Genomic DNA, 171,965 nt, shown 5'->3' on the forward strand with positions numbered 1-171,965 from the left:
GCCCGACACCGGGCGGGGCGCCACCCCGAGGGGCTCAGCTCCCCCGCGGAGCAGCCTCCACCTCAAGGAACCTGCGCCGCTTGGCCCCCCGGTACAGCAGCGCTTCCCATCCCACCCCCGCCAGCACCCGCGCACACTCCCGCAGCCGCGCCTCCTCCTCGTGCGCCGCCCCGCTCCCCGCCGCCCCTACCCACTCCACCCAAACGACCCCCTCCCGGTCCGCCGCCCGCACCCGGTACCCGCTCGCCACCCGCTCCCCGTCCGCCCCCACGGCGGACGGCGGCACGCCCCCCGCCTCCAGCGCCAGCGCCACCGCCCGGACCGGCTGCCGCCGCTCCCAGTCCGCCGGAGCCCCGCCGTCCCCGGTGAGCCGCCGGATCTGCGCCAGCCCCGCGAACGCCGCCCGCACCTCGGCGGCGCGCTCCGGCATCGCCGGACCGTCCCCCGTGGCAACCTCGAAGACCCCGTCTCCCGTTGTGTTACGCACCCTGCACCTCACCCGGTTCGTCCCTCCTGGCCTATCGTGTCCGGGACCCCCGGCGAAGGAGAAGCCATCGATGCCCGGCCCCGGCACACGCGCCGCGAACACCGCTGTGACCCGCAGCACCCTGCGGCAGCAGCTCGCGGACGCGCTGCGTGACGAGGTGCTGGCCGGGCGGCTGCTGCCCGGGCAGGAGTTCACGGTCAAGCAGATCGCCGAACAGTACGGGGTCTCCGCGACCCCCGTACGGGAGGCCCTGGTCGATCTGACCGCGCAGGGGCTCCTCGACTCCGACCAGCACCGCGGTTTCAGCGTGCACCGGTTCTCGGCGTCCGACTACCGGGCCATGGTCGAGTCGCGCTCCCTCGTCATCGACGGAGTGATCCGCCACGCGGAACGCGAAGGCCGCACCCGGGTGAGCGCCGTGGCGCTGGTGTCCGTACGACGCCGGGCCGAGGAGGCCGCGCGGACGGCCCGCTGTGGGGACCTGGACATCCATATCGGCTATGACCTTCGCTTCTGGTACGAGTTGGGGTCGCTTGTCTCCAATGCCTATATCTGTGGCTTCCTCCATCAGCTGCGGGTGCGAACCTGGGGCTTCGCGGTGCCTCATCTCCGCGCCGACCCGGATCGGCGTCAATGGCTGTGGAGCGGCCACGAAGAACTGATCGACGTGGTGAACCTCGGCGATCTCACGGCTGCGCGGAACGTGATCCGCGCGTACAACGACCAGGCGTTCGCCTGGGCGGATCGGCTGGAACGGTGAAAATGAACCCCGTCTCCGAACGGCACACCCATGAGCGCGTCGAGTACCGAGCTGGGTACGAGAGCTTCGTGGGCCTGACTGTCGTCGTCCCGGCGTACAACGAGGAGAGCAGGCTCCGCCCCACCCTGGACGCGATCTGCGACCATCTGCGGGCGGATCCCGAGCGCTGGGGCGAGTGGGAGCTGATCGTGGTGGACGACGGCTCCACCGACGGCACGGCCGAGGTCGCCAGAGAGGCCGCCGCCGAGGAGCCGCGCATCCAGCTGATCACCTCCGGGAGCGGGGTGAACCGGGGTAAAGGGGACGCGCTACGGCGTGGTGTCCTCGCCTCGTACGGCCGCCGGGTCCTGGTCACCGACGCCGATCTCGCGACTCCCATCGCGGAATTGGACCAGCTGGACCAGCAGTTGAACGAGGGGGAGCTGGCGGCGGCGATCGGCTCGCGCGCCCACCCCGAGTCCCGGATCGAGATCCATCAGTGGCGGGTGCGCGAATGGCTCGGCCGGATGGGCAATGGGCTGATACGCGCGGTCGCGGTGCCGGGCATCCATGACACCCAGTGCGGCTTCAAGCTCTTCGACGGGGAGAAGGCGCGGTCCGCGTTCGCCGATTCCCGGCTGGACGGGTGGGGGATCGACGTCGAGATACTCCGGTTCTTCCGGCACCGGGACTGGCCGGTGACGGAGGTCCCGGTGCGCTGGTCGCACCAGGAGGGCTCCAAGGTCAGGCCGCTGGACTACGGCAAGGTCCTGCTGGAGCTGATGCGGCTGCGGGCCCGGTCGGTCCGGCGGGTGGATCTGCTCGTCGCCCTGCTCTTCCTGCTCGCCTCCGCGATCCTCTACAAAGACCTCTGGGCGGATCTGGACCGGGGCTATCTCGCGGACGCGGGCCAGGACCAGAATCAGTGGGAGTGGTTCTTCCGGGTCACCGCCGAGAATGTGACCCAGCTGCGCAATCCGCTGTTCACCACCCTCCAGGGATATCCCGAGGGCGTGAACCTGATGGCGAACACGGTGATGCTCGGCCTCTCCGTGCCGCTCACCCCGGTGACCCTGCTGCTCGGCCCGACCGTCACCTGGGCGCTCGTCCTGACGGTCGGGCTCGCGGCGACGGCGTTCTGCTGGTACCGGCTGCTCGCCCGTCATCTGGTCGCCAACCGCTGGGCTGCGGCGATCGGAGCGGCCTTCGCCGCCTTCGCCCCGCCGATGATCTCGCACGGCAACGCCCATCCGAACTTCCTGGTGCTGTTCATGATCCCGGTGATCATCGACCGGGCGCTGAAGCTGTGCACGGGGCGCGCTGTCGTACGGGACGGGGTGCTGCTGGGCCTGTTCGCGACGTATCAGATCTTCCTCGGCGAGGAGCCGCTGCTGCTCGCCGCGATGGGCATGATCCTGTTCGCGCTGGCGTACGCGGTGGTGCGCCGCGATGTGGCGAAGGCGGTGTGGCGTCCGCTGGGGCGCGGTGTCCTGATCGGTCTGGCGGTCTGTCTGCCGCTGGTGGCCTTCCCGCTGGGCTGGCAGTTCTTCGGCCCGCAGAGCTATACGCATGTGGTGCACGGGGCCAATACGGGCAACAGCCCGCTGGCGTTCGTCGAATTCGCGGGCCGTTCGCTGCTGGGCACCGATGAGCAGGCCGATCCACTGGCGATGAACCGGACCGAGCAGAACGCGTTCTTCGGCTGGCCGATGCTGGCGCTCGGGACGGTCGTGGTCGTGGCACTGTGGCGGCTGGCGGTGGTGAAGGCGCTGGCGTTCACGGCGGTGGCGGCGGCGCTGCTCTCGCTGGGCGTGAAGATCCGCATCCCCTTCACGGACATCGTGCTGCCCGGTCCCTGGCGGCTTCTGGCGAATCAGCCGCTGTTCGAGTCGGTGATCGAGTCCCGGGTGGCGATGATCTGCGCCCCGGTGCTCGGCATGCTGACGGCGCTGGCGGTGGACCGGCTGGCGCTGGCGGAGGGCCTCGACCGCTCCCTGCGGGCGGCGGGGCTGGTGACGGTGGCGGCGGCGCTGCTGCCGGTGCTGCCGACGCCGTATCCGGTACGGGAGCGGACGCCGGTGCCGGAGTTCATCACGGAGGGGATGTACCGCTCGTATCTCGCCGAGGGCGAGTCGGTGGTGACGGTCCCGCTGCCGAACCCGGGGAACGCGGACGTCCTGTACTGGCAGTCGTCGACCGGTCTCGGCTTCTCGGTCGCGGGCGGGTACTTCAACGGCCCCTGGGGCCCGGACCGGGTCGGGATCTACGGCGCGACCCCGCGCCACACCTCGAATCTGTTCGGCGAGGTCCGCGACTCGGGCAAGGTCCCGGACATCGGCCCGAGCTGGCAGAACCAGGCGAAGGCGGATCTGGCGGCCTGGCACGCCGGAGTGGTGGTGCTGCCGCCGCAGTACAACGAGGAGGCGCTGCACAAGACGGTGTCGGCGCTCCTCGGCCGGTCGGGGGAGCGGGTCGGCGGGGTGTGGGTCTGGGATGTGGGAAAGCCGAACGGATGAGCGGGCGGGGAGATCGGGTGTGCTCCCGACTCCCGTGGTTGGGGAACGGATATGCCCAGGCACTCGTGCGCGGAGGCGGCTGGGTGTGCGACGGTTGGGCAGGCGTGCGGCGATGGGGCTGCTGACCGGGGCCCTTCGCCGACCGTGGCCGTAAGTCCGACTCCGTCCCGAGAGCGAGCCTCCCTTGGCCTGTGACCTGTGGCTGGTCCCCCTTGTCGATGTGCTGTGCCACAGCCCCGGCAACCCCTTCGCCGAAGAACTGGCGGCCTATGACAAGGCGCTGACGGACGCGGGCCTGCCCACGGTCCCCGTCTTCGCCTATATGCCGGGACTCTCCGGGGACGTGGCCCCGGTCGCCGGGTTCGACTACGACGCGCTGCATTTCCTGCGCAGGGCGTATCTGCTGAGGCTGTGCGGGCTCGCCGTGACGCCGGTGGACGAACTGGGCGGGGATTACGAGCAGCTGCTGGAGATGTTCGAGGCAACGGCGCAGGACTCCCATCTGGTCTGGCACTACGACCACGCGGGCGCGTACGTCCCGGTCGACTTCGCCGCCCCCCTCTCCAACGATGAACTGCTGGAGGGCGGCGGCCCGCTCGGCTCCACCCAGGGCCTGCTGCGCGAACTCGACTTCGTCGCCCCCGCGATCGGCATCGACCCGACCAACCCCCCGACCGCCCCGACCCCACCGGACCGCCCGACCTCCCTGGAGGAACGCGCCGACCCGACCCCCTACGACGACAGCCCCTTCGCCCGCGAACGCCACGTCTGGCTGGGGCTGCACGCGGCGGCGACCCGGAGTCTGGGGCAGGGGTCGATGATCGTCTTCAGCTGAGCCGCACACGAGCGGTGGCGTCGAGCGACCTCAGCTCATCCGCGCAGAGCGCCGCGAAGGCGGCTGACGACCTCGCCTCGATGCCATGGGTCTCGGCCATCGTGAAGAGGTGATCGAGAACCGAGTCGATGTCTTCGTGGTCCGCGATCGGACGGAGCAGCCACAGCCGGCCCGGAGGCCGGGGCGGGACGCCCGCCTCGGCCAGGTCGGTGTTCGCGTCGTTCTCCAGTACGTCGAGGTCGTGCTGTGACAGCGGTTGGCAGGTCGCGCCGGTGATCGTGCCAGTGGCGTCGAGCCGGGTCTCCACGGCCCATCGTGTCGAGCGATCGGGTACCCAAGTCCGCCGGTCCTCCGGCCATACGTAGGGCAGGAAGCCCCACATCGGCGCGTCCGGCGCCGGCTCCCAGCCGAACTCGGCGAGTTCGCGCACTTCAGGCAGTCGATCGGGCTCCTGCTCGCTGCGTCCGGTGCGAGCCAGTGCGACCGTGTGGGGTGCTCCGTCGGTGTCCCATCCCATGGGCAGCAGAGTAGCTTCGGGGGCGGACCCCGTCTTCAGCTGAGCCGGTTCTCATCGGGGGCGGCGAGGACGGACCAGGTGCGGGAGCCGTCCGGGGTGATTCCCCAGGTGTCCGAGAGGGCGGCGACGAGGTGGAGGCCGCGCCCGCCCTCGTCGTAGGGGTCGGGCTGGCGGGTGCGGGGTTTCCAGGGGCTGGGGCCGCTGTCGACCTCGATACAGATGTACGTCGCGGTCCGCCAGAGCCGGACCGCGACGGTATCGCCCCGTCCGTGCTGGAACCCGTTGGTCACGAGCTCCGAGATCACGAGGTCGGCCGACTCGATGAGCGCGTCGAGCCGCCAGACCCGGAGCTGAGCCGCGCCGAGCCTGCGCATCAGAGCCGGCCAGGCCCGGTCGTGCTGGGCGATGGGCTCGCCCGGGAGGGCTGTACGGGACAGTCGCATATCGAATCCGTTGGTGATCGGCTGGCGATCGAGAGCGACCGTTCCGGGGTGCCGCCGGGTGCCCTCGTCCGGGCGGGTTGTTGTGGTGGGCATGACGAGGTCCTCCGCGAGGGGGTCAGGGGGGCGCGCGGAAGGGTTCGCAAGCCCCCTGAACTGGGAACTCTGCCCGGATCGCGCTGTCTCTCAACTACCGTGACGCCTAAGGCGAATGCCATGCAAGCTGAACGCTCCTGAATTTTCAGCAAGCCTCTGAATTGGACTATGCGCGAGTCTGCGCAGAGCCCTGAGGCGTCTGCGCAGAGCGCTCAGTCCCCTGCGCAGAGCGGTACTTGACTGGCACAGTGGAAGTGGAAGGGTGCACACGTGGGAGCCAAACGCGGAGCAACCGGACGACGGTTGGAGTTAGGCATCCAGTTGAGGCAGTTGCGTGAGAACTGCCCGCCGATCGAGGAGAACAGGCTGAAGGGGATGACCCGGAAGGAAGCGGTTCGGGGGTTGAAAGACCTCTCCGAGCCGACGCTTGCCCGCATCGAACTGGGCGAGCTCAACTTCCGCCGGAACATCGGCAATCTGCGCACGCTGTTGAAGCGGTACGGCGTGACGGACGACGAGCTGATCAAACAGCTCATCGAGCTCAACCGTGAAGCGCCCAATGAGGAGTGGCTGACTCAGTACCGCAGTTTTCTGCCTACTGGCATGCCGCACTTCCTCGGCCTAGAGACAGAGGCGGTCGCTATCGCCGCCTACCACCCGACGGTCATCTATAGCCTCCTTCAGACTGAGGCATATGCCAAGGCCCTCTATGAAATGGGCCGCCCCGTGGAGGACACGACGGCCGAGTTCGTCAAACGTCATGTCGAACTCCGGATGGAGCGCAAACACAGGGTGCTGACGCGCGAGGGGCCCGTGCGTCTTCGCATCGTCCTGGGCGAGGCAGCCGTACGCATCCCGGTCGGGGACGACGAGGTGATGCGCGAGCAGTACGAGGAGATCATCCGGCTGGCGCGCGAAGACCACGTCTCGATACAGATTCTCCCCTTCCGGCGTGGCTACCGTTCAAACCACGACTTCGCGATTCTGGACCTCGGCGAACTGCCGCCCCGTGTTCAGACCGACAACGCCTGGGGCGCGGCTTCCGCATCGGACAAGCCCCGCGAGGTGAACCGGTTCACGCGCCGGTTCGACGCGATGGTGGGCGTGGCCCTCGGGGTCGAGGAAACCATCGCATTCCTGACCGAACTAGCGAGAAGGTAGTAGAGCCATCAACACGCACACCCCGGCCACCGAGCTGGCCCCCGAGAGCGCCTGGTTCAAATCGTCGTACAGCGGCGACACCGGCAACAACTGCGTCGAGGTCGCCTGGCTCAAGTCGTCGTACAGCGATGGCACCGGCAACAACTGCGTTGAGGTTGCCGACTTCTCCGACCGGGTCGGTATCCGCGACTCCAAGGACAAGCAGGGCCCGGCCCTGATGGTCCCCGTCGCTGCCTGGAGCGCCTTCGCGGCGTTCGCGGCGGCGTCGGCCTGACCGCAACGCGGTGCGGGGTGCTCCTCCCGTAAGGCGGGGGCGGGCACTCCGCATTCGTTTACCGGCAGGTCTCAATCGGGTGGCCGCACGACGGCTGCGGTCGCCATGTTGTTGTTCTCCAGGTCGAAGGGGTTCAGCTCCACACTGCGGATGAGAACACCCGGAACGTATTCGACGAGAGCCAGGATTTCTGCGATGGCCTCAGTGAGGGTCTCGGTGTCGTAATAGCAGACGAAATCAGTGAAACCCGGACCTTGTACCCGGCCGATGAAGCTATCGGCGAAGACGTCATGGGTATCCATGATGTCGTTCTGCTCCGGGGTGAGTGGTTCTTGCGTGTGCAGGGTGAAATACCAACTACGCACAGTTCCGGTGGTGTCGGATGAATGCATCGACCCTATGCGCCGCTCCTCCTGCGCTTCTGGGGGTGCTGTACACGGTCACGCTTTCTTTGCATGGACAGCAGATGACCCAACCCCAACGATGCCGGTTCTTGTCGTGCGTCACCTTAAGGCCGGATGCTTCCGCCCTGCGGAGGGCTGCTTCGACGTCCTTCTTCTGATGTCGATCACCTAGTCCCATGCTCATACGACTACTCGCACCATCACAGAACGAGGGAGCGAACCCCGAGTACGTCACCCCATCGAGTCGGGTCAGCTTCGACAAGGGGACAGGGCTTGGGCCAGAGCCAGACGGGTCACTCGGACCGTCCGGTGAAGCTCCAGTTCTGGGTGAAGGACGCCAAGACCGGGCAGGCCGCCTCAGAATGTGCTGATCTCGGCCCGGATCCATCCCTCGCGCGGGTGGCTCACCTTCAGGGCCGACATCGAAAACCGCAGATATATATCCGGGGTCCCGCCCACGTACGCCGCCATGAGCTGCCAGGACGGGTCACCTTGGCGCGAGTCGTCCCGCAGGAGCGCCGCCGCCTCCGGAGGGGAGAGGGGCGGCAACACCTGTTCCATCATCGCGCGGTCGGCCAGGGGAATCAGTGCGCCCATGAAGGAACGGGCTATATCGAGCGCGAAGGGGTTCAGGCCCCAGGGCGGGCAGACAGCCCAGTCTTCGCGCAGCTGGAGCGTCGCGCAGGTGATGCGGTCGCGCCCGTCGCATTCCAGTTCCAGGGCAACTTTGTCCGTGAAGCCGCCGGTGGAGAGGTGGACAGTGCGATGGGGCCCATCCTGGTCACCGTCCGCGCCAGTGCGTTCGTGTATGCCGAAGAAAGACCAGAACTCCGAATCCCTCAATTTGCTGTAACGAAGCGCTCCAGGCTTCCCGCCCGCCTCCGCCCAGAGACTCGGCCAGATGTGGACGCCGACCAGCACCCGGGCGAGCTCATCCTCGGTGATCGTCCACTGGTGCTCGCCGTGCTCTCGGGCGTCGATCCCCGCGGCGTTCTGGTGCCGGCACAGCAGTGATTCGCCAGGCCAGGGGTCTTCGTAGATGATCCGGTCGCCCTCGCGGCCAAGGAGATTCACGCCATGCCCGGATCGCCCGTCGTGCACGAATGCGACGATGTCGCTCCCACCGATCTCGAAGAAGCGGCGCATCCGGTGACGCAGTTGCGGCCAGGAGAGCCTGACGACCACGGGGATGGACTCGGTCCCCTGGCTGGGGCGTCCTTCGACGAGCACGCAGACCATCGGGATGCCGAACATCGTCATCGTCATGTGCCAGCTCTGGCCTATCGTGTGGCCCCTGTCGCCCGAGCCGTACAGCTCCGGGTTCTCCTGCTCCAACTGTTTTTCGGCCTGTTCCAACACGCGGATCCAGGCAACTCGTTGATCGTGGCTATGGGGATCCAGACGGACGTTCATGGTCCGCTCGAACCGCATCTCCGGCCCGCCTCCGGAGCCGCCCTGCTCCGGTGTATCCGTGCCCCCGTCCCGCCGGGAAGCACCCTTGCGCCGTTGCCACCATGCCCCCATGACCGGGACCATATCGCCGTATCATCATGCCCACCATGGGTGAACAGGGACAGAGACTCCTTCAGCACCTCGTGCCCGAATGTCCGCACTGCGCGCACCGTCACCGCTTCGCCCTGCTCATCGGCCCTGACAACGAGCCACTGCTCTTCGCGGGCACACAGGAGGTGCCGGTACAACTTGTCTGCCCCGAGACCCGCCAGAGCTTCGAGGGCCGCATCACCATCGGCTCCAACGAGCAATTCCTGCGGATAGCGGATCCTTTTGCCGCCGATCACAGCTTCGCCGCCGCTGAAGCGGATCCGGAGCTGGCCGAGTGGATACGTTCCTCGCGCCAGACCTCCACCGAGTACTGCAAGACGATGCTGACCGCGTCTTCCGCCGGTGTCCCGGTGCACTTCGCAGTGCTTCAGTATCTCGACATCTCCGGCCGCACGGGCGGCTGGACGACCCGTGCCGCCGCCCTACCCGCCCTCTTGTACGTCCTCGCCGCAGCGGCCTTTGCTCTCGCGCAGCGTCCGCGTCTTGTCCAGCTTGCTGACACTTCCGCGGCGGCTTTTGCCACCCTGCGCCGCACCACCCTGCGGCGCATCGACCGACTTGCCCGGTGGGGCACCACGCTCTTTCTTCTCGGCAGCGTCGGCGCGTTCCTCGTCTTCGCCATCCTGCTCGGCAGATAGCCGACGACACCGCACCTCGGTCCGCTGAGGCATCTTGATCCGCGACGATCATTGATCGCTAGCCGAGCAGGCTCCCGGAATACGCGATACCTGGGAAAGGCCGGGCTCTCGATGGCGATGCCCCGGGCGGCCTGCTTGCCCGCTCCTGCGCCGGTTTTCGCCCGAGGAAGAGGTCACCCGCCCGTCCGCGCGGGCGCGGGACAGCGGGTAGCGCGCTTTGTCGCGGATCGCTTCCTTGCGGTAGTGCTCCGGGTCGCGGGGCCAGGCGGCGGAGTTCTCACCGCACATGATGGTTCAGAAGGCAGCCTTGCCGTTCTCGTACGGTGAGACCGTCCCGAGGACGGGGCGGGCGGTCGGCGGGTCTGGGAGTCGGCGCGCTTGCCCTTGACGCTCGTTCGGCACCGGGAGACCGCGATCTCGATCTGCTTGCCACCGGGCCGCCGGTAGTCCAGCGGCACTTTGACCTTCGTGCCCTGGAAGGCGGCCGGAGTCTCGGGGTCGCACCGCTTCCACGCCGGCTTCTGCTGGGGGTACCGGTCCAGCACACCCTTGGCGGGAGCTGGGGCGGCGGTGGCGATCCCGGGAGCTGGCGAGGCCATCGGGCCGATCGCCATCAGGGGCACCAGTCGTCGTCGCTGCACGGGGTCGATCCTCTTCCGTCGCGTGATCGGGACAGGAAAGACTCTGTCGTGCCGTCCGGCCAGGCGAACCCCCCGGCCGGGCCGTGCTTCCCGTCCGTCTCAGGAGAGACGGGAGCGGCCTGATCGTCTTCCGGGCGGACCCGGAGCGGCGTTCAGCGCGGCGACTCCGGCGGGCGTTGGCGGGGCATGTTCGGGCGGGTGCCCGGGGGGAGGGGGGTGCGGCCCGGTGGGATGGGGTCCGGGGGGCGGGGGGAGGGGGGTGCGGGCAGCGGCGCCGCGTGGAGGGTCAGTGGGGCCGGGGAGCCCGCGAACTCGCGCATCCAGTCCGCTGTCTCCGCGCGGACCAGCTCCGTCACATCCTCCGAGAAGCTCCGCAGCACCTTCAGGCAGCGTTCGGCCGCCTCGCTCGCCGTGCCCTCCGCCGGGCCCAGCACCTCCCGTACGCTCTCCGACGCCCAGTCGAACTGGAGCGTCTGGAGTCGGCGCTGCACCGCCTGCGCCGTCGCCACATGGCGCATCCAGCCGGAGGTCACCCCGAAGTACCGGTCGCAGGCCAGACACGCGGCACCCAGGAGCAGGGAGAGATATCCCCAGCCCGCCGCCCCGGGGAGCGCGCCCGTCAGATCGACCAGGGGGAGCGCCGCGCCCGCGATGAAGCCCGCCGCCGCGCCGGTGCGCAGCGCCCTGCCCGTACGCCGCTTCCACACCCGGTCCGCCAGATACCACTCCACCGTGCGGAGCGCGCCGGTCTCGACCCAGCGGAACAGCTCGTCGAGGCGTTCGGCGGGCTCGCCCCAGTCGCCCAGCGGAAACGGCCTTCCGGTCAGATCACCGCGCGGCACCTCGCCGCGCTCCTCCCGGGCAGGCCCCCCGGGCTGCATCTCCGGCTGGCTCACCGGGGAACTCCTCTGATGTTGTGTGTCGCGTCGTGTTACGGGGCAATTACTCCTTGCGCCTGCCTCGCGCGTGCATGGTGACGGCAAGCCCTTACTACCGCCGAATGGTGGTCCATGCGGCGGAAATCCCCGTGGTTCCGGGCCTCGCGGGGGTCGTGATCAGGTAGAGGACCCGCAGGATACTCACTCGAAAGAGTTGTCGCCTCGGGGTTCGGCGAGCCGCCGGACGACCACGTAGGCTCGGCATACCGAAGCAACATCGTCGAAGTGCCAGGAGTGACCGTGATCCCCGGTGGCGGCCAGCCCAATATGCAGCAGCTCCTCCAGCAGGCCCAGAAGATGCAGCAGGACCTCGCCCGCGCCCAGGAGGAGCTCGCGCGGACCGAGGTCGAGGGGCAGGCGGGCGGTGGTCTGGTGAAGGCCACGGTGAACGGGTCGGGTGAGCTGCGCGGGCTCGTCATCGATCCCAAGGCCGTCGACCCCGAGGACACCGAGACGCTCGCCGATCTCGTCGTCGCCGCCGTCCAGGCCGCGAGCGAGAACGCGCAGCAGCTCCAGCAGCAGAAGCTCGGCCCCCTCGCCCAGGGTCTGGGCGGCATGCCGGGCCTGCCCTTCTAAGGGCGCGGCGGAGCAACTAACGTACGAGCCGTAGGGGCCGAGGAGAGGCAGTCCGTTGTACGAAGGCGTGGTTCAGGACCTCATCGACGAGCTGGGCAGGCTGCCCGGCGTCGGTCCCAAGAGCGCGCAGCGGATCGCCTTTCACATCCTCCAGGCCGAGCCCACCGACGTCCGTCGGCTCGCCCATGCCCTGCTGGAAGTGAAGGACAAGGTCCGCTTCTGCGCGATCTGCGGCAACGTCGCTCAGCAGGAACGGTGCGGCATCTGCCGCGACCCGCGCCGGGACCTCTCCGTCATCTGTGTGGTGGAGGAGTCCAAGGATGTGGTCGCGATCGAGCGGACCCGGGAGTTCCGGGGGCGGTATCACGTGCTCGGCGGGGCGATCAGCCCCATCGAGGGCGTCGGCCCCGACGATCTGCGCATCCGTGAGCTGCTGGCGCGGCTCGCGGACGGCACGGTCACCGAGCTGATCCTCGCCACGGACCCCAATCTGGAGGGCGAGGCCACGGCCACCTATCTGGCGCGCATGATCAAACCGATGGGCCTCAGGGTCACTCGGCTGGCCAGCGGTCTGCCGGTGGGGGGAGACTTGGAATACGCCGACGAGGTCACGCTCGGGCGTGCCTTCGAGGGGAGACGACTTCTCGATGTCTGATGCCATGCTGCACGCGACGCACCAGGATCCGGCCGATTTCGCGGTCCAGATCGCGGACTCGATCGAGTCCTTCATCGTCGCGACCACCGAGGTCGCCAAGGGTGACGAGCCGGACAGCGCCGTGCCCTTCCTGCTCCTTGAGGTCTCCCAGCTGCTGCTGACCGGCGGCCGGCTGGGCGCGCACGAGGACATCGTCCCGGATGAGCGGTGGGAGCCGGACACCGGCCCGGAGCCGGATGTGGCCGATCTGCGCGAGCGGTTCGCCCGGCTGCTCGACCCGGTCGATGTGTTCTCCGAGGTCTTCGACCCCTATGAGCCGCGCAAGGCCCCGGTGGCCTGCCGGATCTCCGACAGCCTCGCCGACATCGTCACCGATCTCCGCCATGGGCTGGCCCACTACCGGGCGGGCCGTGTCACGGAGGCGCTGTGGTGGTGGCAGTTCTCGTACTTCTCCAACTGGGGCCCCACCGCGTCCGGCACCCTGCGGGCCCTTCAGTCCCTGGTCTCCCACGTCCGTCTCGACCAGCCGCTGGAGGAGCTGGACGGGCTGGACACGGACGAGGATCTGGCGGACGACGCACTGGCGGAGGCCGCCGGACGGGTGATGGCCGAGGAGATCGCGCTTCCGCTCGGGCTGCGCACCAGCTGACCGGGGTGCGTACCAGCTGAGCCGGCCCGGTGGAGAACTTCCTGGTGGAAGGCTTCCCCGGGGGAGGACTTCCCGGTGGGAGAGCCCCCCGTGGGAGACGGCTTGTGAGCCGCCACACACTCCGCGTACAACGGCCCCGGGCGGGCAGTAGTCGACCCGAGCGCGGCCGTGATCACTACCTGAGCAGAGCATCTCACCATGTGACTGCCCGGGGATCGGGACGGGCCGCTCGATAGACTGAGCCGACCGCAGTACAGAGCTGTGGTGGAGAACCGAGCGAGGAGCGCACGTGGGCCTTGTCGTGCAGAAGTACGGAGGCTCCTCCGTTGCGGATGCCGAGGGCATCAAGCGCGTCGCCAAGCGAATCGTCGACACCAAGAAGGACGGCCATCAGGTCGTCGTCGTGGTGTCCGCGATGGGCGACACGACGGACGAGCTGATCGATCTCGCCGAGCAGGTATCCCCGATCCCTGCCGGGCGCGAATTCGACATGCTGCTGACTGCTGGAGAGCGCATCTCCATGGCCCTGCTGGCCATGGCGATCAAAAACCTGGGCCATGAGGCCCAGTCCTTCACGGGCAGCCAGGCAGGCGTCATCACCGACTCGGTCCACAACAAAGCGCGCATCATCGATGTGACGCCGGGCCGTATCCGTACCGCGCTGGACGAGGGCAATATCGCCATCGTCGCCGGATTCCAGGGTGTGTCCCAGGACAAGAAGGACATCACCACCCTGGGCCGCGGCGGTTCCGACACCACCGCCGTCGCTCTCGCGGCAGCGCTGGAGGCCGAGGTCTGCGAGATCTACACGGATGTCGACGGTGTCTTCACCGCCGACCCCCGGGTGGTCTCCAAGGCGCGGAAGATCGACTGGATCTCCTCCGGGGACATGCTGGAGCTGGCCGCTTCCGGCTCCAAGGTGCTGCTGCACCGCTGCGTCGAGTACGCACGCCGATACAACATTCCGATCCACGTCCGCTCCTCCTTCTCCGGACTGCGCGGCACCTGGGTCAGCAACGAGCCGCAGGGAGACCAGCAGATGGAGCACGCCATCATCTCCGGAGTCGCCCACGACGTCTCCGAGGCCAAGGTCACGGTCGTCGGGGTGCCGGACAAGCCGGGCGAGGCCGCGGCCATCTTCCGCACCATCGCCGACGCCGAGATCAACATCGACATGGTCGTCCAGAATGTCTCGGCGGCGGCCACGGCCCTCACCGACATCTCCTTCACCCTCCCCAAGACGGACGGTGTGAAGGCGATCGACGCGCTGGAGAAGGCCAAGGGTCAGATCGGCTTCGATTCGCGGCGCTACGACGACCAGATCGGGAAGATCTCGCTGGTCGGCGCGGGGATGAAGACCAACCCCGGGGTCACCGCCGCCTTCTTCGAGGCGCTCGCGGACGCGGGTGTGAACATCGAGCTCATCTCGACATCCGAGATCCGCATCTCGGTCGTGACGCGTGCCGACGATGTGAACGAGGCGGTGCGCGCCGTGCACACCGCCTTCGGGCTCGACAGCGACGCCGACGAAGCGGTGGTCTACGGAGGCACCGGGCGATGACCCGTAAGCCGGCGCTCGCGGTCGTCGGAGCGACCGGAGCCGTCGGTGCGGTGACGCTCCAGATCCTCTCCCAGCACGCGGACGTCTGGGGAGAGATACGCCTTGTCGCCTCACCGCGCTCGGCCGGCCGCAAGCTGGCCGTGCGCGGTGAGGAGTGCGAGGTGTACGCGCTGGACGAGGACGCCCTCGCGGGCGTCGACGTCGCGCTCTTCCTGGTGCCCGCCGAGGTGGCGGCGCGCTGGGCCCCGATCGCCGTGGCCAAGGGCGCGGTGGCCGTGGACGCCTCCGCCGCCTTCCGGCTCGATCCGGATGTGCCGCTGGTCGTCCCCGAGATCAACCCCCATGCCGCGCGGATCCGTCCGCGCGGCATCGTCGCGAGCCCGCACGACACCACCCTCGCCATGCTTCCGGCGGTGGGCGCGCTGCACGCCGAGTTCGGGCTGCGCGAGCTGGTCGTCTCGACCTATCAGGCCGTCAGCGGCGCGGGCCGGGGCGCGGTGGAAGCACTCAGGTCGCAGCTCTCCCTGGTCGCCGGGACGGAACTGGGCGCGGGCCCCGGGGACGTACGCCGTGCCGTGGGCGAACGGGGACTGGGGCCCTTCGCGGCCCCGCTCGCGCTCAATGTGGTGCCCTGGGCCGGCGCCGTGGAGGACGGCGGCTGGTCCTCGGAGGAGCTCGGGCTGCGGGACGAGACCCGCAAGGTCCTGGGCCTGCCGGGGCTGCGGGTGGCGGCGACCTGTGTACAGGTGCCGGTGCTGACGGTGCACTCCCTCGCGGTGCACGCCCGGTTCGAGAACGAGGTCACGGTGGCGCGGGCCCATGAGATCCTGGCCACCTCGCCGGGGGTGGTGCTCTACGACGACCCCGCCGCGGGCGACTTCCCCACGCCCGTCGATGTGGCCGGTACGGATCCCACCTGGGTGGGACGGGTCCGCCGGTCGCCGGACGACCCCTGCGCGCTCGACCTCTTCGTCTGCGGCGACAATCTCCGCAAGGGCGCCGCGCTGAATTCCGCGCAGATCGCGGAGTCGGTCGCCGCGGAGTTCCTTCTCTGAAACCTCCGCCGGGCGATCACGGCGTGATGGGCCCCGGCCTCTGGTCCTGGTCGTAGCTTTGAACCCGGGCCGGGTTTCGGGCCGGGGGGTCGGGCCGGGGGTTCGATCCGGAGTCTCGGGCCGGGGGTTCGGCCTGCGGTCAAGTCGCCCTCTGAGCAGGCCGTTTCATGATCACGTCTGGTACATGGGAGCGGTCTCGGTTTGTAGGATCTGTGGACATCCTGTGGTCAGGCTGTGCGTGACTCGAAGGTCTGTACCCTTTGGGTCCAGATCTGGGGATGGCTGAAAATTCGCTCCTCTGTTCTGCAACCGGCGACCGGGTGAGAGGCGTCTTGGCGGTCACCTCTACACCGCGCCGCGAAAAATGGGGCATTGGGGAAGAGCGAGTGCGCATGAGGGCAAAAAGAGCGCCGTCAAATCCGTTGGCGTACGCGTACAACCCTGTTGACGGTCGGCATGTCCAACAGGCGTGGCAGAGGTACTCGATATCCCAGGGGTGGTTCCCGTACGCAGCTCGCCGATGCGCCTGCTCCGCGGCGGTCCAGTGGTCCCGGCACGCCGTGGTGCGGTGCGCGGCGGCCCGGCCGGTCCCGGGGAACCCGCGGGCGCGGAGAGCGGGGGCGCCGCGACCGCGGTGCGCGGCGCTCCGGTGCGCCCGCGGCGAGGGAACCGCCAGCCCGGCGGCATGCCGGTGATCGCCCCCATGCCCTCTCCCCGCGCCACCAGCATCCCCGCGCAGCGCGACGGCGGCGACGCGACCACGGCCGCGGGCACCACCGTCGACCACCTCACCGAGACCTACCGGGCCCACTACCGGTCCCTGCTCGGCCTCGCGGCGCTCCTCCTCGACGACACGGCCTCCTGCGAGGACGTGGTGCAGGAGGCGTTCATCCGCGTCCACTCCGCGCGCAAACGGGTACGCGACCCGGAGAAGACCCTCGCCTATCTGCGGCAGACCGTGGTCAACCTCTCCCGGTCCGCGCTGCGCCGCCGCATCCTCGGGCTCAAGCTGCTGTCCAAGCCGATGCCGGACATGGCGAGCGCGGAGGAGGGCGCGTACGACCAGTTGGAGCGGGACGCGCTGATCAAAGCCATGCGCGGGCTCCAGCGCCGTCAGCGCGAGGTGCTGGTGCTGAGGTACTTCGCCGATATGACGGAAGCGCAGGTCGCCGAAACGCTGGGGATATCCCTCGGCTCGGTGAAGGCGTACGGCTCCCGTGGCATCAAGGCGCTGCGTGTCTCCATGGAGGCCACGGCATGAGCGGCGACAAGAACAGGTTTGAGCGGTATGGGCCGGACGGGCCGTTGGACGACCGGACTGGGAACGGAATTGTGAACAACGGGCCGGAGCACGGACGGTCGGAGCAGGACCGGCCGGAGAGCGAACGACCGGAGAACGATCAGCCGGAGAACGATCGGGCGGGGAGAGGCCGGCCGGAGAGCGACCGGCCGGAGAGCGACCGGCCGGAGAGCGACCGGCCGGGGGGAGATCGGCCGGAGCCGGAGCAATCGGAGCCGGATCAGGCGGAGCGGGAACGGTCGGTGGGCGGGGATTCGTCCGGCGACGGTTCGGGCTCCCGCCCTGACGGCGGCGACGGTTCGGGCTCCCGCCCCGACGACGGTCCCGGTGCCGATGACGGTTCCGGGACCGGCCGCTGTCCCGGCTCTGCCGGGCGGGGTACGGAGCCGGGCGGGATCGTCGGTTTCGGCGGGCTGCTCAAGAGCGTGGACGCTCCGACCGGAGCCGACGGCGGCGAGGACCTCGGCGAGGAGGATCCGGGCGCGGACGAGCTGGCCCTGCGGCGCATGTTCCAGGGCGCCGTGCAGGACCTCGCCCCCTCGGACGGCGCCCTCGACCATCTGCGCAAGGCGGTGCCCGCGCGGCGTGCCCGCAAGAGGCAGCTGCTGGTGGGCGTGGCCGCCGCCGCGCTGCTGCTGGGCACCGCGATCCCCGCCTTCGTCCATGTGGCGAGCTCCAACGGCGGCGGCATGGCCAATCCGCTGAACCTCGGCAAGGAGAAGTCCACCGAGGGCAGCACCGGGTCCCCCGCGGACAAGGTGAAGGAGAAGAAGGAGTCGGCCAAGCCCTCCGACCGGGGGTCGGCCCCGCCGAAGGACAAGGGCAAGGGCAAGACGAGCCGCGCTCCGGGCGACCGCCCGGGAAAAGACACCGGAGACGGGTCCGGGGGCGCTCCCACGGGGGGCCCGGATGACGTCCAGTCCGCCTCGACGGTCTGCGGACCGGCGCAGCTGGGCGTCAGCGGCACGGATGTGAGCGCTCCGGACGCCGGGGGCGTGGTCTACGGAGTGTTCCGCGTCGCCAACGTCTCCGGCGGCTCCTGCACGGTCGAGGGCGGCGGGTCCGTCAGCGCCGCGGCGCAGGGCGCGGCCGACCCGGCCAGGATCTCGGTGGCCCAGCATGTGTCGGGCGGGCCTGCGGGCAGTCTGCCCGACCCCTCGATGGAGGCGTCCTCGCTGCTGCTGGCGCCGGGCCAGTCGTATGAGGTGCGCTTCGCCTGGGTGCCGAGCGAGACCTGTCCGGTCGACGGCGGGGAGTCCCCTGATCCCACGCCCACGGACGGCGGCGAAGGCGGCTCCGTGTCCGAGGGCTCGGGCGGGGAGCCCGGGGGGCTGTCGGCCCAGCTGATCGGCGAGGACGGCGGCCCTCAGGACGGCAGCGTCGCCCTGACCCACACGGCGCAGGGAGGCGCCCCGAGCGCCGGTGCGACGATCCCGAACGCGTGCGCCGGCACGGTGTACCGGACAGGTCTGCTGAGCGCGGGCTAGGACACGGCCGGGCCGGGGGGAGTGACCGGGCCGGGGTTGGGTGACCGGGCTCGGGTCGGGTCGGGTCTGAGCTCGGCCTGGCGACGGGTCGGCGCGGCCCGGTGCGGATCTGAGCTCAGGTCGGCCCGGCCCGGTGCGGTGTTCAGCGCGGGCCGGACCTGGCGCGGGTCGGGGGCCCGGGCAGGTCGGTCGCGGGCCGGGCTCCGGCGAGGGAGGCGGGTCCGCGGATCGGTCCAGGGCGGGCGGCTCGGCACCCGGCCCAGGGCGGGGCACCCGGCGCGGACCCGGGTCCGGCCCCCGGGCCGGGCGTGCGGGCGTCGGCCGGCCCCCGACCGGACCGGCGCGGACCCGGGTCTGGCGCCCGACCGGACCGGCGCGGGTGCGCGCTCGGAACCGGCGCGGGTTCATCGCCGGTCATGGCGGCAGCGCCGCCTTCCGCCCGGCGGGCGGAAGGCGCCGGGATCAGACCGGGTCGGGCTCCAGGCCCAGCTCGCGGTCGCGGATCGCCTCCACCTCACGGCGCATCAGCCGGAACCACATGAACAGCACGAACGCCGCGAACACGAACCACTCCCCGGTGTACCCCAGGTTCTGGAACGCCTTCAGATCCAGCCCGCTGCCCTCCACGCTCGCGGCCGGCACCGCCGCCAGTCCGTGGTCCGCCTCGACCAGCGTGATCCACGCGTTGTACACATCGTCCGGCACCAGGTTCACCAGCGAGGCCGCGCTGATCATCCCGACCTGTCCGCTCGGCAGCCCGCCCGCCGTATGCACCCCGTCGGTGCCCGCGTTCTCCGACGCCTGGAGCGCTCCGGTCACCGAGACCTCGCCCGCCGGGGCGGCCGGGACCCGCCCGCCCTCGGCGACCCAGCCGCGCACCACCGGAAGCGTGCGCCCGCCGTCCGTCTTCAGCAGCGTCAGCACATAGTCCCCGCGCTTCCCGTCCAGCTCGCGGCCGGGCACGATGAACTGCTCGCCGTAGACCCCGGTCGCCGTGGCATGCCGGCCGGAGGTCTTCGTGTCGACCGGCAGCAGCTCGTCCAGCGGCACGGCCTTCCGCTCATCGGGGGAGGGCTCCCGCTCGGCCTCCTGGTGACTGTCGACGCGGGCCTCGAACCTGCCGAGCTGCCACGACCCCATGAAGACGCAGAACGGGATCGCCAGGACGACGAAGAGATTGATGCCCCACCACCGGGGCGTCAGCAGGAAGCGGTACACCCCTCCACGGTACGGAACGCGCTCGGGCTACTCCGGTCCGCCCCCCTCCCCGGAGGTCCGCCCGGCGGCGGCCGGTGCTCCTCCCAGATGCGCGGAGGCGAAGGCGATCTCCATCGCGAGCTGCTTGATCCGCTCCTCGACCACCAGCGAGCCGTGCCCCGCGTCGTACCGGTAGACCTCATGGACCGCGCCCCGGGCCGCCAGCCGGTCCACATAGTTCTCCACCTGGCGGATCGGGCAGCGCGGGTCGTTGACGCCCGCTGAGATGTAGACCGGCGCCCGCACCGCGTCGACATAGGTCAGCGGCGACGAGATCTCGAACCGCTCGGGCACCTCCTCCGGGGTGCCGCCCAGCAGGGTGCGGTCCATCGCCTTCAGCGCCTCCATCTCATCGTGGTAGGCCGTGACATAGTCGGCGACCGGCACGGCGGCCAGCCCCAGCGACCACGCCCCGGGCTGGGTGCCGAGGCCGAGCAGGGTCAGATAGCCGCCCCAGGAGCCGCCCGCCAGGATCAGCCGCTCCGGGTCGGCGAGCCCGGAGCCCACCGCCCAGTCGCGGACCGCCGCGATGTCCTCCAGCTCGATCAGCCCGACCCGGTGCTTGAGGGCGTCCGTCCACGCCCTGCCGTACCCCGTCGAACCCCGGTAGTTCACCCGGACCACCGCATAGCCGTGGTCGACCCAGGCCGCCGGGCCCGCGGCGAAGGCGTCGCTGTCATGCCAGGTCGGGCCGCCGTGGATGTCGAAGATCACGGGCAGCGGGCCCTCGGCCCCCGCCGGGCGCTGTACCAGGGCGTGCACCCGGCCCCCCGGCCCGTCCACCCAGACATCCTCCACCGGGACCGACTCCGGGGCCCGCGCGCCCGGCGGGTCGAGCACGGTCCCGCCCGCGGTCGAGCGGACCTGCGGCGGCAGCGCCGCCGACGACCAGAGATACTCCACATCCCCGGACGGCCGGGCGCTCGCGCCCGAGACCGAACCGGCCGGGGTCTCTATGCGCACCAGCTCCCGGGTCGCCAGGTCGTACCGCCACAGCTCGCCGCGGGCCTCGAAGCTGTGCGCTATCAGCAGCCCCGAGCCGTCCGGATACCACTCCGCGTTCACATCGCCCGGGAGCTCGACGGCGAGATCGGTCTCCTCGCCCGAGACGACGTCCCAGATCATCGGCTCCCAGCGCCCACGGCGCTGATGCCCCACGAGCAGCCGGGTGTCCCCGTCCACCGGAGCGAAGCCGAGGACTTCGAGCCCCAGCTCCACGGAGCCGCCCTTGGTGTCGTCCAGCTCGGCCACCGGGGTGCCGTCGAGCCGGACCACCCGCAGCGCCGCGTGCATCGCGTCCCCGTGCTCGGTGTGCTCGACGGCGATCAGCGTCCCGTCATGGGAGAGATCGCCGACCCCGGCCGACTCCCGGTGCCGGTAGATCTCGACCGGCCCGGCCCCCTCCCGTACGACATGGATCGTGGTGCCCTCCTCGTCGGTGGAGCGCCCGATCACCGACGCGCCGTGCCGTCCGATCGCCAGCCCCGCCGAATACGCCGGGTCGAGACCGGGGGCCGCGGGCACGTCCGCACCGCCGGCGAAGGGCTGGCGCAGCCATATCCCGAACTCGTCCCCCTCCGCCGCGGAGTCGGAGTCGGGGCCGGGGCCGGAAGACGCTCCGTGCCCGTCGCAGAACCACCAGATCCACTCGCCGTCCGGGGTGAGCACGCCGTCCGTCGTGCCGCTCGGCCGGTCGGTGACCTGACGCCGGCCGCCCGTCGACCGGTCCCACGCGTACAGCTCGTACTTTCCCGTCTCGTTCGAGACGAAGAGCGCGCGGTCCGGCGCGTCCTCCGCCCAGTCGGGCAGGGAGACGCGCGGTGCGCGGAAGCGCTGCTCCCACTCGGGCATCGGGGCGGAGGCGTCGGTACTCTCGGTGATCTCGGTCATGGCCCCATTCTGCGCTGAGCCGCCGACAAACCGTTCGCACCGTCCGCAGCCTGTGGATAACCTCGGACGCATGCCCACTCCAGCCCCTGCCGACTTCCCCGCGGACTGGCGCGAGGTCAACCGCTCCAACTGGGATGAACGCGTCCCGATCCATGTCGCCGGCGATTTCTACGAGCTCGACGCCTTCCGCGCGGGCAAGGAGGCGCTGCGTGACTTCGAGATCGCCGAGGTCGGCGATGTGAGCGGACGCACCCTGCTCCACCTTCAGTGCCATTTCGGACAGGACACCCTGTCCTGGGCCCGGCGCGGGGCCGCCCAGGTCGTCGGCCTCGACTTCTCCGAACCGGCCGTGGAGGCCGCCCGCGCGCTCGCCGCCGAGATCGGATTCGGCCCGGAGCGCGCCGCGTTCGTCGCCGCCGATGTGTACGACGCCGTGGAAGCCGTGCCGGACGCCCGCTACGACATCGTCTACACCGGCACCGGCGCGCTCAACTGGCTCCCCGACATCGAGCGCTGGGCCCGGACGGCCGCCTCGCTCGTCGCGCCCGGCGGGTTCCTGTATCTCGCGGAGTTCCATCCGCTCACCGACGCCCTCGACGACGAGACCGGCTCCAAGGTCGTGCACGACTACTTCTCGCGCGACGCGTGGCTCGATGACATGCCGGGGACCTACGCCGATCTCGACGCCGAGACCGTCCACAACCGGACCGTCGAGTGGCAGCACCCGATCGGCGAGGTCGTCTCCGCGCTCTGCGCCACCGGGCTGCGCCTGGAATTCCTGCATGAGCACGACATGTCGCTCTTCCCGCGCTTCGACCATTTCACCCAGGGCGAGGACGGCTACTACCGCTTCCCGGCGGGCCGCCCCCGTATCCCGCTGATGTACTCGCTCAAGGCGACCCGGCCGGTCTGAGCCGGTGAGCCCCGGCCGGTCCGAGCCCGCAGAATCAGGGGGCCTCAGGGGGTCTCAGGGGCCCTGGGCAGGCGCACCACCGCCCGGCCGCCGTCCAGATCGACGGTGGAGCGGTGCGGCGGTGCGCCGTCCTCGTCGTCGTCCTTGAGCAGCAGCGCGCTCTGCCGCTCCTTCAGCTCGCTCTGCTTGCCCGGCGAGAACGTCGCGTGCAACTGCTCGAACCCGGTCGCGGACACCTGCCCCGTCCGCTTGCCGAGGCCGGTCGCCCGCATGATCTGATCCGCGAAGGCGATGACCACGAGCAGGATCACCAGCCCGGGAAGGGTCATGAATACGATGAACTCCATAACCTCAGTCTCCGGCAAGGGAGTTGAGGTCGGCCAGAGCGGGGAGGAACCCCCGCGGCGGTGAGTTCAGCCGGCGGTGCGCACGGCCACCGCCGCCGCATAGCCGGGATCGGTCTCCAGGTCTGTGAGCCGCCAGGCCGGATCCACGCCCGGCCGGGGGCCGGTCCCGACATAGGGATGCCGCAGGCCGTCGTTGAGCCCGACGCCGATCGCCTTCAGCACCGACTCCTTACGGGTCCAGCAGCGGGCGAAGGCCGGGGCCCGGTCACCGGCGGGCAGCGCCGCCAGCTCGTCGCGCTCGCGGGGGTGCAGCTGGCCCGCGATATCGGCGATCGTCTTGGGGCTGGGCACCGCCTCGACGTCCACCCCGACCGGAGCCGAGGCCAGGGCTATCAGCACGATCCCCTCGGTATGCGACAGGGAGAAGTGCACCGCGCCGCCCGGCACCACGGGACGGCCGTGCGGGCCGTCGCAGTGGGTGCACGGCTCCCGGTCCAGGGTGACCGACTCCGGGGACCGGCCGAGGCGCTCCCCGAGCAGACGGCGCAGCGCCACATGCGCGACGGCGTACGCATCCCGGTCCGACGGCCGCAGAAAGGCGTCGAGCCGGGCGGACTCCCCGGCGTCGAGCAGACGGCGGTGGGCGAGGGCGTCGGCGGCCAGTTCGGGGACGCGTCCGGACCAGAGGCGCTCCACACCGGGGGGCCGCTCCGTCGTCGGTGCCCGGCCGGCGGGGGGCTCGGTCGCCATGCTCTGCTCTGCCCTCTCTGCTGGACGTGCCCGTCTTCTGTACGTATCCGCCGCTCCCGAGCCGAGGCGGGGAAGGCGGAGACGCCGGTGTGCGGCGCGCAAGGGCCCGCGCGTCGCACACCGGGCGTCATGAGGCGGCGGCGCCGACTCAGATGTTGACGCCGAAGTCCTGCGCGATACCGCGCAGGCCGGAGGCGTAGCCCTGGCCCACGGCGCGGAACTTCCACTCGTCATTGTTGCGGTAGAGCTCGCCGAAGACCATGGCGGTCTCGGTCGAGGCGTCCTCGCTCAGGTCGTAGCGGGCCAGCTCGGCCCCGCCGGCCTGGTTGACCACGCGGATGAACGCGTTGCGCACCTGGCCGAAGGACTGGCCGCGGCTTTCGCCCTCGTGGATCGAGACCGGGAAGACGATCTTCTGGGCCTCGGCGGGCACGCCCGCCAGATTGACCTTGATCTGCTCGTCGTCGCCCTCGCCCGCGCCCGTGAGGTTGTCGCCGGTGTGCTCGACGGAGCCCTCGGGGCTCTTGAGGTTGTTGAAGAAGATGAAGTGCTGGTCGGTCAGCACCTTGCCGTTGCCGTCCACCAGCAGGGCGCTGGCGTCCAGGTCGAAGTCGGTGCCCGTGGTGCTTCGGACGTCCCAGCCGAGGCCCACGATCACCGCAGACAGGCCCGGGGCCTCCTTGCTGAGCGAGACATTGCCGCCCTTGGACAGGCTGACACCCATGGAATCCCTGCGCAATCCGGCGCGGGCCGCGCCTTTATTGACGTTGCTGTGCCCAATCGTGCCAACGACTGACCCCCGGTTCCGGTTCCCGGCGGCCCGGGAAGTCATCTAAGCGTCGCCTTATATAAGTGACGGCAGTCGAGCGGTGAACTGTGAGCCCGGATCTCACCCCAGGGGTACTCCAGGGTGAGCCGGAAGTAGGCACCGCGGTGTGACGAGTGCCGCCCCGACGCCGCCCTACGGTCCTGTCTTCGCCGCAGAGACAGGAGACGGGGAATGGCACGGTCGGCATCCGAATCAGCGACGGGCGACGCGAGTGATGCGGGTGACGCGGACGACGCGGGCGATGCGGGCGATGCGAGTGATGCGGGTGACGTGGGCGATGCGGGTGACGCGGGTGACGCGGGTGATGCGGGTGACGCGGGCGATGCGAGTGATGCGGGCGATCGGCCCGCATGGACCGCAGGGCCGTCCACCTCCGGACCGGCCCGCGCACAGACCGGCCCGCCCGCCTACAGACCCGCAGGTCGGTGCGCCGCCGCCTCCGCCGGTTCGCCTGCCGGTCCGTCCGCCGTCGCCGCCCTCCGCCAGCGCCTCCCCGACACACGCCGGACGGTCGCCGCGCTCCTCGCCCACCCCTCCGGCCCAGCCCTCGGGCTCCTGCTCTGCGCGGTGCTCGCCGGAGCCTTCGCGCTGGTGACCACGGTGTCGACGCACCGGCTCTGGGGCGTCCTCGCAGCAGCCGGATACGCCGTCGCCGCGCTCGCGGCGTCACGGCACAGCGCCGCCCGGGCGACCGCTCTCGCGGCGGTGACGACGGCGCTGCTCCCCCTCGCCGTGCTCTGCGCGGCCGACAGCGCCCAGCTCGAAGTGCGGGTGGTCGAGGAAGCGGCCCGTGACCTGCTGCGCTCCGGGACCCCGTACGACGCCGCCCCCGCCGAGCCGGCCGACTACAACCCCTATCTCCCCGCGATGGCGCTCTTCGGCATACCCGGGGCCCTCCTCGGTCTCGATCCGCGCTGGTTTTTCGCGCTCTGCTTCCTCGCCGCACTGGCGTACGCGGGCACGCTCCCGCCCGCCCCGACCTCGCCGAAGGTCACGCTCACCCCCGCCGCGCCGAAGGCCCCGCGCGCCACGGCGGGCGCGCTGACCCTCCTCATCGCCTGCCCGCCCGTGGCGATGACGCTCGCGGTGAGCGGAATCGATCTGCCCGTGATCGGGCTGATGGCGCTGGGGCTCGCGCTCGCCGCCCAGGGGCGGCCGGGCGCCGCCGGACTGGTCCTCGGGCTCGCCTCTGCGATGAAGTGGACGGCGTGGCCCGCGGCGGCGGTGGCCTGCGCGCTGCTCTTCCTCCGGTACGGGCGCGGGAGCGCGGGCCGTCTCGCGGCGTCGGCCGCCGCCGTGCTCGCCGTGTGCGCCGCGCCGGTGGCCGTACGCGATCCGGGGGCCTTCGCCGAGCACGCCGTCGCCTTTCCGCTCGGGCTGGCCGACGTGCCCTCGCCCGCCGCGAGCCCGCTGCCCGGACAGCTGCTGGCCACCGCGCTGCCGGGCGGAGACGTGGTCGCGGTGACGCTGCTCGCGGCAGCCGCCGTGACGATGGCGCTCTCCCTCGTACTGCGGCCCCCGGCGACGGTGACCGCGGCGGCGGACCGGGTGGCCCTCGGCCTGCTGGCGGCGCTGCTGCTCGCGCCCGCCACCCGGTACGGCTATCTCCTCTACCCGCTGGTGCTCTCCGGATGGTTCCGGCTGGTGGGCGCGGACCTCGGGTGGTTCCGGGCGGCGGGCTCGGACGTCAGGGCGGCGGGCTCGGACATCAGCGCGGCGGGCTCGGACATCAGGGCGGCGGGATGGCACGGGCCCAGCAGCAGCGCCGGGCCGTCGCCTTCGGGCGCGGGATGGACGGCCTGGCGCCAGCCGCGGCGAAGGTAGAAGCCGAACGCGTCCGCCCGTACGGAGGTCAGCAGCCAGCACCGCCCATCGGCCGCGGTGGACGCGACCGCCGCCAGCAGCGCCGCGCCCAGCCCCTGGCCGCGCGCCCCGGCCGCCACCGCGAGTTCATCGATCTCCACCGCCCCGCAGAGCCAGCGCCGGGTGCGGTCCTCCCCCAGTACGGCGGCCACCGGCCCGTATGAGCGCCCCTCGGGAAAGGGATCGGGCGTGGTCCAGCCCGTCGCGAAGCCGTGCACCACCCGGTCGTCCGACCCCGACAGGGCCAGGGCCGCGGCGAACCCCGGGCGGGCGAGCTCCGCCGGGAGCCGCCGCACATAGCCGTCCGCCTCGGCCGGGTCCTCGCACCAGGGCGGCTCCGCGAAGGCCCCCGCGTACACCGAGCGGACGCCCTCGGCGCGCTCCAGCAGTTCCGCGCCGGAGACCAGACGTACCACCGTGCCCATCAGACGGCCGTCCGTACGGCGGCGACGGGGTGGAGGGCCGCGTACTCCAGCGGCGCGGACGGGTCGATCGAGAGCTCCAGCGGGGCCGGTTCGGCTCCGGCGCGCACCAGCAGATCGCCCACGGCGGCGATCATCGCCCCGTTGTCCGTGCAGAGTCCCAGCGGCGGCACGCGCAGGGTGATGCCCGCCGCCGCGCAGCGCTGCTCCGCCAGGGCGCGCACCCGTGAGTTGGCGGCCACCCCGCCGACCACGACCAGGGTGCCGACCCCGTACGCGGCACAGGCCGCCACCGCCTTGCGGGTCAGCACATCGGCGATGGCCTCCTGGAGCGACGCGGCCCCGTCGGCGACCGGCAGACCACCGGCCGGACGGCTCTCGGCCCACCGGGCCGCCGCCGTCTTGAGTCCGGAGAAGGAGAACGCGTACGGGTCGTCACGCGGCCCGGTCAGCGGGCGCGGGAAGGGGACCGCCCCCGGATTCCCGGCGCGGGCCGCCCGGTCGATGGCGGGCCCGCCCGGGTAGGGCAGCCCGAAGACCCGGGCGACCTTGTCGAAGCACTCCCCGGCCGCGTCGTCCAGGGTATCCCCGAGATGGACGATCGGATCGCGGGCCAGATCCCGGACGAGCAGCAGGGACGTGTGCCCGCCGGAGACGATCAGCACCACGCAGGGGTCGGGCAGCGGGCCGTGCGCCAGGGTGTCGGCGGCCACATGGCCCGCCAGATGGTGGACGCCGTACAGCGGTACGCCCAGTGCGTACGCCAGCCCCTTGGCCCCGGAGACGCCCACCTGGAGGGCGCCGGAGAGGCCGGGGCCGGTGGTGACCGCGACCGCGCCGATGTCGGACATCCGCAGGCCCGCCCCGGCCAGGGCCTCCTCGACCACCGGGGTGAGCGCGTGGATATGCGCGCGGGCGGCGATCTCCGGGACGACGCCGCCGAAACGGGCGTGCTCGGCCATGCTCGACGCGACGGCATGGCCCAGCAGCCGGCCCTCGCGCACCAGCCCCGCGCCCGTCTCGTCGCAGGACGACTCGATGCCCAGCACCACCGGAGAACTCACGGCCGCTCCTCTGCGTCTCATTCGCTGTTGCAAGTCATGTGCGATAAGCCCCTCAAGGGTACGAGGTCACACCGCGACCGAGGACGGGCCGGGGCCGAGGACGGGCTGCGACCGAGGACGGGCCGGGACGGGGCAGCCGGGAGGCGGGAGACGGGCCGGGACGGGGCAGCCGGGCGACGGGGAGCGCGGTGACAGTAGAGTGCGCCTGCGTCCCACCCCCCGAACACCGAGGTACCAGGCAGTGATCGCCGTAACCCCCGCCGCCGCACCGGATGTCACCGTCGTCGGCATCGGGGCCGATGGATGGGCCGGGCTCCCCGGCCCCTCGCGCGAGGCGCTCGCCGCCGCCGAGGTGCTGATCGGCGGCGTACGCCAGCTGGCGCTGCTCCCGGTGCAGCCGTGCACGGGCGAACGGGTGGCCTGGCCGTCCCCGCTGCGGCCCGCCGTGCCCGCCCTGCTCGCCGCGCACTCCGGCCGCCGGATCGCGGTGCTGGCCAGCGGCGACCCCATGCACTACGGCATCGGCCGGGCGCTCACCGAGGTGCTCGGCGCCGGGGGCCTGCGGGTGCTGCCGCATCCGTCGTCGCTCTCGCTGGCCGCCGCCCGGCTCGGCTGGCCGCTGGAGGACACCGAGGTGGTCACGCTCGTCGGCCGCCCCGCCGCCCGGCTGGCCGCCGCGCTCCACCACGGACGGCGGCTGCTGGTGCTCAGCGCGGGCGCGAAGACCCCGGGCGAGGTCGCCGCTCTGCTGCGCGAGCACGGCTTCGGGCCCAGCCGGATGCGGGTGCTCGAACAGCTGGGCGGCGAGCAGGAACGTATCGGCGTCGAAGCCCGCGCCGACGACTGGCCGCATCCGCCCGGCGACCCGCTGAACGTCGTCGCCGTCGAGTGCCGCCGCGCCCCCGGCGCCGCCCGGCTCGGCGCGGTGCCCGGACTGCCCGACACGGCGTACGAACACGACGGCCAGCTCACCAAGCGCCATGTCCGCGCCGCCACGCTCGGCGCGCTCGCGCCCGCGCCCGGGGAGCTGCTGTGGGACATCGGCGGCGGGTCGGGGTCGATCGCGGTGGAGTGGATGCGTACGCACCCGTCCTGCCGGGCCGTCACCGTCGAGCGCGATCCGGTACGGGCCGGACGCATCGCCCGTAACGCGGACCGGCTCGGGGTGCCCGGACTGCGCGTCGTCACCGGCGCCGCGCCCGCCGCGCTGGCCGGACTGCCGCTGCCCGACGCGGTGTTCATCGGCGGCGGGCTCACCGCCCCCGGACTGCTCGACGCCTGCTGGGCGGCGCTCGCGGCGGGCGGGCGGCTGGTCGCCAACACCGTGACCCTGGAGTCCGAGGCCCTGCTCGCCGAGGGCTACCGGCGGCACGGCGGCGAACTGGTGCGGCTCGCCGTGGCGCACGCCGTGCCCGTGGGGGGCTTCACCGGATGGCGGCAGGCGATGCCGGTGACCCAGTGGGCCGTCACCAAGGGGATGCCCTCCGGGTTCCGGGATCCCGTCACCATCTCACCAGGAGACGACAGATGACCGTGTACTTCATCGGGGCCGGCCCCGGCGCCGCAGATCTGATCACCGTGCGGGGGGCGCGGACGCTCGCCTCCTGCCGGGTCTGTCTCTACGCGGGCAGCCTGGTGCCGCGTGAACTCCTCGCCGAATGCCCGCCGGACGCCCGGCTGGTGGACACCGCGCGGCTCACCCTGGACGAGATCACGGACGAGCTGGTCCGCGCGCACCGGGACGGTCGGGACGTGGCCCGGCTGCACTCGGGCGACCCGTCCGTCTTCAGCGCGATGGCCGAGCAGATGCGCAGACTCGACGCGGCCGGAGTGCCGTACGAGGTGGTGCCGGGGGTGCCCGCCTTCGCCGCCGCCGCTGCCGCGCTGAAGCGGGAGCTGACCGTGCCGACCGTCGGCCAGACGGTGATCCTCACCCGTATCGCCCAGCGCGCCACGGCGATGCCCGAAGGGGAGGACCTGGCCACGCTCGGGCGCAGCGGCGCGCTGATCGTGCTCCATCTGGCGGCGGGGTACGCGGAACGGGTGGCGGCGGAGCTGCTGCCGCATTACGGGGCGGACTGCCCGGCCGCGGTGGTTGCTTACGCCAGCCGTCCGGAGGAGATCGTGCTGCGGGGCACCGTGGACTCGATCGCGGCGCAGGTGAAGGCGGCGGGGATCGTGCGGACCGCGGTGATCATCGTCGGCCGCACGCTGGGGGCGGAGGGGTTCCGGGACAGCCATCTGTACTCGGCGGAGCGGGACCGGCACGTCTGCTGACGGGGGCGGGGGTGTTCGCCGTCGGCTCGGGGGTGCGGTCTGTGGCGGGGGCCTGCCTGTCCGGTGGTGCTGTCCGTCCGGTGGTTCCGCCTGTCCGGTGGACCCGTCGTTCAGGTGTCGCCCGTCCGGCGGTCCGGTGTGCTCGGGGCCCGTCTGTTCAGGTGCCGGCTGATCGGCGGTCCCGGCAGCTCGGGTGGCGCCGTCTCTTCGGGGGCTCCGGTTCGCTCGGGCGCTGCCCTGCCCGGTGGTCCCGCCCGGCGGGGCCGAACGTGGGGGAGCCCTCCGGTCAGCTCCCGCCCGCCCCTGGCCGGGCACGGGGCCCGTTCCTCCGCAGACCCCTCAGGGCCTCTCCGTTCGGAGTCCGGGTACTGCCGGGCTACGGGGGAGGGCCCCTGGGCAGACCCGCTCGCCGACCGGCCCGACCCGGAAGACGGCCACGGCCCCTCGGCTTCGAGACCTTGACCACCAGGCTCCGGGTACCCGGTCCTCCGGGACCCCTACCACCGGGCACCCGCCCACCAGGCCCCCGGAAACCCCCGGCGCAAGCCGCACCCCCCTCAACCTCCCGGCGTGCTGCGCCCCACCACCGTCCCCGCGCGGTCGATGCAGATCACGTCCACCGCGACGGGCGTGCCCCGCAGCACCGACAGGGCTTCGTCGCGCGCCGCCACCGCCACCAGATCGCCGAGCGGAACCCCCGCCGCCGCGCACAGCTGTAGCGCCGCGAGCCCCGTGTTGGCGTCCGCGATCTCCCGTGCCAGGGCCGGTCCGGCCCCGCCCCGCAGGGCCAGCCCGGCGAGGAACCCCTTGTCCACCTGGGAGCGGGCCGAGTGCAGATCCAGATGCCCGGCCGCCAGCTTGGACAGCTTGGCGAAGCCCCCGCAGACGGTGAGCCGCTCCACGGGGTGGCGGCGCAGATACTTGAGCACCGCGCCCGCGAAGTCCCCCATGTCCAGCAGCGCGTCCTCCGGCAGGCCGTACTCCGCGATCACCGTCTTCTCCGACGTCGAGCCGGTGCAGGCCGCCACATGCCGCCGCCCGGCCGCCCGCGCCACATCGACACCGCGCCGGATCGAGTCGATCCACGCGGAGCAGGAGTAGGGCACGACGACACCGGTCGTGCCGAGGATGGAGAGGCCGCCCAGGATGCCCAGCCGGGGGTTCCAGGTGGAGCGGGCGATCTCCTCGCCGTGGTCCACCGAGACGGTGATCTCCACATCGCCGTCGCCGCTGCTGCCGCCGCCACGCCGGCCGTGCGTCCGCGTCACCTCCGCGATGTGGTCGCGCATCATCTGCCGGGGCACGGGGTTGATGGCGGGCTCCCCGACCTCCAGCGGCAGGCCGGGCCGGGTCACCGTGCCCACCCCGGGCCCGGCCCGGAAGACCACCCCGGAGCCGGGCGGCAGCGCCCGTACGGTGGCCCGGACCAGCGCCCCATGGGTCACGTCCGGATCGTCTCCCGCGTCCTTGACCACCCCGGCCATGGCCCGGCCGTCCGCCGTCAGCTCCTCCACGGCCAGCGCGAAGGCCGGGGTCTGGCCCTTGGGCAGGGTGACGGTGACCGGGTCCGGGAAGGCCCCGGTCAGCAGCGCGGTGTACGCGGCCGTGGCCGACGCGGTCGCACAGGCCCCGGTCGTCCAGCCGGGCCGCAGCCCGGTGTGCTTGAGTTGGGCGCCGCGCCCGCCTTTCGCCTCACTCATGAAGGGGTCCGTACTCCGTGCACGTACTGATACTGGGGGGAACGACCGAGGCCCGCAGCCTGGCCGGGCTGCTCCACGGCACCCCCGGCCTGCGGCTGACCAGTTCCCTGGCCGGGCGGGTCGCCGCTCCCCGGCTGCCCGAAGGGGAGGTCCGCGTCGGGGGGTTCGGCGGGGTCGAGGGGCTGGCGGAATGGCTGCGCGAGCAGAAGGTGCGGGGACTCATCGACGCCACTCACCCCTTCGCCCGGACGATCAGTTTCCATGCGGCCGAGGCCGCTGCCATCGCCCATGTTCCCCTGCTCGCGCTCCGCAGGCCCGGGTGGGTCCGTACCGAGGGCGATCGGTGGCGGCTGGCGGACTCGCTGGAGGAGGCCGCGCGACTGCTGCCCGAGCTGCTGCCCCCCGTGCTCCCCGAGCCGTCTCCCGGGCCGGCCGCCCCCGCGCCGTCTCGTGCCCCGGCCGCTCCCGCACCCGAGCGCCGGGTGTTCCTCAGCACCGGGCGTATGGGCCTGGCCGCGTTCGCCGCGTGCGACGGGGTACGGGACGACCTCTGGTTCCTCGTACGGTCCGTGGACGAGCCGGAAGGGCTGCGTCCGGCGCGGACGCGGGTGCTGCTGGACCGGGGCCCGTTCACCCTCGAAGGGGAGCGCGAGCTGCTGGCCCGGCACCGTATCGAGGTCCTGGTCACCAAGGACAGCGGCGGCGCGGCCACCGCGCCCAAGCTCACGGCGGCCCGCGAGGCCGGAATCCCGGTGGTCGTCGTCCGCAGACCGCCGGTCCCGGAGGGCGTGGCGGTGGCGCCGGACCCCGAAGGGGCGGCCCGCTGGGTCGCGGAACGGCTGACGGACCGGGCCGTACGGAGCTGACCCGGCCGGACCGGCTCCGTACGGCCCGGTTCCGTACGGCCCGGTTCCGTACGGGCGGCTCCCGTGAGGCCGCTCAGGCCCCCAGCCCCCAGACCCCAGCCGCTCAGCTCCCCGACCGCTCAGCTCCCGGCCCGCTCCGTTTCCGGATAGCGCCGGGGAGTCCACACCACCTGCTCGCCGTTCCCGCGCCGCACCGTCCGCGTCTGCGACGACCCGACGAGCAGGATGGTCCGCATGTCCACCTCCGCCGGATCGAGCTCGCCCAGCGGCACGATCCGTACGCTCTGCTCCGCGCCGCCGACATCGCGGCCGACCACCACCGGGGTGTCCGGCCCCCGGTACTCCAGCAGCAGCTCCCGGGCCTTGCCCACCTGCCAGGTCCGGCTGCGCGAGCCCGGGTTGTACAGCGCCAGCACCAGATCGGCCGCCGCCGCCGAGCGCAGCCGCTCCGCGATGACCTCCCACGGCTTGAGCCGGTCGGAGAGCGAGATCGTGGCGTAGTCGTGTCCGAGCGGTGCGCCCGCCGCCGCCGCGGCGGCGTTCGCGGCCGTCACCCCGGGCAGCACCCGCACCGGGACATCCGCGTACTCCGGCTGCGCCGCGGCCTCCAGCACCGCCGTGGCCATCGCGAACACCCCCGGGTCGCCGCCCGACACCACGGCCACCCGCCGCCCGCGCCGGGCCAGTTCGAGCGCGAACTCGGCGCGCTCCGACTCCACCCGGTTGTCGGAGCCGTGCCGGCACTGGCCGCCCCGCTCGGGCACCCGGTCCAGATAGGTCGTATAGCCGACCAGATCGTCGGCGGCGGCCAGCGCGCCCCGGGTCTCGGGAGTCAGCCACAGCGGCCCGGCGGGCCCGGTGCCGACCACGACGACCTCGCCCCGCTCGCGTATCTCCGGCTTCGCGCCGACCCGGCTCGGCAGCACCGCCACCGCGAAGTACGGCACCGACTCCGGATCGACCCCGGCCAGCGCGGCGGTGCGCTCCCCGGCCATGGTGGCGCGTTCGACATAGCGGGCCTCGCCGAGCCGGCCGGAGCGTTCGAGCGCGCCGCGCACCTTCGGGAACGTCCGTCCCAGCTTCATGATCACGGCCGCGTCCGTCGCCGCCAGCCGCGCCGTCAGCTCCTCCTCCGGCAGGGTGCCGGGCAGGATCGTCAGCACCTCCTCGCCCTCGGCGAGCGGAGTGCCGAGCCGGGCCGCCGCCGCGCTCACCGAGGTGACGCCCGGGATGACCTCGGTCTCGTACCGGTCCGCGAGCCGCTTGTGCATATGCATGTAGGAGCCGTAGAAGAGCGGATCGCCCTCGGCGAGCACCGCGACCGTCCGCCCCGCGTCGAGATGCGCGGCGAGCCGGGCCGCGGCAGCCGCGTAGAACTCCTCCATCGCCCCCCGGTAGCCGCCGGGGTGGTCGGTGGTCTCGGTGGTGAGGGGATAGACCAGCGCCTCTTCGACATGGTCGGCGCGGATGTGCTTCGCCGCGATGGCACGCGCGATGGAACGCCCGTGCCGGGCGCTGTGATACGCGATCACATCCGCCTCGGCGATGATCTCCACGGCGCGTACGGTCATCAGCGACGGGTCGCCGGGGCCGAGGCCCACTCCGTACAGCCGGCCGGTGGTGGCGTCGATGCCGCTCATTCTTCCTCGCTCGCGATCGCGTTCAGGGCGGCGGCGGCCATGGCGCTGCCGCCGCGCCGCCCTCGGACGACCAGGTGGTCGAGGGCCAGGGGGTGACCGGCGAGCGCGTCCTTGGACTCGGCGGCGCCGATGAAGCCTACGGGGACGCCGATCACGGCGGCCGGGCGAGGGGCGCCGTCCGCGATCATCTCCAGCAGCCGGAAGAGCGCGGTCGGGGCGTTGCCGACGGCGACGACCGCGCCGTCCAGGCGGTCACGCCACAGTTCGAGGGCGGCGGCGCTGCGGGTGGTGCCGAGTTCGGCCGCGAGCGCGGGCACGGACGGGTCGGAGAGGGTGCAGACCACGTCGTTGCCGGCGGGCAGCCGCTTACGCGTCACCCCGCTGGCGACCATGGCCACATCGCAGAGGATCGGCGCTCCCGCACGCAGGGCCGCGCGGGCCCGGGAGACGACCTGGGGGCTGAAGGAGAGGTCGCGTACGAGATCGACCATCCCGCAGGCGTGGATCATCCGGACCGCGACCTGGCTGACGTCGGCGGGCAGACCCGCGAGATCCGCTTCCGCGCGGATGGTGGCAAAGGACTGGCGGTAGATGGCCGCGCCGTCCTTCTCGTAGTCGAACACTGTGCTCTCGCTGCTCTCGCTCATTGGGGCATCGGGGCACCGCGTGGGGGACGCGGCGGGTCCGCCGGGGGCGGCGCCGCCATGGTGGCGGTGCGGCTCCGGCGGTCGTTCGAGGGGTTACGGCGGGGGCGTACGGGGACGGGTCCGGGCCGCCGTCACGGCGGCGGCGAGGTCTTCGCGGCCGGTGGCCGCGCCGGTGAGGGGCGCTCCCGTGCGGACCGCTCCCGCGCGGGCCATGGCGACCTGGTAGCCGGCGGAGGGCCCGCCGGGGGCGGCGACGACATCGACATGGTCGCCCTGGGGGTGGCCGCAGCGCCGCTCGCAGCCGGACCAGTGGACGGGCAGCCCGCCCGCCGGGCCGAGGGCGGTGGCCGCGTCGGCGCGCACATCGGCGCGGGACTTGGCGCAGCCGGGCCGCCCGATGCACGCGCTGACGCCGCGCCAGGGCGAGTCGGGGGCGGTGACCAGCCCGGCCGCGGCGAGGTCCGCGAGACTCCGGGCGGCGCGGGAGGCGGCGACGCCGGGGACGAGGACGCCGCGCCAGGGGGTGAGCCGCAGTTCGCCGGTGCCGTGCTCGCGGGCGAGCGTGGCCAGGGAGCGCCACTGGGCGGCGGAGAGCCGTCCGAGGGGCGCGAGCACGGAGACGGTGATGGGGCGGTGTTCAGGGTTGCGGATGATCCCCGGGGGTACTTCGGCGGGACCGGCTTCCGGCTCCCGCCCCCGGACGGGGGCGGGTTCGCGCCGGGAGGGGATGCCCGTGTGCGCCAGCCGGCGGGCCGTCTCGGCGAGCAGGCCGTTCCCCCGGCCGGGGAGCTCGCTCACCCGCCAGATCGCGGTACGTCCGGTGTGCCCGCTTTGGTCGTCGGGTGCACTCGCCTCCCGTACCGCGTCCAGAAAGGTTTCGGCGGCGATCAGAGCGGCCCGGCCCGCTGCGGCACCGGCGACGCGGAGCACCTCGGGAACATGGGCGGAATCACGGGCGGAATCACGGGCGGAATCACGGGCGGAACCACGGGCGGAATCACGGGCGGAACCACCGTCGGGACCACGGGAGGAGACACCCCCGGGAACACCAGGCGCGAACCCCAGCAGCGCGTCCCCGCCCGCCGCCGCCCTCAGCACCACATCAGCGCCGAGCGCGGCCACATCCCCCCGCCCGTCGTCCAGCGCGAACAGAAAGCGCCCTGAGAGCGCGCGCGCCGCGTCGCTCGCGCACAGCAGCCCGTCCAACTCCCGCAGCCAGGGCCGTACATCCCGCTCCCCCCGGCCGTCGAGCCCGGTCAGCGGGGAGACGACGATATTGCGCACCCGCTCGTGGTGACGCGATGGCAGCAGCCCGGCCGAGCCGAGTGCCTCCGCCAGCTCCCCGCCGCAGCCCGCCCCCAGCCCGCGCAGCTGGACATTGCCCCGGGACGTGAGATGCAGCACCCCGTCGCCGAGCCGCTCGGCCGCCGCCGCCAGCGCGTCGGCCTGATCAGCCGCCAGTACGCCGCCGGGGACGCGGACCCGCGCCAGCGCGCCGTCGTCCGCCGTATGGAGCCGCAACGCGCCGGGACAGGCGTCCCCGCCGTCCCGCCCGGGAAGCTCGTGCCGGGACGTGGACCGGGGCGTGGACCGGGGCGTGAACCGGGATGAGCCCTGGTCCGAAGGGCCGGCGGGGGCGGTGGGCATGGCGGCGAGCATACCGATAGTCACTCAAATCGTATGTCCCGCACGGAATGCGTGACCCTTACGATACTGATCAGCGGATCATCCGGTCCGTCATCGCCGGCGACGGCGACAGGGGAGGAAGCCCGGTGAGATTCCGGCGCGGTCCCGCCACTGTGAGCCCGGCCCTGAAAAGCCGGGCGAGTCAGGAACTCCCGCCGTCCGACACCGCCCGGGGCGCGGAAACCCCGAGGAAGGCCAGACGCCGCATGCTTCAGACGACCGGGGACCGCCCCCCGTACCCCCACGAGATCCTGCTTCTGTCGACGTCCGACACCGACCTGCTCAGCGCCCGTGCCGCGGAAGGCCCGGTCTCGTACCGCTTCGCCAACCCGTCCCGGCTGCCGCTGGACGACCTGCCCGCCCTGCTCGACGGCGCGGGACTCGTCGTCGTCCGTCTGCTGGGCGGCGTCCGCGCCTGGCAGGACGGCCTGGACCGGCTGCTGGAGAGCGGTCTCCCGGTGGTCGTCCTCACCGGCGAACAGGCCCCCGACGCCCAGCTGATGGAAGCCTCCACGGTCCCGGTCGGCATCGCGGCCGAGGCGCACGCCTATCTCGCCCACGGCGGTCCGGGCAATCTCGCCCAGCTCGCCCGCTTCCTCTCCGACACGGTGCTGCTCACCGGCCATGGCTTCGAGCCACCCGCCCCGGCCCCCACCTGGGGCCCCCTGGAGCGCACCCCGCGTACCGCCCCCGACGTGACGGCGACGATCGCGGTCCTCTACTACCGCGCCCACCACATGAGCGGCAACACCGCCTTCGTGGACGCCCTCTGCTCGGCGATCGAGGACGCGGGCGCGCGGGCCATGCCGCTGTATGTCGCCTCGCTGCGCGCCCCCGAGCCCGAGCTGATCGAGACCCTGCGCGCCGCCGACGCGATCGTCACCACCGTGCTCGCCGCGGGCGGCACCCGCCCGGCCGAGGCGTCGGCGGGCGGCGACGACGAGTCATGGGACGCGGGCGCGCTCACCGGTCTCGACATCCCCATCCTCCAGGCGCTCTGCCTCACCGGCTCGCGCAGCGCCTGGGAGGAGAACGACGAGGGCGTCTCCCCGCTGGACGCGGCGAGCCAGATCGCGGTGCCGGAGTTCGACGGCCGGCTGATCACCGTCCCGTTCTCCTTCAAGGAGATCGACGAGGACGGTCTGCCCGCCTATGTCGCCGACCCCGAGCGGGCGGCCAGGGTCGCCGGGATCGCGGTACGCCATGCCCGCCTCCGCCATATACCGGCCGCGGAGAAGAAGCTGGCGCTGGTGCTCTCGGCGTATCCGACCAAGCACTCGCGGATCGGCAACGCCGTCGGTCTCGACACCCCCGCGAGCGCCGTGGCGCTGCTGCGCAGGCTCCGCGCGGAGGGCTATGACTTCGGCCCCGAGGCCGAGATCCCGGGGCTGGTCTCCGGGGACGGCGACGAACTGATCCGCGCGCTGATCGAGGCGGGCGGCCATGACCAGGAGTGGCTGACCGAGGAGCAGCTGGCCCGTAATCCGGTCCGTATCCCGGCGGCCGACTACAAGCGCTGGTACGCCACTCTGCCCGCCGCGCTGCGGGAGCAGGTGGAGCGGCACTGGGGGCCGCCGCCGGGCGAGATGTTCGTCGACCGCAGCGCCAATCCGGAGGGCGACATCGTCCTCGCGGCCCTGCGCCGGGGGAATCTGCTGATCCTCATCCAGCCGCCGCGCGGCTTCGGCGAGAACCCGATCGCGATCTACCACGACCCGGATCTGCCGCCGTCGCACCACTATCTCGCCGCGTACCGCTGGATCGCGGCGGCTTCGGCCGATGGCGGCTTCGGCGCGGACGCGATGATCCATCTGGGCAAGCACGGCAATCTGGAGTGGCTGCCCGGCAAGAACGCGGGTCTGTCGGCGGCCTGCGGCCCGGACGCCGCCCTCGGCGATCTGCCCCTGGTCTACCCCTTCCTGGTGAACGACCCGGGTGAGGGCACCCAGGCCAAGCGGCGGGTGCACGCGACGCTGGTGGACCATCTCGTGCCGCCGATGGGCGGGCGGACTCCTACGGGGACATCGCCCGGCTGGAACAGCTGCTGGACGAGTACGCCCAGATCTCCTCGATGGACCCGGCGAAGCTGCCGGCGATCCGGGCGCAGATCTGGACGCTGATCCAGGCGGCGAAGCTCGACCACGATCTGGGGCTTGAGGACCGGCCCGAGGACGACGGCTTCGACGACTTCCTGCTCCATGTGGACGGCTGGCTCTGCGAGATCAAGGACGCCCAGATCCGCGACGGTCTGCATGTGCTGGGCAGCCCCCCGCGCGGCGGGGACCTGGTGAATCTGGTCCTGGCCATTCTCCGCGCCCGTCAGATCTGGGGCGGTACGACGGCACTGCCGGGGCTGCGCGAGGCGCTGGGCCTCGATGAGTCGGCGGCCACCCGCACGGCGGCCGACGAGGCGGAGGCCCGGGCCCGTGCCCTGGTGCAGGGGCTGGCGGACGCGGACTGGGACCTGGCCGCGGTGCCGGCGGACCACGGTGAGCAGGTCCGGGCCGTCCTGGAGTTCGCGGTACGCGAGGTGGTGCCGCGGCTGGCCGCGACGACCGCCGAACTCGACCATGCCGTCCACGCTCTGAACGGCGGATTCGTCCCGGCGGGCCCGTCCGGCTCACCGCTGCGCGGACTGGTCAATGTGCTGCCGACCGGCCGTAACTTCTACTCCGTCGACCCCAAGGCGGTCCCCTCCCGGCTGGCCTGGGAGACGGGCCAGGCGCTGGCCGAATCGCTGCTGGAGCGCTACCGCGCGGACAACGGCGAGTGGCCGACCTCGGTGGGGCTCTCCCTCTGGGGCACGAGCGCGATGCGCACGGCGGGCGACGATGTGGCAGAGGCGCTGGCCCTGCTGGGCGTCCGCCCGGTCTGGGACGACGCCTCCCGCCGGGTCACCGGCCTGGAGCCGGTCCCGCTGCCCGAGCTGGGCCGCCCCAGGATCGACGTCACCCTCCGCATCTCGGGCTTCTTCCGGGACGCCTTCCCGCACACCATCGGCCTGCTGGACGACGCGGTACGGCTGGCGGCCTCGCTGGACGAGAGCGCGGAGGACAACTACGTACGGGCGCACACCCAGGCCGATCTGGCCGAACACGGCGACGAGCGGCGCGCGACGACCCGTATCTTCGGCTCCCGGCCGGGGACGTACGGTGCGGGACTGCTCCAGCTGATCGACTCCCGCGACTGGCGGACCGACGCCGATCTGGCGGAGGTCTACACGGTGTGGGGCGGCTACGCGTACGGCCGTGAGCTGGACGGCAGGCCGGCGCGTACGGAGATGGAGACCGCGTACAAGCGGATCGCGGTGGCGGCGAAGAACACCGACACCCGCGAGCACGACATCGCGGACTCGGACGACTACTTCCAGTACCACGGCGGCATGGTGGCCACGGTCCGCGCACTGCGCGGCACGGCCCCGGAGGCGTACATCGGCGACTCCACCCGCCCGGAGACGGTCCGCACCCGCACCCTGGTGGAGGAGACCTCGCGGGTCTTCCGCGCCCGGGTGGTGAACCCGAAGTGGATCGAGGCGATGCGCCGCCACGGCTACAAGGGGGCGTTCGAACTCGCGGCGACCGTCGACTATCTCTTCGGCTACGACGCCACGACGGGCGTGGTGGCCGACTGGATGTACGACAAGCTGACGGAGACCTATGTCCTCGACCCGCAGAACCGCGCCTTCCTCCAGGAGGCCAACCCCTGGGCTCTGCACGGCATAGCCGAACGCCTCCTGGAGGCCGAGTCCCGCGGCATGTGGGCCAAGCCGGACCCGGCGGTCCTGGAGGCGCTGCGCCGCGTCTACCTGGAGACCGAGGGCGACCTGGAGTCAAACACCGACACCTGACCTGCCCCGCTAGCCCCCTCTGCGCCCGGCGCACCGGTCTCGCCTCATGACCGGCCGCCGGGCCGGAGGGCCCGGTCCGTGACGGCCGCGATGTGCTGAAGTTCTTTCCGCAGCCGGTCGGCCTCGGAGGCTCGCTCCGGTACGCCGGAGAGCGCGGCGAGCACGGTCTCCTCGGGACCGACGGTGCCTAGGACGCGGGCGGCGCGGTCCACCAGCGTGGCATCGAGATGGACGGAGTACATCCGGGGAGCGGGCTCGGGTGCGACGCTCCGGCGCCAGGGGCGTCTCGGACTCACCTGGACCGGCGATACGCGGACCTCCCGGCCTATGCCCGCGAGGGACTGGGCTCGCGGCGCACCCGGGTGGGCGCCGGACTCCAGTCGGCCAGGGGCGGCAGAACGGAGGGGAGACGGTCCCGGGGCGGCGGCGTGCTGCCCAGCCTCACCAAGGCGGCTGCCACCCGGTTCGTCTGGTCGCCGCCGAGGAAGCCGACTTCGTCGCGCAGATAGCGGCGCAGGGTCGTGACGGGGATGCCCGTGTGCCGGGCGAGCAGCGGAACGAACTGCGCACCGTAGTAACGGTTCAGCGCCTGCAGGTCGACCTTGAGAAGGTGCCGGTCGACGTGCACGGCACGCTGCCTCGGCCAGGCAGGTCTCGGCAGCTCCGGCCAGTCGCCCGCACCGCTGTCGCCCCTTTCCTTCCGGCCGGAAGGCGCGGCGCCTGCCGTGTCCGGGGTTCCTCCGGACATCAGAGTGCGCAACCGCATCTGTTCGCGGGCCGCGTCCAGGCGACGGCGAGGGCTTGTACAGGTGCGCTCCAGCAGATCCAGCCACTCGATCCTCTCCGCGAAGCCCGTCACCCGGCATCCGTCGAGGAAGGCCAGCAGCCCACGTACCGTCACGGGCTCGAAGCCACTGGCCATCGCGGCGAGTGTGGAGTGGGCGTAGCCGCACTGCCGGGCCATGGCCCGGAAGGACACCGACCGGTAAGCGCGCAGCCCCGAGAGCCAGAAGGACAGGACCCGGGGTCCCGTCGCCTGCGAAGGAGGAGTCAGCCTGCCGGTCCTGTCCCAGCGCAGCCATGTGCCCCGCCAGGCGGGACGGACACGGTCCTCGTACGCCGTGCGCTTGGGGCGCGGACTCGCCGACACCGGGCGCTCCCCGCGCAGGGCGGCTTCTCGGCGGGCCAGCCATGGAGCCGGTTCCGGATCGCCACAGGCGTCGATGAACGCCTTGAGGGTTTTCTCGCTGGGCACGGTCACTCCGCCCTGTGCCATGGACAGGGTGCCGGTCGACAGTCCCGAAAGACGCGAGAGACGGCTGAGGGTGAGACCGGCGCGCTCCCGCAGCGCACGCAGCTCGGCGGCCAGCGCCACGCAGGGAAGACTCCGCTCATCGGGCAGTTCGTTGTTGGGACGCGTCAAGGCCGGCCATCCTCCTTTCGTTGAAGCCGGGGCACCGAGCGGACCCGGTGCCCCGTGCCCGGTCAGGACAGGCGCAGGCGGAGTTCGACCGCGACGATTCCGCTGGCGGCCACCGCCGCGACAGCGATCTGCGGCGTGCAGCCGGCCATGACCAGCAGGCTCACTCCCGCGAGCACCAGAGCCAGAATGACGGCAGCGGAGGCCGGCGGCTGATGCGTACACGGGGCTGCGGCACCCTCGCCGCAGTGGGCAAGGCACCAGGTGAAGGGCCCCTGGTGGGAGAGAGCTCGGGAGAGTGGGACGGGCATACGGCCTCGATTCTTCCTATGGTGCCGGGGCATCGCCGACGCTCCGGCACCACGACCCGGACAAGGTGGCGCCGGCAGGGGCCGGTTGACGCCGGATGCCCTGCCGTGAACATCTTCACCGGCGGGAACAGCAGGGGATAGTCCTTCAGACGAAACATGAAGAACGCGCACCCGGATTCTTCAGGAATCGGAGCGGGAAGCTTCTTTTGAAGAATTCGATCTCTCTGTGACTTCGCTGGTAAGCGGTGTTTCCCGCCTTCCGCTGTCCGGGCGGCTGTTGCGTAGTTACTTCCCCGCAGGTCATCATTTCCCTAACGTCGGTGGAGTGTGAACAACGCGCGGCGCGATAGGGCTTCTTGTGTCTCGACCCGGACCAAGTCCCCAGCGGGATGCTGTTGACGCGGCATCCCGCAGCCGGTTGGCGGAGACCTCTCCGTCACCCGGCAGCCGGAGCTGCTCGACGCCCTGGCCGGCGAGGCCGAAGAACAGACGATCAACGGGTACTGCCCTGCTCCGGGAGCGATCGAGCGGTCAGTCCGCCTGAAGCTCCGCGATGACCTGCCGCGCCATATGCCGTGCGGGCTCGATTCGAGGGTCCTCCGGATAGGCGTCCGGCCCCAGGATCTTCGAGCACGCGAACAGCGTCATCAGCTTGCCGTCCCGGCTCTCGAAGTCGCCCCGCCGTTCACGCCGTACGCGGTCGGCCAGAGCGGGGACGGCGAGCGAGGCGGCCCAGAGCGTGGCGGCGTCCAGCCCCTGGGGAGCGTTCCCCCAGTCCTCCCAGTCGAAGAGACTGAACACCGGGGCGCTCATATTGGCCCAGTTCAGGTCGGCGTGGGCCGGCACCCATCGTTCGACGGACGTGTCGATCTCGTCGGAGAACGTGCCACGGATCGACTCGGTGACGAGGTGCTGCGTGATCATGACAGTGTCCGGGGTGGCCACGCGCCTCGTCGTATTCCGCGAGAGCGCGTCCAGGGAGGAGTTGAACGCCCGCCACCACTCCTCGGGCAGCACCGGGTCCGCACTCAGCACAGCGGTGCCGACCGGAGCGCCGGGCAGGACCTCCGTCTCATCCGCCCGCCACATCACCGGTCCGTCCGTGTCCCGCCAGACCACACACCCCAGCCATGCGGGCTGCGCCAGCCCCTCCAGGAGGGCGGCGCTTTCCGTGCCGTTCCACCCTTGATCGCCGATCTTGTTCAGTGAGCGTCGTTCCACCCGTACCCAGGTGTCGCGGTCTGTCCAGGCGCCCACGGAACGGCGCTTGCGTACGACTGAGGTCGAGTCCAAGCGCACCTGCAGGGATCGTTCGACGCGATCAAGGACTTGGTTGACCGGCTCAACTCGGAGGTCGACAGGGCGAACTGTGGGGACCGAGTGCGTCATGCGGGGACCGTAGCAGCGGGCTGAGGTGCTATGGGGGCATCTGAGTCAATACGGCCACCCGAAGCTGTTGGGCGGTTCGGGCGTGCCGGTGCCGCGGACGGGTATGCCTGGTGCCTGGCTACCGGCCCTGACCTCGTGGTGGTGTGTGTTTGGGCGGCGCGGGCGCTGGGCGGCGGCCGGTGGGCGAGACGGCGGACCCGCCAGGTGACCGCGACCGTCGCCGTACGCTGCCTGAACCGCACCGTTTCAGTCGCCAACCGGGAGTGCCCGCGTGAGTGATCAGCCAGGCCAACAGACCAAGAAGCCCTTCCTCTACGTCGTCGTGTGCGCGTCCGGCATCGCTGGTGACGTCGGCAAGCTGATCACCGCAGCCCAGGAGGCGAACTGGGATGTGGGCATCGTCGCCACCCCACAGGGCGGGAAGGGACTCCTTCACCCTGGGGCGGCACACAGGCCGCGCCGTGGGCATCGTGGTGGACGTGATTGGAAGACGTGGCGCGGGCTTCGGCACGCTGGGTGATGAGGCGTGCGACCTGGGCCGCGCTGTCGCCGCGCCACCGGCATACCGCATCGGTGGCCGTCCGCAGGGCGCGCGGGCGCGGATCGCGCAGTGCGGAGAGCACCTCGGCGACGTCGTGAGCGTTGCTGCACCGCCTTGCGAGGCCATAGCCGGCCAGGTCCAGCGTGCGTTCGCCTGGCGAGCCGATTTCGAGGACCGGGACGCCGAGCAGAGCGGCCTCGATCCCGCACGTCGAGTACGCACTCGCCAGGGCGTCGGCACCGGCGAGGCAGCCCCGGGCGCCGACCCGAGGATCGGCGACGGCCACGAGGAGCCCTCCGTCACTTCGGAGCAGTGGGGAGAAGACGTCGGTGCTCTGTGCCGGGTGCGGGGCGATGACGAGCCCCCAGTCGCTGTCCGCCGCACGCAGTCCGTCCAGGAGAAGGTCTGCCTGGGCCTTGAGCCGATCGGGTCCGAACGGCTGGCAGGCCCATACCGCGATCCGGGCAGGAGCACGGCGATTGCCGGAAGCCAGCAACTTCTCCAGGTACCGCCGCTGCGCCTCACGGCCGAGACCCGCGAGCGCATCGAAGCGGGGCTGTCCCAGCACGTGCAGTTCGGCGGCGGGGTGGCGCACCCACGCTGTCGCCAGCAGACGGTCCCGTTCCCCCATCACGACGACGTCGCGGCTGTGCAGTGTCGGCCTGCCGACCGACTCCGCCGTCCACGCCCCGTGCTGGACGTGGACTGTGTTCGCGCCGTGGCGTTCCGCCGTGTGCACGGCCAGCGCGCCCAGCGGGCTGGTGTCGTTGCTGAGGAGGACGGTATGTGGCCGGGTCGCGGTGAGGACGCCGTCGAGCCAGGTTTCCGCCTGGACGAGGGTCCGCCACGAGGGCTGGGTACACCCGCCGCTCGTCTCCAGGAGTACGGACAAGAGTTTTACAACTCTGGCGAGTTGGACGGTGTGACCCTTGATGCGGACGGTGTGGCCGTCCTCAGGCAGATGGAGGTCCTCGGCGGTGCCGGAAAGAGTGAAGAGATCACTCGGCGGCGAGCGCAGGACGATGTCCGTGGCCGACGGTGCCGGGCACCGCTCCGCCCGGTCGGTGGCGAGGTCGAGCATGAGGCTCGTGCGCCCGTCGCGCTCCAGCTCGACGAGCACCGGCATCAGGGTGGCCGCGTGACGGGAGGACCAGGACAGCGCTACGACGTCTCTCTCCCTCAGACGTGAGGGGAGCGGGCTCGGCTCCCCGTTCGCCGTGTTGGCCCGGGAGAGATTGCGTAACCGAGCGGAGCGGGAAGGGTTGTACTGGGCCGCTGCTCCGAGCAGGTAGGCGATGCCGGACCAGGTGACGGTGTAGGCCAGGTACTCCCTTGAGCTGCTCGAACGCAGACCGACGAGCCCTTCGTGCGGGGCGAGGGTCACGGGCCCCGGAGCCGCCGCGAACGGCTCCCAGGCGCTCAGAGCCAGCAGCTTGCGCAGCATCTCGGCCACGAAACGCCGAACGGGAACGTGCTGCACATGGAACCAGCCGACACCACCAGGCGTGGAGGCGAGCGCACCGCTGTAGCTCTCCAGGGCGGACATGACGGTCTCGACGAGGTCGCGCAGTTCTTCTCGGTCGAGGGGTATGGCCTCCAGCTCAGCCGTCTTGATGCAGTCGGTCTGTACGTGGCCAAGGGCGCCGCTGCCGACAAGAGCCCATCGGGGCTGTCCGCCGCAATCGGAACGGACGAGGCCCAAACCGCCGGTCGGACGGATACTCACACCATGCTCCCCTCAACGAACGGCTCGGACGGCCCGACGGAGTGGAGGAGCTGCAGCAACTCCTGCGGCGACTCGACAATCTCCGGAATGGGTGAGGTGGGCTGCCCGTATCCCCACCCCGCGTGGACGTACGCGACACCGGCGCGAGCCGCCGATTCCTGGTCGACTGCCATGTCCCCCACATACGTGGCTGCGGAGGGGTCAACCCCCAGATCGTGGTGTGCCTGCCGAGCCAGCAGCGATCTTGCTCGGCCCACCCGTCCTGAAGGACCTGCCCCCGCTGCTCGGTGAAGCCGTGCTGCCACGGCCTCTCGGCCGACTCGGCCCCGCGCTCGGGCTAGACGCGGACCAGGACGCACAGCTGGCCACCAGGGCGCAGCCAACGGTGCGTGTCGACCACGAACCGCTGGTGATCGATAGACGGAAGGACGTTGCGGCAGACGACGAGGTCGAGCGAGCCGGCCTGCCCGGCAAGCTGGGATTGCCCCCGCGTCGCCCGGTCGCTGTGTTCCTTTCGCGTAGCTGCGCTCCTCGGCCTCAGCCTGCAGGGTGTTCGTTTCATGGTCGCCCTTCTCTCCAGTTGCGCAGTCCTCGCAGGACTCACGCGGCGATGGCAATGAAGCGTTCGAAGTGGCGGGCTGGACTGGCGGCGCTGACGTGAATCAGGGCCGCCGCAAGGGGTGTTCGGGTACCGTGTGCTCAGCTCGCACCAACGATGAAATCGCTCCGGGCCCGTGGTCGGGAGGCCCTGGACGGAGCCCCGCACGTTGGCTCCTCAGGCCCCATCGAGCGCCAACGGGTGACGTTGGCGTCAATCCGCAGGGTGAACGACGGTGCACGGGGGAGGCGAAAGCGTGGGTCAGCAGCCGAACGAGCTGACTCCGGACGCCGGCCCATGGCATCGCTGGGGTTACGAGCTACGCCAGTTCCGCGAGGCCCGTCGACTGTCGCAGCAGGTCCTCGCTCGCAAGGCGTTGATTGATCGCTCACATCTTGGACGTTTCGAGCGCGCTGAACGTCCTGTTCCGAGCACGCGGCCATCGCCCTCGATGAGGCTCTTGACGCCGCTGGTGCATTAGTTCGTTGCTGGGACGAGGCGGAGCGCGATGCTCCCCAGGATGGCTCTGCCCTTGTGTCCAGAGCCGGGACGGCGACTCACGGGGCCAACACACGGGTCCATGGGGTCAGCGACCTGGTGACCCTGACCGGAAGCACGCCCGGGCAGGCAGTCTCTCTTGGAGACGACACGGAAACGGTCGTCGTCCCTGCCCGAATCCACGGAAGGATTCTCTTCGTGCCCGTGCCTCGCCGTGTTGTTCTCGCCTCCGGGCTCGCCGGTCTGGCTGCGACGTCCATCCCGGCTGCGGCGGCTGCCACGGAACTCGCTGACATGGCCTCGCCCTTCGAGCACTTCGCGCAGCTCCGCCGAGTGATGATCCAGACTGACAACCTCATCGGCCCCCGGCACGTGCTGCCTGCGCTGCAACAGCACCTCGTCTCTCTTGCCACAAGACGCCGAGCTGCCCGTGGCAATGACGCCGTTGAGCTTCTCGCCTTGGAGACGCGCTACGAAGAGCTGGCGGGGTGGTTCGCCCAGGACATCGGCGACGAACGCACCGCCCACGGTCATACCGCGAAGGCACTCGACGCTTCGCACATCACTGGCGACACTGATCTCACCGCGTACATCCTCGGCCGAAAGGCCCAGCTCGCGGTCGACACCGGACACCCTGTCGACGCCCTCGGCCTTGCCGCCGCTGCTCGGCGCACCGCCCGGCCCGGGAGCCGTCTCGAAGTCATCGCTGTCCTGCACGAGGCCCACGCGCATGCCGTACTCGGTGAAGGCGCTGAAGCTCATCGGGCTTACGAAACCGCGCTCACCCTCCTCGATCGCGCGGGCACCGACGGCGTCTGGGGATCCTGGCTCGATACGGCGTACATCAGCACCGCCCGAGCCCGCTCTCTGGCTGCACTTGGTGACTATGAGCAGGCCGCAGCGGACTTCGACACCGCCATCGCAGTGCTTCCTCCCGCATATCGTCGGGACCGTGGTGTCTATCTCGCTCGCGCTGCCCGTGCCCATGCAGGCACGGGCAACATGACCTTGGCTGCCCGAATCGGTGGGCAGGCCGTAGGCATCGCCGCCGAGACCGGTTCCGCGCGGATCTTCGGTCAGCTCGGCCGGCTCGACCAAGCGCTGGCCCCCGCAGCCGCCGAGGACGGCGTCGCCGAGTTCCGGGCGTCGCTCGACCGCATCGTTCTGCATCCCGCCTGACCCACCCGCGTATACCTTCTGGAGATAGCGTGCCTCGCCCGTACGTTCTGCTGTCCGCAGCCGTCTCGATCGACGGCCACCTCGATACCCGCCTGGGTGAGGACCGGCTCCTGCTGTCCAACAAGGAGGACTTCGAGCGCGTTGACTCCGTACGAGCCGGCGTCGACGCCATCCTTGTCGGCGCCGGAACGCTCCGGGCCGACAATCCCCGCCTCCTCGTGAACTCGGCAGAGCGCAGGGCGTCCCGGGTGGCCGCCGGTCAGCCGGAGTACCCCCTGAAGATCACCGTTACCGGCACGGGTGACCTCGATCCCGGCTGGAAGTTCTGGCACCACGGCGGGGACAAGCTCGTCCTGGCCGTCGGCGACGCGGCCACCACCAAGGCGCGCGCCAACCTCGGTGACCTGGCCACCGTCCAGAGCGTCCCTGTCGAGGCCGTCTGGCCGACCGCTCTCGACATCCTTGGCGATGTGTACGGCGTCAAGCGGCTGATGGTCGAAGGCGGCGGCACCATCCACACACAACTGCTCGAAGCAGCGCTTGCCGACGAACTCCAGCTCGTCATCGCCCCGCTCCTGGTCGGTCAGCCGGACGCGGTACGGATGCTCGGCCCAGCTGGCTATCCCGGCGGCCCGGCCGCCCGCCTCCGACTTCTGGGAACCCGCCAGATCGGCGACGTGGTACTCCTGAGGTACGCCCCCAAGGACACCTCGACGGAGCCCCGATGAGTACTGCCCCCTCAGCCAGTGCGCCGGGCACCGGCCGCAAGCCCAACACCGCAGACCGGGACTGGATCTCCCTCGCCTGCGAGCTGGCCGCCCTCTGCCCGCCCTCGACGACCGCTTTCAGCGTGGGGGCGGTCATCGTCGCGGCCGACGGGACCGAACTCGCCCGCGGCTACTCCCGCGAGAACAATCCCCACGACCACGCAGAGGAAGGTGCCCTAGCCAAGCTCCCCGCCGAGGATGCCCGGCTCGCCACCGCCACGATCTACAGCTCCCTGGAACCCTGCGCCAAGCGGGCATCCCGCCCTCGCCCCTGCGCTCAGCTCATCAGGGACAGCGGCCTCCGTCGTGTCGTCACCGCTTGGAGCGAGCCCGACACCTTCGTCGCAGGGGCCGATGGCACCGAGCTCCTCGAAGACGCGGGTGTGACGGTCGTGGCCCTGTCTGAATACGCGGACGTTGCCCAGGCTCCCAACCTGCACCTGCTCTAACGGCCAAGGTGAGGGAGCCTCGCCGTCCTCGGGGCCCTCATCGTGCTGGAGTCGGGGAGCCGAATTTCGAATCCGGCTCCCAAATGGCTCCCAAGGTGGCCCCAGGAACAAGTCAAGGGCCTGATCCATTTAGTGGATCAGGCCCCTGACCTGGTGTTTCAGCTGTCGGGGTGGCGGGATTTGAACCCACGACCTCTTCGTCCCGAACGAAGCGCGCTGCCAAGCTGCGCTACACCCCGATGTCACCACTGTCGCGGCGACATCGATTACTTTAGCCCACCCGCGCTCCCAGGCGAAATCCGGTTTTCACCGGCCCCGTCGCGGCCCGGCCGGGCCCTGCCGCAGCCTCGCCCAGGTCCATGGCCAGGTCCACGCCCAGGTCCACGCCCAGGTCCACGACGGGTCCACAGCCGAGCTCCGGCCGGTCCTCGGCCAAGCCCCGAGCAGCTCCGCAGCCCCCGCTCAGTCGCGCTCAGTCGCGCTCCACCAAGGTCAGCAGCGTCGCCTCCGGGGGGCAGGCGAAGCGGACCGGGGTGTAGCGGTTGGTGCCGCAGCCCGCTGAGACGTGGAGGTAGGAGACATTGCCCGCCGACTCATGGGTGGACAGGCCCTTCACCCGGTCCGTGTCCAGGTCGCAGTTGGTCACCAGCGCGCCGTAGAACGGGATGCACAGCTGGCCGCCGTGGGTGTGGCCCGCCAGGATCAAGGGGTAGCCGTCCGCCGTGAAAGCGTCCAGGGTGCGCAGATACGGGGCGTGGACTATCGCCAGGGAGAGGTCGGCGTCCTTCTCCGGGCCGCCCGCGACCTCCTCGTAGCGGTCGCGCTTGATGTGGGGGTCGTCGAGGCCGGTGAAGGCCAGCTCGTAGCCGTCCAGCTTCAGTCGGCCGCGGGTGTTGCTCAGCCCCACCCAGCCCGCCGTGTCGAAGGCGTCGCGCAGCTCCTCCCACGGGTTGTGGATCACTCCCGTGGCGGGAGCGTTGCCGTTGAGGCCATGGCGGCCCTGGGCCTTCTCGAACAGATAGCGGGCGGGGTTGCGCAGCTTGGGCCCGTAGTAGTCGTTCGAGCCGAAGACATAGACGCCCGGGAACTCCATCAGCGGGCCCAGCGCGTCCAGCACCTCCGGGACGCCCTCCGGATCGGACAGATTGTCGCCCGTGTTGACCACGAAGTCCGGGCGCAGCCCGGCGAGCGACTGGAGCCACGCCCGCTTCTTGCGCTGGCCGCTGACCATATGGATGTCCGAGACCTGAAGCACCCGGAGCGGGCGCATGCCCTTCGGCAGTACGGGGACGGTCAGTCTCCGGAGGCGGAAGGAGCGGGCCTCGAAGGCGGCGGCGTACGTGATGCCGGCGGCGCCGACCGCCGTGATGGCCAGGGGGACTCCGTAGCGTGCGCGCATACGCCCATCGTTGCAGACGCCGTCCGGCGTCCAGCGGGGCGGGCGGCGTATTCGATCTTCGTCTGTACGGTGCGCCCGCGCGGCTCGCCGTACGGGGTCGCCCGCCGCACTCGCTGTACGCGGCCGTCGCCCACGCCACACGCTGTACGCGGCCGTCGCCCACGCCACACGCTGTACGGGGTCGCCGCCCACGCCACACGCCGTACGGGCCCTTCCGCGCCGCGCCTCGTACGGGGTGGGCGGGCCGTCCGCCCCACGGCTCATCCGGGCCGCCCGCGAAATGGTGCCGCGCCGCCGTACCCTCACCTGCCACACTGCTTGGTATGACCACGCTCAAGTCCAAGCTCCACGAAGACCTGACCGCAGCGATCAGGGCGCGCGACGAGCTGCGCTCCGCCACGCTCCGGCTGACCCTCGCCGCCATCACCAAGGAAGAGGTGTCGGGCAAGACCGCCCGTGAGCTCTCCGACGACGAGGTGCAGAAGGTGATCGCGAAGGAGGCGAAGAAGCGCCGTGAGGCCGCCGACGCCTTCGCCCAGGGCGGCCGGGCCGAGCAGGCGGAGCGGGAGAAGGCCGAGGGCGTACTCCTCGACGCGTACCTTCCGCAGCAGCTGACGGACGACGAGCTGAAGCAGATCGTGGCCGAGGCCGTCGCGGAGGCCAGGGCCGCCGGCGCCGAGGGGCCGCGGGCCATGGGCGCCGTGATGAAGATCGTGAACCCGAAGGTGGCCGGGCGGGCCGACGGCGGCCGTGTCGCCGCCGCGGTGAAGCCGCTCCTCGCGGGCTGACCGCACCGAGCCGCCGAGCCGCCGAGCTGCCGAGCTGCCGAGCTGCCGAGCTGCCGAGCCGCCGATGCGGCGCGGCGCGGTACGGCGCATGCGGTACGCACCGTACGTACGGCGTGACGGAGCGCCTCCAGCGGTACCAGGGCCTCGCCTGATCCCCCGCGCAGAGACCACCCAGCCGTACACAGACAGAGAGGGAGGGCCCCGGGTCCGTCAAGACCCGGGGCCCTCCCTCAGCGCTGCCGCCGCCGGTCAGTCCCAGCCGCCGCTGCCCTGTCCTTCGACCACACCGTCGCCGCTGTCCTGTCCCTCGGTCGCGGCGTCGCCGCCGCCCGTTCCCTGACTGGCGGCTCCGCCGAGCAGATCGGCCGGTACGGAGATGCCGGGAATCGGCTCATTGCCGGAGTCCCCGTCACCGGGCTCCCCGTCGCCGGGCTTGCCGTCCCCCAGCCGGCCGCCGGGGCTGAAGCCCCCGTCGCTGTCGCTGTCCCCATCGCTGTCGCCGTCGCCGTCCCCGTCACCGCCGGAGCTCTCGTCCTTCGGCGCTTCCGGGAGCGTCACGCTGTTGAACGCCAGCGCTTCCCTGTTCTCCAGGGCCCCCGTCATGGCGTCCCGCCAGATCGGACCGGGAACCTCGCCGCCGTAGACCTTCGGGTGGTACTGGCCGCCGATGGTGATGTCCATCATGTTGACCTGCTGGCTCGGGCTGCCGACCCACACCGCTCCGGAGAGATTCGGGGTGTAGCCGACGAACCACGCGTTCTTCCGCTCGTCGGTCGTACCGGTCTTACCCGCGTTGGCGCGGCTCTCCAGACCCGCCTTGCGGCCCGTACCGGAGTCGGTCACACCGCTGAGCAGGGTGTTGATCGTGTCCGCCGTCCGCTCCGACATCGCCCGCTCGCAGCTGCTCTTCGGCACCGCGAGGCTCTTGCCGTCCGCCGTGCGGATCGACTCGATGGCGGTCGGCGTGCAGTACATGCCCCGGTTGGCGAAGGTCGCGTACGAGTTCGCCATCACCAGCGGCGAGATGCCCGTCGAGCCCAGCGTCAGCGGCGCGGGCGCGACCGGGAGCTTGGTGCCGTTGCCCTGCACCACGCCCAGCTTGTCGACCATGTCCACGACCGGGCAGAGACCGATTTCCTCGATCATCTGCACGAAGTACGTGTTGACGGAGAGCTCCATCGCCTCTTTGAGGCCGTACGGGCCGATTTCGGAAGCGTCTTCGTTCTCCAGGTTGGACTTGGCGTCGTTGAGCCAGGTCTTTCCGTCGCACGCGGAGATCGACGCCGGGTACGGCATCTGGTACGGCGAGGAGTACACCTGGGCCGGCGAGAGACCCTGCTCTATGGCCGCGGACGCGACGAACGGCTTGAACGTCGAACCGACCGGGAAGCCGTAGTTCGAGCCGCCGTACTTCTTGTCGACGGAGTAGTTGATCGTGGTCTCGTTCTTGCCGAAACCGTATGGCCGGGACTGGCCCATCGCCTGGATCTTGCCGGTGCCCGGCTCGACCATGGTCACAGCGGTGGCGACCTGGTCCGACTGGTAGATGTGGCTCTTGATCGATTCCTGCGCGGATTTCTGCGCCTGCGGATCCAGCGTCGTCTTGATCGTCAGACCGCCGCGGTTCCAGATCTTGGCCCGGTCCTCCCTGGTCTTGCCGAAGACCGGGTCGGCCAGGAACACCTGCTGCACGTAGTCGCAGAAGAAGCCCGCGCCGTCGACCGCGGTGATACAGCCGTTCTTCGGCCGGCTCACCTTGAGCTTGACGTCGCTCGCCTTGGCCTTGTCGGCGTCCGCCTGGGTGATGTTCCCGACGTCGGCCATGCGCTGAAGCACCACATTGCGGCGCTTGCGGGCCTCCTCCGAGTCATTGACCGGGTCGTAGCGGCTCGGGGCCTGGACGAGGCCCGCGAGCATGGCGGCCTCCTCCAGATCCAGGTCCTTGGCCGGCTTGGAGAAGTAGCGCTGGGAGGCGGCCTCGACGCCGTAGGCCTGCTGGCCGAAGAAGGTGATGTTGAGGTAGTTCTCCAGGATCTTCTTCTTGCCGAGCTCCTCCTCGACCTGGATCGCGTACTTCAGCTCCTGGATCTTGCGGCCGAGCGTCTGCTGGGTGGCCTGGGCGACCTTGTCCGGGTCGTCGCCGGCCTCCTCCACGAAGACGTTCTTCACATACTGCTGAGTCAGGGTCGACGCGCCCTGGGCCACGCCGCCGCTGGTCGCGTTCTTGTTGAGCGCGCGCAGCACGCCCTTGAGGTCGATCGCGCCGTGCTCGTAGAAGCGCGAGTCCTCGATCGCGACGATCGCCTTCTGCATGTACGGCGAGATGTCCTTGAGCGGCACCACCGTGCGGTCGCGGGAGTAGACCGTGGCGATCTCGCCGCCCTTGGAGTCCAGGATGGTGGTGCGCTGGCTGAGCGGGGGCCGCTTGAGGTTGGCGGGGATCTCGTCGAATCCCTTGACCGTCCCCTTGGCCGCGAGCCCCAGCACCCCGGCGGCGGGGAGGGCGATACCCGCGAGCACCGCTCCGGCGAGCACGCTGACACCGAGGAACTTGGCGGCTTGTTGGGTCCCGGTCAGACCGCCGCCCGAGCGCTTCTTTGGCATGAAGTCAGCCTACGTTCTCATTCGCCGGACACACGTATAGGCCTTGGCCTAAGCTGCTCTCAACTGTCACAAGAGTGTGGTTTTGCATCAAGGCATTCCCGGAATCCACAGCAGGTCGCAGCATGTTTGTAGCAATTTCGTAGCAACCTGGCTGTGTCGTCTCCGCGACGGTCCTAGTCACTATGGCCGTGGCGGGACTGGAAGCGGAATCCGGTAGTTCATGTCCGGATTCCAGCCGAATCCGCCTTATGTGCCGTCAGGCTCCCGCCCCGCCTGGGTCGATATGCCCAGCTTTATGGGGTTGGTCCGTTATGCCTTCAGGTCACTCCCCTGGGTGATCTGCCGCGTACGCATAGTCCGTTCGGGCCATTCAAGATTGGGCCCGAAGGGGGTGTTGCGGTGTGTCCGCCTTCCGTAACGTCCTCAACTGGCAGCGGTGAATATGCCGCTGCCGCCGTGGGGGAGCCTCGATTCGGGAGAGGACGGCGCCGGGATGGGCTGGGTAACCGACTGGAGTGCGCAGGCAGCCTGCCGCACTACCGATCCGGATGAACTGTTCGTACAAGGGGCAGCGCAGAACAGGGCCAAGGCGGTGTGTACCGGATGTCCGGTGCGGACCGAATGCCTGGCGGATGCCCTCGACAACCGAGTGGAGTTCGGTGTGTGGGGCGGAATGACCGAGAGGGAGCGGCGCGCTCTGTTGCGCAGGCGGCCCACGGTCACCTCATGGCGCAGACTCCTGGAGACCGCGCGTACGGAGTACGAGCGCAGCGCGGGCATTCTGCCCGTGGGTCTCGATGATGATGAGACATATGAGACATACGCGGCGGTGGGATAGGCGCCGGCAGACGCGTGGGCGGCGTCCAGGCATATGTACGGACGCCGGGAACGCATAGGCGTCCAGGGCGCGTCGATCGGACGGCTCAGCGGTCTGCCTCGGATATGCGCCGAAGCGCATATGCCTATACGGCCTCGGCTGCCTATACGGCGTCGGCCGATGTCGCGTGGCCACCGGTCGCGAGCTGGTCACCGATGGCTCGGAGCCCCGCCACATCGTGTACGTCGCCGGGCAGGGCGGACACCATTGCCACCGCCACCTCGGGGTGGAGCGCGGTGAAACGGTCACGGGTGCGCTGTTCGCGAGCGAGTACCTGCATCCTTTCGGCATGCAGGCGCAGCAGACCCGCCGTCAGCTGCTCCACGGTCTGCTGCTCGGCGGCGTACTGCTCCGGGACGTACTGCTCCGGGTGGTGGGGCTCCATGTCGTGCGGCTCAGGGGCGTACTGCTCGGTGTCGTGCGGCTCGGTGTCGTGGGGCTCCATGTCCTGCGGCCGGGCGTTCTGCGGCTCGGCGCCGTCCTGCCGGCCGGTGCGCGGGTCTACGGCGCGATGGTCCGCGGCGGCGGGGAGTGCCGCGGAATCGGGTGCTGTGGAGCGGCCTGCTGGGGGGGATACGGCCGCTTCGGTGGTGGGCTCGGGGCTCTCGCACTGCTCGGGGTGGTGCGGTGGGGTGTGATCCACGGCCGGGGCTTCGGGAGAGGCGTCCGTGGTCTCACGAACACCAGTCTTCCCGACCCCCTGATCCACAATGCCGTTCTCGTCAAGATTTTCTGACGTACTTCCCGAGGCGAGGTTCTCCGCCGCGGCGAGCGCTCGTTCCGCCGAGAGCCGGTCCGCACGGCTGCCGTGAACCCGGTTGAGGATCAGCCCGGCGAGCGGCATGCGCTCCTCCGCCAGCCGCTCCACGAAGTACGCCGCCTCCCGCAGCGCGTCCCGCTCCGGCGCCGCCACCACCAGAAAAGCGGTGCCGGGCGCCTGGAGCAGCCGGTAGGTGGCGTCCGCCCGGGTGCGGAAGCCGCCGAACATCGTGTCCATCGCCGTCACAAACGTCTGTACGTCCCGCAGCAGCTGGCTGCCGAGCAGCTTGCCCAGCGTTCCGGTCATCATCGACATGCCGATATTGAGGACCTTCATCCTCGCCCGGCCGCCCACCCGTGCCGTAGCCACCAGCAGCTTGATCAGCTTGCCGTCCAGAAACGACCCCAGCCGCTTGGGCGCGTCCAGAAAGTCCAGCGCGCTGCGCGAGGGCGGAGTGTCGACGACGATCAGATCCCATTCGTCCCGGGCGCGGAGCTGGCCCAGCTTCTCCATCGCCATGTACTCCTGGGTGCCCGCGAAACCGGCCGACAGGGACTGGTAGAAGGGGTTCTCCAGAATGGCGCGGGCCCGCTCGGGGTCCGCGTGCGCCTCGACGATCTCGTCGAAGGTCCGCTTCATGTCGAGCATCATGGCGTGCAGCTCGCCCCCGGCGGCTGCGGCGTCGGGAGCTATGCCCGCCACCCGGCGCGGAGTGTTGTCCAGCGAATCGATCCCCAGGGACTGGGCCAGCCGGCGGGCCGGGTCGATGGTCAGCACGACCACACGACGGCCGCGCTCGGCCGCCCGTACGCCGAGAGCCGCCGCGGTCGTCGTCTTGCCGACCCCGCCCGAGCCGCAGCACACGATGATGCGGGTGGCCGGATCGTCGATGAGCTGGTCGACTTCGAGAGGCGTCGCCGACGCTTCCAGGGTCATGAACCGGTCCCTTGCTTCCGCAGTTCCTTCGCCAGTTGGTAGAGCCCGGCCAGGTCGACCCCCTCGCTCAGCAGCGGGAGCTCATACGACGGCACCTCCAGCCGGTTCAGCGTGTCCCGCTGCTCACGCTCCAGCTCAACACGTTGAGCGTGCTCGACGGCCTGCTCCAGCAGAGGTGTCACCAGCTTGGCCGCGCCGCTCACCCCGGCCGCCGTGAGGGCCTTGGCGATCTCCTTGCGGCGGTCGCCCGAGGCGCTGCGCACCGCGTCCCCGTCCAGGATGTGCGGACGCACCATGTTCACGATCACCTTGCCCACCGGCAGGTCGGCGGCGTGCAGCTCGGCGACGCCGTCCGCCGTCTCCTGAACCGGCATCTCCTCCAGCAGGGTCACCAGATGGACGGCGGTCTGCGGGGATTTGAGCACGCGCATCACCGCCTGGGCCTGATGATGTATCGGCCCGAACTTCGCGAGCCCGGCCACTTCGTCGTTCACATTGAGAAACCGGGTGATACGGCCGGTGGGCGGCGCGTCCATGACGACGTAGTCATAGGCGTACGCACCCTGCTTGGTCCGGCGGCGTACGGCCTCGCACGCCTTGCCCGTCAGCAGGACGTCGCGCACCCCGGGCGCGATGGTCGTCGCGAAGTCGATCGCGCCGAGTTTTTTGAGGGCCCGGCCCGCGCTGCCGAGTTTGTAGAACATCTGGAGGTAGTCCAGCAGCGCCCGTTCGGCGTCGATGGCCAGCGCGAAGACCTCGCCGCCGCCGGAGGAGACGGCGATCTTCCGTTCCTCGTACGGAAGCGCTTCCGTCTCGAAGAGCTGCGCGATGCCTTGTCTCCCCTCGACCTCGACGAGGAGAGTCCGCTTTCCCTCGGTCGCGAGGGCGAGCGCGAGGGCGGCGGCGACCGTGGTCTTACCGGTGCCGCCCTTGCCGCTGACGACCTGGAGCCTGCTCACGTATTCGAGCCTAACCAGTCGCGCCGCGCGCTACGCACGGGACGGGTGCGGGCTGCGTCACGCCGGGGGCGGGGAGGGGGAGCGGCGAGGGCGGAACCGGGGCGGCCGGGAGCCGGCCGGGACGCGGGCGGGAGCCGGCCAGGACCCGGCCAGGACCCGGGCGGGACCCGGCCAGGACCCGGGCGGGACCCGGGTACGAGCCCGGGAGGGCGGCGGGAACCGGGACGGCCGGGGCTCGCCCGGCCCCCGGCCGTTCCCGTCGTCGCCCCGCTTTCCGCCGCCGTCACGGCCCCCGGCCGCCCCCGCCGAGACCTGCTGTCGGGCACCCGCTGGCTGCGCGCCGAGCCGCTCATCCGTGCGGCTACAGTCGCCCCATGACCACTAAATGGGAATACGCCACTGTCCCCCTTCTCGTACACGCGACCAAGCAGATCCTGGACACCTGGGGCGAGGACGGCTGGGAGCTCGTCCAGGTCGTCCCCGGGCCGAACAACCCCGAGCAGCTGGTGGCGTATCTGAAGCGGGAGAAGTCCGCATGAGCGCCGCCGGCGCCGTCGAGGCCAGGCTCGCCGGGCTGGGGCTGACGCTGCCGGAGGTCGTGCCGCCGCTGGCCGCCTATCAGCCCGCCGTCGTGTCGGGGGCGTACGTCTACACGGCGGGTCAGCTGCCGATGGTGGAGGGCAAGCTTCCGGTCACCGGGAAGGTGGGGGCCGAGGTCACCGCCGAGGAGGCCAAGGGCCTGGCCCGGGTCTGCGCCCTGAACGCCCTGGCGGCCGTGAAATCGGTCATCGGCGATCTTGACCGGATCGCGCGCGTGGTGAAGGTCACCGGCTTCGTCGCGTCCGCCTCGGACTTCACCGGGCAGCCCGGCGTCCTCAACGGTGCGAGCGAACTGCTGGGCGAGGTGCTCGGCGACAAGGGTGTGCACGCGCGCAGCGCCGTGGGCGTCGCGGTGCTGCCGCTGGACGCTCCCGTCGAGGTCGAGATCCTGGTGGAGCTCGTCCAGGGCTGAATCGCCCGCTACCGACCCCATGGCCCCGCGCCTGCCGATTTCCGGCGGGCCGGGGCCTTGTCGATGTGCGGTGACCGGATGTGCGGTAAACGCTTGCATCGCTCTTGACGCGGACACGTCGACGGGTGTGACCTGTTCATGGATGGGAACGTTTCCTATCCATCTGAATCCGTACGCCGACTCCCTGTGCTCTCGCCGGGCATCGAAACCCCGTTGACCGGCGGCGACGCCGATCCGGCCGTGCTGGATTCCGGCGGGAGCCGTCCCCCCGAGCTGTCGCCCTCAGCCGCTCGACGCCATCCGCACCATCTGAATTCGCCCTGAATTCATCTGAAAGTTGAATATCGCCTGAATTGACCCCCAGGAATATGGAGGGATCAGTGGCATCAACCCCCCGCCTCCGCCCCCGCCGTTCGCGCAGAGCGACCGGCGTCCTCGTGGCCGTGGCCACAGCAGCGCTGACCATGGCCCTGCCGCCGCTCGGCCATGCGCAGCCGGGACCGGTGGCCGACCGGGCCGCAGCCGCTCCTGTGCGGTACGAGGCCGAGTCCGCGACCATCTCCCAGGGCGCGACCGAGTCCAACCACACCGGCTTCTCCGGAACCGGCTTCGTCAACTACACCAATGTCGTCGGCAGCTATGTGGAGTTCACCGTCAACGCCCCGGCCGCCGGCCCCGCCGCCCTGGCGCTCGGATTCGCCAACGGCACCTCCGGCAACCGCCCCCTGAACATATCGGTGAACGGAGTGTCCGCCGCCGATCTGGACTTCCAGCCCACCGGAGCCTGGACCACCTGGTCCGCCATGACACCACGGTGACGCTCAAGGCGGGCAGCAACACCATCCGGGCCTCCGCCGGCGCCGCCGAGGGCGGCCCCAACCTCGACTACATCGATGTCACCGCCTCCGACGGCCAGGCGGGCACGGAGTACGAGGCCGAGTCCGGGACCGTCTCCCAGGGCGCCATCGAGTCCAACCACGCCGGTCACTCCGGCACCGGCTTCGTCAACTTCCAGGCCGTGACCGGCGCGTACGTCGAATTCACCGTCTCCTCCGCGCAGACGACCGCCGCGAAGCTCGACTTCCGCTACGGCCTCGGGGCCGCTGCCGCCCGTGCCATGGACATCACCGTCAACGGCGCCCCGGTCGCCGATGACCTCTCCTTCCCCGGCACCGGTGCGTGGACCACCTGGAAGACCGTCAGCGCCACCGCCACGCTCCAGGCCGGAACCAACCGGATCCGCGCCACCACATCGTCCGGCGACGGGCCCAACCTGGACAGACTCAACGTCACCCCGACCGGCCCGGCCGACACCGAGAAGCCGGCCGCGCCCGGCAATCTCCGCAAGGACCAGGAGCCCACGGTCTCCTCCGTCTCCCTGGCCTGGGACGCGGCCACCGACAACGTCGGCGTCACCGGCTATGACGTCTACCAGCACGGCCAGCTGATGAAGCAGGTCGACGGGAACACCCTCGCCGCCACCGTGACGGGCCTGGCGCCCGAGACGGCGTACGACTGGACCGTCTTCGCCCGGGACGCGGCGGCCAACGTCTCCGTCGCGAGCAACGCGGTCACCATCGCCACCCTGCCCGCCCCGCCGGACGACCAGGCGCCCACCGTGCCGGGTGGTCTGCGCTCCACCGGCAAGACCGCGGCCAGCGTCGATCTCGCCTGGAACGCCGCCACCGACAACGTGGGGGTCACCGGGTACGAGATCTACCGCGACGGCACCCTCGCCGGAACCGCGGACGGCACGACCAGCACCGTCGCGGGCCTGACCGCGAACACCGCGTACGCCTTCAAGGTCAGGGCGTACGACCTCAAGGGCAACAAGTCGGGCTTCTCCTCGGAGATCACCGTCACCACCAGCGGCGCCCAGCCCGGCGGGGTTCCCGATCCGGGCACCGTCTCCACCCTCGCCAGCGGGGTCGACGTGGCCTGGGGCCTGGCCTTCCTGCCGGACGGCGCGGGCGTCTACACCGAGCGGAACACCTTCAACGTCTACCGGCTCACCAAGTCGGGCACGAAGACCCTGCTCGGCAAGGTGCCCAACTCGCAGACCACGGGCGGCGAAGGCGGCCTGATGGGCGTCGAGGTCAGCCCGAACTTCACCAGCGACCGCTATCTGTACTTCCTGCACACCTCGTCCGACGGCAACCGCCTGGCGCGGATGAAGCTGGAGAACAACGCGCTCAGCGGCTACACCGTACTGCTCGACGGCATGGAGAAGAGCCGCTTCCACAACGGCGGCCGACTCCGCTTCGGGCCGGACGGCAAGCTGTATGTGTCGATGGGCGACGCCCAGAGCGCCAGCCGCGCCCAGGACCGCAACTCGCTCAACGGCAAGATCCTCCGTATCAACCAGGACGGCAGCATCCCCTCGGACAACCCGTTCGGCAACGCCGTGTGGTCCATGGGGCACCGCAATCCGCAGGGCATCGACTTCGACTCCAAGGGCCGGTTGTGGCAGGCCGAATTCGGCAACAGCAACATGGACGAGGTCAATCTGATCCAGAAGGGCGGCAACTACGGCTGGCCGAACTGCGAGGGCACCAGCGGCAGCTGCTCCGGCTATATCGCCCCGAAGAAGACCTGGCCGACCTCATCGGCCTCGCCCAGCGGTCTGACGGTCGTCAACGACCATGTCTTCGTCGCCACGACCCGCGGTGAGCGCGTCTACCGGATGAGGATCGACGCGAGCTCCAACCTGGTCGATCAGAAGACGTACTTCCAGGGAACCTACGACCGGCTCCGTACGGTCGAGGTGGACCACGACGGCGACATCTGGCTCACCACCTCCACCGACAAGGACGGCACCAGCGGCAACGACCGCATCCTGCTGATCGACATCAACTACTCCGGCGGCCAGACCGGTGAGTTCAAGCTGACCAGCGGCGCCTTCGGCGACAACGCCGCCATCCCGGCCAAGTACACCTGTGCCGGGGACGGCGCGGCGGGCCAGGACCCCTCGCCGCCCCTGTCCTGGGGAGCGGGCGGCACCGGTGCGCTCAGCTATGCGATCGTCTTCGCCGACACCAACAACAACGGCAATAAGCTCCACTGGGCGATCTGGGACATCCCCGCGGCCAAGCTCTCCCTGCCCGAGGGGCTGGGAGCGGGCTTCGCCGTGCCGGGTCAGGACGGAGCCAAGCAGAAGGCCATGGGCAGCGGAGCGAACGCCCAGAAGTACTTCGGCCCCTGTCCGGGCGGCTCCACCCACCCGTACTCCTTCACGCTGTACGCGATGAACACGGCGACGGTCCCGGGGATCGGCTCCAGCTCCTCGATGCCCCAGATCGAAACGGCCATCAAGAGCGCGAGCACGGCGAACGTGAAACTCCGCGGCAACTCCAACGCGACCGCCTGACCCCGGCTGTCCAGGAGAGCGCCAGGGGCGGCCGGGAACCTTCCCGGCCGCCCCGTACCGCTCCGTACCCGCCGTTGTGCTGCCCCGTACGGCCTGTACCGCCCCGCACCGCCCCACGCCGCCTGTATCGCCCCGTACCGCCTCCAGGGCTTCACCGGGCGTGTTTCACGTGAAACATCCCCCGGATGGCGGCTCACCGGGCTCACCGGGGCCGCCGGGGCCGATGGCCTCTCGAACATCCACGCGTGAGCGTTTAGCATCCGCCCATGTCCAATGGTCAGTGGTACCCCCCGGAGTGGCCCGACCGGATTCGCGCGCTCGCCAGCGGTGAACTCACGCCCACGACGCCCAAGCGGGCCGCGACCGTGATGCTGCTGCGCGACACGGCGGACGGCGTCGCCGTGCATATGCTGCGCCGACGCACCTCCATGGCCTTCGCCGGAGGGGCCTACGCCTATCCGGGCGGTGGCGTCGACCTCCGCGACTCCCGGCCGGTCCGCTGGGGCGGCCCCTCGCTCGCGGTCTGGGCCGCGCGGCTCGGGGTGGACGAGGCCGCCGCCCAGGCCATCGTGTGCGCCGCCGTCAGGGAGACCTTCGAGGAGGCGGGCGTACTGCTCGCGGGTCTCACCCCGGACACGGTGATCGGCGATACGACCGGACCGGAGTGGGAGGCCGACCGGCAGGCGCTGGTCGACCGGGAACTGGCCTTCGCTGATCTCCTGGACCGGCGCGGACTGGTGCTGCGCTCGGATCTGCTGGGCGCGTGGGCCCGCTGGATCACCCCAGAGTTCGAGCCGCGCCGCTATGACACCTGGTTCTTCGTCGCCGCCCTTCCCGTCGGTCAGCGGACCCGCAACGCCTCGACGGAAGCCGACCGCACGGTGTGGATCCGCCCCTGCGACGCGACCGCCGGCTATGACCGCGGCGAGCTGCTGATGATGCCGCCGACGGTCGCCACGCTGCGGACCGTCGCCCCGTACGCCACCGCCGCCGACGCGCTCGCCGCGGCCGACGGGCGGGATCTGACACCGGTGCTGGCCAGAGCCGAGATGGCGGACGGTGAACTGGTGCTCAGCTGGCCCGGCCATGAGGAATTCACCAAGCACATCCCGAGAGGAGGTCCGCGATGACGAACGCGGCCTCGCTGCCGGGACAGCCCCGCGGCGGGGTGCTCTCCGGGCCCGCCACCGCTCGTGCGGTCAATGTCCTCGCGCCCAACCCGTCCGCGATGACGCTCGACGGCACCAACACCTGGATCGTCTCCGAGCCGGACTCCGCTCTCGCCGTCGTCATCGACCCCGGCCCCCTCGACGACGTCCATCTGCGCCGGGTCGTCGCCACCGCCGAGCGGGCGGGCAAGCGGATCGCGCTCACTCTTCTCACCCATGGCCACCCCGACCACGCCGAGGGCGCGGGGCGCTTCGCCGAGCTCACCCGAGCCCCTGTCCGCGCCCTCGATCCGGCGCTGAGACTCGGTGACGAGGGGCTCGCGGCGGGCGATGTGATCCGGACCGGCGGCCTGGAACTACGGGTCGTCCCCGCCCCGGGCCACACCGCGGACTCGCTCTGCTTCCATCTGCCCGCCGACCGGGCCGTACTGACCGGAGACACCGTCCTCGGCCGGGGCACGACGGTCGTCGCGCATCCGGACGGACGGCGCGGCGACGATCTCGACTCACTGCGCCGGCTGCGCTCGCTGACGGTCGACGACGGGGTGAGCACGGTGCTGCCGGGCCATGGGTCCGTATTGGAGGACGCACAGGGCGCGGTGGAGTTCTATCTGGCCCATCGGGCCCATCGGCTCGCCCAGGTGGAGACGGCGGTCGAGGACGGCTGCCGTACGGCGGCGGCGGTGGTCGCGCAGGTGTACGCGGACGTCGACCGATCGCTGTGGCCCGCGGCGGAGCTCTCCGTACGGGCTCAGCTGGAGTATCTGCGGGAGCACGGTCTGATCTGACACCCCTGCCCTGCCGCCCTGCCGCCCTTCCGGTCCCGGGGAACGGCGCCGGTGCCCGGGTGAGAACCGGTGTGCGGCCCCCGTGCGTCAGGGCTGTCAGCGGTGCTTTACGCTCCGCCTACAACCGGCAATTGCCCCTGGGGGGATCCCACGTGTTCGTTCTCTTCGTCCTGCTCGCCATCGCGGCCCTGGTGCTGTACCTCGTCGGCCGCGGCCTTGAGCGCCAGGGGCTGAAACTCGGCGCCCTGGCCGCGCTGATAGCCGGCCTGCTCTCCGGTGTCGCCAGCTGCGTCCATGTCGTCAGCGCCTACGAGGTCGGCGTGCCGGTCACCTTCGGCAAGGTCGGTGCGCCGATGACCTCGGGCATGAACATCACCTCGCCGTTCACGAACGTCACCACGTTCTCCACCCGGCCCGTCGACCTCAACCTCTCCGACAAGGACGTGGTCGAGGTGCGCTCCCGGCAGGGCGGTGTGATGTACGTCGAGGTCACCGTGAAGTGGGCGGTGACCCCGGCCAAGGTGGTCGAGCTCTACAAGCTGGCCGGCAGCGAGAGCGCCATCCAGCAGCGGCTGGTCTTCCCGGACAGCCGGGAGATCATCCGTAACGTCTTCGCCCGCCACACCAGCGAGGAGGGCTACTCCTCCGCCCGCGAGAAGATCAACACCGAGATCGGCGATCTGATCAAGGAGCGGCTCGCGCCGCGCGGAATCGATGTCACCACGGTCAATCTGCGCAACGTGAAGCCCTCGGACCAGCTCCAGGAGCAGATCGACCGCAAGATCCAGCAGCAGCAGGCCACCGAGCGGGCGACCGAGGCCGCGCGTACCGCCGAGGCGGAGGCGGAGCGCCGCAGGATCGAGGCCGAGGGCATCGCCAAGGCGAACCGCATCCTGGACGGTTCGCTGAGCGACGACGTCCTGATGAACGAGTGCATCGACGCCTTCAAGGAGGCGGCGGCCAAGAACCCGGTGTACGCGGTGCCGTGCGGCGACGGCAGCGGCAATCCGCTGATCGTGGACGGCAGCAAGAACTGAGTTCGGGGGCGGGCGGGCTGCGGCGAAGGGGCGTACTCGCCCCCCGGGGACGGAGCGCGGCGAAGGGCCGCCCCCGCCCTCGTAGAAGGGTCATGGCGAAGGGCCGCCCGGAATCGTCCGGGCGGCCCTTCGCCGTGTATGACAGGCCGCCGTGCCTGGCACGGCGTCCGGGTCAGCGCGAACGCTTGGCGAGGCGCTCCACGTCCAGCAGGATCACCGCGCGGGCCTCCAGCCGGAGCCAGCCGCGCTGCGCGAAGTCGGCCAGCGCCTTGTTCACGGTCTCGCGGGAGGCGCCGACGAGCTGGGCCAGCTCTTCCTGGGTCAGGTCGTGGACGACATGGATGCCCTCCTCCGACTGCACGCCGAAGCGGCGCGACAGGTCCAGGAGCGCGCGGGCCACCCGGCCCGGGACGTCGGAGAAGACCAGGTCGGACATCTGGTCATTGGTCTTGCGCAGCCGGCGGGCCACGGCGCGCAGCAGCGCGGTGGCGACCTCTGGCCGGGCGTTCAGCCAGGGCTGGAGGTCGCCGTGGCCGAGGCCGAGCAGCTTGACCTCGGTCAGCGCGGTGGCGGTGGCGGTGCGCGGCCCGGGGTCGAAGAGGGAGAGCTCACCGATCAGCTCGCCCGGACCGAGGACGGCGAGCATGTTCTCGCGGCCGTCGGGGGATGTGCGGTGGAGCTTGACCTTGCCCTCGGTGACCACATAGAGGCGGTCACCGGGGTCGCCCTCGTGGAAGAGCGCGTCGCCGCGGGCGAGCGTCACCTCACTCATCGAGCCGCGGAGCTCCGCGGCCTGCTCATCATCGAGCGCCGCGAAGAGCGGGGCGCGCCGCAGAACGTCGTCCACGAGTTCTCTCCTTGTCGACCTGCTCAGGGACCCTGGCCCCCCATGATGCCGGACCGCACAGCGCCGGTCCGGGGGACACCGCGTAGGACAGCCTGCCCGCCGCGGACCCTTGGCAAGTAAATATTCGTGCGATCAATCACAACAAGTCTGACGCACTGGTGGCTCTGCTCGTGCGGCAGGGGCCCGATTGGGTCCGGATTACTGGTGACCGGGGCGGATGTCAGTGGTGGACCGTACTCTGGCCGGGTGTCCAATTCGCCGGTGAGAGCGCAGGCCAGAGGGGCTGGAAGAGTGTCCGCCAAGCAGGATTCCGCTGTGGGCGAACATCTGTCGAGCGATGCCCAAAAAGCCGCAAAACATTCTAAAACGGACTCGCGTTCGGCGCGTGCGGAGCCCGGGGCCGCCGGAACCCCGGCATCGTCCCCGAGGGCCCCCGTATCGCCCCCGGGCGGATCGCGTGGAGCGGGGCGGAAGCCGTCGCGGGAGACCGAGCGGCAGCCGTCGGGCGGGGCCGGAGGAAAGCCGTCGGACGGGGCCGGACGAAAGCCGTCGGGCGGATCCGGGCGGAAGTCATCGAATGGGGCAGAACGGAAGTCGTCGGGCGGATCCGGGTGGAAGCCGGAGTCCCGGTTGGCGATGGTCCGCCGGGCCCGCCGGATCAATCGCGAGCTGGCCGAGGTCTATCCGTACGCCCACCCCGAGCTGGACTTCCGTAACCCCTTCGAGCTGCTCGTCGCCACCGTCCTCTCCGCCCAGACGACGGACCTGAGGGTGAACCAGACGACGCCCGCGCTCTTCGCCAGATACCCCACGCCCGAGGACCTGGCCGCGGCCGAGCCCGAGGAGCTGGAGGCGATCATCCGCCCCACCGGCTTCTTCCGCGCCAAAGCCAGATCCCTGCTGGGCCTCTCCGCCGCGCTGCGGGACGACTTCGGGGGCGAGGTGCCCGCCCGGATAGAGGATCTGGTCAAGCTGCCCGGCGTCGGCCGCAAGACGGCCTTCGTGGTCCTCGGCAATGCCTACGGCGTCCCCGGGATCACCGTCGACACCCATTTCGGGCGGTTGGCACGCCGCTGGAAGTGGACCGAGCAGGAGGACCCGGAGAAGGTCGAGGCGGAGATCGCCGCGATCTTCCCGAAATCCGAGTGGACGATGCTCTCCCATCGGGTGATCTTCCATGGCCGCCGTATCTGCCACTCCCGCAAGCCCGCCTGCGGGGCCTGTCCGATCGCGCATCTCTGCCCGTCGTACGGGGAGGGCGAGACGGACCCGGAGAAGGCCAGGAAGCTGCTGAAGTACGAGATGGGCGGCCAGCCGGGCCAGCGGCTGAACCCGCCCCCGGACTATCCGGGCCGGCCGGCGCCGCCGCTCGCGCCACCGGCGGAGGGGGCCGGATGACGGAACGATCCGCGCGGCCCGGCGCGTTGTGAGTGAGGGGGTGCCCATGCGTACAGGGGAAGAGACGTCCGGCAGGGTCTGTGAGGCCGATGTGCACGATGGCGACACATCCGCGCGCCGCGCGGGGCGGGAGGCTTCCGCCGCCGCCCCAGGCGGCGATGTCCGGGGCGACGGCGAGGTCATCGTCAGCGCCGAGGGCCTGCCCGAATGGCTCGACCCCGTCGTCCGGGCCGCGGCCACCGTCGAGCCCCGGCAGCTCAGCGCCTTTCTGCCGCCCAAGAGCGGATCAGGACGCCAGTCCGCCGTTCTGATCCTGTTCGGCGAGGGCGGCGCGGGCCCCGAGCTGCTGCTGATGGAGCGCTCGGGCACGCTCCGCGCGCATGCCGGACAGCCCGCCTTCCCCGGCGGTGCGCTCGACCCCGAGGACGGCGATCCGGCGGGCGCCGGCCCTCTGAGGGCCGCGCTGCGGGAGGCCCGCGAGGAGACCGGACTCGATCCGGCCGGGGTCCAGATCTTCGGAGTGCTGCCCCGGCTCTACATCCCGGTGAGCGGATTCGTCGTCACCCCGGTCCTGGGCTGGTGGCGTGCCCCGAGCCCGGTCGGCGCGGTCGACCCCGCCGAGACGGCGCGTGTCTTCACCGTTCCGGTGGCGGATCTCACGGACCCGGCCAACCGGGCGACCGCCATGCACCCCAGCGGCCACCTCGGTCCGGCCTTCACCGTCGAAGGGGCCCTGGTCTGGGGCTTCACCGCCGGAGTGATCGACCGGATACTGCATTTCGCGGGCTGGGAGCGTCCCTGGGACCGAGCCAAGCGGGTCAGCCTGGACTGGCACGCATGACAGGCTGACCCTCCGAAAACCACGGCCGGACCGACCCCGGCGACGCGACGGATCCGGCATCCGGCGCGGACCGGACCGACCATCCGGTGACGAAGGCGATGAAGCTGCGAGGCAAACGACGGTGAACGTGCTGGACATCCTGTTGCTGATCGCCGCCGTATGGTTCGCGATCGTCGGCTACCGACAGGGCTTCGTCGTCGGCATCCTGTCGGTGACCGGGTTCCTCGGGGGCGGACTGATCGCGGTCTATCTGCTGCCCCTCATCTGGGACCGGCTGACGAACGAGTCGGAGGTGTCCACCACCGCCGCGGTCGTCGCCGTCATCGTCGTGATCGTCTGCGCCTCCGTCGGCCAGGCATTCACCACCCATCTGGGCAACAAGCTGCGCCGGTACATCACCTGGTCACCCGCCCGCGCCCTGGACGCCACCGGCGGCGCGCTGGTCAATGTGGTCGCGATGCTGCTGGTCGCCTGGCTGATCGGCTCCGCGCTCGCCGGGACCGCGCTGCCCACGCTCGGCAAGGAGGTCCGCAGCTCCAAGGTGCTGCTGGGCGTCTCCCAGGTCATGCCCGATCAGGCCTCCACCTGGTTCACGGACTTCTCCTCCGTCCTCGCGCAGAACGGGCTGCCGCAGGTCTTCAGCCCGTTCGCCAATGAGCCCATCACCGATGTCAAGGCGCCCGACCCGGCCCTGGTGGGCAGCCCGGTCGCGGCCCGCGCCCAGCGGTCCATCGTCAAGGTCGTCGGCACCGCGCAGAGCTGCAACAAGGTCCTCGAAGGCACTGGGTTCGTCTTCGGCGAGCGGCGGGTCATGACCAACGCCCATGTCGTGGGCGGCGTCGATGAGCCGACCGTGCAGATAGGCGGTGAGGGACGGCTCTACGACGCGACCGTCGTGCTCTACGACTGGCAGCGCGACATCGCCGTACTGGACGTGCCCGAGCTGGACGCCGAGCCGCTGAAGTTCGCCGACCCCGACGCCCGCTCCGGGGACAGCGCCATCGTCGCCGGCTTCCCGGAGAACGGCGCCTACGATGTGCGCTCGGCGCGGGTCCGCGGCCGGATCGACGCCAATGGACCCGACATCTACCACCGGGGCACCGTGCGCCGCGACGTCTACTCGCTGTTCACCACGGTCCGCCAGGGCAACTCCGGCGGCCCGCTGCTCACCCCGGAGGGCGAGGTGTACGGGGTCATCTTCGCGCGCTCGCTCGACGACCCCGACACCGGCTATGCCCTGACGGTCGATGAGATCGCCGGAGACATCAAGGCAGGTCTCTCCGCGAACCAGCAGGTGGACAGTGAGGGATGTGCGATGTAGGGGCCTGCGCCGGGGCCGTTTGTGGGGCCCGGGAGCGCCGGCCTCGGGTCACCGTCCGGCGGGTCCCGCCGTATGGGCGGGGCAGCCGGACGGCGGGGGACCGCCAGGGGCGGTGGTCTCAGTGGCGGGTATGCCGCAGCCGCGCGGATACCCAGCGCGCGCGACGCCTCAGAATGCGGGGGATTCCGATCCCCTGCGCCGAATGATCGTGGCCCCGGCCTTGCGGGCCATCACTGTTGCGGGAGCCCGGCCCATCAGCCGAGCGACGGTTGCGTGCCGCGTCACCGTAGTCGTACGTCCAGCCCATACCGGGACGTGTGCCCGTGCCCCAAGGTCGGTAACCGTGTCAGGGGTGCCCAATTGGCCTATGCGCCGGGCAATTGGCTGTTCGTCGTACAAGCGTTCTCCGGGACTGGGCACCGAGGCCCGGACCGCCGCACCCCGTGCTACCGGCGGTCCGGCTCCGGATCCTTCAGCCAGTTGATCAGTTCGGAGGAGAAGGCCACCGGGTCCTCCTCGTGCGGGAAATGGCCGAGACCGTCGAACAGCCGCCAGCGGTAGGGCGCTTCCACGTACTCTCCCGAACCCGCTGCGCTGCGCGTCCGCATCGCCGGATCCAGCGATCCGTGCAGATGCAGGGTCGGCACCCGCACCGGGCGCTTCATCCGGCGGTTGAACTGGATCCCGTCCGGCCGGGCCATCGACCGCACCATCCATCGGTAGGGCTCGATCGAGCAGTGCGCCGTCGACGGAATGCACATCGCCCGCCGGTAGACGTCCAGGGCCGGCTCCTCCGGCGGCTTGGGCCCGGACCACTCCCGGATCAGCTCGCCGACCAGGGCTCCTCCGTCCGCGACCAGCTGACGCTCCGGCAGCCATGGCCGCTGGAAGCCCCAGACGTACGAACCGGCACGGCTCTGTGAGAAGTCCGAGATCATCGCCGAGCGCCAGCGGCGCGGATGCGGCATCGAGGAGACGGCGAGCCTGCGCACCAGCTTCGGCCGCATCACCGCCGCCGTCCACGCCAGATAGCCGCCCAGATCATGGCCGACGAGCGCCGCGTCCGGCTCGCCGAGCGAGCGCACCACCCCGGTGATGTCGAGCGCGAGGTTGGCGGGGTCGTAGCCCCTCGGCGTACGGTCGCTGCCGCCCACGCCCCGCAGATCCATCGCCACCGCCCGGTATCCCGCTTCGGCGAGCGCGGGCAGCTGATGCCGCCAGGTCCACCAGAACTGCGGGAAGCCGTGGAGAAGGAGTACCAGCGGCCCGTCGCCCATCTCGGCGATATGGAAGCGCGCGCCATTGGCCGCCACGTCGCGATGGGTCCAGGGACCTTCGATGCGTACGGGGCTGCCGCTACCGGTATCAGGGGCCGTCATGATGACGAGCGTGCCACACCCGGACGGGTCGTGTGCGCCCCGTCCGTCCGGGCGGTGAGCGCCCGGGCAGGGCGGAGCGCCGGTCCGGGGCGGCGGAGTGCCGGGGAGGCCCGGCGACGGGGCGGCGGAGCGCTGGGGAGCGGGCGGGGAGGCCCGGCGACGGGATGGCGGAGTGCCGGGGAGGCCCGGCGGAGGGGCGGGCGCGGGCCCCGGCGGAGGGACGCGCCCGCCGCCGGATCCCGGGGCTCAGGCCGGGAGCCGCTCCTGCCCCTCGGCCTCCGGCTCATGGCCCGGCCGGGGGTGCGGCTTGACGTTCTGGAGCACGGCCGCCGTCTGCTTGGCCGAGGCGATGGACCGCTCCGGCGGCTTGACCTTCTTGAACTTGGAGATCGCCAGCAGCGTGAGCAGCGCCGCCAGCACCACGAACGCCCCGCCCACGATCAGAAACGACCAGGCCAGGCCGAGTCCGAGATTGTGGATCCCGTACGCCGCCGCGAAACTGAACACCGGCAGCGAGAACAGCGCGAAGACGCCCGCGATGCCGATGGCCACCGAGCCGATCGCCCCGCGCTTGACGTCCTGCCGGATCTCCGCCTTGGCCAGCGCGATCTCATCGTGCACAAGCGCGGACATCTCGGCGGTCGCCGAGGCGACCAGCTGGCCGAGACTGCGCTCGGCACTGGTGCCGGGGTCGCTCATCGCTGCTCCCTCTCTCCTGGGGTCCGAGACTCTTCTGTTCCTCGTCAGGCCCCGGAAAACTTCCGGGTCCGACATCAGATCATGCCGGACGCCCGTCGTCGCCGCGCGACGCCCCCGCGACTTCGGCCAGGCGGCGGTGCTCGGCGGCCTTCTTCTCGTGGATCGCGGCCATCCGCAGGTGGTACTCCGGGTTCTCCAGCTCGTAGACGTCCGGGATGCCGTCCTGGTCCTCGTCGCGCTCCTCGTCGTCGACGAGCGCCCGGTACTTCCGTACGCGCAGTTTGAGCAGGACCCCGGCCAGCAGGGCGGCTATCAGGGAGCCCATCAGGACCGCGGCCTTGATCTCGTCGGTGAGCCCGGGGTCGCCTGCGAAGGCCAGCTCGCCGATCAGCAGCGAGACCGTGAAGCCGATGCCGGCGAGGGTCGCCACGGCGAAGACATCAGGCCAGGCCAGATCCTCGTTCAGCTCCGCCCGGGTGAACCGGGCCGCGAGCCAGGTGCCGCCGAAGATGCCGACGGCCTTGCCGACCACCAGCCCGAGCACCACGCCGAGGGTCTCGGGCTGGGTGAAGACATCGCCGATCGCGCGGCCGGAGACGCTGACGCCCGCCGAGAAGAGCGCGAACAGCGGCACGGCCAGCCCCGCCGAGATCGGGCGCACCAGATGCTCGATGTGCTCGCCGGGGGAGTGCTCCTCGCCCTCGCGGCGGCTGCAGCGCAGCATCAGGCCCATGGCGACGCCGGCGATGGTGGCGTGTACGCCGCTGTTGTACATCAGCCCCCAGACGATCAGGGCGAGTGGTACGTACACGTACCAGCCGCGTACGCCCTTGTGCAGCAGCAGCCAGAAGACGGCGAGGCCGATGACGGCGCCCCCGAGCGCGGTGAAGTTCAGCTCGCTGGTGAAGAAGACCGCGATGATCAGTATCGCGAAGAGGTCGTCCACGACGGCGAGGGTGAGCAGAAACGCCCGGAGCGCGGACGGCAGCGAGGTGCCGATGACGGCGAGTACGGCGAGCGCGAAGGCGATGTCGGTCGCGGTGGGGACCGCCCAGCCTCTGGTGGAGCCGTTCCCGATGACGTTGACCAGGGTGTAGACCAGCGCGGGCACGGCCATACCGCTGATCGCGGCGATGACGGGGAGGGCGGCGGCCTTGGGGTCGCGCAGTTCGCCGGCGACCAGTTCGCGCTTCAGCTCGATACCGGCGACGAAGAAGAAGATCGCGAGCAGTCCATCGGCGGCCCAGTGCTGGATGGAGAGATCCAGCCCGAGCGCCGCCGGGCCCAGATGGAAGTCGCGCAGGGCGTCATAGCTGTCGGACAGGGGGGTGTTGGCCCAGATCAGCGCGGCTATGGCGGCTATGAGAAGAAGGACGCCGCCCACGGTTTCGGTGCGCAGGGCATCGGTGACGAAGGTGCGCTCGGGCAGGGAGAGACGGCCGAGGAATTTACGCTGGTTGGATGCGGCGGCCATGGAGGAACCTCCGGTCGGTCGGGCAGGACTGAGCACATGCCGACCAGACTTCCCGGCGCACCTTGGCTTTCTTGTCGCGTCTTTGACGCTTTCCTTACTTTACCTAAGGGCACAAGACCTCGGATCGGGGTCTTCCGACCTCGCACCTCGGCGGGTCCGGGGTATATCCGGTGATTTCCACTTCATTCTTACCTTATGGGGCCGGAGGCGATCGGCGCCCGGTGAAGGCCCACGGGCTGGTACGGGCCCGGGGCCAGGGAGCGCGAGCCGGTACGGGCCCGGGGCGGGCCCATGAGCCGGCGCGTGGGGCGGCCCCGGGAAACGGCGCGGGTTCGTGGCACGGCCCCGGGACTGGCGCGGGCCCCGGATGCGCGGGCCTGGAAAACGGTAACGGGCACCCGGCGTACTGCTGCCGGGTGCCCGTTACGCGGTGTCTGGGGGGATCAGTCCTCCGACGACGCTCCCGGCAGTCGCGTCTGGATCAGATCCATCACCGAGGAGTCGGTGAGCGTGGTGACATCGCCCAGCTCCCGGTTCTCCGCCACATCGCGCAACAGCCGGCGCATGATCTTGCCGGAGCGGGTCTTCGGCAGCTCCGCCACCGGCAGGATCCGCTTGGGCTTGGCGATCGGGCCGAGCGTCGTCCCGACATGGTTGCGCAACTCCGCCACCAGGCCCTCGTCCTCGTGCGCGGTGCCGCGCAGAATCACGAACGCGACGATCGCCTGCCCGGTCGTCTCATCGGCCGCGCCGACGACGGCCGCCTCGGCGACCTTGGGGTGGGAGACGAGCGCGGACTCGACCTCGGTGGTCGAGATGTTGTGTCCGGAGACCAGCATCACGTCGTCGACCCGGCCCAGCAGCCAGATGTCTCCGTCGTCGTCCTTCTTGGCGCCGTCGCCCGCGAAGTACTTGCCCTCGAAACGCGACCAGTAGGTGTCGATGAACCGCTGGTCGTCGCCCCAGATGGTGCGCAGCATGGACGGCCACGGCTCGGTCAGGACCAGATATCCGCCGCCGCCGTTCGGGACCTCGTTGGCCTCGTCGTCCACGACGGTCGCCGAGATCCCGGGCAGCGCGCGCTGCGCGGAGCCGGGCTTGGTCTCGGTCACACCGGGCAGCGGCGAGATCATCATCGCGCCGGTCTCCGTCTGCCACCAGGTGTCCACGATCGGGGTCTTGCCCGCGCCGATGTGCTCCCGGTACCAGATCCACGCCTCGGGGTTGATCGGCTCGCCGACCGAGCCGAGCACGCGCAGGCTGGACAGGTCGAACTTGGCGGGGATGTCGTCGCCCCACTTCATGAACGTACGGATCGCGGTGGGCGCGGTGTAGAGGATCGTGACCCCGTACTTCTGCACGATCTCCCAGAACCTGCCCTGGTGCGGGGTGTCGGGCGTGCCCTCGTACATGACCTGGGTCGCGCCGTTGGCCAGCGGCCCGTACACGATGTACGAGTGACCGGTCACCCAGCCGATGTCGGCGGTGCACCAGTAGACGTCCGACTCCGGCTTGAGGTCGAAGACGGCCTGGTGGGTGTATGCGGCCTGGGTCAGATAGCCGCCGGAGGTGTGCAGAATGCCCTTGGGCTTACCGGTGGTGCCGGAGGTGTAGAGGATGAAGAGCGGGTGCTCCGCGTCGAACGCCTCGGGGGTGTGCTCGGTGGGCTGGCGGTCGACGATGTCGTGCCACCACACATCGCGGCCCTCGGTGACGGCGGTGTCCTCGCCGGTGCGCCGGACCACGAGGACATGCTCGACCTGCGGGCACTTGGCGACGGCCTCGTCGATCGCGGGCTTGAGCGCGCTGGGCTTGCCCCGGCGGTAGCCGCCGTCGGCGGTGATGACCAGCTTGGCGTCGGCGTCCTGGATACGGGAGGCGACGGCGTCGGCGGAGAAACCGCCGAAGACCACCGAGTGCGCGGCGCCGATACGGGCGCAGGCCAGCATGGCCACGGCCGCCTCGGGGATCATCGGCAGATAGACGGCGACCCGGTCGCCCTTGCGCACACCCAGTTCGGTCAGGGCGTTCGCGGCGCGGGAGACCTCGTCCTTGAGCTGGGCGTAGGTGATGGCCCGGCTGTCACCGGGCTCACCCTCGAAGTGGATCGCGACCCGGTCGCCGTGTCCGGCTTCGACATGCCGGTCCACACAGTTGTAGGCGACATTGAGCTTGCCGTCCGCGAACCACTTGGCGAAGGGCGGATTGCTCCAGTCGAGGGTCTCGGTCGGCTCGGTGGCCCACGTGAGCCGCCGTGCCTGCTCGGCCCAGAAGCCGAGCCTGTCCGCCTTGGCCTGCTCATACGCCTCCGCTGTCACATTGGCGTTCGCGGCCAGTTCGGCCGGCGGGGCAAACCGGCGCTCTTCTTTGAGAAGATTGGCCAGGCTCTCGTTGCTCACGACATCTCCCTTTCCCAGGGCGTCTTCTGTGCGTATGTGTCCGGGCCATAGCTCACCAGCCGGAGGGCCGGGTGACAAGAGCCTTCCGATAATTGGTTTAGACCTATCGGGTGGTGGGGTGGGGCCCGGGGCCATGGGGAGCGCTGTGACGGCCCGCCGGCGTTCCGGCCGCCGGAGGTGTGCCGGGGGCGTCCGCCGGAGGTGTGGCGAGGGGGCGTCCGCCGGGCCCGTGGGTGACCCCTCCTTCCCGGGCGGCGGGAAGGAGGGGTCACTCTTGAGCACGGCCTACCCGGCGGATCGGTTCAGTTCTCCTTCCGGTTCCTTCCGGTTCCATCCGGTCGCTCCGCCGCCCCCGGGCTTTCGGATCTTCGGGACCGCCGGGCTCCGGGGCGTCAGGCTCGGGCCTTCACCAGCGACGAGGAGGCGGGGGCGACCCGGGCGAAGACCGCGTCGTCGGTGTGCTCGTCGCTGTTCGCCAGCAGATAGGCCTGGGCCTCGCCGACGTGGAAGTACATCCCTTGCAGCCGCAGCGTCCCCTCGGCGATTCTGCGGGCCACCGACTCATGCGCCCGCAGATGGTCCAGTTGCTGCACCACATTGGTCAGACAGAGCTGTTCCACCGCGTCGGCGGGCAGCCGTCCGGAGATCCGCGCCCAGGAGCGCTGGCGGTTCCGCATCCGCTCCAGACTCGGCAGCCCGTGCCGCAGCCAGCGCCGCAGGGGGGTGTGCGCACCGACGGGGGGCGCGGACAGCAGCGCCTGCATCGCGCTGCACCCGGAGTGTCCGCAGACGGTGATCGAGTCCACGCGGAGCACATCGACGGCGTATTCCAGCGCCGCCGCGACCGAGTCGTCGCCGCCCTCAGCGCCGGGCAGCGGAACCAGATTGCCCATATTGCGCACGGTGAACAGGTCTCCCGGGCCGCTGGCCGTGATCATGCTGGTGACGACACGGGAGTCGGCGCAGGTGAGAAAGACCTGTGAGGGCCGCTGCCCCTCGCGCTCCAGCCGGGCCAGCTCATCGCGTACCAGCGGAGCCGTATCGCGCTGGAACGAGCTGACTCCGTCCGCCAGAGGATGTGCGGTGTCCCGGTCGGGGCGGTCGTCGCAGTGATGGTTGCGCCATGGCGTCCAGGGGCGGCAGCAGCCAGGGGTCTCCGACGCGGGTTCGCTGATCCGGACCCCGGACCGACCGGTGAACTCCACCGTGCCGCCCTGGGCCAGATGGGAGGTCTGCCAGTCGTGCAGCGCCTCGTAGGCGGCATGGTCCATGAACGACCCGTCCAGCTCGACCACGCAGTCGGCACCCGGCGGCACCTGGCCGAGCGCTCGGCTCAGCCTGGGCACCGCGAGAAACGTCAACTGGCCGCGCACCCGGACCCGGTGGATTCCGTCCTGCTGTTCTTCGGTGATCCGGGTGCGGGTGAGACGGTGCAGCGCGACGGCGACCGCGACCCCGATCCCGATCACCACGCCCTCCAGTACGCCGGTGGCGACGACGGAGACCAGGGTTACCGCGTACACCAGCATCTCGCGGTTCCGCTTCACGCTGCGCAGATGGGTGATGTTGACCATCTGGACGCCCACGACCATCACCAGCGCGGCGAGCGCGGCCAGCGGGATCAGGTCGAGGACGGGGACCAGCAGCAGTGCGGCGAGCACGATCCACAGGCCGTGGAGCATGGTGGAGTGGCGGCTCACGGCCCCGGCCGAGACATTAGCCGAGCTGCGTACGGCCACGCCGGTGATGGGCAGTCCGCCCAGGGCCCCGGAGACCACGTTGGCCACGCCCTGCCCGGCCAGCTCACGGTCGAGATCGGCGCGTGGAATGCGTACGTCCGGCACTTTGCGGGCGGCCGTCAGCTTGTCCACGGCCACCGCCGAGAGCAGTGACTCCACACTGCCGACCAGGGTGATGGTCAGCACGGCGGCGATCAGGCCCAGCACGGGGCCCTCGGGCATCGCGGGCAGGGCATGGCTGCTCCACGAGGGCAGGTCGACGCGCGGCAGATGGAGACCGGCCAGCGCGGCGAGGGTGGTCGCCCCCGCCACCGCGGCCAGCGCGGCCGGGATCTTCCGTACGATCCGGCCCGTGCGCCCGGGGATCCGGGGCCAGGCGAGGAGCACGGTGACCGTCAGGGCGCTGACCGAGATCGCGGCCGGATGGAGCTGGGCCAGCTGGGCGGGGAGTGCCCGGACATTCTCGACGGCCGAGCTCTGGGGGGTTCCGCCGAGCACGATGTGCAGCTGTGCCAGGGCGATGGTGACGCCGATGCCGGCGAGCATGCCGTGGACGATCGCCGGGCTGACGGCGAGGGCGGAACGGGCGACCCGCAGGGCGGCCAGCGCGAGCTGGGCGAACCCGGCGAGGACGGCGATGGCGCAGGTGACCCGCCAGCCGTAGTGCTGGATGAGGTCGGCGGTGACGACGGTCAGACCGGCCGCGGGGCCGCTGACCTGTAGAGGAGCTCCGCCGAACCGGCCGGCGACGATGCCGCCGACGGCGGCGGCCACCAGTCCGGCCTGGAGGGGCGCGCCGGTCGCGAGCGCGATGCCCAGGGAGAGCGGCAGCGCGATCAGGAAGACGGAGATGGAAGCGGACAGATCGGTGCCCTCGATGCGGAAGCGATGGGGGCTCTCGCCGGGGGGCGGCGAATCGTGGGGGGCCGCCCGATCCGGCTTCCGGGGCTCGGGCGAGGCGTTGTCAGTGCGGGTGGGAACGCAGGCGGACATGGTTTCCCGTCTCCTCCGGGCAGCGCGGTCGCGGAATGTGGGGACGCGGCCGTGGGTCACGGCGTGCAGCGGCGGGATCCTCAACTCTCGGTAAATTGATCGTAATGCAGGGTAAAGACTGAGGCAGGATTTTCTTGGCAAATAGGGCAATGTTTCACCCGATTCAGTGATTAGTGCGCTTAATGCGGCTCGTCGCTCATCCCCCTTTCTCTTGCGGTGCGACTTTGGCTCCGGCGTCGCCGGTCCGAAAAGCACACAGTCATACGAAAGAGGGTGGGCCGATGATGGCCGCCACACAGAGGGTCGCCGTGGGCGCGGTGGCCACGGCGCTGGTCGCGGGTCTCGCGGGCTGCACCGGATCCGGCTCCGACGCGGAGAAAGAGGGCGCACCGGGCGCCAAGAAGGCGGCCCCCGCCAAGGTCGCGCCGCGTCTGATCGGCGACGGCTCCACCGCCTTCACCGGAGCCCAGCCCGGACAGCTCAAGCCGGAGCGGCTGAAGCCCGGTCAGCGACCGCCGCAGTTCGTGGTGTTCTCCTGGGACGGCGCGGGCGAGGACAGCCAGCGGCTCTTCTCCCACTTCCGCGCGGTGGGCCGGAAGTACGACGTCACGATGACCTATTTCCTCAGCGGTGTGTATCTCCTCCCCGAGGAGAAGGCGGATCTGTACCTTCCGCCGCAGCACTCGGCCGGGCGCTCCGACATCGGATTCAATGACGCCGGGGGCATCAGGGACACAGTGCGCGAGCTGCGCGCCGCCTGGCAGGAGGGCAATGAGGTGGGCACCCACTTCAACGGCCACTTCTGCGGCGCCGACGGCGGGGTGGGGACCTGGTCCGTCGACGAGTGGAAGAGCGAGATCAGCCAGGCCAAGTCCTTTGTGAAGAACTGGAAGTCGAACTCGGGCCTGAAGGGCGAGCAGCCCCTGCCCTTCGACTACGACAAGGAACTGGTCGGCGCCCGCACCCCCTGTCTGGAAGGCCGTGAGAACTTTGTGCGCGCCGCGAGCGAGCTGGGCTTCCGCTATGACACCAGCGGCGTCAACGACCAGATCTGGCCCGAGAAGGATCACGGCCTGTGGGATCTCTCCCTCCAGTTGGTGCCGTTCCCGGGCAAGTCCTTCGAAACCCTTTCCATGGACTACAACTTCATGATCAATCAGTCCGGGACGGTCAAGGGCGATCCCGAGTTCCATGAGTACTGGGGCGACCAGATGCGGGACGGTCTGGTCCAGGCCTTCGACCGCTCGTACGACGGGAACCGGGCTCCGCTGATCATCGGCAACCACTTCGAATCCTGGAACGGCGGCACGTATATGCGGGCCATCGAGGAGGCGATCGCCGCGGTGTGCGTGAAGAAGGATGTGAAGTGCGTGTCCTTCAAGCAGCTCGCCGACTGGCTCGACGCCCAGGATCCGGAGGTTCTGGCGAAGCTGCGCACGCTTGGGGTCGGCGAGCGGCCGAAGGGCGGATGGGCTGACTTCCTGGCCGCTCGGCCGGTGGTCCCGGCAGATCGGCCCGCGTCGTCGGCCAAGCCCGTCAAGGCCGTCGGCCGGGACGGCTGACGGTCCCATGGCGAGGCGGCGAGGGCTCGGGTGTCCTCTGGTGAGGCGGCGGGGCCGGGGATCTTGCGGCGAGGCGGCGGGGGTTCGGGGCCCTGTGATGAGGCGGCGGGGGCTCGGGGCCCTCGGGCTAGGCGGCTTGGCCCGGCGTTCTGTCGGTGAGGCGGCTGGACGGGCCGCCTCACCGGGGGGTCAGGCCGGCTGCGGCGTGCCGACTCCGGCCGTCTGCTCCCCGAGGACGAAATCGGGATCGACCTGTGCCGCCAGGTCGGCCCCGGTCTTCGCGTTCCCCCAGCTCTCCGCGTTCTTGAGATGGAAGTGCACCATCTGGCGGGTGTACCGCTCCCAGTCGCGCAGTGCGTACGAATCCTCCGCCGCGTCCTGAAGGGCCTGGAGCGCCATCCGGTTGTCCGCCTCCAGCAGCTCGAAACGCTGTGGACGGCCCTTCTCCATCGTCCGCACCCAGTCGGAGTGTCCGACCGAGACCAGCAGGTCGTCGCCCACCTCCGTACGGAGGAAGTCCACATCGTCCTGGCCCTGCACCTTGTTTCCGACGACCTTCAGGGAAACGCCGAAGTCCCGGGCGTACTCCTTGTACTGGCGGTAGACGGAGACCCCCTTGAGGGTGGGCTCTGCCACCAGGAACGTCATATCGAATCGGGTGAACATCCCGGAGGCGAAGGAGTCCGACCCGGCGGTCATGTCGACCACCACATATTCGTCGGGACCGTCGATCAGATGGTTCAGACAGAGCTCCACCGCGCCCACCTTGGAGTGGTAGCAGGCCACCCCGAGGTCCGACTCGGTGAACGGGCCGGTCGCCATCAGCCGGATGTCCCCGTCGTCCAGCCGGACGGTATGCGCGCAGGCGTCGTACACCGGATTGTTCTCGCTGACGCGCAGCAGCCGCGAGCCCGCGCCGGGCGGAGTGGTCTTGATCATCGTCTCGGCGGAGGCGATACGGGGGTTGGAGCCGCGCAGATACTCCTTGATCAGCGGCAGCTGCGCGCCCATCGCGGGCAGTGCGTCCGTCTGCTCGTCGTCGAGACCGAGCGCGGCCCCCAGGTGCTGGTTGATATCGGCGTCGACCGCGACAACGGGTGCTTCATTGGCGGCCAGATGGCGGATGAAGAGCGAGGACAGCGTCGTCTTCCCGCTGCCGCCCTTCCCTACGAAAGCGATCTTCATGTTCACCTAGGGTAGTGGTTCAATTGCCAGGCGTTGTCAAGTGAAGTGAAGAAGACCACTCCAACGTGGGACACGGGCGGACGGCGCGTAGCCTCGCTGCCTATGAGTACGCATGCCTCGTCCGGCCCCTCGGCCGACCCTCTGGCCGCGCTCGGCTCACTGCCGGGTGTCGCCGACTCCGTGGACTCCGTCCGGAAGGCCGTCGACCGGGTCTATGGCCACCGGGTGATGCGGCGGCGGAGCAATGAGGTCACCGCGGAGGCGGCGCTGCGTGGAGCTCGCGGCTCCGCGGCGCTCTCGGGCGCGGACTGGGCGCTGGAGGAGGTTCGCCGTCGGACCGACTTCAGCGGCGAGCCCGAGGCCCGTACCGTCGGCGCTGCGCTGCGATTGACCGCCGAGGCCGGTCAACTCCTCTCCATCTGGCGGCAGTCGCCGCTGCGGGTGCTGGCCAGGCTGCATCTGGTCGCGGCGGGCGGAACCGGCGACGACGCGACGGTGGGCCGCCCCCGGCTGGCGGGCGAGTCGGTCGACGAGCCCCTGATCGAGAGCGCGCTCCCGGACGCGGATGAAGTGAGCGTCCGGCTGGAGCAGCTCGCGGGGCTGATCGTCACGGGTGGTTCCGCGCCGGCGCTGGTGACCGCGGCAGTGGTCCACGGTGAACTGCTGGCGCTGCGCCCCTTCGGGTCGCACAACGGCCTGGTCGCGCGGGCCGCCGCGCGGATCGTCCTGATCGGCAGCGGACTCGACCCCAAATCGATCTGCCCGGCCGAGGTGGGCCATGCCGAACTGGGGCGGGCGGCGTATACGGCTGCCTTCGGCGGGTATCTGGCTGGGACGCCGGAGGGCATGGCCGAGTGGATCGCGCACTGCGGTCGCTCGGTGGAGCTCGGGGTCAGGGAGTCGACGGCGGTCTGTGAGGCGCTTCAGCGCGGGGCCGCCTGACGCGCTCTGCCGCGGGGGCGCGGTCTGCGCTCCGCCCGACGGAAGCGGTGGGCGCGACCCTGCCGGGTGATGCCGCGCGCTCCGGCGGAGGGCGCGTCGTTCGATGCGCCTGAACGGGGTTGCGGCGGTACCAGGATCGGTACCGCCGCTGGCATGTCCACCGAGGTACCAAGCGTCCTCGATCTGCTGTGCCCATCAGGCCGGGAACTTCTGCCCGTCACCTGGTGCGGCTGGCCCGTATTCGACGGGTCGACGTCGCGTGGGTGCTCGGTTTCCATGCAAGGTCCGTGGGGCCTTTTCTGCGTTTGATAGGTGATCCTCTCGGATGTCCTTGGTCTCGCGGGCCGTTGACTCCTTTGTACTCCAGCACGCCAGGAAGTGGAACCTTTTGTCCCAGTTCTTTACTTTTGGATTCAAACACGGGTGACGTTCTTCATGAGGCCCTCCATGGACTCCACTGCTGCCCGGGCCGCCCGCTCCGTCGCGCCGCGGCGGCGGCTGGTGTACCAGACGAGACCTGCGGTGGCCGCCGCCGCGCCCACGGCCGCCGCCGCCACCAGAGCCGGGCGCGGGGGCATGGAGAGCGCGGGCAGTCGCTGTTTGAGCCGGACCGGACGGTTGAAGACGAGAATCGGCCACTCGCGCGCGGCTGCTTCGCGGCGCAGTGCGCGGTCGGGATTCACGGCATAGGGGTGTCCGACGGATTCCAGCATCGGAACATCGGTGGCGGAGTCGCTGTAGGCATAGCAGCGCGACAGGTCGTATCCCTCGGACTCCGCCAGTTCCCGGATGGCTTCCGCTTTTGTCGGCCCATATGCGTAGTACTCCACTTCGCCGGTGAAGCAGCCGTCGTCGCCGACGACCATGCGGGTGGCCACGACCCGGTCGGCGCCCAGCAGCTCGCCGATCGGCTCGACGACCTCGGCGCCGGAGGTGGAGACGATGACGACGTCACGGCCTGCGGTGTGATGCTCTTCGATGAGGGAGGCGGCCTCGTCGTAGATGATCGGGTCGATCAGATCGTGCAGGGTCTCGGCGACGATCTCTTTCACCTGCTGGACGTTCCAGCCCTTACAGAGGGCCGAGAGGTACTCCCGCATCCCCTCCATCTGATCGTGATCGGCGCCGCCGGCGAGAAAAACGAACTGGGCATAGGCGGTGCGCAGTACGGCCCGCCGGTTGATCAGGCCGCCGTGGTAGAAGGACTTGCTGAAGGTCAGCGTCGAAGACTTCGCAATGACCGTCTTGTCCAGGTCGAAGAACGCGGCTGTGCGAGGCAAGGAGTGGTTTTCCACGAGCAGAGCATAGGTGCCCGCCATTCGGCGTACGCCCGGGCGTGTGGGTTTGCCTGAGAAGGCTCTCGGGTACACCATGGAAGTCACGGATCGTTCGCGACCGTGCTAACCCGGTCCGGCTCCTCCCCCCCCGAGCCGGCCGGAGAGACGACCCCCGCTCTCCCCCCCGGCGGGGGTCGTCGCATGTCCGGGCATGTTTTCTTCTTCTGCCTGAGATCCACTTCGGTCATCCCCCTCTTCGGCGGCTCCTGTCGACGTCGTTCTCACACCACTGTGCATCGTCACTGTGCGTAGTGGAAGAGGTGCGCCCGGGAGTCACCGGTATGGGCTACCGAGTTATTCACAACCGGCCGGTTTTCCACAGTTTTTTAGCAAGATCCACATCATTTCCGGGTGCGCTGCACCGTGATTCCAGCCGCGGAGTTCGCGGCCATCCGGAATCACGGATCTCGAATCGAAGCGAGATCCGGGTAAGCAGGGGGTGGAGATGGTGGCTGGATCCATCACATCGAAGGGGGCGGCGGTCGCCGAGGGGCGGCGGGAGCGGCCCCTGATCGTCACCGAGGATCTGGATCTGCTCGACGATCTGCTGCGGCTGTGCGCCGCCGCGGGAGCCGAGCCGGAGGTCCACCACTCGGTGCCGGAGCAGCGGGGGAGATGGGAGAGTGCGCCCCTGATCCTGGTCGGCGACGACGCGGCGGAGCGCTGCCGGGGAGCCGCCCGCAGGCGTGGGGTGCTGCTCGTCGGGCGGGCGCAGGACGATCCCTCGATCTGGCAGCTGGCCGTGGAGGTCGGCGCTGATGGAGTGGTGCGGCTGCCGGACGCCGAGGGCTGGCTGGTCGACCGGATCGCCGATGTGGCCGAGGGCGTCGGAGAGCAGGCGCTGACGGTCGGGGTGATCGGCGGCCGGGGCGGGGCCGGGGCGTCGACTCTGGCCTGCGCCCTGGCGGTGACCGCCGCCCGATCGGGCCGGCGCACCATGCTGATCGACGGTGACCCCCTCGGCGGGGGCATCGACGTACTGCTGGGCGGGGAGCAGACAGCGGGAAGGCGATGGCCGGATTTCGCCTCTTCCAAGGGGCGGGTGGCGGGCAGCGCGCTGGAGGAATCGCTGCCGGAGCTGCACCGGCTCCGGGTGCTCAGCTGGGACCGGGGCGATTCGGTGGTGATTCCCCCGGAGGCGATGCGATCGGTGCTGGCGGCGGCCCGCAGGCGCGGCGGAGTGGTCGTGGTCGATCTGCCGCGCCGGGTGGACGAGGGGGTGGCGGAGGCGCTGGCGCAGCTCGATCTCGGGCTGCTGGTGGTGCCGGGAGAGCTGAGGGCGCTCGCCGCGGCGAACCGGGTCGCCTCGGCTGTGCAGATGGTGCTGGGGGACCTGAGGGTCGTGGCCCGAGGTCCGTACGGCCCTGGGCTGGACGACGCCTGGGTGGCCGCCTCGCTGGGCCTTCCGCTCGTCGGTGAGCTGCCCTGGGAGGACGGGCTGCCCGCGGCCCGGGGCGAGACCGTGCCGCCGGGTGAGGGCGGCGGCCCGCTGGCCTCGTTCTGCGACGCTTTCTGGGACCGGGCGCTGACCGGGGGCGCGGCCTCATGAGCTCCGGAATGCTGGACGCCGTGCGGCAGCGGCTCGCGGAGAGCGGCGGCGAGCCCACCCCGGCACGGGTCGCGGCGGCCCTGCGGGCACAGGGCCGGCTGCTGGGGGACGCCGAGGTGCTCGGCGGCACCGAGAGGCTCCGCGGCGAGCTGGTCGGCACGGGGCCGCTGGAGCCGCTGCTCGCGGATCCGTCCGTGACGGATGTGCTGGTGTCCGCGCCCGACCGGGTGTGGGTGGACCGTGGCAGCGGTCTTGAGCTGACCGAGGTGACGTTCGCGGACGCGGCGTCGGTGCGCAGGCTGGCACAGCGTCTGGCCGCCGTGGCGGAGCGCCGCCTGGACGACGCCCGGCCGTGGGTGGACGCCCGGCTGCCGGACGGGACCAGGATGCACGCCGTGATCCCGCCGGTGGCCGTCGGCTCGACCTGCCTCTCGCTGCGGGTGGTGCGGCCCCGGGCCTTCTCGATGGCGGAGCTCGTGGCGGCGGGCACGGTGCCGCCCGGCGGCGACCGGGTGCTGCGTGCGCTGGTCGACGCCAGGCTGTCGTATCTCATCAGCGGCGGCACCGGCAGCGGCAAGACGACCCTTCTCTCCGGCCTGCTCGGGCTGGTGGGTGAGCGGGAGCGGATCGTGCTCGCCGAGGACTCGGCCGAGCTGCGGCCCGAGCACCCCCATGTGGTGCGGCTCGAGTCGCGGACGGCGAACCAGGAGGGCGCGGGCCGGGTCGATCTCCGGGACCTGGTGCGGCAGGCCCTGCGGATGCGTCCGGACCGGCTGGTCGTCGGAGAGGTCCGGGGCGCCGAGGTGACCGAGCTGCTGGCGGCGCTCAACACCGGGCACGAAGGCGGCTGCGGTGTATTGACTGAACTAGATGAGGCATTTGTGCAGGTCAGAGCGCTCTTCTGCTAGCTTCCGTTCGTGACACAACTGGGCAGTCCCGAGCGGGACTTGAAGAGATTTGTGCTGCCTGAGATCGGAGCACTCCACGAGACGGGTGATCCGTGGGAGCCGTACCGCTTGATCGATCCTGAAGGCAGCCGGGTCGAGCCCGTGGCGCTCTACTTCAAGGACGTCCAGGCCGGCGGGAGTCCTGCTACCACCATCCGCTCGTACGGCATGGACCTGCTGCGCTGGTGGCGGTTTCTGTGGGCCTTGGGTCTGGAGTGGGACAAGGTCCAGCGCGAAGACGCTCGGGACTTCTGCCTCTGGATGCAGTACGCCGACAAGCCGAAGAGGGATCACTGGCGTCATCGCGGAACAGTCCCGGCCCCGGTTCCGTCGACCCCGAGGGCACCAGGGCCCAAAAAGCTGCCCCCGGGCACGCCAAATCCGGTGACTGGAAAGCCGAGCATCGGCACCAAGTACTCACCCAACACGCGGGCGCACAGCGAGACGGTTCTCAGGGGGTTCTATGATTTCCATCTCGAAAGCAACTCAGGTTCCCTGATCGTCAACCCGTTTCCGCTGGCCCGCTCGCGTCGGGCGTCCCGAGCGCACGCCCATCACAACCCAATGGATGGATTCCTGCCCGAAGGTTCAGGTCGGTATCGCCCCAAGATTCCGGCACGGGTCCCGCGGCGTATCCCTGATGAGAAGTATGCCGAGATCTTCGCTGGACTTGAATGGGACAGAGACCGCGCCCTGTTGGCATCCTGGGCGGCTACCGGATCTCGTGCGGAAGAGCTGCTCACCAGTCGACAGCGCGATGTCCTGGCCGGCGAACAGGTCATCGGTGTCATCCGCAAGGGAACGGAAGATTACCAGCAGCTCCCAGCCTCTCCGGACGCGTTCATCTGGCTGCGTCTCTACCAAGAGGAGTTCTGGCGCAAGGGGTCGCCTCGCGGCCGCAACGAGCCCCTGTGGTGCACATTGCGACGACCCTGGCGGCCCTTGAGCTATCACGCGGCCCGAGCAATGTTCATGCGTGCACAACAGCTCCTCGGCTCAAATTGGACGCTCCATGACCTGCGGCACACTGCTGCCTACCGCATGGCCAACGACCCTGAGATGTCCATCCTCTACGTTCAACAGATCCTTGCTCACAGGTACTTGTCGACCACCCAGCGGTATCTAATACCCAGCCTCGATGAAGTCATTGAACAGGGGCGGGCGCATCTGGCACGGCAAGAGCGAAAGCGCCTTCATCCGCAGCCTCCGCAGCCGGCGCCTGGATACAACCCCGACTCGCTGAACAATCTCTTCGGAGGACCACTATGACGCAGCAGGTCCAACAGCTCGACGTTGACCTTCCCGAGGTGGATGGCGATTCCCTGTCGCTTGCAGGTGCTGAGGTAATCTCTCTGCTTCAGAAGTTTCCCCCGCGCCCTCTTCTGGACACGTGGCCTGCGACAAGTGCCAGCCGTGAAGCGGTGATTGAGCGTCTGCGTCAGCCTCCTTTGCGGCTGGAGCGCACTGCTTCGCAGAGCTCCCGTCTGGTCGGTGCTCGCTGGCTCCTGGAGTGGCTGGAGACGTTCCCGGGTGGCACCTGGCAACAGCGCTGGTTGGCAAGCCCAGCTCCGGAGGCACCTGCCGATTGGCGTGACACGGCCCTGGACTGGATCTTGCAGTCGGGCGGCCGGGCACAGATCGGAGTGGTCTCCTCGGGTCTGCTGGCTTTGGTCTGCGCCGATGTCGTTCGTCCCCATCCGTCATGGCTGAGCACGAACGGCTCGCGATATTTGCGTCCAGCGATTGCCGCTGCCCGAGACCCTGAAGGATTCAATCTGCTCGAAGCATCGCTCACTGCCGAAGAGTTGGGCACCGCAGATTCTTCTCGGTCCATGAAGACGCTGGCACAAGTTGTGGCCGCACACGGTGGAGGCATCCGTGACATTCAAGTTGGTGATCTGCTTTCGTTGCGGCTCGACCAGAGCAGAACCACGTCCCGGTCGACTCAGATCGCCTATCAATGGCTTCGCCGGCTCGGTCAGTTCCCGCACGATGCACCAGCTACTCTGCGGCATCTGACCGTCCGCACCGGACAGGTTTCCACCGCAGAGCTGGTTGATCGATATCGGATCCAGTGCCGCCCCATTCGCGACCTGATCGTTGACTACTTGGACGAGCGACGTCCCTCGGTTGACTACAACACGCTGAAACAGATGTCGACGGTCTTGGCGAACAACTTCTGGCGCAATGTCGAGCTACACACTCCTGGTGTCTCCTCCCTGAACCTTCCGCCCGAAGCAGTGACGGAGTGGAAGGCGCGGATCGCCACGAAGATAGTGCGCGAACGGCAGTCTGACGGGTCTGTCCAGGAGGTGGTGAAGCCCCGGATCGGCGCTCCCGCAATCTTGATGTTGGTGAGGGCGTTCTATCTCGATATTGCCCACTGGGCGGCTGATGAGCCGGGCCGTTGGGGGCCGTGGGTCACACGATGCCCGATCAGTTCGGACGAGACGTCCATCAAGAAACTTGAGAAGCAGCAGAAGTCCAGGTCCGACCAGCGGACCCGTGAACGCCTTCCCGTCTTGCCGACTCTGATCAGAGTGGCAGAGCGCCGTTTGAAAGAGGCCAGCATCAGGCTTGAAGCTCTATATGCGGCACCCTTCGGATCATCCTTTGAAGTACTGGGAGAGACGTTTCGCAAGAGCAAGGGCGCGACAAGGTCTGGCGGCCAACCGACTCACACTTACGACTCGCACGGCAAGCGGCGGGACCTGGGCGCTGAAGAGAAACGAGCCTTCTGGGCGTGGGCCACAATTGAGATCCTGAGACACACCGGAATTCGCTCCGAGGAACTGTTTGAGCTCAGCCATCACAGCATCATTCAGTACAAGCTCCCTACAACCGGGGAAATCGTGCCACTACTGCACATTGCCCCATCGAAAACCGAGGAAGAACGGCTCCTGCTGATCAGCCCCGAGCTCGCCGACGTCCTCAGTGCTGCCGTCTACCGGGTGCGAGGAAGGGATGGATCAATCCCCGTAATCCCGAGCTATGACAAACATGAGAGAACATGGAACTCTCCAATGCCGCTTCTATATCAATGGAATGCCACGGGGGAAGATCGTCCATTGTCAGTTAACACGATCCGGCAGGCTATCGACGAGACGCTGGAAGCGTCCGGACTGGAGGACAAGGCCGGCAAACCGCTTAAATTTCAGCCCCATGACTTTCGAAGAATCTTCATCACCGATGCCATTCTCAATGGAATGCCCCCACACATTGCACAGATCATCGCCGGGCATGGAAATATCAACACGACGATGGGCTACAACGCGGTCTATCCCGCAGCTGCGATCGAAGCACATCGCGCCTTCATTGCCCGACGGCGCACCCTAAGGCCAGCCGAGGAATACAGGGCAGTCACTTCCGAAGAATGGGAAGAGTTCCTGGGGCACTTCGAGCGAAGGAAGCTCTCCATGGGAACGTGCGGCCGCGCCTATGGAACAGATTGCATCCATGAACACGCTTGCATCAGATGCCCGGTCCTAATCGTTGACCCAGACGAGCGCCACCGACTTGAAGAGGTCCACGAAAACCTCACGGCCAGGCTCGCAGAGGCCATCCGTGAAGGCTGGCTCGCCGACGTCGAGGGCCTGGAGGTCAGCCAGGCCGCTGCCAAGGAGAAGCTCGCACGGCTCGATGCCTCCCAGGCCCGACGCACCACGATGGTCGACCTCGGTATCCCGACCTTCAGGCAACTCTCGACGCCTCCCGACGCCCCTGCGAAGTGCGCCCCAGGCACCGGGTCATGAGCCATGAACAGGTGGAATCCCGTGATGAAGTGCGGAACGGACACCATCGTCACTAGCTTTATAGGAAATCCCGCTGATAACTACAACTGGGACGCCACGACCACGCTGCCCGAGAATCAACCCAGCAGCTGCCGCAACCATGTCAGTCAGAGTCTCCTCCTGGTGCTTCAACCGTCCATCGGCCTCGATGCTTTCGGTCACCCGGAGCGGCGAGATTCCAGCGGCACCTACCGAGATGACCGTTGAACCACGTCGGTCTTCCCGGCCATCAGAGTCCGCAATAACAACGGCCACATCAGCGTTAGTTGCGGCATGGATGGCAGTACGCAGAGCACGGGCCGAGGCGTCGGGATCCGAGGGCAATAGCCATGCCCCCTCGGCCCCCGCGCGGTCAACTCCAGCCGATGTGAGCAGATAGCCGAGCCGGTGGCGGGCAATGATCGGGCCTCGCTCTCCGGCCACGAAGTGCTCGACCGATTCATCGAGGATCAGCTGAACCAGTTCCGCCGGCTTGCCCGTCAGACCTGACAGTCGCAGGGCCTCATCGCTCGGAGTGATCGACGCGAGATCGACGTATCGATCCTCCGAGATCGAAACGATTTTGGACGCAACAACGAGGACATCCCCCTGTCGCAGCTCGATTCCCTGCTCGCTGAGGACTGCGGCGATAGTCCCTCCCAAGTCGTCCTGCGGCTTGATCTCCGGGAATGGCTCGACAGCCACTGCCGAGAAGGCGGAAGTGATCACAGGGACCTCCATCGGTCATGCACAGCAGGCGAGTTCAGGCAGTCCATCAACGCTCTCGAGACCTTCCGAGGCACTCTCCCAAGATCCAATTCTTAGTTCAGAGAAGGCACGGTCCACGCCAATGCCGCCGCCGATGTCCCGGCCCGGCTTGAGGCGCTCGGCACCGCCGCCGGTCTCGACCGGGCCGCGCTGCACAGCCAGCTGGCGGCGGCGCTCTCGGTGGTGATCCATCTTGCACGGGACCGGTGCGGTGTGCGGCGGATCGCCGAGGTGCACGTGCTGGAGCGGGACACGGAAGGGTTGGTGCGCACCGTTCCCGCGCTGCGGTGGGGAGCGGAGGCGTTCGCCCGGGAGCGGGGCTGGGAGCGGCTGCGGAGGCTGATGGGAGGTGCGTTGTGATCACGGCCGATCCCCTGCACGCGGCGGCGGCGCTGGCGGGCGCGGCGGCGTGGCTCCTGGCCGGGCGGCGTCCGGGCCCGGCCAGGGCACGGCTGCTTCTCGCGGGAGTCGGTGTGGTGGAGCGCGCCCCGCGACGGTCCCCGGGCTGGCTGCTTCCAGGGCTGCGGTCACGGCGGGAGTGGCTCTGTCTGCCGGTGGCGACGGTTCTGGCGGTGCTGGGAGAGTCGGTGCTGCCGCTGATCGCCGGGGCGGCGGCGGTGCCGCTGGTGGGGCGGCGGCTGAGGGCCGGGGAGCGAAGGCGGGAGCGTGACCGGCGGGCCGAGGCGGTGATCGCGCTGTGCGGCGCGGTCGCCGGGGAGCTGCGGGCGGGGTTCCAGCCGGGGCAGGCGCTGGTGATGGCCGCCGGGGCCACCGGCGCTCTGGGCCCGGCGGAGCCGGCGGTGGTCGCGGCGGCCCGCTTCGGGGGCGATGTGCCACGGGCGCTGCTGGACGCCGCGCGGGAGCCGGGCACGGACGGGCTGGCGGGGGTCGCCGCCTGCTGGCGGGTGGCCCTGGACAGCGGGGCGGGCCTGGGGGCGGGGCTGGACCGGCTGGAGGCGGCGCTGCGGGAGGAGCGGGACCAGCGCGAGGAGCTGCGGGCCCAGCTGGCGGGGGCGCGGTCGACCACCGGGCTGCTGGCCCTGCTTCCTGTGGTGGGCCTGGCCATGGGCTGGGCGCTGGGGGCCGAGCCGTTACGGGTCCTGCTGCACACCCCGGCAGGTCTGATGTGTCTGCTGATCGGAGGGGCACTGGAGGCCGCCGGGCTGTGCTGGGCCGCCCGGATCGTCCGGGGAGGGAAGCGGTGACGGCCTGGGACGCCGCGCACCGGCTGGGGGTGGTGACGTCCCTGCTCGCCGGGGCCCTCTGGCTGGGGCTCGCCGTCGCCGGGCGGCACCGGGAGCGCGGGGTGCGCGGGCGTGGCGAGGCGCTGCTCGCGGTGGAGCACGAGCACCGGCGGCGGGGATGGCGGTGCCCCATGTCGCAGCTGCTGCGGCTGGCGCGGCTGGGGGCTCCGGCGGCGGCTCCCCTGGGAGCTGCGATCGCGGGGTGGGTTCTCGTCGAAGGTGCGCTCGGCGTGGTCGTGGGGCTCATCGCGGCCTCCGGCGTACGGCGTTGGCAGCGCGGCCGTCCTCGTGCCCCCGGCCCGGCGGCCATCGCCCCGGGGGAGGCTCACCGGCTGCCGCTGGCAGCGGATCTGCTGGCGGCCTGCGTCTTGGCCGGTGCGGGGCCGCGTGAGGCGGCGGAGGCCGTCGGGGAGTCCCTGGGCGGCCCCCTCGGCGACCGGCTGACGCAGACGGCGGCCGAGCTGCGGCTCGGCGGCGAACCGGCACGGGCCTGGGGCTCCTTGGCCCGGGTGCCGGGGGCGGCGGAGCTGGCCCGCTGCCTTGAGCGGGCCGATTCCACGGGAGCCCCGGCCGCGGAAGCGGTGTCCCGGACGGCCCGGCGGCTGCACGCGGACCGGGCGCGCGCGGTCGTCGCCCGGGGCCGCAGGGCCCAGGTTCTGATCACCGCGCCGGTCGGGCTGTGCTTTCTCCCCGCGTTTCTCGCGGTCGGGGTGGCCCCGGTGGTGATCGGGCTTGCGGACGGATTGCTGAGCGGCAACTGAACCAGAGGTCGATGAGAGGTCTAGGAGGCAGGGATGACCGGGAATCCGGTACGGAAACGGTGGCCGAGGGGCCCGCGTGGGCTGCTGCGGGCGGCCTGTGCGATGCGCGGGAGGCGCGGGGACTCGGGAATGACCACATCCGAGTACGCGATGGGGACCATCGCCGCGTGCGCCTTCGCCGCGGTCCTGTACAAGATCGTCACCAGCGGTGCGGTCTCGGGCGCGCTCGAATCGCTGATCGGCAAGGCGCTCGATGCGCAGTTCTGACCACGACCACGATCGCGGGCGTGGTGCCGGTCCGGGTGCTGGGGGCGGGCCCTTGGCGTGCCGCGGACCGGGTGACCGGGGATCGGTGACGGCGGAGGCGGCCGTCGCGGTTCCGGCTCTGGTCGTCTTCACCATGACGCTGGTGTGGGCGCTGACGGCGGCCTCGGCGCAGATTCAGTGCGTCGACGCGGCCAGGGCGGGGGCCAGGGCGGCGGCCCGGTCCGAGCCGCGCTCCGTGGTCGTGGCGGCTGCCCGTTCGGCGGCCCCGGCGGGGGCCGGGGTGGCGCTGTGGCGGACGGGTGGTCTGTGGCGGGTGCGGGTCTCGGCGGATATTCCGGGACCGGGTGCGCTGAGCCTGAGCGCCGATGCCGTGGCCCTGGCCGAGGACTCGGTGAGCCGGCCCGCTCCGGACGCGCGGACGCAGCCGCCCGGCGCGGGTGGGGACGGGGCTCCGTGGTGAACGGGGTCTTCGGCGCTCTCAGGGCTCCGGGGGCCGCCCTGAGCGCGCTTCCGGTCACGGGCAGGGACCGGGGGTCGGCAACGGTGTGGGCGGCGCTGGCGGCGACGGTGCTGTGCCTGGTGTTCGCGGCGGTGCTGGCGATGGGCCAGGTCGTGGCGGTTCGCCACAGGGCGGCCGGGGCGGCGGATCTGGCGGCCCTGGCAGCCGCCGGCCATGCCTTGCCGAGCCCCACCGCCGCCTGCGGGAAGGCTGCCGAGGTCGCCCGTGCCCAGGGTGCGGAGGTGGTGAGGTGCGCGGTGCGGGGCGAGATCGCCGAGGTGACCGCTCGGGTCCGGTTCGGCCCCTACGCTCCTGAGATCCGATCCCGTGCGGGCCCTGCGGAGGCGGTGGGCGTTCCGCAGGATGCCATGGGCCCGGAGGCGCCGGCCATGCGCCGGGGCCCGGCGGCTGCGGACCGGCTGAGCGCCGGTGATCGGCCGGGGGCGGGACGGCGGCCCGAGGCCGGCGGCCGGGGTGGGGAGCGGGCTCCTCCACGGCGGGGGCGGGGGAGGGAGCCGACCCGCGGCGGTAGGCGGCCGGGCCTGGGGCGAGGTGCCTACCGCCGCCGGTACGTCGGTCGACCAGGCGGGCCGATCCCAGCCCCCGGGTTCGGTCGACCAGGCGGGCTGCGGCCCCGGGGTGCCGGGGAGGGCGGCCGGTCCCCCGGCGGGGCCAGGCAGGCCGACCGCCCCCCCGACCCCCGGCTCTCGGGGCACAGGCGGGTCGACCGGCCCCCGGGGGGCAAGCCAGATCGAACCAGCCCCCAGCTTCCGGGGCCAGGCGGGCCGACCAGTCCATAGCCCCCCGGGGAGGCAAGCCAGGTCGAACCAGCCCCGAACGCACCAGGCGGGCCGCCCGGCTGCGCCCGAGGGCGCCGCAGGGCCGACCGGTATCTCATCCGGCCGCCGGGGGCCCCGGGGCACCCAGAGGGCCCATCGGTCCCCCGGCGGGGAGCGCGGGAGTGCGAGGAGCCAGGGGCCCGGTTCAGTCGGCGGGCGGTGGGCCGGGCGCCTCCTCGGGCGCGCCCTTCAGCAGCTCGGTCAGCAGGCGCACCGCACCCCGTTTGTGCAGCGGCTCATTGCCGTTGCCGCACTTCGGGGACTGGATGCAGGAAGGGCAGCCCGCCTCGCACTCGCAGACCGCGATGGCCTCGCGGGTCGCGGTGAGCCACTCGCGGGCCGTGTGGAAGGCCCGCTCGGCGAAGCCCGCGCCGCCCGGGTGGCCGTCGTAGACGAAGACCGTCGGCAGCATCGTGTCCGGGTGGAGCGGCACCGAGACCCCGCCGATGTCCCAGCGGTCGCAGGTGGCGAAGAGCGGAAGCATGCCGATGGAGGCGTGCTCGGCGGCGTGCAGAGCGCCGCCCAGCTGCTCCGGGTTCACCCGGGCGGCGTCCAGCTGGCCCTCGGTGACTGTCCACCACACGGCCCGGGTGCGCAGCGTGCGCGGCGGGAGATCGAGCCTGGTCTCGCCGAGCACTTCGCCGGTGATGAGTTTGCGGCGCAGAAAGGAGACGACCTGGTTGGTGACCTCGACGGAGCCGTAGCAGAGACGGCCGTCGCCCCAGGGGACCTCGATGTCGGTTTCGAGCACGGAGACGGAGGTGGTGTCACGAGCGGTGGTGGAGTACGGCGGCGCCGCCTCCTCCACGAGGGCCACCGAGTCCTCCAAGTCCAGCCGTCGGACCAGATAGGTGCGGCCCTGGTGGAGATGGACGGCCCCGTCGTGGACCGCGGTGTGGGCGGCCGACTCGTCGACCGTTCCCAGCAGCCTTCCGGTGCCGGCCTCGACGATCTGGACCGGCCGCCCGCCGCCGCCCCGGATGTCGGTCAGATCGGCGGCCCGCTCCCGCCGGGTCCAGTGCCAGCCCGTCGCCCGGCGGCGCAGCAGCCCGGCGGACTCCAGCTGGGGCATCAGCTCGGCGGTCGCGGGGCCGAAGAGCTCCAGATCGGTCTCGGTCAGCGGCAGCTCGGCCGCCGCGGCGCACAGATGGGGGGCGAGGACATACGGGTTGTCCGGGTCGAGGACGGTGGACTCCACCGGCTGCCGGAAGATCGCGTCGGGATGGTGGACCAGATAGGTGTCCAGCGGATCGTCGCGGGCGACGAGGACGGCCAGGGCGCCCTGGCCGGCGCGCCCGGCGCGGCCCGCCTGCTGCCACAGCGAGGCCCGGGTTCCCGGATATCCGGCGATCACCACCGCGTCCAGGCCGGAGACGTCCAGGCCGAGCTCCAGGGCGGTGGTGGCGGCCAGCCCGAGGAGTTCGCCGGAGTGCAGGGCGCGCTCCAGGGCCCGGCGCTCCTCGGGCAGATAGCCGCCCCGGTAGGCGGCGACCCGCCGGGGCAGCGATCGGTCCACCTCCGCCAGACGCTCCTTGGCGATCACCGAGACCAGCTCGGCGCCCCGGCGGGAGCGTACGAACGCCACCGTGCGGACCCCCTGCACGGTCAGATCGGTGAGGAGGTCCGCGGTCTCCGCCGTGGCGGTACGGCGGACGGGAGCCCCCTTCTCGCCGTGGAGCTCGGTGAGCGGGGGCTCCCAGAGGGCGAAGACCAGTTCACCGCGGGGTGAGGCGTCGTCGGAGACCTCCACCGTGGGCAGCCCGGTGAGCCGTCCGGCGGCCAGGGCGGGCTGCGCCGCCGTGGCCGAGGCGAGAAGGAAGACGGGGTGCGTTCCGTAGCGGGCGCATATCCGCCGCAATCGGCGCAGCACCTGGGCGACATGCGAGCCGAAGACGCCCCGGTAGGTGTGGCACTCGTCGATGACGACATAGCGCAGGGCGCGCAGAAAGGAGGACCAGCGGGGGTGTGAGGGCAGGATGCCCCGGTGGAGCATGTCCGGATTGGTCAGGACATAGGAGGCGTACTGCCGTACCCACTCGCGCTCCTCGACCGGGGTGTCACCGTCGTAGACCGCGGGCCGGATCCGGTTGCCCAGCGGGGCCGCCAGCTCCTTGACCGCGCGGCACTGATCGGCGGCGAGCGCTTTGGTCGGGGCGAGGTACAGAGCGGTCGCGCCGCGGCCGTTCGGGGCCTCGGAGCCGTCGAGGAGGGTGGTGAGCACGGGGGCGAGATAGGCCAGGGACTTGCCCGAAGCGGTTCCGGTGGCGATGACGACCGACTCGCCGTCCAGGGCGTGCTCGGCGGCGGCTGCCTGGTGGGCCCAGGGGTGCTCGACGCCGGCCCGCTGAATGGCGTTGATCACTTCTGGGCGGATGCGGTCGGGCCAGACGGCATGCCTGCCCGGTCGCGGGGGCAAGTGCTCCGTATGAGTGATGCGCGCGGCCCGGCCCGCCCCCGCGGCGAGCCGGTCGAGGACCGTACCGGGGGAGGGGCGGGATTCCCCGCTCTCGGGAGGTCGTCTGGGACGGAGATTCTTGGCCATCGGCACCGAGTGTGTCACTGGTGTGACGGACAATGGTCCCAAGGCGTCGTGCATGGCTGCTGGTAAGTGATTGAATGCCATCGCGGCTGGCGACCGTCCCCCGGCTCCGCCGGGGAGACCTCAGGGGGCGGCCGCTCGATAGCAAGGTGCTGGAGGATCCGTGGACCTGTCCCTGTCGACTCGCAATGTGTCCGGGCCTGCCGGCGACCGTACGGTCGTCGAGGTCGGTGGCGAGATTGATGTTTATACCGCGCCCAAGCTGCGCGAGCAGTTGGTCGAGTTGGTGAACGACGGCAGCTACCACCTGGTCGTCGACATGGAGGGCGTGGACTTCCTCGACTCCACCGGGCTCGGTGTGCTGGTGGGCGGCCTGAAGCGCGTGCGCGCGCATGAGGGCTCGCTGCGCCTGGTCTGCAACCAGGAGCGCATTCTCAAGATTTTCCGGATCACGGGCCTGACCAAGGTGTTCCCGATCCACACCACGGTCGAGGAGGCCGTCGCGGCCACGGACTGAGGCCGGTCGGAGACCATCGGAGGAAGAGAGGGGCACCGGGCAGCCAGCCCGGGCCTCCGACAAGCACGCCCGTACGTCTGAGGGGGATCGCATGGCCACCGTCGAACTTCGCTTCAGTGCCCAGCCCGAGCATGTCAGGACCGCCCGTTTGGTGGCCGCTGCCGTGGCGCGCCGGGCCGGGGTGGACGAGGCGGTGCTCGACGAGGTCAGGCTCGCGGTCGGCGAGGCGTGCAGCCGTGCTGTCGGGCTGCACCGCAGTCATGGGATCACCGCGCCGGTTCGGGTCGTGCTGACCGACGAGGACAAGACGTTCTCGATCGAGGTGGGGGACGAGGTCCCCGCCCCGGGATCCGACGGCTCCCGGGCGGCCTCCGGCTCGGGAGGCGCCGCCGACGAGGATGCCGACGGCGAGGACGAGATGGGTCTCGCGGTCATCAGCGGCCTCGTCGACGACATGGAGGTGAGCTCCACCGACGAGGGCGGAGTGATCCGGATGAGCTGGCCCACGGCCCCCGTATCGGTGCTTCCCTGACCCGCTCCGGGCCGCTCCGGCCGTGCTGACGCTGGTTCTGAGCTGGTTCTGAGCTGCTCGGACGGCACCGCGCCGCCCTGACCCTCCCCCGACCCCTCCCCGCCCCGGGCGCACCGGCCGGGCGTTCGCCGCATGCCGTCCGACGGGGTGGCGCCTTCTCCTCCCCGTAGAGGTCCTGCTCAGCAGGGCCTCTTTTTCATGCCCCGGATCAGTCCATAGATCTGTTCTGCAGATCAGCTCTATAGATCATTGATCAAGCGTCAATGCCTTTGCCCCGTTACTGCTTTTGAGTACATTTTCGGAACTCGATCATTTGCTGAGTAGCAGCTGAAGGTCAATTCCATTTGTCGCGCCCTGTTTTGATCTGGTTCCGCTCCCTACAATCCGTCCACATCTTGGGCTCTGAACGACGTCAAGGAGGACGAATGGCGGGGCTCTTCATCCCAGACCCGACTGATCACCCGGCTGCCCTCGCGGCAGCTGTACTCACGGATGACAATCGGCTGATCGTCATTGTCATCGCGGCGGTGGCGCTCGCCGCGCTCGTCGTGGCTCAAGTGCTGGTGCGCCAGGTGCTGGCCGCCGGCGAGGGCACCGATTCCATGAAAGAGATCGCCGCCGCTGTACAGGAAGGCGCGAATGCCTATCTGTCGCGGCAGTTGCGCACCCTCGGCCTCTTCGCCGTCGTGGTGTTCTTCCTGCTGTTGCTCCTTCCGGCGGACGACTGGGCTCAACGCGCCGGGCGTTCCGTGTTCTTCCTGGTGGGCGCGCTTTTCTCGGCGGCCACCGGATACATCGGTATGCGTCTGGCCGTACGGGCCAATGTGCGCGTGGCCGCGGCCGCGCGAGAGGCGACCCCGGCGGACGGCGAACCGGCGAAGGATCTGACGGCCGTCGCGCACAAAGCCATGAAGATCGCTTTCCGTACCGGCGGCGTGGTCGGCATGTTCACCGTGGGCCTCGGCCTGCTGGGCGCTTCCTGCGTCGTTCTCGTCTACGCGGCCGACGCCCCCAAGGTCCTGGAGGGCTTCGGTCTCGGCGCCGCGCTGATCGCCATGTTCATGCGAGTCGGCGGCGGCATCTTCACCAAGGCGGCCGACGTCGGCGCCGATCTCGTGGGCAAGGTCGAGCAGGGCATCCCCGAGGACGATCCGCGCAACGCGGCGACCATCGCCGACAACGTGGGCGACAACGTCGGCGACTGCGCCGGAATGGCCGCCGACCTCTTCGAGTCGTACGCCGTCACACTCGTCGCGGCGCTCATCCTCGGCAAGGCGGCCTTCGGCGACGCCGGACTCGCCTTTCCGCTGATCGTTCCGGCGATCGGCGTGGTCACCGCGATGATCGGCATCTTCGCGGTCGCCCCGCGGCGCGCCGATCGCAGCGGGATGACCGCCATCAACCGGGGCTTCTTCATCTCCGCGGTGATCTCGCTCGCCCTGGTGGCCGCGGCGGTCTACGCCTACCTCCCGTCCTCGTACGCGGATCTCAAGGGCGTCACCGAGAGCGCCATCAGCGCCCATGAGGGGGACCCGCGGGTCCTCGCCCTGGTCGCCGTTGCCATCGGCATCGTGCTGGCGGCCCTGATCCAGCAGCTGACCGGCTACTTCACCGAGACCAACCGCCGTCCGGTCCGGGACATCGGCAAGTCCTCGCTGACCGGGCCCGCCACCGTCGTACTCGCCGGTATCTCCATCGGTCTGGAATCCGCCGTCTACACCGCGCTGCTGATCGGGCTCGGCGTCTACGGGGCGTTCCTGCTCGGCGGCACCTCGATCATGCTCGCCCTCTTCGCGGTGGCGCTGGCCGGCACCGGTCTGCTCACCACCGTCGGCGTCATCGTCGCCATGGACACCTTCGGGCCCGTGTCCGACAACGCGCAGGGCATCGCCGAGATGTCCGGCGACGTCCAGGGCGCGGGCGCGCAGGTCCTCACCGACCTGGACGCCGTCGGCAACACCACCAAGGCGATCACCAAGGGAATCGCCATCGCGACCGCCGTCCTGGCGGCTGCCGCGCTCTTCGGCTCGTACCGTGACGCCATCGCCACCGCGGCCAGGGACGTCGGCGAGAAGGTCAGGGACGGTGCGCCCATGAACCTGGTGATGGACATCTCGCAGCCCAACAATCTCGTGGGTCTGATCCTCGGCGCCGCGGTCGTCTTCCTCTTCTCGGGGCTGGCGATCAGCGCGGTCTCCCGTTCGGCGGGAGCGGTGGTCTACGAAGTGCGGCGGCAGTTCCGCGAGCACCCCGGGATCATGGACTACACCGAGAAGCCGGAGTACGGGCGGGTCGTCGACATCTGCACCAAGGACGCGCTCCGGGAGCTCGCCACGCCCGGTCTGCTCGCCGTGCTGACCCCCATCGCGGTCGGCTTCTCCCTCGGCGTCGGCGCGCTCGGCGCGTTCCTCGCGGGCGCGATCGGCACCGGCACCCTCATGGCGGTCTTCCTCGCCAACTCGGGCGGCGCGTGGGACAACGCCAAGAAGCTCGTCGAGGACGGCCACCACGGCGGCAAGGGCAGCGAGGCCCATGCCGCGACCGTGATCGGCGACACCGTCGGCGACCCGTTCAAGGACACCGCGGGTCCGGCCATCAACCCGCTGCTCAAGGTGATGAACCTGGTGGCGCTGCTGATCGCGCCGGCGGTGATCCAGTTCAGCTACGGCGACGACGCCAGCCCCGGGGTCAGGGCGCTGGTGGCGGTCCTCGCCATCGCGGTCATCGTCGGGGCCGTGTACGTGTCCAAGCGGCGCGGCATCGCGGTGGGCGACGAGTCCGGCTCGGCCGAGCAGAGCGCGAAGTCACCCGATCCCGCGGTGGTCTCTTAACACCCGTTCAACACCCGTCCCCTCGGCCGGGACGGCTCAAAAGACGGGCGGGCGGCGCGTATTGACGCGCCGTCCGCCCCTTTGTCGGGCCGGGTGAGCCTTCTCTCCCTTGATGCAAATGGCTGCAATATCAGATGAACCGGGCATATGGCACGCTGCTGCCGCCCGTTCGGCGTGTATGTTCCGGGGCCGAGGAGCCTTGGAAGGGACCCATTCGGTGAACAAGAAGCTTGCGGTCGCACTCTCCGGCGGTGCGGTACTGGTGCTGGCGCTGTCGGGCTGCAGCAGCGACGAGGACAAATTCACGGTCGACGACTGGGCCAAGAAGTACTGCGATGCCGCGAAGCCGCAGCTCAAGAAGGAGGCCGCTGCCGAGGAGCTGATCCGCTCGACCGCGTCGGACGGCAAGCCGGGCGACATCCAGACGGCCGATTCCAAGGCATTCAAGGACCTGTCGAACGTGTACAAGGGGTACGCCGACGCCTTCAGGACCGCCGGAACGCCGCCGATCGACGGCGGCGAGAAGCTGGTGAAGGACGCCGCCGCCGAACTCGACGCCAACTCCACCTCGTACCTGGATCTGAAGAAGCAGGTCGACGGGCTCGACGCCGGGGACCAGCAGAAGTTCGCGGACGGGCTGCGTCCGGTCGCGGACGGGCTCGCGAAGATCGAGCAGAATCAGAACGCCCGGGACAAGCTGCGGGCGAGCGAGGCGGGCCAGGCGATGACCAAGCAGCCCGGGTGCAAGCCGGTGGCGGCGCCCGGCCCAGCGGGATCCGCCGCGTCCTCCCGCTGAACCGTGAGGGGGCGAGGGCGGGCGCGGGAGCTGGGCTCTGTGGCCTGAGCCCTGGGTTCCGTGGCCAGAGCCCGGATGCGGGACCCGGGCTCCGTGGCCTGAGCCCCGATGCGGGACCCGGGCTCCGTGGCCTGAGCCCGGGCGTGGACGGCGGTTGTCAGTGGCTGCGGCCACAATGGGCACTGTGAGTACGACCAGCGTCACCCCAGCCCTTCCCTCGCCCGCTCTCGCCCCCCGGCTGCGCGAGGCGCTCATCGCCGGCGCCTTCACCGCCGACGGGCTGCTCGAACTGCTCGGCGCGTCCGCCTATGCGGCCCTCGCCCGCAGCGAGACCGTCCCCGCCATGCGCGCCACCCGCGGAGACGGCGTCCTGGACGCCCTCGTACGGCTCTTTCTGCTCCAGCGGCCCGTGGCGTACGAGCGGGCCGCCGCCGCCCTGCCGCTGGACGAGTGCCTCGCCGGAGGCTGGGCGGTCCGCGACGGCGGCGAAGTGCGCGCCACCGTGGACGTACGGCCCTACGGCGGGCCCGAGGGACAGGACTGGTTCATCGTCTCCGACCTCGGCTGCGCGGTCGGCGGCGCGGGCGGCGCCGGCGGCCAGGACGAACAGGTGGTGCTCGGCGTCGGCGGCGCGTCCACCACCCTCGCGGGAGTCACCGTCCGTACGCCGGTGGGCTCGGCGCTCGCTCTCGGCACCGGCTCCGGCATCCAGGCGCTGCACGCCTCGCAGCACGCCACCCGGGTCACGGCCACCGACCTCAACCCGCGCGCCCTGCACTTCACCCGCCTCACGCTCGCGCTCTCCGCCGTCCCGGACGCCGAGCTGAAGCAGGGCTCGCTGTTCGAGCCGGTCGCCCGGGAGACCTTCGATCTGATCGTGTCCAACCCGCCGTTCGTGATCTCCCCCGGCGCCCGGCTGACCTACCGGGACGGCGGGATGGGCGGGGACGACCTGTGCCGCTCGCTCGTTCAGCAGGCGGGGGCCAGGCTGAACGACGGGGGATACGCCCAGTTCCTCGCCAACTGGCAGCACATCGAGGGGGAGGAGTGGCAGGAGCGGGTGCGTTCCTGGGTGCCGGAGGGCTGCGACGCCTGGATCGTCCAGCGCGAGGTCCAGGACGTCACGCAGTACGCCGAGCTGTGGCTGAGGGACAGCGGCGATCACCGGGGCGACCCGGCGAGGTATGCGCGGCGGTACGAGGAGTGGCTCGACGAGTTCGAGTCCCGCAAGACCAGGGCCATCGGATTCGGGTGGATCACCCTGCGGAAATCCGGATCCGAGCGTCCCTCGGTCATCGCCGAGGAATGGCCGCATCCGGTGGAGCAGCCGCTCGGCGAGAGCGTGCGGGCGCATTTCGCGCGGCAGGACTATCTCCGGACGCGTGACGACGCGTCCCTGCTCGCGGATCACTTCACGCTGGCCGCCGAAGTGGTGCAGGAGCAGGTCGGGCTGCCGGGCGATGAGCACCCCGAGCATCTGGTGCTCCGGCAGAACCGGGGGATGCGGCGGGCCACCAAGGTCGACACGGTGGGCGCGGGGTTCGCCGGGGCGTGTGACGGGACGCTGAGCGCCGGGCGGATTCTGGACGCCATCGCCCAGCTGATCGACGAGGACCCGGTGCTGCTGCGGGACCGTACCCCGCAGGCGATCCGGCTGCTGGTGGAGGAGGGATTCCTGGAGCCCGCGGGGATGACCCGCTAGCCGCTCCGGCCGAGCCGACGGGTGGGGACGAGCTGCCGGCCGGCCGTCCCGCCGCCCGCCCGGCGGCTCGCCCCCCATCCGTCGGCGGCTCGTGGATGGTGGTAATTCGCGCCGAGTGCCGGGGCGAATCGGCCAATGTTCGGTTTACGGGCCGGTACGAGCCGCCGCGCCCCGGGAGCGGTGTCCGGGGCCCGGGAGCTCGTCACCGTGCCCGGGCCCGCCCGCAGGCGCACGGGAGCCCGCCGCGGGGCTCCGGCCCGGGGACGAGGAGAAGGCGTCCCGGAGACAGGCGGAGACGACACGGAGACTCGGCGGAGACGACACGGAGAGCGGACGGAGAGGAGCCAGAGACGGCACGGAGAGACGGCGGAGAGAGAACCGGGACAGTACGGCGGAGAGGAGGACGGAGAGAGGGACCCGGGAAGCGCGCCCCGCCCCCGCCTGGGTGAACCCATGCGCCGTTCACCCCGATTTCGCACCCGGGCCGCCCGGAAGTGCCAGCCTCGGCACCGGGGACAGCCCCCGCACCACCTGGGCATGGGGAGAAGGACGGGGTACGGGCATGGAGAGCGGGCCAGCGATCTTCGCCGGAGCGGCGTTCGCACTGTTCGGGGCCGGGCTGCTGCTGTGGACCGGGGTACGGGTCAGACATCGCGCACCCGTCGCCCACGGAGTGAGCCCCAGCACCGCCATCGCCCTCACCACCAGCGCCGGAGTGGTGTGCCTGGCCCTCGGCGCATGGTGCTTCGGCCGGCTCTGAGACGCCCCCGGGCAGCCTCCGGGGGAAGGCGCCGGACACCGTCGTACCGGTCCGGGCGGCAGGAATAGCCGGACTCGGGTTACCGTTCGAGTGGCCGTTGCGGGCTTTTGCCGTTTGACACAGGGGCGGGTTGTACCGTCACACTCCGCAGCGGCAGCAGCACCACGCTGCTCCACAGAGCAGCACCGCAGCGCCCACAGCAGTGCGCCACCAGCGCCGCACCGCCGTGTACGCCCACCGAGCGCCGACCGGAGAGAAGAGCGAAGTTGTCCCCGACCAGCGAGACCGCACAGGGCGGCCGACGCCTCGTGATCGTCGAGTCGCCCGCCAAGGCGAAGACGATCAAGGGTTACCTCGGCCCCGGCTATGTCGTCGAGGCGAGCGTCGGGCACATCCGCGACCTCCCGAACGGCGCGGCCGAGGTGCCCGAGAAGTACACCGGCGAGGTCCGCCGTCTCGGTGTCGACGTCGAGCATGACTTCCAGCCGGTCTATGTCGTCAATGCCGATAAGAAGGCCCAGGTCAGGAAGCTCAAAGAGCAGCTCGCCGAGTCCGATGAGCTCTACCTCGCCACCGATGAGGACCGCGAGGGCGAGGCCATCGCCTGGCATCTGCTCGAAGTCCTCAAGCCCAAGGTCCCGGTCCACCGGATGGTCTTCCACGAGATCACCAAGGACGCCATCCGCGACGCCGTCGCCAATCCGCGCGAGCTGAACAAGCGGATGGTCGACGCCCAGGAGACCCGCCGGATCCTCGACCGTCTCTACGGCTACGAGGTCTCCCCGGTCCTGTGGAAGAAGGTCATGCCCCGGCTCTCGGCCGGCCGTGTCCAGTCCGTCGCCACCCGGCTGGTCGTCGAGCGGGAGCGGGAGCGCAGGGCGTTCACCTCCGCCGAGTACTGGGATCTGACCGGCACCTTCTCCACCGGCCGCGCCGGGGACGCCTCCGACCCCGCCGCCTTCACCGCCCGGCTGAACACGGTCGACGGGCAGCGGGTCGCCCAGGGGCGCGACTTCGGCTCCGACGGGGTGCTCAAGCCCGGCCAGACCAAGGTGCTCCATCTCGACGAGGCGAACGCGCGCGCCCTCGCCGCCGCGCTGGAGAACACCTCGTACGCCGTGCGCTCGGTCGAGTCCAAGCCGTACCGCCGCTCTCCGTACGCCCCGTTCCGTACGACGACGATGCAGCAGGAGGCCTCCCGCAAGCTGGGCTTCGGGGCCAAGGCCACCATGCAGGTCGCGCAGAAGCTGTACGAGAACGGCTTCATCACCTATATGCGTACGGACTCCACCACGCTTTCGGACACCGCCGTCGCGGCAGCCCGGGCGCAGGTCACCCAGTTGTACGGCGCGAACTATCTCCCCGAGAAGCCGCGCGTGTACGCCGGGAAGGTCAAGAACGCCCAGGAGGCGCACGAGGCGATTCGTCCTTCGGGTGATCGTTTCCGCACTCCGGCGGAGACGGGGCTCTCCGGGGACCAGTTCCGGCTCTATGAGCTGATCTGGAAGCGGACCGTCGCCTCTCAGATGAAGGACGCCACCGGGAACTCGGTCACCGTCAAGATCGGCGGCACGGCCGCAGACGGCCGGGACGTCGAGTTCACCGCTTCCGGCAAGACCATCACCTTCCACGGCTTCATGAAGGCGTATGTCGAGGGCGCCGACGACCCCAACGCCGAGCTCGACGACCGTGAGCGCCGGCTGCCGCAGGTCGCCGAGGGCGAGGCGCTCCTCGCCGACGCGCTCTCGGCCGACGGCCACGCCACCAAGCCGCCCGCCCGCTACACCGAGGCATCCCTGGTCAAGGAGCTGGAGGAGCGCGAGATCGGCCGCCCCTCCACCTACGCCTCGATCATCGGCACCATCCTCGACCGCGGCTATGTCTTCAAGAAGGGCACCGCCCTGGTGCCGTCCTTCCTGAGCTTCGCCGTGGTGAATCTGCTGGAGAAGCACTTCGGCCGGCTGGTCGACTACGACTTCACCGCCAAGATGGAGGACGACCTCGACTGCATCGCGCGGGGCGAGGCCCAGGCGGTGCCGTGGCTGAAGCGTTTCTACTTCGGTGCGGGCGACGACCGCGGCGCGGCCTCGGGCGCGGGCAACGGCGACGGGGACCACCTCGGCGGCCTCAAGGCCCTGGTGACCGACCTCGGCGCGATCGACGCCCGGGAGATCTCCAGCTTCCCCGTCGGCAATGGAATCGTGCTGCGGGTCGGCCGCTACGGCCCGTACGTCGAGCGCGGCGAGAAGGACACCGAGGGCCACCAGCGCGCCGATGTGCCCGACGATCTCGCGCCCGACGAGCTGACCGTGGAGCACGCGGAGGAGCTGCTGGCCAAGCCCAGCGGTGACTTCGCGCTGGGCACCGACCCCGTCTCGGGCCATGAGATCGTCGCCAAGGACGGCCGGTACGGCCCCTATGTCACCGAGATCCTTCCCGAGGGCACCCCGAAGACCGGCAAGAACGCGGTCAAGCCGCGCACGGCCTCGCTCTTCAAGTCGATGTCCCTGGACACGGTCACCCTGGAGGACGCGCTCCGGCTGATGTCCCTGCCCAGGGTCGTCGGCGCCGACGCCGACGGCGTGGAGATCACCGCGCAGAACGGCCGGTACGGCCCGTATCTGAAGAAGGGCACGGACTCGCGTTCGCTGGAGAGCGAGGACCAGCTCTTCAGCGTCACCCTGGAGCAGGCGCTCGCGATCTACGCCCAGCCCAAGCAGCGCGGGCGGGCCGCCGCCAAGCCGCCGCTGAAGGAGCTGGGCACCGACCCGGTGAGCGAGCGCCCGGTGGTCGTGAAGGACGGCCGGTTCGGCCCGTATGTCACCGACGGCGAGACCAACGCCACCCTGCGCACCGACGACAGCGTGGAGGACATCACGCCGGAGCGCGGCTATGAGCTGCTCGCCGAGAAGCGGGCGAAGGGGCCCGTCAAGAAGAAGACGGCGAAGAAGGCCCCGGCGAAGAAGACGACGACGGCCAAGACCGCCGCCAAGAAGACCACCACGGCGAAGAAGACGGCGACGGCGGCCAAGAAGACCGCGGCGAAGAAGACGGTGGCGAAGAAGGCCGTGGCCAAGAAGACGGTCGCCAAGAAGACCGTGGCCGCGGCGAAGCCCGCCGACGACGAGTAGAAGCCCGCCCGCCGACGGGTAAGCGCCGGCGGACGACCCCGGCGGCCCGGCCGGAGAAGCCGGCGGGGCGGCCCGCCTCCCTCAAGGGGCGGTCGTCCGGCCGGGTGGTTCTCCGGCGGGCGGCTCTTCGGCCGGGCGGTCTCCCAGTCGGCGGTCTCCCGGGTCTCCGCCGCCGGGCGGACAGGGCCGCCGGGTGGACAGGGCCGTGCGGCGCGGTGTTCGCCCCCGGCGTACGCGCCCTCGCGGGACGCGTACGCCGGGGGCGTGCCCCCCGTACGGCGCGTTCCTCACCGGCGGGCCCCGGGCCGGCTCCCGGGGCAGAGGACGGCCGTGTCCCCCGCGACGTAAGCGTTCGTACGTTCGATCGATCCGGCAAGGACCTCCGTGGTCCGGATAGGCTGGGCGGATGACGCGATCCGAGCAGCCAGCCGAGCCGCAGGCGGTCGTGAGCCCCGTCTCAGAGACTCTCCCCGGCTCCGACGACTCCGCCGACGCACTCGCCGCAGACTCCCGGGAACGGGCGCTGCGCGCGCTGTTGCGGGCGCCCTCGCTCAGAAGGCTCTGGAACGCCCGGGTCGTCGGAGGCGTCGGCGACGCCCTCGCCGTCCTCGTACTCCTGCTGCTGACGCTCCAGGCCGCGGTCTCGGAAGGCTCCTTCGGCGACGGATACCGCGGCGCCGCCCTCTCCGTGGCCGCCGTGCTCGGCGCGCGGGCGCTCGCGACCGTGCTCTTCGGAGTCGTACTCCTCGGACCGCTCACCACCCTCACCTCGCCCAAGGGCCCGCTCGACCGCCGCTGGACCATGATCGGCGCGGACGTGCTGCGGCTGGCGCTGCTCGTCGTGGCCCCGCTCTGGCTCGACTGGACCCCCGCCGACGCGGCCGTGATCCTGCTGGCCACGGTGTTCGCGCTCGGGGCCGCCGAGCGCGTCTGGGCGATCGCGGCGGAGGGAGCCGCCCCCGCGCTGGTGCCCGCCCCGCCGCTGGAGGGCGCGGCCGTACGCCCGCTGCCCGACCACCTCGACGCGCTGCGCCGGCTGTGGCTGCGTACCGGATTCGCGGTCGTACCCGTCGCCGCCGCCGTACTGCTCGTCGCCACGCTCGTCGGCAGACTGCTGAGCACCGGAAGCGAGTGGTTCTCGCTCCACCAGGCGGCTCTCGGCTCGTATGTCGCGGCCGGACTCTTCGCCGCGTCCGTGTCGGTGCTCTACTTCATCGTGCTGCCCGGCTCGACGACCCCCCGGCCGCGTTCGCCGTTCGAAGGGCTGCGCCGCCCGGCGGCCGGACCCGAGAGCGGGAAGGACGGCCCCGACAAGGGCCGCACCGGCGGTGTGCCGTTCTTCGTCCTGGCCTGCGCGGCGGTCGCGGGCGCGATCTCCGCCGCGGCTGCCGTCTCCGTACTGCACGCGGTGGACCTCGGCGGCGGCCCCGCCGCCTTCGCGCTGCTCGTCCTCGCGCTGACCGGCGGCACCGGACTCGGCATCCGGCACGCCGAATCCGTACTGCCCAGCCTGTCGCGCAGGCGGCTGCTCGCCCTCGCGCTGGCCGTCACCGGGATCGCGCTGCTCGCGATGGGACTGGTGCCGGACACGGCCACCGTCCTGTTCATCGCGCTGCTGGCCGGGTTCTCGGCGGGGGTCGCGGCGAACACCGGGCACGCGCTCATCGACCAGGAGTCCGAGGCCCCCCGGCGTGCCCGGCTGACCGAGCACCTTCAGGCGGTCGTCAGGGTCGCCATCGCGCTCGGCGCGCTCGCCGCCCCGCTGCTGGCCGCCGCGATCGGACCGCACCGGCTCGCGGGCGGCGACTTCGTCTTCGCCCACGGCGGCGCGGCCTTCACCCTGATGCTGGCCGGCGCGCTGCTGCTGCCGGTCGCCGCGGTCGTCCGCGCCAGGACGGACGACCGTTCCGGGGTGCCGCTCCGCCGCGATCTGGGCGAGGCGCTGCGCCGGGGCGCGGACCCGGCGCAGGCCGTGGCGCCCACCGGATTCTTCATCGCGCTGGAAGGCGGCGACGGAGCGGGCAAGTCCACCCAGGCCGAGGCGCTCGCCGAATGGATCCGCAACAAGGGCCATGAGGTCGTCGTCACCCGTGAGCCGGGCGCGACACCGGTCGGCAAGCGGCTGCGGTCGATCCTGCTGGACGTGTCGTCCGCGGGTCTGTCGAACCGCGCCGAGGCGCTGCTGTACGCGGCCGACCGCGCCGAGCACGTCGGCTCGGTGGTGCGGCCCGCGCTGGAGCGGGGCGCGGTCGTCATCTCGGATCGCTATATCGACTCCTCGGTGGCCTATCAGGGCGCTGGGCGCGATCTGGCGCCCACGGAGATCGCCCGGATCTCGCGCTGGGCGACGGACGGTCTCGTACCGCACCTGACGGTGCTGCTGGACGTCTCACCGGAGACGGCGAGGGAGCGCTTCCCGGAGGCGCCGGACCGGCTGGAGTCGGAGCCGGCGGAGTTCCACCAGCGGGTACGGGCGGGTTTTCTGACGCTGGCCGCGAGCGACCCGGGGCGGTATCTGGTGGTGGACGCCGGGCAGGAGCCGGAGGCCGTCACCACGGTCGTACGGCATCGGCTGGACCAGATGCTTCCGCTCTCCGCCGCCGAGGTGCGGGCGCGGGAAGAGGCACGCCGCAAGGCCGAGGAGGAGATCCGGCGCAAGGCGGAGGAAGAGGCCGCGCGCAAGGCCGAGGAGGAGCGTCTGGAGCGGGAGCGCCAGGAGCAGCTCGCCAAGCTCCGTGCCGAGGAGGAGGCCCGCCGCAAGGCCGAGGAGGAGGCCGCGCGGCAGCGCGAGGCCGAACGGCTCGCGGAGGAGGCCCGGCAGCGGGCTGAGGAGGAGCGCCGCAAGGCGGAAGAGGAGCGCCGCCGGCGCGAGGCGGAGGAGAAGGCCCGCCAGGAGGAACAGGATCGGCTGCGCCGGCTGGCGGAGGAGCAGGCCAGGCTGCGGGCGGAGGCCGAGGAGCGCCGCCTGGAGAAGCAGCGCAAGGCCGAGGAGGCGCTGCTGCGGGCCGAGGAGGCCCGCCGGGCCGCGGCGGAGGCAGCCGCCGCGCGGGCGGCGGCGGAGGCCGAGGTCTCGGCGAACGAGGTGACCGTGCCGACGCCGGTGGTGCGGCCCGAGGATCTGCGGGGCGGTGCGCCGGAGGGGGCCGCTCCGGACGACGAGGTGACGGTCTCCACGCCGGTGGTCCGTCCGGACGACGAGACGCAGCAGGTGCCGAGGGTGCGGCCGGAGCAGGAGTCCGGCCCGGCTCCCTCCGCTTCTGGAGCGGGAGCGGGGAACAGGGCTCCGTCCTGGGCTGACTCCGGGGCCGCTGATGAGACGGCGGTGCTGCCTCCGGTACGGGACGGCAGGGACGGCGGAGATACCGGGGACGGCAGGGACGGCAGGGACGGCAGGACCGCTGGTTCCGCTTCGGCGGAGGAGACCGCCGTGCTGCCCCCGGTGCGGGAGGAGCGTCCTGTCGACCGGGTGCCGCCGGGGTTCTTCCGTGACGGGGGCGATGAGCGCGATGGACGTGACGCGTCCGGCGGGCGTGACGGCGAGTCCCGTCAGCTGGGACCGGACGACCGTACGCGTGAGCTTCCGCAGGTCGACCCCGACACCGGACGTCCACGGCGTCGCTCGGACTGGGCGGAGGAGACTCCGCTGGACGATCTGCCGACGCTGGCGGATGAACTCCTCGGCCCGCACGACAAGGACGGCAAGGGGCGGCGGGGCGGGCGCTGAGGCACGGCGTGGCCGCTGAGGCGTACGGCGGCGGGTTCTGGCGGGGCGGCGGTACGAGCCGTTCGCCGAGCCCGCCCGCTGCGTGTCCTGTGTGGCCTGTGTGGTCATGGTGGTCCGTGTGGCCTGTGTGGACCCGAGGCGCACCGGATCGTCTGCTGGAATCCCTGCTGGAATCCCCGCCGGAGCCTGTGCCGGGACTTCGTTGTCAGACCCCTGCCCCACAATGGGAGACCTGGGGAACCCGTGGACGGAATTCCGTAGGCGGACAGCACACAAGGGGCAGGTGACGGCAGATGGCCGTATGGGACGACCTCGTCGGTCAGGATCGGGTGCAGGCACAGCTCGCCGCCGCCGCACGGGACGCCGACGCCCTCGTCACCGCCGAAGCGAGCGGTGAGCGACCGCCCGAGGCGTCCAAGATGACGCACGCGTGGCTGTTCACCGGGCCCCCCGGCTCAGGGCGGGCCACCGCCGCCCGGGCGTTCGCCGCCGCGTTGCAGTGCGTCAGCCCCGACCGGGCGCTCGGCGCCGCCCCGGGCTGCGGGTTCTGCGACGGCTGCCACACCGCGCTCATCGGTACGCACGCCGATGTGCAGGTCGTGCGTACGGACCTGCTCTCCATCGGCGTCAAGGAGACCCGCGAGCTCGTCCGCCGCGCCCAGCTCTCCCCCGCCGTGGGCCGCTGGCAGGTGATCATCCTGGAGGACGCCGACCGGCTCACGGAGGGCGCGGGCAATGTTCTGCTGAAGGCCGTCGAGGAGCCCGCGTCCCGTACGGTGTGGCTGCTGTGCGCGCCGTCCCTGGAGGACGTGCTGCCCACGATCCGTTCCCGCTGCCGCCATCTGACGCTGCGTACGCCCCCGGTCGCGGCCGTCGCCGATGTGCTGATCCGCCGGGACGGCATCGAGCCCGGGACCGCCGCCGCCGCCGCGCGGGCCACCCAGGGCCATATCGGCCGGGCCCGTCGGCTCGCCACCGACGAGCGCGCCCGGGCACGGCGGGCCACCGTGCTCAAGCTGCCGCTCCGGGTCGATGACGTCGGCGGCTGTCTCAAGGCCGCCCAGGAGCTGATCGACGCCGCCGCTGAGGACGCCAAGCAGGTCGCCGAGGAGATCGACGCCAAGGAGACCGAGGATCTGAAGACGGCGCTCGGCGCGGCGCAGGGCGGCCGGATGCCGCGCGGCACCGCCGGGGCGATGAAGGAGCTGGAAGAGCGGCAGAAGCGCCGCAAGACGCGTAGCCAGCGGGACAGCCTGGATCTGGCGCTCAGCGATCTGACCGGGTTCTACCGCGATGTGCTCGCACTGCAGCTGGGGTCGTCCGTGGCCATCGCCAATGACGATGTACGGGATGCGCTGGACCGGATCGCCCGCGCCTCCACTCCCGAGCGCACTCTGCGCCGGATAGAGGCGGTCATCGCCTGCCGGGGCGCGCTGGAGTCGAATGTGGCTCCGCTGCTGGCGGTGGAGGCGATGACGATGGCGCTGCGCGCGGGCTGAGCGTACGAGCCCCAGGGCCCCCGGGTCTCAGGGCCCCAGGGTCTACGGCCGCAGCGGTCCCAGGGCTCCGCGGTCGGGGCTCCGCGGCCAGGGCCTGGCCGCCGGGGCGCCGGTCCCTGCCCGCCCCGGCCCGTACGCGGTGTCACTCGCCCCGGCCCGTACACGGTGTCAACGGCGCGGTTCACCCATCCGGGCGCGGGCGGGCGTGTCCCGGGCCTGCGGTCCCCTACGCTCCGGGGGATGGACCCAAGGCGCATGTTCCGCAGTTCCGTTCCCGCGGTGGCCGCAGCGGCTCTGCTGGTCTCCGGCTGTACGGGGGGAGGCGCGGCGTCCAGCGCCTCCGCGTCCACATCGGGCGGCTCCGATTCGGGCAGGGCCGCCGAGCCGGCCGGGCCCGCCGCGGCGCTGCGGCCGTTCTACGGACAGAAGCTCGCCTGGCGGGGGTGCGAGAGCGCCGGCTTCCAGTGCGCCTCGCTGACGGTCCCGCTCGACTACGGCGAGCCCGGCGGCCGGACCATCAGGCTGGCGGTCGCCCGTAAGGAGGCCACCACCCCCGCGAAGCGGCTCGGTTCGCTGCTGGTCAACCCGGGCGGTCCGGGGGGCTCGGCGGTGGGCTATCTCCAGATGTACGCGGGGGTGGGCTACCCCGCCCCCGTCCGCGCCCGTTACGACATGGTCGCCGTCGACCCGCGCGGGGTCGCGGGCAGCGAGCCGGTGGAGTGTCTCTCGGGGAAGGAGATGGACGAGTACACCCAGATCGACCAGACCCCCGACGGGGCGGCGGAGACGACCCGCCTCGCCGGCTCCTTCAAGGGCTTCGCGCAGGGATGCGAGAAGCGTTCCGGGAAGGTCCTGCCGTATGTCTCCACGGTGGACGCGGCCCGGGACATGGATGTGCTGCGCGCCGTGCTCGGCGACGAGAAGCTGACGTATGTGGGCGCTTCGTACGGGACCTTCCTCGGCGCGACCTACGCGGAGCTGTTCCCCCGGCGCACCGGCCGTCTGGTCCTCGACGGGGCGTTGGACCCCTCGCTCCCCGCCCGGCAGGTCAACCTCGATCAGACGGCGGGCTTCGAGACCGCTTTCCGGTCGTTCGCCGCCGACTGCGTCAAGGAGCGGGACTGCCCGCTGGGCACCGGGTCCACGGCGGCGGCCGCGGACCGGCTCAAGGAGTTCTTTGCCGGACTGGACTCCCGGCCGGTCGACGCCGGCGAGGGCCGGGAGCTGGGCGAGGCGCTGGCGACCACCGGCGTGCTGACCGCGATGTACGACGAAGGGGCGTGGCCCCAGCTGCGGGAGGCCCTGACCGCCGCCATGAACGGTGAGGGCACGCCGCTGCTCGCGCTGGCGGACACCTACTACGAACGCGAGGGCGACGGCTCGTACTCGAATCTGATGTACGCGAACGCGGCCGTGAACTGCCTCGATCTGCCCGCCGCCTTCAGCGGGCCGAAGGAGGTGGAGGCGGCGGTCCCGGAGTTCGAGAGGGCCTCCCCGGTGTTCGGCCGGGGGTTCGCGTGGGCGGCGATGAACTGCGCGTACTGGCCGGCCGCCGCGACCGGGAAGCCGCATCGCATCGTGGCGCGGGGCGCGGCTCCGATCCTGGTCGTGGGCACCACCCGGGATCCCGCGACCCCGTACAAGTGGGCGCGGGCGCTGGCCGGCCAGCTCTCGTCGGGGACGCTGCTGACCTATGACGGCGACGGCCACACCGCGTATGGGCGCGGCAGCGACTGCATCGACGCCGCGATCAACGCCTATCTGCTGGAAGGCGAGATTCCACCGAAGGGCGAGCGCTGCCGCTGAACCGGCCCCGCCGGTGTCAGTGCCCGGCGATCGCCTTGAAACCGCGCGGTACGAGCCACACCACCAGAAGAGTGACGACGGCGACGATCCCGACCGAGACGTACGCGGTGGTCGTCAGCGCGCTGTCGAAGGCGGCCCGGCCGGCCGCCAGGGCCGCGCGGCCCGCGTCGCCGCCCTCGGCCTGCGCCAGTTCGTACGCGCCTCCGATCGACTCGCGCGCCATCCAGGGCTGTCCGGCCATATGGTCCGCGTACACCGCGGCGTGGATCGAGCCGAGCAGGGCGACTCCGAGACCGACGCCGAGTTCGTAGCTGGTCTCGGAGACGGCGCCGGCCTGCCCGGCGCGTTCGGCGGGCACGGAGGAGACCAGGACGGACGAGGCGGTGGTGATCGCCAGTCCGTCGCCGATGCCGAGCGTGATGAAGACGACGGCGATATAGCCGTACGTGGTGGGCTCGGGCGACGGCGCGAGCACCAGGAACCCGGCGACCACCCCGCCGAGCCCGACCGCCATCACGGTTCTGACCCCGACCCGCTCCATCGCCCAGGGAGCGAGCAGTGAGCCGACGAGCATGGCGAGCGCGGCGGGCAGGGTGCGCAGTCCGGCCTGTGAGGGCGAGTACCCGTGGACGTACTGGAGCCAGAGCGAGATCAGGAACAGCGCCGCGCCGATGGCGAGCATCGCCATGAGGATGGCGAGCGCGGCGGCGGTGAAGGCGCGGTTCCGGAACAGCCGCACATCGAGGAGCGGGTCGGACAGGGTGAGCTGGCGGCGTGCGAACAGCGCGAGAACGAGGATCCCGGCCGCGAGCACCAGAAAGTCCGCGGGTGCCGGGCTGCCTTTGGCGACATGCTTGATGCCCCAGGCCAGCGCCACGATCCCGACGACGGAGAGCACGGCGCCGAGGTAGTCGAGCGGCCCGTGCCCGGGGTCTTTGACCTCGGGCAGCAGCAGGACTGCGGCGATGAAGGTGACGACGACGACGGGCACGTTGACCCAGAAGGCCGCGGACCATCCGTACGCCTCGACGAGCACCCCGCCGACCAGCGGTCCGATGGCGGCTCCGGCCCCGGCGACGGCGGCCCAGATCCCGATGGCGAGGGCGCGCTCCCGGGCGTCGGCGAAGATGTTCCGGATGAGCGAGAGCGTGGACGGCATGATCATGGCGCCCCCGATCCCGAGCAGCACCCGCCCGCCGATCAGCTGCCAGGTGGTCCCGGCGGTCGCGGCGACGACCGACGCCAACCCGAAGATCACGATCCCGCTGACGAAGAGCAGCTTGCGCCCGTAGCGGTCGCCGACCGCGCCGGTGGTGACGAGAAGGCCGCCGAGGACGAGACCGTAGATGTCGATGATCCACAGTTGATCGAGGGCGCTCGGCTGGAGATCGTCGATGAGGGAGGGGAGCGCGACATTGAGAATGGTGGCGTCCAGGGCCACCAGCAGCAGGCTGGCGCAGAGCACGGCCAGCATGCCCCAGCGCCCGCGCCCGGGCCACTCTTCCACGGCCGGACCCAGGGGGTCGGGGGCTGGAGCCACGGTCCGGTCCCTTCGGGAAGGTGGCTTGAGGTCGTTTTCTCCGCTTGCGGGTAAGTATTGAGTGATCCGCCCGGCACGGCGAGTCGAGGGCGACACGGAAGCCCGAGGGTGGTGCTGAGCACCTAAAACAACCCTGTAGACTTGGCGCCGCTGCTGATGCGAACGTGTTCTCGCCAGAACCGGAGTCTCCGCAGCTTGCCGCCTTAGCTCAGTTGGCCAGAGCAACGCACTCGTAATGCGTAGGTCTCGGGTTCGAATCCCGAAGGCGGCTCTGAAGAACCTCAGGACTCACTCGCCGTGACCTGGGGTTTTTCGTTTTTTGGGTGCGGGGGGTCGCACTGTCGGGGTGCCGCGAGATGGTCTGCGTGAGCGGTGGGGGCTTCGGTCCTACTTCTCGGGCTTCTTCCGTCGGGCCTTCTTCTTGCCCTCGGCCTGGGCCTTCTTGGCGTGCCTGGCATTCCCAGGTCGTCTACTTCCCTTCCGGGGACGTACGCGGCTACAAGATCGCACTCAAGGGCGACATCAACGCCCAAGGGGACCCCATCTGGTTCTCCGACTCCGAACTCGCCCCGGACCTGTCCTTTCCCAAGATCCGGGAACGTTTGGACACCATCGACTCGGACACCGACAAGCAGCTGAGCCGACGCAGGTCCGACCCGTGACACCAGACCACCGCCGCGATCGAACGCATCCCCTACCACCTCGACCAAGCCGACGACGAAGCCTCCCAGGCCCAGCTCCACGCCTTTGGCGAAGTCCTTGATGCCCTCCCCCTCCTTGCGCTCCGGCCGCTGTCACACCACTGGCCGCTCTCGCCCAAGGCCGGCCACCCCAACGGGTCGTGGACCGGTACACCCGTCGCGTACGTCGTGCCGTTCCCCGCCAAGCGGAGCAGGTCATCGCAGACCCCGTCTTCGACGCTCTCGTCACCGTCCTTTCCGAAGCCGAGACCGCTGGCCATGACCCGGATCGGCTGCTGCGGCAGGCCACCGTTCAGCGTGCCCTGGATGACGCCCGCCACCCTGCCCAAGTGCTGATGTGGCGCATCCAGCGCCTCAGTGCAGGTCAGACATTCAGTAGCCGAGATCGTGTAGCGCAGATTCGTAGTAACGCCCTACCAATTACCAGCGTTGGGACTCATACAGCAGAGTTCACGCCTCCCCAGTCCTCGGCGCTCGGCCGCCGACGCTGATCACCGCAGTACGAGGCTGTCCCGGATCACCTTGTCGCTGGCGCGCAGAGCCGCCGACAGCTCAGCGTGCAGATGATCCGGGATGGCCCCGGTGCCCAGCGCGCAGGCCCGGACCAAGGCACGGCAGTCCTGAGCTTCTCGGTCCGTGGCCAGGGTGAGGAAGAGTGGGTGGGCCAGGACCTCGCGGGCTGCGTAGCCGTCCTCGGCCTCCGTCGTCCTGCGGTGGAGGTCTTCCACGATGCGCTGAGCGCCGACCGCTTCGACGGCATCGACCGCGTCGAGAACAGTGAGGCCGAGCCGGATGTCGAAGACGGTCATCCCAGGTTCTGCCGGCCGTTGAAGGTAGACCGCGATCAGCTCTGCCAGATGGGCGTCGAACGGCTGCTGGGCATCGCGGCGGCACAGGACGGTCAGGCACGCTGTGACGGCTTGTTCCCACGGGTCGCCGGGCGTCGTGTCGTGGAGGAGAGCTGCTGCCGATGCCGTGTCGCCGGAAACGAGAGCCGCCAGTACGGCGACCTGGCGGCCGTCGAACATTCGCTTGCCGACGCCTCGGTGGGACTTGATGTGCGTCAGGGCCTCGGCCCAGCGGCCGGCGGTGGTCAGGGTGCGGGTGCCGTCGGCGAGGAGTACCCGCCAGAGCCAAGCACGGACCTCTTGGCGGTCGGCTTCGGTCGCCGTGAGGTCCGCCGGTATCTCGACGCCGTCGAAGCGGGCATGTGCGCCTGCTTCGACGGTTCCGTACAGGTCGAGCAGTCGTTGCCGTCCCTCGTCGGCGCGGCCGGTGCGGATCTGGAGGCGGGCGAGGTTGACGACGGGTTCGAGTCCGCGGATCGCGCTCATCCCGGGCAGCGGACAGGCGTGGAGGTACGCGGCGGCGTGCTGGTGGCACAGCTCGCGCGCCAGGTCGGGAAGGCCCAGGTCGGAGGCGATGAGCGCGGCCTGGTTGTACACGGCCGACGCCAGGCCCTGGTCGGCCTTCCGTACCGCGGTGTCGGCCAGATCGACGAGCGCGCGGATGCGTTGGGGCAGGGGTAAGCAGGTGGGGCGGAATCGGGCGACGAGCGGGAAGCGCTGGGCGGTGGGTCCGTGCGGGTCCATGAGTCCCCCGGGGCGTGGGCGGGGACGGTGCCCGCCCACAGAGGCCGACGGGCACCGTCCTCTATCTGCGGGGCATCACTGCCAGTCGACGACGATCCGGTTCAGCGGCGTGTCGAGGGCGAAGAGACCGGGGCGCTGTTCGACGGGCGGAGCGTCGAGGGGCTGGATCTCAAAGGTGGCCTCCCGACTGCGGTACTCCCGGTCCCAGGTGCGGACGGCGTCGGCGACGTTCGCGGCCAGTTCGTCGCTGCCGGGGCCGTGGCCGATGACACCGAACTCCCAGAGCTTGCCGCCCTCCGGGGTCCTCTTCTCCAGCAGCCGCCGGGCCAGGTAGGTGACGGCGCCCTTCTCCACGGCGGCGGTGGACGAGGGGTAGGGGTCCTCGGCGAGCAGGCCGCCCTTGGCGCTCTGCGGGAAGAGCATCCGGATCAGCCCGGAGGGCAGGAAGCAGGTGAGGAACAGCTCCATCCATTCCGGTGACTCCATGGCGCGGACCGTCATCCCGGTCCACTCCTCGGTGCGCGGCTGCTCCAGAACACGGGCGACGGCGTCGGCGTCGATGTTCTGGCCGGCGGGGGCCTGGAGCCGGACGGTGCCGTCGGCGCTGAGCGGGATGACACGGCGGTCGTCGTCGGCGATACCCCGCCGGAGCGGCATGAAGGTGTTCATCTCACTGCCGAGGGACACCCACCGGCCGTCGCGCTGTTCGTACGCGATGGAGCGGGCGACGCTGCCCTTGAGGCGCTGGGGGACGAGGAGCCGTCCGCCGGGGGCGAGCTGGTCCAGCCAGGCGTGCGGCACACCGTGCGCGCCGACGGCGGCGATGATCCGGTCGTAGGGTGCGCCTTCCGCGTATCCGAGGGCTCCGTCCCTGGTCACGGCCTCGACATTGTTGATCCCGGCGGCGGCCAGGTGGGCGCGGGCGCCCTCCACGAGGTCGTCGTCGATGTCGAGAGTGGTGACGTGACCAGTCTCGCCAACCAGGTGCGCGAGAAGTGCGGCGTTGTAGCCGCTTCCGGCGCCGAGTTCGAGGACGCGGTCGCCGGGCCGGACGTCGAGCTGGTCCAGCATGAGGGCGACGACCCCCGGCTGGGAGGCGCAGGAGATGGAGGTGCCGTCGGTGTCGTACTTGATGTGCACCGGCGCGTTGGCGTAGGCGTCTTCGAGCGACGCGTCGGGCACGAACACATGGCGGGGGACGGCCCGCAGGGCGGTCTCGACGGCGGAGGTGCGGGCGTGTCCGTTCGCCCGAATCTGGTCGACCAGGGCGTTCCGAAGGCACTCGGCATCCGCCGAGTCGGTGGTGATCGTGTCGGTGTTCACCGCGCCGACGCTATCGACGTCCGCCGCTGCCCCGCTGGGCGACGCGGTGTTGTCACTGGTTCCCATGACTACCTCTCGTGCGATGTTGAACAGAGCGCTCTGGTCGTCCCGAAGGAGACCGGCGCGGTTGGCGTAGAAGATCACGTGGTGGGCGAGCACGGCCCGCAGCCCACGGGTGAGACCACCGTGGTCCGCGAGATCAGCGAGCGTCGCCCCCGTCCGCTCGAAGGCGGTGACCCATTCGTCGTGCCTGTGGAACGGGCCGCCCTGGTGGCAGAGACTGCGGGCGTCGGCCGTCATCAACTTCCGTACGGCGGGAGCAAGCTCGGCGGCGCGCTCGGCCGGCAGCCGATCGGTGGCCGGTCGAAGGGCGGCGACCTTCGACCAGACGTCCCCCTGCTCGAACCAGTCGAGTCCGGCACCGCGCATCATGACGCTCACCAGCAGTACTGCGGTCTCCCGGCGCCCTAGGTGCTCTGGGCCCGGCTGGTACGTCAGCAGGTGGCGGCAGTCGCTGTGGAACAGTTCGTGGGCAGCGTCCATGGCCGCCTGGCCGCCGAATGCGTCAGTCTCGGGCTCGTATATGCCGGGCAGCCACGACACGACCGAGCCCTCACCGACGAGGTCGTCCAGCAGCGACTCCACGCGTGGGGCCGGTTCGTCGGCGCGGTACCGCAGGGGCCAGGGCTGTTTGTTCATGAACCACCAGCCGGAGAGCTGCTCGGCGGCTTCGGCGGCGATCAGGGCGGGAGTGAGGCGTTCGACGATGACGGGCCGGGCGCGTGAACGGTCGACGAAGGTGATGTTGTGCTGCTGCCAGCGGTCGGAGGGCATCGAGGGTCCTTCGGGCGGTGGATCAGGCGATGAGCAGGCAGGAGTCCCAAGCGGATCGGGGCGAGGTGGTGGTGCTGGGCGCGATGAGCGCCAGGGCGACACCGGCAGCACCGTCGAGCAGGCCAGGATCTCCGCTCCCGAGCGCTGCGTCCGGTGGGAGGATCTCGTTCAGGAGCGCCGGGATCGCGGCGCGTATCCGGTCCACGGTCGTGGCATGGGCGTCCTCCGCGACGCGGGCCGCCAGGTGGGCAAGCCCTGCGACGCCGTGGCAGAGGCCGTTGTCCGTGATGGCCTTGAGTTGGTCGGCGTCAGTGAGAGCAGCCACGAGGGCGTTCTCCGCCCGGACGCGGCGGCGGGTGTCGCCGAGGGCGAGCCCGGCGAGCTGCTGAGCACGGGCGAGACCGGCGGTCCCGTAGCACCAGGATGGCCGCCGGGGCGTGGACGGGGTGAGGCGGCCGGTACGCAGTTCGTCCCGGGTGATCCAGTACGGCCATGCCGGGCCGGGCCCGGTCTCCCAGCGGTCCAGCCACGCCAGGATGGTGCGCATCGCCGCGTGGTGCCCGCTGACGACGGTGCCATGCCGGGCGGCCAAGGCCAGGAGGGCGAGTACGCCGCCGATGCCGTGCGCCATGCCGTGGTTGGCGTGGCCGCCGGGGAAGCGGTCGTCCGGATTGCCCGAGGGGCCGGTCTCCGTCCACCAGCCTGGCAGGGGCTCGTCCTGCTCGGTCGGCGGTTCAGTGAGGCGTACGCAGTAGGCGAGCACGGCACGAGTCGTGTCGCCGTCGGGGCTGCGGCGCAGAAGATAGGCCGCGTATCCGGTGAGTCCTCGGATGACGTCGAACTCGGCGAGCTGCGGTAGCCGTCCGGCGTCGATGCGGCGATGAGCGGCCTCCAGACGGCGCCGGACGTCGATCACGATCTGTCGGTCCAACGAGTCCAGGGCACTCTGGTAGGCCCCGGGGAAGCGGTCCGCCGCACAGGCCAGGGCATGGGCGAGGGCGGGAGCGCCGTAGAAGGGGTGGCTGTCAGGACCGCTGGTGAGAGGTTGGCGGGAGGCGGCGGTGAGCCAGTCGTGAGCGCGTTGCCGCGGCCCGAGGCCGTGCGCGGCCCGTTCGATGTGCAGGAGTGCGATGCCGGGAGGGCCATAGGCCAGGTGCTGCCCGTACGCGGGCACGGCCCAGGACCGGGGCACATCGGGATCGGCGAGCTGGGACGAGATGGCGTCGGCCAGGTCAAGGGCCGGGTGGGTGGTCATGATGGCCTCCCCTTTGTACGGGCGATCCAGGCGAGAGCGGCAGCGCGCGCCAGGTAGAGGCACACCTCTTCCTCGGGGAAGTTCACCGCGACATGCCGTACGAAGTGGACGTGCAAGAGGGACGTCAGAACGTCGTCGACGGCGATTCCCTGAGTGTCCGGGCCCGGCAGATGGGGCCGGTAGGCGGCAAGGGCCGCGTCCCGTTCCGCCCACCCGGACACGATGACGTCCCCGCCCGGTACTCCGCGCAGCGCCGCCCAGTCGCCACGGGGGTCGGCCAGCCGTACGGCCTCCGCGAATTGCGGGCGCGGGACGGGCACGGGAGCCGTCGGCGGAATGTGGTCGACCAGCCACCGCATCCCAGCTTCCGTGCTGCCGAGGAAGGCGGAGGCGATGGCGACAGTGTGCGCCGCCACCAGGGCACGTTGGCCGGGACGCTGCCGCTGCGCGAGCTGCGTCATCACGGCGCGCGAGTCGGCCCGGAAGACCTCTTCGGCAGCCTCCCACGCCGCTCCGGAACCCCAGCGGCCCATCTCGCGGTACGAGGTCGGATAGCGCAGATCGGCAAGCAGGCCGGCCCGGCGCAGTTCGTCGGCCCACTCGCTCACCGCACGGGCGGTCTCGCCGAAGGCGTCCGGATGGGGGAGGGCGATACGGAGGCGGAGATGCTGGGCCGGGTGGCGGAAGCGGATGAGCCACCACGGCGGGTTGCCGAGCCGCTCCAGCAGGCCGGGCAGGTGCTGGGCGAGCACGGTGTCCTGGCGGCGGGCATCTCCGTACAGGGTGGCCAGGAGTACGGGGGAGGTGGCTGGCGGCTGCATCTGTGCTGGTGAGAGTGCACGAGCCGGGGTGGGGGCGGGCAGGGGCGGCCACACCGCCGGCCGTACCGCCTTGAGCGGCAAGACGACCTCGTGGGCACGCCCACCGCACCAGCCGTACCCCTCCGGGGCTTCGACGAGCATGGCGGTGTGCGCACGGTCGAGGTGCTGGCGGAGCAGCGTTCGGTGACCGGCCTCTTCGAGGTCGAGGAAGAGGTGCCGGTCGCCCTCTCCGAGATAGACGTGACGCGGCAGCCGTCGACGGGCACGCCAGTCGGCCAGGGCTGCGTCCCACTCGGCGCCGCTGGGCAACTCCGACGACTCCAGCCGCCAGCGCGCCGGGGCCAGCACCGTTCGTCCGTAGCGGAGGCGCGGAAGGAACGGCATCGCTGCGGCGGCGCCCCAGTCGAAGACGGTGACCTGTGCACACTGGGCACGGGACAGCTCGGTGAGATACCGCGCCAGCGGCGGGGTGTGCGTGCGCAGGTTCAGCGCGTTCATCCCCACCGCTTCGACACGATGGCCCCGCCCGGGAGCGGCCAGGTACATCCGGCGTCCGTCGCACGCGACCGCGAGGTCGTCGAGGGTGAGAACGCCCGGTTCCGGGGCGCGATGCTCCTGGAGGCTGATCACGGTGGGCAGGACCTGAGGTGTACGAGTGACGTGAGCGCTCTCGGGGAGGAGCGGCGGGAAGGAGAGCTGCGCGGGCACGGTGTCGCCGTCCGCGGTCGGGGGATCAGCCAGCTCCGTGCTCAGCGCCTCGCGGTCGCCAGGCTCCAGCACGCTGAGGAAGCGACCTGTGGAGACGCCAGCACCGCGTGACACGCTCACGATCTCCAGTCGGAACCGCCCGCGCCGCAAATCGTCCAAGCTGGCTGAGTGCACCCGTACGCCCACCTCCAGGTGCGGCGGTACTCGTGGTTCGTCGGGCCCCACATCGAGAGCGGCGATCAGCTCGTCGGTGAGGACGACCTCCTTCTGGCCTTCGAGCGCGGCTGTCTGCGCTAGGCGTACGAGTACGTCGTCCCGAGCGGAGACCCGAGGCCGACGCGCACCGGCCGGCGTGCCCGGGTAGCCCTCGGGATAGCCGACGCCGCTGTCTGCCACGACCTCCTTGAGCGGCACCATCGTGCCGATGCCGTACCGCTCGTAGAACCGCTGGTGATACTCACCCCACGCAACGGTTCCATACGGGCGCGCGCTCAACCGGGTCAGGACGAGCGCGGCACGCTCGACTTCCCGGGCCACCGCCTCCGGCAGTACGAGCTGGGCGTTCAGCCGTAGGTCGAACGCGATGGGGTGGCGCTTCCCGTCCGGCACGAGCTCCCGCATCCGCGCGGCGGCTCTGTCCCGACCGTCATGCGTGGAGCACTCCCTCAAGGCTGACCGGATCGCGCGCAGCTCGGCCACCGTCTTCGAGATCCGTGCAATGCTCTCGGCTTCGACGGCGTCGAGCTGGTCGAGGAGGTACCCGAGAGCGTCGGTCTCCGTGCTCGGGGCGTGCAGGCTGGTGATCAACACCCGCCGTCGGATCAGCTCCGCCAACAGCCGACGGGTCTTCTCCGGCCCGGCCTCGGGGAACTCCGCCCGGAGCTTGCTCAGGAGCAGCCCAACCCCGATCGGCTCCTCGGCTGCGGTGAGGGCCGCACGCACGGGTGAGGTGAGGGTCAGTGACGCCTCGACAGCACTGGTCCCGTCGCCTCGGTCATCGGACTGAAACGGCACGATGAGCCGGTCCCCACGGACCGACGCGGTGCTGTTGGCAACGACGGGCAGCCGTTCGAGCAGCTCCGGGCACGACTCCAGCCGCTGTACGACGCTGGACAGCCACTCCGCCCCGGCCCGGCCGACGAGCACATGCTCCTCGCCCCAGTCCGCACTCACCTGCGATCCGAACTTCGCGGTGGCCACACCGGCGAACAGCCCAAAAGGAGTCGCCCGGTGCTGGGCCCGCAACAGGTATCGGACCACGGAAAGCACCGCACGCCGGAGGGCCCGTGGATCGGACCGTTGACCCGTGCACAGGCCCTGTACTTGCGCGGCCAGGGCAGGGCTGGAGTGCTTCAAGGTCTCGGCGAAGTCCTCGTCCGCCATGACCGCGCACAGCCACGCCGCTTGATTTGCTGCGGCATCGGGCAGCCCGTCGTCCAGGTCGGGCCAGGGAGGGACCGCCAGCGGCGACTGGGCGACGGTGCGCACGAGGGCAGTTGTTCCGGCGCGGAATGCCGCGGTCGTCGTAACCACCGACTACCTCCGTAGGGTGCGGAAACGGGCGGCTGGTGCCGCCGCACGAAGGCGGCGGCACCAGCCGAACTGGCCACAGACAGGTCAGGCGACGTTGGTGGTGCAGGCCCCGCAGGTGGTACCGCAGTTGTCGTCGGTCAGGTTGACCAGCCCGGCCGGGTCGGCGATCTCGGCGAGGGAGACGTCCAGGTCGAAGCCGTCCGATGCGTCCGGTGCCTGGGGGCGGACCGGAGTGAAACTGGGTACCACGGTGTTGCGCGTCATGGTGACTACCTCCTTGTTTCATGGGTTCACTGATTGATGTGGCCGACGGGTCGTTCATCCGTCGCTGGTGAGCTGAAGCTCGGCCCAGACCTCCTTGCCCCATGGGCACCTGTCCGAGCCGTACAGGTCATAGCCCCAGCAGTCCGACACCGCGTCGATGAGGAGCAGGCCGCGGCCTGACTCATCACCGTGATCCGCGTGGCCGGCGGCGGGCAGACGCTCCGGTTCCCAGTCCACGACGCCGACACGGACTCGCGACGCGCTCGGTCGTCCCACGGTCAGACGGATGTCGTGGCACGAGGTGTGCTTCGACGCGTTCGCGATCAGCTCCGTGACGATCAGCACGGCACCGTCGGCGAGTTCATCCAGGCACCACGCACCAAGTACACGCTGGACGAGCTTGCGGCAGGTCTCAGCGGTGGACGGCTGGCACGGGATGGTCTGGCTGTAGGCGGGACGCCCGACGCGGGCGGCATGGACAGGTGTGTTGAGACTCGTCATGGGAATGGAGCCTTCGGGTTGTCTCGGCGCCCGGTCCGCCCCTTGCGAGATGTGAGCGTGTGGACCGGGCCGTCAACAGCCGCCCGGGATGGTGGGCGGCCGACACCCAGATAACCCCGGCTTCCGTTCGGTTGGTTAGGACCATCAGGCATGCGCTCAACGGGTCGACCTAGGGCGATTTGCCCCAGCATTTACCTGACGATTGGGCGACGCGAGCGCTACCGTGCCGGGATGAATGCCACGCGCAACACCGTTCTTGAGGCGTGGATGGCAGAGCACGGCTACAGCTCCAACAGCCTTGCCGACGCTGTGAACAGGTCTTTAGAGCAGTTGACCGGAAGGCCCGGAGGGCTCGACGGCTCATCGGTCCGGGGCTGGAAGGCCGGCCGTGTGAAGTGGCCGAAGTCGGCCACCCGCAAGGCGCTTGAGGACATCGCCGGTCTGCCCGCCACCGCTTTAGGGTTCGTTCCACGGGGCAGGACTCCGTCGGCCCTGGTTCCACCGCAGCAGGAGGACCCTGACATGAAGCGCCGTACGCTCGTCGGCGGGATCGCGACGGCCGCCGTCGACGCGGCGTCACCCGGCACCGCGTCGCCACGCCGGATCGGCATGAGCGACGTCGACCGTCTGCAGAAGCGCTTCACCGAGATCATCGCCAGCGACCACCGGCACGGCGGCCAGCTCGGTATCGAACAGCGAGCCGCCGCCCTCGCTGACGAGGCACTGAACCTCCAGAACGCGGGCAGTGCGACCCAGCGCGTACGCAGCAGCCTCTACGCCTCCGCAGCAGCGTTCCGTTCCTCCGCGATGTGGGCCGCGATCGACGGCCGGCGCTATGACGTCGCGAAGACCCACATGCGAGAGGCCCAAGCCCTCGCCGAGATGTCCGGGGACCAGGCGATCAAGTTCCGCATCTGGAGCCACACCGGAACCATGTACCGGCACCTCGGCCGCCCCGCCGACGCGCTCGCCGCGAACGACGTGGCCCGCAACCTCTTCCTCACCCGGCGCGACCCCCTGTTCGCGTCCCTCGGCCTGGCCCGGCAGGGAGCCATCCAGGGCACAGCCCAGGACCGCAGCGGCATGCGTCGAACATTCGACCAGGCGCAGGAGGCCATGCTGCGCTCCGACCCCACCGAATACCGCCCCGTGTGGATGCTCGCCTTCTACGACCAGGCCGAGCTGGACTCGCTGGCCCTGTCCGCGAACCTGGCCCTGGGCGACTACCCGACCGCCGAGTACCACGCCCACCGCTGCTTGTCCGCGCTCCGCCCCCACATGATCAGATCCCGCGCCATCGCGACGACCCGCCTCGCCCACGCCCAGCTCGCGCAGGGGGCCGCGGACGCCGCCACGGCCACCGCGATGAAGGTCCCCACCGACGTCGCCACCCACCACGCCCGGGTAGCACGCATGCTCCAGGAGTTCGGCGCCGCCCTGCGCGCCACCGCCCCCGGCAGCACCACCGCGCAGACCTGGACCGAGCACGCCGCCACCTGGAGGACTACCGCATGACCACGGCCCCCACCATCGAACTGCGCACCTTCACCACCCTCGACCCCGTCCGCGGCGACCTCCTCGACGTCTACGCCGACGTACGCGCCCCGCTCCTCCACCTCCCGAATTACGCGGTCACCACCTTCGGCGAACGGCTGGACCGCCACGGCACCGAACCGGGCTTCGTCGCGGTCCTCGCGTACGCCGACGATGAGCCGGTCGGCTACGCCTACGGCAACACTATCGAGCGCGGCGACCGCTACTGGCAACGCACCACCCCAGAGCCGGCCGAGAAGTACACCGAGCGCCCGGTCCTAGCCCTGAAGGAGATCGGCGTCCGACCGGCCTGGCGCAAGACCGGCACCGCCCGGCGCATCCACGACACCCTCCTCGCCGCCCGCGAGGAGCCGTACGTCACGCTCATGGTCAACCCGGCCGCTGGCGACGGGAAGGTCCGCGCGCTCTACAGGTCGTGGGGGTACGAAGACATCGGCCAGAGCCAACCATCAACGGCTTCACCAGTCCTCACGGTGATGATTCACGCCATTCCCGCTGGCTCGGTGACGGGTTCGGCACCTCACTGACGCACCACTCTTCGTTGCCTGTCGGCCGGCATGCCGGTGGAGCGGCGCGTACGACACAGCCTCGAAGTCGCCAGGGCGCTGAGCTTCTGGAACCGCACCGACGAAGCCCTGGCTGTCTTGCTGGACGCCGAACAGGCCGCGCCCGAGCAGGTGCGCCACCACTACCTGAGCCGGGAACTGGTCATCGGCTGGATACGTGGCACCAAGGGCCGGCCTTCCCATCCTGTGGCAGATCTGGCCCGCAGACTGGGCGTCGTCGTGGGCAGCTAAAGTCCGAACTGTGAGCGAGAACGAGCACGAAGCGAAGATGGCCCGCCCCCGCATGGCTGCCGGCGCTCTCTTCTTCGACGAATCTGATCGAGTCCTCCTCGTCGAACCGTCCTACAAGGACTACCGCGACATCCCAGGGGGTTACGTCGAAGAAGGGGAGTCACCCAGGCAAGCCTGCGTGCGTGAGGTCCAGGAGGAACTCGGCATCGCACTGCGCATCGGTCGCCTGCTCGTCGTGGACTGGGCGCCGAATCCCGGAGAGGGAGACAAGATCCTCTATCTCTGCGACGGTGGTCGCCTGAGCGCCGACGACCGCCGACAGATCGCCCTGCAAGCAGACGAGCTCCGCGGCTACGACTTCCACGATGCCGACCAGGTGCCGGGCCTCACCATCCCCCGCCTCGCGCGCCGCATCTCCGCCGGCATCAACGCCCGGGCGAACGGCCTGACTGCTTACTTGGAGCACGGGGATTCGTTGGAAATTGGAGCTTGATCCCATCTGTGTTCGGCAGCCATGCACAGCGCTTCGAAGCCGTCTGGGTCTCCGAATGACCCTAGGCATGCCTGCGAGCAACCGGCTCATCGTGGAGGACAGCGGGTGCCATCCTCCTCCAACGGGCATAGACACCGGTCGGCAGGCCTTGCTGGGGGAGCCCAGGAGCTGCGTCTTGATCGAATCCATCCGGGCCGCGCCAGGGAGCGCGACTACCGGTCACCGGATCGCTCGAGTACATGGAGACCGTGACAGCCCGGATGCGGACAGTAGCGGATGGTGTGGCCGACTCCGCCCCGCCATTACGCTTGGCAGGTCTTTGCCGCCTTCGTATGGAGTGGAGTCCCGCTGTGGCTCAGCCGCAAGCGCCCGAGCAGCTGCGACTGCTACAAGATACAACTGGCGCGCTTACCCTCAGTGAGCTGGAGTCGCATCTGCTCGGCGCTGCCCATCTCCTGCGGGGGCTGGTCGACCAGGCAGATTTCAAGAGCTACATCTTCCCGCTGCTCTTCTATAAGCGCCTGTGCGACGTCTACGGTGAGGAGTTTGACGACGCTCTGGCGCATTCCGAAGGCGACCGAGATTTTGCGGCGAAGGCTGATCAACATCGCTTCCTCATCCCAGAGGGGCATCTCTGGGCGAACGTCGTGGCAGAGTCCGACGACAAGCTCGGCCGGGTGCTCACTGATGCACTCCGGGCGATCGAACAGGCAAACCCGGACACTCTCGAGGGGATCTTCGGTGACACTCCGTGGACCAATCGTGACCGGGTGCCGCCCCACGTGCTCCGGGCGCTCCTCGATCACTTCTCCTCGCGTTTCTTGGGTGATGCGCATGCCGACGCGGATCTGCTTGGGCAGGCCTACGAATACCTGATCAAGAAATTTGCCGATCTGTCCAACAAGAAGGCTGGCGAGTTCTACACACCGCGCGCCGTGGTCAACCTATTGGTGGACATCCTTGCCCCGCAGGCGGGAGAGACGGTGTACGACCCGGCCTGCGGCACGGGCGGGATGCTGATCGAGGTAGCCCACCACTTCGACAGGCGTGGGGTGGCTCGCCAGCGGCTGTGGGGCAACGTCTTCGGCCAAGAGAAGAACCTCACAACCTCGGGCATCGCCCGTATGAACCTCATCTTGCACGGAATCGAGGACTTCCGGGTGGCGCGGGGTGACACCCTGCGTGCCCCTCAGTTCTCTTCGCCGGATGGAGGGCTGCGTACCTTTGACTGCGTGATCGCGAACCCGCCGTTCTCGCTGGCCGCGTGGGGCGAGAAGGAGTGGGCCAAGGACCCGTACGGACGTGGTAAGACCGGTGTGCCACCGCGCGGCACGGCCGACTGGGCCTGGGTGCAGCACATGATCGCATCGATGAGGTGCGGCACCGGTCGGGCGGTTGTTGTACTACCGCAGGGCATTCTCTTCCGGGGCGGGACCGAGGCCCGCATCCGGAAGAAGGTCATCGAGTCAGACGCGATCGAGACGATCATCGGTCTGGGCGAGAACCTTTTCTACGGTGCGGGGCTCGCCGCCTGTGTTCTCGTATTGCGTTCGGAGAAACCAAAACACCGACAGGGGACGATCTTCTTCGTCGACGCTTCCGACCAGCTGCGCAAGGGGCGCAACCAGAACGTGCTCGAGGCTGAGCACACGTCCCGCATCCACGGCTGGTACCGCGCCGGCGCGGACATCGAAGGGCGTAGTCGCCTGGTGGACCGCTCGGAGATCGAGGGGAACGACGGCAACCTCAACATCGCGCTCTACGTCGGGAAGGACCGCGCCGCAGAACTACCTCCGCTGAGAGAGGCCATCGCCGCCCTGGAGAGTGCCCTGACGGACGCGGCAGCGGCCGAGGACGAACTGCGTGGCCAGCTCAAGGAATGGAGGCTCCTCGGATGAGCAGCACGAAGACCGCTGTGGCCGAGTCGCTGCCCGGTACGGATGTGGAGCCGGAGCAGTTGGACCAGCGGGAGCTGGAGAACTACCTGTGGGGGGCGGCTGTCCGACTGCGGGGGCTGATCGACGCGGGCGACTACAAGCAGTTCATTTTTCCGTTGCTCTTCTTTAAGCGGATCTGTGACGTGCATGACGAGGAGCGTGAGCAGGCCCTTGCTATGTACGACGGGGATGCGGAGCTGGCGGCCAAGGAGGAGAACTATCAGTTCCAAATCCCCGAAGGTCACCACTGGACGGAGGTTCGGGAGGCCCGTTCGGGGCTCGGCGGGGCGCTTGCTAAGGCCATGAAGGCGATCGAGAAGGCAAATCTCGAACAGCTTGGCGGAGTGTTCGGGGACGCGCAGTGGACGAACACGGAACGGCTCTCGGATGCCACACTCCGGGACTTGCTGGAACACTTCTCCACCCAGGTGCTCTCTCTCGCACGGGTCCCGGAAGACGAACTCGGCAGGGGCTATGAGTACCTGGTTAAGAAGTTCGCGGACGACTCCGGACACACTGCCCAGGAGTTCTACACCAACCGGACGTTGGTCAGGCTCATGACCAGGATGCTCGAACCAGAGCCGGGCGAGACGGTCTATGACCCCACGTGTGGAACGGGTGGCATGCTTGTCACCGCGGCGGCCGAGTTGAAGCGGCAGGGGAAGGACCACCGGCGACTCGCTTTGTACGGGCAAGAGTTCAACGTGATGACCTCCTCGATCGCCCGCATGAATCTCTACCTGCATGGCATCGAGAATTTCCGGGTCGAGCGTGGTGACACGCTGGCTGAGCCGTTGTTCTTCGAGGGCGACCGGCTGCGGCGCTTCGACGTGGTGCTCGCCAACCCGCCCTACTCGATCAAGGGGTGGAAGCGTGCTTTGTTCGCTAAGGACCCCTACCAGCGCAACATGTGGGGAGTCCCGCCGCAAGGGCGGGCGGACTACGCGTTCTTTCAGCACATCGCCGCGTCGCTGGACCCCGAGACTGGGCGCTGCGCCATCCTCTTCCCACATGGTGTGCTCTTTCGGGAAGACGAGCGGGCCATGCGGGAAAGACTGATCGAGTCTGATCTCCTGGAGTGCGTGTTGGGACTCGGGCCTGGTCTCTTCTACAACTCGCCAATGGAAGCTTGCGTGGTGGTGATGCGCACCCGGAAGCGTCCGGGGCGGGAGGGGAAGGCGCTCTTCATCGACGCGGCGCATTTGATCGAGCGAGTGCGGGGGCAGTCGTTCCTCAGCGAGGAGCACATCGCAGAGATTCTGCGGGCGTACCGAGGATGCCAGGACGTCGACGGCTTTTCGCGCGACATGGAAAGGGACGCGCTGCTGAACGGCGGGGCAGACCTGGCGATCAACCGCATCGTCGGTACTCGGCCATCAAACGGCGTGGTTGACGGGGAGGTTCCGCTTCGGCAGGCGCTCGCGCAGTGGGACGTACACACCACCGCTATGACCCGCCAGGTGGCAGGGCTGGTCGCGCGACTGCGAGGAGGTGAATGAGCGTGCAACAGGAAGCTTGGCGCACTGTGCTGTTTGGGTCATTGGTCCGTCAGGTGAAGGACTCGACAGATCCTGCGGCAGACGGGCTGGAGCGATTTGTGGCCGGGGAGCACATGGACTCCCAGCAGCTTCACCTCGCCCGTTGTGGAGATGTGAAGGGAAGCACCCTTGGTCCCGCGTTCCACCGCAAATTCCATCCTGGACAGGTCCTCTACGGGTCCCGGCGGACGTATTTGCGCAAGGTCGCTTACGCGGAGTTCGAGGGGGTCTGTGCGAACACGACGTTCGTGGTGGAAAGCGCTGAGCCGGGCCAGCTCCTCCCGGACTTTCTGCCCTTCCTAATGACAGCCGACGCCTTCCACCGGCATTCGGTGTCCTGGTCGAGGGGGTCAGTCAACCCCTATGTGAACTGGCCGGACATCGCAAAGTACGAGTTCCTCCTCCCGCCCCTCTCCGAACAGCGCCGCATTGCGGATCTTCTATGGTCCTTCGAAGGGGCCGTGCGGGCGAAGGCCACCGCGCTGGAGGCCGCACGGCAGGCGGAGCTGGCGGCGCTGGCAGAGCTCTACGACGAGCCGGCGTGGCCGGTGCGGCGAGTCGACCAGGCAGGCGAGGTGCAGCTGGGCATGAAGCGGGAGCCCAAGGTGCACGAGGGCACGGACCTGCGCCCGTATCTGCGTGTGGCGAACGTTGGAGACGACGAGCTGTTCCTGGACGACGTGTTGGAGATGAACTTCGAGCCTGGCGCCTACGCCAAGTACGCCCTGCGTCCGAAGGACGTGCTCCTCAACGAAGGGCAGAGCCTTGAGTACGTTGGCCGGTCGGCTATGTACCGCGGAGAGATCGACGGCTGCTGTTTCCAGATGACACTGCTGCGCTTCCGCGCGGGCGAGGAGGTGCTGCCGGAGTTTGCCCTCGGCTGGTTCCGCCGATGTCAGCATCTGGGGGCATTCGCACGGGTGGCCAAGCGAACCACCTCGATTGCGCACCTCCCCGCTGGCCTCCTCTCCGCCCAGCCAATCCCCGTCCCTCCTCTCTCTGTTCAGCGACGGGTCGTCGAGCGTCTCGAAGCCGCACGTGAATTGCGTACCACCCTCACCGAGGACCTCACGCAGGCGCGTAACCTGATGCAACGCACCTTGGACATGCTGTTGCAGGGACCGGAACCGTCAGCTGACGTGACGACGCAGGCAGGAGCCGGCAGCGAGGAGTGACGACGAGGGGCGCGAGGCAACCAAGGGTGAGCTAGGGGTGGCGGATGTTCAACGAGCGCGACACGGTCCAGGCTTTCGTGACCGACCAGCTCATCGCCCTGCCGGGCCTTGCGTGGGTTCGGCCCAGCGCTCAACTGGACCGGTCCGAACAGGATGTCATCGTCGAGTCCGAGCTGCGTGATGCACTGGTTCGCCTCAATCCCACCATCGCGTCTGATCCCGACCTTGCCGACGAGGTGCTCTACCGACTCACCGCGCTGATCCGCTCGGCGCGTGGCGAAGGCTTGATCAAGGCGAACGAGGAATTCCGCTCCTGGCTGCTCGGCGAGGATCATTCGATGCCCTTCGGGCCGAACCATGAGCATGTCGCGGTCCGGCTTGTCGACTTCGATGACCCCACCCGCAATCGGTACCACCTCAGCACGGAGGTCACCTTCCGTCGTGGTGAGACCCGGCGCCGCTTCGATCACGTGCTATGGGTAAACGGTATTCCCCTGGTCGTGGGCGAGACGAAGTCCGCTACGCGTGCTGGCATAAGCTGGGCTGACGGGGCGCTCCAGCTGGACGGCTACCAGCAGGACGTGCCGGAGTTCTTCGTCCCCAACGCTCTGTGCTTTGCCACGGATGGACGAGACTTGCGCTACGGCAGTCTCCGACTGCCTCTCCCGCTATGGAGCCCGTGGTGGTCTCCGGGGGGACGGGGGATGCTTCCCGAGTCCGGCCCCGAGTACCTCCGTCAAGCAGTCGATGGTCTGCTGAACCCGCCTACCGTCCTGGACATTGTCCGGAACTTCACGGCGTACAGCACCAATGAACGCCATCGGAAGATCAAGAATGTCTGCCGCTACCAGCAGTACGAGGCGGGCAGACGGATGGCCGACAGGGCAGCCGACGCGGCGCATGACCCGGACGCGCCCAGGCAGGGACTTGTGTGGCACTTCCAAGGCTCCGGCAAGTCCCTGCTGATGGTGTTCACCGCTCAGGCGCTGCGCACTGACCCCCGGACGGGTGCCCCTACGGTGCTGATCGTCGTGGACCGGCTGGACCTCGACACACAGATCACCTCCACCTTCGGGGCCTCGGACATACCGAACGTGGTCACTGCAGACTCCGGTGACGACCTCGGGGAGATGCTCGCGACGGGCCAGCGGAAGATCATCGTCACCACCGTGCACAAGTTCCAGAACCTGGACCGGGTTCTGTCCGCACGCCGCGACATCGTTTGCCTGGTGGACGAGGCGCATCGCACTCAAGACCGAGATCTGGGCCAGCGGATGCGTGAATCCCTGCCTAATGCCGTCTTTTTCGGTCTGACCGGCACTCCCATTAACCGCACCGACGTCAACACCTTCAAGACGTTCGGCTGCGAGGCGGACGAGGGCCGCTACCTTTCCCGCTACACCCAGGCCGACTCCCTGCGCGACGGGACTACGCTACCGCTGCACTTCGAGCCGCGCGACGCGCGCTTCCGGATCGATGGCGAGGTGATCGACGCCGAGTTCGAGAAGCTCGCCGAACGGCTCTCCCCGCGCGAGAAAGCTGCCATGGCCAACCGTGCTGCCCGCATGGGGGCATTGATCAAGGCTCCTGAGCGTATCCGCCTCGTGTGCGAGGACATTGCGCGGCATTTCCGGGAGAAGGTGAATCCTGAGGGGTTCAAGGCGCAGGTCGTCGTCTTCGACCAGGAGGCGTGCATCCTTTACAAGGAGCGCCTGGACGCGCTGCTGGGGCCGCAGACCAGCGAGGTCGTAATGTCCACCCAAGGGCAATCCGAGGAGGTTAAGAAGCGCTTTGGACGAGGCAAGGACGAGGAGGCGGCGCTCTTGGACCGCTTCCGTGACCCGGATGACCCGCTGAAGGTCCTCATCGTGACGGCGAAACTTCTTACCGGCTTCGACGCCCCGATCGCCCAAACCATGTACCTGGATAAGGTCATGCGAGACCACACGCTGCTCCAAGCTGTCTGCCGCGTGAACCGCCCGTACCAGCGTCCCAGCAGCGAACAGGCGAAGTCTCACGGGCTGATCGTTGACTACCTCGGCGTCTTCGCCCGGCTCGGGCAGGCGATGCGCTTCGACGAGCGGGCTGTCGAGCGCGCGGTGACGAGTATCGAGGAGCTGTGGGACCGGTTCCCCGGCGTCCTGCGCTCGTGTCTGGACTTCTTTCCCGGTGTGGACCGTGCCGAGGACGGCTACGAAGCTCTGTTCGCGGCACAGGACAGGCTGCCCGACGATGGGACACGCGAGGCGTTCGCGGAGGAGTTCGCCAAGCTGTCCCGGCTCTGGGAGGCGCTCTCACCCGATCCGCGGCTGAGTGAATACGTTGCTGACTATCGTTGGCTTGTCAAAGTGCACCGCTCCGTGCAGCCCAGCAACGCCACCAGCCCCCTGTTGTGGCGGGTGCTTGGTCCAAAGACCCGTGAGCTGGTCAACGAGCACATCCACGCGGACGTGCCGCCCGAACGGCTCGACACACTCGTCATTGACGCCAAGATGGCTGAGTACCTCCAGCGCGTGCCCGAACACGGTATCCGGCAGCTTCAGCCCCGGCTTGCGGACCGGCTCGGTCGCCGCAGCGGCGAGCCGCGTTTCGACTCGCTGGCGCAGAAGCTGGAGCGGCTGCGCGAGCAGTACGAGGCTGGTCAGATGCTCAGCCGGGAGTATCTCTTCCAGCTGCTAGCCCTCGCGGAGGAGGCCGCGCGGGCAGAGGCCGAGGAGGAGCGGCAGGAACCGGAGGAGCAGGGGAAGTACGCGCTCACGCGGCTCTTCGAGTCGTCCCGATCTGAGGGAACCCCTGTGGCGGTTGCGAAACTGGTCGAGGAAATCGACAGCATCGTCCAGGCGGTGCGGTTTCCGGGCTGGCAGCACACCGCCGGCGGTGAGCGCGAGGTGAAGAAGGCGCTGCGTCGCACGCTGGTGCGCTACCGGCTACAGCGGGACGAAGAGCTGTTCCAGAAGGCGTACGACTACATCCGGCAGTACTACTGAGGCGGCTCTCGAACCATGGTCCACCGGATGTCAGTGTTTGGCCGTACGGTGCTTTCAGGCAGCGGCTTTCGTTGCGCTTCCCAGGCCAGCGGCTACCCCCCACGGGAGAGGAGGCGAGTGTCATGACGCCGTCCCACGACCTGCGCGCGTCGGCGACACGGCCCACCGTCGTGACCGTGAGTGAGGCACTTGCACAGCTTCGCGACGGAAGGCTGCGCCAGGCGTCCGAGCCGTCCGGCGGTGCAGAATGGTCGGACCATCACAAGCACGTGTTGCTCGACTCCGTACTGCGTGGCTGGCCGATCGGCACGTTGCTCGTCGTTCGCGAGGCGGATGGATCAAGAGTGCTGCTTGACGGTCAGCGACGTCTGGCGGCGCTTGGCGAGTTCGTCCGCGGCGACCTGCGGGTCGACGGCAGGCTCACGCCTCCTGCCCGTGAATTGCGTGAATCCGACGAAAGTACATACGCGGACCTCCCGCAGGGGCTGCGAGCCGCAGTCGACGAGTATCCCCTCGTCCTCCTAGAGCTTGACGCGCTACCGCCCGCCGAGTTGCGCACCGCCGTGCTGAGGCTCAATTCCGAAACCGGACTACCCGAGGCGGGCCGCAGACTGGTCGAGTCGGGTTCCTTCGGCGAGCAGGTCCGAGCTCTCGTGGCCACGGCGGTTGACTGGGGCCTAGGGGAGGAGCGATTTGGCTTTGGAAACGTGGGCTTGGCTTACGAGGACGTGATCAGCAGGGTGCTGGTCGCCGTAGAAGCCGGCAGCGTTCGCGCCGCGGCGGTGGGCAGCGAGCAACTGAACGCTCGGCTGCGCTCTGGTGATGCGGTGGCCGAAAAGACACGTGATGAAGTAGCAGAAGCATTCAAGGGGTTGTTGTCGCTACCCGCTCTCGACATGCCTGCTGTCCGGTTCACTAAACCGACGCTGTTGAGCTGGTTGCTAGTGATGGTGCGGGCTCGACGAGCGTTCGGGCCTGGTGCCCAGCACCATTTCGGGTATCTGCTCGACTGGTTGGAACCTGAGCGCCGCAGGCGAGCGGCAAGTCTTGAGCCAGGAACAGCCCCGCCGCTGAGGTCTGCATTCCGTGAACTGCCCCACGCTGCACTGCTGGAGCGGTTTAACGAGGTGGCCGCAGTGGGCGCGCACACACCCGAATCGACGGTGCTACGGGATGCTGTTGGCTGGCTGTTCCTGGTGGCAACGGGCGGTGCTCCGTCACGCCGGATTTCTCCCGTGCCGGACGTGTTGCGCATGTACGCAGCGCTGACCAGAGCCGCCGCTGGGCCGTTCACGGAAGACCGGATTGACCAGGTCCTGTGGGATGACGGGGCGCTGAAGTCCTGGGGGGAGTGGAATTGAGCCGGGACGCGGAGGAGGTGGAGGCCCTCAGCCGGGCCCAGATCGGGAATCACTACCGCAAACTGGCCAGTGGTCGGGTGCGTTCACCGCTGCGCAGGGTGGAGATCGACGGACATGCACACCTCGGCTCACTTGCAGCTGAGATGGCGCCGGGTGTCACGCTCCTGTGTGGGGTGAGCGGCGCGGGCAAGACGCAGTTCCTGCGTACGCTCGCGCGGCACCTGCAACGAGAAGCCCCGCTAGACGGTGCGCCGGGGCCCAGCGCTGTACGGCTGACGGGACAGTCGCGGCACCGGAAGCAGGACCGCGCAGGGGCGTCGACGGGCGAGGTGGACCTTGTTGAGGCCAGAACCCCGTGTGTGTACGTCGACACTGCACGTGAGTGTTGCGACGTGCTGGCCCAGGTGAGCCGGGTGCCGATGCACGAGCTGGAAAGCGAGCGAGCCACGGCTGAGAAGGCTCCCCGCAGTGCGTGGTTTGACAACGCACTTGGCACGATCATGGGGCGTCCGTACGATCTGGCCACACACCAGGAGTTGGACCGCCGCTCTCCGGCCGCTGGCGAGTCTCCCACCTGGTTCTACTACGAACTCAGCTGCCACGGTGACACCTATGGACCGGGGCAGATGAGCTTGGGAGAGCTCGCCGCTTGCGTTATCCTGCGCGCCTTGCGCTCGGCACCGCGCGGCAGCATTGTGCTGCTCGATGAACCCGAGAACTTTCTCTCGCCCCGCGCACGCGGGCGGCTGCTTGACATCATCGTCGCCCGTGCAATCGAGTTGGAGCTATCCGTCGTTCTAGCTTCGCACTCACCGGAGTTCGCCTACCGACTGCCGAGTACTTCCCTGCGCACTCTAGAGCGTGGTGTGGGTGGTGTGGCCCAGGCGAGCATCTTGGCCGGCGCTATTCCGGCTCAAGTTAGCCGGAAGCTGGGTATGGCTCCGCGGACCGAAGCGGTGCTGCTGGTCGAGGACCGCTTCGCCCGACAGATGTTGGAGGAGCTGCTGCGCCACCACCTGTCTGAGCTTGCCCCCGCTCTGCGCGTGCAGGATGTGCGGGGTGCGGACAACGTCGTAGCTGTTGCGCGCGCCTTGGGGCCGACGAGGCCAACAATGGCCTTTCTTGGTGTGCTGGACGGCGATGTGCGCTTCGAAGCAGGGCGCCAAGGAGAGTGGTTGGATTACTTGCCAGGCCACGTTGATCCCGAGGCGGTTGTTACTCAGGTACTTGAGGCGCGCGCCAGCGCGGCAGTGCGAGAGTTTGGGGTTGCAGAGGATGTGCTGAAGCGAGCTCTGGAGGAGGCACGCGTCTGCAACGCTCACGATCAACCTTTCATGGTGAGCGAACACACGGGTGTGGACGAAGCGCGGTTGATCTCCTTTGCGGCGCGCAAGATCCGATCTCTGCCTGGGCTTCGCGGAGAGACTGACCAGCTCATGCAACGCATCCGGGGGCTAGTGGTTCCTTCGCCGTGAGGGATCGGCACGGACTGTAGGAACAAAACCTCCGCCGTCGCGTCCGCCGTGACCATGCCAGCACGTGCGTGAGCGCTGCGTGAGCGGACTGGGTGGCACTAGGGTGGACTCAGCATGATGGTGATCAAGGTTAGACGTCTCTGACCTGGGGAAACGGGATTCTGCGGCATCGTTCGGCACCAGTCAGGATGATCTTGCGGGCCCTCGTAATGCGTAGGTCTCGGGTTCGAATCCCGAAGGCGGCTCTGAAGAACCTCAGGACTCACTCGCCGTGACCTGGGGTTTTTCGCTTTTCCGGGGCCAGGGGGGCGGGGCTGTCGGACCTTCGAACCGGGGCCGCGCGAGCCGGAGCCGGCTCTGGTGATGCTGGGTGCTTCACCCGTTCGGGCAGATTAAATCCAACTGTCCATTACGTAGTTGATATCCCTGATACCGACTGTGGCGTCTTGCCGTTGCACTCCTTGGAGACGCCATGAAGTCCTTCCGCTGGAGGCGCACATGCAGGCACCCGTGCTGTCGCCGGCGTTTGGCGCGGAGGAGGGGGAATGCCGGCTGGAAGAGTTGTTGTGGCGGGTTCGGTGTCCTTCTTACGGGCGGTTTGGGATGCGGATTGTATGAAGATGTCGGAGCCGGGCTCATAGCGTGGGGAGCACTGCTGCCTGTGGATCTTTGGTTCTGCGGGCGGAGCTGTGTGTTCCCTCGTCACAAGGAGCGTTGATGGCGGTCTTCCAGCTCGGCGACGTAACCCGCGGCTTCACGTTCAACGAGAGCGGCGGGCTGATCCACTACCAGGACGCCCTTCTGCTGGCCATTCCCCAGCCCAACCAGACCGGGGTGTGGGGCGACGCCTACATCAGCTTCGGGTCCAGCTGGGCGGATGTGCGTCTGAAGGTGCAGTTCCACAACGGGACGACCTGGCTCCCGGCCAAGGACATCGATGTCAACCAGGGCGCCGGCCGTCTCGCCGAGAAACTCCCGAAGGGGATCCAGAAGATCCACGTCGGACGTGTGAAGAAGAGCGGCGGCGATGTCGTCGACGACAACCCCGTCGGCTGGCTCCTCGAAATCCTCTAGCGGCGGCCCTGACGCGACACCGCGCTGCCCCGAACCCGGGCACCGTGTCGGTGCCCGCCGCGCCGGAGGCCCCGGAAGGCGATCAGCCGCCACCAGGTCCCGTTGAAGATCCTGCCGCCGGTACCTCGGCGGTCGAACCGTCCTCGCCGTCCGCGGCAACAGCGGCTGCAGCAACGCCCATTGCCCGTCCGTCAGACCGCCGCGAGTCATCCCGAGACCGTTCCGCGATTTTGACGACGTCTTCAGCGCGCGGCGGCCCGGGGCCGCCGCGCGCTACCGCTCAGACCTCAGTCCGCTCCACAGGGATCCACAACTCCGCGTCCGCCTGTGCCGCGTCCTGCGACAGCCGGGTCCGCAGGATCTCGGGCCCCGGTCGGCTCCGGTACGGATTGGACGGGAACCACTGCGTGAACACGTCCCGCCACAGGTACTGGAGCGCCTGCGGAAACGGCCCGGAGTTCTCGAAGACGGCCCACGTCCCGGCCGGGACGGTGAGCGCCTCCATATCCTCAGGCACGGCGGCGCGGGTCACCGCGCCGTGGTAGTAATCGAGTTCGGTACCCTCGGCGCGACTGGCGTCCAGATTGTCGCTCACCGAGATGATCCCCTCCGGCTCCTGATCGGACAGGCTCTGGATCCGCTCCAGCGTCTCCTGGCCGAGGCCCCGGATGAAGGCGGCGATGGCCGGGTTCACCCCCTCGTGCACGAGGGGGACGCGCGCCTTCCTGCCCACCACACGGAATTCCTCCTTCTCCACGACCCTGTACCGCATGCTGCTACTCCCTTCGACGATGAGGCGGAAGGACATCCGCGGCTGGGACTGCAGACTCGCACCGACCCGCCTGGCCTCACCGGGACCGACGCCGTGCATCGCGCGGAACGCCCGCGCGAACGCCTCCCCCGAGGTGTAGCCGTAACGCACCGCGACCTCCAGCAGCGTCCGCTCCCCGGCCAGTACCTCGGCGCCCGCGACTGTCAGCCGCCTGCGCCGGATGTACTCCGAGAGCGGAATCCCCGCCAGCGCGGAGAACAGCCGCCGGAAGTGGTACTCCGACGTCACCGCGATCCGCGCCAGGTCGGGCACCTCGATCCGCTGATCAAGGTGGCACTCGATGTGCTCCATGGCCTGGTTCAGCCGCTCCAGCACCCCGGGCCTCCTTCCCTTTCGGTCACCCACGTTAGGAAGGCCCCACCCTGTCGGACCCGACATCCTGTGCCCGGTCCGGTCGGGAAGCCCCCGACGGCCCGCGCACACCACACCGATCAGCCGGTGAACTGAGCCCGGGTGGGAGCGGCGGTGGGCAGCGGGTGGGCGTTCTGGGGGCGCAGGCTGTCGAAGATCAGGGCCAGGTAGCGCTGCCAGAGGCCGGGGGCGTCCTCGCTGATGCTGAGGACGGCCTGGGAGGCGGCGCTGAGCAGGAGCACGATGTCCAGGCCCGTGATGTCGTCGCGGATCGCCCCGGCCCGCTGCGCCTTGGCGACGAGGGTCTCGGCCACGTCCGCGGGGCGTTCGCGGGAGGCGTGGACGGCGGACTCGCTGCGGGAGAGCGCGGCGGCGGCCTGGCAGAAGGAGCGGTCGCGGGCCTGGATCTCCGTGCCGATGGTCATGAACTCGAAGAGCGCGGCACCCGGGTCGTCGGACTCGGCGAGCCGGAGCCCGGCCGTGACCAGTTCTTCCAGGCGGTCGCTGAAGATCTCGGCGAGCAGTTGCTCCTTGGTGTCGAAGTGCCGGAAGACCGTTCCCTTGCCGATCCCGGCCCGGGTGGCGATGCGGGTGATCGACACGTCCATGCCGTTCTCGGCGAACTCCGCCGCGGCGGCGTCCATCAGCAGGCGTCGGTTGCGCACGGCGTCAGCTCTCATCATGGTCCCCATCCTACCTAATCGGACCACGCGGTCATGTTGTGCTACGGTTCAAACATGACCGAGCGGTCCGGTTGATGGAATCGGGGCGTACGGGGTCACCTGGGCCACCCATGGGCCCGGCACATCGGATGTGCCGGGGCGAGGGGAATCCCGGTGGGCCCGCGCCCCGCGGACCGGTCGCGCGGCACGAGGCGCCTCAGAGAGCCGAGTGCCACAGGTCTCGGCGCGGCCCCAGGACGGGGCCGCGCCCGGAACAGATCTCCCCGCCCTGCCGGTGTCACGGCAGGGCCCGCCGTGAGCGGGATCGCCCGATCCGGGGAGCGGCAGCACACAGTGAGAGAGGAAACAGTCATGGACGTCCGCGGTTACAAGACCGGTCCGATCGAGGCGGAGGCCGCCTTCACCTCCGACTTCCCCCTGGACGACCGCTACTCCACCCAGGACCTCGTCGACATGCTGGAGCGCGAGCGCCCCAACATGGACATCCGTCCCGGCATGCGGCACAAGTACACCCCGCTCCGCTTCGACCCGGCCACCGGCGTCAAGTACATCGGCGGGCGCTACCTCTTCGACACCTGGGAGAACGTCCTCGACTACAACCACTTCACCAACGAGGAGCTCTTCCCGGAGCCCGGCGTGAAGTTCTGGTCGCGCTTCCCGGGTGTGGACAGGCACTACTGGAAGGTCACCGGCGCGCACGACTTCAAGCCGATGGCCACCTCGCACCACATCAACCGGTTCGAGCGCTACTCCTACACTGACGACAGCGTCGAGCAGCTGCTGAAGCAGGTGTGGCCGGCCATCCGTGACGAGGCCGAGAAGCAGGGCCTGTCGAGCGTCTGGCTGATGTTCCAGCCGGAGGAGAAGCAGATCGGCATCATCACCGTCGCCGAGAAGGCCGGCGACGCCGACCAGTCCGTCGCCATCTCCAAGGGTCTGGAGTACCTGGAGCGTCTGGACGCCTTCGGCCGCTTCCTGCCCGCGCAGCTCGGCGCCGAGCAGCTGATGGACCGGACCAGCCTGATCATCTCGTCCTGGCTGCCGGAGTCCCGGGCGCTGGGCGGGGCGCCCGTTCGACGTGTCCCCGCCGCACCCGAAGCCGCAGATCTGATCGTTGCCCCGGATTCGACCGGGGCAACGGCAGGGCGGGCACCCGGCCGGAACACCCTCACGGTTCCGGCCGGGCGCCCGCGTCCATCACTGACCGGACTGATCCGGACTGATCCGGATCAGTCCGGTCAGTCGTTCGCGGCGGGCCGGGCCATGAGGTCCAGACTGCCGGGTACGGCGGCGAACGCGCGGTCGGTCAGGGCGATCAGCTCCGGCCGGCCCGCGTCCGCCGGCCCGGTGGACCAGGCGTGCAGCGCGCACCGGAAGGCGGCCACGGTGATCTCCAGCGCGATCCGCAGCCGCAGTTCGTCCGCCCCCGGCCCGGCCGGGCCGCCGTCGTCCGCGATCAGCGGTCCCAGCGGTCCCAGGCGTACGGAGAGCAGCGCCAGGACGGCGTCGGAGGTCTCGGCGCAGTGCTGGAGGCTGTGCGCCGAGAGCGCCGGGGTCCGTTCCACGAGCCGCCGGCTCTCCGCGAACCGGCGTTCCCATTCCTCGCCCATCCGTTCCAGGGAGGTGATCAGCGCCCGGTGGAGTACCCCGAGGACCGGACCGGTCAGCTCGGCCTCCCGGAGTACGTCGAGGAAGGCCGCCCAGAACTCCTTCTCCGGTGCGAGCGCCACATCCTCCTTGGAGGCGAAGTAGCGGAAGAAGGTCCGTTTCGAGATCTCGACGTCGTCGGTGATGTCGTCGAGCGTCGTCCGCTCGAAGCCGTCCCTGGCGTACCGGGCGAGCGCGGTCTCGACCAGGGCCCGCCGGGTGCGCAGCCGCTTGCGCTCGCGCAGCGGCAGCTCCTTCCCCTCCGGTCCCGGTGTCGTCGCCGCTGTCGTCATACCGGCGAGTCTAGGCGGAACCGCCTCTGGAATACCCGGACCACCGAGCAGCGTTTGCCCGTCATAGACATATGCCACTGAGTGACATTTTCTCTTCGTGGCCCGGCCCGTCCCCAGAGATCAACCGGAGCAATCCCATGCGTGCCCTGATCGTCGACCGCTCCGTCCCGGGGCAGCTGAGGCTCGCCGAAGCGCCCGACCCGGTCCCCGCGCCCCACCAGGCGCTCGTCCGGGTCACGGCGATCTCGCCCAACCCGGCCGAGTTCCGTTACGTCCTTCCCGGGGCGCCCGACGGCGCGGTGATCGGCTGGGACGCCGCCGGTGTGGTCGAGCGGGCCGCCGCCGACGGCTCCGGCCCGGCGGTCGGCACCCCCGTGACCACGCTCGGCCTCAGCGAGGGCTGGGCGGAGCTGCGGGCCGTCGACACAGCGCTGATCGGTACGGTCCCGGAGGGCGCCGACCTCGGCGAGATGAGCACCCTGCCCGTCTCCGGCGGAACCGCGCTGCGCGCCCTGCGCAGGCTGGGCCCGATCCTGGGCCGCCGGGTGCTGATCAACGGGGCCTCGGGCGCGGTCGGCCGGTTCGCCGTCCAGCTCGCCGCCCGGGGCGGCGCGCGCGTGATCGCCGTCGCCCGGAGGCCCGAGTCGGCCGATGAGCTGCGCGCCCTGGGCGCCCACGAGGTCGTCACCGGACCCGACGGGATCACCGCGCCCGTCGACGGCGTACTCGACCAGGTCGGCGGCCCCGACCTCGCCGCGTACTTCGACGCGCTCGGCGAGGGCGGCACCCTCGTACTGACCGGCGCGGCCTCCGGCGGCGCCACGGTCTTCGCGCCGGGCGCCCTGCTCGCCGACCCGATGCGGCAGAACCGCTCGATCGTCACCTTCTTCGAGACGGCCGGCGACGGCATCGGCACGGACCTGACCTGGCTCGCCGCCGAGGTGGCCGCCGGGAGGCTGCGTACGCACACCGTGTGGCGCGGCGACTGGACCGGCGCCGGCGACACGCTCGACGCCGTACGCGAGAGCCGGCTCGCCGGAAAGGCCGTCCTGGACCTGTCCTGACGGCCCCGCCGTCGAGCCGTCGACCCCGCCGCCGTGACGGCGACGGTCCGGTTCCCGTACCGGAAGTACCGGAAGTACCGGAAGTACCGGAAGTACCGGAAGTACCGGAAGTGCCGAAAGTACCGGAAGTGCCGAAAGTGCCAGGCGTACCGAATGTATCGGGCGTACCGGACGTACCGGAACCGGGCCCCCGACCACCCCCTTCACCCGGGGCCGCCTCCGGCGCCCCGCCCCACCGAAAGAACGGACATGAACAACTCCACCGACTACTCAGGCATCCCGCTCTCCGTCCTCGACCTCTCCCCGATCCGCACGGGCCGGCCCGCCGCCGAGGCGCTGGGGAACACCGTCGCGCTGGCCCGCGCCGCCGAGGCGTACGGCTACCGCCGCTTCTGGATCTCCGAGCACCACAACACCCCCGCGATGGCCAGCTCCGCGACCTCGATCATCATCGGCCAGGTGGCCGCCGCCACCGAGCGGATCAGGGTCGGCGCGGGCGGCGTCATGCTCCCCAACCACGCCCCGTACGTGGTCGCCGAGCAGTACGGCACCCTCGCCACCTACCACCCCGGCCGGATCGACCTCGGCCTCGGCCGCGCGCCCGGCACCGACCCCTGGACCACCCGCGCCCTGCGGCGCGAGCACCAGAGCGGCGCCGACTTCCCCGAGCAGGCCGCCGAACTGCGCGGCTACCTCGCCCCCGGCAGCGCCGAGCGCAAGGTCCGCGCGATCCCCGGCGAGGGCGTCGACCTGCCCGTCTACATCCTGGGCTCCAGCACCTTCGGCGCGGCCCTCGCCGCCCGCGAGGGACTGCCGTTCGTCTTCGCCTCCCACTTCTCGCCCGACCAGCTCCGTACCGCGCTGACGCTGTACCGGACCGCCTTCCGCCCCTCGGCGACCCTGGCGAAGCCGTACGCGATCGTCGCGGCCAACGCGGTCGTCGCCGACACCGACGCCGAAGCCGTACGGATCTTCAGCTCGATGCAGCAGAAGTTCCTCACCCACTTCCGGGGCGGCATGGAGTTCCTGCCGCCGGTCGACGACATCGACGCCGTCTGGGCCCCGCAGGAGGCACAGATGGTGAACGCGATGCTCGCCGAGTCCTTCACCGGCACACCGGACACCGTCCGCCGCGGTCTGGAGGATCTCGTCGACCGCACGGACGCCGACGAGCTGATGATCGTCAGCGAGGCGTGGGACTTCGACGCCCGGCTGCGCTCCTACGAACTGCTCGCCAAGACCTGGAACCTCTGAACCCCGGCACCACGGCACTCCGGCACCCCGGCACCCCGGCACACCCGCGAAAGGATTCCGCATGCGCGCGCCCGCCGCCCTCTTCGAGCCCACCCGGCTCGGTGATCTCACCCTGCCCAACCGCATGGTCATGGCGCCGATGAGCCGCGCCCGCGCGGACGCCGACGGCACCCCCGGCACGCTGATGGCCGACTACTACGCCCAGCGCGCCTCGGCGGGGCTGATCGTGGCCGAGGGCACCCACCCGGTCGCCGTCGGAGCCATCGGCCCCGACGCGCCGGGCCTGTTCACCGACGCGCACCAGGACGGCTGGGCGCGGGTCGCGGACGGGGTGCACGCGGCGGGCGGGCGCGTCTTCCTCCAGCTCATGCACGCGGGCCGGCTGGCCCACCCGGACTTCCTGCCCGAGGGGTCGCTTCCGGTGGCCCCCTCGGCGATGGCCGCCGACGCCCCCGTCTACACCCCGGGCGGCCGGGTGCCCGCGGTCACTCCGAGGGCACTCACCGACGCTGGGATACGGGAGCTGATCGACGACTTCGTACGCTCCGCGTGCCGGGCGGTGGCCGCCGGGCTCGACGGGGTGGAGATCCACGCCGCCAACGGCTATCTGCTCCACCAGTTCCTCGCGGAGAACGCCAACCTCCGCACCGACCGCTGGGGCGGGGACACCGAGGGCCGGATCCGGCTCCCCGTCGCGATCGCGCGGGCCGTCGCCGACACCGTCGGCCCGCACCGGGTCGGCGTGCGGATCTCGCCGTCGAACCCGTTCGGCGATCTGACGGAGGCCGACCCGTACGGTACGTACACGGCGCTCGTCCGCGCCCTCGCGCCGCTGGAGATCGCCTATCTGCACCACGGCGAGACGGGCACGGAACTGGACCCAGCGGTACGGGAGCTGTGGCCCACGGCGCTGATGGTCACCCCGCTCCCGGCCGACCGGGACAAGCCGGAGGCCGCCGCGCACTCCCTCGCCCGGGGCGCGGATCTGGTCTCCTTCGGCCGTGACTTCCTCGCCAACCCCGACCTGGTCACCCGCTGCCGCATCGGCACGCCCCTCAACGAGGCGCGGCGGACGGGCTTCTACGGCGGGGGAGCGCAGGGCTACACCGACTACCCCGCGCTGTAGCCGAAGGGACGGCCGGACGCTTCCAACGGCCGGGCCCGGAGGGCGAACCCGCAGCCGCCGCGGGCTCGCCCGCGGCGTCTCTCGGCGCTTCGCCCGCGGAGAGCCGCCTGTCGGTTCCGGCGGTCAGACGCGGGGCGCCGCCCTGACGAGTTGTCCGAGGTGGACGGCCGCGTCCCGGAGGGGGGTGTCGTCCGCGGTCACACGGCTCAGCAGTTCGGCGCCCTCCAGCATGCTGATGACCGTTCCGGCGAGGGAGCGGGCCGCGGCCGGGGCGATGCCGCTCTCCGTCAGCTTGGCCGTGACGAGGCTCTGCCACTGGGTGAGGGCCTGGGTCGCGGCCTCCTGGAGGCCGGGGACGCGGCCGATGGTCTCCAGGGCGGTGACCGCGACCGGGCAGCCGTCGCTCCACTCCGACTGTTTCAGGTCGTCGGCCAGCAGCAGGGCGCAGGCGGCCGTCGCCTCGGCCGGGTCGGCGGCGGAGGCGAGTCCTTCCGCGAGCATCTCGCCGAACTCCCGCGCGCCGTGGTGCATCGCCTCGATGGCGAGCTCCTGCTTCCCCCCGGGGAAGAAGTGGTAGACGGAGCTGGGTGACGCCTGCGCGGCGCCGGCGATGCGCTTGACCGAGGTGCTCTCGTACCCCTGCTGCTGAAGCAGGGCGGCCGTGGCCCGGATGATCCGGCGGCGGGTGTCGGCGTCGGACGAGCGGTGGAGCGGTGGGGTGGCTGCCATGACCGCGAGTCTACTGGTCCACTGGTTGGAACGTTCGATCCAGAGTGTCGTATGGTTTGGATCGAACGTTCCAACCAGAGTTCCAACCAGAATTCCGACCTGGATTCCAGCCAGAGTGATGGACGGGTATCGATGAGCAGCACAGCAGCACCGGCGTCTTCGTGGGCGGGCCACCCCGGGTACGAGCGCATGTTCGCGCCGGGGGAACTGACCGTGGGACTGTTTCTGCCTCTGTGGCCGTACGCGGGGGACATGGCCGGAATGCGCGGTCAGACGGAGGTCGTTCAGCAGGCCGAACGCGGGGGTTTCGCCGCTGTCTGGGTCCGGGACGTACCGTTGGCCGACCCCGCTTTCGGCGATGTGGGGCAGGTGTACGACCCGTGGACCGCGCTGACCTGGCTCGCGGCGCACACCTCCCGTATCGCCCTCGCGACCGGCAGCGTGATCTTCCCGCTGCGGCACCCGATCGACCTGGCCAAGCAGGCGGCCTCGGTGGACCATCTCGCCGGGGGACGGCTGGTGCTGGGGGCGGCTTCCGGCGACCGACCGGTCGAGTTCCCCGCGTACGGTCTGGACCACGGGACGCGCGGCGCCCGGTACCGGGAGGCGGTCGACGCCTTCCGCGGGCTGCTGGAGGCGGAGCGGCCCGGCGGGCCCGGCGGCGCCCGCCTGCTGCCGAAGCCGGTGCACGGCCGGATCCCCCTCCTGGTCACCGGCTCCTCCCAGCAGTCCCAGGACTGGATCGCCGAGCACGCCGACGGCTGGCTGGTCTATCCGATGGCCACCGCCACCCCCGACGGCCCCCGGGCCCTCGGACGCAAGATCGAGGCTTGGCGGAGCCTGGTCCCCGGAGGGGATTTCCGTCCGGTCGCCACCAATGAATGGATAGACCTGGACGAGGATCCCGGGTACCCGCCGACCCCGTTGCGCGGCGGTTTCGTCCTGCGTACGGGCACGGAGGGGCTGCTCGAACTGCTCGGCCGCTGGAAGGACGCCGGGGTCAACCACGGCGCTCTCGGCGTCCAGCACGGCAGACGGCCTGCGGCGGAGGTGGTGGCGCAGCTCGCCGAAGAGGTCGTACCGCACTTCCCCGCCCTGGCGGCCACCGCACCGTCGGCTCCCGCGTGGTGACCCGGCCCCGTACCGCGGACCGCGGTGCTCCTGGGGACGGGGCGGACTCCGGTGCGCTCGGCGACCTCGTCGGTCAGCGGCGCGGGCCTGATCCTGGACGCGACGGGACCGACCCCGGTGCGTTCCGCGACGCGATGCGCCACTGGGCGACGGGCGTCGCGGTCATCACCACCGAGAGCCCGCAGGGGCCGCACGGCATGACCGTCAACTCCCTGCTGTCGGTCTCGCTCGACCCGCCCACCCTGCTGATCTCCCTGAAGAGGGGCAGCCGTACCGGGGGCGTCATCGAACGGACCGGCCGCTTCACCGTCAATGTCCTCACCGCCGGGCAACGCGCTCTCGCCGACCGCTTCACCCGGCGCCGTGTGCCCGGGGAAGGGGAGTTCGAGGGGGTGCGCCACCGGCCGTCCCCCGATGGCGGAGGGCCGGAGCTGGACGGGAGCGCCGTCGTTCTGACGTGCCGTATGACGCAGCGGATGGAGGTCGCCGACCACACCCTGATCGTCGCCCGGGCGACCGGTGTCCGCGTGCCGCCCGCCGACGGTCCCCGTGGACCGCTCCTCTACGCGGGCCGGCGCTACCGGAGTCTCGCCGAGCCGGGAGCGGGTCCGGGGCCTGGAGCGGGTCTGGGGCCGGGTCTGGGTCCGGGGTCGGGTCTGGGTCTGGGGCCGGGTCTGGGTCCGGGGTCGGGTCCCGGGGAGACTCCTGAGCCCTCCGGTCCGCCGCCGCGCGAGGGCTGACCGACCCTGGCGCCGCACGCCCACCCCGAGGATCCCGCCTCGAACCGGGTCCCGTACCCCTCAGCCGGTCGTCAGCAGGCTGTCGAGCAGCTCGTCCACGGCGTTCTTGATCTGCTCAGGGGTACGGGTGCGGTCGCGGGTCAGATGGGTGATCAGGCTGGGGGCGAACGGTGCGAGGAGGAGATGGGCCAGCAGCGAGGCGTCGGCCGAAGGGCGGAGTTGGCGGATCAGCATCGCCGTATGGGTGTGCAGACCCAGATACGCGCCATGGTGATAGCGGGCCATGGGGGAGGCCGCCTCGCCGGCCAGCAGCAGATCGCGCTGTTCGATGACGCGGTCCGCCAGCGCGTGGAGGAAGGCGCGCAGCCGCTCGCCGGGCGGGGCGCCGGGGCCCAGCGGGGGCGGGCCGGCCATGAACGCCTGCTGGAATCGCTGTTCCCGGTCGTCCAGAAGGGCCGAGAACAGCGCGGAGACATCGCCGAAGCGGCGGGAGACGGTGCCCACTCCCGTTCCCGAAGCGCGGGCGACCGCGTTCATGGTCAGGGCCTCCGGGCCCTGCTCGGACACGATCGTCGCGGCGGCGTCCAGGATCTTGCGCCGGTTGTGCGCCGCGTCGGCGCGCGGGGCGGCGGTCGGCTGCGCCGAAGCGGGGCCGGTGAGGGGGAGGCTCATGGGGTGGCCACCGCTGGAGCCGTCGCTGGAGCTGGGGCCACCGCCGGAGTCACCGCTGGTGTTGGAGCCATCGCTGGGGCTGGGGCTGGAGCTGGGGCTGGAGCTGGAGTTGGTGTGCACTGCGGGGCCTCCGTTCTGCCGGCTCGGCCCTTCTCCCCCCAGGTTAGTGGATAGCTATCCGGTTAGGGCTTGCAGGGCGATAGTTGAATGCTTTACCTTTGTCGAAGCGGATAGCTATCCGCTTCTTCTGCCCCGGATGCCGTTGGAGAGAGGTCCACGATGACCACTGCCGTACCCCCCAAGATCGCTGTCGTCTACTACTCGGCGACGGGGAGCGTGCACCACCTGGCCCAGGCGGTGGCGGAGGGCGCGGAGAAGGCGGGCGCCGAGGTCCGGCTCCGCCGGGTGGCCGAGCTCGCTCCGGACGCCGCCATCGACTCCAACCCCGCCTGGCGCGCACATGTCGACGCCACCCAGGGCGTGGAGCTCGCGAGCCACGACGACCTCGAATGGGCCGACGCCTACGCCTTCGGCACCCCGACCCGCTTCGGCAATGTCGCCTCGCAGCTCAAGCAGTTCATCGACGGCACGGGCGGGCTCTGGCAGCGTGGGGTCTTCGCCGACAAGCCCACCACCGCTTTCGTCAGCGCCGCCAATGTCCACGGCGGCAACGAGTCGACGCTGCTGGCCCTCTACAACACGCTCTACCACTGGGGTTCGCTGATCGTCCCGCCCGGCTACACCGACCAGACCGTGTACGCGGCCAACGGCAACCCGTACGGCACCGCGCACGCCTCGGGCGCCGGTGAGCTGCCCGGCGACAACATCCTCGACGCCGCCCGTTACCAGGGGCAGCGCCTCACCGGCATCACCGCCCGGCTGCTGAACGGCACCCGCGACTGAGACCGGTAGGTCTCCTGGTCGCGGCCCGGGGCGAGCGCTTGCCCTGCCCTCAGCGGCTCCGGCCCCGGCTCCGGCTTCGGGGCGCGGCCACCGCTCAGACCCGCCGGGTACCGGACGGCGCAGCCACCGCCCGGCCTCGCCCGGTCCCGGACGGCGCGGCCACCGCTCGGCCTCGCCGGGTACCGGACGGCGCGGCCACCGCTCAGCCTCGCCCGGTCCCGGACGGCGCGGGTCCCGTCAGATCCGCCGGGTCGGTGTTGGCGCCGCAGAGGACGACCGCGACCTTCTCGCCGGGAGCGGGCGCGTATCCCCGGCCGTCGGTGCCCGCCATGGGCAGCGCGGCCAACGCGGTGGCGCCGCTCAGCTCGGTGACGATACGCCGCTGGTCCCAGAGCGCCCGCCGGGCCGCCTCGATCGCCCGGTCGGGGACCAGCACCGAGAGCGCGCTGGGGTGCCCGGCCGCCGCCAGCGCCATCTCCGAAGCCCGCCGCGCGCCGAGCGCGTCGGCCGCGACGCTGTCCACGGCGACGTCGACCGGCCGCCCGGCGGCGAGCGCGGCGTTCAGCGCACGGCTGTTCTCCGGCTCCACGGCGACGGTGCGGATCCCATGGTGCCGCGCCGCCGCGGCCACCCCCGAGAAGAGCCCTCCGCCGCCGACCGCGACCACCACCGTGTCCAGGCCGGGGATCTGCGCACGGATCTCGTCCAGCAGGGTTCCCGCTCCCGCGGCCACGAACGGATCGTCGTAGGCGTGCCCGCGCAGTGCCCCCGTACGCTCCGCGAACCGGGCGGACGCCTCCGCCGCGTCCGCGTACTCCCCGTCGACCATACGCACCGACGCGCCGTACCCCTCCAGCCCGGCGATCTTGACCGCCGGGGCGCTCGCGGGCAGGAACACCGTGGCGGCCACGCCCAGGGTCCTGGCCGCCCAGGCGCAGGCGAGGCCCGCGTTGCCGCCGGACGCGATGGTCACCCCGGCGTCCGGAAGCGATCCGGCCTCGCGGTGGGCGCGCAGGAAATTGACCGCGCCGCGCGCCTTGAAGCTGCCGGTGTGCTGCATGTACTCCAGCGCGAGCCAGACCTCGCAGGGGTCCCCCGTCTCCGTGCCGTCCGGGGCTCCGCCGGGAGCGGTGCGTACGCTGCCGGGATCCAGCCGGGTCACCGCGACGGGCCGCACACGCCCCTGGACACGGCCTGCCGCCGCCAGGACATCGCCGTAGTCGATCTGCCGCATGAGCTGCTCCGAGAGATGAGAGGCCGATGACATCCGTGGGCCGCGCCCGCCGGATGCCGGTTGTCAGGGAATACGGGTTTCCAGCCTGCCGCATGGCCGGAGAACAGTACGGCCGGGGCAGGTGCACGTGACATCTGTCTCAGTGCGGGGATAGCGCGCGGGTATATCCAGCCGCACCCGTAGCCGCTGAATACACCTCGGCTACGATCAAGGGCAGAGGCTTCGGCTACTCCGTCGCGACCTCGGCAACAGCCGTGCGGTAAAAGGAAATTCGCGCTCCATACGCCCGATTGGCCAACGGTCATGAACGCACCCTTTCCGAAAGTGATGGCTTTCGCCGCGGCGGCTTCGATCGCGCCCTGGGCGGTCGGCGGTCTGCTGTCGTACTTTCTGCCGTACCCCTCCGGGCCGTCGATCGGCGACCGCTGGCAACTCTTCGTCGACGACGCGTTCTCCGACGGGGCGTGGACGTTTGTGCCGCTCACGATCCTGGCGACGATCGCGGTCACCCTGGTGCGTCCCAGCCGGACCTGGTGGGCGGCGGCGACCAGGAGCACCGTCGCCTACAGCGTGGTGCTCCTGGCCGTGAGCATCGCCAGTGCCGTGGTGTCCGGGACGGAGGGGGCCGTCGACTACGGCTTCGTGAGGCTGATCTTCGCGCTGCTCACCCTGCCGATCCCGCTGTGCTTCCTGCTCTCGGCGCTGCTCGCCAGGCGCCTTCTGGGTTTGGCGTCCGAGCCGGACGGCCGCCGTCATCCGGTGGGCCCGGTGCTGGGACAGCGGGACGAGCGTGCCTGACAGGCCGCCGCCGGTGAGGCCGCTCCCCGGCAGCACTGATATCCGCCGGATACAGCCGCAACCGATAAGCCATGCGAACCACCTCGGTCTGCCGCACCGAATTCTCTGTGCGCATATCCGTATGCGCGACGGTCCAATCGTTTCAGAGGGAATGAGCCCGGAGCGGAGCGTTCTCGTTCAGGGGGTGGAAAGGAGCGCTGAAGGCAGGCGACGAGATCTATGTGCTGGGACAGGGACGCGTCATCGTGGCCACATTGACACGCGCGGTGAACGGCCAGCGGTAGAAGTCCCCGCACGGGCGTGCTGCATCCAGGTGTGGAAGGAGACATACCGGCGGCGGCGATCGTCAGCGAACTCCACGCGCTGGGCAGGGTCATCAGCGCCAGCAGCGGCAGCAGCGGCAGCAGCGCGGGGTGCAGCACGGTCAGCACGCCCGCGGCGGCGACCAGCGAGATGGCCGCCGTGATCACCGAGGTGCAGAACCCGATCATCCGGCGCAAGGCCGACGCCGCCCCTCATCCACGCGTAACGGTCAATGCCTCGATGGAGGGGAGAGGCCGGGGGAGCGGTGCACTCCGTCTGCTTCGGCCCGGTAACGCGCCCCCCGGCGCCGCCGGCGCCAGACCGGGATCCCATGACCCCGTCGAATTCCCGCCCCGCCTGTTCCGCCGCGTCATTTCGCGTCCGCGTAGCACTCGACCACCGCCGTCGTAAAGGGAAACCTGACCGGGGTCCGGCCGAACACGATCGCCCCGGCTGTCTCCCCCGCTTCTCCGATCGCTTTCACCACAGCGTCCGCCTCGTCCGCCGGGCAGTGCACCATCACCTCGTCGTGCTGGAAGAAGACCAGCTCGGCCCGCATCCCCGCCAACGCCTGGCGGAGCGCGGCGAGCATCAGCAACGCCCAGTCCGCGGCGCTGCCCTGCACCACGAAATTCCTGGTGAACCGGCCCCGCGCCCGCGCGTTGGACGATGCGTAGCCGGGGGTGAACCCGCTCGCCCCGGAACCTCCGTCCGCGTCCGTGCCCACCCCCATGTCCTGCGGGGCGGCCTCCTGGGGGATGCCCGCCTCGTCGTCATCGCCCGCCCCTTCCGCTCGCGGACTGGTCCGCCCCAGCCAGGTGCGCACCAGCCGGCCCTCCTCGCCCGCCCGCGCCGCCTCGTCCACATACGCCACCGCCGCCGGGAATCTCCGGCGCAGCGCCGCCAGGTTCTTCAGCCCGTCACCCGAGGTCTGGCCGTAGATCGCGCCGAGCAGCGCCAGCTTGGCGTGATCACGGTCGCCCGAGAACGCGCGATCGGAGAGCACCGAGTACAGATCGCCGCCGTGGCCCGCCACATCCATCAGGCCCGGATCGCGGGAGATCGCGGCCAGCACCCGGGGCTCCATCTGGTCGGCGTCGGCGACCACCAGCCGCCATCCCTCGTCCGCGACCACCGCGCGCCGGATCACCTTGGGTATCTGAAGCGCCCCGCCGCCATTGGTCGTCCAGCGCCCCGAGACGGTGCCCCCGGGCAGATACTCGGGCCGGAACCGCCCGTCCCGTACCCAGTCCTGGAGCCAGCTCCAGCCGTGCGCCACCCAGATGCGGTAGAGCTTCTTGTACTCCAGCAGCGGTGGCACCGCCGGGTGGTCGATCTCCTCCAGCTCCCAGCGGCGGGTGGACCGCACCTTCACCCCGGCCTGGGCGAACGCCTTGATCACATCGGCCGGCAGCTCGGGCCGAACCCGCCGGCCGAAGGCCGCCGACACCTCGTCCGCCAGCTCCGCCAGCCGGCGCGGCTCGCCCCCGCCCGCGTACCGCTCGCCCAGCAGCTCCTCCAGCATCCGGCGGTGGACGTCCGCGCGCCACGGCAGCCCCGAGCGGTGCATCTCGGCGGCCACCAGCATCCCCGCCGACTCGGCGGCCGTCAGCAGCCGCAGCCGCCCCGGGTGCTCGGCGGCGTCATGACGGCGCAGCTGCTCCCCGTACACCTCCAGGAGCGACTCCAGCGGGAGCGGCGCCCGCTCCGGCTCGAAGAGCGGGGACTGCGCGCCGGGCTCGGCCGCCCGCTGCGGAGGATCGGACGGCACAGGACTGCGGTGCAGACGAGCCAGCGCCGCAGCGGCCGAACGGGGCTCCCCGAGCCGCCCCTCGTGCCCGAGGAGGAGCTGCTCCGCGACCTCGATGTCGTAACACCGCTCGACGCGGACCCCGGCCGCGAGCAGTCGGGGATGGATCTCGGCGGTGGAGCGCCACACCCACCGCCCCACGCCCGGCCGGGAGCGGACCGCTTCGATCAGGTCCGGCTCCGTCACGAGAGGGCCGGTGGGCAGCCCGTCGGGACCGAGGGGGGCGAGCCGTGCCCCGCCCCCCTCCGCCGCCGCCAGAGCCCATCGACTCCGTCGTTCGTCCATGGATTCGAGTGTTGCAGCCGGGTCTGACAATGCCCCCGGACGCGCCGTTCGTACGCCCGAATCCGCTGGTCGCGGGCTTCGGGCGGGGCTCAGCCGAGCGCGCGGACCACCCGTGCCGGGTTCCCGACCGCCAGCACCCCGGCGGGCAGATCCCTGGGCACCACCGAACCCGCCCCCACGACGGTGTTCTCGCCGATGGTCACTCCGGGACAGACGATCACCCCGCCGCCGAGCCAGACGTTGTCGCCGATGGTGATGGGCTCGCCCCGCTCCCACCCCGCGCGCCTGCGCTCGGGGTCCAGCTCGTGGTTCGGGGTGAGCAGCTTTACATTCGGCCCGATCTGGACATCCGAGCCGATGGTGATGGGGGCCGAGTCCTCGAAGACCGCGTTGAAGTTCACGAACGTGCGGTCGCCGATGGATATATAGGTTCCGTAGTCGCACTGGAACGGCGGGCGGATCCGTACGTCTTCGCCCACCGACCCCAGCAGCTCGGCCAGAATCGCCGCGCGGTCCTCGATCGCCGCGCCTCCGTTCGCGTTGTACGCCGCGCAGAGCGCGAAACGCCGCTGGGAGTCCGCCGCCAGCTCCGGGTCATTGGGCAGATACCAGTCCCCGGCCAGCATGCGGTCCTTGTTCTCGGACATCGAGGGCCTCCCCATCCCTTGTGTCACATGGGCGATTCGGCGATTCGGCGCTGCCGGCTCCCTCTGGCACGCCGGGCCGGCGGAACCGGTGCCGACACATCCCACGTGGGGTCCGCCGAGGAGTTCGATGCATGAGTGAGCGTCATGGTGCCCCCGTCTGAATCTTCTGGTTGGGTGACACCTATTCAGAACGGTCAGCCGTCGCCATCGGTTCCGTTTCCGCTGCCGTTACCGCCCGGTAGCCGCCCGTCGGGCACCTTTGGATCTGTGACCAGGGGTCCGGGATCGGGACTCCGGACGACCGAGGGCTCCGGGGCCGGAGCGCCGCGGCCGGGGCGAGCCTTGAGGGCGGGGGGAGAGGGCCATCGGTCGGATTATCATCCACAGGTTGTGGACAGCCGGACCGTCGTCGTGAGCGTGCCCGCTACGGTGAATGTGTCCGGCGGTGTCCGTGTGCATCGCCCCGGGGTCGGCCGACGGCGGGTCCCGGCCCCGCCTGCGATGATCGAGCCAGGAGGTGAATGATCCGATGGCCACGGTGGATGACGCGCTGGCAGCCGCGCTGTATATGGACGGCGACGCCTCCCTCGACGCGGGCGCGTCCCTGCTCGCCGCCGACCCGGCAGCGGATGCGGAGCTGTCCCGGCGTGGTGAGGAGTATCTGCGCCGTGCCTGGGAGCGCGGCTGGCAACCCGTCGATCTCATACGTCTGGTCCGCCGGGACCTGGATGACCACCATGTGCGGCTGCTGTCCGCTCTGATCACCGCCGAGTCCGCGCGGTACGAGAATCTCGCCCCGCGCTGGCGTGCCCAGCTCGCGGATCTGCATCCGACGGGCTGGAGCGTGGACCGCTTCTCGTATGCGACAGCGGTGCTGGAGCTGTACCGGCTACTGATCCGCCTCCCGTCGATCGAGCCAGTGGGCCCGGTTCCAGGCGCTCCCTTCGTCCCGCAGTCGGGGTACGAGCCCAGGATGCTCTCGCGCATACGGGCGCTCCTGGCCAAGGCCGAGGCGACCGGCTTCCCCGAGGAGGCCGAGGCTCTCACCGCCAAGGCCCAGGAGCTGATGGCCCGTCATAGCGTCGACGAGGCGGCCCTGCCCGGACATGCCCGGGACACCCCGTCCGCCTGTCGCATAGGCGTGGACGCGCCGTACGAGACGGCCAAGGCGATTCTGCTGGACGCGGTGGCCTCGGCGAACCGCTGCCGCGCGGTGTGGAACGGCGCGTTCGGCTTCTCGACGGTGGTGGGGTTCGAGAGCGATCTCGAATCGGTCGAGCTGCTCTATACGTCTCTGCTGGTGCAGGGCACGACAGCGATGGCGAGGGCGGAGGCATCCCAGCGGGCGGGCGGCCGGAGACGTACGAAGACCTTCCGTCAGTCCTTTCTGATGTCGTACGCGGGGCGTCTCGGCGAGCGCCTCGCGGTGGCCGCGGAGAGCGTGCCGGTCGCATCCGACCTGCTGCCGGTGCTGGCGACGAGAGAGGTGGCGGTGTCGGCGCACACGGATGAGATGTTCCCGCGCACGACCTCCACCCGGGTCCGGGGAGTAAGCGACGAGGCGGGCTGGCTCGACGGCCGTGCGGCGGCCGACGCGGCGAGGGTCTCGGAGGATCGTCGTCGGCTGACGGGGTAGCCCACCGGGGTGCGGGGCCGTCCAGTCCGCCGGGCCCGCCGCTCCCCGCTCCGGCTGTCCGCCGGAGCCGCCGCCCGGCCGGAGTCGACGCCCAGCGGGGGTGCCGCGCCCGTCAGGGTCTCCAGCCGCAGACCGGGCGGGGCGGTCACGACGGCGGATCGGTGGATCGGCCGACCTGGCACCGACCTGACCGACTTGGCCGCGATCTGGCACCGTCCAGCCGGACCGCACCCGGGCCGCACCCGGGCCGCGCCCCGTGGCGCCGCCTGCTCCCGCCGTCCTCTGAGAGGAGGGGCTGATGTGAACTGATCACCCAGTTATGACCTAAATATCCCCCACGGGGCTACTCTCACCTCATGACCTGGCTCCGGGCGCTGAAGGACACCGCCCGCTCCGGACTCACCCTTGAACGGAGGCGGCTCGAACCTCTTGTCGCCCTGCGCGGGGCCGCCGGGCTTGCGATCGTCGTCGGGGGAACACTCGCGCTCTTCGGGCCGGTGGTGGCGGTCAGTTCCGCGTTCGGCGCGTTCCAGGCTGCCATCGCCACCTATCAGCGCAGCTGGCGGCCCAGGCCGCTGCTCGCCCTCGCCTCCGGGTGCAGCCTGGCCTTCTCCACCTTCATCGGATATCTCGCCGCCGGGAATCTGCCCCTCTTCCTCGCTCTGCTCGCCGTCTGGACCTTCGCCGCCGGGCTCGCCTGGGCGCTCGGGCCCGCCGTCGGGGTCATCGCCGCGTCGAATGTGGCGATCATGCTGGTGACCATCACCCTGCCCACCTCGGTCGCGGCGGCCGGCGGCCACGCGGCCGTGATCGCGGCGGGCGGGGCCGTACAGGCACTGCTCATCGTGCTGTTCCCGGTACGCCGCTGGGGCGCGCAGCGCGATGCCCTCGCCGACGCGCTCGCGGCCGAGGCGGACTATGCGCGGCGGCTGCGCCAGGACCCGACCACGTCCTTCGACCCGGGCCCGCTGATGCTCGCCCGCAGCGCCGCCGCCGTCTCGCCCCGCCAGGCCCGGCGCCGACCGGCCGAGCTGCACGGGACCCGGGGAGTCGCCGAGCGGATCAGGCCCGTACTGGCCTCCCTCGCCGACCCGGCCGTGGGCGTGCCGCTCGAAGGGCCCGAGCGCGACCGCTGCCGGGAACTGCTCGCCGCCGCCGGGACCGTGCTCGACTCCGCCGCGTCCGCCGTCCGCGACGGCACCCGGATGAGGATCCCGCGGGACGCGATGTCCGCGCTCAAGGCCCCCGACACCCTCGCCATCCTGGACGGCCCGCCCCGGCGGGCGGCGATCCGGCTGGCCGCGCTGATGGACGACGTGGTGGAGACCGCGCGCGGGGAGGGGACCGACGAGGACCCGCACCGTGACCGGCCGCCGCTGCACCGGCTGGCGCCCGGCGCGCTGCGCAGGGTCCGCGCCGGACTCCGGCGCAGATCGCCCGTGCTGCGGCACGCGATCCGGGTCTCCGCCGTCGTCTGCGCGGGCTATCTGCTCGGCACCGTACTGCCCCTCGGACACGGCTACTGGGCCCCGATGACCTCCGTCATGGTGATGCGGCCGGACTTCTCGCAGACCTACGCCCGTTCCGTGGCCCGCTTCGGCGGCACCCTCGTCGGCGTCGGGGTCGCCACCGCCGTGGTGCAGACCGCGACCCCCGGCGTCCGGCTCTCCGGAGCGCTCGCGGTGCTCTGCGCCTTCGGCATGTATCTGGTGATGCGCACGGGCTACGCCGCCGCCAATGTCTGCAACTCCGCCTATGTCGTCTTCCTGCTCGGGATGGGCGGCGAGGACGTGGGGCAGACCGTGCCCGAACGTGTGCTGCTCACCCTCATCGGCGGGCTGCTGGCGATGCTCGCGTACGCCCTCTACCCGGCGTGGGAGACGCCCCGGCTGCGCAACCGGCTCGCCGACTGGCTGAAAGCCGATGGACGGTACGCGGCGGCGGTGATCGACCACTACGCGCGCCCCTCGGACCGGGACAGTCCGGATATCCGCAAGGCGCTGCTGGCCGCACGGGACGCCCGTATCGCCTGGCAGGAAGCGCTCGCGCGGGCCATCCACGAGCCCGTACGCACCCGGGGGCTGACCCGGGCAGGGGCAGAGGCCGCCGAGCACGCCCTCGCCCAGATGGGCCGCAGCGCCATGCTGATGGAGGCGCACCTTCCCGAGCACGGGGCGATCCCCGTGCCGGCCGCCGCGGGGCTCGCGGACGCCCTGCGGAAGGACTCCGAACGCGCCGCCAGAGCCGTACGCGAACGCCGGCCGCTGAAGTGGGACCGGGTCCGCATGGCCCTCGCGCAGTGGGAAGCAGAAGAGCACGCGGTGTTCAGCAGCGGGACCACGCTGCTCGCGGAGGCGCTGGAGGAGCTGACCGACGCTCTGGACGAGGGCGTACGGCGCTGACAGCCATCCGGCGACTCCGGCCGCCGCCGGGGAAGTATGTATACGCAGGGTGGTCCCCGCCGATGAGTGGGAAAGATCGCGCGTCAAGCGGCCGGGGCGGCATTGCGGTGTACGGGGAATGCGGTCGCGTGTACGGGAGGAATCGGGCTCTCCCGCCCGCCCGTCGCCGGACTCCGGCATACCGGTCTGTGCGCCAATGGCGAACCCGTGCACGGGAATTGGGCGATCGTGTGGAGACTGGATCCCGAAGGGCGCGTGAAGCGTCTCTCTTGAAGCGGGGGAGGATTCGGCCCGGGTGATGATCCGGAGCCGTTCAACAAGCCCTTCAGACCGGCGAGATAAGCCCGGACCGGCTGAAATCGACCCTGTAACGGGCCGAGACTGTAACCGTGGGAATACCCCGCGTGCACGTGCATATGCCCGTGCTATCGCTCATGCATTCGCACGTGAAACAGGGCTATGATCCGGGACAGTTGACACATGCACCTTGTAGCCCGGGAGCGACTCGTGCACCACGCGTACAACGGCATGGCGGCCACAGAGCTCCACGGGGTCGTCTGGCAGAAGAGCAGACACAGCAACTCGCAGGGTTCATGCGTCGAGTTCGCCAAGCTGCCCGGAGGGAACGTCGCGATGCGTAACTCGCGGCATCCCGAAGGGCCCGCCCTCGTCTATACGCCGGCGGAGATAGCGGCGATGCTTCTGGGCGTCAAGGACGGGGAGTTCGATCACCTGGCGGCGGGCGGCTGACCCCCGTGGACCCGCCGGTCCCAGCGGGGGCAGAGGCGGGGACGAGGGCTTCCGGCGGCTCGGGCCTGCCGCCGCGCGGCGCGGCGCGGCGCGCGATCATGTCGCCCGAGGGGGCGCTCCACGCGGACAGCGCGGGCAGGGCAGAAGAAGCGGACAAGACAGAGGGAGCGGGCCCGCCCCCCGACAGCCGGGCCCGCTCCCCGGCTCGACGGCCCGGCTTCCGCGCCGGACTAGCTCAGCCTGAACAGCGCCCACACGACTTTGCCGTGCAGCGCCCCGGCGAGCGGATGCCACCCCCAGCTGTCGCTGAAGGAATCCACCAGAAACAGCCCCCGGCCGGACTCCGCCGTGCCCGTGGGGTCGGGAAACGGCGACTCATCGACATGGCCATGGCCGTCGCCGTCGCCGTCGAAGGGGCCCGGGCTCTCCGGGCTCGGGTCGCGCACCGCGCACACCAGCTTGCCCGGCCAGCGCATCAGATGAAGGCGGACCGGAGGGTCTGGTATCTCATGCGCCGACTCCTCGGGCAGTGCGTGCCGCAGCGCGTTGGTGACCAGCTCGGAGACGACCAGGGCCACGTCGTCGAAACGGTCGCCCAGGCTCCAGTCCCCGAGGGTGACCTTGGTGAACTTCCGTGCCCCGCGCACCGCTTCGAAGCGGGCCGGCAGCGAACACGACGCCGAGCTGGAGACCCTTGCGGGATCGATGGGGGGAAGCCCCTGCCGTAATGGCGCGAGCATGGTCGATCCATTCGTTCCCATGCGAGGCACTCCCGGGAAATCGCGGCTGTGACGCTACAACACGAACGAGCACGCAGGTGCGCGAGGACCATGGTTGCCGAATGCGTTGGGCAGATGCAAGGGCAGATGCACGTGCACGCGGTCCGGCTGTCCGGTCTATACCACTTGTTCGGCATATCTTTCCGTGATCTTCTCCCCGCCCTTCTCAAGGGTTTCCCATTTCCGTAACCGACCGAGTACGCCCCGAAGTGTTTTGGTGGCAGAATCGCGCACTTGGGGCGCGGGGGGTGCCTCACTCTGTAGGGAGGTCCACCGAGGGCTCCGCGGCGACGCCGCGGGATACACGGCGGGCCGGGACGAGACGGATGGCGAACGATGGGGAGGGTTGGAGCCGTGACCGCAGGCGAGTCGTGGGCCGAAGGGCCAGGTGGGGGTTCCGTGGTGCGGCGCATCCTGTTGGGCTCGCAGCTGAGGAGACTGCGCGAGTCGCGCGGCATCACCCGTGAGGCGGCCGGCTACTCGATCCGCGCGTCGGAATCAAAGATCAGCCGCATGGAGTTGGGGCGGGTGAGCTTCAAGGCGAGAGACATCGAGGATCTGCTGACGCTCTACGGGGTCGCCGACGAGGTCGAGCGCGGCGCTCTGCTCGGCCTCGCCAAGGAGGCCAATGTCGCCGGGTGGTGGCACAGTTTCGGCGATGTGCTGCCCGGCTGGTTCCAGACATACGTGGGACTGGAGGCCGCGGCCTCGCATATCCGGCTCTACGAGGTGCAGTTCGTCCATGGACTGCTCCAGACCGAGTCATACGCGCACGCCGTCGTGGCCCGCGGTATGCCGAACGCGCCCAAGGCCGAGATCGACCGCCGGGTGGCGCTCCGGCTCAGCCGCCAGAAGGCGCTGGTCTCCGAACGTGCTCCGCAGCTGCACGCGATCCTGGACGAGGCGGCGCTGCGCCGCCCCTATGGCGACCGTGCTGTGATGCAAGGGCAGTTGAGGCATCTCATCGAAGTCTCCGAGCAGCCGAATATCACACTCCAGGTCATGCCCTTCAGCTTCGGAGGTCATGCCGGTGAGAGCGGAGCTTTCGCCATGCTCCGATTCCCGGAATCCGATCTGTCCGACATCGTCTACCTGGAGCAGCTCACCAGCGCGCTGTATCTGGACAAGCGCGAAGAAGTCGCCCAGTACGAGAAGGTCATGAAGCGGCTCGAAGAGGACAGCCCCGACCCGGAGGAGAGCCGCGATGTTCTGCGTGGTCTACTCCAACTCACCTAAAGCAGAAGTATAGTGACGGCGCATCAGACAGAGGCGCTTTGTGAGGTTCTCACGTTCCAGCGTTCCGACGGGTGACGTTCCAACGGGTAAGGAATCGGTTCATATGTCCTTGTTCACCGAGCTGGCCTACCAGTACATCGACGGCGAGTGGAGGCCCGGGAGCGGCTCCTGGGACATCATCGATTTCAATCCGTACGACGGAGAGAAACTCGCCTCCATCACCGTAGCCACGGCGGCCGAGGTGGACGAGGCGTACCGGGCGGCGGAGCGCGCCCAAGTGGGCTGGGGCGAGACCAGTCCGTACGCCCGCCGAGCCGTCTTCGAGAACGCGCTGCGCATCATCGAGGAGCGCGAGCAGGAGATCACCGAGGCGATCATCGCGGAACTCGGCGGCACCCACACCAAGGCCGGTTTCGAGCTCCATCTCGCCAAGGAATTCCTGCGCGAGGCCATTCAGCTCGCGCTCCGACCCGAGGGGCGGATTCTGCCCTCCCCGGTGGAAGGCAAGGAGAACCGCGTCTACCGGCTCCCGGTCGGGGTCGTCGGGGTGATCAGCCCCTTCAACTTCCCCTTCCTGCTCTCCATCAAATCCGTGGCGCCGTCGCTCGCGCTGGGTAACGGAGTGGTCCTCAAGCCGCATCAGAACACCCCCGTCTGCGGTGGTTCCCTGGTCGGCAAGGTGTTCGAGGACGCGGGGCTGCCGCCGGGGCTGCTGAATGTGGTCATCACCGATATAGCGGAGATCGGCGACGCGCTCATCGAGCACCCGATTCCCAAGGCGATCTCCTTCACCGGCTCCGACAAGGTGGGGCAGCATGTCGCCACCGTCTGCGCGGCCAACTTCAAGCGCGCGATTCTGGAGCTGGGCGGCAACAGCGCGCTGATCGTGCTCGAAGACGCCGATATCGACTACGCCGTGGACGCGGCGGTGTTCAGTCGCTATGTGCATCAGGGGCAGGTGTGCATGGCGGCGAACCGGGTTCTGGTGGACCGCCGGGTCGAGAAGGAATTCAGCGAGAAGTTCGTCGCCAAGGTGCGCGCTCTCAAGGTGGGCGACCCGGCCGATCCGGCCACCCATATCGGCCCGCTCATCAACTCCCGGCAGGCGGACGCCGTCACCGCCCTGGTCGAGCAGACCGTGGCGGCGGGCGCGACCGCGCTGCTGCTCGGAGGCTCCAAGGGGAATCTGGTGGAGCCCTCGGTGCTGACCGGCATCGCCGACGACTCGCCTGTGCTGGGCCAGGAGATCTTCGGTCCCGTGGCGCTGATCGTGCCCTTCGACGGGGAGGACGAGGCGGTCAGGATCGCCAATGACACCCCGTACGGGCTGAGCGGGGCCGTGCACACCGCCGATGTGGAGCGCGGGGTGCGGATCGCCAAGCGGATCAACACCGGAATGATCCATATCAATGACAGCACCGTGCACGACGAGCCGATCGTGCCCTTCGGCGGTGAGAAGCACTCCGGCAGCGGCAGGCTGAACGGCGAGTCGATGATCGAGGCGTTCACCACCCAGAAGTGGATCTCGGTGCAGCACGGCCGTTCACGATTCCCGTTCTGAGCGTTCCCCTTCGGATGCCGTTCCAGCGCACGGACCCTTGAGGACAGAACCTGTCCTCAAGGGTCCGTAGCGTTTGCGGTGCCAGAAGGAGGGCGGGAGCCTCTCCTTGAGCCTGGAATCGGTCTGGAAGGGCGGACACCATGGTCACTCACGTTCCCGCGGAGGCCCACGGCGATGAGCGAGGGGCGCTGCTCTCCTTCGTCGAGGCCCAGCGCGGCGCTCTCCGCCGCTCGGTCCTCGGGCTCACCGAGGAGCAGGCCGGAAGTCTGCCCAGCGCGAGCGAGCTCTCCCTGTCGGGGCTGCTCAAGCATGTCGCGGAGACAGAGCTGAACTGGCTGCGGCTGGCGCAGCGGATGCCCAATGAGAGGGCGCGTACGCAGGAGACCTGGGCCGACAGCTTCCGGCTGGTCGACGGCGAGACGGTGGCGGAGACCCTGGAGTTCTGGGACTCGGTCGTCCGGGAGACCGAGCGGTTCATCCACGCCCTCCCCAGCCTGAACGACACCTTCCCGCTGCCGGAGGCCCCGTGGTTCCCCAAGGGGGAGGTCTCGATGCGGTGGCTGCTGCTGCATCTGCTGGAGGAGACCGGGCGGCATGCGGGGCACGCGGACGTCATCCGGGAGTCGCTGGACGGGAAGACGGCCTTCGAGCTGGTGGCACTGGAGCGGGGGGAGAGCTGGTAGCCGGACCGAAGGCACCCGGCCGGCCGGCCGGGCGCGGCTCCCCGGGCCGCTCCGGGGCCCGGCTCGGGGCCGCCCGGTCAGCCCTGGTCGGTCCGAGCTGAGTCGCTCAGCCCCGCAGTTCCGCGAGCCTGGCCAGGCCGTCCCGTACCACGTCGCGCTCCTGCTCCGTCAGCTCGATCCCGGCGGCCCGCTCCAGCAGTTCCCCCGCCGCCGCCGTGTCCCCCAGCCGCTGGGCGATATCGGCCCGCAGGACCAGCAGCCGCAGATGCTGTACGGGTGTCGGCCGCTCGTCCGCGAGGCCCAGCACCCGGTCGATGATCTTCGCCGCTCCCGGCAGATCCTCCTTGGAGTCCACGAACAGATCCGCCATGTGCAGTGCGCGGGCGAAGGTCTCCCGGGGCGCGGGCCGGTGGCTCTGGTCCTCGGAGACGGGCTGCCCGACCCGGATGGAGTTGCCGCTCGGGTCCGTCATCAGGAACTGCCGCATCCCGTAGGACATGTCCTTCAGGGGCCCGATGCGCGGCAGTCCGCGGCTGGGCGCCCTGCCGTACGCCGCCTTCAGGCCGGCGCGGAAGGTCTCGTACAGCCCGTCGACGTCTTCGGTGGTGATGTAGCAGCCGGAGTACGACTGGGCCGGGTCGTACTCCTTCATGCCGAGGAACTGGAGCTCGACGGGGCCGCGCTCGACGACCACGTACGGATAGGGGCTCTTCTGGTGGAAAGTCGTCTCAAACCCCAGAGCGGTGTAGAAATCGATCACTGACTGCATCAACTCTGTCCGACACGGCAGGAGCGGGATCGTCTTCTCGGTCATGGCGGCAGGGTAGTCAATATTGATTACCATAGTCAAAGTGGAATAGACGGGAGTTCCGGCCGATGTCAGCGATCCGTCTGCTGGTCCTCGGAGCCGTACGCCAGCACGGCCGGGCGCACGGCTACCAGGTCCGCGGCGACCTTGAGTTCTGGGGCGCGCACGAGTGGTCCAACGCCAAGCCGGGCTCGATCTACCACGCCCTGAAGCAGATGGCGAAGCAGGGACTGCTCCAGGTCCACGAGGTCGCGCCGTCCACGGCCGGCGGACCGCCGCGTACCGAGTACGAACTCACCGCCCAGGGCTCCGACGAATACTTCCGGCTGCTGCGGGAGGCGCTCACGGCCTGGGACCAGAAGCTGGACGTGCTGTCGGCGGCGGTCGGCTTCATCGTCGACCTCGACCGCGCGGAGGCCGTGGAGCTGCTGAAGGAGCGGGTCCGGGGCATGCGGGAGTGGCGGTCCGCGGTGACCTCCTACTACCCGCCGGGTCAGGGGCCCGAGTCGCTGGGGCACATCGGCGAGATCATGAACCTCTGGGCGTCGTCGGCGGAGTTCGGGGCCGAGTGGACGCGCGGGCTGATCGAGCGGATCGAGGCCGGGGCGTATGTCTTCGCGGGCGAGGCCGGGGAGAATGCGCCGACGACGCCGCAGTGAAGACACCTCCCGGCGGGACCCGGGACCCGGGACCCGGGACCCGGGAGCCGCATCCGCGTTCAGTGGATTTCAGCGGATTTCAGTGGTGGAAGGCCGTGGCCGCCGCCCTGTCCCCGGCCAGGGGGTGCTGCTGGCGGCGCAGTTCGGGGAGGAGCTGCTCCAGGTCCTCCATCAGCAGGGCCGCCAGATCGGCGGAGAAGCCGTTGCGGCAGACCACCCGGAGTACGGAGAGGTCCTCCCGGTTCTTCGGGAAGGTGTAGGCGGGCACCAGCCAGCCCTGTTCGCGCAGCCGCCGGGAGACGTCGAAGACATCGAAGGCGGTGACCCCGGGGGCGGTGGTGAGGGCGAAGACGGGCAGCTGGTCGCCGTGGGTGAGCAGCCGGAAGTCCCCGAGGGCCGCGAACTTCTCCGCGAGGCCCATGGCCACATCCCGTGAGGTCTGCTGGACGGCCCGGTAGCCGTCCCGCCCGAGCCGCAGAAAGGTGTAGTACTGCGCGACGACCTGGGCTCCGGGCCGGGAGAAGTTGAGGGCGAAGGTGGGCATGTCGCCGCCCAGATAGTTGACCCGGAAGACCAGCTCATCGGGGAGCTCCGCCGCCGTCCGCCACAGCGCCCAGCCCACCCCGGGATAGACCAGACCGTACTTGTGCCCGGAGGTGTTGACCGAGGAGACGCGCGGCAGCCGGAAGTCCCAGACGAGCTCCTCGTCCACGAAGGGCGCGACCATCGCGCCGGACGCCCCGTCGACATGGACGGGGACGTCGAGCCCGGTGCGTTCCTGGAGCGCGTCGAGGGCCGCGCAGATCTCGGCGACCGGTTCGTACGACCCGTCGAAGGTCGAGCCGAGCACCGTGACGACGCCGATGGTGTTCTCGTCGCAGAGTTCGGCGGCGGCCTGCGGATCGAGATGGAAGCGCTCGCCCTCCATCGGTACGAGCCGGGCCTCGACCTCCCAGAAGGTGCAGAACTTCTCCCAGCAGACCTGCACATTGACGCCCATGACGAGATTCGGCCGCGCGCTCGCCGGATAGCGGTCGGCGTTGCGCCGGGCCCAGCGCCGTTTGAGAGCCATGCCGGCCAGCATGCACGCCTCGCTGGAGCCGGTGGTGGAGCAGCCGACGGCGGCGGCGGGGTCCGGGGCGTTCCACAGGTCGGCGAGCATGGCCACGCACCGGCGTTCCAGCTCGGCGGTGCGCGGATACTCGTCCTTGTCGATCATGTTCTTGTCCTGGCACTCGCCCATGAGGACCCCGGCCTGCGGCTCCATCCAGGTGGTGACGAAGGTGGCGAGATTCAGACGGGAGTTGCCGTCGAGCATCAGTTCGTCATGGACGAGCCGGTACGCGGTCCTGGGCGGCATCGGGCCGTCCGGCAGCCGGTGGGTGGGCGGCGCGGAGGTCATTCCGCCGATCGGGTCGGCCTCCCCGTAGAAGGGGTTGAGGGAGAGCCGGCGCAGTTCGTCGGAGGCGCTCTGGGCGCTTTCCGATCCCCGGTGGAGTGGCATCCGCTCTCGCCGCCTTCCGCGTACGGGGCATCGCCCCGGGTTTCAGGGTCATATGGATGGCCGGGACCCGCAACGCGGACGGGCCGTCCGGGGTGAACCGGGCGGCGCGGGGCTCAGGGGTCTCGGATGCGGTGTGGAGGTGTGCGGTGTGCGGTGTGCAGTGCGCGTCGTACGGCATACGGCATACGGCATACGGCATACGGCATACGGCGTACGGTGTGCGGGCCTCAGGCGCGCGGGGCGATCAGCACCGCCGTACCGTACGCGCACACCTCGGTGCCCACGTCCGCCGCCTCCGTCACATCGAAACGGAACATCAGCACCGCGTTCGCGCCCCGGGCACGGGCCTGTTCGACCAGGCGGTCCATCGCCTGGTTGCGGGTCTCCACCAAGGTCTTGGTGAGGCCCTTGAGTTCGCCGCCGATCATCGACTTGAGCCCGGCGCCGATCTGGCTGCCCAGATGGCGGGAGCGGACCGTGAGGCCGAAGACCTCGCCGATGACCCGTTCGACCCGGTAGCCGGGAACGTCGTTGGTCGTGACCACCAGAACGTCCGCGTGCGGGCCTTGCCCACCGCCGTAGTCCTCGATGCCCATCTTCGTCCGCCTTCCTCCTGAAGCCTTCGGGAGACAGCTTTGTCCCAGGGCGCGCGCAGTGCATCCTGAGGGGACCGGCGACCGCCGAGAGCGGTTCGCGGTTCGCCGTTCGACCGATCTACGACTCAGGAGCACGGACCTCGTGACTACCCTTGCGCTCGGACCGAGCTGGCTGGACCCCGACTATCTGATCGGCACCTTCGGGCTCATCGGGGTCCTGGTCATCGTCTTCGCCGAGTCCGGACTGCTCATCGGGTTCTTTCTGCCGGGCGACTCGCTGCTGTTCACCACCGGCCTGCTGGTGACTACCGGAAAGCTGGACGATCTGCCCCTGTGGGCGGTGTGCTCCCTGATCGTGCTGGCGGCCGTCGTCGGCGACCAGGTCGGCTATCTCTTCGGCCGCAAGGTCGGTCCCGCGCTCTTCAAGCGCCCGGACTCCCGCTTCTTCAAGCAGGAGAACGTGGAGAAAGCGCACGACTTCTTCGAGAAGTACGGCCCCAAGTCGCTGGTCCTGGCGCGCTTCGTGCCCATCGTCCGGACGTTCACGCCGATCATCGCCGGTGTCAGCCGGATGAACTACCGGTCGTTCATCATCTTCAACGTCATCGGCGGGGTGCTGTGGGGCGCGGGGGTCACCCTGCTGGGCGCCGCCCTCGGCAAGATCGCGTTCGTGCATGAGCACATCGAGAAGATCCTCATCCTCATCGTGCTGCTCTCGGTGCTGCCGATCATCATCGAGGTGCTCAGGGCCCGCTCGCAGGGCAAGAAGGAAGCGGCCCGGAGCGGCGGGGCGGACAGCGACCCGACCCCGCCGGCGCAGCGCGGACGGCACGCCAAGCGCTGAGCGGCCTCCACTCCCGGAAGAGCCGAAGAAGAAGCCCTGAGAGAGCCCCGGTCAGGCCAGCAGGCCAGCCGCCGGCAGGCTCCCCGGGGCCTTCCCGAAGGTTCTCAGAAACCTCTGGTGCGCTTCGCCGCCCGGCGCGGTTCCCCCGAGGGCGCCGCGCCGCCCGGCACCCCGATGAACAGCCGGGCCGTCTCGCCTCCCAGGTTGACCCCGATCGCGATGGCCAGCGCCAGCGCGGACGCCTTGGAGAGCGAGGCGAGCCCCGCGTTCAGATCGCCCTGCGCTATCGCCAGCAGCCCGAAGTAGGTCGCGCTGCCCGGCAGCAGCGGCCCGATCGCCGCCGTGACATACGGCAGCGCCGAGGCGAAGTGGTAGCGCGAGAGCATCTGCCCGAAGAGGCCCACCAGACCCGCCGCCGCCGCGGTCGCAGCCACCGGCTCGACGTCCGCGGTATTGGCGAGCGCGCCGTAGACCGTCCAGGCGACACCGCCGTTCAGGGTCACCAGCCATACCGTCTCCCGCTCCTGCTGGAGCAGTACGGCGAAACAGAGCGAGAGCCCCATGGCGGCCAGCAGCTGGGTCAACGGTCGCTCCACCGCCTGCACCGCGGTCTCCGGGGTGAGGACCGCGCCGAGGGTGACCCCCAGATAGAGCACGGTCAGCACGCCGATGACGATGCCGACGATCAGATAGCCGACTTCGAGGAGCCGGGCCGCCGCGGTGATGTAGAAGCCGGTCAGACCGTCCTGGACGCCCGCGACCAGCGCCCGCCCCGGGATCAGCGCGAAGAGCCCGCCGGTGATCACCGCGGAGGCGCGTACGTCCAGCGGTGAGAGGACCAGCGCCACACCCATCGCCGCGGGAGGCATCGCCGCCGCCACGAACTGGTAGAACTCCGGCAGCCCGCGGCCCGCGCAGAGCCAGGCCAGCCGGTCGCCGAGCATGGCGCTGATCGCCGCCGCCAGGAACACCAGCACATCGCCGCCGACCAGCACCGAGGCCGAACCGGCCAGCAGCCCGCCGGCCGCCGTGAGCGCCCAGCCGGGGTAGGGGTGCCGGTTGCGGCGCATCTCCGCCAGCCGGCGGTAGGCGTCCTCCAGCGAGACCCCGGTCTCGGGGGTGCTGATGTCGTGGACCAGCCGGTAGACCGCCGCCAGCCGGGTGTAGTCGGTGCCCCGACGGCGTACGGTCCGGTTCGCCGTCACCGGGTCGTCCACCAGCGAGGGCTGGTACGTGATCGACAGCAGGGTGAAGGTCACGGTCGGCTCGCAGCGGTCCAGCCCGTAGGAGCGGGAGATCGCGAACATCGCGGCTTCGACGTCCTCGGCGCCCTCGCCGCCCGCGAGCAGCAGTTCGCCGATACGCAGGGTCAGGTCGAGGACCCGGGGCACGGCCGGGCCGCCCTCTTCGGGCTTCTGCACCGCCTCGGGCACCGGGCGCTCGCCCACCGGCATCCGCAGCATGGTCCGCATCCGGTCCTGCCAGGGCGCCTCCTTGGTCAGCCGGACCGTGGGCAGGCCCTGCGCGGGGGTGAAGGCGGGCGGGGAGTGGCGGGCGCTGTAGGTGCTGGGCGGGGCGAAGGCGGAACCTTCCTGCTCGGGCGGGGCCTCGGGAGCGGCGCCCGGCGGGAGGGCGAACTCGGACGTCGGCTGGTCCTCTTCGACGGCCTCGGGAGGCTCGACTCCGGCCGGCGCGGTGAAGGCGCTGCGGGTCTCCTCGGACGGCGGCCTGCGGTCCTCCGGGGCGGGGCCCGGCGGAAGCTTGGGCTGCTGGGGGCGCACGAGGCCCCCGGGGGTCTCCGGCTCCCCGGACTCCCCGGCGGGCTCCTGGTCCTCCGGCTCCCGGTCTTCCGGAACCTCCGGTTCCGCCACCACGTGCTGCCCTCGCTCCCTCTCGTGTCGCCGGTGTCAGCTCAGTATGTGCGTGGACATGGCGACGTACGACTCCGGGATCTTCTGCCCCACGCACCGCGGGCGGGACACCTGTGAAAGGTGTCCCGCCCGCGGTGGACCGCTGATGCCGCTGAAATGCCGCCGGGTGGCGTCAGTGCGCGCCGCCCTGCGCCTCCAGGCGCTTGTAGGAGGCCTCGATCTCGGCCTCGGCCTCGCTGCGGCCGACCCAGTTCGCGCCCTCGACCGACTTGCCGGGCTCCAGGTCCTTGTAGACCTCGAAGAAGTGCTGGATCTCCAGGCGGTCGAACTCGGAGACATGGTGGATGTCCCGCAGGTGCTCCACACGCGGGTCCGAAGCCGGAACGCAGAGCAGCTTGTCGTCGCCGCCCGCCTCGTCGGTCATCCGGAACATGCCGATGGCACGGCACTTGATCAGGCATCCGGGGAAGGTCGGCTCATCGAGGATGACCAGGGCGTCCAGCGGGTCGCCGTCCTCACCCAGGGTGTTCTCGACAAAGCCGTAGTCGGCCGGGTAGCTGGTCGAGGTGAAGAGTCGACGGTCCAGACGGATGCGACCCGTCTCGTGGTCCACCTCGTACTTGTTCCGCGAACCCTTCGGGATCTCGATGGTGACGTCGAACTCCACGGGTGGCTCCTCCATGATCAACACATACATCCGGTGGTGCTGTGTCCTTCCGGGAGCAATCCCCGGACCCCCGGTCGAATGGTCGCTGGCGGCGACCGGGGTGCCGTGCACACGGCAAGACGCAGTTCTGGTGATTAAGTGTCTCTCACGCAGGTGTGTGATCGCGAAAGGGGCTGGTGCAAGGTGCCTGTGATCAGAACGTGGCAGCTCACAGCGGGCGCGACGGCCGTGGGACTGGCACTCGCCGCCGGGGCGGTGGCCGTGGCCGGCCCCTGGGATTCCGGCCAGCGCAGAGCCGAACGG

Annotated in this window: 136 protein-coding genes, 2 tRNA genes, 9 pseudogenes and 1 riboswitch; of the genes and pseudogenes, 86 read left to right on the top strand and 61 right to left on the bottom strand. The window is 70.3% G+C overall.

The window, feature by feature from the left end:
- Positions 1 to 34 precede the first annotated feature (34 nt).
- On the bottom strand, positions 35 to 430 hold the full coding sequence (locus FF041_RS25340; protein ID WP_153525056.1) for a hypothetical protein: 396 nt from the start codon (positions 428 to 430) through the stop codon (positions 35 to 37).
- 127 nt (positions 431 to 557) lie between these two features.
- Here FF041_RS25340 and FF041_RS25345 point away from each other — a divergent pair, with 127 nt between their 5' ends.
- The 3 genes from FF041_RS25345 to FF041_RS25355 all read left to right on the top strand — a co-directional run bounded on the left by FF041_RS25345 (position 558) and on the right by FF041_RS25355 (position 4,577).
- Complete coding sequence (locus FF041_RS25345) at positions 558 to 1,247, top strand: GntR family transcriptional regulator (RefSeq protein WP_153524945.1); 690 nt, start codon at positions 558 to 560, stop codon at positions 1,245 to 1,247.
- Positions 1,248 to 1,249: 2 nt separating this feature from the next.
- Entirely contained in the window at positions 1,250 to 3,742 is a 2,493-nt protein-coding gene (locus FF041_RS25350) for a dolichyl-phosphate beta-glucosyltransferase (protein WP_153524946.1), read from the top strand.
- A gap of 184 nt (positions 3,743 to 3,926) precedes the next feature.
- Positions 3,927 to 4,577, top strand: coding sequence for a hypothetical protein (locus tag FF041_RS25355; protein ID WP_153524947.1), 651 nt, complete (start codon positions 3,927 to 3,929; stop codon positions 4,575 to 4,577).
- Here the strand turns inward: FF041_RS25355 and FF041_RS25360 are convergent.
- The gene (locus FF041_RS25360; RefSeq protein WP_153524948.1) at positions 4,570 to 5,094 is read right to left on the bottom strand and encodes a DUF5956 family protein; all 525 of its coding nucleotides are present in this window, start codon (positions 5,092 to 5,094) and stop codon (positions 4,570 to 4,572) included. The genes FF041_RS25355 and FF041_RS25360 overlap by 8 nt on opposite strands.
- Before the next feature lie 35 nt (positions 5,095 to 5,129).
- Positions 5,130 to 5,630: an ATP-binding protein gene (locus FF041_RS25365; protein ID WP_228388617.1), complete on the bottom strand. Its 501-nt coding sequence runs from the start codon at positions 5,628 to 5,630 to the stop codon at positions 5,130 to 5,132.
- A 270-nt stretch (positions 5,631 to 5,900) separates the two neighbouring features.
- On the opposite strand from FF041_RS25365, the gene FF041_RS25370 reads away from it, so the two are divergent.
- Positions 5,901 to 6,791 (top strand): DUF5753 domain-containing protein, encoded by an 891-nt coding sequence (locus FF041_RS25370; RefSeq protein WP_323392675.1) that lies wholly within the window; start codon positions 5,901 to 5,903, stop codon positions 6,789 to 6,791.
- A gap of 34 nt (positions 6,792 to 6,825) precedes the next feature.
- Positions 6,826 to 7,065, top strand: a complete 240-nt coding sequence (locus FF041_RS25375) for a DUF397 domain-containing protein (RefSeq protein WP_153525059.1) — start codon at positions 6,826 to 6,828, stop codon at positions 7,063 to 7,065.
- 71 nt (positions 7,066 to 7,136) lie between these two features.
- Here FF041_RS25375 and FF041_RS25380 read toward each other — a convergent pair whose 3' ends face one another.
- The 3 genes from FF041_RS25380 to FF041_RS25385 all read right to left on the bottom strand — a co-directional run bounded on the left by FF041_RS25380 (position 7,137) and on the right by FF041_RS25385 (position 8,900).
- Positions 7,137 to 7,457, bottom strand: coding sequence for a hypothetical protein (locus FF041_RS25380; RefSeq protein WP_153524949.1), 321 nt, complete (start codon positions 7,455 to 7,457; stop codon positions 7,137 to 7,139).
- Entirely contained in the window at positions 7,423 to 7,647 is a 225-nt protein-coding gene (locus tag FF041_RS39345; protein ID WP_228388627.1) for a hypothetical protein, read from the bottom strand. The genes FF041_RS25380 and FF041_RS39345 overlap by 35 nt, the downstream gene beginning before the upstream one ends.
- Before the next feature lie 179 nt (positions 7,648 to 7,826).
- Positions 7,827 to 8,900 (bottom strand): hypothetical protein, encoded by a 1,074-nt coding sequence (locus tag FF041_RS25385; protein WP_153524950.1) that lies wholly within the window; start codon positions 8,898 to 8,900, stop codon positions 7,827 to 7,829.
- A gap of 128 nt (positions 8,901 to 9,028) precedes the next feature.
- Here FF041_RS25385 and FF041_RS25390 point away from each other — a divergent pair, with 128 nt between their 5' ends.
- Positions 9,029 to 9,670 (top strand): hypothetical protein, encoded by a 642-nt coding sequence (locus tag FF041_RS25390; RefSeq protein WP_153524951.1) that lies wholly within the window; start codon positions 9,029 to 9,031, stop codon positions 9,668 to 9,670.
- Between the two features lie 793 nt (positions 9,671 to 10,463).
- On the opposite strand, the gene FF041_RS25395 is transcribed toward FF041_RS25390, so the two are convergent.
- Positions 10,464 to 11,207, bottom strand: a complete 744-nt coding sequence (locus tag FF041_RS25395) for an SLATT domain-containing protein (RefSeq protein ID WP_323392677.1) — start codon at positions 11,205 to 11,207, stop codon at positions 10,464 to 10,466.
- Between the two features lie 282 nt (positions 11,208 to 11,489).
- Here FF041_RS25395 and FF041_RS25400 point away from each other — a divergent pair, with 282 nt between their 5' ends.
- The 7 genes from FF041_RS25400 to FF041_RS39350 all read left to right on the top strand — a co-directional run bounded on the left by FF041_RS25400 (position 11,490) and on the right by FF041_RS39350 (position 18,532).
- Positions 11,490 to 11,825 carry a YbaB/EbfC family nucleoid-associated protein gene (locus FF041_RS25400; RefSeq protein ID WP_323392732.1) on the top strand — a complete coding sequence of 112 codons (336 nt, stop codon included), beginning with the start codon at positions 11,490 to 11,492 and terminating at the stop codon, positions 11,823 to 11,825.
- A gap of 55 nt (positions 11,826 to 11,880) precedes the next feature.
- Positions 11,881 to 12,480: a recombination mediator RecR gene (recR, locus tag FF041_RS25405; RefSeq protein ID WP_153524952.1), complete on the top strand. Its 600-nt coding sequence runs from the start codon at positions 11,881 to 11,883 to the stop codon at positions 12,478 to 12,480.
- Entirely contained in the window at positions 12,473 to 13,129 is a 657-nt protein-coding gene (locus FF041_RS25410; protein WP_153524953.1) for a DUF5063 domain-containing protein, read from the top strand. Before recR ends, FF041_RS25410 begins: the two co-directional genes overlap by 8 nt.
- Before the next feature lie 289 nt (positions 13,130 to 13,418).
- Positions 13,419 to 14,690: an aspartate kinase gene (locus FF041_RS25415; RefSeq protein ID WP_323392679.1), complete on the top strand. Its 1,272-nt coding sequence runs from the start codon at positions 13,419 to 13,421 to the stop codon at positions 14,688 to 14,690.
- Complete coding sequence (locus FF041_RS25420; RefSeq protein WP_153524955.1) at positions 14,687 to 15,745, top strand: aspartate-semialdehyde dehydrogenase; 1,059 nt, start codon at positions 14,687 to 14,689, stop codon at positions 15,743 to 15,745. The genes FF041_RS25415 and FF041_RS25420 overlap by 4 nt, the downstream gene beginning before the upstream one ends.
- Positions 15,746 to 16,430: 685 nt before the next feature.
- Entirely contained in the window at positions 16,431 to 17,006 is a 576-nt protein-coding gene (locus FF041_RS25425; protein ID WP_153481052.1) for a SigE family RNA polymerase sigma factor, read from the top strand.
- 464 nt (positions 17,007 to 17,470) lie between these two features.
- Complete coding sequence (locus tag FF041_RS39350) at positions 17,471 to 18,532, top strand: hypothetical protein (RefSeq protein WP_323392681.1); 1,062 nt, start codon at positions 17,471 to 17,473, stop codon at positions 18,530 to 18,532.
- Positions 18,533 to 18,994: 462 nt separating this feature from the next.
- Here the strand turns inward: FF041_RS39350 and FF041_RS25435 are convergent, their stop codons facing one another.
- Positions 18,995 to 19,750, bottom strand: a complete 756-nt coding sequence (locus FF041_RS25435; RefSeq protein ID WP_323392683.1) for an SURF1 family protein — start codon at positions 19,748 to 19,750, stop codon at positions 18,995 to 18,997.
- 27 nt (positions 19,751 to 19,777) lie between these two features.
- Positions 19,778 to 21,679 carry a S9 family peptidase gene (locus FF041_RS25440; protein ID WP_153524957.1) on the bottom strand — a complete coding sequence of 634 codons (1,902 nt, stop codon included), beginning with the start codon at positions 21,677 to 21,679 and terminating at the stop codon, positions 19,778 to 19,780.
- 70 nt (positions 21,680 to 21,749) lie between these two features.
- Between FF041_RS25440 and FF041_RS25445 the strand changes: the two genes are divergently transcribed.
- Positions 21,750 to 22,592 (top strand): class I SAM-dependent methyltransferase, encoded by an 843-nt coding sequence (locus FF041_RS25445; protein ID WP_153524958.1) that lies wholly within the window; start codon positions 21,750 to 21,752, stop codon positions 22,590 to 22,592.
- A gap of 44 nt (positions 22,593 to 22,636) precedes the next feature.
- Here FF041_RS25445 and FF041_RS25450 read toward each other — a convergent pair whose 3' ends face one another.
- From FF041_RS25450 to FF041_RS25460, 3 genes are all read right to left on the bottom strand, one after another.
- Positions 22,637 to 22,939, bottom strand: a complete 303-nt coding sequence (locus FF041_RS25450) for a DUF6191 domain-containing protein (protein WP_153483092.1) — start codon at positions 22,937 to 22,939, stop codon at positions 22,637 to 22,639.
- A 66-nt stretch (positions 22,940 to 23,005) separates the two neighbouring features.
- Positions 23,006 to 23,689 carry a 4'-phosphopantetheinyl transferase family protein gene (locus tag FF041_RS25455; RefSeq protein WP_153524959.1) on the bottom strand — a complete coding sequence of 228 codons (684 nt, stop codon included), beginning with the start codon at positions 23,687 to 23,689 and terminating at the stop codon, positions 23,006 to 23,008.
- A 148-nt stretch (positions 23,690 to 23,837) separates the two neighbouring features.
- Positions 23,838 to 24,413, bottom strand: coding sequence for a TerD family protein (locus FF041_RS25460; RefSeq protein WP_153483094.1), 576 nt, complete (start codon positions 24,411 to 24,413; stop codon positions 23,838 to 23,840).
- 972 nt (positions 24,414 to 25,385) lie between these two features.
- On the opposite strand from FF041_RS25460, the pseudogene FF041_RS39355 reads away from it, so the two are divergent.
- Positions 25,386 to 26,045 (top strand): annotated as a pseudogene (locus FF041_RS39355) (glycosyltransferase 87 family protein); the annotation flags it as partial.
- 83 nt (positions 26,046 to 26,128) lie between these two features.
- Here FF041_RS39355 and FF041_RS39360 read toward each other — a convergent pair.
- Positions 26,129 to 26,806: a GNAT family N-acetyltransferase gene (locus tag FF041_RS39360; RefSeq protein WP_153524960.1), complete on the bottom strand. Its 678-nt coding sequence runs from the start codon at positions 26,804 to 26,806 to the stop codon at positions 26,129 to 26,131.
- Positions 26,806 to 27,867 carry a tRNA (adenosine(37)-N6)-threonylcarbamoyltransferase complex transferase subunit TsaD gene (gene tsaD, locus FF041_RS25475; protein ID WP_323392685.1) on the bottom strand — a complete coding sequence of 354 codons (1,062 nt, stop codon included), beginning with the start codon at positions 27,865 to 27,867 and terminating at the stop codon, positions 26,806 to 26,808. Before tsaD ends, FF041_RS39360 begins: the two co-directional genes overlap by 1 nt.
- Positions 27,868 to 28,108: 241 nt before the next feature.
- Between tsaD and cbiE the strand changes: the two genes are divergently transcribed.
- A complete protein-coding gene (gene cbiE / locus FF041_RS25480) occupies positions 28,109 to 29,398 on the top strand; it encodes a precorrin-6y C5,15-methyltransferase (decarboxylating) subunit CbiE (protein ID WP_323392687.1) in 1,290 nt (429 codons plus the stop codon).
- Positions 29,395 to 30,144, top strand: a complete 750-nt coding sequence (gene cobM, locus FF041_RS25485; RefSeq protein ID WP_153524962.1) for a precorrin-4 C(11)-methyltransferase — start codon at positions 29,395 to 29,397, stop codon at positions 30,142 to 30,144. Before cbiE ends, cobM begins: the two co-directional genes overlap by 4 nt.
- Positions 30,145 to 30,701: 557 nt before the next feature.
- Here cobM and FF041_RS25490 read toward each other — a convergent pair.
- A complete protein-coding gene (locus FF041_RS25490; protein WP_153524963.1) occupies positions 30,702 to 31,844 on the bottom strand; it encodes a cobalt-precorrin-5B (C(1))-methyltransferase in 1,143 nt (380 codons plus the stop codon).
- A gap of 17 nt (positions 31,845 to 31,861) precedes the next feature.
- Here FF041_RS25490 and FF041_RS25495 point away from each other — a divergent pair, with 17 nt between their 5' ends.
- Positions 31,862 to 32,710 (top strand): cobalt-precorrin-6A reductase, encoded by an 849-nt coding sequence (locus FF041_RS25495; protein WP_323392689.1) that lies wholly within the window; start codon positions 31,862 to 31,864, stop codon positions 32,708 to 32,710.
- Between the two features lie 119 nt (positions 32,711 to 32,829).
- On the opposite strand, the gene FF041_RS25500 is transcribed toward FF041_RS25495, so the two are convergent.
- The 3 genes from FF041_RS25500 to cobG all read right to left on the bottom strand — a co-directional run bounded on the left by FF041_RS25500 (position 32,830) and on the right by cobG (position 36,656).
- Positions 32,830 to 34,350, bottom strand: coding sequence for a precorrin-2 C(20)-methyltransferase (locus tag FF041_RS25500; RefSeq protein ID WP_153524964.1), 1,521 nt, complete (start codon positions 34,348 to 34,350; stop codon positions 32,830 to 32,832).
- The gene (locus tag FF041_RS25505; RefSeq protein ID WP_323392733.1) at positions 34,347 to 34,973 is read right to left on the bottom strand and encodes a precorrin-8X methylmutase; all 627 of its coding nucleotides are present in this window, start codon (positions 34,971 to 34,973) and stop codon (positions 34,347 to 34,349) included. The genes FF041_RS25500 and FF041_RS25505 overlap by 4 nt, the downstream gene beginning before the upstream one ends.
- Positions 34,974 to 35,090: 117 nt before the next feature.
- Entirely contained in the window at positions 35,091 to 36,656 is a 1,566-nt protein-coding gene (gene cobG / locus FF041_RS25510; protein ID WP_407698195.1) for a precorrin-3B synthase, read from the bottom strand.
- Positions 36,657 to 36,710: 54 nt separating this feature from the next.
- Positions 36,711 to 36,857: riboswitch (cobalamin riboswitch) on the top strand.
- Positions 36,858 to 36,889: 32 nt separating this feature from the next.
- Between cobG and cobN the strand changes: the two are divergent.
- Positions 36,890 to 40,530 (top strand): annotated as a pseudogene (gene cobN, locus FF041_RS25515) (cobaltochelatase subunit CobN).
- Between the two features lie 44 nt (positions 40,531 to 40,574).
- Here cobN and FF041_RS25520 read toward each other — a convergent pair.
- From FF041_RS25520 to FF041_RS25530, 3 genes are all read right to left on the bottom strand, one after another.
- Positions 40,575 to 40,826, bottom strand: coding sequence for a hypothetical protein (locus tag FF041_RS25520; RefSeq protein ID WP_153524967.1), 252 nt, complete (start codon positions 40,824 to 40,826; stop codon positions 40,575 to 40,577).
- Positions 40,827 to 40,855: 29 nt separating this feature from the next.
- Positions 40,856 to 41,953 carry a helix-turn-helix domain-containing protein gene (locus FF041_RS25525; RefSeq protein WP_194292171.1) on the bottom strand — a complete coding sequence of 366 codons (1,098 nt, stop codon included), beginning with the start codon at positions 41,951 to 41,953 and terminating at the stop codon, positions 40,856 to 40,858.
- 839 nt (positions 41,954 to 42,792) lie between these two features.
- Positions 42,793 to 43,650: a hypothetical protein gene (locus FF041_RS25530; RefSeq protein ID WP_153524969.1), complete on the bottom strand. Its 858-nt coding sequence runs from the start codon at positions 43,648 to 43,650 to the stop codon at positions 42,793 to 42,795.
- Between the two features lie 271 nt (positions 43,651 to 43,921).
- Between FF041_RS25530 and FF041_RS40410 the strand changes: the two are divergent.
- Positions 43,922 to 44,068 (top strand): annotated as a pseudogene (locus FF041_RS40410) (flavoprotein); the annotation flags it as partial.
- Here FF041_RS40410 and FF041_RS25535 read toward each other — a convergent pair.
- On the bottom strand, positions 44,013 to 45,917 hold the full coding sequence (locus FF041_RS25535; protein ID WP_228388618.1) for a hypothetical protein: 1,905 nt from the start codon (positions 45,915 to 45,917) through the stop codon (positions 44,013 to 44,015). The pseudogene FF041_RS40410 and the gene FF041_RS25535 overlap by 56 nt on opposite strands.
- 337 nt (positions 45,918 to 46,254) lie before the next feature.
- Positions 46,255 to 46,479: a methyltransferase domain-containing protein gene (locus FF041_RS40585; protein WP_153524970.1), complete on the bottom strand. Its 225-nt coding sequence runs from the start codon at positions 46,477 to 46,479 to the stop codon at positions 46,255 to 46,257.
- 292 nt (positions 46,480 to 46,771) lie between these two features.
- On the opposite strand from FF041_RS40585, the gene FF041_RS40590 reads away from it, so the two are divergent.
- The 3 genes and pseudogenes from FF041_RS40590 to FF041_RS25560 all read left to right on the top strand — a co-directional run bounded on the left by FF041_RS40590 (position 46,772) and on the right by FF041_RS25560 (position 49,408).
- On the top strand, positions 46,772 to 46,996 hold the full coding sequence (locus FF041_RS40590) for a helix-turn-helix domain-containing protein (RefSeq protein ID WP_153524971.1): 225 nt from the start codon (positions 46,772 to 46,774) through the stop codon (positions 46,994 to 46,996).
- 311 nt (positions 46,997 to 47,307) lie between these two features.
- A complete protein-coding gene (locus FF041_RS25555) occupies positions 47,308 to 48,192 on the top strand; it encodes a DNA-binding protein (RefSeq protein ID WP_153524972.1) in 885 nt (294 codons plus the stop codon).
- Between the two features lie 29 nt (positions 48,193 to 48,221).
- Positions 48,222 to 49,408: pseudogene (locus FF041_RS25560) on the top strand (dihydrofolate reductase family protein).
- A gap of 165 nt (positions 49,409 to 49,573) precedes the next feature.
- Here the strand turns inward: FF041_RS25560 and FF041_RS25565 are convergent.
- Together FF041_RS25565 and FF041_RS25570 are read right to left on the bottom strand one after the other, a co-directional pair.
- Positions 49,574 to 49,647 (bottom strand) — tRNA-Pro (locus FF041_RS25565).
- Between the two features lie 233 nt (positions 49,648 to 49,880).
- Positions 49,881 to 50,807 carry a metallophosphoesterase gene (locus FF041_RS25570; protein ID WP_153480189.1) on the bottom strand — a complete coding sequence of 309 codons (927 nt, stop codon included), beginning with the start codon at positions 50,805 to 50,807 and terminating at the stop codon, positions 49,881 to 49,883.
- 323 nt (positions 50,808 to 51,130) lie between these two features.
- Between FF041_RS25570 and FF041_RS25575 the strand changes: the two genes are divergently transcribed.
- The gene (locus FF041_RS25575; protein WP_153524973.1) at positions 51,131 to 51,595 is read left to right on the top strand and encodes a GatB/YqeY domain-containing protein; all 465 of its coding nucleotides are present in this window, start codon (positions 51,131 to 51,133) and stop codon (positions 51,593 to 51,595) included.
- Positions 51,596 to 51,844: 249 nt separating this feature from the next.
- Here the strand turns inward: FF041_RS25575 and FF041_RS25580 are convergent, their stop codons facing one another.
- The gene (locus FF041_RS25580) at positions 51,845 to 54,199 is read right to left on the bottom strand and encodes a transglycosylase domain-containing protein (RefSeq protein WP_153524974.1); all 2,355 of its coding nucleotides are present in this window, start codon (positions 54,197 to 54,199) and stop codon (positions 51,845 to 51,847) included.
- 493 nt (positions 54,200 to 54,692) lie between these two features.
- Between FF041_RS25580 and FF041_RS25590 the strand changes: the two genes are divergently transcribed.
- Positions 54,693 to 55,037, top strand: coding sequence for a WhiB family transcriptional regulator (locus FF041_RS25590; protein ID WP_177149633.1), 345 nt, complete (start codon positions 54,693 to 54,695; stop codon positions 55,035 to 55,037).
- A gap of 142 nt (positions 55,038 to 55,179) precedes the next feature.
- Here FF041_RS25590 and FF041_RS25595 read toward each other — a convergent pair whose 3' ends face one another.
- Positions 55,180 to 56,772, bottom strand: coding sequence for an ArsA family ATPase (locus FF041_RS25595; RefSeq protein WP_153524975.1), 1,593 nt, complete (start codon positions 56,770 to 56,772; stop codon positions 55,180 to 55,182).
- Entirely contained in the window at positions 56,769 to 57,731 is a 963-nt protein-coding gene (locus tag FF041_RS25600) for an ArsA family ATPase (protein ID WP_323370971.1), read from the bottom strand. Before FF041_RS25600 ends, FF041_RS25595 begins: the two co-directional genes overlap by 4 nt.
- 374 nt (positions 57,732 to 58,105) lie before the next feature.
- Here FF041_RS25600 and FF041_RS25605 point away from each other — a divergent pair, with 374 nt between their 5' ends.
- The 7 genes from FF041_RS25605 to FF041_RS25630 all read left to right on the top strand — a co-directional run bounded on the left by FF041_RS25605 (position 58,106) and on the right by FF041_RS25630 (position 65,104).
- Positions 58,106 to 58,270 carry a DUF4177 domain-containing protein gene (locus tag FF041_RS25605; protein WP_153524976.1) on the top strand — a complete coding sequence of 55 codons (165 nt, stop codon included), beginning with the start codon at positions 58,106 to 58,108 and terminating at the stop codon, positions 58,268 to 58,270.
- Complete coding sequence (locus FF041_RS25610; protein WP_153524977.1) at positions 58,267 to 58,743, top strand: RidA family protein; 477 nt, start codon at positions 58,267 to 58,269, stop codon at positions 58,741 to 58,743. The genes FF041_RS25605 and FF041_RS25610 overlap by 4 nt, the downstream gene beginning before the upstream one ends.
- Before the next feature lie 380 nt (positions 58,744 to 59,123).
- Positions 59,124 to 59,561, top strand: a complete 438-nt coding sequence (locus tag FF041_RS39365; RefSeq protein ID WP_323392692.1) for a CBM35 domain-containing protein — start codon at positions 59,124 to 59,126, stop codon at positions 59,559 to 59,561.
- A complete protein-coding gene (locus FF041_RS25615) occupies positions 59,558 to 62,110 on the top strand; it encodes a PQQ-dependent sugar dehydrogenase (RefSeq protein ID WP_323392694.1) in 2,553 nt (850 codons plus the stop codon). Before FF041_RS39365 ends, FF041_RS25615 begins: the two co-directional genes overlap by 4 nt.
- A 266-nt stretch (positions 62,111 to 62,376) precedes the next feature.
- Positions 62,377 to 63,240 carry an NUDIX hydrolase gene (locus FF041_RS25620; RefSeq protein ID WP_153524978.1) on the top strand — a complete coding sequence of 288 codons (864 nt, stop codon included), beginning with the start codon at positions 62,377 to 62,379 and terminating at the stop codon, positions 63,238 to 63,240.
- A complete protein-coding gene (locus FF041_RS25625) occupies positions 63,237 to 64,067 on the top strand; it encodes an MBL fold metallo-hydrolase (protein WP_153524979.1) in 831 nt (276 codons plus the stop codon). The genes FF041_RS25620 and FF041_RS25625 overlap by 4 nt, the downstream gene beginning before the upstream one ends.
- A 152-nt stretch (positions 64,068 to 64,219) precedes the next feature.
- On the top strand, positions 64,220 to 65,104 hold the full coding sequence (locus tag FF041_RS25630) for an SPFH domain-containing protein (RefSeq protein ID WP_323392696.1): 885 nt from the start codon (positions 64,220 to 64,222) through the stop codon (positions 65,102 to 65,104).
- A gap of 172 nt (positions 65,105 to 65,276) precedes the next feature.
- Here the strand turns inward: FF041_RS25630 and FF041_RS25635 are convergent, their stop codons facing one another.
- Positions 65,277 to 65,951, bottom strand: coding sequence for a Crp/Fnr family transcriptional regulator (locus tag FF041_RS25635; protein ID WP_003956804.1), 675 nt, complete (start codon positions 65,949 to 65,951; stop codon positions 65,277 to 65,279).
- A 246-nt stretch (positions 65,952 to 66,197) separates the two neighbouring features.
- On the opposite strand from FF041_RS25635, the gene nth reads away from it, so the two are divergent.
- The 3 genes from nth (at position 66,198) to FF041_RS25650 (ending at position 69,511) form a co-directional block, all read left to right on the top strand.
- On the top strand, positions 66,198 to 67,349 hold the full coding sequence (nth, locus tag FF041_RS25640; protein ID WP_407698192.1) for an endonuclease III: 1,152 nt from the start codon (positions 66,198 to 66,200) through the stop codon (positions 67,347 to 67,349).
- A 46-nt stretch (positions 67,350 to 67,395) separates the two neighbouring features.
- On the top strand, positions 67,396 to 68,190 hold the full coding sequence (locus FF041_RS25645; RefSeq protein ID WP_153524980.1) for an NUDIX hydrolase: 795 nt from the start codon (positions 67,396 to 67,398) through the stop codon (positions 68,188 to 68,190).
- Between the two features lie 121 nt (positions 68,191 to 68,311).
- Positions 68,312 to 69,511 carry a MarP family serine protease gene (locus tag FF041_RS25650; protein ID WP_323392698.1) on the top strand — a complete coding sequence of 400 codons (1,200 nt, stop codon included), beginning with the start codon at positions 68,312 to 68,314 and terminating at the stop codon, positions 69,509 to 69,511.
- A 118-nt stretch (positions 69,512 to 69,629) separates the two neighbouring features.
- Here FF041_RS25650 and FF041_RS39370 read toward each other — a convergent pair whose 3' ends face one another.
- From FF041_RS39370 to FF041_RS25680, 6 genes are all read right to left on the bottom strand, one after another.
- A complete protein-coding gene (locus FF041_RS39370; RefSeq protein ID WP_153524981.1) occupies positions 69,630 to 69,818 on the bottom strand; it encodes a hypothetical protein in 189 nt (62 codons plus the stop codon).
- A gap of 139 nt (positions 69,819 to 69,957) precedes the next feature.
- Positions 69,958 to 70,890 (bottom strand): alpha/beta fold hydrolase, encoded by a 933-nt coding sequence (locus tag FF041_RS25660; protein ID WP_153524982.1) that lies wholly within the window; start codon positions 70,888 to 70,890, stop codon positions 69,958 to 69,960.
- Positions 70,891 to 71,136: 246 nt separating this feature from the next.
- The gene (locus FF041_RS25665) at positions 71,137 to 71,589 is read right to left on the bottom strand and encodes a phage holin family protein (RefSeq protein ID WP_153524983.1); all 453 of its coding nucleotides are present in this window, start codon (positions 71,587 to 71,589) and stop codon (positions 71,137 to 71,139) included.
- A 79-nt stretch (positions 71,590 to 71,668) separates the two neighbouring features.
- Positions 71,669 to 73,063 carry a Na+/H+ antiporter NhaA gene (nhaA, locus tag FF041_RS25670; RefSeq protein WP_153524984.1) on the bottom strand — a complete coding sequence of 465 codons (1,395 nt, stop codon included), beginning with the start codon at positions 73,061 to 73,063 and terminating at the stop codon, positions 71,669 to 71,671.
- A gap of 443 nt (positions 73,064 to 73,506) precedes the next feature.
- Positions 73,507 to 75,462 carry an acetate--CoA ligase gene (gene acs / locus FF041_RS25675; RefSeq protein WP_323392701.1) on the bottom strand — a complete coding sequence of 652 codons (1,956 nt, stop codon included), beginning with the start codon at positions 75,460 to 75,462 and terminating at the stop codon, positions 73,507 to 73,509.
- A 392-nt stretch (positions 75,463 to 75,854) separates the two neighbouring features.
- The gene (locus FF041_RS25680; protein WP_153524985.1) at positions 75,855 to 78,194 is read right to left on the bottom strand and encodes a bifunctional SulP family inorganic anion transporter/carbonic anhydrase; all 2,340 of its coding nucleotides are present in this window, start codon (positions 78,192 to 78,194) and stop codon (positions 75,855 to 75,857) included.
- Between the two features lie 281 nt (positions 78,195 to 78,475).
- Here FF041_RS25680 and FF041_RS25685 point away from each other — a divergent pair, with 281 nt between their 5' ends.
- The gene (locus FF041_RS25685) at positions 78,476 to 79,756 is read left to right on the top strand and encodes a polysaccharide deacetylase family protein (RefSeq protein WP_153524986.1); all 1,281 of its coding nucleotides are present in this window, start codon (positions 78,476 to 78,478) and stop codon (positions 79,754 to 79,756) included.
- A gap of 189 nt (positions 79,757 to 79,945) precedes the next feature.
- On the opposite strand, the gene FF041_RS25690 is transcribed toward FF041_RS25685, so the two are convergent.
- Positions 79,946 to 80,941, bottom strand: a complete 996-nt coding sequence (locus FF041_RS25690) for an ATP-binding protein (RefSeq protein WP_153524987.1) — start codon at positions 80,939 to 80,941, stop codon at positions 79,946 to 79,948.
- Positions 80,942 to 81,043: 102 nt separating this feature from the next.
- Here FF041_RS25690 and FF041_RS25695 point away from each other — a divergent pair, with 102 nt between their 5' ends.
- The gene (locus FF041_RS25695; RefSeq protein WP_153524988.1) at positions 81,044 to 81,883 is read left to right on the top strand and encodes a Fic family protein; all 840 of its coding nucleotides are present in this window, start codon (positions 81,044 to 81,046) and stop codon (positions 81,881 to 81,883) included.
- Between the two features lie 413 nt (positions 81,884 to 82,296).
- Here the strand turns inward: FF041_RS25695 and FF041_RS25700 are convergent, their stop codons facing one another.
- Positions 82,297 to 83,202, bottom strand: coding sequence for an HAD-IB family hydrolase (locus FF041_RS25700; RefSeq protein ID WP_228388620.1), 906 nt, complete (start codon positions 83,200 to 83,202; stop codon positions 82,297 to 82,299).
- Positions 83,203 to 83,665: 463 nt separating this feature from the next.
- Here FF041_RS25700 and ssd point away from each other — a divergent pair, with 463 nt between their 5' ends.
- From ssd to FF041_RS25720, 4 genes and pseudogenes are all read left to right on the top strand, one after another.
- Positions 83,666 to 84,769 carry a septum site-determining protein Ssd gene (gene ssd, locus FF041_RS25705; protein WP_153524989.1) on the top strand — a complete coding sequence of 368 codons (1,104 nt, stop codon included), beginning with the start codon at positions 83,666 to 83,668 and terminating at the stop codon, positions 84,767 to 84,769.
- Positions 84,766 to 85,629: pseudogene (locus FF041_RS25710) on the top strand (TadA family conjugal transfer-associated ATPase); the annotation flags it as partial. The gene ssd and the pseudogene FF041_RS25710, both read left to right, overlap by 4 nt.
- 57 nt (positions 85,630 to 85,686) lie before the next feature.
- Positions 85,687 to 86,985 carry a tyrosine-type recombinase/integrase gene (locus FF041_RS25715; RefSeq protein WP_323392705.1) on the top strand — a complete coding sequence of 433 codons (1,299 nt, stop codon included), beginning with the start codon at positions 85,687 to 85,689 and terminating at the stop codon, positions 86,983 to 86,985.
- Positions 86,982 to 89,468 carry a site-specific integrase gene (locus FF041_RS25720; RefSeq protein WP_153524990.1) on the top strand — a complete coding sequence of 829 codons (2,487 nt, stop codon included), beginning with the start codon at positions 86,982 to 86,984 and terminating at the stop codon, positions 89,466 to 89,468. Before FF041_RS25715 ends, FF041_RS25720 begins: the two co-directional genes overlap by 4 nt.
- Here the strand turns inward: FF041_RS25720 and FF041_RS25725 are convergent.
- Positions 89,463 to 90,215: a coenzyme F420-0:L-glutamate ligase gene (locus FF041_RS25725; protein ID WP_323392706.1), complete on the bottom strand. Its 753-nt coding sequence runs from the start codon at positions 90,213 to 90,215 to the stop codon at positions 89,463 to 89,465. The two genes, FF041_RS25720 and FF041_RS25725, sit on opposite strands and share 6 nt — an antisense overlap.
- Before the next feature lie 105 nt (positions 90,216 to 90,320).
- Here FF041_RS25725 and FF041_RS25730 point away from each other — a divergent pair.
- The 6 genes and pseudogenes from FF041_RS25730 to FF041_RS40415 form a co-directional block, all read left to right on the top strand.
- Positions 90,321 to 90,614 (top strand): annotated as a pseudogene (locus FF041_RS25730) (ATPase, T2SS/T4P/T4SS family); the annotation flags it as partial.
- A complete protein-coding gene (locus FF041_RS25735) occupies positions 90,611 to 91,459 on the top strand; it encodes a type II secretion system F family protein (protein WP_323392708.1) in 849 nt (282 codons plus the stop codon). The pseudogene FF041_RS25730 and the gene FF041_RS25735, both read left to right, overlap by 4 nt.
- Positions 91,456 to 92,259: a type II secretion system F family protein gene (locus tag FF041_RS25740; protein ID WP_323392710.1), complete on the top strand. Its 804-nt coding sequence runs from the start codon at positions 91,456 to 91,458 to the stop codon at positions 92,257 to 92,259. The genes FF041_RS25735 and FF041_RS25740 overlap by 4 nt, the downstream gene beginning before the upstream one ends.
- A gap of 102 nt (positions 92,260 to 92,361) precedes the next feature.
- Positions 92,362 to 92,526, top strand: coding sequence for a DUF4244 domain-containing protein (locus FF041_RS25745; protein ID WP_194292179.1), 165 nt, complete (start codon positions 92,362 to 92,364; stop codon positions 92,524 to 92,526).
- Positions 92,513 to 92,986: a TadE family type IV pilus minor pilin gene (locus FF041_RS25750; RefSeq protein WP_153524993.1), complete on the top strand. Its 474-nt coding sequence runs from the start codon at positions 92,513 to 92,515 to the stop codon at positions 92,984 to 92,986. Before FF041_RS25745 ends, FF041_RS25750 begins: the two co-directional genes overlap by 14 nt.
- Positions 92,987 to 93,105: 119 nt before the next feature.
- On the top strand, positions 93,106 to 93,825 hold the full coding sequence (locus tag FF041_RS40415; protein ID WP_407698196.1) for an Rv3654c family TadE-like protein: 720 nt from the start codon (positions 93,106 to 93,108) through the stop codon (positions 93,823 to 93,825).
- A 184-nt stretch (positions 93,826 to 94,009) separates the two neighbouring features.
- Here FF041_RS40415 and FF041_RS25760 read toward each other — a convergent pair whose 3' ends face one another.
- Entirely contained in the window at positions 94,010 to 96,487 is a 2,478-nt protein-coding gene (locus FF041_RS25760; RefSeq protein ID WP_153524994.1) for a DEAD/DEAH box helicase, read from the bottom strand.
- 79 nt (positions 96,488 to 96,566) lie between these two features.
- Between FF041_RS25760 and bldG the strand changes: the two genes are divergently transcribed.
- The 10 genes from bldG (at position 96,567) to FF041_RS25810 (ending at position 113,701) form a co-directional block, all read left to right on the top strand.
- On the top strand, positions 96,567 to 96,920 hold the full coding sequence (gene bldG / locus FF041_RS25765; protein WP_290113361.1) for an anti-sigma factor antagonist BldG: 354 nt from the start codon (positions 96,567 to 96,569) through the stop codon (positions 96,918 to 96,920).
- Between the two features lie 91 nt (positions 96,921 to 97,011).
- Positions 97,012 to 97,452 carry an ATP-binding protein gene (locus FF041_RS25770; protein ID WP_153524995.1) on the top strand — a complete coding sequence of 147 codons (441 nt, stop codon included), beginning with the start codon at positions 97,012 to 97,014 and terminating at the stop codon, positions 97,450 to 97,452.
- 425 nt (positions 97,453 to 97,877) lie between these two features.
- Positions 97,878 to 100,283 carry a sodium-translocating pyrophosphatase gene (locus tag FF041_RS25775; protein WP_153524996.1) on the top strand — a complete coding sequence of 802 codons (2,406 nt, stop codon included), beginning with the start codon at positions 97,878 to 97,880 and terminating at the stop codon, positions 100,281 to 100,283.
- Between the two features lie 217 nt (positions 100,284 to 100,500).
- Positions 100,501 to 101,079, top strand: coding sequence for a small secreted protein (locus FF041_RS25780; protein ID WP_323370961.1), 579 nt, complete (start codon positions 100,501 to 100,503; stop codon positions 101,077 to 101,079).
- A 184-nt stretch (positions 101,080 to 101,263) separates the two neighbouring features.
- Positions 101,264 to 102,781, top strand: a complete 1,518-nt coding sequence (locus FF041_RS25785; RefSeq protein ID WP_323392712.1) for a class I SAM-dependent methyltransferase — start codon at positions 101,264 to 101,266, stop codon at positions 102,779 to 102,781.
- Positions 102,782 to 103,343: 562 nt separating this feature from the next.
- Entirely contained in the window at positions 103,344 to 103,541 is a 198-nt protein-coding gene (locus FF041_RS25790; RefSeq protein ID WP_153480099.1) for a hypothetical protein, read from the top strand.
- A gap of 266 nt (positions 103,542 to 103,807) precedes the next feature.
- A complete protein-coding gene (gene topA, locus FF041_RS25795; protein WP_153524998.1) occupies positions 103,808 to 106,672 on the top strand; it encodes a type I DNA topoisomerase in 2,865 nt (954 codons plus the stop codon).
- Between the two features lie 406 nt (positions 106,673 to 107,078).
- Positions 107,079 to 110,396, top strand: coding sequence for a dTMP kinase (gene tmk, locus FF041_RS25800; protein WP_153524999.1), 3,318 nt, complete (start codon positions 107,079 to 107,081; stop codon positions 110,394 to 110,396).
- Between the two features lie 293 nt (positions 110,397 to 110,689).
- Positions 110,690 to 111,895, top strand: a complete 1,206-nt coding sequence (locus tag FF041_RS25805) for a DNA polymerase III subunit delta' (RefSeq protein WP_153525000.1) — start codon at positions 110,690 to 110,692, stop codon at positions 111,893 to 111,895.
- Between the two features lie 240 nt (positions 111,896 to 112,135).
- Positions 112,136 to 113,701, top strand: a complete 1,566-nt coding sequence (locus tag FF041_RS25810) for an alpha/beta hydrolase (RefSeq protein ID WP_153525001.1) — start codon at positions 112,136 to 112,138, stop codon at positions 113,699 to 113,701.
- Between the two features lie 16 nt (positions 113,702 to 113,717).
- Here FF041_RS25810 and FF041_RS25815 read toward each other — a convergent pair whose 3' ends face one another.
- On the bottom strand, positions 113,718 to 115,241 hold the full coding sequence (locus FF041_RS25815) for an MFS transporter (protein ID WP_153525002.1): 1,524 nt from the start codon (positions 115,239 to 115,241) through the stop codon (positions 113,718 to 113,720).
- Positions 115,242 to 115,438: 197 nt separating this feature from the next.
- On the opposite strand from FF041_RS25815, the gene FF041_RS25820 reads away from it, so the two are divergent.
- Positions 115,439 to 115,512: transfer RNA gene (locus FF041_RS25820), tRNA-Thr, on the top strand.
- Positions 115,513 to 115,702: 190 nt separating this feature from the next.
- A pseudogene (locus FF041_RS40780) lies at positions 115,703 to 116,433 on the top strand (mobilization protein); the annotation flags it as partial.
- Here FF041_RS40780 and FF041_RS25825 read toward each other — a convergent pair.
- The 6 genes from FF041_RS25825 to FF041_RS25850 form a co-directional block, all read right to left on the bottom strand.
- Positions 116,434 to 117,534 carry a hypothetical protein gene (locus FF041_RS25825; RefSeq protein ID WP_153525003.1) on the bottom strand — a complete coding sequence of 367 codons (1,101 nt, stop codon included), beginning with the start codon at positions 117,532 to 117,534 and terminating at the stop codon, positions 116,434 to 116,436.
- A 75-nt stretch (positions 117,535 to 117,609) separates the two neighbouring features.
- The gene (gene fxlM / locus FF041_RS25830; protein ID WP_153525004.1) at positions 117,610 to 119,691 is read right to left on the bottom strand and encodes a methyltransferase, FxLD system; all 2,082 of its coding nucleotides are present in this window, start codon (positions 119,689 to 119,691) and stop codon (positions 117,610 to 117,612) included.
- Between the two features lie 22 nt (positions 119,692 to 119,713).
- The gene (locus FF041_RS25835; RefSeq protein ID WP_153525005.1) at positions 119,714 to 120,946 is read right to left on the bottom strand and encodes a lanthionine synthetase C family protein; all 1,233 of its coding nucleotides are present in this window, start codon (positions 120,944 to 120,946) and stop codon (positions 119,714 to 119,716) included.
- Complete coding sequence (locus FF041_RS25840; protein WP_153525074.1) at positions 120,943 to 123,858, bottom strand: lantibiotic dehydratase; 2,916 nt, start codon at positions 123,856 to 123,858, stop codon at positions 120,943 to 120,945. Before FF041_RS25840 ends, FF041_RS25835 begins: the two co-directional genes overlap by 4 nt.
- A 234-nt stretch (positions 123,859 to 124,092) precedes the next feature.
- A complete protein-coding gene (locus FF041_RS25845; protein ID WP_153525006.1) occupies positions 124,093 to 124,272 on the bottom strand; it encodes an FxLD family lanthipeptide in 180 nt (59 codons plus the stop codon).
- Between the two features lie 54 nt (positions 124,273 to 124,326).
- The gene (locus FF041_RS25850; protein ID WP_153525007.1) at positions 124,327 to 124,773 is read right to left on the bottom strand and encodes an ATP-binding protein; all 447 of its coding nucleotides are present in this window, start codon (positions 124,771 to 124,773) and stop codon (positions 124,327 to 124,329) included.
- A gap of 231 nt (positions 124,774 to 125,004) precedes the next feature.
- Here FF041_RS25850 and FF041_RS25855 point away from each other — a divergent pair, with 231 nt between their 5' ends.
- The 11 genes from FF041_RS25855 (at position 125,005) to FF041_RS25905 (ending at position 139,164) form a co-directional block, all read left to right on the top strand.
- Positions 125,005 to 126,288: an XRE family transcriptional regulator gene (locus tag FF041_RS25855; protein WP_228388621.1), complete on the top strand. Its 1,284-nt coding sequence runs from the start codon at positions 125,005 to 125,007 to the stop codon at positions 126,286 to 126,288.
- Positions 126,285 to 126,854, top strand: a complete 570-nt coding sequence (locus tag FF041_RS25860) for a GNAT family N-acetyltransferase (RefSeq protein ID WP_153525008.1) — start codon at positions 126,285 to 126,287, stop codon at positions 126,852 to 126,854. Before FF041_RS25855 ends, FF041_RS25860 begins: the two co-directional genes overlap by 4 nt.
- A 30-nt stretch (positions 126,855 to 126,884) precedes the next feature.
- On the top strand, positions 126,885 to 127,124 hold the full coding sequence (locus FF041_RS25865) for a hypothetical protein (RefSeq protein WP_228388622.1): 240 nt from the start codon (positions 126,885 to 126,887) through the stop codon (positions 127,122 to 127,124).
- Between the two features lie 10 nt (positions 127,125 to 127,134).
- Positions 127,135 to 127,617, top strand: coding sequence for an NUDIX hydrolase (locus tag FF041_RS25870; protein WP_323392715.1), 483 nt, complete (start codon positions 127,135 to 127,137; stop codon positions 127,615 to 127,617).
- A gap of 350 nt (positions 127,618 to 127,967) precedes the next feature.
- Positions 127,968 to 129,515 (top strand): type I restriction-modification system subunit M, encoded by a 1,548-nt coding sequence (locus FF041_RS25875; RefSeq protein ID WP_323392717.1) that lies wholly within the window; start codon positions 127,968 to 127,970, stop codon positions 129,513 to 129,515.
- On the top strand, positions 129,512 to 131,053 hold the full coding sequence (locus FF041_RS25880) for a type I restriction-modification system subunit M (protein ID WP_153525010.1): 1,542 nt from the start codon (positions 129,512 to 129,514) through the stop codon (positions 131,051 to 131,053). The genes FF041_RS25875 and FF041_RS25880 overlap by 4 nt, the downstream gene beginning before the upstream one ends.
- A gap of 113 nt (positions 131,054 to 131,166) precedes the next feature.
- Positions 131,167 to 132,267: a restriction endonuclease subunit S gene (locus FF041_RS25885; RefSeq protein WP_228388623.1), complete on the top strand. Its 1,101-nt coding sequence runs from the start codon at positions 131,167 to 131,169 to the stop codon at positions 132,265 to 132,267.
- Between the two features lie 44 nt (positions 132,268 to 132,311).
- Positions 132,312 to 135,254: a type I restriction endonuclease subunit R gene (locus FF041_RS25890; protein WP_153525012.1), complete on the top strand. Its 2,943-nt coding sequence runs from the start codon at positions 132,312 to 132,314 to the stop codon at positions 135,252 to 135,254.
- Positions 135,255 to 135,376: 122 nt separating this feature from the next.
- Positions 135,377 to 136,615, top strand: a complete 1,239-nt coding sequence (locus FF041_RS25895; protein WP_153525013.1) for a DUF262 domain-containing protein — start codon at positions 135,377 to 135,379, stop codon at positions 136,613 to 136,615.
- On the top strand, positions 136,612 to 138,090 hold the full coding sequence (locus tag FF041_RS25900) for an AAA family ATPase (protein WP_153525014.1): 1,479 nt from the start codon (positions 136,612 to 136,614) through the stop codon (positions 138,088 to 138,090). Before FF041_RS25895 ends, FF041_RS25900 begins: the two co-directional genes overlap by 4 nt.
- 717 nt (positions 138,091 to 138,807) lie before the next feature.
- Positions 138,808 to 139,164, top strand: coding sequence for a hypothetical protein (locus tag FF041_RS25905; RefSeq protein ID WP_153525015.1), 357 nt, complete (start codon positions 138,808 to 138,810; stop codon positions 139,162 to 139,164).
- A gap of 280 nt (positions 139,165 to 139,444) precedes the next feature.
- Here FF041_RS25905 and FF041_RS25910 read toward each other — a convergent pair whose 3' ends face one another.
- Together FF041_RS25910 and FF041_RS25915 are read right to left on the bottom strand one after the other, a co-directional pair.
- Complete coding sequence (locus FF041_RS25910) at positions 139,445 to 140,311, bottom strand: AraC family transcriptional regulator (protein WP_323392720.1); 867 nt, start codon at positions 140,309 to 140,311, stop codon at positions 139,445 to 139,447.
- A gap of 116 nt (positions 140,312 to 140,427) precedes the next feature.
- Positions 140,428 to 141,030 (bottom strand): TetR/AcrR family transcriptional regulator, encoded by a 603-nt coding sequence (locus tag FF041_RS25915; RefSeq protein ID WP_153525017.1) that lies wholly within the window; start codon positions 141,028 to 141,030, stop codon positions 140,428 to 140,430.
- A 351-nt stretch (positions 141,031 to 141,381) separates the two neighbouring features.
- Here FF041_RS25915 and FF041_RS39380 point away from each other — a divergent pair, with 351 nt between their 5' ends.
- On the top strand, positions 141,382 to 142,782 hold the full coding sequence (locus FF041_RS39380; protein WP_228388635.1) for a hypothetical protein: 1,401 nt from the start codon (positions 141,382 to 141,384) through the stop codon (positions 142,780 to 142,782).
- Positions 142,783 to 142,808: 26 nt separating this feature from the next.
- On the opposite strand, the pseudogene FF041_RS39385 reads toward FF041_RS39380, so the two are convergent.
- A pseudogene (locus FF041_RS39385) lies at positions 142,809 to 142,970 on the bottom strand (TetR family transcriptional regulator); the annotation flags it as partial.
- A gap of 137 nt (positions 142,971 to 143,107) precedes the next feature.
- Here FF041_RS39385 and FF041_RS25930 point away from each other — a divergent pair.
- The 3 genes from FF041_RS25930 (at position 143,108) to FF041_RS25940 (ending at position 146,414) form a co-directional block, all read left to right on the top strand.
- Positions 143,108 to 144,034 carry a zinc-binding dehydrogenase gene (locus FF041_RS25930; protein ID WP_153525018.1) on the top strand — a complete coding sequence of 309 codons (927 nt, stop codon included), beginning with the start codon at positions 143,108 to 143,110 and terminating at the stop codon, positions 144,032 to 144,034.
- Between the two features lie 249 nt (positions 144,035 to 144,283).
- Entirely contained in the window at positions 144,284 to 145,288 is a 1,005-nt protein-coding gene (locus FF041_RS25935; protein ID WP_153525019.1) for an LLM class flavin-dependent oxidoreductase, read from the top strand.
- A 61-nt stretch (positions 145,289 to 145,349) separates the two neighbouring features.
- Positions 145,350 to 146,414: an alkene reductase gene (locus FF041_RS25940; protein ID WP_153525020.1), complete on the top strand. Its 1,065-nt coding sequence runs from the start codon at positions 145,350 to 145,352 to the stop codon at positions 146,412 to 146,414.
- A 123-nt stretch (positions 146,415 to 146,537) separates the two neighbouring features.
- On the opposite strand, the gene FF041_RS25945 is transcribed toward FF041_RS25940, so the two are convergent.
- Positions 146,538 to 147,143, bottom strand: coding sequence for a TetR/AcrR family transcriptional regulator (locus FF041_RS25945; protein ID WP_153525021.1), 606 nt, complete (start codon positions 147,141 to 147,143; stop codon positions 146,538 to 146,540).
- Between the two features lie 132 nt (positions 147,144 to 147,275).
- On the opposite strand from FF041_RS25945, the gene FF041_RS25950 reads away from it, so the two are divergent.
- Positions 147,276 to 148,274, top strand: coding sequence for an LLM class oxidoreductase (locus FF041_RS25950; protein WP_153525022.1), 999 nt, complete (start codon positions 147,276 to 147,278; stop codon positions 148,272 to 148,274).
- Positions 148,268 to 149,014, top strand: coding sequence for a flavin reductase family protein (locus FF041_RS25955; RefSeq protein WP_323392722.1), 747 nt, complete (start codon positions 148,268 to 148,270; stop codon positions 149,012 to 149,014). The genes FF041_RS25950 and FF041_RS25955 overlap by 7 nt, the downstream gene beginning before the upstream one ends.
- Positions 149,015 to 149,074: 60 nt before the next feature.
- Here the strand turns inward: FF041_RS25955 and FF041_RS25960 are convergent, their stop codons facing one another.
- Positions 149,075 to 149,686, bottom strand: coding sequence for a TetR/AcrR family transcriptional regulator (locus FF041_RS25960; protein ID WP_153525078.1), 612 nt, complete (start codon positions 149,684 to 149,686; stop codon positions 149,075 to 149,077).
- Positions 149,687 to 149,965: 279 nt separating this feature from the next.
- Between FF041_RS25960 and wrbA the strand changes: the two genes are divergently transcribed.
- Positions 149,966 to 150,589: an NAD(P)H:quinone oxidoreductase gene (wrbA, locus tag FF041_RS25970; RefSeq protein WP_153525023.1), complete on the top strand. Its 624-nt coding sequence runs from the start codon at positions 149,966 to 149,968 to the stop codon at positions 150,587 to 150,589.
- A 202-nt stretch (positions 150,590 to 150,791) separates the two neighbouring features.
- Here the strand turns inward: wrbA and FF041_RS25975 are convergent, their stop codons facing one another.
- A complete protein-coding gene (locus FF041_RS25975; RefSeq protein WP_153525024.1) occupies positions 150,792 to 151,823 on the bottom strand; it encodes a serine/threonine dehydratase in 1,032 nt (343 codons plus the stop codon).
- A gap of 303 nt (positions 151,824 to 152,126) precedes the next feature.
- Here FF041_RS25975 and FF041_RS25980 point away from each other — a divergent pair, with 303 nt between their 5' ends.
- Complete coding sequence (locus FF041_RS25980; protein ID WP_153525025.1) at positions 152,127 to 152,621, top strand: hypothetical protein; 495 nt, start codon at positions 152,127 to 152,129, stop codon at positions 152,619 to 152,621.
- A gap of 288 nt (positions 152,622 to 152,909) precedes the next feature.
- Here FF041_RS25980 and FF041_RS39390 read toward each other — a convergent pair.
- From FF041_RS39390 to FF041_RS25995, 3 genes and pseudogenes are all read right to left on the bottom strand, one after another.
- Positions 152,910 to 153,136: pseudogene (locus FF041_RS39390) on the bottom strand (ABC transporter ATP-binding protein); the annotation flags it as partial.
- Positions 153,137 to 153,294: 158 nt separating this feature from the next.
- Positions 153,295 to 155,019, bottom strand: coding sequence for a bifunctional 3'-5' exonuclease/DNA polymerase (locus FF041_RS25990; RefSeq protein ID WP_153525026.1), 1,725 nt, complete (start codon positions 155,017 to 155,019; stop codon positions 153,295 to 153,297).
- 89 nt (positions 155,020 to 155,108) lie between these two features.
- The gene (locus tag FF041_RS25995; RefSeq protein ID WP_153525027.1) at positions 155,109 to 155,666 is read right to left on the bottom strand and encodes a sugar O-acetyltransferase; all 558 of its coding nucleotides are present in this window, start codon (positions 155,664 to 155,666) and stop codon (positions 155,109 to 155,111) included.
- A gap of 529 nt (positions 155,667 to 156,195) precedes the next feature.
- Between FF041_RS25995 and FF041_RS26000 the strand changes: the two genes are divergently transcribed.
- From FF041_RS26000 to FF041_RS26010, 3 genes are all read left to right on the top strand, one after another.
- Positions 156,196 to 157,302, top strand: a complete 1,107-nt coding sequence (locus FF041_RS26000) for a DUF2786 domain-containing protein (RefSeq protein ID WP_153525028.1) — start codon at positions 156,196 to 156,198, stop codon at positions 157,300 to 157,302.
- 356 nt (positions 157,303 to 157,658) lie between these two features.
- Positions 157,659 to 159,704, top strand: coding sequence for an FUSC family protein (locus FF041_RS26005; protein ID WP_153525029.1), 2,046 nt, complete (start codon positions 157,659 to 157,661; stop codon positions 159,702 to 159,704).
- A gap of 507 nt (positions 159,705 to 160,211) precedes the next feature.
- Positions 160,212 to 160,454, top strand: a complete 243-nt coding sequence (locus FF041_RS26010) for a DUF397 domain-containing protein (RefSeq protein ID WP_323370966.1) — start codon at positions 160,212 to 160,214, stop codon at positions 160,452 to 160,454.
- Positions 160,455 to 160,684: 230 nt separating this feature from the next.
- Here the strand turns inward: FF041_RS26010 and FF041_RS26015 are convergent, their stop codons facing one another.
- The gene (locus tag FF041_RS26015) at positions 160,685 to 161,215 is read right to left on the bottom strand and encodes an ATP-binding protein (protein WP_153525030.1); all 531 of its coding nucleotides are present in this window, start codon (positions 161,213 to 161,215) and stop codon (positions 160,685 to 160,687) included.
- Between the two features lie 372 nt (positions 161,216 to 161,587).
- Between FF041_RS26015 and FF041_RS26020 the strand changes: the two genes are divergently transcribed.
- The 3 genes from FF041_RS26020 to FF041_RS26030 all read left to right on the top strand — a co-directional run bounded on the left by FF041_RS26020 (position 161,588) and on the right by FF041_RS26030 (position 164,713).
- Positions 161,588 to 162,469 (top strand): helix-turn-helix domain-containing protein, encoded by an 882-nt coding sequence (locus tag FF041_RS26020; protein WP_407698193.1) that lies wholly within the window; start codon positions 161,588 to 161,590, stop codon positions 162,467 to 162,469.
- A gap of 103 nt (positions 162,470 to 162,572) precedes the next feature.
- On the top strand, positions 162,573 to 164,030 hold the full coding sequence (locus tag FF041_RS26025; RefSeq protein ID WP_153525032.1) for an aldehyde dehydrogenase family protein: 1,458 nt from the start codon (positions 162,573 to 162,575) through the stop codon (positions 164,028 to 164,030).
- 140 nt (positions 164,031 to 164,170) lie between these two features.
- Positions 164,171 to 164,713 carry a DinB family protein gene (locus tag FF041_RS26030; protein WP_153525033.1) on the top strand — a complete coding sequence of 181 codons (543 nt, stop codon included), beginning with the start codon at positions 164,171 to 164,173 and terminating at the stop codon, positions 164,711 to 164,713.
- A 106-nt stretch (positions 164,714 to 164,819) separates the two neighbouring features.
- Here the strand turns inward: FF041_RS26030 and FF041_RS26035 are convergent, their stop codons facing one another.
- Positions 164,820 to 165,527 carry a bleomycin resistance protein gene (locus FF041_RS26035; protein ID WP_153525034.1) on the bottom strand — a complete coding sequence of 236 codons (708 nt, stop codon included), beginning with the start codon at positions 165,525 to 165,527 and terminating at the stop codon, positions 164,820 to 164,822.
- A 62-nt stretch (positions 165,528 to 165,589) separates the two neighbouring features.
- Here FF041_RS26035 and FF041_RS26040 point away from each other — a divergent pair, with 62 nt between their 5' ends.
- Positions 165,590 to 166,180 (top strand): helix-turn-helix transcriptional regulator, encoded by a 591-nt coding sequence (locus tag FF041_RS26040; RefSeq protein WP_153525035.1) that lies wholly within the window; start codon positions 165,590 to 165,592, stop codon positions 166,178 to 166,180.
- A 79-nt stretch (positions 166,181 to 166,259) separates the two neighbouring features.
- Here the strand turns inward: FF041_RS26040 and FF041_RS26045 are convergent, their stop codons facing one another.
- Together FF041_RS26045 and FF041_RS26050 are read right to left on the bottom strand one after the other, a co-directional pair.
- Positions 166,260 to 167,684: a glutamate decarboxylase gene (locus FF041_RS26045; protein ID WP_153525036.1), complete on the bottom strand. Its 1,425-nt coding sequence runs from the start codon at positions 167,682 to 167,684 to the stop codon at positions 166,260 to 166,262.
- A gap of 227 nt (positions 167,685 to 167,911) precedes the next feature.
- Positions 167,912 to 168,280 (bottom strand): YbjQ family protein, encoded by a 369-nt coding sequence (locus FF041_RS26050; RefSeq protein WP_153480146.1) that lies wholly within the window; start codon positions 168,278 to 168,280, stop codon positions 167,912 to 167,914.
- 142 nt (positions 168,281 to 168,422) lie between these two features.
- Here FF041_RS26050 and FF041_RS26055 point away from each other — a divergent pair, with 142 nt between their 5' ends.
- On the top strand, positions 168,423 to 169,124 hold the full coding sequence (locus tag FF041_RS26055) for a DedA family protein (protein WP_323370965.1): 702 nt from the start codon (positions 168,423 to 168,425) through the stop codon (positions 169,122 to 169,124).
- A 104-nt stretch (positions 169,125 to 169,228) separates the two neighbouring features.
- Here FF041_RS26055 and FF041_RS26060 read toward each other — a convergent pair whose 3' ends face one another.
- Together FF041_RS26060 and FF041_RS26065 are read right to left on the bottom strand one after the other, a co-directional pair.
- Positions 169,229 to 170,998 (bottom strand): threonine/serine exporter family protein, encoded by a 1,770-nt coding sequence (locus tag FF041_RS26060; protein ID WP_407698194.1) that lies wholly within the window; start codon positions 170,996 to 170,998, stop codon positions 169,229 to 169,231.
- 169 nt (positions 170,999 to 171,167) lie between these two features.
- The gene (locus tag FF041_RS26065) at positions 171,168 to 171,662 is read right to left on the bottom strand and encodes an inorganic diphosphatase (protein WP_323370968.1); all 495 of its coding nucleotides are present in this window, start codon (positions 171,660 to 171,662) and stop codon (positions 171,168 to 171,170) included.
- Positions 171,663 to 171,965: the final 303 nt, after the last annotated feature.

The sequence above is a fragment of the Streptomyces jumonjinensis genome (genome assembly GCF_009600885.1).
Lineage (GTDB): Bacteria > Actinomycetota > Actinomycetes > Streptomycetales > Streptomycetaceae > Streptomyces > Streptomyces jumonjinensis.

Excerpts from the sequence above, each read along its gene's own strand:
- FF041_RS25775 (WP_153524996.1), top strand. The coding sequence starts at position 97,878 with ATGGCGGGGCTCTTCATCCCAGACCCGACTGATCACCCGGCTGCCCTC.
- FF041_RS25980 (WP_153525025.1), top strand. The coding sequence starts at position 152,127 with ATGAACGCACCCTTTCCGAAAGTGATGGCTTTCGCCGCGGCGGCTTCG.
- FF041_RS25805 (WP_153525000.1), top strand. The coding sequence starts at position 110,690 with ATGGCCGTATGGGACGACCTCGTCGGTCAGGATCGGGTGCAGGCACAG.
- FF041_RS26030 (WP_153525033.1), top strand. The coding sequence starts at position 164,171 with ATGGTCACTCACGTTCCCGCGGAGGCCCACGGCGATGAGCGAGGGGCG.
- FF041_RS25350 (WP_153524946.1), top strand. The coding sequence starts at position 1,250 with ATGAACCCCGTCTCCGAACGGCACACCCATGAGCGCGTCGAGTACCGA.
- FF041_RS25455 (WP_153524959.1), bottom strand. The coding sequence starts at position 23,689 with ATGGCGACCGAGCCCCCCGCCGGCCGGGCACCGACGACGGAGCGGCCC.
- nhaA (WP_153524984.1), bottom strand. The coding sequence starts at position 73,063 with ATGGCCGCCGCATCCAACCAGCGTAAATTCCTCGGCCGTCTCTCCCTG.
- FF041_RS25365 (WP_228388617.1), bottom strand. The coding sequence starts at position 5,630 with ATGCCCACCACAACAACCCGCCCGGACGAGGGCACCCGGCGGCACCCC.
- FF041_RS25425 (WP_153481052.1), top strand. The coding sequence starts at position 16,431 with ATGCCGGTGATCGCCCCCATGCCCTCTCCCCGCGCCACCAGCATCCCC.
- FF041_RS25665 (WP_153524983.1), bottom strand. The coding sequence starts at position 71,589 with ATGAGCGACCCCGGCACCAGTGCCGAGCGCAGTCTCGGCCAGCTGGTC.
- FF041_RS25850 (WP_153525007.1), bottom strand. The coding sequence starts at position 124,773 with ATGACGAGTCTCAACACACCTGTCCATGCCGCCCGCGTCGGGCGTCCC.
- tmk (WP_153524999.1), top strand. The coding sequence starts at position 107,079 with ATGACGCGATCCGAGCAGCCAGCCGAGCCGCAGGCGGTCGTGAGCCCC.
- FF041_RS25570 (WP_153480189.1), bottom strand. The coding sequence starts at position 50,807 with ATGCGCGCACGCTACGGAGTCCCCCTGGCCATCACGGCGGTCGGCGCC.
- FF041_RS25860 (WP_153525008.1), top strand. The coding sequence starts at position 126,285 with ATGACCACGGCCCCCACCATCGAACTGCGCACCTTCACCACCCTCGAC.
- FF041_RS25390 (WP_153524951.1), top strand. The coding sequence starts at position 9,029 with ATGGGTGAACAGGGACAGAGACTCCTTCAGCACCTCGTGCCCGAATGT.
- FF041_RS25995 (WP_153525027.1), bottom strand. The coding sequence starts at position 155,666 with ATGTCCGAGAACAAGGACCGCATGCTGGCCGGGGACTGGTATCTGCCC.
- FF041_RS25645 (WP_153524980.1), top strand. The coding sequence starts at position 67,396 with ATGCGTACAGGGGAAGAGACGTCCGGCAGGGTCTGTGAGGCCGATGTG.
- FF041_RS25530 (WP_153524969.1), bottom strand. The coding sequence starts at position 43,650 with ATGACGCACTCGGTCCCCACAGTTCGCCCTGTCGACCTCCGAGTTGAG.
- FF041_RS25440 (WP_153524957.1), bottom strand. The coding sequence starts at position 21,679 with ATGACCGAGATCACCGAGAGTACCGACGCCTCCGCCCCGATGCCCGAG.
- FF041_RS26040 (WP_153525035.1), top strand. The coding sequence starts at position 165,590 with ATGTCAGCGATCCGTCTGCTGGTCCTCGGAGCCGTACGCCAGCACGGC.
- FF041_RS25990 (WP_153525026.1), bottom strand. The coding sequence starts at position 155,019 with ATGGACGAACGACGGAGTCGATGGGCTCTGGCGGCGGCGGAGGGGGGC.
- FF041_RS25590 (WP_177149633.1), top strand. The coding sequence starts at position 54,693 with ATGGGCTGGGTAACCGACTGGAGTGCGCAGGCAGCCTGCCGCACTACC.
- FF041_RS25975 (WP_153525024.1), bottom strand. The coding sequence starts at position 151,823 with ATGCGGCAGATCGACTACGGCGATGTCCTGGCGGCGGCAGGCCGTGTC.
- FF041_RS25835 (WP_153525005.1), bottom strand. The coding sequence starts at position 120,946 with ATGACCACCCACCCGGCCCTTGACCTGGCCGACGCCATCTCGTCCCAG.
- cobM (WP_153524962.1), top strand. The coding sequence starts at position 29,395 with ATGACCGTGTACTTCATCGGGGCCGGCCCCGGCGCCGCAGATCTGATC.
- FF041_RS26035 (WP_153525034.1), bottom strand. The coding sequence starts at position 165,527 with ATGACCGAGAAGACGATCCCGCTCCTGCCGTGTCGGACAGAGTTGATG.
- FF041_RS25745 (WP_194292179.1), top strand. The coding sequence starts at position 92,362 with ATGCGCGGGAGGCGCGGGGACTCGGGAATGACCACATCCGAGTACGCG.
- FF041_RS25810 (WP_153525001.1), top strand. The coding sequence starts at position 112,136 with ATGGACCCAAGGCGCATGTTCCGCAGTTCCGTTCCCGCGGTGGCCGCA.
- FF041_RS25685 (WP_153524986.1), top strand. The coding sequence starts at position 78,476 with ATGATGGCCGCCACACAGAGGGTCGCCGTGGGCGCGGTGGCCACGGCG.
- FF041_RS25750 (WP_153524993.1), top strand. The coding sequence starts at position 92,513 with ATGCGCAGTTCTGACCACGACCACGATCGCGGGCGTGGTGCCGGTCCG.
- FF041_RS25625 (WP_153524979.1), top strand. The coding sequence starts at position 63,237 with ATGACGAACGCGGCCTCGCTGCCGGGACAGCCCCGCGGCGGGGTGCTC.
- wrbA (WP_153525023.1), top strand. The coding sequence starts at position 149,966 with ATGACCACTGCCGTACCCCCCAAGATCGCTGTCGTCTACTACTCGGCG.
- FF041_RS25930 (WP_153525018.1), top strand. The coding sequence starts at position 143,108 with ATGCGTGCCCTGATCGTCGACCGCTCCGTCCCGGGGCAGCTGAGGCTC.
- FF041_RS25915 (WP_153525017.1), bottom strand. The coding sequence starts at position 141,030 with ATGATGAGAGCTGACGCCGTGCGCAACCGACGCCTGCTGATGGACGCC.
- FF041_RS25940 (WP_153525020.1), top strand. The coding sequence starts at position 145,350 with ATGCGCGCGCCCGCCGCCCTCTTCGAGCCCACCCGGCTCGGTGATCTC.
- FF041_RS25445 (WP_153524958.1), top strand. The coding sequence starts at position 21,750 with ATGCCCACTCCAGCCCCTGCCGACTTCCCCGCGGACTGGCGCGAGGTC.
- FF041_RS39360 (WP_153524960.1), bottom strand. The coding sequence starts at position 26,806 with ATGGGCACGGTGGTACGTCTGGTCTCCGGCGCGGAACTGCTGGAGCGC.
- FF041_RS25960 (WP_153525078.1), bottom strand. The coding sequence starts at position 149,686 with ATGAGCCTCCCCCTCACCGGCCCCGCTTCGGCGCAGCCGACCGCCGCC.
- FF041_RS25380 (WP_153524949.1), bottom strand. The coding sequence starts at position 7,457 with ATGCATTCATCCGACACCACCGGAACTGTGCGTAGTTGGTATTTCACC.
- FF041_RS25840 (WP_153525074.1), bottom strand. The coding sequence starts at position 123,858 with ATGGCGGACGAGGACTTCGCCGAGACCTTGAAGCACTCCAGCCCTGCC.
- FF041_RS26000 (WP_153525028.1), top strand. The coding sequence starts at position 156,196 with ATGGCCACGGTGGATGACGCGCTGGCAGCCGCGCTGTATATGGACGGC.
- FF041_RS25720 (WP_153524990.1), top strand. The coding sequence starts at position 86,982 with ATGACGCAGCAGGTCCAACAGCTCGACGTTGACCTTCCCGAGGTGGAT.
- FF041_RS25825 (WP_153525003.1), bottom strand. The coding sequence starts at position 117,534 with ATGGACCCGCACGGACCCACCGCCCAGCGCTTCCCGCTCGTCGCCCGA.
- FF041_RS25890 (WP_153525012.1), top strand. The coding sequence starts at position 132,312 with ATGTTCAACGAGCGCGACACGGTCCAGGCTTTCGTGACCGACCAGCTC.
- FF041_RS25695 (WP_153524988.1), top strand. The coding sequence starts at position 81,044 with ATGAGTACGCATGCCTCGTCCGGCCCCTCGGCCGACCCTCTGGCCGCG.
- FF041_RS25360 (WP_153524948.1), bottom strand. The coding sequence starts at position 5,094 with ATGGGATGGGACACCGACGGAGCACCCCACACGGTCGCACTGGCTCGC.
- FF041_RS25385 (WP_153524950.1), bottom strand. The coding sequence starts at position 8,900 with ATGCGGTTCGAGCGGACCATGAACGTCCGTCTGGATCCCCATAGCCAC.
- FF041_RS25945 (WP_153525021.1), bottom strand. The coding sequence starts at position 147,143 with ATGGCAGCCACCCCACCGCTCCACCGCTCGTCCGACGCCGACACCCGC.
- FF041_RS25760 (WP_153524994.1), bottom strand. The coding sequence starts at position 96,487 with ATGGCATTCAATCACTTACCAGCAGCCATGCACGACGCCTTGGGACCA.
- FF041_RS26005 (WP_153525029.1), top strand. The coding sequence starts at position 157,659 with ATGACCTGGCTCCGGGCGCTGAAGGACACCGCCCGCTCCGGACTCACC.
- FF041_RS25690 (WP_153524987.1), bottom strand. The coding sequence starts at position 80,941 with ATGAAGATCGCTTTCGTAGGGAAGGGCGGCAGCGGGAAGACGACGCTG.
- FF041_RS25680 (WP_153524985.1), bottom strand. The coding sequence starts at position 78,194 with ATGTCCGCCTGCGTTCCCACCCGCACTGACAACGCCTCGCCCGAGCCC.
- FF041_RS25880 (WP_153525010.1), top strand. The coding sequence starts at position 129,512 with ATGAGCAGCACGAAGACCGCTGTGGCCGAGTCGCTGCCCGGTACGGAT.
- cobG (WP_407698195.1), bottom strand. The coding sequence starts at position 36,656 with ATGCTCGCCGCCATGCCCACCGCCCCCGCCGGCCCTTCGGACCAGGGC.
- FF041_RS26050 (WP_153480146.1), bottom strand. The coding sequence starts at position 168,280 with ATGGGCATCGAGGACTACGGCGGTGGGCAAGGCCCGCACGCGGACGTT.
- FF041_RS25620 (WP_153524978.1), top strand. The coding sequence starts at position 62,377 with ATGTCCAATGGTCAGTGGTACCCCCCGGAGTGGCCCGACCGGATTCGC.
- FF041_RS40585 (WP_153524970.1), bottom strand. The coding sequence starts at position 46,479 with ATGAAACGAACACCCTGCAGGCTGAGGCCGAGGAGCGCAGCTACGCGA.
- FF041_RS25605 (WP_153524976.1), top strand. The coding sequence starts at position 58,106 with ATGACCACTAAATGGGAATACGCCACTGTCCCCCTTCTCGTACACGCG.
- FF041_RS25460 (WP_153483094.1), bottom strand. The coding sequence starts at position 24,413 with ATGGGTGTCAGCCTGTCCAAGGGCGGCAATGTCTCGCTCAGCAAGGAG.
- FF041_RS25770 (WP_153524995.1), top strand. The coding sequence starts at position 97,012 with ATGGCCACCGTCGAACTTCGCTTCAGTGCCCAGCCCGAGCATGTCAGG.
- FF041_RS25885 (WP_228388623.1), top strand. The coding sequence starts at position 131,167 with ATGGACTCCCAGCAGCTTCACCTCGCCCGTTGTGGAGATGTGAAGGGA.
- FF041_RS26025 (WP_153525032.1), top strand. The coding sequence starts at position 162,573 with ATGTCCTTGTTCACCGAGCTGGCCTACCAGTACATCGACGGCGAGTGG.
- FF041_RS25500 (WP_153524964.1), bottom strand. The coding sequence starts at position 34,350 with ATGAGCGGCATCGACGCCACCACCGGCCGGCTGTACGGAGTGGGCCTC.
- FF041_RS39370 (WP_153524981.1), bottom strand. The coding sequence starts at position 69,818 with ATGGGCTGGACGTACGACTACGGTGACGCGGCACGCAACCGTCGCTCG.
- FF041_RS25610 (WP_153524977.1), top strand. The coding sequence starts at position 58,267 with ATGAGCGCCGCCGGCGCCGTCGAGGCCAGGCTCGCCGGGCTGGGGCTG.
- fxlM (WP_153525004.1), bottom strand. The coding sequence starts at position 119,691 with ATGCCCTCCGACCGCTGGCAGCAGCACAACATCACCTTCGTCGACCGT.
- ssd (WP_153524989.1), top strand. The coding sequence starts at position 83,666 with ATGGTGGCTGGATCCATCACATCGAAGGGGGCGGCGGTCGCCGAGGGG.
- FF041_RS25895 (WP_153525013.1), top strand. The coding sequence starts at position 135,377 with ATGACGCCGTCCCACGACCTGCGCGCGTCGGCGACACGGCCCACCGTC.
- FF041_RS25345 (WP_153524945.1), top strand. The coding sequence starts at position 558 with ATGCCCGGCCCCGGCACACGCGCCGCGAACACCGCTGTGACCCGCAGC.
- FF041_RS25855 (WP_228388621.1), top strand. The coding sequence starts at position 125,005 with ATGAATGCCACGCGCAACACCGTTCTTGAGGCGTGGATGGCAGAGCAC.
- FF041_RS25420 (WP_153524955.1), top strand. The coding sequence starts at position 14,687 with ATGACCCGTAAGCCGGCGCTCGCGGTCGTCGGAGCGACCGGAGCCGTC.
- FF041_RS39345 (WP_228388627.1), bottom strand. The coding sequence starts at position 7,647 with ATGGGACTAGGTGATCGACATCAGAAGAAGGACGTCGAAGCAGCCCTC.
- FF041_RS25580 (WP_153524974.1), bottom strand. The coding sequence starts at position 54,199 with ATGCCAAAGAAGCGCTCGGGCGGCGGTCTGACCGGGACCCAACAAGCC.
- FF041_RS25905 (WP_153525015.1), top strand. The coding sequence starts at position 138,808 with ATGGCGGTCTTCCAGCTCGGCGACGTAACCCGCGGCTTCACGTTCAAC.
- FF041_RS25555 (WP_153524972.1), top strand. The coding sequence starts at position 47,308 with ATGGCCTCGCCCTTCGAGCACTTCGCGCAGCTCCGCCGAGTGATGATC.
- FF041_RS25490 (WP_153524963.1), bottom strand. The coding sequence starts at position 31,844 with ATGAGTGAGGCGAAAGGCGGGCGCGGCGCCCAACTCAAGCACACCGGG.
- FF041_RS25660 (WP_153524982.1), bottom strand. The coding sequence starts at position 70,890 with ATGACGGCCCCTGATACCGGTAGCGGCAGCCCCGTACGCATCGAAGGT.
- FF041_RS25450 (WP_153483092.1), bottom strand. The coding sequence starts at position 22,939 with ATGGAGTTCATCGTATTCATGACCCTTCCCGGGCTGGTGATCCTGCTC.
- FF041_RS25575 (WP_153524973.1), top strand. The coding sequence starts at position 51,131 with ATGACCACGCTCAAGTCCAAGCTCCACGAAGACCTGACCGCAGCGATC.
- FF041_RS25340 (WP_153525056.1), bottom strand. The coding sequence starts at position 430 with ATGCCGGAGCGCGCCGCCGAGGTGCGGGCGGCGTTCGCGGGGCTGGCG.
- FF041_RS39380 (WP_228388635.1), top strand. The coding sequence starts at position 141,382 with ATGGACGTCCGCGGTTACAAGACCGGTCCGATCGAGGCGGAGGCCGCC.
- FF041_RS25595 (WP_153524975.1), bottom strand. The coding sequence starts at position 56,772 with ATGACCCTGGAAGCGTCGGCGACGCCTCTCGAAGTCGACCAGCTCATC.
- FF041_RS25410 (WP_153524953.1), top strand. The coding sequence starts at position 12,473 with ATGTCTGATGCCATGCTGCACGCGACGCACCAGGATCCGGCCGATTTC.
- FF041_RS25935 (WP_153525019.1), top strand. The coding sequence starts at position 144,284 with ATGAACAACTCCACCGACTACTCAGGCATCCCGCTCTCCGTCCTCGAC.
- FF041_RS25845 (WP_153525006.1), bottom strand. The coding sequence starts at position 124,272 with ATGACGCGCAACACCGTGGTACCCAGTTTCACTCCGGTCCGCCCCCAG.
- FF041_RS25700 (WP_228388620.1), bottom strand. The coding sequence starts at position 83,202 with ATGGCGGGCACCTATGCTCTGCTCGTGGAAAACCACTCCTTGCCTCGC.
- FF041_RS26045 (WP_153525036.1), bottom strand. The coding sequence starts at position 167,684 with ATGCCACTCCACCGGGGATCGGAAAGCGCCCAGAGCGCCTCCGACGAA.
- FF041_RS25950 (WP_153525022.1), top strand. The coding sequence starts at position 147,276 with ATGAGCAGCACAGCAGCACCGGCGTCTTCGTGGGCGGGCCACCCCGGG.
- FF041_RS25865 (WP_228388622.1), top strand. The coding sequence starts at position 126,885 with ATGCCGGTGGAGCGGCGCGTACGACACAGCCTCGAAGTCGCCAGGGCG.
- FF041_RS25790 (WP_153480099.1), top strand. The coding sequence starts at position 103,344 with ATGGAGAGCGGGCCAGCGATCTTCGCCGGAGCGGCGTTCGCACTGTTC.
- FF041_RS26015 (WP_153525030.1), bottom strand. The coding sequence starts at position 161,215 with ATGGGAACGAATGGATCGACCATGCTCGCGCCATTACGGCAGGGGCTT.